Source organism: Acidisarcina polymorpha (genome assembly GCF_003330725.1).
Classification (GTDB): domain Bacteria; phylum Acidobacteriota; class Terriglobia; order Terriglobales; family Acidobacteriaceae; genus Acidisarcina; species Acidisarcina polymorpha.
The window spans coordinates 4,374,556-4,605,241 of sequence record NZ_CP030840.1; the positions used below are offsets into that span (position 1 = coordinate 4,374,556).

Consider the following 230,686-nt stretch of genomic DNA (forward strand, 5'->3'; position numbering starts at 1 on the left):
GGTCATCTTGCGCGAGATCAAGCGCAAGCAGCAGGCGCTTCAGGTAGAGGAACTCTTACGTAGCGCTCGAGAGAGCTACAGCGCTCGCAACTATACGGAGACGATTGCACGCTTGCGAGAGGCGGCGCAGATCGATCCTGCGCACACCGAGGTGCAACAACTCCTCTTTACGGCGGCGACCCGGCAGAAAGAGGAACGACGGCAGCAATTGTTAGAAAAGATTGCCGCGGAGATACAGGAGTCGTTGGATCTCGAAGATTTCACCAAGGCTAGAGATCGAGTGTCCCGCGCCCTGGAGACGCTTCCTGGTGAGGGTTTGCTGCTCAGGCTCCAAATAGAGACGGAATCAAAGATACGTGAGTTTGACGTGCAGCAGTCTGTGCGAAAGGCCCAACTGGAAGCGCAGGATCTATTTGCTGACGATCCCGAGCGGGCATTGCAGGCGATCGAGAAAGGACTCGAAGCTGCTCCAGAAAGCGAGACGCTTTTGCAGTCGAAGCAGCGGCTGCAGGAGCACCTGAAAGTGATCGCAACAAACTCGGCCCGCGCAGAGGCACTGGTAGCAGCACACACTGCTTTGGGCTCAAAGGATTACCTGGGGGCTCGCCGCGTTCTTGAGGCTGCGATCCTCGCCCACGGGTTGAGTGAAGAGCTGGAGAATCTGCTCGGAATCACCAAGGCAGAGCAGGCAAAAGATGAAGAAAAACAGGCGGAGATTCGTAGCGCAGCAGAGGCGCGCAAGCTGGTAGAGAGTGCAGTGGCAGCCTGCGATGAGGCACTTGCAGCAGGCGACCTCAAACGCTGTATGCGAGCACTGGACGACGCGGCGAAGCTACAGGGCGAGAGCGGCATCTTGGCCAACGCGCGGAAAGAATGTGAGGCTAAGCGCGAAAGGAAGGCAGCGCAGATGCTGGGCGATGCCATCCAGGCGGCGCAACAGTGCTTGATGCGGAAGTCTCCCAAAGAAGCTCTGGCAGAGCTACGGCGGGTTCAGCCGGTCTTCCCGTTTGCCTCTGCATCCATGCAGAGCGACTTTAACCGGGTGAAGAGCGAATGTGGCGAAACGGCAGTCAAGCCGGAGACCACCAGCCGTCCCCCATCCGGCCTGAAACCGAACCGGGCAACTCGATATTTGCCGGCTTTGGTGATTGTAGCGGCGGCCGTTGCAATTGCCGCAATGTGGCATGCACGGCATCAAGCGGCCACGGTGCAGAAGATTGTGACTGTCGCTCCCGCTCCCACCCTCGCACTGACCGACCTGGAGATCAACGCGACGCCTTGGGCGAAGGTACTGCTCGTCCAGGATGAGGACGGTAAGAACGTCACCCTTCCCAATGGAGATCTGACCACGCCGTTAAGGATCGACGGATTGAAGGTGGGCAAATACAAAGTGACTCTAGCCAATCCGGACGATCAGCAGCAAACGGTTGAGTGTAATGCGACGACTGCCGATCACCTGTGTACCGCCGACCTCGGCGCAACCGACATCCACCAAGTGTTGATTGGAGACCATCCATGAAGATCGCATGGACCTCTTCATTGAGGACCGCTTCATTGTGGACCGCTTCATTGTGGACCGCCTCATTCCTGTTGTCGGCCGCGATTGCCGCTGGACAGACTCAGCAGGCGAGCAAGACAGCCGATCAGCTGCACGAGCTTGCAAACCAAGCGAAGAATTCTGGGGACCTGCAGGGAGAGGCAAATTATCTCTGCCAAGCGGCGGAGCTGGATGGAAAAAAGTACGGGAAGAAATGTGACAAGGCGAAGACCGACCTGGCAAAGACGCTTGCGCAATTTGAAGCAGACCTTGGAATGGGACGCACTGAGTTGCAACGCGGAGACTACCCCGGAGCGTTGCGCGACCTCGGAAAGATCGCGTTTGGTCCCCACAAAGAAGAGGCGCAGGAGCTTATGCAGCGGACGCGAACTCCAAACAACGGTGCGCCCGTCGACCAAATCAGCCAGAAGGCTTTAGCGGAAGCTCGTCAGGATTACGCTCGTGGCGACTTCGATGCAGCAGAGGCGTTGTTGGGCAAGGTAGAGTCGCAGTCGCTACTGCCTGCCGCGAAGCAGTTGCACACCGACATCAGCATATATCGCGCCACGATGAAGGAAGCGGATGCGATGGCTAGCGCCGGCAACTTCAAGGCAGCGGCGGAGAAGTATCAGTTTGCTGCGACTATTCAGCCGAAAGGCCCAGGTCAGCCTCTGGAGCACCTGCGCGAAGTGCAGGCGGAGCAAGCAAAGGCAGACCAGGAGAAGGAAGACGAAGCCAAGGCACACAGGGCGCTCTTGCAGCAGGCGCAAAGTTCCCCGCCAGGGAAAGCGGCTCCCCTTCCAAGGGCCAGCCATCCGCCGAAGGCCAAAAATCCGCCCCATGACGCTCATCAAGACGAAGCGCAGGGCGATCCCGAAACGCTGGAGGATAATTTGACGAAAGGCATCCAAGACTTCTATGACTCGCAGTTCACCCAGGCGGAGGATGCGATCAATGTATATCTCCAGGAAGGCGGTAAGGAACATGTAGGAGTAGCTCATTTTTATCTCGGCGCTTCGTTGTTCTCGCAGGCCGTCCTTGGCGACCCGGCTCATCCGGCAAACGCCGATGCTCTTCGACAGCAGGCGCGAGAGCAATTTGCGCTTGCCAGACAATTTCACTACGCACCCTTGCACACAGCGGTGTCGCCAAAGATTCTTGCGCAATGGACGCAGACCGGCGACCAGCAATGACCGGATCGAGGAGAACTTCTTCTCTGGGATACGCGAACGGATTGTTTCGGATAGAGGCGGCTGGACTTTCCGATGTGGGCCGCAAGCGGTCGAACAATGAAGATAGTTTTGGTTATGATCTCGAAGCCAACATTTTCGTGGTGTGTGATGGAATGGGCGGCATGGCGGCTGGTGAGGTCGCCAGCAGCTTGGCTGTAGAGCAGACTCTACGAACTTACAAAGAGCTCGGCAATCAGGAGATGCAACCGGAAGAGCGCCTGCACTGCGCGATAGCTAGCGCAAACGAAGCAGTCTGGCAAATGGCGCAAGAGCATCTCAAATTGCGTGGAATGGGGTCGACGATTGTCGCGGCCTGTGTGCGTCACAATCAAATCGTCATAGGGAATGTTGGAGACAGCCGCGCCTACTTTCTCAGAGACGGCGGTTGTGTGCAGATCACTGAAGATCACTCCTATAAAATCACTGAAGATCACTCCAAGAAAACTGAGCAGGCGCAACTCGGAGGGGCAGCCCTGGAACCGGGCATGAGCGCTCCACTGCAGCAGTTCATTACCCGCGCAATAGGCGCGGATGCGGTAGTGAAACCTGATTTCTTTGTCGCCGATCTGGCGCAGGGCGATACAGTATTGCTAGCCACAGACGGATTGACTCGATACATGAATGCCGAGCGCATCGCTGGCGAGATCCAGATAGAGGCTGATCTTCAAGAGACCTGCAACGATCTGATCGGCATCGCCCACGCAAATGGCGCCGAAGATAATGTGACCTGCCTTCTGATGCGAGTGTTTTGATGCCGCTAATCTTGTAAGGACAACGCCCTATCCTCACCGGTAAGCCGTTGTCCCGCGGCGCGTTTCCAAGCGTCAATCCCTTGTTCCTGCTTCAGTCCCGTGTTTCTCCTTCAATTCCGTGTTTCTCCTTCAATTCCGTGTTTCTCCTTCATTCATTGATCGATAAATTGAAGCATGGAGCATCTTGAAAACAGGGAACTCTTGTTTCCATATGGCCGCTAGCGGCTTCTATCGATCAGCGCGCCACCTGCGCCACGCAGTGCAATCCAGTAAGAGAGCCGGGAGCGAGGATGGCTGCGGCTGGACCGGAAAGTTCGATCCGCTCTGTCAATGGAATGCTGTTGACAACGATAGGAGTTCCGGATATCTCAAGCGGATATGCCAGGCGCACTGGATTTGACGCCTGCTCCACGCGGCCACGGTCCACAAGATGGAACAACGACCATGGTCCTGAAAACTGAAGCGGCAGGTTGTTACTTCCATAGCTGGCGATGAGCTGCGCCTGAAGCGACGATTGTGCAGTCCAGTTGAATTCCTTGGATACATCGCTGCCCGACAACTTTTGTTCGTCGAGCACCAGGGTGACGCTCTGGATTCCGGGCGACTGCAAAATGTGAGCCGTGAAGCTGAGCGTTGGTGTACTTGCTCCATTCGAAAACAAGGCATTCGAGAGCCCTGCAGTCCGCGTGAAAAACTGCAAGAACTGTGGAGTTGGTTTCACCGTCGCATTTGGAGAAACGACCCATTGATTACCCTGCTGCATCAACAGAGATTTGAGATTCGCATCGTAGAACTGCCATAGCAGGCCAGTGCCAGGCTTGAGGACCGATGTGACTTCCGCCGGCGATGCCTCAATGGAAGAGTTGCGATCAAACGGAAATTTGGAAAGGATGGGAGCGAAGCTTCCGCAGAACGCACGCCCGGCCAGGTTGATTTGCTCCGGAGCTGCTCCACGTACTGACTCTTCAACAGAGCTGATTGGCTCCTGCATGATCTTCACGACCAATTGCTCTACATGCGCGACTGGGTCGACATCAAAGGCCTGCGCCGTCTGGCTCACGGCAGAGTGGGCGCTCACCGCCGCGGCAATGACCGGCTGCGCCGCCGCGGGATTGTTGGCAACGGAGGGATCCTGAGTGAACTGCGATACCGCGCCTTGCAGACCTACCAGCCCATTAATATACGCGTTGTTTCCAGGAGCGATGAGGCGGTCTGACAGATTCGGCGCCACCAGTGCTTGGGTAGGTTGGAACTCGTGCGCTACCGCGTTGTCCGCTACTGCAGTGTTCCGAGAGGCAGTAAAGATCAGGGCCAGCAATGCGGAGTTGGGTGCGGAGAGACTCTGCAGTTTCTCCCGGGCGTCAGTAAGACTGCGATATTTGACCACGGACGCGGAGCGCAGGTACTCCTGCCATTGCGTGGTGAAGTCAGCACGATAGCGGTCCAGCAGTTTCTGCGAGAGAGAATCTTCTTGTACCGAAGGAGATGTCTGGTCTCCGAGCACCCACGATTCTCCAGCGAAGTACCGTTCAGGGTTCCGAATGGCTCCCTGCATAAATGCGAACCCTGCCGCGGTGAATGCGCCGGGGACGATGTGGGTTTCTACGACAGTAGCGGCAGAGCCGGGGAATAGATGGTTGAAATCAATCGCCGGCGCTGCATGAGCCGCCTCCGCAAGCATGTTCTGGTAGATGCGATCGGTACTTCCGAAGCTGTTCAGATATGCACGAGCATGCGTAACCGCTGGGATTGCGGGAGAGATGTCATAGAGCCGGGCTATGCGAAGCTCATCGCTATAGAAGCGAAACTGTTGTTCCGCGAGTTGTAATTGTAAATCGGTTTGAGGGTGCTGGCCGTTCAGCCAGAATCGCACAAGCAGTGGCGGCAGGAAGTCGGCTGTACTGTATTGCGGAAAAGCGGTCGTTATAAGGTAGCCACGCAAAGGATTGTAGGCTGCCAGGTAGTCTGCATCGGCAGGCGCGGAGCCGGGAAGGGCGACGAGAGCATTCGTCAGATTCTGCTGTGTCGTGGCCAGCAGAAGCCAGCGGAACCGCTCGAAGTACAGCTTGCGTGCGGGTGCGATGAGCGAGTCGCCGCGATAAAGTCCCCACCGGAACATCAGAGGCGCGCCGTTCCGTTGGAAGTCTTGCAGTTGCAGCAGAGTGACCCGAAGGCGATCGAGAGCGGCGAGCTGCGATGTTGAGGCAAGAACGGCTGGGGGAGCCTCCGCGGGCAATTCTTGGGCGGCGGCCTCAATATCATGTTCAAGCCTGACATTGTTGAGGTAAGACACGCTCAGGCCGATGATGCAGATGAGCAAAGCAGCCGAGGCGGCCGCGAGACCCGAACGCCGTAAAAGCGAGATGCGCGAATCGGATAAGCTCGTCGTCTCGCGCTCTTCCTTCGCAAGAAAGACGTCATGGAAAAGACGAGGCAAAAAACACCACTGCGCGACTCTTCTGCTGACACTCTGTGGGCCAACCATGCTCGAACTTGCAGACTGGATTTCGCGAAGAGAAAGAATATGGGTTGCATCTACATTATTCTTAGAACGCCGCGGAATCTCCGCGGGCGCACTGATCGCTTGTTCGATAACCTGGGCTCGAACGCCGACGCAATAGAAGCCACGGAGGAAGGGATTGGCATTGAGGTGACTTGGACGGGTGAGTTCTACAAGGTAACTAATGAGGTTATTGCGAAGCTTTTGTAACTCCCGCGGGAATTGATAGATGGATGCAGCATTCGCTAGGCCGGTCTCCCGCGCGAGTATTTCTAAGCGGAATTCACCGAGAGAAAAGAATAATTCATCCAAAGCCGAAGAAATGGCTGCCGACGCGCGCTCGGCGTAGACGCCGTTTGCGGTGTGGTCACGTGGAAGGGAAATGCCAAGCCGCTCTCCTGCCTCCTCATCATTGAGGTTTTGTACATATTCCATGAAACCCGGTACGCGGTCCAGCTTGGTCAATATTACATATACCGGAAGGTCAGATCCCAACTCGCGCGCCAACCGGCGGAGAGTAGCATTGGTCTCCCGACCGAGCACTGGGAGTGCTTCCGCGGCATTCGTTCCAAAGAACGATTCGCTGCTGACGCAGACGATTGCGGCGCGGAGAGGGCGTTTAGCGCCGAATACGGAGCGCAGCAGTCTAGGGTTGGTTCGCCGCCAAAGGGTGTTCCATGCAGGACTATCGCCGTTCAGTGCTTCTCCCGCGTCGACGAAAACCGCGCCTTCGCCGTACCAAAGATTGGCCAGACGCGTTGGGATGACTGCTTCGTCCTGATAGACCTGGCCGGCAAGCAGCTCCGGGTCCACGCCGGACCTCAACACAGTTGTGGTCTTCGCACTGTTAGGGGCGCCGAGTACATAGAGCACCGGGAGAGAATGAAACGATCGAGCACCGGCTGATTGTGCAGCACCGAGACGCTGCTCCGCGGTGCGAAGCAGGGTAGTTATTTCGGAGAAATCCTGAGTGGTTGCAGAGGATGAGCTCTTAGGCGCGCTCCGTGGCCAGAACCAATACGCGCTCGCCGCCCCAACCATGGCAATCCCCGCAATGCCGGTGCGCAGAATGACGAGCGCCATCCCTCCGATGTGAAACATAGGTCCGGCCAGCCATCCGAGGAGGGCCGTCGAGAGAAGCAGAACGAACGGAAGTATATACAAGACGAGGCGACCTCCTAAGAAGCGTTTACGGCAATGTGTTGCAAGGAGCCGGCGCCTGCGGACAGTGAGAAATGGTAGCCAATGAAACCAATCAAGAGCAGGCAGGCGAGTGCCAGGGATGTGTAAAGAAGACAGCTGGTCCACCAGTCGGCCGTTCGCACGGGCATGGCTGGCTTCGGCAGGGAAGCTCCCTGAAATAGACGTGCATCCCCGCGTATTCGCTGAATGCGAGCGCGTGCCTGACGTTGCATCGCGTAGAGCTCTCCACTGTCGCCCAGAGCATAACGGCCGCGATAGCCCAACTGAAGACAAAGGCAATGAAGTTCCAGCACATCGGCGAGATGCGGCGAGTCGCTCTGCTCAAGATAGGCTCGCAGGTTGCGAAAAAAAGTCTCTCCTGCGAGGTGTCCTCCAAAGAGTTCCTCCTGGAGCGGCCGCCGCGCCCATTGTCCAAAGACTGGATCTTGGAGGTTGAGCACACTTTCATCCAACAATGCGACCACGGCGAACACAGCGCCCTGCACTTGCTCGGCGGAGTACCCGAGGCTGCGGGCCGCCTGCATCGGAGTCTGCAGCGATTGCCGAATCTGGGTACGGAAAGTCTCGGCGTTATTCACGGATTGTAGGCGGAAACGCACGCGCACAATCGCAGTGATGACCTCTTGAAAAACCGATGCAAGGTTGGCAGTGCGTGGAGTATTCATGCTGGCTGCTCCAAAATGATGCTAAGCGTGAATTCAGGGTCGTCGATCTCTCCTGGTATGTAGATGCCCACGGACCGCGTCTGCAGAATGTGTTGCCAGCAAGGCCCTGCAGTGTCAATCGCGTAGTATTGCATGTCGACCGACGTGCGAAGGGCCGAAGGGGGAACCGGTAGGTGAGTAAGCGTCATTCCTGGGAGTGCACGCTTCACCAGCTCAGGAACAAATCGTGCAGAGCATACCTTGACAAGACGAGGCACTAAACGCAATTGCTCCGATTCGCCAAGTGCTGTCCGGATACCAAGAACCCAACGGGACCTCCGCAGGCAGCGCTCGTCGGTAACTGGAGCGGTGTGTATGTAGGGGCTCGAAGGACTAAATTCAAGGTCAACAGTATTAGTCGGTACGATGATTTCGAGGTGTCGCTGGATATGAGCGCAGAGCGCGCGAAAACCGGCGCCGGAATTATGATGATCATAGTTCGGCAAGCTCTGCGGATCAGAATCAAGGGCAAACGTGCAGAGTGCGCCTGCGAGGCGAGACAGTTCAACAAAGCAGTCGGCCGGATGAGCGTGGCGCGTGTAGACGAGGTGGCGCAGTGAAGGCAGCGAGCTATGCAGCGCGTGAAGGAACCAATAGCTCGCAATTTCCATAGGAACACTGCCGGTCTTCAGCTGATTGGCAGCGTGAACAGGACGCGCAATAGTCTTGGCTTTTTCCGCGACGATATTGATGATGCGCTTCAGCTGCAGCATAAGCGCATCGCTCGCATTCGTGCGGAGCGAACAGGGAACAAACTCAAGGTCGTAAGTAAATTGGCCGCTTGCGTCGCGGACGATCCGGGCGATCGGGAAAGATAGAAGTTCAGGTGACAATTCTGCTTCCGAAGCAATAAATATATTTTTGTGAGCGAGTTGTACTTCGTACTCGTCTATCCCGTTTGTCTCATCACGCAGGGTCCGCGGAATGCTGGAATAGCGGGGCCGCCGCTGAGGGTCGTCCCAGGACGCATCGTAGCCGTCATTCCTTCGGACCTGTACGGCAAGGTGGAGAATTAACTCGGAGTCGGTAGCCTTTGCAAAGGAAGAGAGCTCACGTATTGCCGGCAACGCATCGGAAGATGGCATATCGAAGGCCAAACCATCCTGAAAGATGCCGGATCCAACAAGCATGGAGACGCTGCCATTTGCGATCGCCTTTGCATCCATTTCGAGATGCAGCAACCCCCATGGCTCTCGCCAGAGGCTCGAGGCGAGGAACGCGATGGAGTCCTCGAAGTACCGGCTTTGAGTTTGAAAGTGGTGCGGCGCCAGATACATGCCTTCAGACCACACCACTCGCGAAAGAAACTTCATAGTAGCTCGCCCACACCGGCTCTGCATTACGCCATCAGCAGGCGCACTCCGCAGTCTCAGCATGGAATAACCACACCCGCGCCGTTTTATTCCTCCAGACGGTCAGCAGACCCATCGGGGAGCGGCATGGATCAAGACATGGAGCAACAGTGGTCGAAAGAGCGGCACAGCCTTCGGGTGGATGTAGAAGGAGCCGCTGATAAGGCGGAAAGTCCGATGGACTCGGCTCTCCCGGCACCTGCTATCGTGAATGCTAACAATATGCAGGAAGAGCACCTTCGAGGAAGTTCCTCCTCAAGGGAAGCCAAGGACAACGTAAACCCAGCCGCAAGATCGAGCGAGCCAGCAACTGGAGGTCCCGGGGCTGTTCACGGTACCGATCTGACTGGAATATTCAAGCAAGTGGCAGTTCGTGACGCCGTGCAGCAGCTACCGAGGAAGCTGCCTGCCAAGGAGAAAGAGCAAACTGCGAACTCCGGTAGAACCCTCCACGCTACCGACGTATTTTCGACATTGAGCGGTCCGCCCAAAAGTGAGGAGCCGGGATTCACCCAGATGTTTCAGGCGCTTGGAACGAATAACTCTTCACCCCATGACTCTCTACCTCGCGATCGAAATAATGTCAGTGAGAGCGACGGTTTTTTCGCAGATCGGCCGAAAGGTCATCCAGTTCCGGAGTGGCCTGAGTCCTCGGATCCAGGTGCATCTCGACCAGCACCGTCATACGGTGCAGGAGGCTTCACCCAACTTTTTCGTAAACTCGATCACGAGTCTGAATCCCCCGAAATCACCCAGCAAGAGAGGTTCGCTGCGGAAGCAGGGCAGACGCCACAACCCGGGGGAGGCTTTACGCAGCTACTACGCACTCTGTCCAGCGAGAGCGATGCTGGCTTGCCGACCGACCATCCGTCGCCAATGGTCCAGCCGCCGCCCGAAGGGCCCGGCGAGTTTACGCGCATCGTGTCCCGCTCCGCTCTGCGGGACGCTGCGAGCCGCAGAGAGCATGAGAACGTCAAAGCGCAAGACGAATCATTCGCACCCGAGATGCAAGCGCAACCGCAAAGGTCGGCAATAAACCCGAATCGAAGCGCTTCGGACCCGCAGTACCTATCAAATTCACAACCCATGCTCGCCCCCCTGCCGTTGGAGCAGTCAGAGCAGGTAGCCACAGCGCCCAGGTCGGCAGGTGCGACCGCCTCTCCGCATCAACCTCTCGGTAAGCTGCAGCAATACATACCTGTGCTCTTGATAGCGAACTTCTTTACGATGTTTATAGTTCTAGTCCTACTGGTATTCATTCTGCTGCGTCATAGATAAAAGCCGGCCGCTAGTTGACCTAGGCACTATCGCTGGGAAGCACGATAAGTTCCATTTGAGGGTTTGCAATTTCCCCTGGTACATATACGCCGAAGTTCCTAGCCCGCTTGATCGACTCCCAAGCGACCCCATTGCGATCCAGGCTGAAATACTGATAGCGCAGCTTGACCGGGATCTCCTGCGGAGGCGAAGGAACGTGGGTCATCGCCACGCCGGGAAGCGCCTGCCGGATCAGCGTCTCGAGGTGAGTGGCTGAGCAGGCTTTCACCAGAGCAGGCGTGCGCGAAACAAGCTCAGCAGTAGGCACATCCGAGGTGATCGCGAGATACAGATGCGCATTCGAGAGATATTCGTCGCGATCGATGTCTGTAACGTAGACTGAGTCGCGCACCTGCCGAAGAGGCAACGCGATAAACCTACTTGGAATGACGGTATCGAGCAGTTTCATGAGCTGCGATTCGAGCTCAAGAAAACATGGACCTTGCTTTTCGTGTTCGTAACGAGGAAGGTCAAGAGGACCGAGGGCGCGAGAGAAGGTCGTTAGTGCACCCGCCAACGATAGCATTTGCAAAAATAGTGTCTCGGGACGGGAGTGATTCGCGTGCATCAGGTGATTTAGCAGGGGCAAGTGCGTGTTGATCGTATATAACAGCCAAAAGCTTGCTACATCGGAAGCGCTGAAATCCGCAAGTGACTGATTCCTCTGCCGGCGAGCGCCAGCCAGCTGTGTGCCTCGCGAAACAAGTACCTCCGAAAGTCCGCGAAGAATGCTCATCAGGCGGTCGCTCGCGTGTATGTCAATCATGGGGCCGATGAAATCATGATCGAGCTTATAGCGGCCGGTTTCGGTTCGCACTACCCGCGCCAGCGGAAGCAGTACCAGTCCCTCGAAACTCTCTCCCTCAGCCACGATCCGCAAGTTTTTGCGCGCCAGCGAGACCGGCTTCTCAACGCTTGAGCCATTCTCATCTCGCAGCATCTGCAACTCTGAGTAAAAGCGGGTACTTAGCCCGACGTTCCTCAATGCGACATTGATGCCTCCGGGTCGCACCTGTGGGATAGCAAGGTAAAAAATACAGGCATCACATCCATCCTTAAAGCACTCGTCGAGAGCGCGTGAACCCGGCGCAGGATCCGCCCCAGGGGTGTCAAAGGCAAGTCCATCCGGAAACAATCCTGTCACTTCCGCTATCTCTAGTCGACCTTCTCCAATCGAGGAGCTCTCAATCTTGAGCGAAGAGAAGCCCCAATGGCAGAAGGACAAAGACTCCATCGTGAACCGAAGGGAGTCCTCGAAAAAATGGTCCTGAGCCTGTAAGTGCTGCGGAGAGAGAAACACCCCTTTGGACCAGACAACAGGCTGCAGTTGTCGCATGTGGGTTATACCTCTGTTTCTTATCTATCACTGGTTCATGCACAAACCGTCAACAAGCCGCTCATGCTCTCAGAGCTAAAAGCGACTTTATGCAAGCGCCAGTAAAGAAAATGTGCACACGGGGAATAGACACGGTAACCCTGTGTTTATTCCAGCAGGGCGAGATGAGCACGGCCTGTTGTTATGAAAGCTATAGGTCGGGAAGCCAGCTTGGATCCCATTAGGAGCACTGTTATGGCAAAGGAAAGTACACAGCGGAAATTGAGTAGGGTCCGTCCGCCACGCGTGCAGATCACTTATGACGTGGAAGTCGGCGACGCGATCGAGTTGAAGGAGTTGCCTTTCGTCATGGGGGTGCTTGCGGATTTGACAGGACAACCAGCCGAAGCATTAGCCCCCTTGAAGGAGCGCAAGTTCACCGAAATTACACCCGACAACTTCGATGCGGTACTCGCAAACCTCGGCCCACGGCTCGCATTTTCGGCAGAGAATGTCTTGAGTGACGACCCTGAGAAGGGCCAGCTGCAGGTTGACCTTCGGTTTGAGTCGATCGATGACTTCTCGCCGGAGCGAGTCGCGGAGCGAGTGGAGCCGCTGCGGCAATTGTTGGAGTTGCGTACTAAGCTCTCTGATCTGCAGGGAAGCCTTCAAGGTAATGACAAACTTGACGAGGCGCTATACGCCGCCGTGACCAACACTGATTTGCGTGAGAAGCTGCGCAACGAACTGAGGACTTCCGGAGAGTAATGATGGCGAACCAGACGACGGCAGTTGCCACTGTGACTGCGGAGGCGCAGCCAATTGAAACGCCTCTGCTTGACCAGATTGTAAGTGAAGGGCGCTTCACTCGAGACGCCTCCGCAACCCAGCGAGGACGAGACCTGGTAAAAGAGTTCGTGTCCCAGGTTCTTGAGGGTCATCTGACGGTCACGCGGGACACGGAGTCTTCAATTCAGGCTCGCATCGCCCAGATCGATCAACTTATTTCCAAACAGTTGAACAAGATCCTTCACCATCCATCTTTCCAGAAGCTTGAAGGAACCTGGAGGGGCATACGCTTCCTGCTGGATCAGAGTGAAACCAGCGTTATGCTGAAGTTGAAGGTGCTCAACGTCTCCAAGCGCGAGCTGCTTAGGGACTTGCAGCGAGCACCAGAATTCGACCAAAGCGCACTCTTTAAGAAAGTCTACGAAGAAGAGTTCGGCGTCTTTGGGGGAGCGCCATTCGCGGCAGTGATTGGCGACTATGAATTCGGTCGCGGGCCTGAAGACCTCGACTTGTTGCGGCGAGTGGCGCAGGTAGCCGCCTCCGCGCATGCACCCTTTTTATCCGCTGCCGCACCCGAACTACTGAACCTCTCCGATTTCACTCAGCTCGGATTACCGCGAGACATCGCTAAAATCTTTGACTCCACTGAATACGCGAAATGGAAATCGTTCCGGCAGTCGGAAGACTCTCGCTATGTGGGTTTGACACTTCCCCGGGTCTTGGCGCGGTTGCCCTATGGCAAGGAGACAAACCAGGTAGATGGATTTGAGTTTGAGGAAGATGTCGATGGCTCTGACCATTCGAAATATCTATGGAGTAATGCCGCCTACGCGCTTGGAGCCCGCCTGACCAATGCATTTGCACAGTATGGGTGGTGCGCCGCAATCCGAGGAGTAGAGGGTGGCGGGCTGGTGGAAGATCTGCCTGCCCATAACTTCGAGACGGATGAAGGCGACGTCGCGTTGAAGTGCCCAACCGAAGTGCAGATCACTGACCGTCGGGAAAAGGAACTGGCCGATCAAGGCCTGGTGCCGCTAGTGCATTGCAAGGGCACCGATTATGCAGCATTTTTTAGTGTGCAATCAGCTAACAAGCCTGCCCTCTACGACAAGGACGCGGCGAACGCCAATGCAAGGCTCTCGGCCCAGCTCCCGTATATCTTCGCAATGTCCCGTTTCGCGCACTACCTGAAAGCTATGATGCGAGACAAGATCGGCAGCTTTACCACGCGGGAGGAATGCCAGTTATTCCTGAATCGGTGGATCAGCCAATATGTTCTATCGGATGACTCTGCCTCGCAGGCAGCGAAAGCAAAGCTGCCGCTCCGAGAAGCATCCATCGAAGTTTCGGAAATTCCAGGAAAGCCCGGTGCATATCGCGCAGTGGCGTTCCTGAAGCCGCATTTCCAGCTCGACGAATTAACGATCTCTTTGCGCCTGGTTGCCGACCTACCTGAATCTGCGCGCAACTGAGGCTAACCATAACCAAAAACATGTGAGGTTGGAAAGGAGCAACTAGCGATGAGCGATCAGGGCGTAGATTACTTTCTGAAGCTGGACGGCGCACAGGGCGAGTCTCAGCATATAAGCCATACAAACGAAATCCGGGTGCTGAACTGGAGCTGGGGCGGCTACTCGGAAAGCACTGTCGGTAGAACCCAAGGTTCTGGTGCCGGCAAGGTAACGATGGAGCCTATCACCATCGTTGCGGAACTAGACTCCGCCTATACAAAGCTCGCAGGCTTTTTGACCCAGGGCAAACACATTAGCAGCGGTACGCTATCTGCCGTAAAGCAAGGGTCAAACAACCAGGATTTCATCACCATTCAGTTGACGGAGGTCTTTGTGGCCTCGATGAATGTAACCGCGTCAGGACAGGTTCCAGTCGTAAACCTGACACTCACCTACAAGTCGATCAACACGCAGTACAAGATGCAGAACGCACAGGGTAATCTGACGACTGCCGGAACACACACGTACGACGCTTCAACGAACCAGACGTCCTAATAAGAAAGCTGGGCGCCAGACTTGGTCCGCGAGCTGCTCTCAATACATCGCAGAGCGGCTGCGCGGCCAGGCTAGGGTAGTCCTGTGTTAGTCATCTTGCTTGGGTAACGAGCTGTTTCCTTTGTTAACAGAGGAGTTCTGACCGTGCTGCGGCTAGAAGAATTGCTTCAACCGATTGATGCCGTTGCTTTGGCCGGTAAAGACCTTCGTTACGATCCCCTCATCGATCAAATTCGCGATGCGCGCTCGCAAGACGATGACTCGCTTCCTGTGGGTGAATGGTCACGACAAACAAAGCGCGCCGACTACTCTCTGGTCGCCTCGCTGGCAGCCGACGCGCTACTAAACCGGAGTAAGGACCTCTGGCTGGCAGTATGGCTGGGCGAAGCATGTATTCAGCTCGAAGGATATGTGGCGTTGGAGCCGGTGCTCCGGTTGCTACTTGAACTACAGCGAAGGTTCTGGGCAGAGATGTATCCGGAGATCGAAGCGGGTGACTTGTCCCTGAGGTCGGCCCCGGTTCACTGGGGCATGGAACGCTTTGCTTCGATGATCTACGAGCTGCCTATCACTCAGAGCAAGCTCAGTTATGCAGCGTACAAGCATGTACGTTCTGGAGTTACAGCTGCAAATCTGGAGGCATTGACAGCAGAGACGCTGGAACTTCATATACAGGCTACCAGCGCAGAATTCTATTCCGAACTGAAAGAGCAGCTAGGTCGTGCGCTCATAGCTCTTGATGAGCTCTATCTATTCTGCGATGAAAAATATGGTACGGACGCTCCATCGTTCGTAAGAATACGATCCGCGTTGGAGGAAGTCCAGAATGTCGTCGCGCAACTCCTGAGGATGAAGCCCGGGGCTCCTCCTCCGGAGGAAGTCACGGCGACCTTCCCAGTGCAATTAGCATCAAGCCCCAGGGCAGAAATCTCGTTGGAGCCTGCAATAGAGGCGAATAAAGAGCTGAACTTCACAGCGCCAGCTTCATGGCAGAATGCCTTAGGTCTGATAAGAAGCTGTGCTAATTATTTCCTCGAGCAGCGGCCGGACAATCCGGCTGCCTACTTGCTGGCTCTCGCCGTTCAGTATGGCGACACCGAATCGAGTAGCGGGTCGGGATCCTCTCCTTCATCGGAGACTAGGCTTGGCCTAAAACGCGCGAGTGAGCTTGGCGACTGGAGGGCCCTCTTCGATCAGGCGATTCGCGCTGTGATGGAGAGCAGCGGGAGACAATGGCTTGATCTCTATCGCTATATATGGCAAGGTGCTCAAGCGACCGGGGCAACGTCGTTAGAGGCCCTGGTTCTGGCGCATAGTCGCGCACTGCTTGATCGCGATGCGGGCATAACCGGGGCAGCTTTCGAAGATGATACCCCGGTTGCGAATACCGAAACACAGCGATGGTTTAAGAGCGTTGTGGATCCGCCTGTAGAGCCGCCTCCCGTGGTGCGTGAGTTCTTGCCGGCCCCCCTACCGGCATCGCCGATCGTTGCTGCGGACGAACTTTACGCGCAGGCCTGCGTCTTCGCGGAGGGCGGCGAGTTTGCCAGAGCCGCAGAGATATTGATGGAAGATGCTACCGCATCCCGGAGCGGTCGCGGACGGTTCCTGCGCCGCCTTGACTTATGCCGATTGTGCGTACGTTTCGGACACGCTTCTACCGCAGCCAACATATTGCGCCAATTACTCGCCGAGACTGACGAGCGCGAGCTTGATGAATGGGAGGATCGCGAGATATTGGGCGAGTTGCTATGGATGCTCATAGAGTCACTCGGTAACGAAGATGCTGAAGGGGAACGCAGATCGGCCTACGCACGTCTGTGCCGAATTGATCCTGTCAGGGCATTAGGACTGCTGGATCGGACCTAGGAGAGAGCGATGGCACGTTCGAAAGAAATGTTGTTTGCGCAGTCCCTCATGGAAAGGTTGAGCGAAAAGCAGGAGTGGCCCACTACCCAGACAGGGTCTCTGCGGCTGTTAAAGGAATCGATCCGGCGAGATTTGGAGGCACTCTTGAATACTCGCAGGCCTATGACCATGGAGCTGGGCGGTTACAGCGAAGCCGCCGCCTCGGTCGTGAACTATGGTCTTGAAGACCTGACCAGCTTGCGAGCAACAAGAAGCGGGTACTTACTGGAGATGCAACGTTCGATCCAGCAGTGTCTTACCGAGTATGAACCCCGCTTAACCGAAGTGACAGTCAGGGTGCAAGATGGTGATTTCGTCAATCGTGAGATACGGCTGCACATCGAGGCCAATCTTCCCGTTTACCCGAGCGTTGAAGCGGTTACCTTTGATACCGTTTTCGACTTAACAAGTGAAACTTACTTCGTGGGGTAAGGATGCGACAGCAAATCTTGGAATATTACGAACGCGAGCTGGGCTACATGCGACAGATGGGCGCTGAGTTCGCGAAGAAATATCCTGCTGTAGCGGGTCGACTCCAGTTGGAGCCGGACCGTTGTGCCGATCCACATGTGGAGCGACTGCTTGAGGCTTTCTCTTTCTTGGCCGCGCGCATCCATCTCCGGCTAGACGATGATTTTCCCGAGCTAACCGAGGGTTTCCTCGATGTAGTATATCCGCATTTCCTACGGCCTATGCCAGCGATGACGGTTGCTGAGTTTTCTTCTGATGAAACAGGGAGCAATAAAGGTAACTCTGTGACCGTGCCGGCTGGCGTGCAACTAACGGCGAAACGCACGACGGACGGAGTTCCATGCAAGTTCCGCACCGGTTACCCCGTCACTCTGTGGCCTATTGAAGTGAAAGAGTGTGCCTGGAGACGGCCTGAACAAATTCCATCACCACCGCGCGTCGGCGATGCGGCCGCTGTGCTGCGAGTCGTTCTCAAGGCTCGACGTGAAGTCTTGTTTTCAAAGTTAGAGATGGACACGCTAGCGTTCTATCTCGCGGGCGAGCGTGGGGTCGCACTGCCGCTTTATGAGTTGTTGTCCCACAATCTGCGCAGGATTGTGGTCCGTAGTCCAGAGCGACCGACGGGCAAGACGGTTTCACTCGACCGCAGCGGGCTGCGCGCTATGGGCTTTGCCGCCGACGAAAGCTTGCTGCCATATCCGCAGCGATCGTTCCATGGCTACAGGCTCTTGCAGGAATATTTCAGCTTCCATGAGAAATTTCTTTTCTTCCAATTATGCAATCTGCGACCGGCGATAGAGGCCGTTGATGCAGGAGAAGATCTCGAGATCCTCTTTTATGTCTCCCAGTTCGAGCAACCAGAGCGCATGCAAATGCTCGAAGTTGGTGTCTCTTCTGAGACGATCCGTCTAGGATGTACGCCGATAATTAACTTGTTCAGTCATGCCGCGGAGCCGGTTCTGCTTTCGCAGGCGCGCCATCAATATCCTGTCTCGGTGAGTGCTCGAAGTCGTACCGGTATTGAGATCTTTTCTATCGACTCAATACTCGCAACAAATCCGTCGCGACGTACATCGGTCACTCTGCCTCCACTTTTTGAGCACCGCTTTCGTGCGATACCGGCCCGGGCGCCAGTGTATTGGAGGTCAACTAGGAAGTACTCCGAAATAGATAATCGAAGGCCGAGCGATGTCTACGTATCGATAGTCGATGCGGAGGGTGCAATGACCGAGCCGAATGCGGAGGTCCTTACTGTGCAGTGCACCTGCACCAATCACGACCTTCCGGCAAGGCTGCCGTTCGGCGACCCCGACGGCGATTTCTACTGGGAAGGTGGCGCGGGAATCGGAAAGATCCGTGCTTTGCACCGGCCAACGCCGACGTATCCTTCGCCTTCCGGCGCGGGACAAACCTGGAGCCTGATCTCGCAGCTTTCCTTGAACCACCTATCCTTGGGCGAAGCTGGTCTAGCTGCATTTCAGGAGATTCTGAAGTTACACAACTTCACCGCAGCCACGCACTTCGAAAAGCAGATTGCCGGCATAGTGTCCATGACCACCAAGAAGCATATCGCGCTGATGCAAACTGAGTTCGGCAGTACAGCAGCCAGGGGAACGCGGGTGGAGATCGAACTAGACGAGTCGCACTTCCCAGGCGGAGGTGCCTATCTGTTTAGCGCGATATTGGACCGCTTCTTCGGCTTGTACGTTTCAATGAACAGCTTTTCACAACTTGCCGTCCGCACGAACATGAGAAAGGAGGCCTTGGAGGAATGGTCACCGAGAGCGGGCAGCCAGTCATTGATATAGGGGAACAAAGGGAAGTTGGGGAACGAAGATTGCGGGAAATGATGCAAGCGGAACCGCGAAGCTTTCGATTCTTCCAGATGGTGCGACTTCTCGAGAGGATGCATCCGGAACGCAAACCAATGGGGATTTTCGTAACACCGGCAGACGAGGTCGTGCGCTTCACAGCGCCTCCAGCACTCGCGTTTCCAGCCAGCGAGCTTGGCTGGTACAAGCCGCAGGAAGACAAACCCGCATCTCTCGAGGTGAATTTCCTGGGGCTGAATGTCATAAACGGACCAATGCCGCGCAGCTACACGGAGACCTTGCTGGAACGGCAACGCGGGAAGGACCGGGCGACGCTGGAGTTCTTCGATCTCTTCAACCATCGCATCGTGTCGCTCTTCTATCGCGCCTGGACACGGTATCGTTTTTTCATTGCGTATGAAAAGGCACAAGGTGGGGAAGACGAGATAACTCAACGGCTCTACGATCTTGTAGGCTTGGGCACGCCCGGTTTGCGAGGCCGTATGACAATGCCGGAAGAAAGCTCTATCTACTACTCCGGTCTGCTAAGTAATCAGATCCGGTCGGTAGACGGACTCAAGCAAATCCTGGAGGACTATTTTGGGGTGCGCGTCGAGATAAGGCAATTCACCGGCTCCTGGGTACCGCTTCCTGAAGAGCAACAAACCGTATTGCGTGATGGCGAATCCATGGCCGAGTGTTTGGGAATTGCGACGGTCGTAGGCAATGAGGTCTGGGATCAAGAAGGGACAATGACGGTGCGGCTCGGTCCCATGCCACTGGCTCGATATCGTGAATTTCTGCCCGGATCGCGCGGGCAGGCCGAACTGCAAGACTGGCTGAAGTTCTATTCGCGCCGGGCTTTCCAGTTTGTCGTTCAGTTGATACTCGAGCGCGACGAAGTGCCGCAGATCCCCTTGAAAGCTGGTCCAGTCACCAGCAGCCGGCTCGGCTACGAAAGCTGGCTGAAAATAAAACCGATGGGCAGAGATCCTGACGAGACTACATACCTGATCGTATAAAGAGGAAATAAATATGATTGCGAGCGTGAAGCCGCTGGTAGCGAAGTTCAATGACACAACCAGGCAGGTTATGGAAGGCGCCGCAGGCCTGTGCCTTTCGCGGACGAACTATGAAGTGGAGATCGAACACTTTCTGGCCAAGGCATTGGAGCTGGAGAAAACCGATCTGGCTCTGATCGTTGACCATTATGGAGTCAGCCGCTCTCGATTGGCTGTTGAACTTCGGGCCAGCCTGGACCGGCTTAAAACCGGAAATGCCCGAGGACCTGCCTTCAGCCCAGCCCTCATAAAAATGTTTGGGGAAGCGTGGGCAATCGGATCGCTGACTTTCGATTCTGCCCTAATCCGCACCGGTCATACACTGCTCGGCCTGTTGAATGAAGATGGCCTTGCACGCATGTTGCGCGATATTAGCAAAGAACTGGCGAGGATCCCATTTGCCACATTGCTGCAGGAGTTTCACGAGTTGACGGAGAGATCCATTGAGGCAGATTCGGAGATGCAGCAGCCATCAACTGCCAATAAAGCATCGCAACGCACGTCAGCAGCAAAGACGCCGTTTCTCGATCAATACACGATTGACTTGACGGGTGAGGCGCGTGCAGGCCGAATCGAGGCGGTGGTTGGCCGTGACGGAGAGATCCGCCAGATGATCGATATCCTCATGCGACGGCGACAGAACAATCCGATTCTGACCGGTGAAGCCGGTGTCGGTAAAACGGCTGTTGTCGAGGGTCTCGCCCGCAGAATCGCAGATGGTGATGTGCCTGCAGTGCTTGAAAGAGTACGCCTACATAGTCTCGATCTGACTTTGCTGCAGGCCGGGGCCGGTGTGAAGGGTGAGTTCGAAAATCGGCTGAAGGGCCTGATCCAGGAGGTGAAAGCCTCTCCCCAACCAGTGATTCTGTTTATCGACGAAGCGCACACCATGATTGGAGCGGGCGGCCAGCAAGGCCAGGGAGATGCAGCCAACATCCTGAAGCCGGCGTTGGCGAGAGGAGAGCTGCGGACAATCGCCGCGACGACCTGGGTAGAATACAAGCGTTACTTCGAGAAGGACGCCGCCTTGACCAGGCGCTTTCAGGTAGTCCAAGTGGATGAGCCGTCAGAGCCATTGTGCGAGTCGATGCTGCGTAGCATCGCGCCGTCCTTGGAGAAACATCATTCCACGCGCATTCTCGACGAGGCGATTAGTGCGGCGGTTCGCTTGTCGCACCGCTATCTGCCAGGCAGACAGCTGCCCGACAAGGCTGTAAGTGTTCTCGATACCGCATGCGCCCGGGTCGCACTCAGCGAGCAAACTGATCCCGCAGCGGTCGAGGCTCTAGTGCGCCGCATCACTGCTTTTGAGTCCCAGAAGCGCCTCTTACTGCGGGAACAAGCGACCGGCTCCCAGCACGCGGAACGAATTGCCGCTTGCGACGAGCAGATCCGCATCGCGACTGCCGACCTTCAGCAGCTTCGCGGACGGTGGGCACAAGAAACTGAGCTTGTGCAAAGGATGAAGGCGCTCCATGCAGGGCTGGAGTCGAGTGACAGTCTCGACGCCGAAGAGCGCTCCGCGGCTTTGAACGAGTTGGAGGGGTTGCGCTCTCAGCTGAGAGCGTTACAATCGCAGGCGCCACTGACCTATCTGGCAGTGGACGCCCAGATAGTGGCTTCGGTCATCTCCGAGTGGACCGGCATTCCGCTCGGCAAGATGATGGACGATGAGATCGTTAAAGTCCTCAGTCTCGAGACGGAGCTTAAGCGACGAGTCGTCGGTCAGGACCACGCGCTGGCGGCCATTGCACAACGCATCTGGACTTCTCGCGCCAACCTGGACGATCCCGGAAAGCCAATAGGCGTTTTCATGCTTGCTGGACCGAGCGGTGTCGGCAAGACAGAAACCGCGCTAGCCCTGGCGGAAGTGCTTTATGGCGGAGAGGACAGCGTAGTTACCATCAACATGTCCGAGTTCCAGGAGCCGCACTCAGTGTCCACGCTTAAGGGCGCCCCTCCTGGTTATGTCGGCTATGGTGAGGGAGGAGTTCTTACCGAAGCCATACGGCGCCAGCCCTACTCCGTCGTCCTGCTCGATGAGGTGGAGAAGGCCCACCCGGATGTCCTCGAGTTGTTTTTCCAGGTCTTCGACAAAGGCCACATTGAGGACGGCGAAGGTCGCTGGATAGATTTTCGCAATACGCTTATTCTGCTCACAACGAATGCGGCGAGCGGTCTGATCTCCAAACTCTGCGCGCAGTCTGAGTCCATGCCGCTTCCGGCTGAATTAGCAACCTCCATTCGGCCGGAACTCAATCGCATCTTCAAGCCCGCTTTCTTGGGCCGCACGCTTGTGGTGCCGTATTACCCCGTCAAGGAAGAAGTTCTGAAACATATCATTCGCTTGAAGCTGGGAAAGATCGAAGACCGGTTAGCGACAGCGCATCGAGTACACCTGCAGTACGACGACGAACTCGTTGAGCTCGTCCGGCAGCGTTGCATCGAAGTTGAGAGTGGCGCCCGCAACATAGACCACCTGCTTTCCAATACGCTGCTGCCCGAAATATCACGCAGCTTGTTGGCGGGTATGGCAGAGGGAGAGTCTCTGGAGCAGGTTCGCGTAGGAGTCTCGGAGACCGGAGAGTTCACCTATACCTGGACACAGAGTAAGGACGCTCCCGACTCCCAGACTTACACGGCAGCATAACCGAAAGGCGCTCCAAGATGGCAGGGTATACACAGACAAACCGGATCCTTCTGTTCAACAGCCCTTTGGGCGCGAATACACTACTCGCGATCGGGTTCCGCGGAGTCGAGGCAATTTCAGAGCTATTCGATTTTGAGGTCGACGTCCTCTCGGAACCCGAGACGGTGATTGACCCATCGGCGCTGGTCGGCAAGCGGGTGACGCTCGAGTTGCAAGTAACTGATACCGGCACCAAGCGTTACTTCAATGGGATAGTTGCCAGCCTTGAAGGGACCGGAGGCGACACGTTCTTTAACCGCTACCGGGTAAGAGTGGTTCCCATGTTATGGCTGCTGTCGTTAAGCCGGCAAACGAGAGTCTTTCAGGATATGACTGTGCTCGAGATTGCTGAAAAGGTCCTTTCTCCCTATAGCATTGTTCCGCAGTTAGATACACAAGCATCTTATTCAATCCTTGAGTACTGCACTCAGTACCGGGAGACAGACCTGGAGTTTATCGAGCGGATCCTGCAACAGCAAGGCATCTTCTTCTATTTCATCCATTCTGCTGCCGATCATGTCCTGGTGCTTTCCGACACCAGTGCGCTCTGTAGCGAATGCCCAGTCGCGAGCCACTTCGATTTCGCTGTGGAGGATGAGCGGCAGCTAAGTTTCTATAAGCCGCTGATACTGGACTTCCGATCGCGATCGGCTCTCATTGCCGGCGATCACACATCATGGGATTACCGCTTCATGCAGTACGCGGTCTCTCATGCAAGCCCTCAGACGGCGCGGTCAACTACGCAGATGGGGGAGAATTCTCACGAGCGCTACGACTATGCCGATTCCGCTTCAGCCTTCTTTAAGACTGAGGGCGCCGAACCAAAGACGCCAATCATGCAGACGCAACTGCAAAATGTCGAACGCGATGTAGAGGACGCACAGTCGATCGACTGCCACGGCCAGTCTACGGCAAGTACGATGCAGAGCGGGTTTACGTTTACTCTCAGCAAATATCCTCAATCAGAAAAAAACATCAAGTACTTACTGACACGTGTCACTCACTTCGCGCAGCAACAGCCGGGCTATCGATCTGAAGTAGTCAAGCCAGATGAAAACCCTTATATGAACAGCTTTGAGGCGCGGCCATTTACGCAGGTATATCGAAAGGAAAAGACCATCGCCAAGCCTCGCGTGCAAGGCGTCGTCACGGGCAAAGTAGTGACGTTCCCTGGGGAAGACTCCTATCTCGACCGTTTCGGCCGCGTCTGTGTCCAGTTCTGGTGGGACCGTCAGAGGCCGCCGGAGACTCCAGACAAGACGCTCCTACGAGTGGCGCAGCAATGGGCGGGCAAGGGTTGGGGGACTTATTTCTGGCCGCGCATCGGGGACGAGGTACTGATCGATTTTCTTGATGGCGACCCAGACGCTCCGATTGTGGTTGGTTCAGTGTACAACGGCGTCAACATGCCGAAGTACGATCCTAAGTCCGAGTACACTCGTTCCGGCATTTTGACCCGCTCCTCGAAAGGTGGTGGGGCCGCCAACGCGAACGAATTACGCTTCGATGACCTGAAAGGCTCAGAACAGATTTTCATGAATGCGGAACGCAACTTCGATCTTCATGTGGAGCATGACTGGCACCGGCTCATAGGCAACGAAGAGCACAGTCACATCCTCAAACACCAGTACCAGCAGGTGGACGGGAGGGCACACCTTAGGGTTGGTGAAGAGCAGGTGCTGGAGATCGAAGGAGGCCGTTACCTGAACGTCAAGGGAGAGCAGGCAAGCACCGTTGCTGGCAACTACTCGCTCAAGGTGGCAGGAAGTCAGATCAGTCGAACAGGCGTCGCTCACGTTATCGAATCGGGAGAGGAAATTCATATCAAAGGCGGCGTGCGGGTGATCATCGAAGGCGGCCTCGGCGGCATCTGTCTACAGTCGGCGGAATCGGCGATCTCCATCGATGCGACTGGAATTGCCATCCAGGGTGCGGTGCGATTTGGCAAGGCAGACTGCCTGCCTGCACTGCCTGACCCCATAGCGCCGGCCAGCAAAAGTGTAATCTCGCCGAATTGGCCGGGAGATGATCCCCGTGCATAGAACACAGGCATTATAAGTGGAGTATTTGTGCCAGTTGTCACATAATTGTTGTTGTACGCTAGTTTTTGCGATTCAGTACATTGGGTAGAAAATAGGGGAACAATGTTTACCCCTAAAACATTAACGGCATCCACTGAAGCTTTTGGCATTGAACACATTGACAGTCTTTATCGGTATGCAATCGTGCTGACGCGTAGTCGGGCGGACGCCGAGGACTTAGTGCAGGAGACATACGTCCGCGCGATGGAGGCATTTAGCCGTCTGCGGGAGGACAGTAACGTAAAGGGATGGCTCTTTACGATTCTAAGGAATCTCTGGCTGAACGAGCTTCGCAAACAGAGAAGCAGGCCACAGCTTGTCGAGGTCGATGCTGATGCGCATTTATCCGATGGACTGGTAGGGAGCAATCGAGGTGCTCAAGAGATACTTGAAAGTGAAGAGGACGCGAAGCGGGTGAGGGCGGCAATTGACAAGCTGCCTTCGGAGTTCCAGGAAATTTTAGTCCTGCGCGAATTCGAGGAACTCTCCTACCACGAGATTGCAACAGTTCTAAGCTGTCCTGCCGGCACGGTGATGTCGCGTCTGGGCCGCGCACGTGCCAAGCTACGGGTGTTGCTGAGCGAGGGATGGGGCAGAGGAGCCCAATCCGGAAAGACAAGTCACCATGAACAGTTGCGATGAATTCTACGGGAACGTCCAGTTATACGTCGACGGAGAGCTTACTCCGGAGGAGGGCGAACACCTCTTCTCCCACATGGAGACCTGCGAACTATGCCGTCAATGCCTCGCCGAGGCTGAAGCTTACTCGTCCCGGATCCGTGCTGCTCGTCCTTCCCTTACCGCTCCCGATTCATTACGCGCCTCCGTGTTACGGAGGATGCAGGCGGCGGAGAGTCAGCGGGCTCGTCCGATGCAGGCGCCTCGGCAAAGAACATCAACCTCCCGATTGTGGTCAGTCGGCGCCATTGCAGCTCTCCTGGCGATCTTTGCGGCAAGCGTGCTCTCCTATTACCAACAGCGGCAGCGTGGCACGAATGTGATGCTCCAGACAGCGGCCGTAGCTCACCAGGATCTATTGCAAAACTCCGTTCCGCTGGATATATCCTCGAATTCGCCCGAAGCAGTAGCTGCATGGTTTACAAGCCGGGTATCTTTCCCCTTTCGCATGGCGGACTCAGGGCTGGCTGCTAGTGATGGGGCAAAGTACAAGGTCACCGGTGGAAGACTCCTGACCGCGGGCAATGAACGGCTTGCCATGGTGTCCTTCAGCATGTCAAACGAAGTGATTAGCATGCTGGTTGGCCCGGGTTCCCTCTATACCGCGTCCGGAGGCAAGGTCGTAAAATCTGGTGGCATCGAGTTTCATAGCCGCGATGAAGGTTCGTTCCATATCGTCACTTGGAACAATCGAGGGCTAAGCTATGTGCTCACCTCTGCTATATCCATGGGGAATGCTCATAAGTGTTCGGCGTGCCACGATCAGAATCCTTCGGCTGAAGAGCCCCACCAGGTAACGAAGTTAAATCGTCGCGGATATTGGCAGAGTCGTGCAGAGCCGCTGGTCGCGGTTGCTGCCCCAACCATTCTGCTCCCTCCGGGCGATGGAGCAGATGGAAGCAGACGCTGAGGACCGGCACCCCCTGAGAAATGGAAGCGTCGATGGTGAGAAAAATTCTGCTTCAACTTCCGCACTAGAAATTCAGAAGACGCGTGTGGCCATGCCGCCGCTTTATATGACACCGCTTTATATGAATGGAGAGGTCATGGTAGCGGATGTCTCTGAGAGTTTTGCCCGTGGCTCAGAAATCCTGCTGATGGCCGCATAGTCGCGATTTCCGTCAGCAGGATTTTCTTACACCGGAGTAGTGACCTGCTTTTTCTTGCTGATCTTGCGCAGGAACTCTTCACCCGTGCCAATGTGTTCATCGACCAACCGGTGAGGCGTGTGCGCAAGCCACTCGCTCAGCGAAATGTCCTGGTATTCAGGCGTGGGAAAAACCTCGAGGAAGATTAAATCGGTATCGCCGAGATTCTCGATGTAATGAGGCTTTGACCGTTCGATATAACCGACGTCGCCCGCGTGGAAGTCCATTGTGCGCGCATGTCCGCCAGCGGAAAAGACCGTCATCCGGCCCGTGCCCTTCACGTAATACTGCCATTCGTCCTCATTGGGGTGCCAATGCAGTTCACGCAAGCCGCCCGGCCTGAGTGTGACGATCGCTGCGGCGATGTTGGTCGCGGGGAAGTTCGCCCGGTCAATTATCTTGATGCTTCCCCCTGCTGTCACCTTGGTGGGCTGCATCTTGCTGGTGAAGAAGGCGAAGCTGTTGGGCACCTCCCCAGTCCCGGCATATACCTCTTCTTTTTCTTCTCCGAGGGGGCGAGGCAGCTCGCGTGCAAAGATGAAAAGTTCGCGTGCGGGCACATTGCGGAAGGTCGCATCAGTGGTGTTGAAGTTCTTACTGAGCACTTCCCTGGGAGTGTGATGTAACCAGTCAGTAAGCAGAAAGGTCTCGAATTCGTTGAAGTTGCCATCATCGAAGACCAGAAGAAACTGGCAACCGTCCGGGCCCAGGCCCTGGATGGAATGAGGAATGCCGCCGGGAAAAAGCCAGAGATCGCCTTCGTTGACATCTTCGACGAAGCCCCGGCCTTTGTGATCGACCGCAGTGATCCGTGCGCTGCCTGCGGTCATCAACGCCCACTCGGCGCCGAGATGCCAGTGCAGCTCGCGAATGCCGCCCTTGACAAGGCGCATTTCCACCCCGGCCACTTTTTTCGAGATCGGAAAATCACGCACCGTGACCTGGCGAGTCCAGCCTGCAGCTTCGATTCGTTTATGCGCAAAGCTGAACGGGTATTTAAAGGGCGGCTGTCCGCCGGCGTCGGTGGTCGGTGGATAGACGGAATCAGGTTCCGCTTGATCCAACACCGGGTTGCGGGGCCCTGGTTGTTGCTCATTCACACCGGTGTGACCATCGCCACTCGTGTCTTTCGTTTGCTGTCCTGCGGCGGCGACCGGTAATGCGGCGCCTGCCAAAGCCGCGGAGCTTCTCCCGAGAAAGGTACGCCTGCTCAGACCCTGATTGCGGTCCTGCTCTTCCATGCTATTTTCACTTTCAATTGGATTTTTGCTTCTTATTACAGACGGACATTTTTGCTTCCTTTTACTTTTGCTCCTTTTATAGACGAACCACGATCGTTCTGGCGTTGCAATAGTCCAGAAGTGATGCAGACTCACGCACGTTCTTACTTTGATTTGAGATCGGCCGGAAACGATAGCAGCGGAGGAGAAAGAAGCAGTATCGATCATACCGGGCTAGGGCGAAGGTCATTTCGTACTTCGCCACATGTGCGGATCAATTCAACGAAGCTGGATGAAGGGGGAGTTGATGGAGTGTCTCCCCTCGGGAGCGGATATCGCCATGGAGCCAGGGCAGTGACTTCAAGTGGAGATCATCGGAATCATTAGGTCCTGGGTCAGACGAGGGAGAACCGGAGCATTTAGCAATCCTGGTATTTCCAATTGCGTTGCTTTCCCTCTGTGATCCACTCGATCGCCGTGACGATGCGCTTGTCGCGCGTCTCCGGGCGTTTCGCCTCCGCAATCCACTCTGCGTATTCCCGCTGGCAGCTTGGACTGAAAGCTGAGAACGCGGCTGCTGCTTGCTTGTTTTTCTGGAGCGCTGCGAGCAGTTCCGGAGGTGTCTTGCTGAGGGGCTTGATCTTCGCGACCTTGCGCCGCGCCGCAACCGGGCTCGTATATTGACCACTGTCGATGAAAGCGGCAGCTTGGCGGATCCAGCCAAGCATGAGCTTGTCGGCGGGCAGGTCCTCCAGGCTGGTGATTCGGCCCAGCGATCCCATTCCGTCTGCGCGTAAAACCTTGGCCTCACGCAGCACCGCACCGATCTCCTCCCCCCAAAAGCCAAAGCTGCAATGCTCTTTGAAGGCTGACATATTAGCGAAGATTGCACCGCGATACTCAAAAAAAGGGCGGCTCCACTTCATCGTCTCTTCGACGTCGGGACAGCCCTGGTGCACAAGCTCCCGGAGATGGCTGATAATCGGTTCCGCAAAAGGGCGAATCCCCGAAATATAGGCGTCAACGGCTGGGTTCAGATTCTTCACCGGGTTCATTGGTCACCCTCTGAAAAACCAAATTTTACCACTCGCGATTCCGCCGGGATAAGGCAGAGCACCGGAGGCGATTCCTCAAGCTGGAAAGGCGAGGACCGGAAGCGCAGATCAGGTTTACCGGTCGCCCGTGGTCCACGGAAAACGGCGAAAAGGCCGCCCGGCAACAGGGCGGCCTTTTCACTTAGGGAGAACAGTTCCAACGGAGGCAAAGCCATCAGAACTTTCTGGCGAAATACTATGGTCGGGCAAACCGGGTGTCAAGGCAAAATCCCTGCCCCCCTAAACCCCTGATTTTCGACCCCTTTTGGCGGGTCGGTCTAAATTTACCTCAGCCACAGATCTTCGCCTTGTCTTCGCTTTAACTCCCTCGGGTTATGGCTGAACCCTAGCAGAATGTGTAATTTACACGATGATTTGCACTAGCTCTTGTTCAATTTTGTCATTCCCGTAAATGGAGGCTGATGAAATCCGCATCTGCCAGCGTCGACGCAGGCTTTCCGCGCAGGCGGCGGTAGAAAGCGCGACCGCCCCCGAAAAAAACTCCCAGCAATAACGCCGCTCCGCCCAGGATTGCTGTCAATGTAATGATGCCAACCAGCAGTTTGGCGGTCTTTGAAACTTCACTAACGTAACCCTGTGGATGGTTCCAGGTGACATCGGCGTTGTAATTCACTTCGGAAAGCAACTTGCGGGCGCCATCCGCCGAAAGCGACCCACTGGTGACACCCACCAGCGGACCGCTGCGTCGGCTTTGAAGGGCCTCAGGAGAGCTCTGGGTGAGCTGGCTAGGCCATTGGGCAGCCGCAGTATTGCCAGCCGCCAGAAAGACGGCCACGGCCCGCAGACGGTCGGCCGCGAGCTGCGGAGTGGGATAGTCGATCAAGGTCAGGGTGCCGTCGCCATCGCGACTGGAATATTGTGCGGTCAGCACCTCGGCCCCCCGGCCAAAGTCGATCAGAGACGGCGGTAAGACCCCTCCTCCGCGGACATAGCCGATCGGTCCCAGGGCGTAGCGGCTGGATTGACTATCTAGCGAGGCTTGAGGTAGATACCCAGGCAGCGGCGGAGGAACGCCAAGGCCTCCTTCCGGTTTCGGAAGAGTTCCGGCGAGTTCGCGCAGCTCCGCGGCGGACATGGAAGTAAGGTGATCGAAGGTGGCGTCGACCACCGTCGATCCCTGCCAGAAGAGTACCCGGGTTCCGTCGAAGACCCCTCCGTAGCCAACCTCCTGCTTCGGCAGACCAGGACGGCGGTAGAAGGTATATGCCGCATAGGCGCCTGAGGCGTCGTCAAAACGGATTGCGCGGACATTCAGCTTGTCGCCATTTCTGATGTAGGTCGCCGAACTGGCTTGCGCAAAGCCGTCTTCCCTGAGCAGATCGGCATTCGCCACATCGGCGGTCTCGGGGGCTGGGCTTGACACCGGCCGTGGGTCGGCGTGCCAGCCAGCAAAGTCCGTGGGGAGGAGCGAAGGTTGTGCGGCAGCCTTCACTGGCGGCTTGGCCCCGGCCAAAGTGCAGGAAAATACGAAGGCAATAGTCAGGCCCGATATCTTCGGTAGATGGCGGTAATGCATACTCATTTGATGTAGAGACTACCACCGGTGACCTCGGGTTAGCTTCGAGGCCGTGCGCCCCGGCAAAACCGAACTCGGCTGGCGGCAGCCCCTGTCAACGTCCGCCCGCCGATTCTACTTCAGCGATACCTCCAGAATCTGGATGGCATACGGCGGCACCGTGTGGCTAAAGCTGTCCTTCACTCCGGTAAGGGCCGTCTCCGTAGGAACAATGTGCATCGGATCGGCAAGAGTGTTGGTGTCCTGCGTAGTTTTAGAACTCAGGCTAATGAGCTTGGCAGTCGATCCGATCGTACCTGCGCCCATGAGTCGAAGATCGACCGGCTGCGGAACGGAGGATGCATTCACCAGCTTCAGATAGAGAATCCCTTTGTCTTCGTCCTTGGTTGCGGAGTAAAAAAAGCGCGGACCACCACCGCTGACCGTCGAGCCGACCACCTCTTTGCCAAGATGATTGGCGAACATCACCTGGGCATAGTAGCTGGGCGAACCATAACTGGTAAGGGTGTCATAGCCGATGAGGTCGGTACGCCATTGCATGCCGCCGGGGTTGACATTGACCAGCAGCGGCGCGTAGCTGGCCATGACCACAATATCGCTGTTGCGCTCCATGCCCGTCATCCACGCAGCATCGCCGAGCGCTGCTCCGAAGTTCGGCGTGGGGCCGCCTTCGCGCGTCGCCCATTCCCCGACAAAGATCTTAGGACCATTGCGATCAGTCCCATCGTAGTGGTGGACGTCGGCAAAGAACTCCTCCGCCTTCTTGTAATAATGATCGTCGACAACATCGGGCTTGATGCTGCTGACCGGTGTCGTGGCGATGAGTTGCAGCTGCGGATACTTCTGCTTGATCGCTTTATAGAATTGAGCATAGCGGCCGTCATAGCTGCCCGATTTGTCGAAGAAATCTTCGTTGCCAACCTCGACATAGGTCAGCGAAAACGGCGCAGGATGCCCATTTTTTGCGCGAATTGCGCCCCATCTCGTGTCGCTGCCGCCGGTGACGTATTCGATCTCGTCCAGCGCGTCCTGAACGTACGGATCAAGAGCAGCGCCAGGTTCGACGTGCTCCTGCATCATCGAATATCCGGCATAGACGGCCAGCACCGGCTGCATGTGCAGGTCTTCGCACCAATATAAAAATTCCAGCAAACCCATCCCATCCGACGAGTGGTAATGCCAGGGGCTCGGATGGGTGGGCCGATCGACCCAGGGGCCAATGGTCTTCTTCCAGTCGAAGCGCTCTGCGATATGGTCGCCTTCGAGGTAATTTCCCCCCGGAAAGCGCAAGAACGCGGGATGCATGCCCGCGAGCTTCTCCATCAGGTCGATCCGGAACCCGTGCTCGCGGTCTTTGTAAGTTGGAGGGAAGAGCGAGACCAGGTCGAGCCAGAGCGTGCCCGGATGTTCGACCGACAAAACCAGGTGATTGGTGGCGGAGACCGAGACCTGACCAGTTTTTAGAACTGTGCTGTACTGTTTCCACTCCGAAGTAATCGATGGAATCGTAGCGCTCGCCACGGCTCTTCCGCTCTGGTTATCAACAATGCTGATTTTGACCGGGCCGAGCGAAGGCGCATCGGTCTTCGCGTAGAACGAAGCCTGATACGTGGTGTCGGGGCGGACCGGAATTCCCCAGTAGCCATCATTGAGCACGCCGGCCTGTTCGCCGGGACCCGCCTGCTTGATGGTGACCTTCAGGCAGCGGGGCAGGGCAGTGCTGGGACCGTTGGCCGGGTCAACGCTGATGGAGGCCTGCGCGCTTCCTTCGGTGACCGCGACCCAGTGTTCGAGTGCGTCCCATTGCGGCCCTGGAGCGCGGCCGTTGACCAGCTCCGCGTAGAGGCCGCCGTCATAGGAGTAATTAATCTCCTCGGTCATGAGGCCGTAGAGCGTAGGACTCACCTTGGCAATCGGTTTGTCCGCCTGAATATTCAAAGTGACGGGCGGGGCCGGTTGTGCGTAGAGCGATTTGCTTAGCGATAGCAGGGCAAGAGGGAGCAATTTGCTGGCGAAGCGGGAACCAAACATCTTCTGGATGACCTCGGGAGAGCAGCCGTGACGGAAACGTTTACCCGCGCAATTGTAACGGACACCAGGGTCAAACGCCCAGGGTTATTCACAATTCCGGCTCAGTCTGTCCTCCTCAATCGCCAGGCAGATGGCCGGAGTTTTCGGCAAGCCGGACGCCGCTTAATCCACTCACATAACGGGCGACACCGCGGTAGAGCGATTCGGCGATGCGCTGCCGATAGCTCGGATCGCGCAGCTGGCGGGCATCGTCGGGATTCGTCAGGAAGGAAATCTCCGCGAGGATCGATGGCATGTTCGCGCCGATCAGCACCACAAACGGAGCCTGCTTGACCCCGCGGTCCTTCAACCCGGGATTCCCTTGATCCAGTCCGTCGTAGAGATACTTCTGAACGTCGGACGCGAACTCTCGCGACTCATCGATCTTGTCGTGGAGAGCGATCTTCTTCACCAGATCGGAGAGTTGATGAATCGACTGCTGCGATACCGCGTTTTCTCGTGCCGCCAACTCGAGCGACTCGGGCGAAGCGGTGAAATTCAGGTAGTAAGTTTCCACTCCGCGCGCGCTCGCATCCAAACTGGAATTGGCATGGACGGAGACGAAGAGATCGGCCTGCGCCTTATTGGCGATGGCGGTCCTGGTTTCGAGTGGAATAAAAGTGTCGTCGCTGCGGGTGAATATCACGTCGGCGCCGAGGCGCTGCTTGAGCAGCTTTCCGAGCCGCAACGAAACGTCAAGCACCACATCTTTTTCCTGGATGCCGTCTGGCCCGAGAGTGCCCGAATCGTGACCGCCGTGCCCTGCATCGACGACGATGCGCCCGATCTTGAGACCCAACGCTCGCACCATGGAACGTCCACCAGCGGCGGTCGGGTCGGCCTCGTGAATGCTTGCCGAGGTTACGGCATTGGGATCGGTATTGTCTTTGTCTTTGCCGCGCTTGGCGGTCCGGGCTGGCGTTGTTTTCGTAAGGTCCGGCTGCGCAGCGGGCGTGGTGCCGGCGACCGAAGCCGCGATCGGCGCAGTTGTGGGATGACTGGTCGCCTTGATGCGGTCAGGCTGACGGCTGAGAGAGGCGATGTCCTGGCTCGCTTCCGTCCGCGATGTAGCCGGGTCGCCGGGAACGACCACGGCAGCGGGTCGATTTGCCTGGGTTGGCAAGGGCGCCGTGCGACTCGGAGTGCTTGTCACCGGATTTGGGATGCTGCTTGAGGCTACCTTCGAAGATGGCGGCGCCTTCGAGGGCGACGGCACCTGACTTACCGGTTGGGAAGAATTTGGTCGCTGCGGATTTTGCAATGACGCTGGGGCAGTGGGTTGGACCGGGCTTTGATTTGCCGGGGCTTGCGCGATCTGAGTGTTTGCCGTGCCCGGCTTGCGCCCGTGGATGTCGATAATGAGGCGATAGGGATTTGGCAACAGGAAGGCCGAGTAATCGCTCACATCGCTGACGTCAAGAACGATGCGAGTCACGTCATTCGAGAACTGCGCCACGCGAATGCGTTTCAGAAAACCATCGTCGGTGACGGTGACCGATTTTCCGATGAGCTCCGGCGAGAGCTTCGCGCCATGAAGGTCAAAAAAGATGCGGTCCGGGTCGGGCACGCGGGCAGCTTCGTATTGGACCTCGTCGCCAAGATCGATGGCGACTCGGGTGTAAATCGCGGTCGACCAATGGCGTACGCCGGTGACCGAGACCGGCCTGGCATTGCGCCGCGGCTCAGAGACAGCTACTGGCTGTGGGGAGAAGGGAAGAGGTGTTTCTATCGCTATTCTTGCTGGAGGCACAACCGGGCTAGCGGAAATCGGCTGTTGAAGGGAGGGGCTTGGCGCGGCGGCAGGCCTTATCGGAGGCGGTGGCGTGGAGGTGGACTGCGCGGTCGACGGGGTTGCCTTTGTCCTCGTCGCTGCATCGGTCCTGCTGGACCCGGCCTGCTCGCTCTGAGATGCCATTGCCGCCGTGAGCACGGTGTTCGAGCGCCTCGAGGCGGCAGTCGGCGTCGATGAGCGCGGCGATCCCGCGGCGAGCGCGGGCGGCGGCTCGACGCCGTGTTTTTTCGCTGCCTGCTCCTCGGTGTGTATGTCTTTGAGATCCTGGTGGGCCTGGGTAGCGAACGGGCTATGAGGATATTGCTTGAGAAAAGATTGAAGCTGCGCCTTGGCATTGGGGCGATCGTCCAGCGCCCTGAGATTGAGATCGGCCTCGGCGAACAACGCCTCCGGGCGATAGCGGCTACCGGGGTATTCGCGACGGAGAAATTCGTACTGGCCGAGCGCATCGTGGAGGGACTTTTCGTCATTGAAGACGCGGCCCTCTTCGCCCAGCAGCTGCGCGACGGCAAAGACGCTGGCATCCGCCTTTGGTGAAGCAGGGTCGGCGTGATAGACAAAGCGGTAGAGCTCAAGGACGCGCTCGTAGTCTCGCTTGCTGCGCTGTTCTTCGGGACGGGAGGCGAGCGCCTGACGGGCTCGCTGGGCGCGGTCGAAAGGGGACTGCGACTGAGTCGGCCGGCCGGTGGGCGATCCAAAACCGGGGAGTGCCAGCAGCGCAAGCAGTATCAGGAGCAGCGAGGATCGCTCCGCCCTGGCGAGTGCTTCAGCGGCCGTGATCTTGCGGTTTGGGAGGCGCATGGGTCCTCCGAATCGAACCGAACGCGGCATAAAGTATCGAGGGTTTCCCCGCCACAGACACTCTCATTATAAGTTCGCGCCGAGTAGCAAAGACCCGGAAACCGGCCTCCGGTTGCGTCAGGGAACCCAAAACCCAACCCGAGAACGCCTATTCCCGAAGACCGCGACGCTGCCGACGGAAGCAGAAGCGACTGCCGGTTGGCTACGCCGACTTAAGTCGGCACGCACAAGAGCAGTCGCAGGCCTAAGCCAGCAACGACGCGACTACCTCCGGCACGCTTGCCAAAGCCGAGTCGAGTTGGTGGGCATCCTTGCCTCCGGCCTCGGCCATGTCTGGGCGTCCACCGCCCGAGCCTCCAACCTGTTTGGCAACGGGCCCGATGATCTTGCCGGCCTGTAGCCTGCTGGTAAGGTCTTTGGTGACGCCGACGATGATCGCGACCTTGCCATCCTCTTGCGGGGAGCCGAGGACGACCACTCCCGAACCGAGCTTATTACGAAGGTTGTCGACCAGCACGCGCAGCTGCCCGCGATCGAGCGAACCAACTTTTTGCGCGAGGACTTTCACGCCCTTAACCTCGACTGCCTGGTCGGCGGCCGAGCTGACCGACGAAGCCGCGGACTTCATGCGCGCTTCATCGAGTTCACGGCGAAGTTTTTTCAGATCCTCTTCGTTGGAGGCAATCTTCTGGCGCAGCGCTTCGGCCGGGGAGAGTTCAATGCTCGGCGCCAGTTGGTTGGCCAGCTGCGCGACCGCGAAGTCGCGGCGGAATTCTTTGAGCGCGCCTAATCCGGTGATGGCTTCGACGCGACGAACCCCCGAGGACACTGAGCCTTCGCCGAGCAGCTTGATGGTGCCTATCTCTCCAGTCGCGCCAGTGTGCGTGCCTCCGCAAAGCTCAGTGGAGAAGTCGCCGATCTTGACCACCCGCACCTTCTCGCCATACTTCTCGCCGAAGAGCGCCATCGCGTGATACTCGTTCACGGCGACATCGATCGGCACATCTTCGAGGGTGACGACGCCAGTATTCGCGAGCACCTCCTTATTAATGATGTCTTCGATTTCTTGGAGTTCCTCGTCGGCGATCGCGGTGAAGTGCGAGAAGTCGAAGCGCAGGCGATGGTCGTCTACCAGCGATCCGGCCTGCTTTACATGCTTGCCGAGGACCTCGCGCAGTCCGGCGTGAAGCAGGTGGGTCGCGGTGTGGTTGCGCCGTGTGGCGTTGCGGTAATTTGTATCAACCACGGTGTCGACTTTGTCGCCAACGCGAATCGGCTGACGGACGAGCACCTTGTGGGCGAAGACTCCCTGCACCGGCTTGGTCGCGCCGCTGACCTCGGCGACGATGGAGTTGTGGTCGTCGGAGTAGAGCCAGCCGATGTCCCCAACCTGTCCACCGGAGTCGGCGTAGAAGGAAGTGTGATCGAGGACGACCTCGACCTCTTCACCGGGCTTGGCTTCCTGAATGCCAATGCCATCCTTAATGATGGCGAGGACTTCGGCGCCTTCGACACTGAGTTGCCGGTAGCCTTCGAAATCGGTCTTCGGGAGTTCGCGGAAGACCGGGCTCGCGGATTTTTGCGAGCCACCTTTCCAGGAGGCGCGGGCGCGGGCTTGTTCGGCGGCGCGAGCTTGCTCGAAGCCTTCGAGGTCGAAGTGGATGCCAGCATCATGGGCGGCATCCATCATGAAATCGAGGGGAAGGCCGAACGTTTCGTAGAGGTGGAATGCCTTGTCGCCGGTCAACGAACTCAATTCCTGATGCAGCATCCTCGATCCGACTTCCATGACCCGAGCGAACTGCTGCTCTTCCGCAAAGACTACCTTTGCAACCCGATCAGCGTTCTCTATCAGCTCCGGATATGCAGATTGCATTTCATCGCGCACTGCGTAGACCATGTCGCGCATGAACGGCTTTTCTTGCCCGAGCAACCGACCGTGTCGAATCCCTCTGCGAAGAATTTTGCGCAGCACATAGCCGCGTCCTTCGTTTGCAGGGAGAACACCGTCGGAGATCAGAAATGTCGCGCACCGGGCATGGTCAGCGATGATTCGCAGCGAAGCGTTGCCCACGTCATCCGCGGTGTTGGTCAGTTCGGCGGCGCGTTTAATAAGCGGAGTGAACAAGTCAGTTTCAAAATTCGACACCACCCCCTGCAACACCGCGGCAGTCCGCTCAAGCCCCATGCCTGTATCGATCGATGGCTTCGGAAGAAGGTTCAGCGTCCCAGTAGAATCCCGCTCGAACTGCATAAAAACCAAATTCCAAATCTCAACATAACGGGCATCGTCTTGCGGGAATGGCAGGTCTTTTCCCGGCGTTTCAGAAGCCTCAATCCCCATGTCATAGAAGATCTCCGAACAAGGCCCGCAAGGCCCAGTGTCTCCCATGGCCCAGAAATTGTCCTTCATCCCCATTTCGAAGATGCGTTCTTTAGGGACACCGACGTCGAGCCAATACTGCTCGGCTTCGTCGTCGCGGGGCACGCCGTCGGCGCCCTCGAAGATGGTGACGTAGAGCTTGTCCTTGGGAATGCCAAACCATTCGTCGGAGGTGACGAGTTCCCAGGCGTAGGCGATTGCCTCGCGCTTGAAGTAGTCGCCGAAGGAGAAGTTGCCGAGCATCTCGAAAAACGTGTGGTGGCGGCGGGTGAAGCCGACATTTTCAAGATCGTTATGCTTGCCTCCGGCGCGGACGCACTTCTGCGACGTCGTTGCCCGCGAGTAGTCGCGCCGCTCGACGCCGAGGAAGACGTCCTTGAACTGGTTCATGCCCGCGTTGGTGAAGAGCAGCGTCGGGTCATTATGGGGGACGAGTGACGACGAGTGGACGCGGCGGTGCCCTTTGGTTTCAAAGAACCTCAGGAACATCTCGCGGATTTCAGAGCCGGACATATATCGCATACGGACTTTCAGTTTACGTGAGCCGATGGCCGTAGCGGTTGGGTGCTGGCTTGCGGCCGTTCATTTTGCCGTCAAGAGGGTCGCGTGATTGACTGCACTGGCACGGCTCAGATCATGTGCGGTGTCCAGATCTCTCCTTCGAGTAAGCGCACCGGATCGGTTGCTTGATGAAGGGACGCGAAGTCTCGGGCGTGCTCCCGCATCCCGAGGACCGAACAGAGGGCGTCGAAAGCGTCTTCCGAGCCTCTGGCGTGGGCGAGGACGTCTTCCGGGAGAAAAGTGTATTCCGGCCGCCGGAGATGAGCGATGCGAAAGGCTTCGCTACTCTTATTACCGGGTCCGGTAAAAAGGCGTGGGTAAATCTCGAGCGCTACCGGGAAGCCGGTCGCGGTGAAAGGCCAGATGCTGAAGCCGGCGCGGCGCAGTTCCCGCAGAATGGGAATGCCGCGAAGCGAGCCGGTCCCGACCGCTCCCGCTCCTCCGATCTGAAAAGGCGATTTCGGCTGAATGCCATTCAGCTGGCCATTGAATTTGCGATCTGTCTGGCGAAAGCCTTGCCACGCGGGCGCGCGGTGATGGTCTGGGCGGCGGCTGCCTTTTCTTCCCCAGCAGAAGGCGTTTGCCTGGGAGAGCCATTCTTCGCCTTTGCCATTGGCGACGAGCGCCCAGAATTCCTCAGCGCGCTCACAGCCTTGCATGCGAACAAACCAGGCCGGAAAAGAGAAGGCGAAGTCGAGACCGGCGATGAGGTTGGGAGTATCCACGGCCGCCGCCACGAGGTATTCGGCCGTTTCATCGCGCGTGCGGCCGCTGGTGAGGGAGACATTGTTCTCGCTCCAATCCGCGATCCAGATCTTCTTACGCTGATTGGAAATGGTGCGGTCCCCCGACCAATCCACCACGATGATTCGAGGCGAGGCCATATTCATCGAACCCTCTCGTGCGAGCTTCAAGTGTGCATAGACCTCGCGCAGCGGGAGACTACGAGGAACGTCCTTTAGCTTGTCACTGTTCGCCGGGTTCTCAAAGCATCATTCAGCAATTATGGCGGGAAAGGTGTTTTCGGGCCGCCAGAGGGATCGAATCGAGCCCCTTCGTGATCGCTCGCCGCTTATCAATTCCTTACGCCATCCTTACCGGTCGATTATGGCTCGCTGCCTAAGATCGGTGATGGAGGGACTCGATGCCGGCCCATGAAAGAGTTCGACTTCAGGCGACGTCCGGGTGCCTGTTTGTAACCCGAACTAATCAACGAGAAAGATCAATGAATTGATACGGGTTGGCCGGTACTTTCCTCAGCCGAGCGGTGGGCTGGAGAACAGTTGAAAGCTGCGATTCAGGCATGCGGCCGAACGACTACAGAGCTGCTCTACAACTTCAGGCGGAGTGTAACCGCCAGACCGATAGGACGGTGTCATGAATTTTCTCGGACGATCCGCGTGCTGCGGAGCAATGTTTCTCGTACTTTGTTCAGGAGGAATCTGTCGGCTTTCCGCCCAGGCCGCGGGGTCGGCGGCCGTAGGCGCCACACTGGCTAAGGCAAATGGCGACCAGGCAGTGTCGCTAAAGGATGCAAGTCCAGATATGAAGACGGAGACGGCCGCCGCAGCCGATCCTGCGTCTGCATCTGCGGCAGCGGACGCTTCGGCAAGTTCTTCAGATGACGCCCACGCAAATCCCCAGGCACCGGAGCCGAATCCCGGCACAGTGCCGCCGCTGGCTGGTCCAAAGGCTGGATTCTTCACTCGCTGGGGACAAGCCTACGTGGCAGACTGGCATGGGAATGCCCCAGGGACCGATCCAAAGCTGGTGTCGCCGCGCCGCGGTACGCCGCCGCCTATCTTTTCACCGCCCTTTCCGGCAACCGACTGGCCGATCGGCGGCACGATTTTGATCGGCGCTCCGGATACACAGACCTATCCGCTCATGCAGGCGGTAAATGAAAACAAATCGCGCGAGAAATGGTATGGCTGGGTTTCGATCGGAGCCAACGGCTCGACCAACAACCGCGGCCATGTGCCCAATGTCCCCGCGAATTTCCCGTCGGCCTACGACGAATACCCCAACACCATCGTGCTTGACCAGTTTGCGGTCTACTATGAGCGCATCCCTAACGAAGCGCAGCAAGACCACTTCGACTGGGGCTGGCGCATCGCTAGCCTTTATGGACAGGACTATCGCTTCACTACCTCCAAAGGCATGCTGAGCCAGCAGCTGCTGGTCAAGGGCGCGCAGTATGGCTGGGACCCGGTGATGTTCTATCTGGATTTCTATCTGCCTCACATCGGCGAGGGCACCAACATCCGGGTAGGGCGGTATATCTCCCTGCCGGACATTGAAGCACAATTGGCGCCGAACAATTACAGCTACTCTCACTCTATTCTTTACACGGTTGATTGCTATACCCAGCTAGGCATGAACTGGACGACCAAAATCAACAAGCATTGGACGGTGCAAGGCGGCATTTCGCCGGGCTGTGATGTTATGCCCTGGACCACCGACGCCCAGGTGACCGGGAATGTCTGTGTGCAGTTCACCTGGAGCAACGGCGGCGACGCGCTTTATACCTGCGACAACACCATCAACAAAGGTAAGTACGCTTATAACAACTTGACCGCGTTCTATGAGACCTGGTACCACCGCATCAACGACCATTGGCACACTGATACCGAGGCCTGGTATCAGTACATGCGAGATACACCAAACATGTATTGGTATAACGGGACCGATCCAAATACAGGCATTCAGTATGCGAACACTCCGCAGACGCCGTGGCCTGAGGCGACCAACTATCGCCCTGGAGACGGTGCGGTCAACCTCAACTTTGGCGCGATCTGCGTTGACCCGCGCTTACCGGCAGCGCAGCAACCGGCCCACTGCTATGCGGGCGAATGGGCAATCACCAACTACGTTGAGCATAACTTCTGGAAAAACCAGGCTTCGCTCAACATCCGCAACGAAGTGGTGGACGATATCAAGGGCCAGCGTATCGGAACCCCGGGCATCTATGAGGAGCATATGGTTGGCTTCAATTTCTGGGCGGGATCGACGGTAACTTTCCGGCCTGAGGTTAGCTTCACCAGATACTACGGGAAGTACGATTTGAGGGCGCTGAATACGGCCCCAGGATCCGCTCCCGCTCACTTGGAAAACGGAATTCCACAAACCGGCAAGAACTACGCCGTAACTCTTGCTGCGGATCTTATCTGGCACTTCTAACAAGACAGCAATTCAGCAAACTGCACAGTGGAGATGTCGCTGACGAAGCCGCCGGCCTACTCATAGCCGGCGGCTTCATTGAGGTCGATGGTCTCGATGGCGGCGAGAGTCTCGTCGGAAACATTCCAGCTTTTCAAGACTTTGAAGATGACTCCGAGTGAAAATCCTCCGCGAACCAGGAGCCTGACAACTCGCGCGGACTCTTTTTCGGTGGCGGGCTGCTTCACTCGCTTGCGCTCCAGGTGCTTGCGGGCCAACTCCTCTTCGCTGACACTTTCATAGGCAACATCGAGAGTGGAGGAGATCAGCTCCGAAGCAACGCCCTTTCTCGATAGCTCCTGTTGCACGCGTCGTTTGCCGAACTTGTCGTTTTCCTGACGGAGGCGAGTAAAGGTGACGGCATAGGCAGGATCATCGAGATAGTGCTGCTCTTCGAGGCGCGTGACCACCGCGAGGATCTTCGCCTGTCCGGACTCTCCTTCTTCGACGCGGCTGCGCATGAGGCGTTTGAGTTCAACCACAGTGCGCATGCGGCGGCCGAGCGCGCCGACGGCGTACTCATAGAGCTTCGCTTCGTCGAACGGCTCAGGTCTTTTCTTTGGCTTGAAACTCATGGTGACTTGGGCACCTCAACTGCCGGGCCCTTAGGGGCCATACTGCTGAAAGCGACGCGCTCACGGCTGCGGCTTCGTATACTGATCGACCCAATCGTTGACGGTCTTATACCAGAGCTGTGAGTTTTGTGGCTTCAGCACCCAATGGCCTTCGTCTGGAAAGTAGAGCATCTTCGAGGGGATATTCTGCCGCTGCAGAGTAGTGAAGAGCTGGAATCCTTCAGAGACATCGAGGCGGTAATCGAGCTGGCTATGAATAACCAGCGTGGGCGTCTTGAAGTTCTTCGCTGCCAGTGCGGGCGACCATTTGCGATAGGGGTCGAGCGAGGCGGGCTTGCCGTAATAGTCCCAGGGCTTGCCTTTGAACTCCCACTCGTTGAACCAAAGTTCCTCGGTGTCCCCATAGGCGGAGACCGGATTGAACATGCCATCGTGGCTGACAATGCACTTGAAGCGGTCGGTGTGGCCGAGGATCCAGTTCGCCATGTACCCGCCGTAGCTTGCGCCCATCGCACACTCGCGGGTCTTATCGATATAGGGGAAGCTACGCTCCGCGTAATCGAGGCCGCGCATCAGGTCAATAAAGGGCTTGCCGCCCCAGTCGCCGTTGACTCCGTCAACGAATGCCTGCCCATAGCCGGTCGATCCGCGCGGATTGATCATGAGCACGACATAGCCATTGGCGGCAAAAAGCTCAGCGTTCCAACGATAGCTCCAGGAGTCGCCCAATGCGCCCTGCGGCCCTCCGTGGATGATCAGTTTGACGGGGTATTTCTTGCCGGGGTCGAAGCCTGGGGGTCTGATGACGAAGCCCTGCACTTTGACCTTGCCGATGGAGGGGAACCAGAAAGAATCCATGCTGGGCAAGTCGATTTGTGTGAGCAGCCCTGTGTTGAGGTGGGTGATCTGTTTTTCCTCCGCCGGAATCACGGGGATGCCATGGACGGATGAACCGTTCGAAGCAGAAGAGGTGGCGGCTGCGTTCAGAACGAGGATCTCGCCGGGCATTCGGACCGTCATTTTTGCGACCACCAGCGTTCTGCCATCCGTCGACATATGAGCATCGCCGAACTCGCCCGCCTTCGTTATATTGATGAGCCTAAATCGGTCGCCGCCGGTCGAGTCCAGTTGCAGCTGATAGAGAGGCTCTTCGCCTCGATCTCCGCTAGTAAACAAGATATTGTGCGATCCGGGATGCCAAAGAAATTCATCAACCCAATTGTCGAATGCGGGCATCGGGTCCGTGATCTGCTTCGATTGCCGGTCGAAAAGCATCAAGCGAAATCTGTCGCTTTCATATCCGGCCCGGGCCTGAGAACGAAAGGCGATGTACTTTCCATCTGGCGAATACGCAGGACTGAAGTTTCCTCCAGCACTCGTCGTGAACTTCACCGGCTTGGCGGCCGGATCGTCCAGGCGCAGCGTGAAGATGTCGACATGAGTCGAGGTCGCGGGCACCGCGTCTAGGTTCTCTTCAAAGGCGATCTCTTTGCTGTCGGGCGAGAAGGCGTAGGCGTCGGGTCCTCCGAGCGAGAATGGCGGAACGTCGTGAGTGTCTCCCGGATTAAGGTCGCGGGGAGTTCCCCCGTTAGACGGGACTAGGAAGAGATGGCTGCGCTTGTCGCCGGTAAAGGCATTCCAATGCCGATAGAGGAGCGCGGTGAAGATGCGGGCCTTCACCTTGGAGGCGGCGCGTTCGTCATCCCGCTGTTTGTCGCAGGCGTCCTGCTGGTCAGGAGTCGCGGGACAGTCAGGATAAACTGCTGAGGTGAAGAGAATGCTCTGGCCGTCAGGCGACCAGGTGGCGCCATCGGCCTCAGTCGAGATGCTGGTCAGCTTGTGGGCTTCGCCGAGCGTTCCGGTCTCGCCGTCGAACGGCGCCAGGTAAATCTGCTGTCCTCCATCGCGGGGGCTCAGGAAGAGAATCTGCTTGCCGTCTGGGGAGAAACGACCCCGGCTTTCGCCCGCCAAGGAGGCAGTAAGAGCGACTTCTTTGCCGCCGCCTGTCGGGACGATCCACAGGTGCGAGGTCTTGGTGTTTTTCTCGAGATCGACGTCGGTGGCCGAAAAGAGCACCCACTTGCCATCTTTAGATAGATCGATATCGCCGAGCCGGCGCATCTTCATCATGTCCTCAAAGGTCATGGGGCGGCGCGACTGGGCGGGAAGCTGAGCGGCCGCAAGCGCGAAGATGCAGAAGGCGGCGACTTTCTGAGTGGATTGCATTTGTTGCCTAGTGTACTGGGTTTAATGAGGTTGATGAACGCTCGTTCCGAAATCCGAACGAGGAAGAGACGCCCGGGTCTTATTGGAACGAGAGTCTTCTTGTACCCGGGCTAACCTGGAATACCCGTATTCCCAGCGTTTTGGGAAATGAGCCGAGCATCAGATTTTTCCTTCGGGGAGTGGTCAGAATGAATGCATTCATCCTTTCTGCGAAGCGGATCGTCTAAACAGTCGTGTATCTGGGAGTGGCGATAGACTAGCGGGTATGGGAACTTTCGCAATGGCAGGCAGACTACGGGGTTTTTTCTTGGGAGCAGCGCTGCTTGCAGCAACGAGCGTTGCGGCGCTGGCGCAGGTTTCGTATACGCCGATGCCGATGGACCAGGGTTTCGGCCCGCTTGATAAAGCCCAGCCGGCCATCCCGCCCGACCAGATCATCGCCAAGTTTACTGCCAAAGAGAGTGCTTTTCGCCAAGCCCTGAACAATTACGTCTACCGCCGCAGCGTCAAGGTGCAGACCGTCGACGACGATGGCAAAGTCGATGGCGAATACTACGAGCTGACCGATGTAGCTTTCGACTCGACCGGCAGGCGGACTGAGCACGTCCTCCAGGCTCCGGCGAGTACGCTTGAGCGAATCATGATGAGCCCGGCCGATTTTGCCGACATCCAGCAGCGGCTGCCGTTTGTGCTGACTCAGGAGGATGTTGGCCAGTATAACGTCACCTATGTCGGTAAGCAGAAGGTGGATGAGCTGGATACCTATGTCTTCGATGTGGCGCCGAAGGTGATGGAAAAGAAGCACCGCTATTTTCAGGGGAAGATCTGGGTCGACACCCAGGATTTGCAGATCGTCGTCACCAACGGCAAGAATGTGCCGGACGATACCCGCAAAGGCCACGAAGACCTCTCACCGCCCTTCGTCACTTACCGGGAAGAGATCGATGGGAAATACTGGTTTCCGGTGTATACCAAGGGGGACGGCATCCTGCACTTTTCCGGAGGAAGCGGCTACATCAGCCAGGATGTCCATATCCGCGAGTTCGTCAAGTACACCGACTACCGGCAGTTCAAGTCAACGGTCAAGGTCACCTATGATGGCCAGGACATCGGTAACGGCAGCGGAAACAAACCTGATGGCTCCAGCCAGCCTGCGCCGCAGCAGCAGACGCCTCCAGCAACTCCACCTGAAGCGACGCCCCCCAAGTAGGAAGGGCGCTAGTAGGAAGGGTCCTTGGAGCGGGGCGAAACGGAAACGTCCAAAACGGACATCCGTTTACCAGTCGCATTCGCGAACCCTGCGAGCTGGCATCGGGGGGTTAGAATATACGGAGCGGCCTCGCGGTATTCTCCCGGGCGTGGCTCTCCGAAATCTATCCTATGGCTACCATTACTACTCCCGAAGCGCCAACTTCTTCTCCTGTCAACAAGCCAAACTCTGTGCAGGCTTCACGCGCTCAGGTATTTGACGCATTCCGACGCTGGGGCTACTTGCAGGCGCAGCTCGATCCACTGGGCCAGTATCTGCCGCCGAAGACCATCCCGGATCTCGATCTGACGGGTCCCGATGCTGACGAAGCGCGCGGCTATTACTGCGGCACGGTAGCGGCGGAGTTCATGCACATTGCTGACGCCGGGCGCCGCGAGTGGATTCAGGAGCGCCTTGAAAACCGCGCAAATTCGCGCAAAGAACTGCAAATTCAGGACCAAAATCGCACGCTGGAGCTACTATTGCGCGCGGACCTTTTCGAGCAGGTGATCCAGTCGCGCTACCTGGGCACAAAGCGGTTTTCGCTTGAGGGTGTGACGGTCCTGGTGCCGTTCATTGACGAGCTGTTGCACCACGCGGCTGAGCATGGCGCGGTGAGCGGCGTGATCGGCATGAGCCATCGCGGCCGTCTCAACGTGATGGTGAACGTGATTGGCTGCGAGGCAGCCGACATATTTTCGAAATTTGAAGATGTCGATCCACGCAGCATTTTAGGCGGCGGCGACGTGAAGTACCACGTAGGCGCCACCGGCGATTACGTCACCCGCGGCGGCAAGACCGTTGACCTGCACCTGGTTTCAAATCCCTCGCACCTGGAAGCCGTTGACCCCGTGGCCGCCGGCCGCGCCCGCGCCAAGCAGTTCCGCTTCGGGCAGGGCGGCGAGGACAAGCTGATTCCGATTGTGATCCACGGAGATGCGGCGTTCGCCGGGCAGGGGGTGTTGGCCGAGACGATGAACCTGGCGACGATCGATGGGTTTTCGATCGGGGGAACGATCCACATCGTAGTCAACAATTTGATTGGTTTCACCGCCGGGCCGGACGAGGTCAGCTCTTCGCGGTTCGCGACCGATGTGGCCAAGCGGCTGCCGATTCCCATCTTTCACGTCAACGCCGAGGATCCCGACGCGGTCCTGCGCATTGCCGCTCTGGCCGCTGAATACCGCTTCACCTTCCACAATGACGTGGTGATCGACCTGATTGGCTACCGGCGGCACGGGCATAGTGAAGTCGACGATCCGACCATTACTCAGCCGATCCGTTACGCCAAGATCAAAGACCATCCGCCGCTCTATCAGATTTACAGCAAAGCCATTGGCGCGGATATTTCGGCGCGGACTAAGGAGTTGCAAACCGAGCTGGTCGAGGCCCAGAAAGAAGCGACTATTCGTAAGAAGATGCCGGTATTGTCCCATCTTCCCGAATATTGGTCGCCCTTTCACGGAGGCTCATACAAGCCGGAATATGACGTCGAAACCGGCCTCACGACCGCAGAGATTGCCAAGATCAGCGAGGGGCTGACCGCTTATCCCGCGGACTTCCACATTCACCCCAAGATTAAGAAGCTGCTCGAGCAGCGACTCGAGATGGGCCACGGTGAACGGCCCTTCGACTACGGAATGGCCGAGGCCGTCGCCATTGGCTCGTTGTTGAAACAGGGCACCCCGGTTCGGTTAAGCGGGCAAGACAGCCAGCGGGGTACTTTCAACCAGCGGCACAGCGTATTGGTCGATATTGAGAATGAGCAGCACTTCATCCCGTTGAACCATCTGGCTCCCGATCAGAGACAGTTCGAAGTGTATAACTCGATCCTTTCCGAGGCCGGAGTGCTTGGCTTCGAGTACGGCTTCAGCCGCGATTATCCGGAAGCGCTCGTGATGTGGGAGGCGCAGTTTGGCGACTTTGCCAACGGCGCACAAATCATCATTGACCAATTTATCTCCTCCGGCGAAGACAAATGGGGGCTGCTCAGCGGTGTCGTAATGCTGCTGCCCCACGGCTATGAAGGTCAGGGGCCGGAGCATTCCAGTGCCCGCGTGGAGCGCTACCTGCAACTGGCGGCACATGACAATATGCAGATCTGCCAGCCGTCTACGGCCGCTCAGTATTTCCATCTTCTGCGGCGGCAGGTGATGCGTCCGTGGCGCAAGCCGCTCGTTGTCTTCACTCCGAAAAGCATGCTGCGCAACCCTTCGGCGGCCTCACCGATTGCTGATTTCTCGAGGCCGCACTTCCTCAACGTCGTCCCCGATACCGAGGCACAGAACGCCAAACGGCTGCTGCTCTGCACCGGAAAGATCGGCCATGAGCTGCGGATCGAGCGGCAGAAGCGCGGTGTGGAAAAGACGGCCATCGTCCTGGTTGACCAACTCTATCCCTGGCCTGAGGCCGACCTCGAGGCTGAGTTCGAGCGCCATCCCGAAGCTCACGAGATCGTCTGGGTTCAGGAGGAGCCAGCGAACATGGGCGCCTTGTCGTTCGTCATGCCGAGACTGCGTCTGATCGCCGGATCGCGGCAGGTGTTGAGTGTGAAGCGCTCGGCGGCGGCTAGCCCGGCTACCGGCTCTGCCAAGGCACACAGGGATCTTGAACAAAGACGCTGATCGATATGGCGCTAGGGCATTAGTGGATTAGCAGGACGGCGTTAGTGGTCTGCAGGGAAGAGCAAGACCAATCGTCATCAACGGTGCGGAAAACAGCGGTTGTCGCCCTTCGCGGGGCGGACTGCGCGATAAGAAAATCCGCGTAGAATCCCACCGTCTTGCAGGACCTGCAGCACCCGCTTTCGGGATAGAGCGTCTTGTCGACTCCTATCTCGTCCACATTTCTCACCAGGTAAGTCTCGATGTGATTAAACTTCTTGCAAGAGTGGCAAAAGAAGCCGATGTACTTCGTAATCATTTATCCCCAATATCTCCACTCTCATAGTGCTAGTTCGTCGCCGCGATCTCGTCTGTGTTTGCGTCCTCAAAACGCAACCCCAGCCATCTTATAAATCTCCGCCATGTACTGAATATCCCGCAACCCCTCTTGCCCATCCATCTTCGGTTCCTTGTTGTTGCGGACGCAGTCGGCAAAGTAATCTGCCTGCCGGGTGAACTGGCTCGGATCACGGGCGGTGCTCGGCTCGTCAATCCTGTTGTCGCGGCCGATCTGGGCGGTCAGGTGCTGCCCCTGGTAGCCGAAGGCCGAATCCATATCGATCGAGCCCTTCGCGCCGTGGACGCGGAAGTAGCCGTTCATCTGGCCGCCGTAAGTCGTATTGCAACTCGCCACGATGCCCGAGGGAAACTTCATCGTCCAGCCAACGTTTTCTTCGACCGAACTGAAGCGGCCGTCCTTGTCGATCACCGAGGAGTAAGCCGAGATCACCTGCGGCTCTTCGCCGGTCAGATAGCGGCAGGCGTTGAGCGAGTAGACGCCCACATCCATCAACGGCCCTCCGCCGGCCAGCTTCTTGTCGAGCCGCCAATCGGGGCCGATGTTGAAGCCGTTCGCACTCTCGATCGCCTGCACGCTGCCGAGCATTCCGTCGCGGATCATCTGGATCGCGCGCAGGTTGGTCGGCTCCAACTGGCAGCGGTAGGCGATCATCAGCTTGACGTTGTTGTCGCGGCAGGCGGCAATCATCGCCTTGCAGTCGTCGACCGAGGTCGCCATCGGCTTCTCGCAGAGCACATGCTTGCCTGCTTTGGCGGCGCGGATCGTGTATTCGGCATGCATGCTGTTGGGCAGTGCAATATAGACGGCATCAATCGCCTTGTTGTCGCGAATGCTATCGAAGTTCTCATAGCTGTAAATAGCGCTAGTTGGAACGCCGTATTCTGCGGCGTTCTTCTCTGCCTTGTCGCGGTGGCCACTGACCAAGCCCGTGAGTTTCGATTGCTTGGCATCCTTGAGGCCGGGCATGAAGTGGCCCATCGAAATGCGTCCCAAACCCACCATGGCATAGCCAAGCGGTTGGGTGCTGGACTGTGCGTTCAGGTTCGGGAGAAGCTGGGAGACGAGCGCGGCGGTCGTGAGTTGAGTAAATTCTCTACGGTTCAGGGCCATGTAACCTTCTTTTCTGTCAAAGTTGATGAAACCGCACATCGTGAACCGATCCGGCTTTGCTTCTCATACCGGTACCGCCTAATTGGGCGCCAGGCTGACGCAGGGCGCCCGCCCTGGTTGCAATTGCAATTTAGAATTCCAGTTCAACTTCATCGACGTAGCACCATCCCCATTGCTCGCCTTTCTCGGCAGAGCGCATGAGCGGATGGTGGGTTTGATGGAAGTGCTTGGTCGCGTGTTTGCCTTGTGAGGAGTCACAGCAGCCAACGTGTCCACAGACGAGGCACATGCGGAGATGGACCCATTTGGTTCCTGCCTTAAGGCATTCTTCGCAGCCGCGGGTGTGGGGTTTGACATCCTGGATCTGATCGAGGTGAGAGCATTCAGTGGCCATATCACTTAGGATGCTACAACACTGCATCTTCGCCTCGGGTATTGTGGGGGAACGTTGTCCGAGTCGAGTTGTCGAGTCAAGGCAGCCGGATCCAACAGGTCGCTACGGTACCGAACTTAGACCCGTGCTTGAATCTGCCCTGCTTGTCCACTCGGTCATCAGGCTTGCGTCCGGACTAACCTCGATCTTGTCGTGAAGGCTCTTAACACCTACAGTACTGGCAGAGACGGCGTGGGCGGCCATCGCAAGACCTGGGTCAGCGATGTAGCCGCTGAGAGTGACGACCCCACTGTGGACATGGACGCAGATTCCAGTGGGCGCCTTTGACGGGCGACCGAGTCGTTCGTATGCCGTACGAATGATGGCTTCGTCCAACTCTGCCTTAAGCTTCCGGTCTGGAATGCTGGGAGCAGCAACCTCAATCTCATCGCGAACACCGCGAACGCCCTGAATTTTGCTCACGACCATCATTGCATCGATCCTGGCTCTGTAGAGAGGAACCGAGCCGCCTAGAGTCACAACGCCCTGAAGGACGGAGGCGTCAACGTTCTTGAAGCCGTCAGCGCTCAGCGATCTTTGAACTGCTTCTTGCGTGGCACTATCGTTTGTCCGAAGGCTCCGGGTACAGCAAGCGCGGTGGCGAGAACGAAAAGGGAGATCCTTCTCATCGTGATCCCTCCGAGAAACCCATACTAATGCAGGGCTCCAACGATACACAAAGCTCTGCCCGCCGTTCTTACGGTTTCGTTTCGGAACCTCTGTAACGAAGTAGCCAACAGGTTCACTACTGAGTGAAGGCGTTCTTGTGAAGGCGCCTCAATGAAGGAGACAATCCAATGAACCGGATGACCGCACTTGCACTCGTCACTCTTGCAACTCTTTCCTCGATCGGCGCTGCCTCGGCGCAGGACCGGGGACTTCGAGCAACCGTGCCTTTTGAGTTCACCGTTGGCACTCGACTGCTTCCCGCAGATACTTACCGCGTCACCGTCATATCTGCCGGATTGATCAGGCTTCAAAACCGCGACGGACACTTCGCGGCGGCCACCACCACTTTTATGGACGCGAAACAATCGCCCAATGGAAGTAAGCTGGTTTTTACCAAGCACGGCAACCAGTATTTTCTCCGTGAAATTCTTTGCCCAACAAATCCGGGAATGAACGTAGCGATTCCGCCCTCGAAGTTAGAGAAGCGGGTGGAGCGCCAAGAGGCGATGCTCCATGGAGGCGAACCCGTCCTCATCGCGGCGCGATAATCGCTATCACGGACGAAGCGGCCTGGAACCTAACCGCCGGGCCGCTTTGCATCTTGCATGGGGAGCGAATGATCCAAGGCCAGATTCGGGTTGTGCGTTGCGTTGCCAGGTGGTTACTTGGCAATCGCAATCCAATAAGGACCCTCGAGTTCACCGGGGTTAGATCCAAGGCGACCAATCCTTCCCAAAAAGGTACCTGCTGGACTGATCTCTTCCACTCGGGAGTTCTGCTGGTCGGTCACGTATAGAATGCCTTCACTACTAAATGCAAGGGCAATCGGGTCGTAGAACTGTCCCGGGCCCCACCCGGCGATACCCGTGCCAATCTGACTTTGATAGATGCCGTCTTGACTAAAGACCTGAACGCGATTGTTGCCGGGATCTACGACATAGAGAAATCCATCGGCATTAAAGGCGATGCCCCAAGGACCTAACAGCTCATTGAATCGCCCTGGACTTGAGCCTACGGTTCCGAAGGACAGAAGATACTTCCCCGTGCTGTCTAACTTGACGAGAAACCTATGAGAAGGTCCAGCATCGCGATTGCTGTTCGTCACATAGATGTCCCCGGCTGCATCAAATGCGATGAAGTACGGGACGACATCGAACTTTGTTGCTGCCGGACAGTTCGGTACCGCTGCTGCGGCGGTTGGCCCGAGGCAGATAATCTTGAGGAAATTGCCGGAGCTGTCTAACTTTTGTATGTATCCGTAAGTTGGGCTGGTTACCCACAGATTCCCGTCACCGTCCACGGCCACCACTCCGGAGTTGTCGAAGGCACCTGGGCCCTCGCCTGTGCAAATACCGAATTGAGCGACTAAAAAGCCGCGAGGATCGAATTTATCCAATAGGCAGTGGGGATCGTTGTCGCTCCCGTAGAAGCCTCCGCCGTCTTTTACGTAAACACTCGTCGCATCCACCGCGATCCCTCCCGGCTGACGGTAGAGATACGTGAACTGGCTTTGGTAAACCCCCTCGCTATTGAACGTCACAACGCGCTCGTCGCCTTCGCTGTAGACGAAAATGTTTCCCTTAGGAATAGGCTGGGGCGCAGTAGACGGACCTCCACTTCCAGTCAGTTTGATTTTCGAAGCGGCTGCATTCTTCGGCCTGAAAGTCAGCGTGCCGTCGTGCAATCCCTCCGCCGTCGGCGTGAATTCGATCAAAAGGTCGCAGGTGCCGTTAAGGAACACCCGGCCTTGGCAGAACGCGTCGTTGTAACTGTTCTCTGCAACCTTGAAGCTCGCTCCATCAATGGATTTTGTGTAGTCCACTGTGCTGGTATCGACGCCCACAGCGTTCATGGGCAGAGGCAAGAAGACGGAGGTCCCTACGGGGATCGAAGGAAATCGCAATGGCGATTCCTGTTCGGTGCCCGCCCCAGTAGCCGTTCCATTCAACAGGACGATCGGACTGGAGTTCCCATTGGTCGTCAAAGTTAAGCTGTCATCATGCGGTCCAATCGTAACGGGAGCGAATTCGATTGTCAGGGTACACGTCGCTCCAGACGGCGTCGCTGACAGGCAACCGACCGGGGTCGAGCTTAGGACCTTATAGCTCGGCCCTTGGATCGACGGGGAGATTGTCAGCGATCCACTACCTGCATTTGTTACTGGGAGCGGGAGCGACAGGGTGCTCCCATAGGAAATGGAGCCGAACGCCAACGAGGCCGGAACCACGGGATTCTGCGCCGAAAGCGATGCAGGAAACAAGCAAGACGACCCGGCACCGAGAATGAAGCTGCAGATTATCTTGGCAGAGTGAACTGATTTCGGGGATGGGGCCAACCCAGGCAAGTATCGCACGGCAAATTCCTCCACCTGAAGCAGGGAGGATGATGCCGCATTCCCATGCCGTCGTCAATCAGTTTCTCGGTGTGCTTCATGATCGCGACGTTCAGAGACTAAACGCCATAAAGCCAGGTCAAGATTTAAGTTCGAATCTTTACTCCACTTACTCAGGCGCTCGGATCGGGGGGCGCAGGCTCTTGAAGCTATGGAGAAATAGGCCCTCGGCTTCTAGATCAGGTTGGGCAAAGGTCAGCCAATCAGCTATCTTTGGCGTAGAAGCCCATTCAGTGTGAGTTTTCGCCTCAATCGCGGCGGGCAAGCGCTCATGATCGTCGCGCGGGGTTTCTCTGCGAAGTGAGCAGATATGCATAAACTGCTTTTCATGTCGGCGGCAATGCTTGCATTGCTCGCAGTTCCGGCGGTCGAAGTTCCACCGCGACCGTCGACGACGCAAGCTGCACCCACACATCTGGTAGAACAGGCCCCCATACAAATCATGGAGGTAGCTCCCGGGGTGTTCCTGGTCGACTTCGGGCGGGTTGCGTTCGGGAATCTGTTGCTTGGTTCTATAGCTCAGGCCGGGGACGCCGATCTGCCTACACGTCATGAAGTGAAGGTGCGTTTCGGCGAAGCGCTGAAAAACGGGCGCGTGGATACCCATCCACCCGGATCCGTGCGATACGCCGAGGTGAAGGTCACGCTGAAGGGCTCAGCAGCAACCCGGATGGACCCTCCGCCGGACGCACACAACACCAAACCTCCTGCAGTCTTGACGCCTCCCGGCTGGGGGGTCTTCTTGCCCTTTCGCTGGGTCGAAATAGAGGGTTGGCCGGGCGAGTTGCGCGTGAACGAGATCCGGCGGCTTGCGGCCTTCGACAGCACGTGGAACGACGATGCCGCGGCCCTCCGCTCTTCAGACGAGACCCTGAATCAGATTTGGGACCTCTGTCACTACACGATTAAGGCGACGACGTTTGCCGGTGTTTTTGTGGATGGAGACCGGGAGCGCCTGGCCTATGAAGCTGATGCCTATCTGACCCAGTTGAGCTACTACGCGGGGAACGCTGATCCGCGGATGGTTCGAGCTACCTTTGACCGGCTTATGGAGTTTCCGACCTGGCCAACGGAATGGGCCCCGCATATGGTGTTCATCGCTTACGCCGACTGGATGCAGACCGGGGACACTACCTGGCTTGCCGCCCACTACGAGGGGTTGAAAACGAAGCTGCTCGATGAGCGCGCAGGTCCTGACGGACTGGTGACGAGCACGCCGGAGCAGATTCAACACGGAGACATCGTGGACTGGCCGGTCGAGGAGCGCGACCAGTACGTTTTTACCCATGTAAATACGGTGGTCAATGCCTTCCATTTGCGTGCACTTAGAGAGATGAGCGAACTGGCCGGGGCGCTTGGCAAGAAGGAAGAGGCTGCGAAGTTTGCGGAGCGTGAGAGATCGGCCGAGATGACGTTCCAGAGGCTGCTCTTTGATCCGGTGCGCGGGCTTTACCGCGACGGGGTGGGCACCGATCACGCCTCAGAGCATGCGAATCTATTTCCCCTGGCGTTCGGCATTGTGCCTGCCAGCCGCAGGCAGGAAATCGCCCACTGGCTTGCAGAACGTGGAATGGCCGTCTCCGTCTATGCCGCGCAGTATCTGTTGGAGGGTCTGTTCGAGAACGGCGAAGATACAGCCGCATTATCGCTGATAGGTGCGGCGGGAGATCGAAGCTGGAGGCACATGGTGGAGAGCGGCACGACGATCACCTGGGAAGCTTGGGACCAAAAGTACAAACCGAATCAGGACTGGAATCATGCTTGGGGCGCAGCTCCGGCGAATCTTTTGCCGCGCTTCGTGCTGGGTGTGCGAGTGTTGAAGCCGGGCTGGAGCCGAGCATTGATCCAGCCGCATCCAGGTACGCTGGTCAGCGCCGAAGGCCGCGTACCGACTCCGCGAGGCGAAGTCCTGGTGGGCTGGAGACGAGGCAAGATTTTTTCGATGGCTCTCGCTCTCCCCCCAGGCGTAGTGGCCAAGGTCGAACTTCCCGCGCTACCAGGCTCGCGCGGAGTCTGGGCCAGCGGCAAGAAGGTGACGGCGCGACGCTCTGGACAATGGTGGGTCCTCGAGAATGATGTATCGGGACAGATCAACCTGGTAGAGCGGTAACGAAGCCTACGTCAGCCCTTTGAAGCCTACGTCAGCCCTTTATTGTTGCCGGAGCTGCGATCCTGTGGAGATGTCCAACCGGGAGATCCTTGCTCGTGATGCAGGCTCGACCCATCATTATTGGGTCGCATTGCAAAGCGATTGGTGGAATGAAAGCTACTCTGACTAACACGGTGCATTCTTTGGGCTTAAAGAGGGTCCCCGTGGATTTGCATTTACCACGTGTTACCCATAGATACCCAGCCGAGTCCCTACATGTTCAGGCCTGCCGGGGCGAACAACCCGTGTTTCCTTTCATGCGGGTTATCACGGCTGCAGCGAGGACCACCGTCACCCATTCATTCCAAGCTCCTCGCAGAATTCCTTCAAGAGACGCTTTCCTTCCGGCCATGCCCCGAGGTTGCTCGACCCATTGATATGACCGACGGCTCCGATATTCACCAGGCGGGAGTTCCAATGCTCCGCGCACCGTGCCGCATACTCGATACTCCCGTAGGGATCGTTCGTACTGGCAACGATCAGAGACGGAAAGCGTAATACTTTTGCCGGAGTTTCAAGGAAGGAACTTGCTGCGAGAGGAAAGGAAGGCCTCTGGGGATCTGGCACGGCCACCAAGAACGCGCCTGCGACCTTGGAACTCGAATGAAATGCCCAATGCACCACCAAAAGGCAAGAAAGACTGTGCGCCACAAGGACGATTGGCTCGTTAGCAGAATCGATGGCCTTCTGCAGCGCGAAGATCCATTCTCTCAACTCTGGCTTATTCCAATCGGGAGGCTTGAACCTCGTCATCAGCGGTTGAGAATTCTCCCAGAAAGTTTGCCAATGATCTTCATCTGAGCCACCAATTCCGGGAAGTGTAATGAATGTTGGCAAGTTCAACCTCACGGAGGCGAAGAGTGTTCCTAAACAAATTTATTCCCACCCTTAGCCGTGGCGCTTGTATTTTCACTTGAGGCGTAAGACGAGAACCGCGTGGCACTCTTTCTTAGGGTTTTGGCTGAAGCGCAGATGGCAGACGCAACCCTCGTGGCATTCACAGGACGTATGCCTAAGCGGATGATCGAGCACGACTCCCATTTCCGTAATCAGGCGAAATAGGAAGCTGTAGCGGTGTTTAATTCGGGAGTTCGCCCGCTAGAAGGGGAGTTTTATTTGGTGGGCGAGGCGGGGATCGAACCCACAACCCTCAGCTTAGAAGGCTGATGCTCTATCCAATTGAGCTACTCGCCCATCGTCTCATTGTAGCGTCGAAGGAGTACTCATCAAAGCGGAGCGACCGGCTCAGCCTTCGACCGCTGGTGGCCCCACTCAGACAAAGAGCGGAGCGAGCACCAGGGTTACCGTGGCCAGCAGCTTGATGAGCACGTGAAGAGATGGCCCGGCGGTGTCCTTGAAGGGGTCTCCAACGGTATCGCCGACCACGGCGGCTTTGTGGGCTTCGGAGCGTTTGCCTCCATGCGCCCCGGTCTCGATGTACTTTTTGGCATTGTCCCACGCACCACCGGCGTTGTTCATGAACATGGCCAGCAGAATGCCCGAGATTGTTCCCACCATAAGCAGCCCGGCGACCGCCTCCGCCCCCGTCAGGTTAATCGGCAGCCCATGCAGGGTCGGCACTCCTGAGAGCTGCTGCACGCCGAAGAGGCCGCTGAGGTGACGGAAACTGATGCCGACGACCAGAGGCATGGCGACGGCGAGCAGCCCGGGAACCATCATCTGCTTGAGGGCGGCGGTGGTGACGATGCGGACGCAACGGCCGTAGTCGGGCTTCGAGGTCCCGGCCATGATGCCGGGGTTTTCGCGGAACTGGGCGCGAACGTCCTCGATTACGAACTGCGCGGCTCGCCCTACCGCCTTGATCGCCAGCGAGGAGAAGAGGTAAGTCAACATCGCGCCTAGGAGCGCACCTACGAAGACCGGGACCGAAGCCAGGTTCACGTTCGAGAAGCTCCAGCCAGCTGGCAACACCCCGCCTGAATCCGCGACGCGACGGGCCACAATGGCATGGATCGACTCCAGATAGGCGGAAAAGAGCAGGAACGCGGCGAGCGATGCTGATCCGATGGCGTAGCCCTTGGTCAACGCCTTAGTTGTATTTCCTGCAGCATCCAGGCGGTCAGTCTTCTCACGGACTGCATGAGGTTGATCGGACATCTCTATGATTCCACCGGCGTTATCGGTAATCGGGCCGAAGGTATCCATCGCCAGGATATAGGCGGCGGAGGAGAGCATGCCCATGGTCGCAATGGCGGTGCCGTAGATTCCTTTCGCGTAGTTACTGATCCCGGTGGCATCTTCAAGGCCGCGGACGCCGAAGTAGTAGCTCAGCAGAAGGGCGGCGCCGATCACGAGCACGGGAAGGGCCGGGGTCTCCATTCCGACGGCGATGCCGGTAATGATGTTGGTGGCGGGGCCGGTATTCGAAGCGTCGGCAATCGAACGAACCGGGCGGAACCTGGTTTCGGTGTAGTACTCGGTAATTCGGACGAACAGAAAAGAAGTGATGATGCCGCAGATGCCACTTCCGAGTAGCCACCAATGCCCGCTCAACATGAATTTGACGGCCACGGCAAAGCCCGCCAGAGCGAGCAGCGAAGTTACATAGTAGCCGCGGTTGAGCGCGTGCATCGGATCTTCGGTCTCGCTGCTGTGGACGATGGTGACGCCGATGATGCTCGCGACAAGGTTGATCGCCTGGACGACCAGCGGGAACAGAATTCCCTTGACGCCGAAGACCGGATAAAGCGCGGCACCCAGGATCATTGCGCCGACATTTTCAGCAGCGGTCGATTCGAAGATGTCCGCGCCACGACCGGCGCAGTCCCCAACGTTATCGCCGACGAGATCGGCGATCACTGCCGGATTACGAGGGTCGTCTTCCGGGATGCCCGCCTCGACTTTGCCAACCAGGTCAGCTCCGACGTCAGCCGCCTTGGTGTAGATGCCGCCTCCAAGTTGAGCAAAGAGGGCGACGAGCGAAGCGCCAAATCCGAAGCCGACCAGTTGATAAGGAGCCTGCTGGGGGTCTTTCAAGCCGCCGAAGACCAGGAAGAGAATGCCGATCCCAAGCAGGGAGAGCGACACCACGACCAGACCGGTGACGGCCCCGCCGCGAAGCGCGGTTTGGAGAGCTTTCCCAATGCTGGTGCGTGCCGCGGAAGCGACTCTGATATTGGCGCGGATGGAGACGAACATACCGCTATAGCCGGATAGCGCCGAACAGGCAGCGCCGATGATGAAACTAATGACGACCTTATTGGCGAACGGACGAGAATAAGCGGAGGCATAGTACCCGATATACAGGATCACGGCGATCACGACGGCAAGCATTGCGATGGCGCTGTACTGTCGCTTCATGAAGGCTTCGGCGCCTTCACGGATCGCGTCGGAGATGAGCCGCATCTCCGGCGTCCCAGCGTCGTTGGCCAACACGTTCCGAGCGAAGACGACAGCAGCGATAAGCGAAAGCAGACCAACGGCAAGCGCGATCCACAAAAAAGTGTCTCCCGAAGTATCGGGTGTCTGGCTCGAATACAACGAATTAGCCTGCCAAACTGCGGCAAGAGCCGGCGAGCAGAAAGAGTACATTCACTTGCCTCCAAAATAGAGAGCTATCCGGATGGGAACACCAGACCCAAGCCGTTTATCGAATTTTGTTAAAGCTGACGAGTATCCGATATGGTGCGACCGGTCCGGGAAAAACCGATGGAACCGATGCGTGACTGAGTCCTGCGCTCAAAGGCGTAATTAGAGCATGGCAGGAAATCGATGGTCAATGGACTGCTTCGGAGGGGGTGCACCGGAGTCGCCAACACCGGCAAAGCGTCGCGGATCGCGTTACAATCAGGTTTCATCGAATTTGTGATTTGCGGGAAGGGAGCCGGTTGAATGGCCCGAGTCGTCTTAGATCTGGAGCGTGGTGAGGCCTCAAAATCCTCGGGTCCAGGCGCCGCAGTCGATCCCGAACTTCTCATTCAAATCTATCGTTTCATGTACATGTCGCGGAAGGTCGATGACCGCGAGATCATGCTGAAGCGGCAGCAGAAGATTTTCTTCCAGGTCTCCGGCGCTGGACACGAAGCGCTGCTGGTGGCGGCGGCGTTGGCGATGAAGCCGGGTTACGACTGGTTTTACCCTTATTATCGCGACCGCGCTCTCTGCCTGGCGCTAGGCAATACGCCCGAGGAGCAATTTCTGCAAGGCATCGGCGCGGCGGCGGATATCGCTAGCGGCGGGCGCCAGATGCCCTCGCACTGGAGCAATCCCCGACTGCACATCGTTTCGCAATCGTCTTCGACAACCACGCAATGCCTGCAGGCCGTAGGATGCGCGGAGGCGGGGCGATATTTCTCCCGCCACCCCGAGGCGGCGGAGGAGGGCAGTGGAGACTATCGCCAATTCAAGCACGTTGAATTTCATGGCGATGAGGTCGTGTATGTGTCGCTTGGCGAAGGCGCAACCAGCCAGGGTGAATTCTGGGAGTCGCTCAACACCGCATCGAACGCTAAGTTGCCGGTGCTGTTTGTCGTCGAGGACAACGAGTACGCGATTTCCGTACCGGTCGAGGTAAATACGCCGGGAGGAAATATCTCACGGCTGGTGGCGAATTTCCCGAACTTCTATTTCGCCGAGGTCGACGGAACGGACCCGGTGGCAAGTTACCAAGTCTTCCTGGAGGCGGTCGCGTGGTGCCGCTCTGGCAGCGGCCCTGCGTTCGTGCATGGGCATGTGGTGCGACCTTACTCGCATTCTCTGTCGGATGATGACCGGCTTTACCGATCCGCCAGCGAGCTAGAGGCGGAGTCATTGCGCGATCCGCTTCCCAAGTTGCAAATGCGCTTGCTGCGTGAGGGCATTCTCGATGCCGAGGCAATCAATCGGCTGGAAAGACAAGTCGATGAAGAAGTCCGACTGGCCGCCGAGCGCGCACTGCGGTCGCCTCTCCCTGAAATATCTTCGATCAAGAAACATGTCTATTCAGAGGACCTGGATCCGACTGCATTGATCGAAAGCAAGCCTGCAGTCTCCGCCGATCACCAGGAGAGGACGATGGCGGACCTCATCAACTGCTGCTTGAGCGACGAGTTGCGTCGCGATCCGCGAGTGGTCATTTTCGGGGAAGATGTAGCCGACTGCAGTCGCGAAGAAAATCTGGAGAGCGGCAAAGTCAAAGGCAAAGGCGGAGTTTTCAAGCTGACTGCCGGACTGCAGGCTGAGTTCGGCTCGGACCGCGTCTTTAATTCTCCGCTAGCCGAGGCCAATATCGTGGGGCGGGCCATTGGTTACGCCACCCGCGGCATGAAGCCAGTCGTTGAAATACAGTTTTTCGATTACATCTGGCCGGCCATGCATCAGCTGCGCAATGAGTTGAGTCTGCTGCGCTGGCGATCGAATGGGACCTATGCCGCTCCGGTCGTGGTTCGAGTCGCAATCGGCGGGTATCTGACGGGCGGATCTATTTATCACTCGCAGTCAGGGGAAAGCATCTTTACGCATACGCCAGGCGTTCGCGTGGTATACCCGTCGAACGCCCTGGACGCGAGCGGTCTGCTGCGAACGGCGATCCGCTGCGACGACCCGGTTTTATTCTTCGAACACAAACGGCTCTATCGCGAGACCTATGGTCGTGCTGCGTATCCTGGCACGGACTACGCCATTCCCTTTGGCAAAGCCAAGATCGTACGTCCGGGTTCCGATGTAACCCTAGTGACTTACGGGGCGGTTGTGCCCAGGGCCTTGCAAGCCGCGCAAAAAGCGCAACGCGAACATGGAATCAGTACAGAAGTCATCGATCTGCGCACGCTCAATCCTTATGATTGGGAGGCGATCGCCGAGTCCGTCCGCAAGACCAGCCGGGTGGTTATCGCTCACGAAGATATGCTCAGTTGGGGATACGGGGCAGAGATCGCCGCTCGGGTCGCCGACGAACTCTTCGATGACCTCGATGCTCCAGTCAAGCGAGTCGGGGCGATGGATACGTTTGTCGCCTATCAGCCCATTCTAGAAGACGCAATTCTGCCCCAGCCGGAAGATCTTTATCTCGCTATCCGGGCCCTCGCCGCCTATTAGCCTGGTCTTGCCGCTTCTGGAGAGAGTCTTCATCGACGGCGTCTCTCCTTATCCGGAAGCGCACACACGGTTTCCAATTTCGGAAGGTGCTCCTCCTTGGCCCTGTTTCCGCAGGGCCATATTGCTGCTCGGAACTTGAGTTGCCTTCCTTCGTGTCGATTAGGACATCCGGGAGGTCTAGGTCTACGGTCTTGGCAATGTAATGCAGAACGGATGAGCTAGTTCTCAAAAAGTGGGAATGTCCCAATCAGGGAAGGCTGCTGTGAAGGTAAAGCGGGCTAGCGCGCAACTTCCTTCTCCGCATCGCGTCTGCACGATAGCGGGGAAAGAACTCAGCAGGAGTGATCACGATGCCGATGACCAGGCGAGCTTTCATGAAAGGCGGAGCGATGGCCGTGGTTGGCACCTCTGTCCTTCCAAGTTTCCTCATTCGGTCAGTCCTGGCACAGGCGACAACTGCACAGGCCAATGGCAAACGCCTGGTGGTGCTCTTTCAACGCGGGGCGGCGGACGGCCTCAACGTCGTCGTTCCGTACGCGGAGCCGAACTACTACCAGATGCGGCCGACGATCGCGGTCCAGAAGAATCAGGTCCTCGACCTGGATGGCTTCTTTGGGCTGCACCCGGCGATGCAGCCGCTGAAGCCGCTCTGGGACCAAGGACATCTGGCGATCGTCCATGCCGCGGGTTTGCGTGATGAAACGCGCTCGCACTTCGACGCGCAAGATTACATGGAGAGCGGCACGCCGGGGGTCAAGGCGACTTCGGATGGATGGTTGAACCGCGCATTGCGGGCTGAAGATCAGGGCCACGCACTGCATCACGCCACCGCGTTCCGGGCAGTGGCGATGGGAACGCAGTTGCCGCGCACCTTGCAGGGTATGATCCCCGCGGTAGCCGTTGGCAATGTGCAGGATTTCAATGTCGGCGGTAGAAATCCTTCAGAGCAGCCAGTCAGTACCAGTTTCGAGGCTATGTATGGAGGCGCGGTCGACACCGTTCTGCATGGAACCGGCGCCGAGACCTTCGAAGCGGTCAAGATGTTGAAGTCTACGGATCCAGCCCACTATAGTCCCGCAACCGGCGCCAACTACCCCAAGGGCCAGTTTGGCGACAGCATGAAACAGGTTGCGCAACTGCTCAAAGCAAACCTTGGGGTTGAAGCAGCTTTCGCTGACATCGGAGGCTGGGATACTCATCAGAATCAAGGGAATACCACCGGACAGCTCGCAAATCGGTTGAAGGAATTCAGCGAAGGAATTGCTGCATTCTGGCGAGACATGGGTGATCAGGCGAAAGACGTTGTCGTGGTCACTCTCTCTGAGTTCGGCCGCACCGCCAGACAGAATGGCACCGCCGGCACCGATCACGGCCACGCGAATGTGATGTTCGTTCTGGGCGGGCCGGTGAAAGGGCGCAAGGTCTATGGCGCTTGGCCCGGTCTAGCGGATGAGCAGCTTCACGAAAGCCGCGATTTGGCGGTCACAACTGACTTCCGGCAAGTGCTTGGAGAAGCCGCTTACAAAACGTTCGGCGCCAGGAATCTCGATATGGTCTTCCCGGGCGCTCAACTGAAATCCACGGATTTTCTGAATATCATTTCGGCCTAGCGGGGGAGTCAAAGCTTTCCTCGGCCGATCGCCTGATCGATCGCGAGCAGCCCGCCTCCGGTGAAGACCACCATCAAGGCGATTGCGAAGAGCGCCAGCGGGTATTCAAATCCTGGAGCGTTGCCATGGCCGGTCAGCCCTCCGTGAAGATGGACCTTGACGATCGCAACACCCATGTCGATAGCGGCGCCCAAGGCGGCTAAACGAGTCAGCAAGCCCAGGATCAGCAGCATGCCTCCGAAGAACTCGGTGAACGCAGCCACATAACCAAGCCACATCGGCATTCCAAGATGGGCGACGTTTTGAGTGAAGCTGTAGAGCGCACCCTTGGGGATGATCTTCGTATAGCCATGAGCGACCATAATCACGCCAAGAACAAGACGCAGGACGAGCGCGCCAAAAGGTTGAAGCCGGTCGAGCCAGGTGAACATGGGTTGGTGCTCCTCCGTGCGGCGATCGACAGGAAAGCCGCCAGTCTGCCGAAAGCTCAGCCTAACGTAGTTGAGGCGGCTTAGCCACCTCGCATGGCGGCCTCTGCGCGATCGTCCCTGTCAGTTTCGAAACGGGCGTGAAGCGGAGGAACGCCATCTGGTGGTTTTCTTCGCGATCAAGCCTGGTGGCAGGCGCGAGTAGAATTCACAGCAGCCGCGAAAATGCAATAGACTGATTCGCGAACGGTATCAGGGCCTGAGGTCGCGTCGAAATCGATTTTCCCTTTGCCGAGCCAGGATGAGAGCCGCGAAAACGCCGACGCGTCCTCGACAGAGTTCCCTGCGGGAGTTTTGTCAGTTCGCGCGGCGACAGCCTAAGGAGATCTCTTGCAACCTGTCCAGAAGTCCATCCTCTCATTGTCCCTGGTCGTTCTCGCAGGCCTTTGCCCGGCATTGCTAGCCCAGCAGCCACCTCCGGCGGCGCCGCCGCAGCTCCCGGTAAATCCGTTGATTCCGCCCGCGCCCCACATGAAGCCGACCCACTTGAAGCACGTTCTGGTGATCGGTCAAACGAAGGGCTTCGAGCACGATTCGGTCTCGGCGGCGATGGCAGCAATCTATAACATGGGTCATGAGAGCGGCTTATGGGATACGATGCTTCGCACCGACACCGAGCTGCTGACCAAGAAAGAGCTTAAAGCCAACGCAAAGAACTTGAACTATTTCGACCTCATCGTCTTCGCCAGCACTACCGGCGAACTGGACATGGATGACAGCCAGAAGCAAGACATGATGTCGTTCATCAAAGAGGACGGCAAGGGGTTTGTCGGCATTCATGCGGCGATGGATACCAACTACAAGTGGCCGGAGTATGGCGAGATGATCGGGGGGTGGTTCGATCAGCACCCGTGGATGACCTTCAACGCGCCGATCATTACCGAAGACCCCAATTTCCCAGCTGTCCGGCATTTTCCGCATGAGTTCGTCAAATACGACGAAATTTATCAACCGAAATCCTGGTCGCGCGACAAGGTCAATGTGCTGCTGAGTCTCGATGCATCGAGGCTTGACTACTCCAATAATCCCAGAATTCACCGCGACGATCACGATTTCGCCGTCGCGTGGTCGAAGATGTATGGCAAGGGGCGCGTTTTCTATTCGACCCTCGGCCACACCGAAGAATCTTGGGAAGACCCCGATATTCGCACGATGTATTTTGAAGCAGTGAAGTGGGCGCTGGGAATGACGGATGGCAGCACCGCCTCGCATCCGAAAGTGACCGCATCGAGCGAGGCCCACTAGGGTCCAAACGTGAGGTTGAGTCAGGCCGGTGCAGTTTTTCTCTTCGGAGAGAATCTTCGCTTGTAGTAGGCCGTCCAAATCGCACTTACGGGAACGCCGACCATGGTGGGCCATAGCCAGACCCACCAGGCGGCGCCGAACCAGTGGGATAGATTTACCGCGGAGAACGCTGTCACGGCCGCGATGTAGCTGGCGATCATGCCTTGCATGTGAGCAAACCACCAAAACATTTTCTCTCCGGGCGGCCTCAGAAAAAGCGAGATCGAGGAAGAGCCCAGACGCATTCCGAGCAAGCCAAAGACGACAGAGACGACGCTGATGGTGTGCCCGGCTATCTGGATCAAGCCCACCCCCATCAATGCAGGTTTGAGGAAGCCCATTAAGAAGAGTAGAAAGCTCGAAAGAATCGTCACCCCGGCCGCCAGCCAATCCAGCGGCAGGGGCCGCCCTCCCTTGTAAAGTTCTTTCAAGTAGAGGATGCGATAGGCGGCAAAGCATGCATAGAAGCTGAAGACCGCAACCATCGCGAGGAAGAAGATGGGCAGGGCAAAGGACAGGATCAGCGCCGTTGCTCCCACTCCGGCCATCGCCCAGAAGTAAATTTTCCCCCAGCGGCGATGGTTCCTTCCTCCCTTGGCGGTAGCCAAAGCAACAGGAGCGCACAGGAACGCGATACATCCGCATGCGATATGCAAGGTGAGCAGAATCCGTAAGTAGGCTGGCCAGTTTTGATGCAGCATCTCGCCCCCGATACGCGTCCCCGTCTGGATGTTACGATGCGGCGAAGTTCAAAGTTCAAGATCTTTGTGCCGAAGCCCCGGAGTCCATTCTGTTTTTACCCGCTACCGGACCGAAGGGCTACAGCACGGCCTCTAAGACTAGGTTTTCATTGGGCCTAGGTTGCATTTGCTTTGAGTTCGCTTGAAGATAGTGATTCATGACAAGCACTTCGCAATGGGTGTAGACCGAAGGGGCCGCCTCGATTGTTCTTCGTAGCGGATTTTATCGGGATGACGAACATACTTTGCCGGGTTCTTTCAGTGATAGTTGGGGCGATATGAAACTGCAGATGAAATCTCGGCTTTCGTTGATGATGTTCCTGGAGTACTTCATCTGGGGCGCGTGGTATGTGACGGTTGGGACCTGGCTCGGGCAAGGGATGCACTTCTCTGGCGAGCAAATCGGATTAGCTGCCGGCACGACCGCGATCGGTGCGATTGCCTCGCCCTTTTTTATTGGACTTATCGCCGATAAATTGTTCGCCACCCAAAAAGTGCTGGCAGTGTTGCACGCTTTGGGCGCAGTGCTGCTCTTCCTCGCTTCTTCGCAGACTACGTTCGGTCCCATTTACTTGCTGGTGCTGCTTTATGCGGTCGCCTACATGCCCACTCTCGCTTTGACGAATTCGCTTGCATTTCGGCAGATGAGCGATCCAAAGCTGGAATTTGCACCAATCCGGGTTTTGGGCACCGGCGGATGGATCACGGCCGGGATCCTGGTTGGCTCGCTGCGGCTCGAAGCCACGGCCATGCCGCTGCGCCTGGCGGCGGGGGCTTCTCTGGCCATGGCGATTTATTGCCTCACACTACCGAATACGCCACCGCTTGGCGCCACCAAGAAGTTCGGTATGCGAGATATCTTCCCCTCCGAAGTTCTGAACCTCTTTCGGGAGCGGTCCTTTGCCATCTTCGCACTCGCTTCGTTTCTAATCTGTATCCCACTGCAGTTTTATTACGCATTTACCAACCTCTTTTTGAACGAAATTGGGGTAAAGAACGCAGCCAGCAAAATGACCGGCGGCCAGATGTCGGAGCTTTTCTGCATGCTCCTGATCCCATGGTTCTTCCGGCGTCTCGGGGTCAAGTACATGCTGGTGGCGGGCATGTCCGCCTGGACGCTGCGCTATGCGCTCTTCGCCTACGGCAACCCCGGAGCCGGTGTGTGGATGCTGTGGCTCGGCATTCTCCTGCATGGCATCTGCTATGACTTCTTCTTTGTAACGGGGCAGATTTATATCGACAGAAAGTCCTCGCCCGCCTTCCGCGCCGCGGCTCAGGGCACGATCACGCTGATTACTTATGGGCTAGGAATGCTGCTTGGCTCGTGGCTTTCCGGCAGGGTCGTCGATTTCTATGTGCGGACTGGCGCCGACGGGCTGGTCACTCACGCGTGGAGACCTATCTGGCTGTTTTCGGCCGGATGTTCGGCAGTCGTGTTGTTGCTGTTCTTCCTGACCTTCTCGGGCAAAGAGGCGGACGCTTCGATGCGCGGGGTTCCTACGGAAGAAATGGCCGAAGGCGTCCCGCTGTAAACTTGCGCCGAAGTGTCGGCTGCGAGCGGCAATTCCACGGCAGATCACCATGCGGAACAGCCCCGGCTATTCGGAGTTATTCAAGATAGGAAATGCATTCGCCCGCGCCGGTTCCGGAGGATGGAAGAAGCTGTGGATGGCATCGGCTGTCTTGCGCGGGACGACGGCGGTCAATGCGGAGATATCCGCTTCTTTGACGCTGCGCACGCTTCCAAAGTGTTCGACAAGGCGGGTGCGGGTAAGTGCGCCGACTCCAGGAATCGAGAGCAGCTCCGAATCGCGGTCTCTCATCTCGCGGCGCTTGCGGTGATAGGTGACGGCGAACCGGTGGGACTCATCGCGCACCCGCTGCACCAGGTGCAATACCGGAGACCGGCGGTCAAGCACGATCGGGTCATCTTCCTGACCGTAGAGGTAGATGATCTCTTCTCTCTTTGCGATGGAAGCGAGCGGCTGGGTGGTGATCCCCAGTGATTCCAAGGCTGCTGCGGCGGCGTGAAGCTGGCCCAGGCCGCCGTCGATCAAGATCAGGCTGGGTAAGGGCTTCTGCTCTTCGACGAGACGCCTATACCGGCGGGTGACGACCTCGTGCATGGAGGCGAAATCGTCCACCCCCTCCACGGTCTTGATCTGAAACTTTCGATACGCCGACTTGTTCATCGCGCCGTCCTCCCAAACAACCATGGAGGCGACCGTCTCCGCGCCTTGAATGTGAGAGATGTCAAAGCATTCAATGCGGCGGGGGAGTTCAGGCAGCATAAGGATATCCTGCAGGGTCTCCTGGATTACTTTCTGACTGGGCTGAAAGACGCGAAAGCGCTGATCGAAGCTCTGTTTCGCATTCTGGCCGGCGAGGTCGACGAGCGAGCGTTTTTCTCCGCGCTGCGGGACGGCCAGCTCGATCTTGTGACCGGTTCGTTCGCAAAGCAGGGTCGCGAGCGCGGGCCGGTCGGCAAAATCGACCGGCACATAGATGCTCCGCGGCACATATTGCTGGTCAATGTAGAGCTGTTTGAGCAGAGCAGAGAAGAATGCTCCCGCTTCAAATGGCAGGGGTGCGGGTGCGGGTCCGGCCAAGCCGGCGGCATCCGCCGAAGCGATCGGTGCCGCGCCGGGTTCGGCGGAATACGCAATCACGTCGGTGTCGGTATCCGGTTCCAGAAAATCCGGCAGATCTTCCCAGAAGAACTCGCGCCGATCGACGATCTTTCCCCCGCGCATGTGAAAGAGATTGACGGCGACCATACCGTTTTCGTAGTGATAGCCAAAGACATCGGATTCATCCCCATCGGCGGTCGCGATGCGCTGCTTGTCTTGCATCTGATTGACGGTAATGAGCAGGTCGCGATACTTTGCGGCGAGCTCGAACTGCTCGTTGACGGCAGCCTCGTTCATGCGCTGTTCGATTGAGCGGCCAAGTTCCGCTTGGCGCCCCTCAAGAAACATCTGCGCGTCGCGGACCGCCTCCCGGTAGATTTCAGGAGTCGTCAGCGACTCGACGCAGGGTCCAAGGCAGCGTTTGATGTAGTACTGCAGGCAGGGGCGGCTGTGATAACGCGAGAGATCGAGCTTGCAACTCGGCAGCAGAAAACTGCGGTGGATCAACTCCACGATACGGTGGGCGAGGTTGCCGGGAAAATAGGGTCCGTAATAGGCGCTGCCATCTTTGCGCAGCTTTCGAGTCACGAATACCTTGGGATGACGGTCACCCAGCGTGAGCTTCACATAGGGATAGGTCTTGTCGTCACGTAGAAGAATATTGAAGCGCGGCTTTCGCTGCTTGATGAGGTTGTTTTCAAGCGCAAGGGCCTCACGTTCGTTATCGACCAGGATGTAGTCGAGGTCGACCGCCTCGCGCATCAGAGACCCGGTCTTGGCGTTCGCCTGGGAGGCCTCAAGCAGGTAGGAGCGAACGCGAGAGCGGAGATTTTTAGCCTTCCCGACGTAGATGACCTCGCCGTCGCCGTTTTTATAGAGATAGACCCCGGGTCGGGTGGGTAGGGTCCGGATTTTTTCCTGAAGGTCCATGGGGTACATTTCTATTTTATTCGCTATCAGGACCTCCCGGATTTTCGAGCATAAAATGTAATAAATACGCAGCCAGGCTCATTGGAGGCGCATAATGATTCGCTAAGCGCTTTCTTTCGAACTGGCGAGAGATCAATCGCAGGATGGCGTTAGGGATGCTACCGATAAGGCTTGATGAAGTCCATTACATCGGACTTCGCCATACAACACAGTCAATGAGCGTGCCCAGCCGCGCAGATGGAGTTCGTTTCGATGCCTCAGATTTCCCCAAAACTAAAGAGAGTCTGTTCTTTCGCTGTTGTTGTGGCTACCGGCGCAATGTTCGTAACCAGCGGTTGCGCGACCAAAAACTATGTCCGCAACCAGACCGCCCCAGTGGTCCAGAAGACGAATGAACTGGATGATGCGACCGCGACCAACACTCGCAACATTCGTGATGTCGATTCACGGGCGCAGTCTGGAATCGCGCAAGCGCAACAGTCTGCAAATTCCGCTTCGCAGAGTGCGCAGGCCGCCGGTCAATCGGCTGCTCAGGCCCAACAGCAGGCGCAGGAAGCCGTCAACCGCGCCGATTCTCTGGCCAGCGTCGTGGCTGGTTTGGATACCTACAAGCAGGTCAGCGATGTTGCCGTGAACTTCGGCTTCGACAAGGCGGAGTTGACGAAGGAAAGCAAGGCCGAACTCGATCAGTTGGGGGCGCAACTCGGATCGACGAAAAGCTACATTCTGCAAGTCACCGGGGGTACGGATTCAGTGGGGTCGGCGGACTATAACTACGACTTGAGCCAACGGCGCGCGTCAGCGGTCGTCCAGTATCTGGCCGCCAAGTACAACATCCCGCCCCACCGTTTTTACTTGATCGGCATCGGGAAGGATAAGGAAGTGGCTCCGAATACCACCGCCGCCGGCCGGGCAAAGAACCGGAGAGTTGAGATACAACTGCTATCGAACGATGCGGCGTTGGCGGCGGGACAGACGGTCTCTCAAGCCCGCTAGCCGACTTTACCGAATCGTTTGGACATTGCTAGTTAAAGCGCGAGGTGGCTGACATGTTCAGCCCTCACTTCGTTGGCAGTGAAGAGACTGAAGAAGGGCGCTTCCCCTGCGGCGGCCTGGACCGCAGCGCGACCCTTAGCCTCTTCGCGTTCGACCAGACATATCGCCGCAATAACCTTCATCTCAGCTTCCTGCGCGGCTTCAATAGCATGGATGGTGGAAGCGCCAGTTGTACATACATCATCCACGATAATCACTGGGGCGCCCTTCTCCAGAAATCCTTCGATCCTGCGTCCGGTGCCGTGGGTTTTCTCGGCTTTTCTCACGAGAAATCCATGAATGAACGCTGCCCCGGGATGTTGTTGCGCATGCCAGGCGCTGGCTGAGGCAAGGTTTGAGACAACGGGATCGGCTCCTAGAGTGAGACCGCCAATCGCAGCAGGTTTCAGCTTCTGATGATGGATGAGGTCGAGCATGGCAAGCCCAGTGAGGCGCCCGCCCTCGGCGTGCAGGGTGGTCGTTCTGCAATCGATGTAGTAGTCACTGGTGCCGCCCGAGGAGAGCTTGAATTCTCCAAGCTTGAAGGAGGTGCGGGCGAGGAGGGTGAGCAGGGCTTCTCGATGAGTCATCTTCATGTGTGGATACCTGGTCTAAGATTTTATCGATGTGGCCACTTCAGCTGTTCAGCTTGTCCAGGTGGCGGAAACCGTCACTGGCGACGAGCATTCCGGCAAACAGACAGAAGTTGTAGGTTGCATGAACAAGCGTGCTGGCGGCGAGCGAGTTCATCGCGAGTCGCACGATGCAGAGCGCGATACTGACAAAGCCGATCAGCAACACCGGCGCCCAGGCATAGGAAACCTGCAAGGAATGCAAGAGCGCAAAGGGCGCGCTGGTAAGCAGGATCGAGACGGGAATCCCAACCATCGCTGCCGCTGCATGCGAGATGCGGTGGCTGCGTTCCCACCGGCGAAAGGTGTTGGTCAGAGAGGGCAACAGAAATCCGCGGAAAGCCAGCTCTTCAATGAGCGGGGCGCAGGTAGTACCGAAGACGAACATCAACCACGCCCCCGTGGTGCTGTGCATCAAGTCATTGAGGATCGGCGCTTCCTTCGGCATGGGAAGGTAATTGCTCGCAAGACTGCTGGCGAGACCGAGAAGAATTCCAACCGCCAGAAGAACGATCCATCGCTTGCCTACGGCGGGGAAGTTCCATTGAATTGCTTTCCAAAACGGGTGGTGCCATATTGCGCCAAAGATGACCGTAGTCAATCCGAGCAGGATGAGATATTGCAGCGCTTGAGCGGGAATCATCAGCCGCGCATCGCTTGCCAGGCTGAGGTAGCTTTCGTGTCGGAAGGGAGGCAGCTGGTGGCCGATGGCCACGGTTGCCAACTCTCCCGCAAACAGGATCAAGATGGCCAAAATGAAAAAGAGGCAGGTATGCACGAGACCGGGAATGTCCTCGAACCTGGAGAGTGGTGGTCCGGCAAATTCCTCGGCATAGCGGTTCAGGATCGGCTCGAGCTCCGGCTGGCCGCCCTGGTCCGGCGGCAAATTCGTCCCCAGGTTCCAATCGGTCTGTGAAACGGGATCCAGCATTATGAGACCAGTTCCGTCTTCCGCTTGCGGGGAACCCGCGCCGGCTTCGCTTTAGACAAGGCGTGGCTGCCGTTCGATACATTTTCCTGCTTGCTTAGAGTCACGACATTCGCAGGCAAACTCCCGGTTTGACTGTAGTAGCGGCGCAAGAATTCACCAGTGTGAGAATGCGCGATGGTTGCGACGTATTCCGGCGTACCTTCGGCGATGATCTGACCGCCGCCTTCGCCGCCTTCCGGGCCAAGATCGATGATCCAATCGGCATTCCGGACGACGTCGAGGTTGTGTTCGATGATGATGACTGTATTGCCAAGATCGGTGAGGCGGTGAAGGACCTCGAGCAGCCGGCGGACGTCGTCGAAGTGCAGGCCGGTTGTCGGCTCGTCGAGCAGATAGAGTGTGCGCCCGGTCTGCCGCTTGGAGAGTTCCCGGGCCAGCTTCATCCGTTGCGCCTCCCCACCCGAGAGGGTCGTCGCTGCTTGTCCAAGATGAATGTAGCCCAGCCCTACGTCGACCAGTGTTTGCAGCTTTTGGCGCACATTGGGGATGTCGGCAAGGACAGGGAGGGCGTCTTCGATGGCCAGGTCAAGGATATCGGCGATCGAGTAACCGTTGAACTTAACCGCGAGCGTCTCCTGATTGTAACGGCGGCCGTTGCAAACCTCACAGGTCACGTAGACGTCAGGCATAAAGTTCATTTCGATTCGCCGCTGGCCGTCACCCTGGCAGGTCTCGCAACGTCCTCCGGATACATTGAACGAGAAGCGTCCCGGCTTATACCCGCGCTCGCGGGCCTCGGGCAGCATGGCGAACAAGTCGCGAATGGCGGTGAAAACTCCGGTGTAAGTGGCCGGATTGGATCGAGGGGTGCGTCCGATCGGTGACTGGTCAATGCGGATTGCTTTGTCGATCTGGTCGAAACCCTTGATTTTGTCGTGCTCGCCGGGCTCCTCTCGGGAACCGTAGAGTTCTTTTGCCAGTGCACGATAGAGGATATCGTTCACCAGAGTGCTCTTCCCCGATCCTGAGACACCGGTGATGACAGTCATCACGCCGAGTGGAAATCGTGCATTGACGTTGCGAAGATTATGGCTGCGCGCGCCTTCGAGAATGATCTCTTTCCCGGTAAGCGAGCGCGGCGCAATGCGATGCAGAATGCTGGTCTCACCGGAAAGATATTTTCCGGTGAGGGAGCCGGTCGACCGGATGATTTCCGCGGGGGTGCCCTGGGCAACCACATAGCCGCCCAACTTGCCGGCCCCGGGGCCGAGATCGACAACATAGTCGGCATGGCGAATAGTGTCTTCATCGTGTTCCACGACCAGCACGGTGTTGCCGAGATCGCGCAGCGATTCGAGCGCGGCAATCAGGCGTTGATTATCTCTTTGGTGAAGACCGATCGACGGTTCATCGAGAACATAGAGCACGCCACGAAGGCGAGAGCCAATCTGAGTAGCCAGGCGGATGCGTTGGCCTTCGCCGCCCGAGAGGGAAGCGGCATTTCGATCCAGGGCAAGGTAGCTAAGCCCCACGGAATCGAGGAATTCAAGGCGTTCGACGATCTCGCGGCGCAAACGCTCCGCGATCAGGGCGTCGCGTTTTGAAAATTCGAGATGACGGGCTGCATCGAGAGCGCGGCGCAAGGGGAGCGCGGTGAAATCAGCAATAGAAAGCGAACCTACTTTGACGGCTAAGGATGCGGGCCGGAGTCGCTGGCCTTTGCACACCGGGCAGGTGGACGCGGACATGTAATTCAACATGTACTCACGGCCCTCCTCTGACTTTACATCCTGCATCCAGTGGCGAAGGTAGGCGAGAATCCCGTGAAATCCGGTACGGGGAGCTTCGGTCTTCGGCGGTCCATAAAGCAACAGGTTCTGCTGCCTCTCGGTGAGGTCCTCAAATGGCAGACCCAGGTCGATCTTGTATTTCTGCGCGGCGAGGTGAATGAGCTTGAGCAGATACTGGGAGGCCGAGCCAGGGCCAAGTCCGCCATCGAGGAGCGGCTTAGTCCAATCGGTGATGACCTTGGCTGGATCGAAGTCGTAAATGTTACCCAGACCATGGCACTCGGGGCACGCGCCATAAGTGCTATTGAAGGAGAAGCTGCGCGGCTCCAGTTTAGGAATGTCAAGACCGCAATCCGGGCAAGCCATCGATGAGGAGTAAAGCTGTTCTTCGGTCCCCTTGCCGCTCCCGCTGCCATTGGAGCCGATGAGCACCAGCCCATTCGCCATCTGCAGCGACTTCGCGACCGAGGCTTCCAGCCGCTTCTCGACGCCAGGTTTCAGAACAACGCGGTCGATCACGGCCTCGATGGTATGGTTTTTGCGCTTATCCAGATGGATGCTGTCGGCAAGATCGCGAAGTTCGCCGTCGATCCGCGCGCGGAATCCTTGCTGGTCGAGCTCATCGAGCAGGTCCTTAAACTCTCCTTTGCGGCCGCGAACAATGGGGGCATAAATGATGACTCGCTCCCCAGGGGTGAGGGACAGAATGCGTTCAACGATCTGCTCAGGAGTTTGACGCGAAATCGGATTTCCGCATTGCGGGCAGTGGGGTACACCCACCGAGGCAAAGAGCAGGCGCAAATAATCGTAGATTTCGGTAATGGTGCCGACCGTGGAGCGCGGGCTGCGGCTGGTCGTCTTCTGCTCAATCGAGATCGCGGGACTTAGGCCTTCGATAGAGTCGACATCGGGCCGCTCGATCTGATCGAGGAACTGCCGCGCATACGTTGATAGCGTCTCAACGTATCTTCGTTGGCCTTCGGCATAGATGGTATCGAAAGCAAGCGAGGATTTGCCGGAGCCTGAGAGTCCTGTGATGACGGTCAGTGTATTGCGCGGGATTTGCACGTGAATGTCGCGTAGATTGTGTTGGCGCGCGCCATGCACGGTGATGTGGGTGATTGCCATTTTGGAATTACAAGAAGATTCCGGAAAAGAGCGCACGCGAAATTGGCTAGTGCCAAGCGATTGCAGACTTCTCCCAGCTAGAATGGATTCTTAAGCCCTTAACGTATCTTATTCGGCAATAGAAACGGGGGTCAATCTTGCTCGGGCTTCTGCGACAATGTGCGTGGGCAGATTGTCGTTATGCGGCATCCAACTGAATGGAAATGCCCCTCTATATAGGCGCGAGCGCCGATCATTATGAGTCGGCGCATAGATGTTTACTTTGTTTTCGAGGCCAAGATGCAGGACTTTATCAATACTTTGGTGCTGATATGTGCAGCGATCGCGTCTCTGGGGCTGGGTGTTCTGCTGGCGTTCGCCGTGTGCAAGGGCGCTTTTATCCTGCTACGATCGCAGGCCGATGTGCCAGCGCCGGTTCCATCCAAGGCGCAAACCGCTGAAGTGTAAGCTCACCTCTAATTATTCGGCTTCCGACCCGTTGTTTACGGAACTTCTGCGTCCCCTCAGCTGGCGAACTCCCCGCATAGTAGCGTTTAGGCCGGATGGCGCAGGATGATCGCACTCTTCAGCCGCTCAGCCCTCCGTTCCAGGATAACCTCTACTGGGGCGCATTGCCATTCGGTTGTTGCTGCTGCCGGATCCGTTGAAGCTCCTGCAGTATCTCCTGAGGAGAGCGAGGCTGCTGCGGGTTTGATCCGTCGTTAGCCGGTCCGGAATTTTGCGGGCTTCCTGGAAGCGGTTGAGCAGGCTCGATCGGAGGGGTCTGTGGGACATCCTGATCGGCATCTTCGTCGTCCTCACCATTGCTGCTTCGAACCGGCGCCGCCGATGCGGAGGCGGTTGTGGTGCGCGGGGACAAGGTCAATTCTCGTGGAGCGCCGCCTGCGCTATCGCCGACCATGACGATGTTGTACCCCGAGCCATCGAGCAGCGCCATGAGAACGTCCCGCGCCTCGCCGGGTCCGTAGCTGCCAAAGACGCGTTCGTCTTTGGTGAGGCCTTCGATCTTCATCCCAGTCGAGCCGGAGATCTGGTGCAAGATCTCAGCCAGACCTGAATTGTCCGCTTTAATGGCCAAAGTATGAGCAATGATCGTGACTTGGGCCGGCTTTGCGGGTTGCAGCAGTAGGGATTCTTTGGCAGGTCCTGTGCTTATCTGAACGGGTTGCGGGGCCGGAGTCGAGACCATCGGTTGCGTCCTCACCGGGCTTCCGCTCTCGGGGGATGGGGTTGGAGACGCCCCTCGACTCTGGCGCTGAGCGCGGAACAGCTGGGCTATCGCCGACTGCCGCAGGGAGCTATTAGGGTAGTTCACCAGGAACTGCTGGATTGCCGATGCGCGGACGGCGGAATCGGGCTCGTTGACGGCTGCGGAAAAAGCCGCCATCTCCTCTGGATTGGTGGAGACAGCTTGTCCTTGCCTGGGCCCTCCTTGGGGGAACTGAGGCTGCGCCAAGGCTGCCGCCGAGCAGAGCAGGACGGCGAGGAGAACTGCTGACAGCGTCAGCGGCGCTATGAAAAGAAACCATGTACGTGTGCAGCCTGCAGACAACAAAGGATCGTGGTCGATCTCAACCGACCCCGCCTTATTCTCTAGCTGCATCAAAATGCTCATTGATTGCATTCACCCGAATTGCGACGAGGGGAAACTTGCGAGCCAAACTCCACCGATTGGCTCTGTATGTATAGACTAGCAGTGGTTTGGTTTCGTTCGCGATATTTGAACGTGTCTCTTGAACGGTATTTGGCCGAGCGATCCAGAACTGGACCAGAATGATTGCGAACGGCGTGAAGAGGAACCGGTGCCATTCATACGAACCAAGATCGGGATTCTGACTCTTGCCATGTTCTCGCTGATGGTAGCGCCTGTGGCGGTGGCAGTTTCCTGCACCACTCAGTCTCAGATGACCGAGGCCGAACGTAATTCGCTGGTCCAGTCGGCGAAGAGCCTGGCTGCCCTGGTACAGAATGGTGATGTCGCCGGGTTGAAGGCCATGACCATTCCCAGCGTTGCGGAGCGCTTCGACTCGATTGCGGCAGCGGTGGAGTCGGCTTCCCCCTTGATTCAGAGGGGCTCCTTGACGGTCGAAGCAGTGTACTTGCTGAATTCCTCCGATCTGAAGACCACCGAGGAGGAAACCCAGTTCTTTTGTGGAGGAGCGAATGCACATGAAGTGGTGCTGACGATTCCCAGGATCCCACCCGGAAAGTATGCCCTCACCGTCCTTCACGCCAGCGGCGTCGATGCGCCGCAGGTGATTACCTTCATCCTCTCGGAGGGTGGATCGGGAGCAGCGTCGTGGAAGCTGGCTGGGTCGTTTATTCACCCATTGACTTCGGCAGGCCACGACGGCGTGTGGTATTGGAACCAGGCGCGTGAGTTCGCCAGGAAGAAGCAGAACTGGAATGCCTACTTTTATTATCAGACTGCCGCCTATTTACTGGCGCCTGTATATTTCATTTCGAGTCCGAACTTGGACAAACTCCTGAAAGAGCAGGCCGCGGTGGCGCCACCTGGGCTCCCGACCAGCACTCAGCCGATGCTGGTGAGCGCTGGTGGTCAGAACTTTGAGATCGACGATATGCACACCGACAGTTCTTTGGGAAGCTTGGATCTAGTGATCGACTACAAGACCCAGGACACCTCGGATCCAGTCGCCAGCCGGACCAGGAACATCGATCTGATGAAGGCGCTCCTGGCGCAGCATCCTGAATTGAAGGATGGCTTTCATGGTCTATGGGCCTACGCTAACGCACCCAACCAAAGACCGTTCGCCAATGAGCTGGCTATGGGACAAATTCAATGAATCGAACTATCCAGAGGGTAAAGGGTCGCAGGAGTCGCCGTCTCCCTGATCCAGCCCAAACTGTGGCAAGCCATCCGCGTAAGAGAAAGGTTTGGGCATGGCAGAAGCCATAGAGAAGCCGCTGAGCAAGGCGATCGCAGAGCGCCGGGCAACTCCCAGCTTCGACGGCAGCCAGATGCCGCCGGAGGACCTGAAAAAGATCATCCAGGCCGGATTGCTGGCCCCGAGCGGCTACAACCTCCAGCCCTGGCGATTTGTCGTGGTGCGTTCCGCTGAACAACGAAAACGGCTGCGGGCCGCAAGCTATAACCAGGCAAAGGTCGAAGAGGCGTCAGTCATCATTGTGGCGTGCGGCGATGCCGACGGTTGGCGTAATGGCGACCTCGAAGAAATGCTGCGGCTTGGCAAAGAGGGCGGTATGCCGGAAAACTATGCCGAGCAGGCGAAGACGACGATTCCGGCGTATCTGTCCAATCATCCCAACCTGCCGATGTGGCTCAACCGGCACGTTATGATCGCCTTTACGACGATGATGCTGATGGCTGAAGTGCTGGGTTACGATACTGCTCCTATGGAAGGTTTTGAAGAAGAGAAGGTGCGCGAATCGTTACGCCTGCCGCTCAGCTACAGCGTAGTAGCACTACTGGCCATCGGACATTCCAAGGGACCCGACAAGTTTTCGAGCGGACGCTTCAGTATGGCAAGGACGGTTTGGGCTGAGGAGTATGGGAAGCCGCTGAAGTTTTAGCGAAAAGTCACTGATCGCGAAATGTGTGGCGGCAGGCCCGATCGAGAGAGCTTTCCGTCAAACCAAGGTTGAAGATCTGACGCCGCGGCCTCCTATGGAAGCGTCTTTCGGGAGAATTGTTTTTGATTCGAAGAGAGTATCCGGATGCTCCGATTGTGGGCGTCGGTGGCGTAGTTATCGAAGGTGACCAGGTTCTGCTGGTGCGCCGGGGCCAAGAGCCGATGAAAGGGGAGTGGTCCTTGCCGGGCGGAGTCCTGGAGCTCGGAGAGACGCTTGAGTCCGGCATTCTCCGGGAGATTCACGAGGAAACGGGGCTTCTCGTTGAAGTTCTTCAGGTACTGGAAGTACTGGACAAGATTGTTTTTGAGGATCGCGATGTCTCGGCAACAACCGGCGAGGGGAGTGAGCGGAGGCGAAGGGCAGCGGAAAATCCTAGCTTCAGGCGTATTCGGTATCACTATGTGTTGATCGATTTTCTATGTGCGACTTCGAGCGGATCTCTGCGCTCCGGTAGCGATGCATTGGAGGCACAATGGGTTACGCAAGGCGACTTGAACTCAGGGCCTCTCTCTCGTATGGCTCCAGTAACTTTGGAGGTCATTAAAAAGGGATTCAAGTTATTCCAGGCACGCGTCAATCGGTATGCTGGAGAATGAAAACTCTGCCGCGAATCCTACCAAAGCAGTTTGCAGGATTTCCAGATGAGAAAGCCCAACGCAAAGACAGAGGCGTTGAACGCCATCACCCACATCACTCCGCGAATGCAGCCGAGTGGGTTTTCGACTTCGAGAAAGGACTCGATGTGGTTTGGGGTCGCCCCGTACTCTTCGATCGTCGTAGATGCTTCGGCCGTCGTAGATGCGGTGGGAGCAATGGAGTAAGTTCCATGCGACTGGATGCTCGGACGATGAATCGTATAGCCGGGGTTGAGAGTCTTGGCAGACATAACGGACTCCTTCCAAAACCACTATCGGCGGTTTGTCGACCGTGCGTTAGGATTTGATAGGAAGTGTTTTAGGCTGTTTCATTATGGAACGTACCGCTCGCGCTAAGACTGAACACGGACTTTCCCAAAAGTTTCGTTTTAGGACGTTTTTTCGCATCTCAAGAACACGCATGAACCATGCTTGAACTCAGCTAACCCGACTGAAAGGCTAATGCAATGACTTTGAAGGCGCAATCGACCCAGCAATCCGCCGTGACCCTATTCCCTGGACAGCAGCCGGCCCCGCGTCCGCGATCTTCGGCCGCCTCACCCCGGCTTCGCCGTCCTTCGCAACACCGCAGCGAGAGCTGGATAGTGGCGGCCGCTACTCACTGCCTGGCGGAACCTGGTCAAATGGACTCGACAGATACGGCATCTCCCCAGGACCTCGGGTTTGCACCGTCGGCGAGCTCGTATTTTTCGCATGCCTCAAGCCTCGCGCCTATCTGGGCAGCGGTGCGCGTCGAAGAGGATGATGTCGATGCTGAAGACGAGGACGATGAACTCGACCCTGACGACGATGACGAAGACGAAGAGGATCTTGAGGACGACGAAGATCCCGAGTTTGACGACGAAGAGGATCTCGACGATCTGGATGAAGAGGATGACGACGACGATCTGGACGACGAGGACGACGAAGACGAATAAGGCACGACCGGCTTTGATGAGAAGTCGGAGGGCGGTTACATCGCGGCGGAAGGACCTTACCGCCTCTTATTTTGCAGCTTCGCGAAGACCGTCGATCTGCGCTGTGACCCTTGCCGGGTAGGGTTTGGCATCGGTCATTCTGGTACACTTGAGCCAGCTCTAGAGGAACGGAACTGTTTTCCGGTGGCTTCTGTATTTGGTGAACCTGCCTTCCGGAAGGTCTCGCCTGCCCACAGACTCGTCCGGATTTTGCTGCCATTCTGTTGCTTATTTTGCGTTCCTGGCTGGAATGGTCTCGATTTTTTCCATACAACGCGGGAGACAAGAAACTTCATGGTAAAAAAAGTATCCATTGCGGTGGTAGGGTCCGGCTATGTGGGTCTCGTAGCCGCAGTGTGCTTCGCGGAGCTTGGGCACGACGTCATCTGTGTGGACAATGACGAGAAGAAGGTCGAGATGCTCCGCAATGGCGGAGTGCCGATCCACGAGCGCTTCCTCCCCGAACTGCTGGATCGCCACCGCAACAAAGGGATCGTTTTTTCGACGGAGCTCGGCGAGGCTACCCGCAAGTCGGAGGTCATTTTCATTGCTGTTGGAACACCGCAAAGTGACTCCGGACACGCCGATCTTTCCTATGTGGAAGCGGTCGTAAGCGAGATTGCCCGTTCTATCGATAGCTACAAAGTCATTGTTGAAAAGAGCACCGTTCCGGTCTACACCAACGAATGGGTTCGACGAGTGATGGAACGGCATGGCGTTGAACGAGGTCATTTCGATGTAGTTTCTAATCCCGAGTTTCTGCGGGAGGGCACGGCCGTCTCCGACTTTCTTCATCCCGACCGGATTGTGGTGGGCGCCGATTCCGAGGCCTCGGCTGCACTGCTGGGTCGAATCTATGCGCCGATCACCGACGGATCCTATTATGAGCGCGAAGCAGCGGTTCCCGGGCCTTTGACCCCGGCGACTCCGGCCACAATTTTGTACACCTCGGCGCAGAGCGCGGAGATAATCAAGCATGCTTCGAATGCTTTTCTGGCAATGAAGATCTCCTTCATCAACAGCGTCGCCAATCTATGTGAGGCGGTGAACGCGGACGTCAAGGAAGTTGCGAAGGGGATTGGGCTGGATGGGCGCATCGGTCCGAAGTTCCTGAATCCCGGCGTGGGTTATGGCGGCTCTTGCTTTCCCAAGGATCTGGCCGCGTTTCGCTGGGTCGCTGAACAGCAGGGGATTGACTTCAAATTGCTCGCCGAAGTGGAAAAGATTAACTCGGTTCAGAAGAAGAACTTTTTTAATAAGATCCGCGCGGCACTCTGGACCCTGCGCGGAAAGCGCATTGCGATTTTGGGACTTGCGTTCAAAGGCGATACCGATGACATCCGGGATTCACCCGCGTTGGATATCATCAAGATGCTGCTGCATGAGGGTTGTGTGCTGGTCGCCCACGATCCGGCCGCGACTGAGCGCGCGAAGGAAGTTTTTCCTGAATCAGCGCAGATTCGCTACGTGGATGATCCGTATTCGGCCGCCAGCAATGCGGATGCGTTGGTCATTCTAACGGACTGGCAGCAGTTCGCGGATCTCGATCTCGACCGATTGAACAAGGCGCTCAAGTTCCCCATCATCATCGATGGACGCAACCTCTATGACCCGGCTTTGATGCTGGAAAAGAACTTCACCTATGTAAGCGTTGGGCGTCCTGCTGTCTATCCGTCACGGGAGTGGTACGCAAATAAGCGCCTCCCGTAGCCGGAGACATTCAATTCCGCGAGGGCTAGCTAGAAGCGCCGGTTTGTACCGGCGCTTTTTAGTTCGGTCGCTTCCCCAATGCGGGATACCAGTTCGACTCGGATTGCCGGCTTCGTCGTGATGCGCTTTCTGCACACCATCCATTCATTGTCGCCAGAAAGCGGCGGCCCCGCCGAGGGGCTTCGGCAGCTCGCCGAAAAAGCGCATACGTCCGGTATCTATGAGACCGAAGTGGTCTCTCTGGATGACCCTTCATCGGCTTTTTTGCAGTCCGCTTCTTCGCCCCTCCAATGCGCTTATATGACTGCTCATGCGGTCGGTCCTGGCCTCGGTAAATACGGCTACACCCAGCGCCTCGATCAATGGCTTGAGAAAAATCTATCGCGCTTTAACGGCGTTGTAATTAACGGTCTTTGGCAGTATCACGCATATGCCGCGTGGAAGGCTTGCCGGGAAACGCTTCCTTATCTGGTATTTACCCACGGAATGCTCGACCCCTGGTTCAAGCGGCATTACCCAATCAAGCATCTGAAAAAGGCCGTTTACTGGGGCGCCGTCGAACACCGGGTGCTGCGCGATGCACTGAGTGTCATGTTCACCTCTTCGCTTGAGGCTGAATTGGCGAGAGAGTCTTTCTGGCCATCTCAGTGGAATAGCGTCGTCTCACCCTATGGCACGGGGGAGCCGCCACAAGACCGGGAGTCAGTGATTCGCGAGTTTTACGGGAGATGTCCACGGGTCTGCGGGCATCCATTTATGCTTTTCCTCGGTCGCCTTCACGAGAAAAAAGGCTGCGACCTACTGGTGGAGGCTTTTGCCCGGCAGGCGCGAGCACACCCAGCGGTCCACCTGATTATGGCTGGTCCTGATCAGCAGGGCTGGATTCCTAAACTTGTCTCCTTCGCGGTTCGCCAGGGATTGCGAGACCGGGTCCATTTTCCCGGAATGTTACAAGCCGGGGCTAAATGGGGAGCCTTCTATGCGGCCGATGTATTTGTGCTGCCCTCGCACCAAGAGAATTTCGGCATTGCAGTGGCCGAAGCCCTGGCCTGCGGGACTCCGGTGCTGATCTCCAACAAGGTCAACATCTGGAGGGAGATTATGGCGGACGGCGTGGGGCTGGTCGAAAATGACGACCTCGAAGGAACCGAGCGTCTGCTGGAACGCTGGGGGCGAATGTCCGCCGTTGAAAAGACGCAAATGGCCGAAAGATGTCATTCTTCCTTTAAGCGGCGCTTCGATTTGAATCAGACGCCGAGGATCATCGCGGACCAATTTGCAACCGCGCGAAAGCTGTAGTCAGAGGAAACCTGAAGCGCACGCGGAACGCTCGGTCTTGTTGCGGCCCTCCCATGCGGGTTAATACCGGAACGAGGAGGTTAGTGATGTCGATACTGTTCAGGAACCGAGGCGCGTAGCCTCTCCTTGACCTTCCTGGCGGGCAGTCCGACATAGATACCGAAGGGCTCAAGGTCAGAGGTCGCGATCGAACCTAACCCCAAAATGGCCCCAGTTCCGACATTCACCCGCGGATGCACAATGGCGCGCGCGCATATCCAGGCGTATGCGCCGATCTTCATCGGGAAGGAGATCATAGCGAACTCGCGGTCGTTGTAGTCGTGACTCGCTCCGCAAAGGTAAGCTCCCTGGGAAATGATGCAATGGGAGGCGAGATAGAAGTGCGAAGGATTGTAGAGTTCGGCATCGTCGCCCACGCTGACCCGGTCTTCGCAGGTTAGGTTCCATGGCGCCCAGATTTTCGATTTCGGATAAAAATGACAGGCGGTTCCGAGCGTCGCCCCGAAGAGGCGGAGAAGCAGCGAGCGCCAGGCGTGAAAAGGCCGTGGAGATGTTCGAAAGAACAATACCCAGCAAAGACCCCAAGCTCCTCGGGCGAGTCGATTGCGGAACGAGAACGAGGGCCGCAGGGTAGGGTCGGCGCCGGCCACCGGCAGAATCACTCGGACCGCCGCCATCGATCCCGATTCATCACTCGCACACCCAGATCGTGACGAATAAGGCAATCAGGGATGACTGATTTCGCATGTTGTTGATGGTAATACAAGCTGATTTCCATTTCGTTCAAAGCGAGATGCGCAGGTCGAACGGAAGAGGTTCCGGTCGCCGGTCAAGGCGGAAAACTTTACGAGTCCGCTGCTGGCATGATCGAGAAAGCCCCGTTAGAGCAGGCGTCCTCGGAAATTTACAAAGCCTGGCCGCGATCGTCGATGAGGAACCACCATGGTTCGCGAGAGTGTCGGTTATGGATTGCGCCCGGACAAACGAGCAGCGCTGGGGCCGAGTTCGTCGCCGGTGAGGAAGGGATTTTTGTGCGGCCGTTTGCGGTCGCTTCCCGTGGAGTTGCGGCCGGGAGCGATCTCCGAGGTTAATCCATAATGATTACCGCTGGTCGGCAGAGACTTGCTCCAGTCGTTGGACCCGTAGGTGCGTTGGGGAACGATATCTACACCAGTCTTCCTGAACGAGGTGGAGAACCCGGAAACATTCAGGATGTCCGGATTCAGGAAGCTCAATTCGCCGTCGCCGGCCCCGGGAGGGGAAAAGGGAGACATGCCGAAGGAATAGTCAGTATAGGAGTGCGGCGAGAATTCCAACAGATTCGCTGCGGAATGAGCATCGCCGGGGCGCGGTGGCGTAGACCTCTGTGACGAGATATGCGATGTTGAGAGGATTGATCCCACCCTGCTTGTCGCCAAAGTTGTTGGCGATGAAGGCAGCCCGGATAGGTCGCCATAGCTCGAAGCTACTCTGGATGATTGCTCCCGGTAGCGGAACTTATCTCTCGATGCCATCGACGCTCGTGAGTTAGAGTCTCTTGAAAACTCGGTTGCACTGGAGCGGTTTAGGTCCGATCCTGCACGTTGACTTTGCAGGGAACTGCTATCGAGCGACAGCTGCGAGTAACCGCTGCCAATCCCGGAGTCCGGTAGAGAAGCCGGATCGCTCGCCGAGCCCATGCGGTTTACAGGGGCGCTCTTCAAACCCCAGGCACTGCCGCCCCGCTCCGGGCCCGCCGCGCTCGTACCTCCCCACGTGCTGTGATAATGGCTGCTCTCCGTCTCGAGGCCCTGGTTGATGTCGGCTGCAGTGTTGGCCTCTACAATGCCGTCATTGTTCTCGGAGCCGGCTCGGCCGGCCGCTCCGGCGGTCGAGGTCATGTTGGTGGATTGGCTACTTCCAATGCTTTCAGCGAGACGGAAGCCGAGGCGCGATCCGTACGGGTTGTATTGGCCTGCCTGGGTTGAGTCGCGAATTGCCGTATCGGTCTCTGCTACCGCCAGGCTCCAGTCTGACGCATTTACGGTGGGGTCAAAGGCATTAGCGAAGACGCTCGCACCGGTGGCGTCGACCGTGTATGTCCGTTGGGGCGAAAGCAAATCGATCGAAAGCGTGGTCACCGGGGTGGAAGTCGGAGCTTCGTCCAAGGAAGGCGAAAGGGTGGGTACGACCTGAGCATTGGCGCAGAAGAGCGCCGAGTAGACGCCGATGAAGAGCATGAGACGAGTTGGAATCAGCATCGTTTCGATCTACTCTCTGGAGTAATTGTAGCGAAGGTAGATGCGAAGACCGGCGGAAGTTGTGCTGGGTCCGACCGAGAGCGAGCGCATCAAGCATCATCCTTGACGGCAAGTTTGCGCACGATGCTGGTGGTGCTGTGCCCCTCCACTGTTGGAACGATGACCACACGACCACCCCAGCTTCTCACCTCGGGTGCGCCTACGATCGTGTCTTCGGTGTAGTCGCCGCCTTTGACGAGAACTTCGGGGCGCAAAGCCAGAATGAGATCGATCGGCGTTGCCGCCTCGAAGACCACGACAGCGTCGGTAGCGGCGAGCGCAGCCAAGATGCGCGCCCGCTGGCGCTCCCCGACAATCGGACGATCCGGTCCCTTGAGCGCCGAGACGGAAGTGTCGCTGTTGATGCCGACAACGAGCTTGTCTCCTAAGCGACGGCAGTGTTCAAGCAGGGTGATGTGTCCCACATGCAGGATGTCGAAGCAGCCATTGGTGAAGACGATGCTGTGCCCAGCGGCACGCCACTCTGCTGCGCGAACCAGGAGCCGAGCCAGGTTCAGGGTCTTCTCGTGAATTTCTGTGCCGGAAAATTCAATGAGTGCCGCAACGAGTTCATGACGGGCAATGGGCACCGATCCGAGTTTCCCAACCACCACTCCAGCGGCAACGTTGGCCAAATGCGCAGCGTCATTGATCGAGAATCCGGATGAGACGGAGAGTGCGAGCGTAGCGATAACCGTATCACCCGCTCCAGAGACATCGAAGACCTGTCTCGCAATTGCAGGTACATGGAAGCGGGGAGCGTGCGAGTGCAGAACAGCAATTCCGTGTTCGCCGAGGGTGACCGTCAGATAGTCGAGATCCAGCTTGCTTACCAGTGCCTGGCCCTCATCGAGCAGAGAATCCACTGAGCCCTCACTGTTGGCCAGAGCGAGGCCCAACTCTTTCAGATTGGGGCAAATCGTCGTTGCGCCGCGATACCGAAGGAAGTCCCGGCCTTTGGGATCGACGAGGATAGGGAGACCGGCGTCGTTGGCGTCGCCGATAATCGTTTGGCAAACTTCCGGGTTAAGTGTTCCCTTGGCGTAGTCCGACAAGATGACACCATCGGCTTTATGGAGGAGCTTGCGGACTTCTTCGATCAGATTCTTGTAAGCCTTCTCTGGCCGGAGCGTTTTCGTCTCGATGTCGAGCCGGACTATTTGCTGGCTTCCACTGAGAATTCGCAACTTCGAAGTGGTGGGAGTTTGGGGTACAGCCAAGAGCCGGGCGTCCACTCCCCCGACCTCGAGCAGATCGGTGAGCGAGGCGCCGTCTTCGTCATCGCCGATGAAGCCTATCACGGAGGCTCTTGCTCCGAGACCAACGATGTTCATGGCGACATTCGCCGCGCCGCCCGGACGCTGAGTTCGCTGCGAGGCCTGGACGACCGGAACCGGCGCCTCCGGGGAGATACGCTCAACCGTGCCTTGAATGTACTTGTCCAGCATGACGTCACCGACGACCAGGATGTGCTTGCCATCCCAATCACGTTCTATCAGGCGAACAATCTCGTGGGAGGCATCTCGGCTTCCGGCATCGAAGGAATTCATCTGCGTCCCAGTCCGGTCCAGACTCATTCGATGGTCACCTCTTTTGGCGCCTCCAATGCGGGCCTGGCGTAGATGGTGTCAGGCACGTCTGGAAGAACGCGTCTTTGAGATGTGCGAGGCGGCCACGCGTAACTGGCATGGCAACCGGTCCTTCGAGGTACTGCTGCGCACAACCCGCCTATTATACAAAGTGAATGACATCCAACCCGGGTTTAGCTCGCAGCGGCGAGATCAAGTATGTCTTCCTCGATCGGGACGGGGTCATCAACCGCAAACTGCCCGAAGGTCAATACGTTACGAGGTGGGCAGAACTTGAACTGCTTCCCGGATCCGCTTCGGCAATCGCGAGCTTGAACCGGTCTGGACGGAAGGTCATCCTGGTGACCAACCAGCGCGGCGTCTCTCTAGGACTGATGACCGAGCAGGAGCTTCGCGGTCTCCATGACCAGCTCCAGCAGAAGCTTGCCACGGGAGGCGCCACGCTGGACGCAATCTACTACTGTCCGCATGGATGCGAGGAGTGCAGCTGCCGAAAACCGGGCACCGGCATGATCGAGGCCGCCTTCCGCGACTTTCCGGATGCCAATCCCAACAATGCGGTGTTGATCGGAGATTCTCTTTCTGACATCGAGTGCGGGCTCAAATCAGGCATGCCAACCATCTTCATCGAAGCAGGAGGGGAGCCGGATCGCATTGCAGCCGCCGAAGACGTGCGATGCCAGGATGCGGCCGCCGCAAAGGAGATGGCCACTGCTGTGGCTCAGTCGCTGGATGAGGCGGTTCGCCGGATACTAAGCTGTTCTTAAACCGCGTCGAGGGGCAGCTGATGATCGTCAATGGTGGAAAGACAGCGGTTGTAGTCTGGATGACTGACTCGGTGGTACAGGTAGATATGTTGATGCCAGGCTTCAGGCACCATCCCTTTGAAGGTATAGGCAAGTGAAAGATGGTCCTTGTGGATGTCTCTTTCTGGCGCGAGATTGAATTGCCGGACTGCCTCGCGTTCGCCCACGCGATCAGTCGTTGCATCTGCTGAATATCCGCAGATGTCGTCGAAGTAGCACCAGATCCGCGGAAGAACGTTTGCTTTTTCCAGGAGTGTGAAGCCGCCCATGGTTGACGAGTAAAGATCGAGGTCGAATAGGACGGCCCCGAGTGGAGCGTCGGGGCGTGGATTCCAGCCGCCGAGTGTCGTGCGGACATCGCCAATAATGAGTTCTGCCCGTCCGGCGATACGGCGCTCGAGGGCCGCGCGGTCCATTTCAAAAGAACCAGCCGGCCAGCAATATAAGAGGTCCCGGGGATCCTGGCTGGCCGGGAGCCCGTTACCGCCATCAAATCCGGCGACGACGACCTCGATGCCGATCGCTCGCTGGATGAACTGCCGGTGTTCCGACAAACAGACCAGACCGTTGCCCCCGGCGACACCCAGTTCCACTACCGTCATGGCCTTGTGGCCAAGCGCTTTAGCCTCTAAAGCAGCGTGGTATAAACACCAGCCATAAGGCGGACGGTTCACGCCTCCCGCTAACAAACGTGCTCGATACGAACCGACTGGCCAGCGAACCAGCAGCCGGCGAAGAAGCAGGGTTCGCAGCGGAACGGGCCGGGTGGCGATATCGAGGATGCGGTCTATTAGGGTCATAGCTGATGCGGGTGAGATCGATCTTGTTACTGTCTTCGAAGTGTCATCCAAGGACTGAGGCGATGCGCCCCTCGGCAGGGTTCCGAGAAAGCTGCGAGAGCACGGCGTCGAAAACTTCGTCGACGGTAATTGAGAGAATGCATTTTTTTTGTTGCTCGATGCAGGTTACAAGCTCACACCCGGCACAGTCCGTCTGATGATAGATCACGCGATGCTGGCGGCCGTGTGGAAACCATACACCCGGGAAGTTCCGCGCCGAGAAGACTGCGACCGAAGGAACACCGACTGCAGCGGCAAGGTGCATTGGTCCGCTGTCATGGCCAATGAACAATTCGGCGGAGCGGAAAAGAGCCGCACTCTCCCGAGGGGTAAGCAGTCCACATAAGTTGATGGCCCGTTCCTGCCAGGCGATCGACGCGCGCGAGCAAGCATCCGCTTCGTCATCGGCGCCAACCATCGCCAGCCGGTAATCCGGCAAGTGCGCGGCCAGTCGGGAGAGTAAGGCGGTCCAATTCGCTTCGCCCCAATCGTTGGCCTGCGCTTTCGTGCCGAGACTGACCGCCAGAAAACGCGCCTCGTTCATAGCCGATACGGTTTCCTTGGCGCGATGCAGCTCTGCGTCCGTTAGGTTTAGATCCCAACTGGACGGAGCCTCCAGATCGAAGGCGCCAAGGTCGCGGATTCCTCGTGCCAAACGTTCCGCCTCGGATTCACGGTAGGTTGTGCCGCTGATGCGTCGCCGTTTACAGTCACTTCTCGATTGCGGCACCCCGACGATTTTCGGTATGCCGCAGAAACGAAAAAACCATTTGTCCCGGAGCGCGGCAGGGAAGCCGCGTAACGAACCAAGATATACCAGCACCTGGGGATGGAATCTCCGGATCTCCGAGCGGAGCGTCAGGATAGAGCTCAAACTTCGTAAGCCAATCGGGTAGGCGATATACCCATGAATGAGTCCGGAATCGCCCAATACCGCAGAGGCTGCGGGCGCTTTCCTGTGGACCGGTATGTTGGTGAGGAGGCGGCGTTCGGCTCGCGGGAAAGCCCGGGCGATTTGGTGGTAGGAAGGCAACGCCACAACGTTGTCGCCGAGACTTCCTAACCGGTAGATGAGAACGCGCTCAACTTCGGCGCATGCCGGATTGAGAGGGCCGTTCATCTTCGTGGGGCTGCCGCGTGGCTAAGTTCACGATCCTGGTCGCTGGAATCCGGATGGCGCATGCGAAAACTAGGTAATTGGGAGAACAGGTAGTAGAGCATGGCGAAGAGCAGTGCATTTCTCAGTTGAACGAAATACCCGGCAAGCGTGTCTTCAGTCTGTAAGACCTCGGAGATGAAGGCGAGGGCCAGCAGCACCGCGACCAAGGTAGGCATCGAGGATTGAATGACCTCAAGCGCCCACCGCAAGAGAAAGACAATCACAATTGGATACAGAATGATCCCGATGATTCCGAAGTCAGCTGCCCCCGCGGTCAGAATAGAATTGCCTTCATCGATATACCCGAAGCCCCAATGCATGTTGACGAGCTGCTCCTCCTGATAGAGCTCGAGCCCGAACTTGTCCTCAGAGATAGAGGAGGGAATCATCAACTGCAGATTTTCGGCAAGATCCGTTCCTAGCAAAGGAGTGGAGTGTTGGCTGGCATCCAGCAGGTCGGCAAAGTAGCCTAAATCGAAGCTGCGAATTGCCGCGTTTTCTCCTAAAAGCTGGATGACTTGGGCGGGAGTGTGACTATGCATCGTCTCGACCGCCATGCTGATCCGTGCGCCCAATGGAACATCCGCTTTATGTCCGTAGCCCGCAACCCGCAGGTAGAGGAATGTGACTGCCGCGGCGAAGATCACAACCGCGGCTGCAACGCCAACGAGGACCTTCTGGAGCAGAGACAGGTGACTCCGAAAACGGCCGAGTTGAGAGGCCAGCAACGCCAGCAGAACCGCATAGGTGAGGTTTCTTCGCCCCAGTGGAACGATTGCCAGAAACTGAACGATCGCACAAAGTCCCACCAGGAAGCGGGTGGCGCCCTTAGTGTTCAGAGCTGCGCAGACAGAATAGGCAAAAGCGGGTGCGGACCACCAGATGATCAAGGAAGCCATCGGGCTTATACGGCCGCTTTCGTCGTGAGCGATGCCCATGAAACCAAGACGGCCGGTGGCAAATGCGAACAGGAGAAGAGCGGTGCTCACCAGCACGAGCACGATCGAGCGCGGCTGGAAGTTAATGTGAAAATCCCGACCAAAAATAGGCCGCTCGTACATCTCGCCTACAGCGAAGAGCAGGGCACAACTAATCATCACCGCGGCAGTGCCGCGGGCGAGGCTGTCGACGTCGCGAGCGAAATACTCGGCAATAGTAAGTCCGCCCCTAGGTATCGAGAACCAGCTGTTGAAGGCGCCAAGGTTATAGCCGAACAACAAGCTCGTGCCCAGAATAGTCGACAGGCGGAGCGGCGTCCCGCGAAACAGGATATCGAACAGCACGTAAAGACTGGCGAAGCCACCCAATGCAGAGCCAAGAACGAAGGTGATATTCGAGGCGAAAAGCCAGGTCACCAGCCCGAAAAGAAGCAATATCAGCGGCAAATACAGCAGGTAAATCGGGCTCTGTCCAGCCAGATCTGAGCCGAATGGCCGTGCTTGCTCGGCGAAGACGGCGTTCAGGTTCCGCGATGCAGGACTGAATTCAAGTTTCGACACGGCGTTGACTATCCGGCCCTTTCTCCGTCAGTTGGCACGAAAGTTGAGAGGAGTTGGTTAGAAGTCGCAGCACTCGCTTGTGCGGCTTCGTCAAGAATAGCCTGAACGACTAACATGTTCTGCCACGGATTCTGCAGGTAGCGCTGGTGGCCGGCCGCCGCGATCGCCTGGCGCCGAGACTCATCGGCTAGCAGCGCGAAGCACTTCTCGGCACACTCTTCGGGGCTGCTCCAGAAGACCGCTTCTTCATCTTCCCGATATAGAGCCGAGTGCTCACTGGTTTGTTGCGCGCACAAGAGGCTACCCAGTGAAGGGATTTCCATACTGCGGGTTGTGTGCAGGTCCCTGTTTCCTTTAGAGAGAAGTCCAAGACAGACTTTTGCGGCGATGATCGCCATCGCATACCGGTCATCGGCGCTGGCGGCGGCGGCGCGCCAATGCGGCTTGAGCAGCGCCCACTCGCGCAGCCGTCGATAGCGATTGCCGTAGATCGTCAGCGGAACTCCTAGTTCAACCAGGCGAGCAAGGAAGGGTCCTCGCTCCGGGAAAGCGGTTCCGACAAAAAGGACCTCGGACCGCCATTCCCGGTACTGAAGCTCGGTCAGTTGGCGGGGAGCATGTGCAACTTCGTCGGCGGACATGTAGACGCGCATCACTCTTTTCGCGCCGCGTTGTTTGGCTTCACCGACATTGGCAGGACGTACGACCACGAGCAGATCGTAAAGAGGCAGCGCTTTGAAGAATTCACGCCAGAGCATGACGTCGCGCCCACCGAAGGGATCGTCGATGTTGTAGCAAAGGACAAATGGGATGCGAGCTTTCAAGTCGCGAACCAGTCCCGCACTGACTAGTTCCCCATGGTCGATCCAGGCGAGGTCGAAGGTGGCGTCGCCGATTGCCCGGATCGCGCGGCGTCGAATAACCTCTACCATGCCGAAGCCGCCGGTGAGCCATCTCCACCGGATAGTTACCCAGTTTGCAGGAATGATGTTGTGCGCATCGATAAGTGTCACTTGATGGCCGAGCCGCCGGAGGGCTGCCATCCGATGCCCGGAGGTCCCATGCGGACGGCCGAAGTAGAGGATCCTCATGAGGAAACCTCATTCCCGGGTACCGGGGCCGCTCGCAAAGATTTCGTGACGTTCCGGGTCTTCATCATTGCTTGCAAGGCCTGACGCAAACCTGTGATGTCTTGTTCGAAACTGTAGTTCTGAATGAAACGAAGACTCTCCCGGCCCATACTCGTCAAGCCTTCTCCCGCCTCCAGGGCACGGCTTAATACCGTTGCAAGCGCGTCTACATTGAGCGCTTCGAAGACGTAGCCATTCAGACCGTCGCAGACCAGATCGGGTTGGCAGCCGACTTGATCGGAGACGATAACCGCGCGACCTGCGTTCATCACTTCGTTGATCACAAGACCCCAGGGCTCGTGGATCGACGGCAGCACGAAGACATCGCAGAGATCGTAAAAGCGCGGTAGTTCCCCTTGATTCCGGAAGCCGAGCATGCGGATGTCACGATTGCCGGCAACACGCTGTTCTATCTCCGCGCGCTGCTCTCCGTCTCCGATGATGACTAAGTACGGAGGTCGAGAGAAGGAGGCGGAATTTGTCACCCGCAGGAAGGCTTCCACCAGATCGATACAGCGTTTCCGCTCCTGCAGTTTGGAGGCAAAGAGAACAACAGGGCGGCCGGATTCGAGTCCCAGTTCCGAGCGTAGTTGCTCTCGATGAAGGGAGGCCTTTTGTGCTTGGCAGCGAAAGAACTCGTTGTCGACCGCGTACGGCATATCAAAAATCGGTAGGTCTTTTCCGGCGTAATGCTCCCAATATTTCCGATTCAACTTGCCGATCGCTAGAACTCCCCAGATCATGCGGGCGAGCACCTGCAGGAAGGTCGACTTAATGCGCGATCTCATGGCCGACCGAGGTCGATCCTGAAGGTGCGATTCGGCGCGGATTAGCACCGGTACCCCGACTTGGCGGCACGCTACTAAAGCCTGGATGGCATCGAATGTGTGATAGCCGTGAATCCAGGCAGCATCGAAGCCACCATGTTTGAGCCGGCGCGCGATGCCGGAGCTAATCTGGTGGTCGGGGTGGGCGTTCTTGAACAGGCGCTTCGGTAGGAACTCATGGCGATAGCCGCCCAGGAGCGGAATGTCCCACTCGACATTCACCAGAAAGCCTTCGTCGACGTAACCGCGAACGGAAAAGTCGGCGGTAAAGAAAACAGTCAAGTCGATGTCGGGTTGGGCGGCGATATGCCGCAACAGCGGCGCCTGGTATTGGATCGGGTGAGAGACGAAGTAGGCCAAGCGGATTTTGCGGCCGTCATCCATATCTATGGCTTTCCTCAAACGCTGATTCCGGAGATGGCCAGAGCTGTAATATTCGCCAACTCGGATCAATTCCTGTAGATAATCAATCCGCTCGTGATCGCAATGGCCGCCTCGATTCCACGATATCCGAAGGTCTTGAACTGACTCGACGGCACCCAGATGATGTCACCATCGTTGAGCTTCAGATCCGCCTGTTCCCCTTTGAGGAGCTTGGCCAGGTCGAGCATATATTCCTCTCGGCCGCCCGCCACTTTGCGGATAAGCCGGGTCTTGCTAAGCGAGGCAGTCCGGTTCGGACCACCGGCCAGCGCTAACGCCTGTGCGGTCGATAGCCGTTCGTTGTTATCAACGAGAAAACCACCGGGTTTGCCGACATCGCCCACAATGTAGACGACCCCCGCCTTACCAACCACGATAGTATCTCCAGGCAGAATTTGGGGATTCTCTTGAGCGTTCAGATTGGCGGCCGTGCCTTGCAGCGGAACCAGAACCGGATGGGTTGGATCATCGCGATGGATTATTGAGACGGTCTTGCCCGCAGTAGGCGAGATGCCGCCGGCGATAGCCAACATATCCAACAGCCGGCGCTTTCCCAGGGTGGGGTAGATCCCGGGCTGCCGAATTTCGCCCGAGATCGTCGCGCCCTGCGAAGCATACTCCACAATGAACACCGTCACATGTGGCTCGAGAAGCAGGTGTTGTTTGCGGAACTGCTGCTCTAAATAGCGCGCTGCTTGATCGGCATTCAGGCCGTTTAGATCGACACGTCCGATGACCGGCATATTGGCGGAACCATCCTGGGCGACGCGGACGTGGCTCGAGAGCTCCGGGGTGTCGAAGACCACGACGTCGAGCAGGTCGCCCGGTCCGATGTTGATGGCGGCCGGCTGGGGATTCGATGGTTGGGCGTCGGGGACATTCGGGGGTGTACTAGTTTCCTGTCCCTGCGCAGATGCGAGGAGCAAGCAGGCAGCGCATGAGATTGCAGCTGCCGTGGGATAGGGGAGCAGCCAGCTGCACTCAGACCGGAATGGCGAGCGCATACGCAAGAGCTTACTTTTCCGCATCCGTTTCCCCATAACCGCCCCCGTAGTTGGTGGCGTAATCGTATCCGTACTGCTTGGAATAGGTGTAATAATTTTCCAGGCGAAGGTCGACGTCATTCACCACAATGCCTGTCACCCTGGCTCTAGCCCGGCGCAGCAGTGACCGTACGCGAAGCAGCGCCTTCTTCCGGGTGATCGCGGCACGGACAACGATGATGGTGGAATCCGCCCCCGGCGCTAGACTCAGGGAGTCCGCTACCGGAAGCACTGGCGCCGAATCGAGGATGACGTGATCGTATTCCGTCTTCCAGCCCTCCATCAGGGATTCCATGTGGCGGGAGGCGAGGATTTCTCCGGGATTGGGCGCAATCGGCCCACGAGTCAGGACAAAAAGGTTTGGTAAATCGTCGATAGGCGATTGGTACGCGCTCGAGCCCGATTCGCGCACGAGCAAAGTCGAGAGCCCTTCGCGATTGGGTAGCCGGAACTTGAGATGCAGGGTCCCCCGTCGAAGGTCGGTGTCTACCAACAGGACGCGTGCATCGCGCCGGGCGAAAGAGATAGCGAGATTCGCGGCGATTGTCGACTTCCCTTCAGCCTCAAGACTGCTGGTGATCAAGATCAACCGCGCTTCGTTGTCGGCCGAGGAAAGCAGGATCGACGAGCGCAAGGTACGAAATGCCTCGGCGCCGACCGTCTGCGGTGTCAGGTAAGAGACCAGATCGGAGGGGAATTGCGAGTCGGCCGGTGTGATTGGCTTGGCCTGCTGACCATAGGTCGACCTCGCCTCCTTGGCGGCGGTGGTGAAACGCGGAACAACTGCTAGCGAGGGAAGGCTCGAGATGGCTTCAGCATCTTCGGAGGTGCGGATCGTGTCGTCCAGGGTTTCGAGGAAGAGCGCGGCAGCGATGCCGATGAACAAACCGATCAGCGCGCCGAAGCCATAGTTGGTCCGCTTTTTCGGCGCCACTGCAAACGCCGGAACTTCAGCCTTGTCCACGAGGTTCACGTTGTTGGAATTCAGCCCGGCGGTGACACTGGCCTCCTTCAACTTCATTTGCAATGCATCGTAGAGATCGGTCGTCGACTGGGCTTCGTGCTTAAGGATCTCGAAATCGGCCGAGGAGTCGCTCACCCGGAAGGCTTCCTGCTTGACCTGCTCAAGCCGTCCTTTGAGAAGCGCCTCGGTATTGACGGCCGCGTTGTATTCTTCCTCGAAGCGCTTCAAGAGATTACTGATCTCCGCGTCAATGTCCGTCTGGACGGCGGTCAACTGCTTCTCGACCTCTCGAACGCGCGGGTAATCGAAACCATATTTCGATTTCAGCTCGGCGGATTGCACGAGCAACTCGGCCTGTTGAGTTCTCAAGCTGACCAGAGTCGTCGTCGGCGCAACCGAGACCAGCAGCTCCGGATTTCTGGTTTCGGCCAGGTGGTACCGGGCCTCCTTAACGATGCGATCTGCCTCTGCTTGTATCAACTGCTCGTTGACCAGACGAAGGCTATCGCTTACCAAGTTGCCGCCTTCAGCGTCCATCCCGATCAAGTTGTTAGCTCGCTGGAATTGGGCTATTTTGCGCTGTGCGTCGGCGGCATGCGCCTTCAGTTCAGTGAGTTGGCCGGATAGCCAATTGGAAATGCGCAATGTTCCTTCATAGCGGGAGCGCAGGTCGAGCTCCAAATATTGGTCGACGACTGCCTGGGCAATCCGGCTGGCTTGATTGGGATCGGGGTCGCGATAGTGGATCTCGACAAGGTCGGTATTGGGAATTACCACAACCTGCAGATTGCTTCTGAGCAGCCGAATGAGAGGGATCCGCTGGGCAGGAGTCAGAGGCTTGCCTAAAACGTAGGGCTGTTTCTCAAATACCTTGGAGAACGGTTTTTTTGCGAAAAGATTTTCAGATTCTATGACTGCGAAGATGACCGAATCGCTCTGGAGGATACGGGCCTCAGTCAACAGCCGCGTTGATTCATCATTCCCTCCAGCCTTGCTGTTGAGCAGATCGGAGATTCCAAGATTGGTGGATCGATCCGGATTAATGTCGATTCGCGCAGTTGACTCGAAGACGGGGGTCGTGAAGAAGGTGATCACCGCACCAAGAATCAGACCAGTAGCGAGGCAAGCCAGGATAATGAACTGACGCTTAATGAGGATTTTGCGGAAGTCCGCGGGGGTCAGGATAAAATCCTGCCGGTCGGAGCCCGCCGGCTTACCTGCCACCGAGGTGCCTTGTTGCCGTTCGGATGCTGGATCCGGCCCTTGCATCCTCAGGCTCCTTCAACAGTTGTCATGTAGGTTGCAGACGCTCTCCGGTCTGATGAGATTACCAAAGCTTGCGTCTCGTGCGTGATGCTTAGGGAGAATGCTGCCCGCTTACGGCGCGCCCAGAGCCTATTTTGTACTCGCGTTGCGAGTCCTACCCGAGGCTACCACAACAAAAGCGGCTAGCCGGTGGAGTTGCCTGACGCCGGCAAAATTCCTGGGACGAACGTCGTGTCAGAGAAACCTTCGTTCTGGCTATTGTAGATACTCAATTCCGATGTACGATTGATTTGGTCGCATTTGAGATAAACTAGCGGAAGGCAGCCAATTTGGGCTGGCCACTGCGTTTGACGCCGAGGCAGGCAAGTTGATGGCATTGAGCCAACTGGAGATTGGTAAGGTAGGGGTGGTTTCTACGTTAGATCTGCCGGACGATGTGCAGCACCACTTGATGCACATGGGGTTCGTTCCCGAGGCCCGGGTAATTGCATTGCGTCGAGCACCGGCTGGAGATCCTACCGTTTACGCAATCGATGGACTGGAGATTGCTCTTCGTCGAGATACGGCGTGTTCGATTCACATTCGCCGGGCTAGTGACGATCTAGAAGGACAGCCATGAGTTGCTGCACACCAGTCAGTATCGAGATACCTCCCACCCCGAGGGTGCCCGGGAAGATACGCACCATCGCGCTCGTAGGACCGCCGAACTCCGGCAAGTCGACCTTATTCAATCGGCTCACGGGTTTGCGCCAGAAGGTCGCCAACTATCCCGGGGTGACCGTCGAGCAGCGGGTCGGCAAGCTGGCCGGGATCGGTCGCAGCGATTTGATCCTGATCGACCTCCCCGGAATCTACAGCCTCAGCTCCTATTCGGAAGATGCGCGCGTTGCCGTTGAAGTGCTGCACGGCACTATGCCCGGCTCCCCCGCACCCGATGCCGTGTTGCTGGTTCTGGACTCCATGCATCTGAGCCGACAACTCATGCTCGCTGGACCAGTGCTCGCGCTCGGACTGCCGACCCTGATCCTGCTCAACATGACCGATGTCATGGAAGCCCGCAACGGCGAAGTAGACTCACTCGCCCTGGCACAGGAACTCGGTGCGCCCGTGGCCAAGATCAGCGCCACCAAGGGCACCGGCCTCGATGCCATCGGAATATTCCTGGCCCGCAAGAACGCGGAAATCCAGCGTCCGCTCGAGCTGCCGATCATGGGGAATGCCGCCTCCTACCGGCAGTGGGCGACCGGCGTCAGTACGCGCACGAAATACAAGGCGCCGCTCTCGTCAGAGACAACCCGCAAACTCGACCGCGTTCTGCTACATCGAATCTGGGGACCGCTGCTTTTCCTGGCGGTGGTCATCACCCTTTTCCAGGCAGTGTTCACCCTTGGCCAGCCGTTGAGCGACGGTTTCCAAGCGATTCTGGATCAAGTTGGCGTTCGCGTCGGCGGCTTGCTTCCCCCGGGGTGGATCCAGTCGCTGGTGGTCGATGGCGCCTGGAAAGGCGTCTCGTCCATTCTCGTTTTTCTGCCGCAGATTTTATTGCTCTTTCTTTTTATCGGAGTGCTGGAAGACTCGGGCTACCTGGCCCGGGCTGCCTTGATCGCCGACCGCGTGATGCGGTCCATCGGGTTAAATGGCAAGGCTTTCATCCCGCTGCTTTCGGCTTATGCTTGCGCCGTGCCGGCAATTATGTCCACCCGCACCATCGAGAACAAGCGCGACCGGATCGCCACCATCTTGGTAACGCCGTTCATGACCTGCTCGGCCCGTATCCCCATCTATCTATTGATGATTGCGGCCTTTATTCCCAATCGTCCGCTCCTTGGGGAATTTTTCGGGATGCGTGCAGCAGTGATGCTTGGGCTCTATCTGCTCGGTTTCGTCGCTGCGCTGGCGACCGCCCGGCTGCTCAAATCTTCTATCCTGAAGGCTTCTTCTGCGCCATTCATTCTGGAGCTGCCCCAGTATCGGCTCCCAACCCTGCGTTCGTTGGGGTTGAGACTCTTTGATCGGGCCAAGGTCTTTGTCAAGCAAGCCGGGACGGTGATCCTGGCGGTGACGCTGGTGTTATGGCTGCTCAGCCACATCCCCGCCCACGGCGGTTCGTTTCCGCAACTCGCGAACAGCTTCATTGGAAAACTGGGACTCTTCATCGAGCCGGTCATTCGGCCGCTCGGCTTCAATTGGAAGATCGGCATCGGCTTATTGACCTCCGTTTTGGCCAGGGAGGTCATTGTCGGTACGCTGGGTACGCTCTACGGAGCCGATCCGGCCACCCAGAGCATGACCCTGCAATCGGCCCTCAGGCACGATATGCATCTAGGCGGAGCGATCGCCCTGGTGGTTTATTTTGCCCTTGCCATGCAATGTACATCCACACTCGCCGTCGTCAAGCGAGAGACCAACAGCTGGAAGTGGCCAGCGGTACAATTTGTATATATGACCGCGCTGGCCTATGTGGCGGCCCTGGCGACGAATCAGATCATTTCGCGCTTTTTCTAAGCCGAATGGGAGCCGCGCTGCTCGAGCCGGACGATTCGCTGACCATGATCGCCAAACATGTTCAGCAGGCCTATGTATTCCTCATTCATTTGTTTTCGGAGGGCGCGCTGCTCGTCCTCAATCCGCTCCATGCGGCGCTCCAATCGATCGTTGCCCCTTTGCCCGAGCAATATCCCAAGCAGCACCGTGAAGGTGGGTACGGAGAAGACTGTTAGCAGCTGCCAGACTGGAAGTCCGTTCATCTTCTTGATGATAGACGACCTGAGGGCGACCGCCCCGAGGATTCGGAAACTTCCGCTCTTCCAGGCCCGATTTAGAACGAGAACCAAGTAAACTCAATAGAGATAAACATGATTTCAGTCAGCAATGTGAGTATGCGGTACGGGGCGAAGGTCCTCTTCGACGACGTCTCGATCAACTTTATTTCCGGTCGCCGCTACGGCTTGACCGGACCGAATGGCGCCGGAAAGTCGACCTTTATGAAGGTCCTTACCGGTGAAATTGACGCCCAGAAGGGCAATGTCGTTCGCCCCAAAAAGCTGGGTATCCTGCGTCAGGACCAGTTTGCCTTTGACGCCTTCCGGGTGATCGACACCGTCATCATGGGCAACAAGGGCCTGTGGTCTGCACTTGAAGAGCGGGACAAGATCTACGAGAAGTCCGAGCTCACCGATGAAGATGGCATGCGGCTCGGCGAACTCGAGGGCATTGTCGGCGAAGAGGACGGCTATACCGCCGAGAGCGACGCCGCCATCCTGTTACAGGGGCTTGATATTCCCGACGAGATTCACGACCGCAAGATGGGCGAACTTCAGGGGGGGCAGAAGGTCCGGGTGCTGCTCGCTCAAGCGCTCTTCGGCAAACCCCAGGCGCTGCTGCTTGACGAGCCTACGAACTATCTCGATCTCGATTCGATCCACTGGCTGCAGGATTTCCTGATCAACTTTGAAGGCACGCTGATCACCATCTCGCATGATCGGCATTTCCTCAACAGCGTCTGCACGCACATCGCCGATATCGACTACGAGACCATCATTACCTACACCGGCGGCTACGACGATATGGTGATGGCCAAGACCCAGATCCGTTCCCGCCTCGAGTCTCAGAACGAACAGCGCGAAAAGAAAATCGCTCAGTTGAACGAGTTCATCGCCCGCTTTGCTGCCGGCACCCGTTCCAGCCAGGTTACCAGCCGCAAGAAGGAAGTCGAGCGGCTGCAGACCACAGATCTGGCCCGGTCCAATATCGCCCGGCCCTACATTCGCTTCGACATGATGCGGCCCTCCGGCAAGCACATCCTCGAGGTGGAAAAACTTTCGAAGGGTTACGGCGATCTGGAAGTTATCAGGGACTTCAGTGCGAGCGTCACCCGGGGCGAGAAGATTGCCTTGATGGGCCGTAACGGTCTAGGCAAAACCACGCTGCTGAAGGCGCTCCTGGTTGGAGATAAAGAGATTGACAAGGCGATGCGCAGCGAACTTCATGACCCCGAGTTCGCCAACGATGGCGGCACGGTCAAATGGGGCCACGAGGCGCAGATAGGCTACTTTCCGCAAGACGTGTCGAATGTCATTGAGAAAGGTCTGACCGTCGCCGACTGGCTCTATCAGTTCGATCCGAAGGCGACTAAAGAGGACATTCGCGGCATTCTCGGGCAGATGCTTTTCCGCGGCGAAGAGGGATTGAAGAAGACCGACGCGCTCTCCGGAGGCGAGGCCGCCCGTCTGATCTTCTGTAAGCTGATGCTGGTCAAGCCGAACATCCTCATCTTCGACGAGCCCACCAACCACCTTGATCTTGAATCGATCAACGCGCTCAACCAGGCCATCCAGAAATACGAGGGGACGGTGCTGCTCGTCACCCACGACCACGACTTGATCGACGAGGTTGCCACCAGAATCTGGCACTTTGACCAGAGCGGCGTCGAGGACTTCAAGGGGCCTTACGAGGAATACGTGTCCGCCACTGCTGCGAGTGCGCGTTGAAGACTTGTGCCGGACACGTTTACGCGCCGGATGAACTAGGTGTGAAACTGGAGATGAGAGGTACTGTCATGACTGAGATCGACTGGTCCGATTGTCCTATCGTTGAAACCAATCCCGAGAAGATGGGCGGAGTGCCGACCTTGCGCGCGTGGCGGCTTTCTGCGGATTCCATAGTGGATAACCACGACTACGGTGCGACGGCGCAGGACATCCACGACTGGTTCCACGTCCCCTTGGCCGATGTTGAGTCTCTTTTTGCTTACGCGGAAGCGGCACGGGACTGGGCCGATGCGCGTTCTGTTCGATAAGAATGTGCCTTACCCATTGCGACATCATTTGCGTTTCCACGCGGTTCAGTTTGCTGAAGACCTTGGTTGGGACCTGATCTCCAATGGCGAACTTCTGAGCGCCGCGGAGGCGACATGCTTCGACCTGATGGTCACCGCCGATCAGAACATCCGCTATCAGCAGAACTATCGGAGCGTCGGATCGGGTTGGTCGTGCTTGGCTCCAACCAGTGGCCTTTCCTAAAAGAACATCTGCCGAAGATCGTCTCAGCAGTAAGTTCGTCGGGAGTCGGCAGTTATACCTTCATCGAAATATCATTGCCGCCGAAGCCCAAATACATCCGGGCCGGCTAAGGCCGAACGAAAGAGCGAAGTAGAAAAAAATGCCGCCTGCAACCCCAATTCTCAATGCCCAAAGCCTCGCCAAGTCCTTCGGCGCGACGACCCTCTTCCGTGGCATCTCCTTCACCATCGGCGAGGGCGACCGCATCGGCCTGATCGGTCCGAACGGTTCGGGTAAGTCGACGCTGCTCCGCATCCTCGCCGGCGAGATCGACTCCGATGCCGGAGAGGTTGCGGTTCGTAAGCGCGCGCGGTTGAGCTACGTGACCCAGGAATCGCAGTTCTCCCCCGGCGATTCGGTGCGCGACGTGATTCTGAAAGCCCTGAAACGCAGCGGCGTTCCTGAGGGCGACTGGGAAGGCCGTCTGCGCGATACGCTCGGCCGGGCCGGCTTTGAAGATTTCGCCACCGAGGCGGTTACATTTTCCGGCGGCTGGCGGAAACGACTGGCGATCGCCGAGGCGCTGGTCCAGAATCCAGACGTCCTGCTCCTCGACGAGCCGACCAACCATCTCGATCTTGCCGGAATTGAGTGGCTCGAGGCGCTGCTCGCCGGCGCGTCATTCGCCTGCGTCGTCGTCAGCCACGACCGTTATTTTCTTGAGGGCGTTGCTACCGAGGTCTGTGAACTGAACCGCGCCTATCCTGACGGGGTGCTCCGCTTCTCCGGCAACTACAGCAACTTCCTTGAGAAGAAGGAAGAATATCTTCACGCGCAAGGCAAGCGTCAGGAAGCGCTCGAAAACCGGGTCAAAGTCGAGAAGGAGTGGCTGCGCCGCGGACCCAAGGCCCGGACGACTAAATCGAAGGCACGCATCGATAAAGCCAATGAACTGATCGGCGAACTCAGCGGGATGCGCAACCGCAGCCAAACCTCGACCGCCGGCATCGACTTTGTCGCCACCGATCGCCAAACCAAGCGGCTGGTGGAGTTCCTCGATGTCGACTACTCGATCGATGGAAAGAAGCTCATTCAAGGACTCAACTTTCCCATCACTGCCGGAATGCGCGTGGGCCTGGTCGGGCCGAATGGCAGCGGTAAGACCACCTTGTTGCGCCTCTTACGCGGCGAGATCACGCCCGACGCAGGCGAGATTCGCAAGGCCAACCTGCTGCGGACCGTCTACTTCGACCAGAACCGCATCCTCGATGGCAACCAGACTCTTCGCCGCGCGCTCGCGCCTGACAGCGATTCGGTCATCTATCAGGATCGCGTGATCCATGTCGCCTCCTGGGCTTCGCGTTTTCTCTTCACCGGCGAACAACTCAATCAGCCAGTGGAAAGGCTCTCTGGGGGCGAGCGCGCCCGCGTGCTCATCGCCAACCTAATGCTGCAGCCCGCCGACTTGCTTTTGCTCGATGAGCCGACCAACGATCTGGACATCCCAACGCTCGAGATCCTTGAAGAAAGCCTGCTCGAATATCCCGGTGCGCTGGTCCTCGTGACCCATGACCGCTTCATGCTCGACCGTGTCTCTACGGTCGTGCTCGGCCTCGACGGCCTAGGCAATGTCGAACGCTTCGCCGATTACAGCCAGTGGGAGGAGTGGCAGGCAACACAACAGCAGACCGCCAACCGCGATCTCCAGCCAACCGCGCCAGCAGCGAACAAGAACGGTGCTGCTCCCGCATCCTCCAAGAAAAAGCTGTCGTATATCGAAGCGCGGGAGTTCTCTACCATCGAGGAGCGGGTCGAAAAGGCAGAAGAGGCGCTACAGGCCCGGCGCGAAGCAGTCGACGATCCATCCGTGGCCGTTGATCCGGTCAAGCTGCAGGCTGCCCTTGCTGAACTCGACACCGCCCAAGAGGCGGTAGACGCCCTCTACGCGCGCTGGGCGGAGCTCGAAGCCAAACGTGCCTAAGCTCAAATCGAGCTGGCAAGAACGAACGCGCGAGAACCACAAAAGTGGATTAAACCCTCCAATAGTCCGGCCTCCAACTGCGGATCGACTGCTTAATCGCCTTCGCTTGCAGACCCTCTCGCAGGGTTCTGTCTGTCAACTCGGAAAGCTCTTCATCCGAGGCAAAACGCAGCGCGATTAGCTGTCCTTCGCTCAGCTCCAATGTCCGCGCTTGGAGCGCCGCGGGCAACAGCGCCGCCAAACGAAGGCGCTCTTCCAGCCGAATGACCCGGTCCTGCACCTTCGTCGCGTACCTGCGACAGTGCAGAGCCAGCAGTAGCACGATAAACGAGAAAACATCCAGCCAGATATGCGTCGGACTCGCCCGGCGGATTGTGAACCAGATCGCGAAACCGAAGCAAAGCAGTAAGGCGGGAATGAGCACATAGTGAAACATCGGATCGATCCTGCCGTGATTGGCCAGCGTCTGGGGTACTTTTTCGCTCATGCGTTTCTCCTGTTCAGGATGTTCTCCGAATGCGATGCGGGCACCCTGGTTATACAGCATGGATGGCAGCCGCGCGGGACGAGCGTCTCTTAAAAAGATTCCTATGGCATAGAAACCGGATTCCGGTTAGACTTCGGCTGTTTTCCCTTTCGTGTTTCTGCTTACTCCAAAACAATCAGGAGCTCTCGCGTGCCACTTATTAAGAAACTGGGTGCTGAATTCCTCGGAACCTTTTGGCTAGTCTTTGGGGGTTGCGGCAGCGCAGTATTGGCGGCTGGCTTCCCGAAGTTGGGAATCGCGTTCGCTGGCGTCGCTCTCGCCTTCGGACTTACCGTGTTGTCCATGGCTTTCGCTGTCGGCCATATTTCCGGAGGTCACTTCAATCCCGCCGTGACGGTGGGGCTATTTGTTGGCAAGCGATTTCCAGTGGGCGACGTTTTGCCCTACATTCTCGCTCAGGTAGTCGGCGCAGTCGCTGGTTCTGGCGTGCTCTACCTGATCGCGAGCGGGGTGCCGGACTTCAGCCTGGCCGGCGGTTTTGCTTCCAATGGCTATGGCGCCCACTCGCCCGGCGGGTATTCCCTGGTAGCGTGCCTGGTAGCCGAGATTGTGCTGACGGCGTTCTTCCTGATCGTGATCATGGGCGCAACCGACAAACGGGGGGTCCCGGCCGGCTTTGCCCCGATCGCCATCGGTCTGGCGTTGACCTTGATTCACCTGATCAGCATTCCGGTGACGAACACTTCAGTCAATCCTGCGCGAAGCACCGGTCCGGCCTTATTTGTGGGTGGATGGGCATTGCAGCAGTTATGGCTCTTCTGGCTTGCTCCGATCCTGGGCGGCGTCATCGGCGCGGTTCTGTATCTGCTCATCGCCGGCGACCATGATCCAAAGCTCCCGCAAGGCAAAGCTCTCTAACTACCTGGGAAGGATGCATAGTTATAGGGGCGACCGTATGTCGCTCCTATGAAACCCATGATTCTCTTATCAAATCCACGATTTCCTTATCAATTGAAAGCAGGAACGAATTAAGATCGACCACCTTGCGGATCGGTTTGTATGATCGCTGGGATGCTCCATTTAGCGCCATCGGAAGCGCGAATCTTCTTTCATCTGCTGGCGTTCGTGCTCGTCATTGCCGCGCCGGGTGTTGGGTGGATCGTCGCCGGCCGCATTAAGGCTGCGCCTTCCTTCGGTTCGAGAGTGCTGGGCTACAAACTTGTGAGCCTTGGTCTTTTCCTGGCCAGCCTGGCGGTCTTCCTCCTGATACCACCCGCGACCTTCTTTGCGGCGCAGATCAAGAATCGGGGCGTCACGTGGCTTCCCAGTCGAGAACTGATCAGCGCGCTGGCGATAGTGCTCGTTCTCTTAACGGCTGTTCCGGCCCTCCTTGCACGTACGAACGGAAGCTTTCAGGCAAATTTCAAGCGCCAAATTTCTGAGATACGAAACTTGCTCCCCCACAGCGGGGTAGAACGGCTCTGGTTCGGCTTGGCCGCGGTCATTGCCGGCGTTTGTGAAGAGGTGCTGTACAGGGGCTTCCTGCTGCACTATTTGCACGTGTTTCCGTGGCGCTTGAATATCGGGACGTCGCTGCTTGTCGCTTGTACAGTTTTCGGCATTTTTCACCTTTATCAGGGAGTAGGTGGGGTGTTACAGACCCTCCTGCTGGCGCTCGGTCTATGCGTGCTGTTTCTGGCGACTCGCTCATTGCTGATTCCCATCTTGCTGCACGTGCTGGTGGAGTTACGCATCTTTCTGGTCTTACCGATCATCTTGCCGTCGGAGGGGCGGCAGCGAACGTCATCGGTGAAAAATCATCCCGATGGTTGAGGGAAAAACCGTCCCGGAGGCCGAAGACATGATTTGGCCGCTCCTTTATTCTCAGTCTTGTTTACAGCCTCCCAAATGCCTCGATACTCACCCAGCGATCGGGGCATCTCTTTTTTTGGGCAGCGAACCCGCTATGCTGCTTCGATCAGGTTTGTGCATCGGGATTGACTCCGTAGTAAGCTGTCTCTGCATTCATTCAGAGGGCTATGAACAGATCAGGGGTATCGCGACGCGCATTTATGAAGACCGGTGTGAAGGCTGGGGTGACGGCAGGAATGGCTGCAAGCGCCGGACTGGCAAGCGCCCAAGCAGCTGCCGATACCGGCGCAATGATACGAAAAGGAAATATTCGTCAGTCGGTGAGTCGCTGGTGCTACAAAGATGTGCCGCTTGACGATCTTTGTGCCTACTCGGCTAAGATCGGCCTCAAGGGAGTCGATCTGCTCGAGGTCAGCGAGTGGGACGCCCCCAAGAAGTACGGACTCATCTGCACCATGGGCTATGCCGGGGGCGGCTCGATTCCCGATGCGCTGAACCGGCTCGAGAACCACGCCGCAATCGAGGCGGCCTTCCGCAAAAACATTCCTCTCGCGGCAAAGGCGGGTGTACCGAACGTGATCACCTTCTCAGGCAATCGTCGGGGCATGTCCGATGAAGAGGGGGCGAAGAATTGCGTGATCGGGCTCAACCGTCTCAAGAAAATTGGCGAAGACAACGGCGTCACCATCTGCATGGAGTTGCTCAACAGCAAGGTCAACCATAAGGACTACATGTGCGACCACACCGCCTGGGGGGTTGGCGTCATGCAGGAGGTCAATTCTCCTAATGTCAAATTGCTGTACGACATTTATCACATGCAGATTATGGAAGGTGATCTCATCCGGACCATCACCGACAACCAGAAGTGGCTGGGTCACTTTCATACCGGCGGCGTTCCTGGCCGTCATGAACTGAACGATCAGCAAGAGGTGCAATGGGACGGAGTGATGAGGGGAATTCTTGCGACCGGGTACAAAGGCTACGTGGCGCACGAGTTTGTACCTACCGGAGATCCATTGACCAGTCTGAGGCAAGCCGTCGAACTCTGTGACGTATAGGGTCCTCTGATGGCCCTCGGCATCCGAGTTCGGGCCGAAGAGCGAACAATTAGAACCGGGATGAAAGCCAGCGGCGCGCAACAAACTGCAATCCAGCTGCAGCGTGCGTACTACGCCCAGACTGCAAATAGATATGATGAGATGCATCTCCATGAAGATGATGAGCATTCCTTTGCGCTGCGGTACATGCTCTCCATCCTTTCTTCCTGGGGCATCCGTTCCATCCTCGACATCGGGAGCGGCACTGGCCGTGGTCTGTTGGAAACTATCAAAGAACAGCCTGAAGTCTTTGTCATAGGGGTTGAGCCCTCTGCTGAACTACGTGCAATTGGACATTCAAAGGGGCTATCGAAGACCCAGCTGATCGATGGTGATGCCCAGATGTTAGCGTTCAAAGACCGCTCCTTTGATCTTGTTTGCGAATTTGGCGCTCTGCATCACATCCCCGATCCGCACCGGGCGGTTGCCGAAATGTTGCGAGTCGCACGCAAAGCCATCTTCATCTCCGACAGCAACAATTTCGGCCAGGGCAGCAAACTCTCCCGGACACTGAAGCAAGTCATCAACGCGGCGGGTTTGTGGCCATTCGTCAACACGATAAGAACGAAAGGGAAGGGATACTTCTTATCAGAAGAGGACGGAGTCGGCTATTCCTACTCGGTCTTTAATAACTATCGTCAAATAAGAGATGCGTGCGAATCGGTGCATATGCTGAATACTGCCAGTGGTGGTCCGAACCTTTACCGGACTGCCGCCCACGTGGCGCTATTGGGAAGAAAACGGGAAGACGTGGAGCCTCCAGTCAAGCAGTGAACTGATGTCTGGAAGTGGAGTGACCGGACAACGATCCTCAATGTGCGAGCTTCTTAACAAGGGTAAGGCAACACACGAGGTGAAAAATGGGTCTGTTAACTCCGAATCAAATCAAAGGTTTCGAATCGCTTTACACACTCCAACTCAGATATCTCCTGTCGACGGAGAACCAGATCATCAAGGGTCTCGAGAGCATGATCGATGCGGCCTCGGATACGCAGCTTCGGGAAGCCTTCCAGTCGCACCTGCAGGAAACAGAGGTGCATGCTCAACGTATCGAGCAGATCCTGCAGAGTTTTCAGGGCGGCGTGGACGATAAGAAGTGTTCGGTCACGGCGGCCCTCATCTCCGCTGGCGAAAACATCGTCAAGGAGTCGGACGAGGGGCCGGTGCGCGATGCTGGCTTGATCGCAGGAGCTCAGAAGATCGAGCATTTCGAGATTGCATCTTACGGTTCTGCACGCGATTGGGCGACTTTACTCGGGCGATCGGAAGATGCTGCATTGCTCCAGAAGACGCTTGATGAAGAAAAACATGCAGACTCGTTGCTGAACAGTATCTCCAAGCGCGCCAATCAGGAAGCAGTTGCTGCCTAGCGCTCTCTACCCGGTGATTCGTAATGACTATTGTGGATCCCAGGCTTCCCGTATGAGGCCTGGGTACCGCTCTCGAGACTCTTCAGTTGAATCGTGAGCCTGTAAGATAGAGCAAATCCGCAATCTTGCCGGAGGACGTTTGCTCTACTGGCTGCTCTACCAGAAGCTTTTTCCGTATTTTCGCCCCTTCCGCATCTTTCGCTACCTGACGTTCCGAACCGCCTTCGCCAGTTTGACCGCACTCCTGATCACATTGATTATCGGTCCCTACGTGATCGAAAAACTGCGCGAGTTTCAGATCGGCCAGTACGTCCGCGACGATGGCCCGAAGGCCCACCAGAAGAAGGCCGGCACCCCCACGATGGGTGGACTGCTTATCTGCATCGCCATCTTGCTGCCGACGCTGCTCTGGTCCGATCTTTCGAATCCATTCGTTTGGCTGGTGATGGGGTCTACCATTGCCTACGGAGCTATCGGATTCATCGATGATTACACCAAAGTGGTGCAGCGGCGAAGCCTTGGCCTCACTGCTCGAGCCAAGATGCTTCTGCAGATCCTGGCAGGGATCGCGGTAGCGGTTGCGCTGATTGCGATGCAGGAGCAGGGGTCGTATTCAACCCATCTTATGGTGCCTTTCGTGAAGAGGTTCCGGCCCGACCTCGTGTGGCACTTTCTCGGCGGAATTCCTCATCTCAGCGCCTTGGCCTTCCTGCCGTTTGTCGTCTTTGTCGTGACCGTGCTCGTGGCCTCAAGCAACGCTGTCAATCTGACTGATGGACTCGATGGCCTCGCGATCGGGTGCACGATCATCGCGGCGAGTGCGCTTACTGTCCTCACCTATGTCAGCGGCCACGTGGTCTTTTCCGACTATCTCGAATTGCAAAGAATGCCGATGGTCGGCGAGCTCACAGTCTTCTGCGGCGCCATGGTGGGAGCGAGCATTGGTTTCCTTTGGTATAACGCCCATCCGGCTGAAATCTTTATGGGGGACGTAGGTTCGCTGGCGCTCGGAGGCGCCATCGCTACGGTCGCGGTGGTAATCAAGCAGGAGCTGCTATTGCCTTTCATCGGCGGCATCTTCGTGCTCGAAGCGCTCTCAGTCATTCTGCAGGTGGGCAGTTACAAGCTTCGCAATGGCAAGCGCATCTTCAAGATGGCCCCGCTGCATCATCATTTCGAATTGTTGGGCTGGTCGGAGTCGAAGGTCATAGCACGATTTTGGATTGGGGCGCTGGTGTTTGCACTCTTTGCACTTACGACTCTGAAACTGCGCTGACACTCGATTGAGCAAACTTGCACAGGCGATCGCTATGGGAGAATGGACTGGGCAGCGAAGTTACTAGTCTCCGCCGGGTTTGGAACTGACAGGCAAAAGTCCGGCGCATCCAACACGCTCTCAGACCGGGAAGATAAACGAAGTTTATGGAATTGAAGGGTAAGAAAATCCTGGTCGTAGGTTTGGGCAAGTCGGGCCTGGCTGCGGCTTTGTTTCTCCGGCGCCGCGGCGCACAGGTGACCGTCTCCGATGTGCGCAGCGCGGAGGCCTTAGCAAAGGAGATCCCGGCTCTGCTTGAAGAGGGCATCGCGGTTGAGGCCGGCGGCCATGGACTGCTGACCTTTCGGCGTCAGGACTTGATCGTTGTCAGCCCCGGTGTTCCACTCGATACTCCAGAGATTGTTCAAGTAAAGAGCTTCGGCCTGCCGGTGATTGGCGAAGTGGAACTCGCGGCCCGCTATCTCAAGGGTAAAGTGCTGGCCATTACCGGGTCGAACGGGAAAACGACAACAACGAGCCTTTGCGGTGAAATTCTGGCAAGAGGTGGCTTGCCGGTTGGCGTCGGGGGCAATATCGGCTTGCCGGTCATCGCCCTGGTGGACGATAGCCGCGACGATGGCTGGTCGGTGCTGGAGATTTCAAGTTTTCAATTGGAGACCACCGAGCAGTTTCGGCCGGATATCGCCGTCATTCTCAACGTGACTCCCGATCACTTAAACCGGCACCATACGTTTGAGAACTACCTGGCTGCCAAGGAGAAGATCTTTGCCCGTCAGCGGCCTACTGATGCCCTTGTGTTGAATTGGGATGACCCGGTAACGCGGGACTCGGCGAAGCGGGCTGCCTCGGGCGTCTTCTGGTTTAGCCGGAAGAGCGTTGTGGAGCGAGGCGCCTATGTCTCAAATGGGGAGATTGTCTTCAAGCCTGACGCCGGCGGCGCTGCCGAGGGCATTATCGGAATTGCAAAAATCTCGCTCAAAGGCGAGCATAATGTCGAGAATGTACTCGCGGCGGTGTGTGCCTCCCGTCTCGCTGGGGTCTCGCCGGAAGCGATTCGCTCGGCAATCGAGAGCTTCCACGCGGTTGAGCACCGGCTGGAGTTCGTCCTTACCTTAAATGGGGTCGATTTCTACAACGATTCGAAGGCGACGAATGTGGACGCCACTGCGAAGGCAATCTCCTCGTTTGCTGGCGGGGTTCATCTAATTATGGGTGGCAAAGACAAAGACTCCGACTATACGCAGCTGACCGCGCTCTTGCAGGAGCGCGTCAAGGCCGTTTATACGATTGGATCGGCGGCGAAGAAGATCGAGGGCCAACTTCGAGGCGCCGTGCCTATCAGGAGCGCTGAGGTGTTGTCTGAGGCCGTAAATTTAGCCAGCGAAGCGGCGAAGCCAGGCGAAGTTGTCTTGCTGGCACCCGCCTGCTCAAGCTTTGATCAGTTCGCCGATTATGAAGAGCGCGGCCGGGTCTTCAAGGAGATCGTCATGGCGCGACGAGGATTGCCGGAATGGCAAAGCGCGTAGGAGTCGACAAAGTGCTCTTCTGCACCACGCTGATCCTTGTGGTGCTTGGACTTGTCATGGTCTTCAGCGCTTCGGCAATCACCGCCAAGGCGGCATTCGGGTCGCCCTACAACTTCCTGATCCGGCAATCGATCTGGGCGGTGCTCGGGCTGGCTGCGATGACCGTGTTGATGCAGGTCGATTATCGAAAATACAACCAGCCGCGGATCGTATTCCCTCTGGTTGCGATCACGGCGGTGTTGTTGCTGGGGGTTTTCGCGATGCGCGTCTCGCATGGAGCGCATCGCTGGCTCACTCTCGGCCCGCTGTCATTGCAGCCCTCTGAGTTTGCGAAGCCGACGTTGGTGCTATTCCTGGCCTGGTTCTTGCAGAACAAGCTGCACATGATCAACGACTGGCGCGCTACCCTCGTTCCAGCCGCATTGCCTAGTCTGCTGTTCATCGGGCTGATTATGAAAGAACCCGATCTGGGCACTGCCTTGGTCTGTGCTGGAGTCACCGCCCTGATGTTGTATCTCGCCGGCATGGAATTGAAGTACCTGGCGCTGGCGGGGGCCGCGGCCGCACCGGTGCTCGCCTACATGCTGCTCTTCGTCAAGTTCAGGCGCGACCGGCTCCTAGCTTTTCTTCATCCGAACGCAGACACGCTGGGCACGGGCTATCACATGAACCAATCGCTGATAGCTGTGGGTACGGGCGGCGTCTTCGGTCGTGGCTATATGGAGGGCCTCCAGAAACTTTTCTACCTGCCGGAGTCGCATACCGACTATATCTTCGCGAACATCTCAGAGGAGCTGGGGCTTGCGGGAGCGCTGGTTGTCGTCTCGCTGTTTGTGGTGCTCGGCTATCGAGGATTGCGAGCCGCCCTGCTTTCGCAGGACACTTTTGCGCGCTTCCTGGCGTTTGGCATCACAACGACAATCCTGATTCAGGCGTTTTTCAACATCAGCGTGGTGCTGGCGCTAGTGCCCACCAAGGGAATTACCCTCCCGTTTGTCTCGTATGGAGGAACGTCGCTGTTCATCACCCTGCTTTCGATGGGTGTGCTGCTGAATATCACGCGGGAGATTGACTGAGCTGGCGTTCTTCGTTTTGATCGTGGATTCCATTGCGGATGACTCGCTTGTCTACTCTTCATTCGAGTGCGGTCGGGACCAGTGCTCCGAGATTTGCAGTCTTGTTGGAGCCGCTGCCCGATGAGCGCCCCTCGAGTGCTGATCGTTGGCGGCGGAACCGGCGGGCACGTGATCCCTGCTCTCGCCATCGCCGACGAGCTTCGCCAGAGTTATGGCGCCCATGTTCGATTTCTCGGGACCGAGCGGGGCTTCGAGACGCGGCTGGTTCCGGCGGCTGGATACCGGCTAGAGCTCATTCAGGTTGGGCAATTGAAGGGCGTTAGCCTGAAGACCCGGCTGCGAACCCTGCTCGACCTTCCACTAGGCATTCAGCGTTGTCTCTCCATCCTCAAAACATTTCGACCCGATGTGGTGGTTGGAGTGGGCGGCTATGCTTCAGGCCCCGGAATGGCCGGCGCTCTGTTGAAGGGAATTCCAACTCTCGCCTTTGAACCGAATGCGGCTCCAGGATTGGCGAACAGGATCGTCGGCCGACTGGTGAGTTCGGCTGCCGTCAGTTTTGCTCCGGCTTGCGCCTACTTCCGGAATGCCAGGGTTACAGGTATTCCAGTCCGCAAGGAGTTCTTTACCATCAAGCCTCGCATAGGCCCACCGGAAGAAACTCTGCCAGATTCCCAAGCCACTTCAACATCCGATTCCGTCCACTTATCCAAGCAAAATCTGTTGGTCTTCGGGGGCAGTCAAGGTGCGCAAATCTTCAATCAACTGATGCCTCGGATTGCTCCACAGCTCTTAAGGTTGGTTCCTGATTTGTTCATTCTTCATCAGTCGGGAGCCAAGCAGGAGGAGACGACCAGGGCTGCCTATGTGGCATCGGGCGCCGAACCTAACCGCTGGGAGGTCCGCGCCTTTCTGGACAATATGCCAGAGCGGTTCGCCTGGGCTGACCTGATTCTCGCTCGCAGCGGCGCAAGCACCGTTGCTGAGTTGTGTGCAGCTGGCAGGCCAGCTTTGCTGGTGCCATTTCCCCTGGCAGCCGACGATCACCAGAGGAAAAATGCCGAAGTGATGGTCTCGGCACATGCCGCCGAGATGCGCTTGCAGACAGAGGTTGGAACGGGGGAGCTTCTCCTTGATGCCTTGTCGCGACTGCTTCTGGCGCCGGCGAAGCTGATCGAGATGGGTAATCGTGCAAGGACGCTGGCGCGGCCCAATGCGGCCGCAGATATCGCGGCGATGGTGGCGGCATTGGTTCGGTCGCCGTCACACCTTTAACCTGTCTGGAGGTGGCTTCGGTTGCAGCACATCCGGTGGTTGAGTGCTCCTCCATCCGGCATCTAGTCTCCAACATCACGACGGCTCAGAAGTGCGGACGTTTGGGAGGCGGGCGCTACCGCGGGGACTAAGGTAATTACCTGTAGAGCAAAACGGCATTAAATTTCGTGTTTTGTGTGCACTTACTGTTTGCTTTCAGCGAAGATGGTTTTCAAAGGCGTCACTGCTGAGCAACCGAGCCGATCCCCCCAAAGATATAAAAGAATACACATTGGAATTGCTCAGTGCATTCACTGGGACGGTAGGTTGTGCTGCAATCATCTTCGACTTCGTAGAGCAATCCAAGGTTGATTCAGGAAGTGACCGAAAGAAGGCGAGCTCGTAAAGATGCGGGCCCGGTTTGCGATCGTGGAACAAGGACACATGATGGCACATGAGCCGATCGATATTGCGATGAAGGTCGTAGATAACGTGGATGTACTGCTTGGTTATTGGGACCGGGACTTGCGCTGCCAATTTGCTAACTCTGCATATCTAGTCTGGTTTGGTAAGTCCCGGCAAGAGATGGTAGGTACTTCCATGGAGGACCTGCTGGGTCCTGTGTTTGAGAGTAACCTGCCGCATATCTTAGCTGTGCTTCGCGGCGAGACGCAGGTATTTGAAAGGACCATTACTCTTCCTGATGGCAGCATCCGCCATAGCCTCGCCTGCTACTATCCCGATATTTCGGACGGGGAAGTGATCGGCTTCAGCGTTCAGGTTGCCGATGTTACAAGATTGAAAAATCTTGAGTTTGAACTTGAGGCTGCCAAAAATCGAGCTGAACAGCTGGCGACCCACGATTTCCTGACGGGTCTGCCCAACCGCGTTCTTCTCTTAGACAGAATCTCGACAGCCATGGCGAACGTTCAACGTCGAGGCGGCCTAGTCGGCGTGGTGGCTATTGACGTTGATGACTTCAAGCAAATCAACGACAGCCACGGGCATGAAACCGGGGACGCAGTGCTCAAAGAGATCGCCAGCCGTATGAAGGGCGTCGTCCGGGCAGAAGACACGGTCACCCGGCTGGGCGGGGACGAGTTCATCTATTTAGCTCGAGAAGTAAAGACGCTATCGGGCGTCCAAACCGCAATCGAACGATTGCGGGAGGCTGTATGCCGACCGGTACCGCTACAGAAAATCTCGCTGATGCCGAGCATCAGCTGCGGCGCTGCCCTTTACCCTCACCACGGAGCCAGCGCCACCGATCTCCTCGCCGTCGCGGACAGTGCCCTCTATCGAGCGAAGTGGCGCGGCAAGGGCTGTACCATCTTCGCGGATTTGGGTGATCAAGCAAAAAGTCCCGCTTACCCAGAGTGACAGGAATGCAGAGCAGACCGGATGTCGATCAGACTGTTCAGCCAGATTACCTCTTATGCCGCAGAGGACAAGAAAGGCCTACTCGGCTCTCGCTAGTATGCGCTCAGTATTCAGCTCGAGGCCGCGCTTTGCTCTGGCCCCGTAGCTAGCCTCGATAAAAGCCCGGAAGAGCGGATGCGGCTCGAGCGGCTTTGACTTAAACTCTGGGTGGAATTGGCATCCTAGGAAGAACGGATGTCCCGGGATCTCTACGATCTCCACGTAAGTCACATCCGGGGTCGTTCCGGTGATACGCAACCCGGCCCCGGTGAGTAAGGCTTCGTATTCGCGATTGAATTCGTAGCGGTGACGATGGCGCTCGCTGATCTCGGTGGCTTGGTAGGCTTTGGCGGCGAGTGATCCTTCTTGAAGGATGCAGGTCCAGGCGCCCAGTCTCATTGTCCCGCCCATCTCTTCGACGCCGGTGAGTTCGCGGAGTTTGTAGATGATGCGGTGTTGCGCGGCGGGGTCGAATTCGCTGGAGTTGGCGCCAGCCAGTCCGCAGACGTTGCGAGCATATTCGATGCAGGCAGTCTGCATGCCGAGGCAGATTCCGAAGTAGGGGACCTGATTTTCACGGGCGTAGCGAATGGCGTTCAACATGCCCTCGATGCCGCGTTTGCCGAAGCCTCCCGGAACCAGGATGCCGTCGAAGCCTTCTAGCTGGGACTTATAACTCTCATCGCCTGGGTGCTTGGATTCCAGGCCTTCCGCCTCAATCCAGGTGACCCGCAGTTTAAGCTTCTGGGCCAAAGCTCCATGAGTCAACGCTTCTTTGAGCGACTTATAGCTATCTTCATACTCGACATACTTCCCCACGATGGCAATTGAGACTTCGTCGGTGGGATTATAGGCGCGCTCGACCAAATCTTTCCACTTACTGAGGTCAGCTTCCCTGGCTTCGAGGTGGAGATACTTGAGGGCCAGGGAGTCGACGCCCTCCTGGTGGAAGACGAGTGGACATTCATAGATAGAAGCAACGTCCTTGGCGGTGACGACTGCCCGTTCTTCGACGTTGCAGAAGGCGGCGATCTTGGATTTAACTTCGCGGGAGAGGAAGCGGTCGGTGCGGCAAAGCAGGATATCGGCCTGGATGCCGATCGAGAGCAGCTCCTTGACCGAGTGCTGGGTGGGCTTGGTCTTCAATTCCTGGGCAGCGGCGATCCATGGAACCAGCGTCACGTGGACGAAAACCGTGTTTTCGCGGCCGAGTTCCTGGCGCATCTGACGAATCGCTTCAAGGAAGGGAAGCGACTCGATATCGCCGACCGTCCCGCCGATCTCGATGATCGCCACGTCGACCCCAGAGGAGACCTTGCGCATCGCATTCTTGATCTCGTTGGTGACGTGAGGGATGACCTGGACGGTCTTGCCGAGATAGTCGCCCCGACGTTCCTTGGTGATGATTGACTCGTAGATGCGGCCGGTGGTGAGGTTGTTGTCGCGGGTGAGATGGGCGTGCGTAAAACGCTCATAATGGCCGAGGTCGAGGTCGGTCTCCGCGCCGTCGTCCGTGACGAAGACCTCGCCGTGCTGGAAGGGCGACATCGTCCCTGGATCGACGTTCAGGTAAGGATCAAACTTCATCAGGTTGACGCGGAGTCCGCGAGCTTCGAGAAGGCATCCGATGGACGCCGCGGCCAGGCCTTTGCCAAGCGAAGACACAACTCCGCCGGTCACAAAGATGTACTTTGCAGACATTTTCGCTTCACCTAATTTTGAGGGATTGGGATTGTCGTGCAGGGTGGGCACTTCTAAGTATTGCAGAAGATCTTCGCGATGGGAAGGGTCGTTCTTAAGACGGTCTGCTGATTCTCGTCGGCTGACTACTGGCAGCGTATTCAGCCTGAAAGTTGCCAGCACGGAGGCCTTAAAGCAGAAGTACGGTAGGTGTGGTGCGCCGGCATTCTAGGTCCGCAGACCTTTTTCTGAGGAAAAGGCCTGCGGAACGTGTTCCCTGTATAAGGTAACCGTAGTTTTGCTCCAGCCGAACTCTTAGCCCATGATGGTGGTGATGGCGCCGTTCAAACCGTCTGGGAAGAAGGCTCCCTTGCTGGTTCCCTTGGCGCTGTTACCGTAGATAATTGCAAGGACCTGATCAGTCGTGCGGGTGGTGGCGAGGGCGTTCGGCAGGCTGACGTTGAAGTACCGGAAGCCGGCCGGTGGCGGCACAACATCGAGAGAGTCGAGCGCCGGAACTTTAACGTCTGTGAGTGCGCAAAGATAGCGGAGGAGCCCGGAGTGGTTGGATTCGGTAAGGGCGATCTGGGCCGCTGTTGCCAAATAGGCTTTGCTGGTGATCAAGGGCACGGCGCCGTTGTAGGCGGAGAGTCCAGTGTCTTCAAAGGCGCGGGCAAGGGTGATGAATTGCGCCACATTGGCGAAACCAATCCCGAGAGCGCCCAGGTTGATTGCCGGCTTGGCGATGCCTGAGGTGCTGAGTGCGGAGCGAAGCAGTTTCACATGAGCTACTTCGTTTTCATACAGCTCAGTCGCGATATTCGTGATCTGGCTGGTCAGGGCAGGGTCCCCAGGGATAGTGAAGTTGACTTTGTTGCCGCCGGTAGTCGGGCCGTAGCTTCCTGTTCCGGTTCCGGAGATGCCGATGTCGGCGATACGCTTACCAGTGACGGCGACAGTATAGAACTCAGCTTCCAGATATTCGAGGTTCAGAGCGAAGTTCAGGATAGCGCCATCGATGTCAGCGTTCTCAGCGGCCATTACCGATGTGGGCTTCATGCCCAGTGCCTTGGAAATCGGGCTCTTGTCGAAAGCGCCCATTTGTCCCGCCAAGATGCCGGCGCTCGCCAGGCCGAGTCCGGTGAATCCTGCTGATTTTAGAAAGGCGCGGCGGTCGGCAACTTTCTGGTTGATTGCTTGTACTTCCTCTTCGTTGGTCACGAAAGATCTCCTTTAATTGATTGGCAAGAGTTCATCTGGATAGAGCAAGTCGGATATGCAGCCAGAGAGTCTTGTTCAGCCTAGTGAAGGCGGAGACAGGTCGAGTTCACCAGTCTTCGCGATGTCTTTAAAGCATTCCTGTAGAGGTTTGTTCTTGCCTCCACCACGGGAACGCTTAATTTCGTGGAACTGGATCTATAGGGTAAGAAGTTTTTTCGGGATGTTTTACTAAGCCATAGAAGATCAGTGGCCGGAAAGACAAACGCGGCGCCGTCTCGCGGAAGGACGAGATCGGCGCCGCTCGGGGTTGCGGGCCGGGGGGACCGCTTCTTCCCGCTATCAATGGAACGAAGGCTGCTAGGAAACGGTTTTGTGAAACACGCAGAATCTTGCTCCCCGCGCTAGACCGGTTCCATATCTGCGGGCAGGGACAACCTATCCGAAACGACAATCGTCACTGGAGGCTACTTCAGGCGGCGCCATTGCGAGAAACATCAACCGCAGTGCGATGGCGTTGCGGACAGGTCACTTTCTGCGCCACCATTCCGACCGTAACTCGACGCCAGGCGTCACCTCCGTGGGGAGGCCGGGCTCGGGTGACCAAATCTTTAGATCATCGATCGAAGATATTCGCTCGATAGGTTCGAACCATGGGTGGAGGGCGAGATCAAAGAGTCCCCAGTGAATGGGCATTAACAATCCCTTCCCACCCAGGGCCCTGAACACCCGCGCTGCCCCATCGGGCCCCATGTGGATGTCCGCCCAGGCAGCATCGAAGGCCCCGATCTCGAGCATGACCAGGTCGAAAGGGCCGAACTGCCGCCCAATCTGCTCGAAGCCAGTCCAATCTCCAGAGTCGCCGCCGTAGTAGATTTTTTTCCGCGGTCCTGCAAGGCAAAACGAAGCCCAGAGTGTCTGGTAGCGATTGAAGGCGCTGCGACCGGAAAAGTGCCGCGCCGGCAGGGCAGTGATTTCAATCTCTGCGACCCGCTTGGCTTCCATCCAGTTCAGTTCGGTAATGGATCGCGGTTTCACGCCGAGGCTTGCAAGCACTTTACCGACCCCGAGCGGCGCCACCCAACTTGCCTCGGCTGCCGACGGAAGCCCAGAGAGTTGCCGGACGGTGCCCGCGCCGAGATGGTCGTAATGATCATGGGAGAATAACACTACATCAATGTGAGGAATCTCCTCCAATTGCAGAGGCGCCTCGAAGAACCTCTTCGGGCCAGCCCATTGGACCGGCGCAGCGTATTTCTCCCACACCGGATCGACCAGGACGCGAACGCCGTCAATCTCGATCAGCATCGAGGAATGACCGATCCAGGTAACACGCAGTCCATTTGTCGAAGGTTTATCGAAGATGCGTATATCGGTGCGGAAGGGCCCCAAGGTGCGCTTTGGCGTGCGTTCCGCCTTATTGGTCAGGTAACGCGGTAACACCTTGAGCATCGTCGACCAACTGCCGACGGTGGTTGGCACCGGGTTCTGATACCGCTTGCCGATGCGTACCGACGGCTTGATCAAATTCATGTTTGTCCAGACGCTCCCTCGACTATGGTCTCATCTGGTGACAAACGCGGTTTTCTTATCCGTCTTAAGCAGGCTATTTCTCACTGCTTGGCGGTACTTGCCCCTTAAGTCGCATATAGATGGCCAAGGTTGCATATTGTTCATTGTCGTGTGCCACGTTACCCCATAGAAGTCCCAGGCGGGAGCGCTTAAAGGGACCAGCGTCAATGACTTCCCTCATGTTGGCATCGGTGAGCGATGCGTACGCCTTGTCACACTCGGCAAAGGAGGACTTGAGAGCGTCGACGATAGCTGCCTTGTCGGCCGTTTCCGCCGGAACTGTAGAAGCGCTTTGCTTCGTCTGGTTAATGGCTCCGCAGATCCGATCCTGTGCCTCCGTAACGTGGTTAACCACGCGCGCGAAGGTGCGGATGTCGGCAGTAGGCTTGAAGCTGTAGTCCTCGGCCGGCATCTTGTCGGCTGCCTTGATGACATTGGCCTTTATGCGCTCATAGTTGGTCTGCACTTCCTTCGAGAGCGAGTCCGCAGCGCTTGGGCTTGCAGAATTTGCCGGCTGCTGTGCGCCTGCCATTACGGAGAGAGTCACACCCGTCACCACATACGCCATCCAAATCCGCCGCATTCTTCCTCCTTGCAATTGCTTCAACAGCGTACCACCTGGATTTTCTTTCCGCTTGTCCAGAAAAAAGGACGTAGATGAGGCCAACTTTGTTTCCAGTAAGAGTGACTTTGGCTTGCTGAGAGTTGTCGAATACAAAGGCGAAGATGGTTTCTACAAAACTCCAAATTGAGAAGGCTTTTTCTCGAGAAAGGCCCTCATAACAGTCGCGAAAAGCTTCCCGCGGACTTCGTTTTTGCTCTAATAGCCAAATGAAGAACCTTCGACTCGTTTCGATGTCTCTGCTCTTGGTTTGCTGTTCATGGATGGCTTCGGCACAGGCCTCAAACCAGCGCTTGATATTGAAGGACGGTTCCTACCAAATTGTTCACAAGTATGAGGTGGTTGGCGATCGAGTCCGGTACATCAGCGCTGAGCGTGGCGGAGATTGGGAGGAGCTCCCTGCAAGCCTTGTGGATTGGAGCGCGACGAACGCCTGGGCGAAGGCGCATGCTCCTGGAGCCCCCGGGCCAGTCGTCACGAGTCCGATTGCCGTTCCCGCAGGAAGCCAGGATGCGGCTCAGATCGACAAGGAGGCCAAAGCTGAGCACGATGAAGAGGTGGCGAGAATGCCGACTGTGGCGCCCGGTCTACGGCTTCCGGATGCGGACGGGGTTTTCATTCTCGATACCTTTCACGATCAGCCGGAACTGATCGAAGTGCCGCAGAACAGCGGCGGCCTGAATACCAGCACACCCCACAACGTTCTGCGAGCAGCGATTCCCGGCGGAGGCACCAAGCAACTCATCCAATTGGAAGGCTATAAGGCTAAAGTCCAGCTGCACGTGAGCCAGCCAGTGATCTATGTGAGCCTCGATGATCCGAAGGAGCGCACCGAGGCCGATGATTCGGCACTCACCGTCGACACCCGTGGAGCAAGTTCAGTGAAGGACAAGTCGCATAGCTCAGCGACCAGTCGCTACGCGATCATCCGGGTACAGGTGAAACGTGAGACGCGCGTGATTGGCGCACTCAAAATCAGCCTGTTAGGAAAGGCAGAGCAGTCGGTGGATATCGTTGAGACCACATCGGAGATTTTGCCGGGAAATCATTGGATGAAATTGACTCCGAAGCAGCCATTGGACATCGACGAATATGCCCTCATGGAGGTCCTCGCACCAGGCCAGATCAATCTGGCGGTTTGGGATTTTGGAGTAAGTCCGCGAGACCCAGAAGCGAAGAATGCGATTACGCCGGTTGAAGGAGTGAAGTAAAGGAAGTGATTTAAGAGGAAAAGTTAAGTCAGGGAGCAAGTGAGTCGTCCCAGGCTAAGGTTCGGCAAGCCTGGGACGCTCATCTTCTAACTGGGCTAGGCCGCGCGGACAGGATCTTCCAGTTCGCCGTTTTCGATCTTTTCCTGACAATTTATGCAATAAGGAGTCCATGGCAGGGCTTCAAGGCGCTTGATACCGATGGTCTCGCCACATTGCAGACACTCACCGAAAGTCCCATCGGAAAGGCGATCCAGCGCTGCCCGCACCAGCGTCAGTTGCACGTGCCCGTTCGTTCCTTGGCTAAACAGCAATTCCTTCTGATAGGAGGCGACCGCCTGATCGGCGACATCCTGGGTGTCATCGGTGCTGGTTTCACGGCCCTGCTCGACGGCGGAGAGCATGGCGCGCTGGAGGTCCGCCTGTTGGCGCAACAGTTTGTCTTCAAACTGGCGGACGGTTTCTGGCGAATGGGTCACTTCGAGTGCTCCTTCAAAGTATCGAGAATCGTTTGTCCTCATGTTGGACGCGAGATTTCAGAAATAGATGTTTCCGCATCCAGCAGGGCGAAAGTATTTCTGTCTTCAACAGACGGTCGAGGGGCTTGCCACGATGCACTCATGTCAATAGGCTAGGAACATATGTACGAAGATTTCCAGGTAAGAGACCGCTGGACAGGTGAAGATCTCCACTGCCAGTGGAAAGCCAACATTGTCGCGATCGCCACCCGGCATGCCGATGCTGTTGATGTGAGATTCGAAGTCAATGAGCGGCCAGTGTGGATCGCGATGCCGGCCGTGGCATGGGTTGCCCAGAAGAAGCGGAGCGGGGGCGTCATCACGGATGCACTAGCCGCTCAAATAGCCGGTCATTACCTGAAAGAAGCGGTTGAATCCGGGTATGACAACGGTCGAGAGATGTACACCATGACCGTGACCGAGGTGTTGGAGCACCTCGACGCAGTGATGTCCGAAGCGAAGCATACCGCCAAGCTACCAGTGCTCCCGATTTTGTCAGAGGAGACGGGCTCGGTCGATTATGTCCCTAGTCGGAATACGGAAATTTCTGAATGAGCTTCTGGGGTGGTGACAGACCCTTCAAAGCAACCTAATCGCCCAAGGCGTCGACAAACATGGATGCATCGCAATCCACTTGCGCAAGGCGGCTGACTTCTCTCCTACATCAAGGTATTTGCCCAAATTGAGCTGTGAACGCGCTTACACGAAGTCTGCCGGTGTTCATTTCCTGAAAATTGGAACAACTTCTGAGGCCATTGATGCAACTTAATGGTAACCAAGAGTTTACACAAGCCGCCCCCCTGCGGCGGGCGACTTCTGGCGAGCACGTTTAAGGAGAAAGAGATGTATTTAATTATCGGGCTGGTTCTGGTATTGCTCTGGCTGGGTGGATTTTTCGTGTTCCACACGGCAGGATTCTTGATCCATATCTTGTTGATCTTCGCGGTCATTTCGATCGTCTTCCACTTTTTGCGAGGCGGGACGCGAGCCGTTTAAGAAGTGTCTGAGTTCCGAAAAGGGCGCGGAGTGCGCCCTTTTCGTTTTGCCCAGAATTAGGGAACAGCTCAACCGCCTTCGCCCTGGGCATTCCTGCGAGTCCCGGTCAAACCCACACTTCGGCATGTGGGTGTTCCGGCAGGGAATTATTCGTCGTAGTGAAGCAGGCTGAAGACGTCGTAATGTGCAAACTTCTCTCGTCCCCTAAGGAAATCAAGTTCGACGGCAAAAGCCAGCCCCGCGATCTCGCCGCCAAGCTGTTGGACAAGCTTGATTGTCGCCTCCATGGTACCGCCGGTGGCGAGCAGGTCATCGACGAGAATGACCTTCTGCCCCGGTTCGATGGCATCCACGTGGATTTCCAGCGAATCACTGCCATATTCAAGGTCATAAGTAACCTTGGCGGTGGGAGCGGGGAGCTTGCGCGGCTTGCGGACGGGCACGAATCCGGCATTCAGGCGATAGGCAAGCGCCGGGCCGAAGATGAAGCCCCGAGCCTCAATTCCTAGTACCAGATCGACGTCTGAGCCGATGTAGTGTTGCGCAAACGCGTCGATCATCTCGGCGAAGCCTTTGCGATCTTTCAGCAGCGTAGTGATGTCGTAAAAGAGGATGCCTGGTTTGGGGAAATCAGGAACGGTGCGGACAAGGGCCTTCAGCGGCTCGCAATCAATGGGGGGAAGAGGCATAAAATTGGGGACAAACTCCTTAAATGGAAGGCTACCAAGCTCCTTCGATGTGAAACGGCCCGAAACCTTCAGCCTCGGTCTCCGCTAATTCCTGCCGCAATACAGCGTCGACCCGACTGCCTCTCGAGCCCTTCCGGAGCGCCTGTTGTAGCAGTTCAAGGTTCTTTGGCTCTCCGGCGGCCACGATCTCGACATGGCCATCTTCAGTGTTGCGCACCCAGCCTCGCAAGTTGAGTTCCGCGGCCTCGCGATGGACAAACCAGCGGAAACCTACTCCTTGAACGCGGCCCTTGACTAGGTAATGGTGGACCATTGCTTCTAGGTCAGTGTTGCAGATGATGAAGTGGGGCGCAACCCAGCCGGATTTGTGCTTTTTGTAACGTAAGGGCCCGGTGGATTCCCGTGCAAAAGTTCTCGCCTGCTGTCGCGCGAGCAAGGCTTTCCTCCCTTAAACAAGACTTTCCACCTAAACAATCAATAGACACGCGGAGCGATCGAGAGCAAAATGGGTTGATTTCGCAGTATGGTTCCCATGGTTCCCATGTCTCCCCGAGCCAACCTGTCCTTTGCAGAAGATTTTTACAGCTCGCTGGCCGGTTAATTTACAAGCTCCCTTCGAGGTGGAAAGTGACGAAGTGCTTCTTATCGCTCGTTTTTCTTTTGCTCGTGCGGAACTCGATTTGGGCGCAGCAACCAGTCGACTACCGCTCGCGCACGATTTACTTCGCGGTCACCGACCGTTTCAACCCCCAACATCCTTTCCATCCGTACATCGATCCGGAATACCCAGACGCCACAAATACCTCTGATTGCTTCACTACGAGCTGTCCGCAAGAAGATCAATGGCGGAAATACTGGGGCGGTGACATTCAAGGTGTGAAAGAAAAGCTTAATTATCTCGACCAGCTCGGGGTCTCGGCGGTCTGGCTGACGCCCTTGATGGAGAATGTTCGCGCCTATGAAGGAGGAACCGGGTATGGTACCGGATACCACGGCTACTGGGTGCAGAATTATGACAAAGTCAATGCGCATTTCGGAGACTGGGACGACGTGAGTTCACTGGGTTCGCACTTGCGAGCCCATGGCATGCGCTATATGCAGGACATTACCCTGAACCACTCCAACCCGTACGACAATCACGTTTTTGGGAGGCTCTTTCAAGGCGAGAACGACGAAATCCTGGTGAAGACCTACCAAGATGATTTCGATAAGCAGAATGGTGTCCGTGCGTACAAGCATTATCAAGATACCCAACAATGCAAGGACGCAGAGAAGAAAAGCGATGCCGATTGGAGTTACTGGCAACTCCATCATTGCCTGCTCGCGGATCTGAGCGGCTACAACCAACACGATATCCGCATTGCCGACTATCTGATTGATGCTGGAAAAATCTGGATGGATCACGGCGTTCAGGACTTCCGCCTCGACGCGGTCAAGTTCCCCTTTCCCGACTTCATCTCGAAATTCACCCACGAGATGATCGAACATGCAGGAGACATAAATAGGCGTACGCCGCCCTACATTGTTGGAGAGTGGTCAGGAGGCGGAGTCGGCGACCAGAGGTCCCTCGCTTTCGCAAACGATTATGACTACTTCCGGACCAACATTCTGGACTTCACGCTGTCTCTGGCACTGAATCGGTTCATCGGCGGAAGCTACGAGTATTCGAGTGAAGTGTTCGATGGGGTGATGCTGAACGATCTATTGAAGGAGCGAGTGACAGCCTTCGAAGGCCGGGATACCTGGCAGGGGACTTTCATCGACAATCACGACCAGATTCGAACCATGGTGCGGCTGGACAAGATCGGAATCTGCAGCGAAGCCGAACGGGAAAGGAGGATGGACCTCGCAACGGTGCTCCTGATGACGGTGCGGGGTATCCCAATCATCTATTATGGCGATGAGCAGTATCTCGCCAACTACGATCTCTATGAGCAGAATGGACACTCCTACAGCAAGGAGTCGATCAATGCTTTTGGTGACGATCCATTCAATCGCCCAGGGATGAAGAGTTGGGAAGAAGACACGTCGGCGTTCCAGATTATCAAGATCTTAGCCGCATTGCGAAAGGCAAGTCCCGCCATCTGGAAGGGCGCCTATATCCCCTTATATGCCAGCGCCGATGTCCTGGTCTTCGAACGGAAGGAACAGAACGATTGCGTGCTCGTCGCGGTTAATCGCGGCGGCGCGAAGGACATCACCGTACCTTCCGGCTGCGGCCTGGCACCGGGTCGGCAATACGGGCTGCTCGAAAGGGCAAATAAGAATAATCAGAAGAGCTATGTGGACATCAATTCGGGCTCATCGTATATACACCTGGGTGAGTTGAGTTCCCTGGTGCTCTCGTCAAAGTAGAGTCGAAGGGCCATCCAGGCCGCGGAGCTTCGTAACCGAAGAAAACCCCACGGAGTTGGAAGACTCGAGTGGGGTTTTCCAGATTTCAGGAGGCAAGTCTGTCGTTAATCGCGCTCTGCCAATCACGCTCTGCTTAGATAAGCGCCTTCAGCCGTATCTACCCTGATCTTCTCCCCCTCGTTGATGAACGGTGGCACCTGTACGACCAGCCCGGTCTCGGTCTTTGCCGGCTTGGTCACTGACGAGGCGGTCGCCGACTTGATGCCGGGTTCCGTCTCGACCACCGTCATCTCGACCGTGCCCGGGAGCTCGATGCCGACCGGAATTCCGTCGAAGTACGAAACCTTAATCTGAAGATTTGGAGTGAGGTACTCGACTGCATCCCCTAGCGTGGATTGCTTCAACGTCGTCTGCTCGTAATCCTGCGGATTCATGAAGTAGTAATCGTCGCCGTCCGCGTAGAGAAACTCCATCGGAACTTCGTCGACTACGACGCGCTCGATCGGGTCCGGGGAGCGAAAGCGGTGCTCAAACATCGCGCCGGTGCGCAGATTACGCAGCTTCGCCTGAATAAAGGCGCGAAGGTTGCCGGGGGTGCGATGCTCGACGGCAAAGACCGCGTGAAGTTCATTATTGTGCTTGATAATCATGCCCGGACGCATCTGGGTGGCGGGAATCGCCATAAAAAGGCTCCTTAGTGCTGATTGCTGGATTTGGCCGAAGGCCGGCGGGACAGGACCGTGAGTCTGCACCTAAAAGCCTATTGTATCGCAGGGGTTGCGTCGCCAACGCGAACCAAGCTCAAGGAGCAAAGTGAGGGAGTTTGACGGTCGTTGGCTAACGGTCATCGCTCGACGATCACGGGGTGTAGATCGGGCAGGCGATCGCAAGGTGACAGATCCTCACTCACAAGCCTGCTCGAAGCGTCGTTCAGACTGGTCGTGGTTCAGGTTGACCGAGCTAGCTGACTGTGAGCTAACCGTTGCTCACCTATTGGTAGAGGGGATCAACTGCCATAGTGAATGCAGCAGATGCCATCGTGAATTGAACCGCAGCAACGAGTGAGGAAGGCAATTCGGATCTGAGTTCTTTCACGCCGCTGCGCAAGACTGCGTTAGAAGGCTAGTGGAGCACGCGCCCGAAGTAGGCGATCCAAACATTCAACCTAAGGGACATGGCAACCTCATGAATCAACTGTCGATGATCGAAGGCAATGCCCAGCCGCCGGCCCCTACGAGGGAAGAGATGCTCGTGGAACTGGCGAAGCGCGGGGAGGCAAGCGCCTTCGTTGAACTTACTGACCGCCATTACGGACCGATATTTCGCAAGACCTACCAGATCACCGGCAATCGCGAGGATGCTGAGGATGCGTTGCAAAGTGCGCAGATGAAGGCCTTCATGCATATCGGTTCGTTCGATGGACGCTCGCTGTTCTCGACATGGATGACTCGCATTGCCATTAACTCTGCGCTTGGGATACTTCGCAAGAAGCGAGCGCTGCGGGAAGTTCCTTTTGAGGCTAAGCTGGATGACGACAATGGCTTGACATGCATTCAAATTCCAGACACAAGGTTTTGTCCTGAGGCACTTTACGCAGATTATGAGAGGGGTGCACAGATGCAGCAGGCGGTCGGCCGGCTACGGCCGAATCTCCGCAGGGTTATTGAACTCCGTCAGAGCCAGCATCTGTCCACGGTGGAGATAGCGGAACGACTGAGTATCTCCGTCTCGGCCGCCAAGTCACGGTTGTCCCGCGCCCGCAATATCCTTCGCAGGAGCATGCCTTAGGTGCACGCAAACCAGCGCCAAACCGGCTGAGGGCGGCGATGCCTGATTGCCTGCTGGATTTATGGATCGATGACAGTACGAGGCGGCGCGCAGCCTCGTCAGAGTGACGATCTATCAGCGATTCAGGAGCGAGAAAGGAGACTGCATGGCGTGGTTTTCTCTCTGAAGGCACCATCGAGGTTGTGAAATGCAGCATTTCGGTAGAGTCACCCAGATCATGGACTGTGGAACATGCCCTTATCGTACTTCAAGGATGTTCTGTAATCTCTCTCCTCCCAGCCTCGAAAAATTCAAAGCAATTGGGTCAAATTGTGACGTCAGCAAGGGCGTTACTCTGTTTCGGGAGCAGGAAGCGTGCGATGAGATATTCGTGCTTTGTACCGGGCAGATCAAGCTCTTCTGCACTTCGAAGGCGGGGAAAAGAGTGATTCTTAAAGTTGCTCAACCTGGGGATGTTCTTGGACTCAGCGCGATGATCGCCGGCGCCCGACACGAGGCCACGGCGGAGGCCATCGAATCCGTGCAGTTCAAACGAGTTCGAAAGGCAGAGTTCAACGAGTTTCTGCACGAGCATATCGAGGCAAGTTTGCATGCATCTCATGCGCTTTCGCTTGAAAGCAATAGGGCGCTTATCAACATCCGGCGTCTCGCCGTTTCCGCCTCAGCAGCAGGAAAATTAGCGGCGGTTTTGCTGAATTGGGGCTGCGGGGCAAGCCACCGGGAAGGCGAGTCGCGCTTCGCCATGACGCTTACACACGAGGAACTTGCCGCTTTGGCCGGGACCTCGCGGGAGACGGTGACCAGGACTTTACGCCGTTTCCAGGATGAACAGCTTATTCAGATCGCCGGCTACTCGATCCGCATCCTCTCCCCCCGTGGGCTTGAGGAATTATCCGGTTAGCGCTGGAGAGTTATGCCGAGGAGCTACTCCTCTCGAGGTAGCAGGGAGTCAACACGTTCTTGCCTTCCCGGCGATTTGATTGGAACATGTGGAAAGCCGCAAGAAGACTGAACACTTGAGGGGAGAAAATCATGAGCAAAGTCCTTCCAACGGTATACCTGGCGCGTCACGGCGATACCGCATGGACTAAGTCGGGACAGCATACGGGTCTCACCGATCTGCCCCTGACTGCAGACGGCGAGATCAACGCACGGCGACTCGGAGAACGTTTGAAGAACATCACGTTTGCGAACGTTTTTACCAGCCCATTGCAGCGTGCTAGGCGAACCTGTGAATTGGCCGGATTTCAAGGCCCGGCGAAAATTGATCGCGATCTTGTGGAGTGGAACTACGGCCGCTACGAGGGGCTGACGTCGGCCGAGGTGCTCGCTGAACGTCCGGACTGGCAGCTGTTCCGTGACGGCTGTCCGGAGGGAGAATCGCCCGCACAGGTTGGCGACCGCGCCGACCGGGTTGTCGGCCTGGTTCGATCCCTTACGGGTAATACGCTTCTATTTTCGAGCGGTCACTTCCTTCGCGTTCTTGCCGCCCGCTGGCTAAGCCTTGATCCCGGCTCCGGCGCACATTGGATACTGAACACCGCGAGTCTAAGCGCGCTCAGCTACGAGCACAACCTCTCCCGACCGGTGATTCAACTCTGGAACGACGATCATCATGTGGCTCGGGACGTTGATGAATCGCTCGCCGGAAGATCTTCGGCTCTTAATCAACCGCAAATATTATCCCGTACATAATCATCGAGAATTAATGGCCAGCTCGTAAGGTGACACACAAACGAGTTATGACACTCAGCCTAAAGGATCTTCGATGAGCACACCGGCGTTAAGGGAAGAGAAATCCGCGGCACCCGAGAAGTCGAACCAGAACCCAGCCAATCTGTCACAGCTTCTTGAATCCTACGGGAGCCTAAGCCCTTACATCGGGGCGGATCACGCGTTTTACGAGCACCACCTGCTCTACGATCGGGTGATCGATCCGGCGGTCGCGAGCGCCCGTGAGCAGTTTGAAGCCTTTTCCCGTTCTATCCGGGACATCCTCGCGCAGCGCTGGGTGTCAACCAAGAAAACCTATGAACAGCAGAATGCCAAGCGCGTCTACTATCTTTCTCTAGAGTTTCTAATTGGCCGCTCCCTGGCCAACAATGTCAGCAACCTGTTACTCGATCCGGCCGTGCAGCAAGCGGCCGAGGCAAAGGGGCTAGATTGGCTGGGGTTGATCGAACAGGAGCCGGATGCCGGGCTGGGCAACGGAGGCCTCGGCCGTCTGGCAGCTTGCTTTCTCGACTCGATGGCTATGATGCAAATTCCGGCCACGGGCTATGGACTGCGGTACGAATACGGCATGTTCAGGCAAACCATTGCGAATGGCTGGCAACAGGAGAATCCGGACAATTGGCTACGAGACGGTGATCCGTGGGAGGTTGCCCGACATCACGAGAAGGTGGAAGTCAAGCTGAATTGCTCTTTTCAGTTGCGAGCGGGAAACATTGAAACCGTTAGAGATAGGCCCTCCACTTTAATTGGCATACCCTTCGATCGTCCTGTAGTGGGCTATGGAGGCAAGACGATTAACACCCTCCGGCTATGGACGGCAGCGGCGCCTGATTATTTCGATTTCAAGGAATTTGGGACTGGCGACTTTGTCGGTGCGCTCAGTGACACCTTGGAAGCGGAATCGCTGACTCGGGTGCTCTACCCTGATGATTCCACGACGGCGGGGCAGGGACTACGTTTTTTGCAGGAGTATTTTCTGGTCGCCTGTTCGCTCGCCGATATCATTCGCCGCTTCAAGCGGTACAACACGGATTGGGAAAAACTGCCCGAAAAAGTGGCGATCCAGCTCAATGATACTCATCCTTCGATGGCGGTCGCTGAGTTGCTGCGCCTCCTGCTGGACGATGCTCACCTTGGATGGGACCAGGCCTGGGAGCTGACGAAGAAAACGCTTGCTTATACAAACCATACGCTTTTGCCGGAGGCCCTGGAGAAGTGGCCGGTGGCCTGGTTTGACGTACTGATTCCCCGCCACCTGGAAATTATTTATGAGATCAACCGCCGTCTGCTTGATGAGGTCCGCGTTCGCTTTCCGGGAGATAACGGGCGGGTTGAACGGGTGAGTCTCGTTGAAGAGGGCGAGCGGCGCAAGATCAGGATGGCGAACCTCGCGATTGTCGGCTCGCACAGCACCAACGGCGTGGCGGCAGTCCACTCGAGACTGCTGCGGACAACGACGGTTAAGGACCTTGCCGAGGTGTTTCCCGACCGCTTTAACAATAAGACGAACGGCGTCACGCCCAGGCGCTGGTTGTTGCAGGCTAATCCCGCGCTGGGTCAAGAGATTACTCAAGCGATTGGCAAGGAGTGGGTCACCGATTTAAGCAGGCTCAAGGAACTTCGCCGGTTTGCCGAGGACGGCGGGTTTCGCGAGGCGTTTCTCGCTTCCAAGCGGCAGGCGAAGCAGCGGTTTGCCGATTGGCTCCAATCGACGACCGGGCAGATTATCGATCCGGGCACTCTCTTCGACTGCCATGTCAAGCGTATTCATGAATACAAGCGGCAACTGCTGAACGCGCTCCGGATCATCGTGGTTTATAACCGGCTGCGCTCAAATCCGGAGCTCGACGTAGTGCCGCGGACCTTCATCTTCGCCGGAAAAGCGGCCCCCGCGTATCGATTGGCCAAACTGATCATCAAATTTCTCAATAACCTGGGAGCCACGATCGATGCAGACCCCGTGGTAAAGGGCCGGCTTAAAGTCCTATTTGTGCCCGAGTACAATGTTTCTCTGGCAGAGAGATTGATTCCGGCGAGTGATGTTTCCAACCAAATCTCCACTGCCGGTTATGAGGCCAGTGGGACGAGCAACATGAAATTCATGATGAATGGGGCACTAACCGTTGGTACCCGAGATGGGGCGACGATTGAAATGGCCGAAGAGGCAGGCGAAGAAAATCTTTTCCTGTTCGGGCTGACCGTGGAACAGGTCGTGAACAGCCGCAGCTGGTACAGCCCGTACTGGCACTATGATCATGACGCGGAGACCCGCGAAGCGCTCGACCTAATCTTCTCCGACCACTTCAGCCCCGATGAACCGGGTATATTCGCACCCTTGCGCGAAACGCTCCTGACCATGGGAGACCACTATATGCACCTGGCGGACCTAAAATCCTACTGCGAAGCGCATCACCAAGTCGGGATTTTATATGCCGATCCTGAGGCGTGGGCGAAGAAAGCTATTCTGAACGTTGCGAGCTCTGGTAAGTTTTCGAGTGATCGCACGATCGCTGAATATGCATCCGATATCTGGAAGGTGGAACCATGCCCAGTCATCTAGAGACGCAATCGCCGCCAAGCGCGAGCGAAAAGATTTCGCCGCTCGCCGGCAAACCGGCCCCAAAAGAATTGCTCGTGGACCTGGCTCGCCTGGAGGCGGCGTATTTTGAGCGCCATCCGGATCTGGCAGATCGCAACCAGCTCGTCGTCTTTGGCACCAGCGGCCACCGTGGCTCGCCATTGCGCGGCACCTTTACCGAAGCCCACATTCTCGCCATAACCCAGGCAATCTGCGACTACCGGCGCGCCCAGGGCACCGACGGGCCGCTCTATATGGGGAAAGATACCCACGCCTTGTCTGCACCCGCCCAGCAGACCGCGCTCAGCGTTCTGGCGGCAAATCGTGTGGAGACGGTGATCCAGGAAGGTGATGGCGTCACTCCGACTCCGGTGATCTCGCATGCGATTCTGGTCTATAACCGGGGCCGCAAGGAGCATCTCGCGGATGGAATCGTCATCACGCCGTCCCACAATCCACCCGAGGATGGAGGGTTCAAGTACAACCCGACCAATGGCGGCCCCGCGGACACCGAAGTCACGAGATGGGTTGAAGATCGTGCGAACGAATTGTTGCGGGGCGGCAATGCAGGCGTCAAGCGAATTCCTTACGGAGAGGCCCTCCAAGCGGCGTGTACTCATCAGCAAGATTTGATCTTGCCCTACGTTCGCGATCTCAAGAACGTCGTTGACATGGATGCCATTCGCGCCGCCGGGTTGAAGCTCGGGGTGGACCCGCTGGGGGGAGCCGCCCGGCCTTATTGGGAGCCGATCAACACCATCTACGGATTGGACATCAAGGTCGTCAACCCGGTGATCGACCCGACATTTTCGTTCATGACGGTGGACCACGACGGCAAAATCCGCATGGATTGCTCGAGCCCCTATGCGATGGCGAGTCTGGTCGGTCTGAAAGATCAATATCAGGTCGCATTTGCCAACGATCCGGATTCGGACCGTCACGGTATCGTCACTCCATCTGCGGGATTGATGAATCCAAATCACTACCTTGCCGTGGCCATTCGCTATTTGCTGACGCACCGTCCGCAGTGGTCCAAAGATGCGGTGGTCGGAAAAACCCTGGTGAGCAGCGGCATGATCGACCGAGTCGTCGAAAACCTGGGCCGTAAGCTGAGTGAGGTTCCAGTAGGCTTCAAGTGGTTTGTCTCAGGTTTGTATGACGGCTCTTACTGCTTCGGCGGGGAAGAAAGCGCCGGAGCCAGTTTTCTGCGCCTCGACGGTACCGTATGGACAACGGATAAGGACGGCCCGATTATGGACCTGCTGGCGGCAGAGATTACCGCTCGCACAGGCAAGGATCCCGGGGAGCACTACCGCGAACTCACCGAGCAGTTCGGCACTCCGTATTACACGCGCATCGATGCTGCCGCGACGCCGGAGCAGAAAGCCAAGTTGCAGAAGCTCTCGCCGGAGTCCGTCAAAGAGTCGGATCTGGCAGGCGAGCCAATCACTGCCAAGCTGACCAGCGCTCCAGGCAACCACGCTGCTATAGGGGGTTTAAAGGTAGTGTCGAACAGCGGTTGGTTCGCGGCCCGTCCTTCCGGCACCGAGAATATCTACAAGATCTATGCGGAGAGTTTCAAGAGCCAAACACACCTGGATGCGATCGTTAGCGAGGCCCAGGAGATAGTCAACAACGCTCTGGGTTCAGACGGCGGTTCATAGTTGAACTCAGTGTGGGGCATTTCAGTGAATGCTAAGTGCGATGCTTATTTTAGGAGCAGTCTACCCGCCCTCGCCATGCGTTTGCATGGTGAGGCTGGATTGCTCCGAGTGGGGGTACGATTCAAGTGCGGAGGGTCGCCGAGAGTTTTCCCCTTCGAAGAATATCGCGCAACTCCTTGCGGCAGGCGAAGCTGAAGCTTTCTAACGGATCCGCCCCGGACGTAAGCGCGGCAGTCCGCATCTCTTCGACGGTAAGGTTCGGTTCTCCATAGTGCATGACGATCCGTTTGATCAGGGTCTCGGCTGCCTGCAAGACTGGCTCCGTCGCGAGCAGGCGGATTCGGCTCACGATCGCAAAAAGCGCCACCACTTCATCGATATCTTCCAGGGTGTTGGTTAACGACTTACCATAGAGGCGGGATGCTTCGTTGATGAAGTCGGAATAGAGCGTCTCTCGTTGAGAGATTTGGCTGGTCAGAAGGTCCCGTTGTGTCGCACTGCGTTGGAGAATGAAGTTGCTTAAAATAGGGGCGAGCGCCCCGACTGATGAGCCTCCGAGGGCTGCCACGGCGCTAATGACGGCTGGATTTGCAGAGTACATACTGATACCCGTCTTCAACTAAGATAAGGGCTAGTCGTCTCGATGCGAAGGCTCTTTGACTTATCGAGGCAACTGACCGAGAGTGCGCTTGAGTTCGCCCTGGGCCAGCGACAAACCGAGGGTAGCCTCGAGCAATGAAGCTTTAGCCGAAGTAGCCTTTGCATGGGCCTCGACCCGCGCCGACGCAAGCGCGGCGTTTTGTTCATATTGACGATCTGTCAGGCGGGCGGCTTCCGTTCTCACCCCTAGTGCTTCTTCCGCCACTCCAACCATGCTTTTCAGTTGTTCCACCTTGTCGTAAGCTGCCTCTACTTGTACGGTCACCTCGTCGTCTATCTTGGCGAGATTGAGTTCTGCTTGAGAGAGTACTGTCTGTGCGTCTCGAATCTCCGCGTTGCGGCGGCCGCCATCGAACAAGTCATAGCTGAAATTAAGGCCGAAGGTCCCGAAGTTATGAACTAAGAGCGGGACGCCGCTCTGATAGCTGTACCGGGCTAATCCAGTTACGTCGGGAATATAGGCGTCCTTTGCTGCTCCCAGGGCAGCCTTTGCTTTGATAACTGCTTGCTGTGCGACTCGGATCTCAGGACTTTGCTGCCGTGCGATGCTGATGCATTCTTCACGGCTGGGAGTCGAAATGGACGCCGCTGAAGTGTCCGGATCGAGTTGCAGCTCTGTCTTCAGCGGGATCCCGAGAATGTCATTGAGTGTAAGCGTGAGATCGTGAATTTGGAGAGTCTGCGTCAACTCGGTCTGCTTAGCGTCGAGTAGCGTTGCCCGGCTTTCAAGCGCCACAACATCGAGGGCGCGTCCTTGCGTCACGGCGTCTGCACTCTCCTGGACCTTCACCTGGTTGGCGTTCACTTCATCGGCTGCCGCCTGAAGTCTCAGCTGACCGATCAGCAGGCCGTAGTAGAGTTGTCTAACCTTGAGTGCGATTTCATCCTCAGCCTGATTTACCTGGATCTTCGCGGTATTGATATCAGCGATGGCGGCGCGGTTTGATTCGTGAATCTTGAACATCTGGGTGAATGGCTGCGCCAAGCCGGTTCCGCTGGTATAACTTGTCAGCGATCCTTGGCCGATAAATAAGCTCCTGGCTGGAATCGGGCCGGTGGCTGGCGGCACACCAAAGGCTCCGGCAGGAACATCCACCCCGGCTAGTTCAGTCAAGTGCAGGACGCTGGACTCGTTCTTGATGTGGGGAAAGTAATCGGAGCGGGCAATCTCTTTCTTATGTTCCTTGTCGATCACTGAGAGCCGGGCGAGCAGAAGACTACGGTCTTGTTTGAGCGCCAAGTCGATGGCCTGGGAGAGAGTTAGGGACAACGGAGCCGCGGTCTGAGCATTTGCCGCGCCGGGCAAAGATATTCCAGTCACAAACAAAAAGATCGGCAGGATGACTTTGCGCGACGAGCGCCGGTTTTTCTTTAACTGCTGCATCTTCGATTCCTTCACCCTGCTTCGCCCTCTCAGGCCGGCACGACGGGAGCAGATATAACTTGCTTATATTGCGTAGGCACTCGCTGCATGCACGCAATGACCAACAAACAGCAGATGACCGAGGAGGCCACCAGCAAAAAGCCGTCGGTGATCGCCAAAGTGAACGCCTGCTGCCTCACCTGCAACCCGAGAATCTCTGCAGCTCTCGCCGTCGCGGTCGCCAATCCGGGAGAGTGACTCGCCATGGCTGCCCTTAGACCGAGCAAGCGTTGATCTGTGGTCGAACGGCCGAGGTCGACGCCGAGACCGAGGATATTGGAGTGGAACTGCTCGCGCACGGGGATGAAATGTTGCATATAGGCGGCCCCGATTTCTCCGCCCAAAAGACGAACAGTTTGGAAGTAGCCGGCAAAAGTAAGAACATCGATCGGCCGGCTGAGAGCTCCGGTGTTGATGACCTCGAGAATGATCGCTCCCACCATGCCGTTAAAGGCAAACGCGAAGCCCATCGCCAAAACCGCCTGAGAGAACCAAAAATTGCCGCCCGACCACTCCGAGGAGAGATGGGCATTCACAAGGCAACCCATTGCTACCATGGCGAAGCCGGCGGTCAGGATCAGCCTGGCATCCACGTACTGTAGTAGATACATTGCCAGGAAACCGCACAAAATCTGCGGAAGAGCAACCCAGAGCAGGACCGGGCCGGTCTGCAATGCAATATACCCTTTGGCCGAGGAAAGATAGCTCGGGATCAGGACGACGGTCGACAGCATGATGAAGCGAAAGAAAAACAAGACTATGCCGAGCAGCAGGGTGTTCCGTCTGGCGAGGAATTTGAAATTCACCATGGGATTGGGCATTACGAGCCTGCGTATCACCGTAACGAGAATGAGGAAGGCGCCCGATACGATCAATCCAATAATGGTGCCGGAGTGCAGCCAGTCCAATCGTTGACCCTGATCGAGCGCCATATACAAGAGCGAAAGGCCCAGGCTCGCGTATAGGAATCCTCTCCAATTTGGTTTCGGCTGACCCTCCTTCGGCTGCGGCAGCGGCTGCCACGGAATTCCAAAGTAAATCAGGACCATCATGACTGGAGTTAGCGCCGCGCCGCTCCAGAAGATCCAATGCCAGGAGAGATGGTCCATATACCAAGCTTCCAATGTGGTCGCGAAGTTGGTCGTGAAGACGATGTCCATCGCATAGGTCGCAATCCCAATCAGGACATATCGCATTGGCAGGTTGCGCAACACGAAGGAAAGGGTCAACGGATAAAAGGTGCCGGCCGTTAGCCCTGCGAGCACCAGCAACGCAAGCATGATCGGGAGGTTGGCAGCAAAGGGAAGTAACAAGCTGACCACCGTAAACAACGATGCGCAAGCTAAGAGCACTCGACGCGCACCAAGCAGGCCACCCAGGTAGACGGAGAAGGGGCCGATGAACATGAGGGATGCATTAAATGCCGTGCCGATCCACGACGCCTCGTCGAAGCCGAGGTGCAGAGCGCCTCTCAGGTCTGCCAATCCGACGCTGATCAGGCGGCCTGTACAGGTGGCAATCATGGCACCAAACAGAACGCCGAAGACCCCGAGCATCGGGTGAGTGGTAATCACCCTCGATGCAGGAACTGCTGACGGCGGGCTTGCGGGATCGCTCAAGGCTGTGCGCCTTCCGCTCTGGCGGTTTTGCCGGAGGCATGTACAGTGACTACGACAGAGAAGCCGGGACGCAGCATGCCTTGCAGCGGATGGTCTGGATCAAGGGCAATCTTGACCGGGATTCGCTGCACGACCTTGGTGAAGTTGCCGGTCGCATTGTCGGGCGGCAACAGCGCGAATTGCGAACCACTTGCCGGCGCTATCTCAACAACTCTCCCATGGAGCACAGTTCCAGGAAACGTATCGACGCTGATATCGGCGACGTCCCCCTTCCGAATGTTGGTCAGCTGCGTTTCCTTGTAGTTCGCTTGAATCCATACGTCGCCCTTGACCAAATCGATGGCCTGCATCCCAGGTGCCACTAATTGACCTTCCTGCACGTGGCGTTCCCCGACTGCACCTGCCGTCGGTGAAACGATTCTGGTGTAGCCAAGATTGACGTTGGCAACGACGATCGCTGCTTGCTTGGCCTGGATATCGGCGCGGTAGACGTTGTCTTTGATGTCGAGCGCCTCGCGCTGCCGCTTCTCGGCTTCGAGCAGGCTGTGGCTGCTTGCGAGCGAAGCCTCAGCGCGTTCCAGATCGGCCTGGCGACTGGCGAGCATGCTAGAGAAACGAGTTGCGTCTGCAACGGCCTGTTCTACCTGCTGATGAGTTGCTGCCTTGGAAGAGAGGAGAGCCTCCTGGCGCTTTCGTTCCAAGTCGGTCCGCAGAACATCCGGCTCAACAGCGGCTACGCCGGCCTTGGCTGCGGTGACCGCCGATTCAGCCTGCGTAACAACCGTTCCCGCATTTTCAATCTTGGTGTCTTCGATCCGCTTTGCGGCCTGGTTGTCTTCCAACTGCGCGCGCGCGCCGGCCAAGGCTGCATTTGCTTCCGCGAGCACTGCGCGGTAGTCCTCGTCGTCAAGCTGCACCAGCACTTGCCCGGGTTGGACCGTTTCGTAATCGCCGACTTCCATTTTCCGCACCGTGCCCGAAATACGTGTGCTTAGCGGCGTCATGTCGGCGCGCACATAGGCGTCGTCCGTGCGCTGCTCGGCGCTTCCACCTTCCCAGGAAGTCCAGCCATCTCTGATCGCGAAAAGCAGCACGGCGGCGACTCCTAGCGTGATTACCGGAAAGATGACAGCTCGTTTCGACATGTCTTAATTGCCCCTCGCATGGGAGATTGCAGATGCAAGTCCGTTGTTCCCGGCTTTCGATGTCGCCAAGGTGGGCACTTCCGGCAAGACGGAAATGGTCATCCGCCTAGCAATCGAAAGCCGACCACATCCGGAGCGGTGCGCTACCACTTTGATCAATGAACGCCGAGGATGCTGCAAGGCGCCTCCTGAGCAAGTTCATAGACAGTGCTCCATAATCTCGCTATGTATAAGTCGCGCTGGTGCAGGCCAATCACCAGGAGGTCCGCATGCTGTTTGCGCAGGAAGTCGACGATGGCGGCGACATCGTGGCCTTCTACGATGTGACTGGTGACCTCAACGTTGTGGTCGTGCGCCATCGCTAAGGCCTTCCGTTGCAATCCCTCGTAAAAGTCGAGTCGGTCATCTTTCAGAACTCTCGTCAGATCCGGGTCGGTTGCTGAGGCGAAAGCGGTATAAGCGGGTAGATCCGCAGCAACCGTGATCGTGCTCAGTTCCGCTGCGAGGCTCTTTGTTAGCCGAATGGCGGAGAGCAGCGCACGCTCGGATTCGGGGGATTCGTTGTAAGCGACGGCGATCTTTCTGAACATACAACTCCCTGAACTTCGCGGATCAAAGCTTCGTTGAACACGTTAAGTGCAAGCAGCGAAAAGGTCCTGGCGCTCCGTTCGTCAACGCCCTAACTATATAGCTGCGTAAGAAAGACTCGCATGCCTCAACTGGAATCACAACGTATCTCACCGCTAGCTAACAGTGATGAAGGGAGACGAAGAACTGTCTGAGATCGTCTCTTTAAATCTCTTAGGAAGAACTTCTCCTAGAGATGTGCGTTGGGTTTGGCCCGACTCCAAATAATGGGTCTACCCCCACGAAAGTGGGGTCTACGCGGCCCTCTGGATCCTCGTAGCCTCCAGGGTCTTCCTCGCTAGCTTATTCCTGGTAGGGGCCTTCCGACGAGCGTTGCGCAAAACTTTCGGCAGCGCGCAGCACTGCTCCCTTGAGCTTCTCGTCGGTGAACGGCTCCACGATGACGTCATAGCCTCCTGCCTCGAGAACTCCAGACCACAAGGGGAAGCTAGCCGTATGGGCATAGACCAAAATTGCGGGCTTTGGATTGAGCAGGGCTAGATCTCCCCAGATCGACCACCAGTCGCTATCCTGAAGAGCTGCGGGAATCAGGGCGACTTGGTATATTTCTCCGTGTCGAACGTAGTGTGCGAGCTCCGCCGCACGGCTTACAAGGACTGGAGACATACCGAAGGAAGTCAGCTTACGCCGAAAATCCTCTCGCATCTCAGCGCCTGCGACAGTAAGTATTCGTATCTGTTCATGGTTCTCCGTCACTATTGTCCTCGCACTACATACACGCGAGAATGACAGAGTTTGTTGGTTACGTGAGTATGCAACTGTTAGCTAACAGTGATGAGAAATTCAGTTCAGTTTGATCCAAAGCCATCCAAGGCTAAAATGGCCCCATGGTGGCCACTGCTCGTTCTGCAACAGCCCGCTCCGAATTCCAGCTTCCCTTTGGGCAGCAAAGACCTGCCGGGACGACGCCCGAATTCAAGCCGCACGGAGCTGTGAAAAAGTGAACACGGTCAACGAAAATACGGCTTCGAAAGACACGATCCGCCAGGAGCTTACCAGAATCCTGCAAAGCCCGATCTTTGCGCAGTCGGATCGTCTCGGCCGCTTCCTTCGATTCACGGTGGAACACGCTCTCAGCGGCAAAGACGAGGGCCTCAAGGAATATATCATCGGCACTGAGGTTTACGATCGCAAGCCGCCTTATCATCCGAGCCAGGACTCGATCGTTCGCACTGAAGCACGCCGGCTGCGGTTGAAACTGAAGGAGTATTACGAATCGGAAGGTAAGGAAGACCCGGTCTTCATCTATTTCCGTCCGGGTAGCTACATCCCTGTATTTCGATCCAAGAGTGCGCCGTCCGATGGGCCGTCGGGAGTTGCAAGCTCTAGTGAAGACTTGTTTGTAGAAGGTTCGGGAATAGCCATCGCCGTCATACCGTTTCTCGATGTATCGGGGCAGCCCTTATCCTCCACTTATGCAAGGGGCGTCACCGATGAACTGGTTCATGAACTCATGCATTGCGACGGCTGCCGGGTAATCGCGGCCAGTTCGATCGCTCAGCTTGGACTTCAAGTCCCTGATATTCCCGCGCTAGCTCGTAAGCTGGGAGTTCAGATCGTATTCGAAGGAACAGTGAGGGAAGAAGGAAATCGGATCCGCGTCACTTCCAGAATCGTGCATGCAGATGGCTTTCAACTCTGGTCTCAGCGATTCGATGCCGCCGTCGATTCGTCGAGCCTGTTCACCGTGCAGGAGCAGTTCGCCTCCGCTCTCGTGAACCGCGTGCGTCCACAGCAGTCTATCATTCGCTCGGCGGAGGCATCGGCAGGGCCATTCCTATTCTCCGTGTATCCTGCCATCCTGAAAGGAGAGGCACTTCTCGAGGAGGGAACCGCTGCCGATGTTCAGGCTGCCCTGACGAAATTCCGCGAGGTGACCGAGATCGCTCCGGGATTTGCTCGGCCTTATTGCGGGATTGCGCAATGTTATTCGTGGATGGCCCTGCACGACGTACTGCGGTCAGTGGATCTCGTCTCGCTCGCCAGGCATGCTGCTGAACGGGCCATCGAACTCGATAGTGAAATGAACGAATCTCTCGCCGCTCTGGGAAACGTCTTAGCGCTGGAATGGGATTGGAGCGCCGCGGAAGACAGTTTTCGGCAGGCCACTGCTTCAGGGTCGCACTCAGTCAGTAATCGCCAGTATGCTATGCTTCTGACCTTGCTGGGGCGCTTCGATGAGGCTTGGCTCTACCTGGAAAATGCACAGCAGACTGATCCTTTTTCCTATCTTCAGAAAGTCGCTTGTTCCAAGTTTTTCTTTCTGAGCCGGAGGTATGATGAGGCACTTGGGCATTTCTCGGAACCGCAGAAATATGGACCATTGCCGCTCGAAGTGCTGCTGTACCAGGCGCTGATATATGTTCAACTCGGTCAGCTGGAGGAGGCGAAGAAGTTGGCCAGGATGGTTCAGCGCAGCGCAGGCGCACAACTATCTTTGCGCGCCTGGATCGCCGAGTTGCTCGCCCGCTGTGGAGAAATCACCGCGGCGTTGGCTATCGTCGATGAGTTCAAGCTCGTGGCGCCGGGGAAGCCTTTCAGCAAATTTCGACAGGCGTCGCTCTTGATGGCGCTTGGGGACTCTGAAGCCGCACTCTCCTCACTTGCCTCGGCCTTTGCGGACAAGGAGCCCGAGTTGCCATGGCTTGCGGTCGATCCACGATTCGACTCGATCCGAAGTATTCCGAAATTTCAGGAAATCGTGAGCAAACTCAAGTTAGTCAATTCTGCCTGATCACGCTTACACCTACGAGAGCTACTGCCTGCTTCGCTGTTACTTTGAAGCCATACTTTCCGGCCAAATGCTCCCTGCAGTTCCTTCGAGTGGATTGCATGGAGCAAGGTCCATCTTCTCTGATTCGTAGGGACGCAAGAGGTCAACTGGTGGTTGATCCTCTTCACGCTCGAGCCACCTGCTGTAGTCAGCCGGATGCAGAATGACCGGCATGCGCGTATGCACCTGAGACGCCAGTTCATTGGCTTCAGTGGTGACAATGGCGAATGACTGTAACCAATTGCCACTGGGTTCCCTCCAGGCATCCCAAAGGCCTGCGAACGCAAATGGCTCGCCATTCGTAAGTCGAAAGGCGAAGGGCTGTTTTGTTTTGGCGTCTAGCCGCTTCCACTCGTAAAAACCGTCGGCGGGCACAAGACAGCGCCTCTTCTTGAATGGAACCCTCCATGTGGGGCTCTTCTCGACAGATTCCGCACGCGCATTGATCGTGGAAATACCCTTTACATCCGATAGCTGCCTGGTGAAGTAGGGAACTAGACCCCAGCGCATGAGGACAAGCTCACGTTCCCCGGTCTCCTTGTCATTTCGTATGACGGGTTGAAATGTCGTCGGAGCGACGTTGTAGTCTGCCTCAGAGATGATGAGGCTGGAAGGCAGATCGCGAATGTTGAACGCGTCCCCTATGCGCTGTTTGTCACTATGCCGGTAGTATCGTCCACACATGTGCGTCCAGGCTAAATCATCCTCTTTAATCTACCCACGGCGAGGCGCGATTTCTAGAACGTCTGAACTGCAACCTTCACCGTTGAGCAGGATTCCTGCTTCGTGGCAGAACTTCGATAGCAGCGGTGCGATTCTCCTCGTGCACCCCGGCCATTAATTTTGTGCGGGTGGGACCGCCATTCTGTTGACTTATCGGACGATCGACGCAAGCGCCGGGGCTGGCAGCAGAAATTTCTACGGTCCCCATTCAAAAGGCCCACTGGGAGATCAGGCTGTCTTTTCCAGAGAGGCTATAGCGACGCTATGGCCGATGCTTTTCGCCTTTTTCTGGCGAGTTCGAGGAATGCTTGGAGGATGGGACTTTCGTGCTCCGGAGCCCAGGCAATCACCAGGTCGATGTAAGCGGTTCGATCGCCGAGCGGGATAAAGACCAATTCATCGCTGATCAGGACCTTGGATCCTTGCGGCAGGACTGCAACCCCCTCACCGGCTTCGACCAAGGCGATGACGCCTGAGCCGACCGTCGCGGTGGCGCCGATCCGAGGAGAAAAGCCCGCCTCTCCGCAGAGGGTAATCACCTTGTCGAATGCCGCGGGCGAGTACTTCCGCTCGTTCAGCACAAATCGTTCATCGGCAAGTTCGCGGATGAGAAGGGTCCGCTTCTTGGCGAGCGGATGGTTCTTCAGCAGCACCGCGTACATCGGCTCGGTCAAGAAGTACTCGGACCTCAGCGTGGTTGCGTCCGAGGGCTGTACCGGTCGGGTGAAACCAATATCGATCGCTCCGGATTGAAGAGCACGGTGCTGCATGCCTGGCGCCATTTCGGCAAGGGAAACTTGCACGTCGGGAAAGCGGTTCCTGAACTCCTTGATGATGGCGGGGAAGAAGGTACCGGTACCGCCGACGAAAAATCCTACCGTCAAGGTGCCAATCTCGCCGCGGAGCGCCTTCTTGATGTTGGCAACCGCTTTCTCGGCGGAGGCAAGGACGCTGAGGGCATCTTCCAGAAACTGCTCGCCGTGCTCTGTCAGTCGAACACGTCGGTTTGTCCGATCAAAGAGAGTGACGCCTAATTCAAACTCCAGATCTCCAATTTGTTCGCTAATTGCAGACTGCGAGACGTTGAGCAGCCGCGCTGCACGGGCGAACCCTCCATTTTCCGCGACCGCTTTAAAATAGCGTAAATGTCTTAACTCCACGATCCGTATTGTACCTGGCGGGATCGATCGGTATTTCCGATCATCACGGACGGAACAAAATGCGAATCTGTTCTGCCTGCAAACGAGTCAACCCATAGACTGCCTTTTCCAGGTGGTCCGGTTAGGAGGCCTTCTAACGTGTGGATCGTCAAGCTAGCGCTGGATCGCCCATATACCTTCATTATTCTGGCGTTGCTCATCATGATTCTGAGCCCAGTGGTGATCCTGCGAACTCCCACCGATATTTTTCCGAACATCAATATTCCAGTGGTCGCCGTAGCCTGGCAATACACCGGCTTAAATCCGGAGGAGTTGGAGGGACGACTCACGACGCCTTACGAGAAGGCGCTTACTACCCTGGTCGATAACATTGAGCATACCGAATCCACTACTTATAACGGCGTAGCAGTAGTCAAAGTCTTTTTGCAGCCAGGCGCGAGCCTGGACACGGCGAACGCACAGGTCACTGCAGCCTCTCAGTATCTCCTCCGTCAACTTCCTCCAGGCACCCTTCCCCCGGAGATTATTAACTTCAGTGCATCGAGCGTTCCGATTCTCCAGCTAGGCATCTCCGGCAAGGGCCTCGACGAACAGCAACTTGCCGATCTCAGCCAGAACTCGGTGCGACCCCCTCTAGTGACGGTCCCTGGCGCTGTTTTGCCCCTGCCTTACGGTGGCAAAACGCCACAGATTTCGGTGAGCATGGATCAGGACAAGATGCAGTCGAAGGGAGTTTCTCCGGGCGACATCCTGAACGCCTTGAACGCGCAAAACGTCGTCATGCCCTCAGGAACGGCAAAGATCGGTGAAGCGGAGTATGACGTCCGCACCAATGCTGCCCCACGCACGCTGGATGAACTCAGCGTGATGCCGATTAAGCAGGTGAACGGCGCGATCGTCTATTTAAGAGACGTTGCCACGGTGAGCAGCGGGTCGGCATTTCAAACGAACATCGTGCGGCAGGACGGTCATCGTGGTGTGTTGATCACCGTCCTCAAAGCCGGTAATGCATCGACATTAAGCGTGGTTCAGGGCATTAAGGACTTACTGCCTCGGGTGGCGCAGACGGTGCCTCCGAGTCTGAAGATGACGCCGTTGAGCGATCAGAGCGTCTTCGTGCGCGCCGCCGTTTCGGGCGTCATTCGAGAGGCGGTCATAGCGGCGGCGCTCACCGGCTTGATGATTCTGCTGTTCCTGGGGAGTTGGCGCTCGACCCTGATCATCGCGGTTTCGATACCGCTCTCGATTCTATCGTCGGTCATTGTGCTTAGCCTGCTCGGCGAAACCATCAACACGATGACCTTGGGCGGCCTGGCGTTGGCGGTAGGCATCCTGGTAGACGATGCCACGGTGACGATCGAGAACATCGAGCGGTTTCTTGAGAATGGCTACGAGCTGCGTCAGGCAATCCTCGATGGCGCTGCGCAGATTGCTGTGCCGGCGCTGGTTTCCACCCTCTGTATTTGCATCGTTTTTCTGCCGATGTTCTTCCTGCAGGGCGTCTCGCGTTATCTGTTCGCGCCACTGGCGGAGGCGGTCATGTTCGCCATGATTGCTTCCTACATCTTGTCGCGAACTCTTGTTCCCACACTGGCCATGTACTTGTTACGCGAGAAAAACCACGGTCCCACGCGGAACCTGCTGGTAAAGTTTCAGCGGGGCTTCGAAAACGGATTTGAGCGCGTACGCAGTGCTTATCAGATCCTGCTGACCAGGCTGGTCTTTTCGCGAAAATTATTTGTGCCTGCCTTTCTCGCTGCATGCTTGTGCGCCTTTCTGCTGCTGCCGTTCTTAGGGCAAGACTTCTTCCCGAACACCGACTCCGGCGAATTCATTCTTCATGTTCGCGGCAAGAGCGGGCTTCGGATCGAAGAGACTGCCCGGCTGGCCGATCTGGTGGAGACCTCAATCCGGAACAAGATTCCAGGTAGGGAGTTGAACAACATTCTCGACAATCTCGGCCTACCTTATAGTCCGATGAATACCATGCATAGCACCTCCGGCCTGATTGGTGCCGCGGACGGAGACGTCATGGTGACCTTGAATGAGAACCATCATCCAACCGCGGATTATGTGCGGGAGCTTCGGCGAACGCTGCCCCGCGAGTTTCCCGGAGTGCTTTTCTACTTCCTGCCGGCGGACATCACGACGCAGATTCTGAACTTCGGATTGCCAGCGCCGATCGACGTCCAGTTTCAGAGCAACGATGTCGTCGCGAGCACAGAGCAAGCTACAGCGATACTAGAACAGTTGCGGCAGGTGCCGGGCTTGACAGACCTTCGTATTCAGCAGCCCACCGATTATCCTACGCTCGAAGTCAACCTGGATCGAACCAAGGCGGAGCAGGGTGGATATACGACCCGCGACGTAGCGCAAAGCTTGTTGAACAGCCTCAGCGGGAGCTTCCAAATTACCCCCATGTTCTATTTGAACTACAAGAACGGGGTGAACTATAACCTGGTGGCGCAGACGCCGCAGTACCGAATGGATACGCTTCAGGATTTGCAGAATATTCCCGTCAACTCCGCTTCGGCGGTGCCTCGGTCGACCCCTGAAGTCGTGGGTGACTTGACGTCGATCAAGCGCGATCGCGAACTGGCAGTGGTTTCCCACTACAACATCCGCCGAGTGGTCGATATTTATGGTTCGGTTCAGGATCGGGATCTGGGCGCGGTTTCGAAGGATGTTGAAGCGATCGTTCAGCAGCATCAGAAGGGCCTGCCTCGCGGCATGTTTGTATCCGTCCGTGGACAGGTGCAGACGATGCGCAGTTCCTACATCTCGCTATTGGGTGGATTGGTCTTTGCGGTCGTGTTGGTTTACATGCTGATTGTTGTGAATTTTCAGTCGTGGCTCGACCCATTCATCATTATCACCGCGCTTCCAGCGGCTCTCGGCGGGATCGTGGTCTTTCTCTTTCTCACTCACACGTCGCTGAGCGTCCCGGCGTTGATGGGCGCCATTATGTGCATGGGAGTAGCGACTGCTAACAGTATCCTGGTAGTCTCCTTCGCCAAGATTCGCTTTGCCGAGCATGGGGACGCAATTCTGGCGGCCATCGAAGCGGGGGCGACACGCTTTCGGCCGGTGTGCATGACGGCGCTTGCCATGATTATCGGTATGGTGCCGATGGCACTCGGGCTGGGCGATGGCGGGGAACAAAACGCACCCCTGGGGCGGGCGGTGATCGGCGGCCTGCTCTGCGCGACTGTAGCCACGCTGGTTTTTGTGCCATCGGTCTTCGGGCTGCTTCACGGATCGAAGCAGGGCGGTTCGCCGGTAAAAGACCAGGCATTAGACCCGCACCCACTACACGCGTAATGGCGGTATTCGAGAGAGGGACGAAAGACAATGCAATTGAATGATCAAACTGCTGAGGGATCTCCTAAAGAGCTGAGGGACACGCGAGAAGTCGGCGTACCGGAAGGCTCTGTTGTCGCGGCGGATCACGGTCACCCGGCTCATGAGTCGCAAACCGCGCCTCCGATCGTTCTCGATCCGAAGAGTAAACTGGGTCGCGGTCCGATCCTGGCTGCACTTCTGGCAGCGCTGGTGCTCGGGGTATTCATCGTCACCGGAATCCGCGCTCGCGTGCATGCCGAAGAGACTCTGACCCAAAATACTAGACAGGATGCGATCCTGTCGGTCGCGGTCACGAACCCGAGCCATGGTGCGAACGCCCTGGAGATTACTCTGCCCGCCAACACTCAGGCGTTTATCGATACGCCCATCTACGCGCGCACCAGCGGCTACCTGCGGCATTGGTATGCCGACATTGGCCAGCACGTCAAGAGTGGACAGGTGTTGGCCGACATCGAAACCCCCGAGCTCGACCAGCAGGTGCAGCAAGCCCAATCGGATCTTGCGACGGCACAAGCGAATCTGCAGATCGCGCAGATTACCGCTGAACGATGGAAGAAGCTGCTGGCGAAGAACGCGGTCTCCAAGCAGGAGGCCGATCAGGCGACGAGCGACTTCAGCGCCCGCCAGTCGGCGCTTTCTTCGGCGGAGGCGAACGTGCGCCGCTTGCAGCAGTTGCAGGGTTTCGAGAAGATTTACGCGCCTTTCGATGGCGTCGTGACGGCCCGCAACGTCGACATCGGTTCGCTGATTCAGGCCGGTGACAGCAACTCGCCGCGGGCTGAACTCTTTCACCTGGCAGCGACCGACAAGCTGCGCCTCTTCGTTCCGGTGCCTGAAGTGTATGCCAATACAGTTCACACCGGCGACCGCATCGTTGTGACTTCCGATGCAGCGCCGAACCAGAAATTCATGGGAACGATCGTTCGAAACTCCGATTCAATTGATTTGGCCAGTCGTACGTTGAACGTGGAAGTGGATGTCGTCAATGCTGAACATAGACTGCGGCCTGGACAGTATGCTTTTGTTCATCTGCCACTACCGCCATCCACTGCTTCGATGACCCTACCGTCGAACGTCTTGCTTTTTCGAGCGGAAGGTCTCCGCGTAGGAGTGGTGCGCAATGGACGCGCGGAGTTGGTGCCGGTTGAGATAGGTCACGACTACGGAGCCACCGTCGAGATCACAGCCGGCCTGCGGCCGCAAGATGAGGTGATCTTGAATCCCTCCGACTCGCTTGCGCAGGGAGAGCGCGTACAGGTCGAGAAGGGGGATGTGCAGTGAACAGGAAAGGCTACGCTGCGCTCGGGCTTACCTTAGCGCTCAGCGCTCTAACCGGATGCATGGTTGGACCGAATTACAAGACGCCCGCCGCAGCCGCAACGCCGGCCTTTAAGGAGGCCCCTCCGACCTCATTTACCGAACAGGATGGATGGAAACCGGGACAGCCGAGCGACACCCAACTGAAAGGCGACTGGTGGTCGCTCTTCAACGATGCGCAATTGACGGCGCTTGAGGTGCAGGTCGACACGGCTAATCAGACGCTCAAAGCGGCAGAGGCGAACTTTCGCGCGGCTCGAGGCCAGATCGGTTATGCGCGTTCCAACGAAGCGCCGACCATTGGCGTAGGTCCCTCAATCAGTGCGACCCGCTATTCAGCGAACCAGCTCTATTTTCCACCCGCGCTTGCCAACAACGGCGAAGGCAATTTCCAGCTGCCAGTCGACCTCAACTACGAGATCGATCTCTGGGGTCGGATCCGGCGTGGTGTCACCTCGGCCCGGGAGCAAGCGCAAGCGAGCGACGCCGACCACGAAAACGCGAGACTTAGTCTGCATGCGGAACTCGCCATGGACTACTTCGGGTTGCGAACCGCCGACGCGCAGATCAAACTGCTTGACGATACGGTGAAGGCCTATGAGAGCGCCTTGCAGTTGACGCAGGACCGTTTTGAGGGCGGAGCCGCGCCCCAGTCGGACGTGGCGCAGGCCAGAACCCAACTCGATCAGGCACGAGTGCAGCGGACCGATATCGAAGTGCAGCGAACCCAGTATGAGCATGCCATTGCTGTCCTGGTAGGGAAGCCGCCGTCAGAGCTGACAGTCCCGGTGCTGCCTCTGAACTCCCAGGCGCCTGCCATACCCCGAATCCCGGGCATGTTGCCGGCGACGCTGCTTGAGCGCCGGCCCGACATCGCTGGCGATGAGCGCCGGATGGCTTCAGCCAATGAGCAGATCGGTATCGCCGAGGCAGCCTATTATCCAACCTTGTCACTGAGCGCGATCGCCGGCTTCCAGGGGACTTCAGCACTGAATTGGTTCACTTGGCCGAGCCGCTTCTGGGCCGTCGGTCCAACCTTCTCAGAGACGCTCTTCGACGCTGGACGCCGCCGCTCTGCTAAGAACATTACCGAGGCGCAATACGATTCGACTGTGGGCAACTACCGGCAGACTGTACTTACCGCATTTCAGCAAGTGGAAGACAACCTCGCCGCTTTGCGCGTGCTTGAGGATGAAGCGCGGCAACAGCACGAGGCTACGGCCTCGGCAGAGCAGTCCCTGGATCTATTTCAGACCAGGTATGAAGGCGGAGTGGACACCTACCTGCAAGTGGTCACATGGCAGACCGCGGCTTTGAACAATCAGCGTAACGACCTGGATATCTTCGAACGTCGTCTCGACGCCAGCGTATTGTTGATCAAGGCCCTGGGCGGAGGATGGGACACGACCAAGTTGCCACCAGTCTAAGAGTGACGTACAGGCGCCGTTCCGATGGAGTTGTGTAAGCTTCTTATGGCTGGAGAAAGGTACAGGAGCTTCAATCCTCCAGTTGACTATGGCCGATTTAATTCGACCAGAGCTTGCCATCCACACCACAGGAGAAATGAATGTCATTGCAGCAACTTGAGGCGGGGTACGCCGCTCTGAGAAAGCGCGGCCTCAAACTCGACCTGACCAGAGGAAAACCATCTCCGCAGCAGCTTGACCTCAGCAACGATCTTCTCAGTCTGCCCGGCGCCAAGGATTATCTCGCGGAGAACGATGTTGATATTCGCAACTACGGCGGCCTGCAAGGATTGAGCGAGGCGCGCCGTTTATTTTCCGGTCTCCTTGACGCTCCCGCTGAGCAAATAGTTGTGGCGAACAATGCGAGCCTGGCGTTGATGCATGACACTCTAGTATTTGCGCTGATCAAAGGCGTATGTGATGGCCCAGAGGCTTGGTCGCGGCAAGGAGAGATCAGCTTCCTCTGTCCGGTACCCGGATACGACCGGCACTTCAGAATCTGTGAAGACTATGGCATCCGCATGGTTCCAGTCCGCCTTAACGACGATGGACCGGACATGGATCAAGTTGAAGCGCTAGTCGACAAGGACTCTTCGATCAAGGGAATCTGGTGCATCCCGAAGTACAGTAATCCGACCGGCGCCATTTATTCGGATTCCGTAGTCGAACGACTGGTCGCAATGGAGACTGCCGCGAACGACTTTCGGATCTTCTGGGACAACGCCTATGTTGTGCATCACCTCACCGAGGACCGGATTTCGATTGCCAACATACTGGAACGCAGCGCCGCACATGGGAATCCCAACCGGCCCTTGGTCTTCGCTTCTACCTCTAAAATCACCTTAGCCGGCGCGGGCCTTAGCGCCGTGGCTGCATCCGCGGCAAACGTGAAATGGCTGCTGGAGCGTTTGACGCCGCGCACGATCGGTCCGGATAAGGTTAATCAGTTGCGGCATGTTCGCTTTCTAAAGAACCAGCAAGGTATCTTCGAGCTGATGGAGAAGCACAGACAGTTGCTAGCGCCGAAGTTCAATGCAGTCCTCGAGACGTTCGAAGCCGAGTTAGCAAATCTTCCTGACGTGAAGTGGACCACCCCGAAGGGTGGCTACTTTATCAGTCTGGAAGTTCCACAAGGCTGTGCGAAGCGCGTGGTGACTCTGGCTAAGGATGCAGGCGTAGTGTTGACTCCCGCGGGCGCGACCCACCCCTATGGAAAAGATCCAGAAGATCGCACGATTCGAATAGCCCCATCATTTCCAGTTCTGGCAGAGGTCCAGGAGGCTGCGAAGGCGGTGGCAATATGCGTTCAACTCGCCGCGATGGAAAGGGTCTAGGAACCATGCATGGGCTCGAACTCTCGAGTCGCGCAACTGGTTTCGGGATCATCCCTTCGATTGATCCCAAGCAGAATGTTGCCCGGTATACTCTCTGGTGACTTGGTTTCCTTCTAAAAGCGCTGCTCCGCAGTGTTCGAAGTCGGATGCTGCGAGAGGATTGGAATGGGAGTTGCCACGGAGGTGCAAGGTGAAGCGAGGCAGCCTGCCAGGCTGCTGATCGCACTTCGTCCCGTGGCATTTGTGGCTGTCCTACTTTTTGTCTGGCAGATTGCTGCCGCTCGCCATCCGGATCAGCTGCTCCCCGGTCCCGTTGCGGTAGTTCACGGTATCGTCGAGTTACTTCGTCAAGGACTTCTATTGAAGTATGCGGTGGCCTCACTCTTTCGCGTTACCTGGGGCTTTCTGCTGGCGGCGGTGATGGCGGTTCCGCTTGGCTTGGCGATCGGATGGTATCGCCGGGCGGAGCTGGCGATTAACCCCCTGCTCCAGATATTCCGCCCGATCTCTCCGCTTGCCTGGATACCAATCGCGATCCTATGGTTCGGAGTCGGCGATCTAGCTGCGATTTTCCTTATATTCGTCGGCTGCTTCTTCCCCTTGCTGCTGACAGCCATGAGCGCAGTGCATAACGTTCCCGCCACCTATATCGATGCCGGGAGAAATTTCGGATTAAGTACAAGCGACTTTGTCCTGCGTGTCTTATATCCGGCAGTCATTCCACAACTCATCACCGGCTGCCGGATCACGCTAGGCATCGCCTGGCTGGTGGTGGTTGCGGCGGAGATGATTTCAGTGAACTCGGGATTGGGATTTCTGATCATCGATGCTCGTAACGCAGGGAACCGCTATGACCTGGTCATCGCAGGCATGGTTATCATCGGTTTGATTGGGCTGCTCTTGGATTTGGGCATGCGCCAGATGGAGCGGGTCAAGTCGGTTCGCTGGAGTTATGCTGGGGAATGAATTTGCAGACTACAAACGAGACCAGTCGGCAGGGGATCAGCAAAACGCTTGAAGATCTTCGAGCTACCTCGAACGTCGAGGTGAATTTTTGAAGAGGATCAGAGTGGCCTTTTCAGGATGACATCGTCGGCAAAACCAGCGTTGTGGGAGCAGTTCTTCTGGCCGCTCGTCGCGGCCGGATTGCTTCTAGCAGTCTGGCAGTTCTCCGTTGTCTGGACGGGAACCAAAGTCTTCCCGTCGCCAGTCAGCGTCGAGAAAGGACTCATCGGTCTACTGCAGAAACATGTGCTCTGGTCAGACATTGGCGACTCGCTCCGGCGCGTCGCCCTAGGGTTTGGATTCGCTACGGTCGTGGGCGTGCCGGTGGGCTTAGCGCTCGGATGGTATCCGGCAATGAACCAGGTCGTGAACCCGGTCCTGCAGGTCCTGCGTCCAATTAGTCCAATTGCTTGGATTCCCATAGCCATCATCTTTTTCGGTGTCGGAGATAGAGCTGCAATATTTCTGATTTTTCTCGCAGCGTTCTTTCCGATCGTCGTCGCCTGTATCAGTGGCGTCTCCAGCGTCCCTGCGATCTTCCGACGCGCGGGACGCAATTTTGGGCTCTCTCCAGTGCATATCCTCTCCAAAGTGATCTTCCCGGCTGCGCTTCCGCAAATTCTCATCGGATTGCGGCTCGCGCTTGGCGTCTCCTGGCTGGTGGTCGTCGCAGCGGAGATGATCGCGGTCGATTCGGGCTTAGGATATCTGGTGATCGACTCGCGCAATTCCGGCAAACGGTATGATCTGGTCGTCGGGGCGATGCTCATCATCGGTCTCATTGGGCTGGCACTCGATACCGGCATTCGGCGGCTGGAGAAGATCCGATCGGTTCGATGGGGGTTCCGTCATGGGTCTTAGAGGCAAGATCGCCGTGATCGCGCTCGGATGGCTTGTCCTTATTTCAAGCCTGCATGCGTATCTAAACGTGAACTGGGCAGCCGTGCTCAACGACTATCGTCCTGCCAGCAAGCGAAAGATCACGGTCGCTTATCTGCCCGTGACCTGCCAGCTTACGTGTCCGGTGACCGACTACATCTCAAAATATTCGCTATCGGGAGAAGAGTTTCTGCCGCGTATGTTCCAGGGGTTTCCGGAGATCAAAGAAGCGTTGATCTCAAACCGGGTGCAGGCGGCCTTCATCGTCGCGCCTTTGGCTCTCGCGCTCAAGTCGCAGGGAGTTCCGATCAAAGTCGTCTATCTTGGGCATCGTTACGGATCGGCGGTCGTCGTCCGCAAGGACGGCCCCATCAAGACATTCGCCGACATGCGCGGTAAGACAATCGCCATTCCGAGCCGCTTCTCCGACGAACGGCTGCTCCTTTTTCGAGCGATGAAAGTGTGGGGAATAAAGCCAAGCGAAATCAAAATGGTCGAGATGGCGCCTCCCGATGTCTCCGGAGCACTCGCCGCTCATGCTATCGATGCCTTTGTCATGGGCGAACCATTTCCATCGCAAGCGGAGATGGCCGGCTTCGGCCGCGTGCTTTTCCAGGCTCGGGAATACTGGCCCGATTACATGTCGTGCATCCTGGTCGTGCGGCAGGACCTGATCGATAGCCGTCCTGATGTTGTCCAGGTGCTGGTGGATGGTGTGGCGCGCTCCGGACTCTGGCTGGACACAAGCAAGCCGCACCGCGAAGACGCTGCGGATTTCGTCGGCCGCTTTTACTACAACCAAAAACCGGCGCTTCTTCGCTGGGCCTTGACCAAGCCGATGGATCGGGTGACCTACAGTCCGCTAGCTCCGCGTAAAGCGGACTTTGACATGGTGCGCGACCTGATGATGGAAACCGGCGTCTTGAACAAGAAACTCGAATTTGAGGATTACACCGATACGCGGTTCTCTGACCAGGCGAGTATCCAAACCCCTTGGAAATATGAACCGGGCACCGCGGTGGCGAAATAAGTCGAGGTTCGGACTCGAACCTGAATTAATGGAGGAGACACAGATGTTTCGCAGGAAATTTCTTCAACTTGCTACTCTCGCCAGCGCCGGCGCTCTGGCTCCCATGGATGCGCTGGCCACGGTCAAAACGGCGACCTATCACGTCAAGGGATTCAGTTGCATCACTTGTGCTACCGGTCTAGACACAATGCTTGCCAAAGAAAAAGGAATTCAGTCGAGCAAATCCACCTACCCCGAAGGCCTGGTGAAAGTGGCCTATGATCCGAAGCAGACCAACGAACGATCGATCGTGGCCTTCATCACCGACTTGGGCTTTACGGTCGATTCAAATCCTGCATAGAATAATCTACCCTCCTTTCTATTCATGGCGCACAGGCCTTATCCGCAGAAACAAGAATGGGCAGACAGGCTAATGCTTGCCAGTCTGCCCACGTTGTAGCAACTTCTGCTCTAAAAGTGAAAGCCGACTTCGCCCGTTAGTGCGCGTGGTGTCACGAAGTGGGTACCACTAAACGTGGAGAGGAAGTTATAGAGAGCGGTCTTGTTAGTAATATTGATCGCCGTGAGTTTAAGGCTCCATTTGTATTTGTCGCCGCTGAAGAGGTTGTCATCGCCGATGGAGGCGTCGAAGAGATTCCGCGGCGCCACGCGCGGCGGGCTCTTATCGTTATCCCCGGTGCCAGCCGCTGGAATCTTCAGGAGACTCGAGGTGAGTTGGTTGGCGGGGCACTCATAGTAGGTCGTGCCCAAATAGGTAACAGGGGTGCCGATCAGGTGGGTCGGCGTTGCTCTGTCTCCGCCGCAGGACAGTCCCGATTGAGTCTCCTGGTCGGCGTTGAGGGGTATCGCCACTGGGATACCGGTGACAGGATTCGTGCTAGGCGCCGCGCCGTTGTCTACCAGAGCTACAGCTGGAACTCCGTTGAGTGTTGCAGGATTGCCGTCCGGTCCTAAGGAACTGTTACCGCAGGCCGAGTTCGGATCCGCGATGTTGTAGCATGGCGTCGATCCAGCCACAAGACCCGAGTCGTAGCGCCAATTGAAGCCGGCCCACATGGCACGTGTAAACTTTCCGCCGGGAAGGTTGTACTGAAGGTGGGTGGTCTCGTTGTATCTCTCGTCGTGATCGATACGGAAGGGAAATCCTACGGCGACGCCGCTTGTGGCGCCCGCACCGGCCACCTGAGGCGGGAAGAAGCGGGCAGAGACCGAGGACATCACCACATTCGCAGAGAAGTTGTGGAAGTTTGGAATGCTGGCATTGATCGCGAAGCCCGGGATCTTCGAGTTGTGCCAGTCAATTGGAAACGTAATCGGCGTGTTGCCGAGCACACTGAAGTCGAAGGCATTGTGGGTGTATTTCCAGATATACTCGCCACCGACTACCGCAAACTTGCCAAAGGCCTGCTGGAAGCCAGCGTGGAACTCGTTGCGGAAACCGGGCTCTAGCGTCGTGCCAAACGTGGATGCGCATGCAAGTAAAGGGTTAAGTACGGGGTCGGAGCACCCCTGGCTCGACAGCACCAGGTTTTCGTTGAACGGCGTTTCTAGAGTTCGCGCATAGGAAACGCGCAGCACGGTACTCGTTCTGGGGAAGTTGTAGGCGATGCCCACGCGCGGCTCAGCCTGCCGCGCAACCGCCAACCCGTTGTAAAGATCGCCTCGAATGCCCAGATTGAAGAGCCAGTTCCTGGCTTTAATCTGATCTTCGAGGAAGAGCGCCAACTCTTTTACATCCGTGCGACCGACATAGTTAAAGTGGGTGCCGCCACGGGTGAGATCGTAAGGCGCGAGGACTGGAAGGTAATTCCCGTTCGGGAAAGACACGATGCCGTCGCAAGTCGCTGAGCCGGAGTAGCCTGCCAGAGGGTTGCCATTAACGTCCGTGCAGGGCGAGTTGTACACGTTCTCGACAATCCCCAGAGAGTCGCTCTCGCGCAGAAACGTTTGTCCGTATTGGGCGCCGACTTTGATGTTATTGATTCCCCTGGCATACGAATAATCTGCGTGAGCTGCGGTATTCAACAGAGAACGGATTTGAGAGATCGAGGATGTTTGCAGGTTTGCAGGCCCTAGATCGGCAAGAGGATTGCCGCTTGGGAAGTACTTGTACTGGTCCTTTCGGGCCCATGCGCCTAGATTGAAGACCGAGTAGTCGTTGACGATTCGGGTATACGTCGGATGGATGTCATACGTCCCGATAAAGGAGCGCTGGTCGGTGTTTCCCACAGTGGCGAACGTCGGGTTTGCGCTGGCGCCGGTTCCAGCCACAACATTCTGCACATTTAGCCCGCTGAAAGCATTTGGCGTCTGAAACCAGGAGCGACTGTAATTTAGATCCAGATGCACCGAGTCTCTGGGTGTAAAGGTGTAATCCACTCGATCGAAGAGATTTTCCTCGTTGCCCTTATCATGAAAGACGGTAAACTCCGGCGGGTCGAGAAATCGACCGGTATTCAGCCCGTCAAATTCGATAAAGTTTCCCCAATTTTTTCCTCCATAGCTCAGGTCGAACCCGCCAGTCGCTGACCCAAAACTGCCGTAAGAGGAGTAGATACTGCCAGTCGGCTTTGTAACCCCTTGTCCAGAACGAGTCGTCGCCACGATGACGAGACTGGTCTTGCCGCCGAACTCCGCTGGAGGCGCTCCAGAGATGACCTCAAGAGACTGGACCGCGTTGGTTGGAAGCTGGTTGGAGAAGACCTTGCTTTGCTGATCGGTAATCGATTGGCCGTCGATCGAAAAGGAGTTGGATGCATGGTCCCCGAGGCCGTGGAAGAGGCCATTCGAGTCGGCAGCCACGCCGGGCGACGCCATCGTCACTAACGAACTCAGCGAAGACGACTGGCTCTCCAGCGGCAACTTTTGAAAAAGGCTGCGGTCGACGTCGGTGTGGAAGGTTGGATCGTTCTCCACCAGGTCGCCGCCGCTCTCGACTGTGACCGTAGTTGACGACTCCCCAACTTTGAGAGCACTGGTTACCTTAACAGGGATGCCTGAGCGCACATCCACATCCTGCACAAAGGACGCAAAACCGTTCGCATCCACGGTCAGGTGGTACGGATTGAATGGCACGTTCGTGAACTGAAAGTTCCCTGATGCGTCCGATGCCGCGGTGCGGATATAACCGCTCACCGGATTGATGATCTTTACCGAGGCTCCAGGCACCACCGCTCCTTGGGAGTCGGTTACCGTGCCATTGATCGAACCAGAGTTATTCTGAGCAACAACAAATCCTTGAAACAACAGAAAGAGAAGGGGCAGCACAAGCCGCTTGGCCCTCGATATCAACAACATAAAGCCTCCAGATTTGGGGAGAGAAGAGATGGAGCACAGCCACATCGAATGCTAAGTGGTCGTTGCACTCCTAAATCTGAGCGCTAGAGCGAGGCTGGAGGCGGTCGTATGAAGGCGGTAACAAGCACAGCGCGAGAGCCTGCTGCTGGCTCTCCAAATGACACCGTACCTAGAAGTTCGAGAACGAATGGAGTGAGCCAGGCTGGCTTCACATCAACCGCATTGTGCGCTGAGGCACAGACTTGGCAGTGCGACGCGGATGCCGCATCGGCATGAACATGTGCCGCCTGAGCTGTTATGAAGACAGTCAGAACCAAGCAAAACACACAGGTGAGTACTTTGCCGAGTTTGCTTTTAGCCTTCACTGAAAAGATGTTCCGCCTAAAACGAGGATAGCGGAAAAAGTCGGTTTAGAGTAGCGACCACTGACCGGCTTCATTGAGGGATGATGTGAAGTGCTTTTTGGAATGCAGTTCGTTTCGGAGCGCAATGCCACCATTCGGAGGATCCCATATGGATGGATTGTCAGCTTTCCAGCCAAGGGCCTCGTCCTAGGACGATTCGCTATAGCATCTAGCGATTACGCGTTCTTTCGAGTTTTAGGATCAATCTGCCGCTCATGCTTTTTTTTGTCCTTTATCTGCCAACGAAGACGGTTGCGGGATCGCAAGACTCTTCGTACATCTGATAGACTTAAACCTGTTGTCGTAATCGCTGGTATCTGGTCTCCATGTGGGTCTCAAACGTAAGATTCAGGGCCGCTACAGCGAAAAGGGCGAAGCAGGCGCAAGCTGCAAATGCTTGGATTTACGTAACACACCCGAGTTGTTGAAAAACAATCTGGGGACGTAGCTCAGTTGGTTAGAGCGCTGCCCTGTCACGGCAGAGGTCGCGGGTTCGAGCCCCGTCGTCCCCGCCATCAATCCAAAGGACTTAAGGGTTGATGGGACCTCAAGTGACTACCCACAAATTTACCCACACAATCATTGCACCAGACGACTTCCAAGCCCTACGGCGCTTAGGAATGCCCCTGTGCTGCCTGCATTTCGTCACTGTCATCCTGCGTATAGAGCCCCAGCGTAGTTTTGACGTTCGCATGGCGGAGTAAGCCCTGCACCGTCTTTGGCGCCACCTTCCCGGCATTCGCCAGCCATGTAGCAGGGCTGTGCCGGCAGTTGTGAAGGCCGTATCTTTGGCCCGGAGCGATCTGAACACCAGCCTTGATTGCAGCCGGCCGCAGGTGATCCTGTACGAAGGTTGAAGCCCAGATGGGAACATTCCCGAACTTCGCTAACGACGGAAAAACGAAGTCGTCGTGCTTCGGGTAAGGCGTCTGGACGTGCCACTCTTTGAGGGATTCTGCCAGCACCGGATGCAGCGGTACTGTCCCCGTTGAAGAGGCAGTTTTGGTTTCGCCATCCCTGCCCTTGGCCCAGCGCTTCGATATGCTGATCTTCCCCTGCTCCCAATGAATGTCAGACCAGCGCAGCGCGATGATCTCCGACGAGCGGAGGGCCGTTGCGGCGCAGGTGAGCACCAAGGCGTAATGGAGCGGATTTCAGGAAAGCGTATCGAGGATGCTGAGGGTCTGTGCTGGGGTGACGATGATGGCTTTGTAATCGGTCTTCGTGCGGCATTCCGTATGAGCCACGGAATTCTTATCCACCCTTCATGCCGAAGGCCGATTTTGTAGATCCGCTGGAAAATCGTCCCTATCTTGCCTACGGTCGAGTTCGCCAGTCCTTGTTCTGTGTGGAGGAAGGCAAACCAGCGTTGAATATCAATCGGTTTGATATCCGCTGCCAAAAGGTTCCCCCACCGTGGGATGAGATATGCGCGAACGTAATGCTGAACAATCGGTACAGTTGTGGCCGACTTCGGACGCGCTGCATCATCGCCGAAGTCTGCCTTGAGATAGAACTCGGCGAGTGAATCGAAGCGGATGCGCCCCGGCTGGCGTTCAGCGTCGACTGAAACCAGAATGCCGCGACGATCCACTTCTCTCCAGGCGTCACTTTCTTTGGGAAAGTCGCGGACGAATCCGATGGTGGCATTGTGCTCCACCCTCCGTCCGTCCGCTACTGTCGCCCGGTACGTAACACCCAATACTCGCCTGAACGTGATTTGCGAATGCTGCCCCGTTGATAAGTCATGATTGACCTTTCTCAACGAGCGCTGCCCTTACGGGGATCATAATCCTCGTCTGGCGGAAATGGTTTGCGATGACGGTGATCAATCGCAATTCCCAGTTCGGACAGCCTGAAGATTCAGACTTTTCGAAAATCACCTGTTCCTATGGCATAGGACCCGCCAATCCCCCTCCGCGCCATCGCAAGAAGCAAACGGCGATTAATTCCAAGATGCTTCGCAGCGGTCTCTGCCGATACGAAAGGTTCGGGCGTTTGAGGGTTCGGGCGGCCGGTCATCTTGCCGCCCTCGTCAGAACCATGTCTCCTCCATGGCAGGTATCAGGCGTTTCCTGCCATTTCGCAGCGAGGTTGTTATCTCCAAAGGGGTCAGGATGAGATCGGAGGTCGTGCAGCCTTTTGGCGCTCCGATGACCTGATCGGCATGCAGGGTGATGGAGCCGTTCAACGCCGGACCGCTCAGGATGCTCGAGACCGGCATCATCTGCGTCAGGATGGCCCTGGCTTCGCCTGACTGGCTCATCCGGTTGTTCATCAGGGCAAGTGTCGGGCCGCAGCTTATCGTCAGATAGCCGGTATAGTCAGCGGGTTTGACCGGTGTCGGCTTCAGCTCTAGATGAAGCATGCAGCTTTTCGCTTCATCTGGCCGGATTGACTGTCCGGTCCAGAAGCCCATCGATCGGGCTACCTGGGGGTCAACTGGCGGAACTACCGGCGCAGCAGGTGCCACGGCTTGAACCGGCGCAATACGCACCGGAGACGGCTTGGGAGCAGGCTGGTGCGCCTGCCTCAGCCTTGCGATGAAACCCGGTGCGAAGTGAAGGACCACAAGCGCGATGCCTGCAATCCACATCCATTTCTTGTGTTTCTCAGTCAGCTGTACAATGCCTCCTTTGGTCAGTGATCATGCGAATAACTGCGGGCAATCTGCACGGCGGCAGCCTGCCGGATTGCGGGCGAAAGATTTTTTGGAAACGAGCAAAGGTGCATGGGTGCCAGCTCTTCTTCCGTCGCGTCGCCGCTTACGAGCTTTGCCATGATCGGCGCGGAAATTCGCATATGGAGAAGCTTGCGCAGGTATTCCCATGCGTGATGCCAGGCGATGAAGTTTTTGGTCATCAGAGCCAGTGCCGCGAACTTCAGGTAAAGGCTCAGGGTCGGCTGAATGATGAAGAGGTCCTGCAGGACGACGGAGAGAAGAAGTACAAGTGCTGGCTCCCACACGATCCTGACAAACCAAAAAGATTTCCCTTTCGGCAGCACCTGAAAAACAGGAAGCGCCGGACCTTCGAACTCTGAATGGTTCTCGGTTTTGGGGGTGAAGCATGCGCTTACCGAGTCAAATCGAATGGGCGAGTGAAACGAGAAAGAAAAGCCCAGCCATATTTCCAGGCTGAACATCCCCACAGGACCTGCTGCGTGGGAAAACGGAATCATGCTGGTCAGGCTGCTGAATAGTGCCAGCATTGCCGGAGCAGGATCATCATGGAAACGGCAAAGAACGTAACAGGCACCGGGTAGTACCGAGTGCCATACTGCCACCGAAGCAGGATCTCGATGGGCTGGGCGACGACGCTGCAAACCACGTCGACGAAATGAAGGGCGTTGTTCTGAAGATGCTCGACATGCATCTCTTCGGAAGCTCCGAACATAGTTCCTTCTATTCGCGAGAGAAATGGACGCGGAGATATGGCAATCCCTGCGGCTTGTCATGGGTTTTGATCGCATTGAAAATGCGACCAGACTGATAGCAAATGGCTTCAGCGAGCGGGTTCTCACCGACCGGTTTTAGCAACCGGGTAAACTCAATCGGTTCGATCAGGTGGGCAAGTTGCTGGCTGGCATTGACGCCGAAATGCGCATGGCTATCAGTCGCTAAAACGGGCTGGCTCATCACTCTTTACACTCAAAATCAGACCGCCATAAGGACGGACATTTTTGTCGGAGGGAACCTGAAGCAGCGATCTTGCCGTCGTCTCGCCGACGGTAGAAGTTTTCCCCGCTCCCAGGCCGCCGAGCGTTAGGCAGCCTCCCTCAGTAAATGCCCGAAAAGTCAGGCAGTCAGTGTCTGACAGTTGCAGAACTACGCGGTCGAGTACGGGATCCTTTGCCATTTGATTTCTCCGGAAAAGGGCGCGACGATCGCGTCGCCGCGCCGCCATCAACGTTCAGTTGGGTTGAGTGGATGCTGCTGGTGCTGGCGCAACCGCCGGAGCTGGAACGGGCGTTACGGTAGGCGCTGGAACGGCAGCCGGCGTCGGAGCTGGCATTGCCGAAGGAGCGCAGGGTTTGGGTTGAGTCGCGTCCTTGATGATCTGGTCAACGGGAGGAAGATCAATTCCCGTCTTTACGGATGGGCAGAGTAGAGATGAGGTTCGTCACGAAGTACGTCCACGAAGTGTGGCAAACTTCTTGATTTCTACGCTTGAAGGGGCGACCGTCGTTTCTAGTATTGACAAGCGCTCAGGCGCACTCGCGCACGTACAGGAAAATTTGACTCGGTTCCTCGAGACCGAAGTGCGAGCACGCCAGTAAGCAGTAAGGGAAAGGTTCGCATTAGCCCTCTGCCTTGGTTGCCGTACGCACCCCGGCCTGTTTTTTACTCACTATTTGATGCTTCTTCATCGTTGGGGCATCAGCACAATAGAGGTTCTTCCGACTGGTTTGAAATTGTGCATCGGCAATCGGCTTGCCGCATCTATTCGAGCATAATCCCGCGCTTTTAGCCGCGAGGGAGAAGTCGATGTGGCCGACAACCCGCTCATTACGAAGGAGATAGGTAAAGCATGGTCCCGATGCGGGCTTGTATGCTCCCGTCACCATAGACATTGTCGAACGTGCCGATCTCAGCCACATCTCCTACGACAGCATGGCTTGCCATCTCGCTCCGCAGGGAATGAGGGTGCCGAGGAGTGGGACTAAGACAATCAAGGGAAAGACAGACCTCAAAAAAAGAACATGCAGATGATTCCAACATTTTGGGGCCAGTTCGCGAAGGGAATGTACGTCAAGGAAACTCCCTCCGCCAAGCTCGTCGTGTCCCAATTCGCTCCTTTTTCTTTCGGGCGCATTTCGAGCGAAGAAGGGCTTCCTGCGGTCACGCGGGGAGAAGTTGCTGCACGTGATTACATGGTCGCGATTCAACTCGCGGATATCCCCACCATTGAGGAGTTTCTTGGTAACAGGAGGGTGTCAAGCGGCTCTTATCCAGTCGGCGGGGTAAGCGTGCACAGTCTCGAAGAGAGGCCGACGATCGACCTTCGGAATCCGTTCGACACATTGGTGCTGCACATCACCCAGGCTTCTCTCGACGAGGTCGCTGCTACTCACCGCGTGCCACGAGTTGACCGACTCAGTTGGCTCTTCGGGCGTCCGGATCCGGTTGTGCATCATCTGGGGCATGTCCTCCTCGCAACGTTGGATCAACAGAACGACGCGTCTAGGTTCTTCGTCGACCACGTGTTGCACGCGCTGCACTGTCATTTCGTCAGCAATTACGGCGGCATCACATTGCCGGCAAGACCGTTACAAGGCGGATTGAGCCCGCTGCAGATGAGGAAAGCAACAGAGTTTCTCAATACCCATCTTGACGGAGATGTCGACCTTCAGCAAGTGTCCGCGGTCTGCGACCTCTCGCTCAGCCACTTCGCGCGAGCTTTCCGGCAAACCTATGGCAAGCCACCTTATCGGTGGCTGATCGAACGTCGTATCAACAAAGCGAAGGATTTGCTGGAGAAGACTCGTCTGCCACTTGCAGACATTGCCGTTCGATGCGGTTTTACCGATCAGTCAGGGTTCAACCGCTCCTTCAAACGCATGTATGGAATCACTCCGGGAAGCTGGCGACGGAACAACGGATAATGAAGCAAGAAGACCAGCCAACTCGCCTGCGTTCGTCGGCAATGTACTCGCTACCAATACTGCAGCTAATGTCGGGCTTGCCTCTTCGAGCAAGCTGGGCCTTTGCACATCTGTATGTAGCAGGATTGTCACGTCTTTGGCGGTTTGTGCCTAGATGCGATGCCACACCAAACCTAAACTCAAATTAAATAAGATAGCGACCGTAGGAGCTTGCTCATGTAGTTGTGAATGCGGCATCCGAGGGGACTCGAAGTAAAACCTCACCATCCCGAATCTCAAGACCTGTATGACTGTGCTCGGGAGGTCTCACTTCTGTGCAGCACCATGCTCTTCGTCTCGCAAGCAAATAGCTTTCTCGACAGTGTCTGCTGACGCCGCTAAAGAAACAGAACTCAATCGGTGGCAGCGGTCAGGAACACTTCAAGTACGGCCGCTGACCTCGCGTTTGGGAGTTTTTGAAATGAGTTATAGAGATTTAGCAATAAGAAACGGGAGATAGTCATGTTTAGGCGCATCGCCGGATTGACGGTGCTGATGGGTATGGTTGCTTTGCTGGGTACGCAAAGCTCACAAGCCCAAAAGCCTACAGTGAAAAATATTATTCTCGTTCATGGCGCCTGGGCTGATGGTTCTGGTTGGCAGGGGATCTACGACATCCTGGTCAAAGAAGGGTTTAAGATCAGCATCGTCCAGGAACCGGAGACCACTTTCCAGGATGACGTGACTGCCGTGCAGCGCGTGCTCGCACTACAAGACGGACGTAGCATTCTTGTCGCACACAGCTATGGTGGAGCTGTTGTGACCGAATCGGGAAACGATCCATCCGTTGCAGGATTGGTGTACGTCGCTGCTCACATGCTTGAGGCAGGAGAGAGCGAAGCCGGGGAAGGAAAGCTCTTCCCGAGTGCCCTCAGCAAGTCTACCGCGCTTAAGACGACGACAGATGGTTTCACCTACCTCGATCCGTCGCAGTTTCATGCATACTTCGCAGCCGATCTGCCCGCTGACAAGGCAGCTTTTATGGCGAACTCCCGGGTGTTGAACTTGGCCGTGAGTTTTAAAGCTGTCATTACTAAAGCTGCTTGGACAACAAAACCGAGCTGGATGGTTGTCGCGGGCGCGGACCGGACGATCAATCCCAACCTCGAACGGTTTTATGCCAAACGGGCAAACGATCGTGCGGGCAGCTCGCACAGTATCGCACTAAACCAGAGCTTGTGAACAACGATTACGGAGAAACAAATGAGAGTCCTCGATATCCAGTCTTCGCCGAGGCGTGAATCCTCTGATTCGAGCAAACTGACCAAAGCGTTTCTAGAGTCCTGTCTCCACTACGGCTCTTCAATCGTGGTGGATACATTGAACGTCAGGGATGAGCACTTGCCTGAATTCGATTACGGCGCAATCGGAGCGAAGTACAAAGCGATTAAAAATGAAGCGATGACTGAGATGGAGACCAAAGTATGGGACCAGATTCAATCCTTGATCCAACGTTTCCAGAAAGCGGATTGCATTGTACTAGGGACGCCAATGTGGAACTTCGGTCTGCCTTACAAGCTCAAACAGTTAATCGATCTCGTAGCACAGCGGAACTTCCTATTCTCCTACGATGGCAAACAGTACTGCCCTCTTCTAAATGTGGGGAAGGCAGTCGTGGTCTATACACGCGGGTCACGTTTTCTGGAAAGATACTCCCATCCCACCTTCGCGATTTGATTACCAGGCAACCTACCTGGACTTCTGGTTGCGGCTCGTAGGTTTACGAGATGTGAGGAGCGTGCCCGTCGATAATGCGTGGAATCAAGACCGCCTCCAATCAGAGTTAAGTATTGCCAAGGGCAAAGCCGACTTGGAGCAATTGGTTGACTGGTTTGTTGAGTGACCGTGAGAGAGCGTGCAGCCGAGATCGTCGGATTTGTAGGGAAGGTAGCCTTGTTCACATTCCTGTACCGAGTAGATTGTTGCAATCACCCCTAGGTTGAGTGAGTGCAGCATTGTGGCTGGAAACCGCAACTCGCTGAGGAATCAGGCTGTAAGATCATCATCCTCATTCATGAAAGCTGCTCTGCACCAACGGACGGTAACTGATGCAGATGTAACGACAGGAGAAAGATATGAGAAATGCACAAATACTACCGATCGTTATCGGCACGGCTTTCGTGGCAGCCAATTGTCTCGGAATACTATCTAGGACTGAAGCAATAAAAGGAGAAACGCGTATGACTATTCAAGAGGTTAAGGTGCAGCGACTGAACGTGATTTCCACCGAGCCGTTTGACACAGTGGTTGCACGGATCGACGCAGCAATCGGTCATCCGGATATAGTGGCATTTCACAAATCTTTGTCAGCGGCAAAAAATGAAGCTGAGATGGAAAAGGTCGTCAATCCCGTGACCCAACCAAACGGCCTTATGGAGTTTGCGCGCTTCGATATCGGAGATGTTCTCCAGAAAGATAATGGAACGACCAAGCCAAGAATTCTTCGCATTGTCGCAGGAAATCCCCTGATCATGAAGGAAATGGTGAAGCATGTCGTTGACGCAGGCTCGTACGCGCCGGTGACCATACTCATTGAGGAGCGTCCGGACAGCGTCCGGATCTCGTATGACAGGATGGCCTCCTATCTTGCACCGTACGAAAACAGTGATGCCCTCAAAGTAGCGCGGGAACTGGACGCAAAGGTCGAGAGGATTTTAACGGCAGCCGCGCAATAATGATCTCGCGATTGCCCTTCTGTTTCCCCTGAGTACCATGAACGTAGCAATCATGCGGCTTAGTTTATCGACCTTTGGCTAGCGCAGGTTTCTATTTCAGGATGATTGCGTCTTACCTGCTCTCGCGAACGCTTTCCATAGTCCACTGGAGCATTTGTGCGGATAAGCGAGTCAATCACCGGGACGATGAACAGTGTTCCTACGGTGGCGAAGAGTAAACCGCCTGGTCAGCCGCCCCAGGGCGAGTTGCGAATAATGCTGCAGAAGTTGATGCGCTTGAACGAGGGGTCTTTTTCAGCGAGCACGTCGGCTTTCACATTTCCGAATGTGGTGTTCGGCTTATGCTTGATGCCGTCGTAGAACGCCTGCAAAATGTCTTCTTTGAAACTGGGAGTGCGCGGGAAAGCCCGTACAACAGCGTCGCGCTCTGTGTCAGCGAAGTTGCTGTAATCAATTCCAAGTACGTCCATTTCGACACCAGCCGTCACCAATGCGACAACTGGATGCATGTATTGCGGAATACCCGGAGTTGTATGGAGTGCGATCGCTGTCCACACTCGATCAATGTCTTCTGATGGTAGTTCGTAGCGGCGCAGGAAATCGCGCGCTGCATTTGCCCCGTCAACTTCGAACCGATCGGTTGCGCTGCTGTAGGATGGCACCAGACCGACGTCGTGGAACATGGCTCCGGCGTAGAGTAGTTCAGGGTCGAAGCTGAGACCGCGACGTTGCCCCGCAAGCGCCCCGAAGCAGTAGACGCGACTGGAATGATTGAACAGTAAGGTAGATTCGGTGTCACGCACGAATTCCGTGATGTCTTTGGCGAGCTTGCTATCAGGAATCTGCATGGCAGAAGGGTGTCCCGTCGGGGATGGCGAAACTTTCGTGGAAATGGACATGGCTCTCTCGCTATTTTGAAATTGAAGTACCTGCCTCAATCGATTGTAGCCACTCATTTCGCGCGTGAGATCGCCGCCGCCCTCGAAATCAACAGTGCAGGTCACGTGCCATCGCTACTCTGTTGAAAAGCAACGATTAGCCCACTCCGGATTGACGAAGGCCGCCAATCGAAGAAGGTAGTACAAGTAGGTGTCTCCGTAGGAGGGTGATTCGAGGGAACATCGTTCCACCACGAAAACTCTGGACGAGATGACCGATAAAGCTTGGGAACCGGGGCGACCTTAGTGAGCGGCGGGTTGGTGGATCTAGCCGGTGGGTTGGTTATCGAAATGCATGTGTCTGGCTGAACGTGATTAAGTCACGGGATGAGCAGGGGGACTCGGCGACAAGCAAAGCGCGGACAGCGAATGTTTTTGACAGCATGGCGTGATCGAGATGAATGCACTCTCGATCCGGGATCTTTATGGACTCATAGCATACAATGCAAAGCATAAGATTATGCGCGCATGGGAAGGCCGGCCGACTACGAAACTTGCAGGTCAAGTCAGCAATAACGAGCCGGATGTCGACAACTTGAACCGTCGAACTTTCATCTACACCACACTAGCCACACAGAATAGCTATTGTGTCAGGTTCAGAGTCCAACTCACGGACGAAGTACGCGAATCAAACGCCGAATGTACCTCAGATTGCCGTCCACTTTGTTCAAGCGGACGGAATCGAGGTGTTCTACAGAGAAGCCGGCCCAGAAAATGGATCCGTGTTGCTTCTCCTGCACGGTTTCCCGACATCGTCCTTCCAGTACCGAGAACTCATGCCCTTACTTGCGGACAAGTACCGCGTTATTGCTCCGGACCTTCCTGGTTTCGGTTTCACCCGCGCGCCGAGCGAGCGCGGCTATAAGTACACCTTTGAAAACCTGGCCACGACGACTGACGCTTTTACGCGGGCGCTGTCCCTGGATAGATTTGCGCTTTATGTTTTTGATTATGGGGCGCCGACCGATGTTCGCCTTGCACCGAAGCATCCAGAAAAGATCACCGCGATCATCAGTCAGAATGGCAACGCGTATGAAGAGGGACTCGGGAGTGCCTGGGGCCCTATTTAAAGGTACTGGCGGGAGCCAAATAATGAGAACCGCACGGCTACTTGGAGCCCTGACGCTTGATGGGTTGAAGGAGCAATATGTCGCAGCACCGCATCCGGAATTGGTAAAGCCCGAGGGGTACACGCTTGACGCCGCGCTAATCTCCCGGCCCGGAAACGCTGACATCCAACTGGATCTTTTCCTGGACTATCAAAACAATGTGAAGCTCTACCCAGAGTTTCAGAGATACTTTCGTGAGAAGCAGCCAAGAACATTGGCGGTCTGGGGACGCTTCGATCCCTTCTTCGTTCCGGCCGGTGCGAAAGCCTTCGCTCGCGATAACCCGCAAGCAGTGGTTCATCTCATTGACGCAGGACACTTTGCACTCGAGACCAATGTCGTTGAAGTTGCCGCCTACGTGCGATAGTTCTTACCGGCATGACCATCGAAGGCAAGCACTCTGACATCGAGCCGCAGCTGAGATCCTCATCGGGGCGAGCTTCTGAATGACCGGAAATCGGCACTCGCGGCTTTCCTGATACCGAAATGACCCCATCTCCTTATTGCTTTGTCTCGATCGCAGGCGTCCGCTTGCGATCGAGGTGGATGCGTTAGTCGTCGTTGTCATCAGGCCGGATCCTGAAGCTGGCAACCAGATGCGTGAACTTGTTGGAGGGTGCCTCGCCATCGATTAGCAATGCTTTTCCAACTGCGTGCCGATCGCCGGGAGCCAATCAAGAAAGTCGTCTCGCGTACCGCTCCGCTGTTGCTAAAAGCCGGCCACAGCATGGGGAACATAAGCTGCTTCCAACTCTGCAATTTCTTCGGCCGAGAGCTTGACCGCAATCGCCTTGACGGCATCATCGAGATGGTTAAGCTTGGTCGCCCCGACGATGGGACTATCGATATAGGGCTTCGAGAGCATCCAGGCAAGTGCGACGGTAACCTGCGGCAATCCCTTGCGTTTGGCAATCTCCGTCAGCTTGTCGATAATCTTTCGGTCGGAATCTTCGGTGTCGCCGTAGATCTTCTTGCCGAATTGATCGGTCTCGAGGCGCTTGGTGCTTTCTGCGTTCGACGGGCGAGCGAGGCGACCTCGCGCCAACGGGCTCCACGGCAGCACACCGATGTTTTCGGCCTGGCAGAGGCCCATCATCTCGCGCTCTTCCTCGCGGTAGATAAGGTTGTAGTGATTCTGCATGGAGACAAACCGCGTCCAACCGTTCAGGTCGGCCAGATAAAGAGCTTTCGCAAACTGCCAGGAATGCATTGAAGAGGCTCCGATATAGCGCGCTTTTCCAGCCTTGACCACATCGTGCAGAGCTTCGAGCGTTTCTTCGATGGGCGTCTCCGGATCCCAACGGTGAATCTGGTAAAGGTCGACATAATCTGTCTGTAGACGGCGAAGGCTCGCATTGATCTCACTCAGGATTGCTTTACGGGAGAGGCCTCCGCCATTAGGCTCATCGCGCATCACCCCGTGAACCTTGGTAGCAATCACCGTGCTGTCGCGCTGGGTGTTGTTCTTCAGAAAACGCCCCAGGACCTCTTCGCTCGCGCCCCGCGAGTAGACGTTGGCCGTATCGAAAAAGGTAATGCCAAGGTCCAGTGCTTGCTTGAGAAACGGCTGGGAATCAGCCTCATTCAGTGTCCAGGCATGACTGCCCGGAGTCAGTGTCCCTTTGGCTGGTTCGCCATAAGACATGCAGCCGAGACAAATGCGGGAGACTTTAAGACCAGTTTTGCCGAGCCTTCGGTATTCCATTTCATATACCCCTTAAATCTCTTTATAGACATTGGATGTCACATTCCCTCCTGCGACGCTGGGATAGCTTCCTCGACTTCGAACTCGAGGCAAGATCTTCTTGTAGGGGAGAGCATGGTCATACCCGCAACAACGCGATCAATGGCTTTGCTAGCGTAGACTCAGCTCATCGATCTCACTCATTCTTCCCTCATGGTGAGGAAAACGCTGCCGATGACAAGTGCCGCTCCGAGCAGGGTTCGGAGGGTGATCTGCTCCGATGCGAGGAAATGACCGAGGGCGAGAGCCACGATTGGATTCACATAAGCGTGGCTTGCGACTTTACTGGCGGGCATCCGGCCCAAAAGCCAGACAAAGGCGGTGAAGCCGAGGAGCGATCCCGCGGTGATGAGATAAAGCAGCGAAAAAATAGCTTTGGCGGGGAGTGCGGGAAAAGGGTGCAACTCGCCAGTTACCGCAGAGAGAATCAGCAGCAGGCTGCCACCGACCATCATCTCCGCTGCAGCGGCGACAGTGCGAGAGGACGGCAGCGGCAACGACTTGGTCAGCACTGAGCCAAGCGACCAGGCCGCGGAGCCCCCGAGGATGATGAAGCAGGGGAGAATAGGGAAGCCGGTTCCGCCGTTGCGGAGCAACATCAGCGCAACTCCGGCGAATCCGACCGTGACAGCGAAGAGGATCCGCCAACGAAATCTCTGCTGACGAAAGACAAAGACTTCGAACAGGACGGTGAGCAGTGGCAAAGAGGACTCGAGTACAGAGGTGACGCCCGAGGGAACGTACTGTTCTCCCCAGAAGAGAGCGCCGTAAGTGACGGAAAACATCAGAAAACCAATTACGGCGAGGCTGCGCCATTCGCGCATCGATGGGCGTGGGGCGCCTCGCAGGCGAGCGAAGACGTAAAGGATCACGCCGGCAGTGAAAAACCTGGTCCCAGCCGAGAACCAGGGGGGCGCCAGGAGCACGGCGGTGCGGATGGCCAGGAAGGTGGATCCCCAAATGACGTAAATGGCGAAGAACGCCAAGATGACAGGGATCTCGATGCGTCTGCGGCTAACCGATGGTGAAACCTGTGTAACCGTCATACTATCTCTTGATGGTTATAACCATACCGAATGTTTCTTCACCTGTAAAATGAGTTTTAGAGGTTAGTTGCTGTGAGGTCTCGCGAGTCTGCGAAGGAGTTTCAACTGGTGGCCGGCAACACGGCCCTGGACCTGGTGAATACGCTTGACAACCGCTTCCACGAGGGCGGCCCGGATGAGCTGCTGGAAAGCTACGATGATCTGCTGCGCTTCGTTCAGCAGGCCGGGCTGCTCACCGCAGCGCAGGTTCGCAGACTGAGGCGGCAGACGGGCGCGGAGGCGGAGCGCCGACGAGCTCTCGATCAGGTCAAGGAGTTGCGTGAGGCGGTGGCCGGCGTAGCCTATGCGTTGCTGGACGCGGAGGAACTGCCGATCCATGGAATCGCCACGCTGCAAGAGTATTTCCACCGCGCGAATGCGGCACGACGTCTGACCGACGATGGGAAGCGTCTAGTGTGGAGTTGGCCGGAGGGGGAGAAGCTTTCGGCTCCTTTGTGGCTGCTGACGCGAGAGGGAGAAAAGCTTTTGCTTTCGGAGCAGGTCAATCGGCTCCGTTTCTGCGCCAGCGATACTTGCCGGTGGCTCTTTCTCGACACCAGCAAGAACCAGACGCGGCGATGGTGCGATATGAAGATCTGCGGCAACCGGATGAAGGCGCGACGGTATCAGGCGCGGCTGGCCGGTGAATAACGGCTTTCGAGCCGGTTGCCCGCACAAAGAGAGTTCTGCAGATAGGTTACCCGGCCCCAGGGCAGGAGCGTTTTTTGTCGGGGCATGAATCGCAAATCAAACGCGCTCCGGCTCCGCAAAGAGCCCAAACTCCGCAATCCCCGGCGACTTGCCTGTCCCGCGAATGCTCAAGCGTACTCGCTCCGCAATCGCCGGCTTGACTCGGTACACCATCGTTGTTGGAGAGTTTCCCATGCAGATCTCTCGCCATTGCCCTTGGTTCCACGCCTCGATGCGGTAGGAAACAATCCGGGATTCCGCTCCATAGTCACTGAGATAGGTGGGTTCGACGACTGCGACCTTGTTGAACGAGGTAGGTTTTCTGAGATCGATCTCAATCCACCCTGACGTTTGTCCTGCGTCGCACTGCCAATAGGTTCCCGGATCATTATCGTTGGCTAGATCCGGCCCCGATGTATCTGCAATGCTGCTCGCATACGATGGCCGTCCAAACGCAAGGTTTGAAGAGATGATCTGCCGTGTCTCCGTTAGGCGCGCCGCAGGTTTCCGATCTCTCCATAGCTTCCCAATCTCAACGAGTCGATCCACCGCATTCTGATCGAACCGCCCCTCCCGGTTCGGCGCCACGTTTAAGATCAAATTGCAGTAGCGGGCATTGAAGGGCTCGAGCCACTCCTCTACGATTTGCTTCGCCGCGCGAAGCTCTTGCGTCGGATAATCTAGTTTCCAGAACCAATCTCGCTGGAGCGTGGTAGCAGACTGCGAGGGCACGTTGCTCCCGGCTGGAATTGTCTGGCCTGCGTGCTGCTCATACTGCTTTACATCGGTGTAGAAGAGTGCGGGTGCCGGGAACCTGCCCTGGTTGTAATCGCTCATCAAGCATGTCGGTTGCAGCTGCTTCACATGACGATAAATCTCGAGAAATGGCATCTCTTCGTAGTTCAGTCGGCTCCATGCCGCGTTCCAGCCATCGATCACCAGCGCTGTAATTTCGCCGTAATTAGTCAGCAGCTCGTTGAGCTGCGTCTTGACCAGGTCGATCTTCTCACGCGTCACACAATATGGCCGGATGTCTCGGCGCAGATCCAGCATCGAAAAATAGAGACAAGTTTTAAGTCCCTGCGCCCGGAATGAGTCCACGTAAGCACGCACAACATCCTTCTTATAGGTCGCATCCTTCACGCTCGCACTGCTGGTTGCGGTGGGCCAAAGGCAAAATCCGTCATGATGCTTAGTTGTCAGGCAGCCGTACTCCATTCCAGCCGACTTCGCGGCTCGAGCCCACTGGTCGGTGTCAAGGTCCTTAGGGTTGAAAAGCGCCGGCGAAGCCTTCGGATCCCCCCACTCCCGCTGCTCGTAGGTAGCCATGTTCAGGTGAATGTACATGCCAAAGCGAAGATTGAGGAAGCGCTGTTGCAGTTCCAACATCGACAACTCTGAGCTGAGGCTGTGCATCGTCCCCGAGGAAGCCTTTGTCATTGAGGCATACGCCGCCGACGCGGCCAGACCGCCAGTAAATTCTCTTCGATTCATCCCTCTCGCTTTCTGACCGACTCAAATAGTGCGCGCTTATCCAGGCTTTTCAGTTTCCCGCTCTGGCCAGCTTTTTCGCCTTCTCCGAAGATACAGTAACCCTTACAGCTCCTTATCCCGTAGAGGACAAGGCCCGCTTGGTCGACGCTAAGGCGGCGGCGAGAACGTGACTTTCCTCCACTTGCTTTCACCGTGGGATTCAGTCGATCTGACTGTGCTGTGTGCTGCGGATGGGCATTGCGGGAATTTGTGAGAGCGGTGCCTTATTCCTTGGCAAATGAGAGTACATGTTTCGTATAGCGGCCGCGACGCTCGACACGTTCTGCAGTCTGGAAGGAATTATGAACTTCATTCCATCTGGCCCAACTCGCGCAAACGTCTGCAAGACTGGCTCGCGAGGGCACTGATCAGCTTGCAAAGCGGCAGGGAAGCCGTTACCCATCTTCCGGTCGCGAGCAGAATCAGCAAACGATTTACTACCCAGGCGGCGCTTAGGAATGTCTACGGACTGACTACCTTCCAGAACTCTGTCGCATATCCCTGTTTATCGACACTGCTCGACCCGACGATGTTGGGCTCGCCATTCGTGCAAGCCCAGGAAACTGAGGTATTATGGCCGGTCACCACCATCGGAACAAACGTTGAGCTGGGATTTTGCCGGCAATACTCCCGTACAGGCTGCGACGGCGTTCGATCCGTATTCGCCTTGGAGTCACAAGGGATATTAGCGCCGTACACACAGGCCAGGACCTTTCCATTAGCGCATCGCCACTCCATCATCTGGCTTTGATCTGATCTTAGGTTCAGATCTCTCGCCATCCATCCGGGCAGCTTCGGGCCGACATATCTCGCATCTGGTTTGTCGATCGTTCCTACCGCTTTGCAATAGCCAACCGGGCTGTGAAACTGCTGTGCCATCAAGGGCAGTGTCAGCAAAAGAGGCGCCAGAGGAACCAAACGGGATGACCTAGATTTCATAGTAAATACCCTCTCATGAATTTCGAGGAAACCATTGTATGACCATTCAGCTGTTTCCCCCCTTCCGCAGACAAAGGAGGTGGAGATATCAAGCAGGAGGTAAGCCTGCGAGGCGAGAATACACCTTCACTTGATATTCAAGTGAAAAGCCATCATCCTCCTTGCTAAGAGATTACTTGGATGCCTAGTGAAGATGGGAAGCCCCGGCAATTGCTGCAGGGATTGCTGGACCTAATCGTCCTGTGGACTTTGTCGGCTATGGGCGCGCAGCACGCTTACCATTGAACCTATCCTTTGCTGTACTCGCCCTGGCGGCAGCTGTTGCCATCGCCGGACTCGTTCCGCGTGCCGTGCCGCTCCATTAACCCGATGAGAGCGCTCCGCAGCGAATGACCTGCATCAGCTTGTGCAACAGATCCGCTCGTCACTACAACCTTTGTGGTCAGCAAAGCCGCACGCGCCCAGAGTTCCTCAAGCGCCAAACGCTAGTCCATCGCCGGGGTTATAAATTGCGCTTCAAGGTGGCAGCCGTAGTCTGGATTTTGCCGGCCATTCCGGTCGGGTTCGCCATCGAGTGGAGCAGGGTGCAGATGTCGGCTTCAAATTTCGGAAGAAGTTTGGCTGCGGCTTGTAGATCGGATTCCCGTCCCGCTGTTTCCAGGTCGCGGGAGATTTGGTACGTCTCGGGGACACACAGGTAGCCAAGTTCTCCCTTCAAGCTATGGGCGGTAGCCTCAACCGCCCGTGCATCTCCTTCCACGATTGCCACTCGCAAATAGGCCAGATGCTGCGGAGCTTGCTCGCGGAATATCTCCATCACGTCCCGGAGCAGGTTCTCATCGCCGCCCAGGCCCTCCAGGGTCTTGGTTCTGTTCCAGCCGCCCCCGCTTTCCAGTTGAGGCGCGGCATCGGCATCTTGATTATGGCTGCAGGCGTCCTGTATCCGCAGGACGCCTGCAATTGCTTCCTGCAAGTCCTCGGCCCGGATCGGTTTCGAGACATAGCCATCCATGCCCGCTGCCAGGCAACGCTCCCGGTCGCCCTTCATGGCGTGTGCGGTCATGGCGATGATGGGCACGTGGGCATGGGTCAATATCTCCCGATCGCGGATCTGGCGTGTGGCTGTCAAGCCGTCCATCTCGGGCATCTGAATGTCCATCAGCACCAGCTCAAAGGGCTGCGCGGCCAAGAGAGCGAGCGCCTCCTGCCCGGTACTGGCGACCACTAAAGAGTGCCCCATTTTTTCCAACATGCGGGTCGCCACGGTCTGGTTCACGCGGTTGTCCTCGGCGAGCAGGATTCGCAAAGCTCGGCCCCGAGGTGAGGGCTTGGTAGTCAGTTCTTTGGAGACCGCCTGCCGCTCGGGGTCGCTGCCTGAGGCAGCCAGCAGCGCCTCCAGCAGTTCGCTTGTACGAACCGGCTTGTTCAGGAAGGAAGTTAGGTACAAGTTGCCGGGACGCCCCGCCTGCATCATTGGAGTTCCTGAAGTCAGCAGGATTAACGGCAGGGTAGCGAATCCGGCCATGCCGCGGATGTGCTCGATCAGGGAAAGACCGTCCATCCCAGGCATCTGCATATCGGTGAGAACCAGCTGGTATGGGTTCACGCTTGCTGCGCCGGTCAATGCGGCCACGGCCTCGGCCGCACCTGCTACGCAACTAACGTTAGCTTTCCAGTGCAGCAAGGTTCGCGTCAAGATCCTTAGGCTGGTGAGGTTGTCGTCGACAACCAGGATTTTCAAACCCTGCAAAGGGCTCTCCGCAGGCATGTTCTTGGATGAGTGTGAGGCTGCGTGGCCAAAGCGCGCCGTAAAGCAGAACCGAGAGCCCTTCCCCACCTCGCTCTCGAGCCATATCCTTCCCCCCATCATCGACGCCAGACGGGCTGATATTGTGAGTCCCAAACCAGTTCCTCCGAATTTTCGCGTTGTCGAGGAGTCGGCTTGCGTGAAGGGGGAAAAAATGGTCAGCTGCTTGTCGGCCGAAATCCCGATACCCGTGTCGGCCACGATAAACTGGAGCACACAACCCAGGCCCTCCCCCTTTTCCGCCTCCACATGCAGAGCCACTTCGCCGGCCGCCGTAAATTTGATGGCATTGCTGATCAAGTTCAGGAGGATCTGGCGAAGGCGTCCAGGATCTCCGACCACTAGGTCCGGCACTTCCGGGGCGATTTCGCCAAGCAGTTCCACTGATTTCTGTTCTGCATGCGGCGCGAAGAGCTTCAGCGCCTCTTCCACGCAGTCCCGCGGGCTAAACTCAATCGTCTCCAGATCGATTTTGCCCGCTTCGATCTTGGAGAAATCAAGGACATCGTTGATAACCGCCAACAGCGAGTCCGCCGACCACTTGGCCGTTTCGAGGCAATCGCGCTGATCTGCAGTCAGGTCAGTGTCCAGCACCAAATCAGTCATCCCCAGGATGCCATTGAGCGGCGTCCGGATCTCATGGCTCATGTTCGCCAGAAACTCGCTCTTGGAACGGTTCGCCGCCTCCGCCGCCTCGCGCAGCGCACCAGCCTCGTTGAGCTGCGAACGGATGTGGCCTCTGAGAACGACCACCCAGACAAGCACACCCAGAGTAGCCATAAGCGCCAGAGCCAGCAGCACAGTCGCATGAGCAGGCGTCCACCAGGAAGGGCGTTGCAGGATAGCGATATCGGCCGGCGAGCGCATGAGAATGCGGAAGGATTGGATCACCGTCAGACCGGCGCGTATGTGGCTTTCTGTGTCGACGCGGGCTGAACAGATGCCGGTGACGCGGAGCCTACTCCCGATCTTCCCGGCACTCACTTCGGATCCCGCAAGGCTTTTGGGCACGATCGCCGCGAACAGAGTGTCACCGGAGGAGAGCTGAAGGGTGACGTCGGAGGAGGCAAGATCGTAACCGATCAGCAAGCCATCGATCTGGATCAGTTGGGAGGCGACTCCGCCCTTCAGAATAGTGTCGGCGGTCGCCAACTGGGGGATCATCGGGCGACTGCTTCCAGCGATTTGGAAGACCGCATCGGTCACAATCGGGGCGTTATCGTTGACCTCCACGAACCCTGCCACATCGACCAAGTCACCGACGGCGATGGAGGTGGACTGAGTGGTCTGCGCACAGATCCCGCGTGTTCCGTCGCGAATGCAGAGCAGGGAACCGGGCCATTGCAGCGTTACATTGCCCCTGAGGTGGATGCGATGAGCGGGGGTGAAAAAGTGCCCCCAACTCAATAATTCGTCGACTGGGACAACAGGGAGCGCAAATGGATCCGTCGGAGCAGGCTTGATCACGCGAAGGGCAGAGAGATTGGGCGCCTGAAGGTGGACGCCGATCATCTGGAAGTCGGCATTCACCAGGGGCGCGGCGGTGGCGTCAATTCTAACCTGGGCATCGATGAGGTGGGAGTAGGGCGCACCCGGATCTCGCACCATGGTTACGCTGATGGGTCCGTCTGCCATCTCCAGTCGCAGCACCAGGCTGTTGGAGTAGGCGGTCGCACTATGAATAGAACCCTCGACCTCAACCCACTGGGCGTCAAGGGTACCGGTTTTGAGCATGCCGAGGCTGACGCGCTGCGGGTCCGAGGGAAGACTACCAAGACCGAGGACACGTACCGCAGGCCGCTCAACGATGGAGCCAAAGCCGCCAGGTCCGCTTACGCCCCGCACATCCACGATTGTCCCCGGCGTGAGTGAAGGGAAGGTACCGGCTCGCGCCTTTAGAAAGATGCTTCCGGTTGAATCGTGGACGAAGGTCGCAGAGTATCCGGTGCCGTAATCAGGATCAAAGTAGGTCACAACCGCGCGAAAATGGACGGGATAGCCGAGTGAGGCTTGTTCGGCAGTGAGGTCGTGCGCTTCGCGCGTGGTCGTGAGCGTCCGCAACGCGGCGCGCGTATCGGTCTCAGCTTCGGCATCCGCTGTCAACCCCAAGAAACCCGAGCCCGCAGCCCAAAGCACCGGAACCAGGACAGCGGACATCAAGAAAAGGTAACCCGAGCGAGCAGCCGGCAGGAGGGCCTTAACCCGCGTCTCACGGCGAAAGAGAGTAGCGTCCGTCACGTCGTTCGCTTTCCCAATTCTAGGTACGTTGCACTTCTGAATCTGGCGCACAGAGTCGCTGGCCAGCAGCCGCCGCTAGCAAGCATAGGTTTGCTATCGGCTGGGAAAGCCGGCGGCATCAGGGCCGGGGCGCAAATCTCCCTACAAACATGCCCTGCAAGGTCTGTAGTTGAGGTGCCCCAGCGAGGACGCGCAAGCCAGCTTTACACTGTAGCAGGAATTGGGAATCTTGAACTGGGTCAGAGGTGCTAATTTCGCCCAACCGCCCCTGGAGACCAAAGGAGGGTAGTAACAGTCCGCCTTCGTCGCCAGGACGCTTGGACAATGACCGGAGTCGTGACTGCGATTGTGGCAGCAGAGACGACCCGGAGTACTCGTATCAGACCCGGAGTGCTCGTATCATTCGATATCGAGCCCATTTCTTGCGGTCCGGGCTCGATAGAGATGCACGGTGAGACCCGGGCCCAACTAATCCCTTACCAGCGGTCTTCTCGATGCTCGCTCTCATCCGTTGGTTTACGCACAACACCATGGATGGCCTGCGATCCGAAATGTGTCGCGGCGGGCCCCCTGAAGACCAGCGTAATGTTCGAATGCGTGACCGAGTACCGGATGTCATCCCCTCCGGTGACGCAGACCTGCAGCGTCGAGGAAGGCGGATGCGTCTCAAAGAGGGCGATGCTTCCGTTCCCCGTCAAGATATGAACTGTGTCATTCAGCTGAAAGCCCATCTTGGTGGCGGGAGGCAGGTAGGCAGGGCAGTCACTCGTGTCCCAGCTGATTTTGGCGTTCTTCAGCCGGATGTGATGGGTGTGAGGATTCACGAGAGGCTGGGCCGGATCTACCGCACCCGCCGAAGTTTTTCCATAGCCGGACATTGTCATATCTGCTGAGAAGTCGGCGGTCCCCCATTCCGGGTGGACGTCCATCGACCATTCACCGTGCATTTCCCATGGGCTGCCTTTGATCGCGGGATTCAGCGGTGAATAGTCATTGATCAAACCGCTGAAGTGCACTGGCCTGCGGTCCTGAGCGAAACCATGGGCGGCTGATAGCAACAAGAGGAGTGAGAGCACGCGAACCGCTGAAATCAGGGGTTTCCTTTTCATGAAAGATCTCCAATTCGGGATTTGTTCGTTTTCCACGAACACAGTCGGGCATCTAAGCGGGTGAGTTCAAGCAGTAAGGTGCAGAATCGCAGCCAGCCCCTCGATTTACAGTCGAATGCAGCTCTTTGCCGTGCCTCCTGCCAAAGGTACAATTGGCTCCCGGCTCGTTTCGACTGCGGACCGCTCTGGAGCGCTTGATGGTCGAACCATCCCCCAACATCCAGCCATCCGAGAAGCTGCCTGAAGACCGGCTTGATTCGTGGAAAGAGATCGCGGAATACCTCAACCGTGATGTGACGACAGTCCAGCGCTGGGAGAAGCGGGAGGGGATGCCCGTTCATCGGCATGTGCATGGGAGGATGGGCTCCGTCTACGCGTCCCGCGCGGACCTGGAGGCGTGGATGCGCAGCCGAAATCTTCGAGCTCCACAGGAGAACGCGGAGAATGGCGTATTGCCGGCCCCTCGGATCCGACCGATCGAGGCGGCGGTGTCGAATTCGCGAAGCAAATGGAAATTATTGGTATCGTTTGCAGCAACGGTAGCCACGCTGGCGATTGCCGCCGGCTGGTGGCTTCAGAGAACCGAACACTTCTGGCGAGACCCCCTCGCTAATGCACGATTTCAGACGGTTACGGATTTTGGCGGGCTGGAGCAGGCTGCCGCGGTCTCCCGAGACGGTCATTTGGTGGCGTTTCTGTCAGACCGGGATGGACCGATGGACGTCTGGGTAACGCAGGTTGGATCGGGCGAGTTCCATAACCTCACCCATGGGACCGTTTCGGACCTCGTAAATCCGTCCATTCGAACCCTGGGGTTCTCGCCGGATGGGTCCCTGGTCACCTTCTGGGTTCGCAAACAAAACTGCCCGGGTAGCAGCGGCATCAGCGTCTGGTCAGTGCCTACACTGGGCGGTGAACCGCGACCCTACCTCGAAGGCGTGGCAGAGTTCGACTGGTCGCGCGATGGCAGCCGTCTTGCGTATCACACGTCGGCGCCTGGAGACCCTCTTTTCGTCTTGGACGGTGGGTTCCAATCTAAGCAGCGACCCATCTTTACCGCGCCTGCCGGACTCCACGCCCACTTTCCGTTGTGGGCGCCCGACGCGGCATTTATCTACTTCATTCAGGGCGAGCTTCCCGACAAACTGGACATCTGGCGTATCCGGCCGGAAGGAGGCGCCCCTGAACGGGTCACAGCGCAGAATGCGCGAGTGACTTATCCGGTCTTGTTGAATAGGCGCACTCTAATTTATCTCGCCAATGATCCTGATGATTCAGGGCCGTGGCTTTATAGCCTGGACGTCGAGCGCCGCATTCCTCACCGGCTGACCTCTGACCTTGAGCGATACACATCACTGGCAGCCAGCGCTGATGGTAAACGTCTAGTTACTACGCGTACCACTCCAGAAAGAACACTTTGGCGCATGCGCATCACTGATTCTCCGGAAGGGGCATCGGAGGCTGAGCGCATCCTGCTGACGACCAGTCCTGGATTCTCCCCGCGACTAGGTCCCAACTATCTTCTGTATGTTTCTGCCACCGGCACGGGGGACCGCATCTGGAAACTTGCCGATGGTAGAGGCACAGAGTTGTGGCGGGGGGAGGGGGCGAGGGTCTTTGGCGGGCCCGCCATCTCCGCCGATGGGCAATATGTCGCTTTCTCAGTCCGGCAACACGGGCAAAGGCTCCTATACGCGATGAAGTCCGACGGTACGGATGCACGAGTGGTGGCTGATTCGCTTGATCTTCAAGGGAATCCAGTGTGGTCGCCCGATGGCCAATCGATCACGACGGCCATCACCGATCACGGCGCCCCAGATCTGTTTCGAGTACCAATTGATGGCCGCCCTCCAATTCCCCTTGCTGGTGAATACTCCGTCGATCCCGCGTGGTCGCCCGACGGCCGCTTTGTTGTTTATTCGGGGCCCGACATTGGCACCACATTTTCTTTGAAAGCCGTCACGGCTGAGGGCGCACCGTATTCGCTTCCCGCCCTGACTCTGACCCGCGGGGCTCGTCGCGTGGCGCTGCTGCAGGGCGGACGCGCACTCGTGCTTCTGCGCGGTGAGATTCAACATAAGGATCTCTGGCTGATCGACCTTAAGAGGGGTGTCCAGCGGCAGTTGACTCACCTCGCTCCCGAATTCGACATTCAGGATTTTGATATCTCGACAGACGGTCGTGAAGTTGTCGTCGAACGGGTGCAGGAACGCTCGAACCTGGTACTGCTGGATCTACCGCGACCCTGATCCGGCACGAGTTTCGATTTCCCGCTCAGCACATCCGGCTGCCTGACCCCTTAATGCTTGTGGCGTTCACGCGCCCCGCGAAAGCTGCAAATCCTAACGCAACCCGGCGATCCATAAAGCTCGTGAGGAATCCAGTTCCTCTCCACTTGCGAGGAGTTCGTGCAGCAATCCGCGAGGAAGGTTCATCTGCCTGCAGATTGCTTGCCGTGCTCTGTTGTCCAAGTTCTGACATTGCCTCTATTAAGCTTCCAGCTGGCTCCCCGAATTGAGATTGTTGTGGATGTCCCACGCGGCCTCGGCCATGCGCGCCCACATCTTGGGCGTACGGAAGATAGCGGGGCTGATGAAGCAGTGATGGTAGCAGCCTTTACATTCCGGCACCTGGCCACTCGTAGCGCGAAAATGATTTGCTTTGCCTCCAAACCAGATTTTTCGGAAATCGAAAGCGTGGTCCCGAAGATTGCCCAACACATCGCCGCGGAGTTCACACCCGGCGACGTCGCCAGTGGGATAGATGACAGCAGTCTCACGGCCGCCTGCGCATAGGAGTGGGGCGGTCTTGGAGTGACTGGTCTCGGCGACAATATCTCTCGAGACCTTCTCCTTGGAGTGCACGAGAAAGTCCCACGGAGTGAATTCCCCCGTCCGATCGGTGCCCTTGAGCCAGGGCGAATCGCGATCAATGACGCTGAGGTAGGTGGTTTTACAGACGTCGTCGATCGTCTTTGCGTTGAGAGGGTTTCCTCGCACCAGTATGGGCTTGAGTACATCAACAGGCAGATTGGCGCGGACCCAGCGTGCCGCCTCGCCGACATTTTTATAATTCATACCGTGCACGGTCATCCCGATATCGACTCGCAGGTTGGGATATTGTTTGCGAAGCTCGGCAAGTTCGCGCACGGTGGCGACCACCTTATCGAAGAGGCCAGGGATCCCCCGCAATTTGTCGTGATCTTCGCCGAGGCCATCGAGTGAGATCCCTATCTTTACCTTCTGCCCAGGGCATCGTTTCAGGATTTCAGTCACATGTTCAACGATTCTTGCGGTGGCATGCCCGAGCATGCAGAAAGTCATATTTGCGGGGCGGCAGTACGAGTAGAATCGCTCGACGATATCAGGGAGATCCTTGCGGAGTTCGGGGCTGCCTCCAGTAAAGGTGACTTGCAGCATCGGGCCGAGGTTCTTTGCCAGGCTGTCGAATTCGGGAACGGAGAGCTCCTCTTTGACCTTGGTATTGAGTTCGCTCCAGTAAAAACAATGCTCGCACTTCGCATTACAGCGATTAGTGACGAACATGAGCAGATAGACCGGCATCTGTGCGCCAGGCGCCATTAACCGTTTCAAAGATGTTGCCCTTTGGCGCAATGGTGTCATTAGCATGGTTGTATCCCTTTCAAATCGATAAGCGGCTGTGGAGATATTCTTCATCGTGGACTCTGTCGTCTATTTCCAGAGGAACCTCATTGCTGGTTTCGTTGGTTGCAGCACGCTGGCTGCGGACGAAAAAGCGGCGATAGATGCCGGTGATAAAGCAACCGGACCTGGTTGCGTCCAAGAGAAACATTAGACCGCAGGCTGGGAAGACGAAGGACACCCCCTGCGAAGAGAAGACACGCAAAACGTCGGCGCGTGTCGACAGATAAAGGGCCGCAAGCAGACTGAAGATAATGCTTTCGTGCATTGGTGCGAAAGCAAAGGGCATCGCAAGCAGCGCAGCTATGAGCATCGTTGCCGATCCGACTGCCAGCATGTCGCGGCCGGTGGCGTGGCGATTCTCCGACAGCGATCCGTCAGATTCGAAATGATTCTCCATTGCCAAGAGGCCCTTTCGCCAGTCGTTTTTCAGTAGTTGCCAGAGTGAGAGCAGATGGCGGTGGTCGCCTAGGGCCGCGGGCACAGCGAGGACGCGAAACCCGCTTTCGGTCAGGCGGCGACCGAGGTCGGTATCTTCCCCGCCAGCCCCTTTGAAGCGAGGATCGAAGCCTACCATCCGTCGAAAAACACAAGCATCGATCGCTCCGATCGCGGTCCAGAATTCGTTTTGCAAATAACCGGCGCGCCGCTGATAGATCTTCGAGATGTAGAGCTGCTTGTACCGGGCAGCAAAGGGCAGATCACGAACATTTCTGGAGTAGTTGCCGACGGTTGCCTCGGCAGAAGAGGAGCACAACGGCTCGATGAGAGTCTCGATACATCGCGAGTCGACCAGAACATCGGCATCAATGAAAACGAGAAAGCTCCCGGTGAAATCCTCTGCTCCGCGATTTCGCGCCACTGCGGCGCTGCCGCTTCCTCCAGTGCTGAGAATGGCGGCCGGTAATCCAGAGAGGATTTCTTCCAGATCGTCGTTGCCGCCATCGTCCACGACGATAACTTCAAGAGTGAATGGCCCGCGCGATGCTAAGACAGCGAGGACGGCGTATCGGATCAGTCCGGTGGCCCGACACGCGGGAATGACCACGCGCACAAGAGGCACAATTCGGTCGTCAGAAGAAGATGGGCTGCGCCGCAAGACGCGATGTTGAGCGTCCTCGTCGTAGCTCTCGCCATCTCTCATCGAGAGGGCTGTTATATCACGCGGACACGGCTGGTCATTGCCGGGAAAGGTCATGGCGCCCCAGTAGGTCTTGCTTTGCAGATTGAGCGAACCCCGTAAACATAGATTTAAGTGGTTTGTGACACAAGAGGCCGAATGACTCATATAGTTAGCCCAGTTTCCGTACGGGAGAAGCGGGTGCTATTAACATGGTTGTCTCCCTTTCAAATGGCATGACTAGTCTGCTGCATGAGTTGCAGATATGGCGGCTGACCGAGCACGGAGGACAGTTTCGAGAAATAGGGGTCGACTGAGCTGACCGCCGCGCCAGTCACGGTCTAGGTGCAAGCTGCCGCCTTCATCCCTGATTTTCGGGGCATACTCTTTCGACAATGAAGACTGGCCAGCAAGATCGGCAGTATTGCCTGGGCCGACGACCTGGAAATGTGCTTTGTTCTGAAGTGGCTCCGAACAAGGCACCCGGGGCTCTGATCAGATTGGACGCGCATTATTCATAGCGGAGAGCCTCGGCGGGTGAAACGGTGATGGCGTGGCGGGCGGGCACAAAGCAGGCGAGGAGCGCGCTGAGAGAGAGGAGCACCATCGATCTGAAGTGTTGTGTTGCCCTCGAAGATTTCACCAGGGGGTACGAACACATGGGGAGTAATTGTGGCAACATCCCGCTGGGTCGCCACACTCGCACCATAAAGATCGTTTCGGATAGCGTCGGCAGTTGCTTGTTGAGGTCATCGTCATTTCTCTCTGCCGGAGAATAGTCGGCGCTTGGTCGTTATGACCCACAAGAGTCGGAACATTTTGTTGAGCTGGCGTACTGCTGGGCGGAACGACGCCGGCCCCGAGACGAAAGTAAGTGCCAGTCTTCGAGGAATAGTCACGAATGCAATTTGTTTGATGTCTCTCAGTATCAGCTTTGTCTGGTCCTCCCACCGAATTGAAATGGGCGGACTCACGCCAATCGCCGTAAAGGTGAGTCTGCTTGGAAGAGACATTCGCACATGGTTCTCCGGACGTTCCCGATCTATCGATGGGATGTGCGAAGAGAGCCGCGGTTTCGGCCGTAAACCTTCGTTCGCGTGAATCACAAAATTCCGACAGTCTTTAGCCGCTTTTGGCAAGTTGATCACTTGACGTGGGAGGCAGATATTTAGAGATGGGCAACAAATCATCAACACAGTTCATCGCAAGCTTCATCCGACTTCTCAAGTGGGTTTTGATACGCGAAACGGTTAGGTCGCTTTCAAGGGAAGCACCCAGTATGGATCGTTGGACGGAATCCACTCGATCGGAACTTCCGGAACCAGCGGCATCAGCCATGCAGGCGCGCTCTCCTCTGCCCATTCCTCGAACCTCTCGTGAGTCACCGCGATTAGTCCCTGTGGATTCGGCAAACCAAGCGCGATTGCATCGCGCAGATAGGGAAAGGCATCGCAATCCTGGGGTTCACTCATTAGGACAACATCGCACGTTTGCAGTGGTTTGAGAATCTCTATTAGTTTGTGTGCACCCAGTCCGACCCGCTTTACAAGCAGGTTTGGATCGCCAATGACCCGTACATTTCGTGAGCCCAGTGATGACGCCACGTGACGCGCCACCTGTTTTAGGGTGGTCTCTGGGATTGAGTAGGCTATGCCTATCATCTGTCCTTGCACGTCGACTACATGATCCTGCCAGCCGAGCTTTGCGGTTAATCCTGCCATTATAGGATCGGGTCTCAGGATGTGTTGGCGGTTGTGGAACCGCCACACCACCAGACCGTTCTCTTCGCAAAACTTCCGCTTCGCCACCATGACCGGGTCGGTCTCGAGCGTCCCAGTAACCTCGAGAGGCTTATCATGTTTGGTGGTCCCGACATCGTCGATATGGTCCCAAAACATTCTTTCGTGGGAAATCACAAAGTTCTTTTTCGCGAGTACCGCTTTTTTCAAGACTTCGAAAGTGGCCTGAAATGTAAAGACGATGCCCGTGACTAGGGTCCCAGGATCACCATACTTGAAGGTGTCTGGATCCAACCCCGGGGATCTCAAAAGCCGACCCTTCCGCAGCAACCTTGTTCACGATCCGCTCCACAATATCCTTCGCGGTCGGGCGTTGCAGTTCTGTGGCGTAAGCGTGTGCCAGTCCGCCCTTCATCAGCATCGTGGCACCGACGCCTTGGCCGAACGTCCTGCGAGAAATCAACATTGTCAACCCCGATCTTTTCCTCATCCTGAGCGGTTCTTTTATGCAAGCCAACAGAGTTCATGCGAAGAGGGTTTCGCTTCGATAGGCATACCCGGCAACATGCCCTTCAGCCACCCTGTCAGTGCAACAGCGCCGGGATAGTCGGACTCTTCGTAGCCGACCTGCACAAGGCTTATACCGCGACCGGCAGTGATCGCATCCCGGATGTAAGTGGTGCAGTGATCGACTTCTGGTGTGTTTCCAGTGATGATGCAATCGACCCTGGGGTCGCGCAGTACATTGCTTAGGACGAGCGTGGGATACGCGAAGCCATGGATCACCGCGACACGTGTAATCGGCTGATTCGGGTCGCCCACCATTCGTAGCGTGTTTGACTCCAAACGTGTGGAGGAGAAGGTAGCAAGCTCTAAGAGGGTGTTCTTGGGAATGTTGCAGAAGGCTGTAGCCCACTGGTCGCCAGGGTTTTCGGGTTCCGGCTGCCAGCCAAGCTCCCTGGCCAACGCATTTGAGAACCACTTGGGTCGAGCCGTGTCCCAGAGGGTTGCCAAGCGAATAATAAGCAGGTGGTGGTCTTGAATTAGCTGCCGCTTGGCCTTAAGGACAAGGTCACCCGCCATCGCATCCTTCAGACCCACAGACAGATACTCGCCATAGAGATAAAAGGGATGTTCCCTGCAGATAATGCAATTCTTCCCGGTCCGGATCGCCAAGCGAATTGCGTCTACCGAGGGCTCGTTGGCAACCAGAATGCCTGAGACGGTATCATCATCGGAACCCGTAATGATTCCTTCATACATGGCATCTTTGTGCCGCTCCCCCAGCATTGTGTGAAGCCTATTAATCAATTCCCAGCTTGTCATTTGAGGTAACATTACGACACTTTCCCTCTCTCCAGTATCACAGTGAGAACTTCCCCTCCCTTAGGACGAGATTACGCAGAAACATCGATGTGGCGTGCATGTTAGTTTACGCAGATGCGATGGCGTCTCGGCGGACCTGCGAAAGTGATCCGATGAGGAAGAGACGGACGGCTCCCATGAAGGAGCGCGCGTTTGTTGAGGCCGCGGAGACGACACCGGTGTTCACGTTGGTTAGGTTGACGGTGGCTCCCGGGACTGCTGCGCTGCTGGCATCGACGATCGATCCAGTGACCGTGGCACTGGTGATCTGCCCGAAGGCACGCGGAGAAATGAGGGATAGAGAGAGGGCTATTGCCCAGAGAGAGAGATGGTGAAACCTAAAGATCACCGTAATACCTCCATGCCCGTGGTGCTCGGCGCTATCGATTACTATTCAGCTCGACCATAATCAGACTGACAGGTATGATTTGTCAAGCATCTCGCGACGAAGTTTTTGAACTACTCAAGTTCTTGCAGTGCGAACACTTTGGAGGGAGAGCGTCAAGTGCGCCTTCCGCTTCACCCCGCCGCCGGGCTTCATAATGAAGATGACCAAGTAATTGCCAGATTGGCTTTTTAACGAGAGAGTTTGGGCTTCCCACTTAGCATTCGATGTATATACGGATCTCGAACGATATTTCGTGGGCTAGCAAGTATCTGTGGAGGGTAAGAGCAACGAAGATGAAGCGCATTCGCAAAGACGCAAAGGTCACTAAGAATCGACGCGGCCGACCGACGCTTCGCGGTGCCGAAATACTCACAAAGCAAATCTTGGAGGGAGCAACCAGACTTTTTCTGGAGCAAGGGTTCGCTCGCACAAAAATGGATGAGATTGCGAAGACATGCGGGATATCCAAGCAAACTGTCTATGCTCGTTTCGATTCCAAATATGCCCTCTTTGAAGCGCTCGTTATGCGCTACGGAGCGCTTCTTTTCGATCCAAGCGATGTGCCTAGCTACGATAATGAGACGGTAAGATGCGTTCTCATACAATTTGCGACAGAGGTTGTTTCAAACTTGCGACAGCCCGAAGTGCAGCGATTCTTCGCACTTGTAGCGGCAGAATCTAGAAGCTTTCCCGAGTTAGCCTCACAGTTTTGGGACATCGGACCGGGCCGGTTCAGGGTTCGGCTGCGTCCTTATTTGGAGCAACAGGTCGTCCGCGGGACGCTGAAGATAGGGGACCTAACTTTTGCCGTAGAACAAATGGCGGCGCTGCTTGCAGGCCCGCTGGTCGCTCGAATCGTTGTGGGACAGCCACCTTTTTTTGACAATGACGCAACCGCAAAGAGATGGATTGAGTCCGCTGTGGAGATTTTTCTTCAAACGTACGGTACACCGCTTGTCCATGAGGTGAAGGGAAACGCGGCACATAAGCGCGAGCTCAAGATTTCGAACAAAGCTAAAATCCCAGTGAACAAAAAGACGAAGAGCAAAGCTCGTCATCAAGGAACTGCTGACTAGCGAATCAGCTAAGTGGGAATCCCTCTCTTACGGTCAAGAGCGAGGGCGTACTCTCGATCCGTTTCCGATCGCCGCTTTTGCTAATCCCTCCATCATTCTCTCCCGTGACAAAAGCTTCCGCATAAACCACTTCTCTGAGGACGATGGCGCACTTCGAAACCCGGCACGCCCCTCTACGATCCAAGTAAAAGTGGTGGGGACCTCCTGCGCATTAGCTATGTCGCCGTATCATTCGCTGTCGTGACCGTCGCAGAATCACCAAAGATCACCTCGAGAACGTATCTGCCAGCTTATGGCTGGCGGAAACGAGTAAATCACGGTAACGAAGCTTGGGTATTTAGTGAAAGGAAAGGATGGCTGGGGGATAGCCGCAATAGCCTAATCGTTAAATCCACAGGTGCCAGAGGCGTCACAACTTGCGAAACTTGTTGTGTGACTGCTGAGACGACCTGAATTCCGTCGGTCTTTGCGAGAATTGCTGGCGGAAGGCCGAGGCGAAATGAGACGCGCTTCTGAAACCGCAAGTTAGAGCAATCTCCAAGGCGCTCTTGTCTGTGTGGCATAGCATCGATCTCGCTGACTGCATTCTCAAATGCAGAACATGCCGGTGCGGGGACATACCCAAAGCTTTCCTGAATAAAGCCGCGAAGTGAAACTGACTGATGCCAGCCTCCCTAGAGAGGACTCGAAGGTCGAGGTCGTCCGACAAGTGGGCGTCGATGTATTCCAGGACTCTTATCAAGCGGTAGTCGGAGATTCGCTCACGAGCCAGCGACTTTTGCCACTCGAAACCTTTGGATGACCCAAGTAGAAGATGTGCAGCAAGCCACTGTGCTGAGGCCTGAGCGTAAAAATCCGGCGCTCCGCCCTTGAGAGCGGCGAGCACTGACAAACCGAAGCTCGTGATCACTGGATCATCCAAAAACGGAATCGCGCTTAGAGCTGTTTGACTCGCGCTACTGGGCTTGCATATTTCTTGTGCAACAAAATCGACAGTATCTTGCGGCAACATTAAGATGAGAGAGGAATAACTCCTCTGGTCCTCTAGGCGGAGCCGTACGACACTTTCATGTCCTACAGGATGGAAAGTGCCCGTTCCTCGGAAGTAGTGCGTCATGCCACGCCATTTCCCCTCGGAAAATGAATCCACCTTGACGCTTCCGTCGAGAAGCAAGCATATTGCCGGATCACGAAGTGCCGGCACTTCGATCGCTCTCCATAAGGCTGCTGCTCCTGAACGAGTACATTCAGCGATCGCCAACCCGCCGAGTCGCTAGTCAAAAGTGCTTTATATGCCCCTTCAGGAAACTACCTGTTCAGGTAGTCGGATGGGCTCTTCAATCTGGCATCGCCTCCTCTGTTACTCACGCTTTTGAGCGTTATTCGCCTTACAGAAGTGCATTGGCCCGTCGCTAGCCGATCTTTCACCGGCTTGCGGTACCCTCCATTGTTCTCACAGAATTCGGCTTAAGCAAGAAAGTTGATCATAAGCGTCGAACTCCTCAACGAATACGAGATGGTTTCTCAGCGAAGGTATAGAGAGGTTATAGAGCATTCTTCGATCGGTATGCGCGCTTTTGGCGTATTTCTTTGGGGGAGTACGGAGCACAACGCCCGTGCATGCCCTCAACCTGATCTGGTCGGCTCATATTCGTAAACAGCCATTCCCGGAAAGCCCGAGCTTCCCGAACTGACGTAAACGATCCGCCAGAGCGATTGCTTTCCTTCCGAATTGCTGGAGCGGAGGGGTTGACCGAGCCACAAGGCGTGTCTGGAGATAACTAAGCAGCTGGCGGTGTAGTTAAGCCCCAATGGTATGTTGAGGCCGGTTGACTTCCAAGCAGTTGGAACTCGATGTCCTGACATTCCTATGGCACCATGCTCTCATTCTTTGGCCAGCCAGGAATGAGCCGCTACCATGTTTGGTGTGTAGACAGGTCAACGGGGCTATTGCGTCATCACGGAAGAGTCGCAGAGCGGTCTTCTTGCTTTCATCTCAGTATTGCGCGCCCGACCGGCTCCTGGTATCGCCACAAAGAGTGCCTTGGCGTCCTCATTCGGCACCATCAAAGGGCATCTACCCACGTACCTCACCGAGGAATAGCCGACCCTTTTGGAAGTCATCGGATTCTGGGAAGTATCAATCTGATCGATAGAGACGTTATATCTACAACTGCTGGCAGAAGGGTTACGATTTGTCAGACCTATTGTGTGACTGCTGAGATGATCTGAACTCCGTCGGGCTCTGTGAAAATTTTCGGCGGAATGCGGCCGAGAAGTGACTTGAGCTTTTGAAACCGCAGGTTAAAGCGATCTCAAAGGCGCTCTTGTCTTTACGGCATAGCATGGATCTCGCTGCTTGCAATCTCAAATGTAGAATATGCTGATGTGGCGACCTGCCTACGGCTTTCCGAAACAAAGCCGCAAAGTGAAACTGGCTGATGCCGGCCTCCCTGGAAAGGGCGCGAAGGTCGAGGTGGTCCGACAAATGTGTGTCGATGTACTCCAGTACCCTCACCAAACGATAGTCAGAGGTTCGCTCGCCAGCAAGCGATTTGTGCCAAACATCACGCTGGGTGTCGTTCGGAGGATCTGCTCCAGCCAATGCTTGCGGGTTTTCCGTGTTTTCTGCCATACAAGTCTCCCTGACTCAGGGGTTGCCCCTTATATGCGGTGGCGAATCGTAGGCTCGTTGTGGCAGAGACTCGTTGTTCGCCGGCCTTGTTTCTGTCTACCTGCCACATGGTAGAAACATAAAGAATATGATGCTACCTGTCACTTGGTAGATTCAATTGCCAATGAATTTTTGCAGTTCAAGTTGGGGCGACAACGTGAGTTCAGATTCTCGGGAAAAGATCCTGGCGGCCGCGACACAGGTCGCGCAGGCACGAGGCTACAACGGGCTAAATTTCCGTGATCTGGCGGAAGCTGTAGGCATAAGGGCCGCCAGCATCTACTATCACTTCCCAAGTAAGGGCGACCTAGCTGTGGCAGTGGCAAGACGGTATTGGGAGGATTCTGCGGCATTTCTCGAGACACTCCTGGCCGAATCCTCCGATCCATCCGCGGCCCTGCGCCGATATCCGGAGACCTTTCGCTGGGCACTCGAGAATCAAAACCGAATTTGTCTATGCAGCTTCATGGCATCGGAATATGACGACCTGCCGGAACCGGTAAGAACAGAGGTTCAGAAATTTGCAGAGGTGAATGTGGCATGGTTGAGTAAGGTTCTATCCGCCGCGAATACAGTCAGCTCTAAGGAGAGCGAACCACGAGCTCGCGCCATCTTCGCTGCCGTTACTGGCGCACAGCTTATGGCCAGGAGTCGTTCGGACATCGCCCTCTATGACGCTGTGATCGCGAGCTACCGCGTAGCTGGTCTACTCCCGGCATAAACGGTGCAGGCCGCGATAGATGGTTCCGATCAAATGTCTGCCATTCCGCTACCTGTGCGCGTTTCGCTACCTATACGCAATTCGCTGCACGTTTGCGATTCGTCCGAAGTCCGTCCGTATTTGCTGTTTGTTTTTGACCGCAAATGATTCTGGAGTGGGCTTCTCTGTCTTCGCGTAACAGAACCACCAACCTCTGAGTGTTCATGTGGTGTCTCCGCCTGCATGGGTGCGGGGGTTGCGCTTCCCCAAATTGCGACAAAGGAGCGAGACAGATGAAAGAGATTCTCTTGTAGCTCGGGTTGAGTGACGCAGTGCAAACTCAGGGTCACAGTATGGTCAAGTTTTCCGATAGGAAGCAAGCGATAGATCCGTTGAATAGGCACCCCGTGGCGTTGCCAAGTTCGCTTTTCAGAACTAGATCGTCTGTAGTTGACGATAGTCGTCATAACGATTAATGTCGATGCTATGGCTGGAGAGTTGCAGAGAGAAATCCGGCAGACCAAAGACTTCGCCTCTACAGAAGGCGAGGCAGCGCTGAACGTTTTGCGTACGGCGGAGGTCATTCAACAGAAGCTGAACACCGTATTGAAACCATTCGACCTCACACTCACCCAGTACAACGTGCTCCGTATCTTGCGTGGAGCCGGGGATGAAGGCATCACATGCTCCGTGCTCGCTGAACGAATGATAGCGAGAGATCCGGACATCACTCGGTTACTCGACCGAATGGAACGCAGCGGGTTGGTTGTTCGCCAGCGATCTGCCGCCGATCGCAGGGTAGTTTTGACTATGCTTCATTTGAACGGTGACAGATTGCTTGATGAAACCCAACAGCCGATGCGCGATGCAATGCTTGGCTTGATGGGGAGATTAGGGGAGAATCGGTTGCTGTCCCTCATCTCGTCGCTGGAAGATGTGAGAGCAAACGACAAGTGACCTTTTCTTGTACCTAAAGCTTGTTATCACGACGACAACCCGTTGCACGGACAATGGCTAATCTCCTTGCAAACACAAATCGTTACTATGCTCTTCAGAGCAGAAATGGAACTAAAACATGATCGCCGTAACAGGAGCAAACGGAAACCTAGGGAAGCTGGTTGTGAATGGCTTGTTGAAAACAATCCCAGCAAATCAGATCGTAGCCGCAGTCAGAGACCCAGAGAAGTCCGGCGATCTGCGCGACCTGGGCGTCGAGGTGCGGAAAGCGGATTATGATCATTCCGAAACGTTAGCTGAGGCTCTTAAAGGAGTTGAGAAGCTGTTACTCGTCTCTGCGGTAGTGCCGGGCGAACGCTTCAGACAGCACAAGGCCGTAATTGATGCTGCGAGACAAGCAGGTGTGAAGTTGGTTGCCTACACAAGCATGTTACGTGCTGATAACTCTACGATGCTTCTTGCCGCCGAGCATAAGCAAACTGAAGAGTACCTGAAAAAATCCGGAATCACGTTCGTACTGTTACGCAACGGCTGGTACTTGGAGAACCACACCGGAGCTCTTGGGCCGGCGCTTACCCATGGCTCGATCATGGGCTGTGCCGGTGAAGGCCGTTTTGCTTCTGCTTCGCGGGCAGATTACGCAGGTGCTGCGGTTACGGTTCTTACCCAGCCTGGTCATGAGAACAAGACCTATGAACTCGCGGGAGACCACTCCTTCTCCATGTACGAATTTGCAGAAGAGGTTTCCAAGCAGGCTGATCGGTCTGTGGCTTACAACAATGTGACGGCGGCCGAATACGAAGCAGCACTCCTAAGCTTTGGGTTGCCGCAGATGATCGTTGACGTCGTCATCGATGCCGATTCGAAATCTTCGAAAGGGGAGCTGGATAGTTCCTCTCGTGATTTGTCGAAGCTGATCGGTAGAGATACCACAACCTTCTCTCAGGCGATCAAGTTTGCGCTGCAGTCCCTCATCAATAAGGAGTAGTTCATGAAGCGTCTCATCATTAGCAGCATCATTGCTCTTACAGGTTTGCTTAGCACTGTAGGCTCGGCTCAAAGCCCTTCACCGAACAACGGCATCCAGAGTGCCAGTTCGAATGTCGCAGCGGACACCGTCGACGTCCAGCACGTCATCGACGCCTACCATGAAGCAGTCGTCGCTCATGACGGCACGAGACTTGCAACCCTGTTCCTGCCTCAGGGAGGCATGTGGCTCAATGTGCTTTCGGATCAAGCGTTCGCGCTTCAGAGGGCCAAGAACCCGGCCGCGCTGAAGGTGCGAGTCGGAAGCTATGCGGATTTTGCCAAGCAGGTGTCGACAGCCAAAGTGAGCTTCAATCCGACCCACACCCACCTGCAGCAGAACAGTGACGGTACGATTGCCTCGGTTTATTTCGACTTCGTGTTCCTCGCGGATGGGAAAGAAACAAATCGGGGAAGTGAAACATGGGTTCTGGTTAAAGGGAGTGATGGTTGGAGAATAGCCGGGATGACCTATTCTTCGAATCCGCCTGTTAACTAACGACGACTGGCGGGGGCTATTGTCATACTGACGTCCGAGCGATCCTTCTGTCCCAGATAGCACCGCCTGCATCTCAGAAATAATTGACAGCGCAATGACGGCAGGATCATCGGAACCAAAATTCAGACCAGCGGGCGCGTGAAGCTGTCGTGAGTACTCTACGGGTGCCAGGCCCAGAGCAGAAGCGACCGCGGTCGCTAGCCGTTCTGTTCGATGTAACGGACCGAGGATGCCTAAATATTCCAGTTTTGCCGGAATCTGTTCGCGAAGGAGGGCTTGGTCTTGATCATAAGAGTGGGTGAGGATTACTTCAAACCTGAATCTCTTCAGTGCGGATGCATTCGTCACTACCAGCCCCTTCTCAGAACTGTCCCCGCTGACCGCGTATGTGAGCAGTTGTAGATTGTCCGCCTCGGAAATCTAGCCCGGGTGAGAAGGTAGTTGCGGCCCTCGGCCACCGTTACCCTACTTCGGAGGCGAAGCGGACAAGTGGCTGAGCGTCATTTCCAGCGCCAAACACGGTCAGCTAGGAGCCGGCTGCATTGGTAGACCTACGAGTCCGGGCAGACCATTCGGCGATCGCTCTACGGCACTGAACCCCCGACCATCTTTCAGCGCTATCCTTTGCACCGGCGCCTCCAACGCTGCCGAAGACCAGTCGCGTACCGCTGCTCAGCGGAAGTGCTCATGGCCCGTTGCCGCCTCTACGATGAGAGCGCTCCCAATTTGATCCCCTGCGAGCAAAGCCACGACAACGCAGGGTTCCGCGCCCGACCGTGCTCGCAACCTTGCGTCCAACACGGCGACAACAGCCTGTCCGGTCTCCACCAACACCCAGATCGTGCCCCCACGTCCCGAGCTGTAGGGAACTTCCAAATTATCTTCGAGGGAGGAACTGTATCGTTTCCACTTTGCCTCCTTCCGCGCTTAGCCAGGCGATCTTTTGGCTTACTTCAGCATCCAGGCAGCCGCCGCTGATCGTTCCTGCCCGCTCGCCACCTGAAGTCACTAACATGCGAGCCCCAGGTTTGGGGTAAGACGATCCTTCCACATGGATAATTGTCGCGAGATAAAGTTGCTCTCCCGGCTTCTTGCACGTAGTGCCAGACTTAGCATGTCTTTTGTTTCGTGCATCGAAGCATCTCCACAATCCAAGGCTTCGCCGTACTCTGCCTTCATGCTGCAGGCCGTGTCAAATACTGAGTTCACTTTAACGAAGATGTCGGATACATCCCTCACGCGAAGCCATTAGGGTATCAATCGCTTGGGACGGCGATGCTCATTCCACCATCGGCCATGACCATCGCGCCAACCATAAAGCTGGCTCTGTCTGAAGCCAGGAAAGCCACCACTTCAGCAATCTCTTGAGGATCCGCAGGACGTTTGATCGGCGCGTTCTTGCCATGTTCCGCGAGGAACTGGCGGCCGTCTGAACGAAAGGTGTTCAGGAGATTAGTGACCACATCGCCGGAACCGACCCCGTTTACTCGGATCCCGTGGTCGATCGCTTCTAACGCGAAGGTCCGGGTGAGCTGCGCAAGCGCTCCCTTGGCGGCAGCATAGGCGCTAATACCGGGGAATGTCTGAAAGCAGGCATATGATCCGATGTTGACAATCGCTCCGCTCTTGTTCGGCATCATGGCTTTCAGTGCTTCGCGGGAGTGGAGGAAGACTCCCGTAGATGTGACGTCCATTATCGAATTCCAGTCATCCAGTGACATCTCAATGGCAGGCTTGTAGACAATGCGACCCGCGTTATTGACGAGAACATCGAGTCCGCCGAATCTGTTTTGAGCAAGCCGGACGGCTTCGACTGCGGTTTCTTCCTTTGAGACGTCACCCACCAGAGTAGCCACATTGGCAACACCTGCGAACTGTTTGTCGATTTCAGGGTTTATATCCTCCGCTACTACCCGGGCTCCCTGAGCCAGGAACAACTGTGTCGTCGCCAGTCCAATGCCGCTGGCGGCTCCCGTAACAATCACAACCTTCCCGGAAAAAGCTAAGTCTCCAGCCATTGCCACCTCCTAATGTTATGCATTCCAGCTCTAATCATTAGATTCATTTCTAGACTCCAACTTGCCTCTCGGACTTGCAAAAAGCAGCGGAAGATTGTTCAAAACGTGCGATCTAAGCGAGGGGAAGCTATTCAACTGCAACCAGGTCGCACTCGATCACATCGGAATAAGATCATGCAAGGCATAAAGGGCAAGACGGTTTTGATTACCGGGGCCAGCAGCGGAATTGGTGAAGCAACCGCGCGACTTTTAGCAAAGAAAGGGGCCCGCGTCGTTCTAGGCGCACGCCGCACGGAACGTTTGAAAGCGATCTCAGAGGCAATTCGACGCGAGGGCGGAGAGGCAGAATTCCGAGCACTGGATGTCACTAGCCTCGAAGAAATGGAGGCTTTTGCCAAGTTCACACTGAAGTCGAACGGCCGTATAGACGTTATCGTAAACAACGCCGGTGTCATGCCACTATCGCAACTCGAAGAAGTCAAAGTAGACGAGTGGAACCGCATGATCGATGTGAACATCCGTGGTGTCTTACACGGAATCGCCGCTACGCTGCCGATCATGAAAAGACAAGGGTCCGGTCAGATAATCAACTTATCCTCTATAGGCGGACATCATGTGCACCCGACGGCGGCAGTTTACAGTGCAACTAAGTTTGCCGTGATTGCCATCTCCGAAGGACTTCGTCTTGAAAATGACAAGATTCGAGTGACTGTTATCTCACCGGGAGTAACGGAGTCGGAGCTTGCGGACAGCATCTCCGCTGAATCTGCGCGCAAAGCAATGAAACAGTTTCGCCGAGTTGCAATTTCGTCAGACGCTGTCGGCCGCGCAATCGCGTATGCCATCGAGCAGCCGGACGACGTTGACGTCAGTGAGATCATCGTACGTCCCACAACAAGCCCCTACTAGGGTTTTCACAAGCCCCGTTCCGGGAGACTTGGTGCGACGGGAGGAATCATGGAGAGCGAACGCTTTAAGCGTGGCTGGGCCAAGCTAAGAGGAATCGACCGAGAATAGGGCAAACGCGTTCTCGAAAGTCTCCGAGATATCGCGCCAGACTTCGCTACCTATCTGATCGAATTTCCTTTCGGAGATGTGTACAGTCGGCTTGGTCTTGATCTGAAGACACGCGAACTCGCGGTAGTGGCTGCCCTCATGGCGATGGGTAATGCCACACCTCAACTTAAGGTCCATGTTCATGGCGCCCTCAATGTGGGAGCGTCTCGAGAGGAAGTTCTAGAGATCATCATTCAGATAGCCGTCTATGCTAGATTTCCCGCAGCATTGAATGGGCTGACTTGGGCGAAAGATGTCTTTCGGGAACGTTGAATGCATCCCGCAACGATCCATCGAGCTGAATACCCACCATCCGCAGCGTGGATGTCCGGAGTAGGCTTTGAGTGACTATTTCCTGTGATTGTCAATCGGTTCTGCAATCCCTGAACGTGCTCCTGGACGAGGGCGCATTCCACACAACTATGATGTGCCGTTCCAGCAGCTTCGCTCTTCACAAGGAAGATTTACCGGTCGAGACATTATCGTGCCAAATGTTTTACCCGTCTAGCGAACCTGCCGAATCGACTCAACCTGAGTCAAAGCGAACCGAGGATCTTAATGACAACCGCGCAAGCACTAAATTTAGAACAGAAGAAGGACTCCATGCTGGCGCCATGGAAGTTAGGCGATTATGGCGCACTTGCTAGAACACTTGGCGCTCGAGAGGCTGAGGCTTTCATTGCCCGCTTAAAGTGTGAACCCAAAGCGCAGGCGCTGGACGTAGCCTGTGGCACTGGCGCTGCAACGATACCTTTGGCTCGGCGAGGCGTGTCAGTCACTGGCCTAGATATGACGCGACATCTGCTGGAAGAAGCGCGCGCAAACGCAGTGAGTGAAGCACTATCGATCCGCTTCGATGAAGGTTTTGCTGAAGAGCTACCCTACCCGGATGCAACTTTCGATACGGTGATCTCGATGTTTGGAGCCATGTTCTCTCCACACCCTGAGGCAGTCGCATCCGAGGTGGCTCGCGTGCTGAAGCCAGGCGGGCAGTTTGCTATGGCCAACTGGTCAGAGTCAGGTTTTTCCGGCCGAATGTCTGCGATCCCGAGTGCCTATTTCCCCGCTCGTCCAGGGGCGATATCACCAATGCTCTGGGGCGACGAAGGAACGATCCGTGAAAGGCTCAAGAATGACTTCGCACATGTTGAAACTACAATTGTGGGCTTCAACTGGGAGTTGCAAATGAATGCACTCGATGCTGCGGGCTTCTTCGCGAAGAGCGCGGGCCCTTTGCAACTCCTGCTCAACCGTTTAGATGACCAGCAGGCTTCCGCTCTCTTGCATGATTTGGAAGAGTTTTGGATGAAAGAAAATCGTGCCTCCGACGAAAGCCGTACCGTCGTTCGCAACGAGTACTTGCAGGTATTCGCCATCCGACGTTGAACAAAACATCAGCAGCTACTTCATGTAAAGTGTTTCACGTCAACTGGGGTTTGCGATGACCCCGATCATCCGTGCGGTATGAACGAGCGAGACGCTTCGATAGGAGATTTTGTGCTTACCGCAATCCAAACCGAACGCTCAGTGAGTAAACCATGGCTTTTCGCCCTGGCTTCTCTTGGAAGCGCTCTGGAGTTCTACGATTTTGTAGTTTTTGTATTTTTGACCGGTGTTGTGGCAACCGTCTACTTCCCGCCAACTATGCCCCTCTGGTCTCGCCAAGTGCAGAGCTATGCCTTATTCGCAGTAGGGTACTTCGCCCGTCCGCTGGGCGGCATCGTCCTGGCACATCTGGGCGACATCCGTGGCCGGAAAAGCACGTTTCAGCTGTCCGTCCTGCTGATGGCGATTCCGACACTGCTTATCGCAGTTCTGCCAACTTACAAGACGATCGGTGTTGCTGCACCGCTCATTTTGATGTTCCTCCGAATTGTGCAGGGGATTGCGATAGGAGGAGAAGCGCCTGCGGGGTGGGTGTATGTGGCGGAACAAGCGGACGATCGTAGGCGAGGCTTGGCGGTCGGGTTGCTCACTAGCGGTCTGACTGTGGGTATCTTCTTTGGCTCGGTAGTCACGACATTGCTGAATCGGTTCTTCACACCCCTTCAAATTGAACAGGGATTCTGGCGCCTACCGTTTGCGCTTGGCGGAGTCTTTGGATTGACCACAGTGTTTTTGAGACGTTGGCTTTCCGAGACCCCGGTCTTCAAAGACTTGCGCGCTCGTAACGCACTGGCGAAAGGGGTGCCACTACGAACCATCCTGTCAAGCTGCGGTGGCGCCTTCGTTCGTGCGGTCCTGCTGACCTGGATGCTCACCGCTGCAATCGTCGTCCTTCTGCTGATGTCGCCGACACTATTTCACTCCCTGTTCGAATTGCCGATTCGGATGATCCAGACAGGCAATCTTCTAGCCACAGCGGCTCTGTGCCTTTCAACAATTATGTTCGGGGCGGCATATGATCGCTTCGGCACGAAGCGAGTCGCGTCGATTTCGATTGCTCTCTTCGTGTTGTCAAGCTATGCCCTCTATCTCTGCGCCGGACACCATCCTCAGTATTTCATTGGGCTATACGGAATAGCCGGTCTTCTTGCAGGTTGCATCATTGTCGCTCCTCTCGAGATGGTCGGTCTGTTCCCGCCGGCGCTACGGATCACGGGATTCGCCGCCAGCTACAACATCGCATACGCGGTCTGTGGGGGAGTCGCTCCTCTTGCCGTTGCTGCGCTCACCCACTACAGCTCTCTGGCTGCATCAGACTACATTGCAGTCGCGAGTTCGATGGGCCTCGTTGCTGTCTTGACTAGCGGAAAAACCGCTCATCTCGCCCATTAGATACAGCACACTCGCCCTTGCCGATCTTGCGGTGTTACGAGACTGGCAGTCGTCGGTGAGAGTGATGCGTTCCCATCCGACACGTGGGAGGATGCTTTGGAAACACCCGGTTGCTCTATGGACAAGTTTCACACCTGTCCCAACCATCACAACGAAGCACCCACCCTTGTGCATAGACGTCTGTTTGATCTAGGGCTCTGCGAGAAGCAGAGCGACGGCTCAGGCCAGTTATTGGCCGTGGGCGAAAGAATGGATGATGTATACGATCTAGGTGTAAGCCACAAACACATGGCACTCTTGCCGATAATGTTTTTTGCATCGGCTCTACTATTTCGTCTTGCGACTCTAGGCGATCTCGTTAGGTCACGCGAGAAGAGTGAAGAAGGACGGCGCAATCGAGTACGGAGCATCTAACTCGTCTTGGCTTGCTATCGCTCATGTTCTTTTCTACATTGCAGCCATAACCGAGTGGTTCATTCGGAAGCCTCCAGTAGACGGTTTATCGATATTAGGAATTGCACTATATGTCATGAGTGCGATGGCGCTCGTCGGAGTCATCAGCAACTTGTGCCGGCTGTGGACAGTAGAGTTGCTGATTGCACGGGATCATGTACTCGTGCAACGCTCACTGTTCGGCGTTGTACGCCATCCAAATTGTTTCTGAATATCGTACCGGAACTGATCGGGCTTAGCTTTGGTCTGCACGCCTTCGTAACACTTATAGTGGTCGGTATTTTTTATTCTATTCCCCTTAATATCCGAATTCGGGAGGAGGAAAGAGTGGTGAAGACCAGGTTTAGTGCGTATAAGTGACCTGATACTACTGTGTCGCTGCTGTCTGATCCGAGCAGCACGGTGTCTTCAAGGACGACGCGGACAGGATGGGTCATGTTCAAACGTCCGCGCTTTCCTGTTTAGCTTGGACATTACTTGGAGTCTGATGAGAGAGTTAGTGCAACAAAGCCGTGAGTTGTGGCTACGAAAGGAGGAGAGAATGATGAATCAATCGACCTCATCGGTCCGAACTCACTGTTTGTCGCCCTCACGGGCGAGAGCAGCGATTGATGCACCGCTTGGCTCAGTTTCCTATGCGCGGATGTTCCCCGATCTCCCGGCGTTTCAGGCCGATGAGCAATTCCTGCACGCACTCGGCTGTCGCGGCGGTCTTTGTGATTGCGGAGATGTTGATGGCTTTCCCGAATCCTTAGGTGACACTGCAGCCGGCTGGCCTATATTCGGTCAATTTGTGGCGCACGACATAACCGCGGACCGATCCATTCTGCGAGTTCATACAGATACAACCAAATTGCACAATGCACGCAGCCCGAAACTCAACCTCGAATCTCTGTACGGGGATGGACCAACTGGCCACCCCTTCCTCTATCAACGTGATGATCCGGCGAAGTTCTTGCTTGGTCTGGATAACGCGAATGTTCAACGAAACGCAGAGGGTATCGCGATCATTGGCGATCCACGCAATGATTCCCACATGCTGATCTCTCAATTGCACCTCGCCGTCTTGAGGGCTCACAATGCGTTTGTCGATGCCGCCCGGCAAGCGGGAGTACCCCCTGGTTGCGTGTTCGAGGAAGCCGCCCGTCAGTTGCGGTGGCACTATCAATGGGTCGTTCTCCATGAGTTTCTGCCTGCGCTCGTCGGACCAGCCCTTGCTGAGCAGGTTCTCAGGGAAGGTCCGCGCTATTATCGTCCCGGGCATGACGCCTTTATTCCGCTCGAATTTGCCGATGCCGCGTACCGATACGGCCATTCTCAGATTCGCCACCGCTACCACGTGAACCCACAAAGTAATCCGGTCCCTCTGTTTCCTGACCTTCTGGGATTCCGTGCGGTACCACGCGAGCACGCGGTCGACTGGAAACTGTTCTTCGACACCCCTGGAGCCGCGCCGGCGCAGCGAGCCAAGAAGATGGATGGAAAGCTTGTAAAGGCTCTGATCGAACTGCCGGTAGCGGTCAGCGGTGAAACTGAGATTGAGGCGTATCATTCACTCGCTGTTCGTGACTTGCAACGAGGGCAGGGTGTGGGGCTGCCCTCTGGCGAGGCCGTGGCACGCCACCTCAGAATAGCTCCGCTCTCCGCGGACGAGGTGGGCATCGCTTCGACGGGTTGGCGTAGCGAGACGCCCCTCTGGTATTACATCCTGCGCGAGGCCGATGTTTGCGAGGGCGGTCATCGTCTCGGCCCGGTAGGGGGTCGCATCGTAGCCGAAGTACTAGTTGGACTCGTGAGTGCGGATGCGACATCCTTTCTCCAGAGCCGCCAGGAGTGGCGCCCTCAAGAAACGCTTAGCGAATTACTGGCGTTCTAGCCATGGTGGGGCCACATGGCTAGACATGGCGGACAATGCAAGCATTGGAAGAACTTGCATTGGATAACGTGGCGTCTATTTTGGTTTGAGAAAGTCGTCCGCTAATTAGGGCGACTTATGAAGATGCAATGCCGTGAACTCCACCGCTGCCGGATCGGGTTGCTGACCTGGTTCTCATGGTGCAGAGACAGTGCCGGAGACAAACACTTTACGAAGAGGGGAAGGTGCCGGGGAGCACCAAGCACAACGAGATCGAACAAGATGCGCGGTCGCAGGTGATTAGTTTCTCTCGTAATTCGCAATATGTAAGCAACATTCCGCCGTTTTGCGCAGGTCGATTACGCACCCTAGGCCTCTCGTCCTGAGTCTAATTGTTGAAGTTCGAAATCCGTGCAGGATCTGCTTCTTAAGCTCGCTCTGAAGCTGGCGACGCCTTAATCACTGTACTGCTGCACCATGTCGGTGGCTCGACATCAATATGGAGATCTGATTTGCCTACATCGATTGGTGATATATCTTTGGTTCGACACGACGGTGCCGGCTCGAATAAAATATGGCCTAGCGTGAGATATCAACTTCGGGTTCATGTGCAGCGGGTTGGTGTCGTGGCTGGTAGCCGCATGGAGAATAACGACCAATCTTCATGCAGCACAGCATCTCCACAGACGCAGTTGACAAGTTGCTAAAGGCGGCGAACCTGTGTGGCTAGACCATTCAGCTAGGCTGCTGTCTTGTCACATGAAATTCAGAGAAGGCAAGTGTAGATGGGCTATTCGCATCGCTACTCAACCTAAACCCGCCCAGTGAAATTCCCGTACTTCTGATTTCCGATTCGACTTAAAAACAAGCACAAGGATTGTTTGAATGCTGAAGGTTTTCCCGTGGATCGAGCGTAGCTTTCAATTTGATTCTCCGCGATGGATGTATCCAAACCTCGTGGAGAGAATTCGCGGGGGACCGGCGCGGGTTGAGGACGCCGCAAGGGATGTACCTTTATCCCTGATGACCAAACGGGAGGGGACCTCCTGGTCCATCCAGGAAAATATTGGACACCTGCTGGATATTGAACCCCTCATGTTGGGTCGCTTGGATGACTTTCGACAAAAGCTTCCGCAACTCAGAGCTTGGGAAGAGACGAATGGCGCGACCTGGGAAGCAAATCACAATGCCCAGCCCCTTCAGGAGCTACTGGCTGGGTTCCGCAGTGCTCGATCGACGCTTGTAGAACGTTTCGACTCACTCGATAATTCTTTGATCGAGCAGGCCGCGTTTCACCCTCGCCTCAAGCGCCCGATGCGGATCATAGATCTTGTCTATTTTATTGCGGAGCACGACGACTATCACCTTGCAAAGATATCTGCGATAAAACAACAAGAGTGGGGCTCGCGCCCGAGGGGTGAGACTTTCTAATCCGCCCACACCTATCCCCGGAGGTATGCCTCTAGGCCGGTACTGAACGTGGTTACGGTCGCGTCGCTGTATCTCGCTCGTCGCGTGGTCAAGCGCCCATCTCACCCCCGACTTCCACTTTACAGACGGGCTATCCCGGGTCGACATCAAAGCCCTTGCTACCCGCTAACAGGCCAGAGACTACTAGAAACGCTCCATGCCCGAAGCAGAAGACGAAGGGCCGCCCGTGTGAGAGTCGCCACTTTTGCCTCATTCGAGGCGTTGGGAAAAGACTGCGAGACCTTGTTCGGCTGGGCAGAGCGCACTGGTCAGACGAGCCATCCCGGCCTTTACGAAAGCGAACGGCAAAGGCGTCACGCACCGACAAGATTGAGAGATGGAAGGTTTGTTATGAGTAATACTATGCGGGGTGCCGATATTGTAGCTCGGTCCCTCGATCTGCTTGGATGCAGGAGGATTTTCACGTTATCCGGCAACCACATCATGTCGCTCTTCGATGCAACGCTTGAGACCAAGATCGAGTTGGTCCACGTACGGCACGAAGCCGCGGCGGTGCACATGGCGGACGGCTGGGGGCGCCTAACCGGCGAGCCCGGTGTCGCAATGGTCACGGGCGGTCCGGGGCATGTGAATGCTATTGGTGCCCTCTTCGCTGCGTTGGCCGCGGAGTCGCCGATGGTGCTGCTGTCGGGACATGCTGCAACGTGGGAGTTGGGACGTGGCGGGTTCCAGGAGCTCAGACAAGCCGAAATCGCCGGGCCGGTAACGAAGGCTTCATGGACCGCGAAATCGGCCTCCAGCTTAAGCCAGGATATCGGCAACGCGATGCGTATTGCCAGACAAGGGAGGCCGGGACCTGTCCACGTCAGCCTTCCCTCAGATCTTCTCGACGAGATCGTTGATGCCGCTTCGATTGTCTGGCCCAATGAGCATGACGGACCAGTCGCATCGAACCTTTCTCCGCATATTGCGGACGACGTTCTCGCGGCGATTGCGTCCGCTGCCAGGCCAGTTATCTTCGCTCCGCCCCAACTTTCTGACGTCAGCGGACGCACGCTTCTCAGGCAGTTGGAGGAGATCACGAACGCGCCCGCAGTAATATTGGAAAGTCCACGAGGCATCGCCGATGCTACCCTCGGCGCATTTCCGGATCTGCTCGGAAGGTCCGACCTTGTTGTACTCCTTGGGAAGTCTCTCGATTTCACAACGCGTTGGATCGCAACTCCAGATTTCGCCCAAGATGTAAGAGTCATCTCGATTGACCCTGAGGTGACGATGTTAGAACGTGCGGCGAAGGAACTAGGCGACCGGCTTCTTCTCGGCTGTGTAGCAAACGCGAGGGCTGCGGCGGCGACACTTATTGCGCGGGCAGTCTGTCGTCGCGGTGACGAGTGGCTCAAAGAAGTACGAGCGGCGCTTAGCGGGCGACCTGCTGAGTGGGCTTCGGTTCGCTCGTCAACTGCCGGTCGGCTTCATCCGGCGGAGCTTTTACGCACTCTGCGTCCTTACGTCGAACGGGATAACGACACAGTCTTCATCTGCGACGGTGGTGACATCGGACAATGGGCCCAAAGCATGCTGCCGGCGCGGCGCCGAATGGTCAACGGGGTCTCAGGAGCGATTGGAAGCTCACTCTCGCTCGCGCTTGCGGCAAGATATGTAGAGCCCAAGGCTCCGGTATTCGCTGTGCTAGGCGACGGTGCGATCGGCTTTCATCTATCGGAAATCGAGACGGCCGTGCGGTGCAATCTTCCTTTTGTTGCGATCGTTGGCAACGATGCATGTTGGAACGCCGAGAGCCAAATTCAACGGCGGACATATGGTCAGGACCGAATACATGGCTTGGAATTAACGCCTGCACGCTATGATCTCGTTGTGTCAGCGCTCGGCGGGCACGGCGAATTGGTGACTGAAGCGGATGATCTTGCAGGTGCGATCGAGCGATCGCTTGCCAGCGGTAAACCCTCATGTATCAACGTCATGACTGAGAGCATTGCTGCGCCTGTGGTTCGATTGGCAAGCTGAATCGGCTGCCACCAATGAGAAAATGATCTTTATGCGCGGAAGCTCATCCCGAAGGAGCGGATAAGCACCTCGCCCGTCTGCTGGCGCAACACCCACCTCATTGGCAACCTAAACTTCTGAGTACGTCCGGAGACACCGCATGGCCGAAGCAGAGGACGAGAGCCATTATGAAAGGTAGAAGATATGCCGAAACGAATTGCCATCTTGGGAGTATCTGGCGCCCTCGGGACCGCGCTTGCCGTTCATATCCTCCGTGCAGGGTTGGTAGAGCCTACTGACCAGCTTTTGCTGGCACGGAGACATAACGAGTGAACGAAGGTTGCGCAGCATGCGCGTTGATTTGCTAGATGCATTTGATGACGGCCAAAAGTTGCTACTGGGAACAGACAGCGCCCCCGTCCTTTTAGACCCTCAACCGCGGTGGCGGACAATTAGTCATTCCCGACAAACCATCCGAGCCGAGACGAAATACAGCCCGCTATGCCTGTGTCATGCCACCGTCCACGCAAAGGTCTGCACCCGCGATAAAGCTGCTTTCATCCGACGCCAGCAAACATATCGCATTGGCAACTTCCTCCAGCCGGCCTAGCCGCCCGAGTGGGATAAGGGCTCTTAGCGTGTCTCTCACTTCTTATGAAGCTTCCGCCATCATCGGGGTCTCCGTTGGTCCAGGACTCGCTACATTCACCCGCAACCCACGTGTAGCTAATTCGTTGGTCCACGTCTGCGCAAATGATCGCATCGCAGCTTTGCTGGCGTTATATGCCCCGTAGCCGGGAGTTCTCCGATGGAACCAGCCACCGACGCCACCAGAACGATTGTGCCTCCACGTGCCATTAGCTTCACTGCCTTTTGAACCGTGAATAACGCTGATCGAGCATCCAGATCGAAGGTCTTGTCGTAATGATCTTCGGTAATTTCTTCGAACTCGCAAAATCGGCTAAGCCAGAATTAACTACAAGAATGTCTAGTTTGCCTCTTTCGAACGCGGGCATACTACCGGTCGAGATCCGCAGCCACTGTCACATCCGCTTGTACTATCGCCGCTTGCGGACCCAACTTGGAGGCCGCCTTCTCCAGTTCATTCTGTCGTCTTCCCTACACGAAGGCACTATCGGCTATTAGGTGCTGGGCGACAGCGAAACCGATACCAGTGCTTCCACCGGTAACGACGGCCACTTTGTCATTGAAGTTCATATCAGTCTTACCCTGTGTCGCACCTAAACACTCTGATTCGTGCAGTGCATGCTGGACTTGCGAAAAGCAGCGAAATATTGTCCAAATCTGGCGATTTACGCGATGGCGCAAGGATCATCTGCAACTTATGCATCGTATGACACGGAAGGAGAGGATGAGGAGTTTTGCGGCTCCGCCTCTCTAAACCAAATGAGAATCATTGTCATTCCACCTGAAAGCTAAGCATTACCTTCAAGGAGATTTCTATGGCACAAACCGCTGCGAAGCCCAAAACTGGAACATCGCCTGGACCCAACCCTCCGAACGATACGGAACTGGAAGTACATCAAGGTTGGGTGCGGAGTGGTCGAGATAACACACCTGGGATGAAGGGCTATTACATCAATCTTGAAGCCAAGCCCGGTTATGGCGACAAGGTGGAGAAGTTCCTTCAAGACATCCACGCTGGAGTGGAGAAGGAACCAGGTACAGGTCCATGGTTCGGCCTCCGCTACTCCGACACGACCTTTGGAATCTTCGAGGCCATGCACGACGCAGAAGCGCGACATGCGCATGACGTCGGTCCCGGTGGCAGTAACTTCCTACGTGGAGCGGAGTTGGAAGAGATGCTGGCCTACCCTGCACACCTGTATAGGGTCGACATCATGTACGGAAAGTTTAGTGTCATGCTCGGGAAGAGAATTACCGAAATTGGCCCCTCGACTTAACGCCAATGGCTGGTCGGTCATTACGTTGGCTGGATCGACCAATTCCCATAGTTCGGAGAACTACTCTGCGCCCAAGCGAATACGTGAAAATTGGATCCATCCTGCAGCCGGAGCAGGCAGGATAGACCAATGAACAGTACCGCAACGCTCATCTCAAATTATGGATATCTGCAGGAGCTGGTACTCAGCCTCGAACGCTACTAGCTGGATTTCCACTGCTAGAAGTTTTGGCCCCGATCCTTACATCGGGGGAATAACTTCTTTGCCAATGCTGACAAGTCCGGCTTCGCCGCTCGGGTTCGTCTTAATCATCACAGCCGCAGCGATGCTCAGTGCGGATCGGTCCGCCAGCACGTAGCGCACGATCGGCGCGTTAGCAGGTACCGTGATTTGAAGAGTTTTGCTGCCGCCATCGTAAGCGACTATGAGCGTGCGGCCAGCTTTACCGCCCTTGGCTGAGACGGCGCCCCTGGTCGCCTTCGTGTCGACGAGTTTGTTCGCTACTGTCTCTGAGATGTTTGTGACCCCACCGTTTGTCATCTCGGTCGGAGTCTTGACAGAGGAGTGCGTGGCGGTAGGGTCGGGCAAGGCGTCCCATCCGTAGTAGGCAGCTCGTCCGGCGCGCATGTCTTTGGGAACGAGCGCGACTTCAACCGCAATCATCGACTTCGGAGTTCCTTTGACGGCTGCACCGACGAAATCGTCAATTTTGATTTCATCCGGGCTCGATGGAAGTAGTTCGGCATACGTCGTGTACGCTCCCGTCTTTAGCGTGAGACTGCGGCCGCCCTGATCCTTGAGGGTAATGCTATGGTCATCCATCGCAGTAATGACGCCGCGAACACGGGCGGGCGTTTGGCCAAGAGCAGCAGAAGGCGCAATTAGGGCAGCGGCGACGACGATCAGAGCTGCGGTACTCGCGGTTAACAGGAAACGGAAAGAAAGCACGGGCGGACACCGCTCTTCTTTCAGCAGGTTCGGTTTGCGAAACAGACGATTACGGAACTTGAAAACAATTTGTTCGGGAGCGACACCTGCGAGAATGATCTGGACAAATGTGGCCATCGCCTGTGGCCATCGCCGACCTTCCTAAGGGATAGGGGTTATTGAGAAGAGTGCCCGTCGAGATGTAGACGTGAAGAAACGTCAGTCCCGACGGGAGGGTGCAGGTTTCGAACAGGGCTCGCCATCTCGAGCAGAGAGGCAAGGTGCAGCACGACCGACTCGGCAAACCAGCCCGACACTAATTGCACTCCGAGTGGCAATCCCTCCCCGCTCGTCCCGAACCTAATCGACAGTGCGGGTAGCCCGGTGATGTTGAACGGTACGGTTGCTCCGAGCATGTTAGTGGCGGGAACGGTTTCGCCATTGATGACAAACTCCGAGAGGCCATGCACAGGCGCTGGAATGGGTGTCACAGGACAGAGCAATGCATCGTAACGTTGAAAATACTTGACGAACTGATCTCTCAGCCGCTCTGCTTGCTGCTCCGCCTGGACATAGTCCTTCATGGATGTATCGGGATTTGCAAGGACCCCCTGAACATATTTGAATACTTTGCCCTCCTGGTTTTTCGTCGCTTCCCTGAACGCGGGCTTCGCTTCCATCTTTTGTAGCTTGAAGAAGACATCGATGGAACTGATCAGTTCAAGTGCAGGCAGCTGTACCGGATCTACGATGCACCCAGCCGAACTCAGCGCCGCCGCGGCTGCCTTCACCGTGGCGGCGACCTCGTGGTCAATCGTTCCAAAACCCAGCTCGACGAGCCAGCCGACCCGAAGAGGCTGATTAGACCATGCATCCAGCCCAGAGTCCAGACCGAGGGGCGCTGTAGAAAACCCATCGGCGCCGTCCGGCCCGGCTAAGAGTGAATAAGCTAACGCAAGATCGCGAACACTGCGTGCCATTGGACCCACATGCCAAAAGCGACGCGGCACCCGCGGCCACAGACCCGTCATCGGAATGCGACCGTGTGTTGCTTTCAGAGCGACGATACCGGTGTGCGCCGCCGGGCCACGCAGTGAGATGGCGACGTCACTACCAAGACCCAGCGGTGACAGGCCTGCTGCGATGGACGCCGACTCTCCCCCGCTGGAACCGCCGGGAGTGTGATTGAGATTCCAGGGGTTGTTCGTTCGACCAGTGAGAAGATTGTCTGTTTCGGTCGCGTACGAGAACTCGGGAAGATTGGTTTTCGCAAGCAGGATCGCACCGGCGCTTTTCAAACGCGCGACGGATAAAGCATCGGTCTCCGGGATCCGGCCCTTAAAAATTGGTGAGCCACGCTGGGTCAGGACCCCTGCAGTGTCTATCGAATCCTTTACCGTAAAGGGAACCCCATGGAGGGGTCCGAGTTCTTCCCCGGAAAGAACCACTGCCTCGGCCGCCTTTGCCATCTCAAGGGAATTGTCTGCCAGAGTGACGATCGCATTGAGTTTCGGATTGAGTGCCTGCATGCGATCCAGATGTGCTTGGACGACCTCTACTGGAGAGACCTCCTTCGTCCGGATGATTTCAGCTAACTTGGTTGCGTCACAATAAATAAGCTCAGAGCACATCGGGTTCCTTTCAGCATAGCCACGTCGGTTCAGTTCAAAGCATTGAAGCGACGCGACTATGCGCCCTGGCTAGAGGCTTGGGTGAAGATCCCGGACAGGACTGATCGTCTCGAGCAGAGAAGCGAGATATAGGATCGTCGACTCGGCGTACCACTTGGATACAAGCTGCACTCCAATTGGTAGGCCGTCGTGACTCGTACCGAACCGCATGGACAGTCCCGGCAGTCCGGTCACGTTAAACGGCACGGTAGCACCTTGGATCTGTACTTCCGGGACGGGCTTACCGTTCACCATGTATTCCGACAGCCCATGTGCATGTGCCGGCACAGGCAGGACCGGGCAAAGTAAGGCGTCGTAACGTTCGAAGTAACCGGCAAACCCATCCCTCAACCGCTCGGATGCTTGTTCGGCGTGCACGAAATCCACCATGCTGGTATCAGGGGTCGCGAGCATGCCTTTAGAGATTTTGAACATTTCGTTCTCGTGACCGGCGGTGACCTCCGCAAAGGACGGCTTCATCTCCATCACGTGCAAGCGATTGAATACATCGAGCGCATTGTCCCGTTCCAGTTCCGGGATGCGCACCGGTTCCACAACGCAGCCAACTCCCTGAAGTGCATCAGCTGCCTTCTCTACTGTCGCAGCGACTTCAGAATCTATTGGCCCGAATCCCGGTTCGACCAGCCAGCCTACACGAAGTGGACGCCCGGGCTTTGATCCAATACCAGTATCGAACCCAAGGGATGTCACAGAAAAACCATCGGCACCGTCTGGACCTACAAGAAGCGAATAGGCTAATGCGATATCACGAACGCTGTGTGCCATCGGCCCAACGTGCCAATTTCGACGCGGTACCCGACCCCAGATCCCCGTCATCGGAACGCGACCATGAGTCGCTTTGAAGCCGATGACCCCGGTGTTCGCAGCTGGACCGCGTATCGAGATGGCCAAGTCGGTTGCGAGGCCGAGCGGTGACATCCCGGACGCGATAGCAGCCGACTCACCACCGCTCGAACCACCCGGCGTGCGATCGAGGTTCCAGGGATTATTTGTCCTTCCCGTAAGCAGGTTATCCGTCTCTGTAAGGTAAGAAAACTCCGGAAGATTGGTCTTCGCCAGCAGGACTGCACCAGCTCCCTTAATGCGAGCTACGCTTACGGCATCCACGTCCGGAAGGCGGCCCTTAAAAATCGGTGAGCCACGCTGAGTCAGAACCCCGGCGGTATCGATTGAATCCTTTGCAGTGAACGGAACCCCGTGCAAAGGGCCCACTTCATCACCTCGCAGCACTGCGGCTTCCGCTGCCTTAGCTTCGGCGAGTGCGCCTGCCGCAAGCGTAACGACGGCGTTAAGTTTCGGGTTCACCGCCTCGATGCGATCGAGATGGGCCTGCACAACCTCCACGGGCGAAACCTCACGTGTGCGAATGAGTTCAGCCAATCTAGTGGCGTCGGAATATAGGAGTTCAGAGGTCATTTCTTCCTTTCTGTTTCCCCAGGGGAGCAGACAGTAGTAGCGAACTTCGTTATGGCAAGAGCCGCTGAACAACGGGAAGCCGTACCATAAGTAGCGACCCGGTTAGTTCCAGGGATCGCCGTTGCCGAACGACCAGTCTGCGCGTTCCACGAAGACCAAGTTGATCATGACGTCATCAGGGCGCACGGACAGCTTATTCTTGAGCTCGTCGACGATGAACCTGTAGAAGGCGAGCTTTGATTCCTTATCGTTGCCAACAGTGCTGGTGACTTGGATCAAGATAAAGTCGGGTGACCGCTTCATTCCAAGGAAGCTAGGGTCATAGATGAGATTCTCCGGTTCATGCTCGCCGACTACGACGAAGCGGTCTCCATCCGGAGCCTTCAAGACTCCGACGATACCCTGGTATACGACGTCGGCCAGAGTGGCACGGTACGCGGTGGGTTTCCCCTTAGCTAGATCAATACGTGCAAATGGCATGTAAGTCTCCTGTGGCGCAGAGTTGAGGTGAAAATATGACAAGATCTGAAAGGCAGAACCTTTCAACCTCATGCTGTCTAAACATACTGGGATACCTTCAGTGAGGGAATGCCGAAAGCTCTCAAAGATCTGCCTTTTCGGCACGCGGTCAACTTCCGCTTCTTGAACGCAGATCCTAAGGCTTGTAATCCAAGGTCCCATCTTCCCCAGTGATCAAACGCATTGGTTGAGTGACTTTTCAGAACACGCGCTAAATGGATGGCCGTTGCGATCATCGTTCTGATATTGCTAGGTGTGGCTGCGAGCGGTCGCAGGCAGTTTCGGAGGCTTGGTACAGGAGGCGAACATAAAGAACGCTACCTAACCTCATTGACTCTGGCACCGAATTGGTTCCGGGGCCGTTTAGTCTTTCGATGAGCCGTTGATTGAGAGGGAGTGTCTGACTGTTCTGGGACGAGCAATGAGTTTGCCTGTGCCATCGACCAATAGGGCGACAGAGCCGCCCAAGGCAGTGTTGAACAGGCGGATGTGAGCTGCATCGGTTTGGGAGAAGCCACCAAAACGGAAGAGACAGACGATGTAGATGGTGACACAGAGCGAGAAGGCTGCGTAGTTGACAGCTTGCAGAGAAATGAGGACCACGCAAAGACTATGACTAGCAGAAGGTCGACCGGTATGGTGAGTGGAACGTACAGTGCGATTACAATACCGATCCCCGCGCCGAGGAGGGTTCCGATAAAGCGGGCTATAACGCCGGCTGAGCGTGTTGGACCATTGCGGCTTGAGAACGAGGAGCCCCGTCTTAGGCGACCAGTAGCCGTTACGGACGTGAAAGTGACGACAGATGACGGTGGAGAGAACGAGCGTCATAATGAGGCGCAAGGCGTAGGACGTTGCCTCGTGCGAGGAGTGAAGCTTCTGGCGGAAGCGGGCTAAGAGTTGAGGTATACGGCTGCGCAAACATGTGTCGCTGGGTCAGGGTCCGCGCGATCGCCGCGCAGGATCCTACACTTTCTGAGGCCCTGCATCCTGCACTTCCTTACATCGGCGCGGAGGTAGGCTGCGGGTCCAAATTCGCGCCGGTGGGTAAAGTGAAGGGCAGTGAAGACGAGCATCTAGAGAATTCCACCGACCAGCACCATGGAGGTGCGGCCGACGGCGTAATGGAGGCCGTCAGGAAAGAAGCTCGCGACGATGACGAAGACAGCGCATTGCTGGCCGATCCAACCTGCGGGCGGGCTGACATCGAAGAGCAGGGCATAGTTGATGGCGGCAAAGACGAGAAGGAGGACAACGAGACCAGTCGATTCTGCGCCGATACTGCCGGCCAACGTAGCCAAGGCGATGCCGAAGGTGAGCGTACCCATGCTGAGGAGAGTCGAAGCAAGGGTTCGTGTAAGATGGCGAAGCCGACGGTGAAGGCGGCGCCTGCGGCGATGGCTCCTGCACCGGGGATGACCTGAGCGCTGACCGATGATTGAGCACAATCGCTACGGCAATCGTTGCGCGTACCCCGTCTATGGGCGTGCGCTTCACCCAGGGGAAGACGGTGGTGTCGGTGGAGATTGAGAGGACACGAGTTAGCTTCACGGTTACAGGTCCGGTCACGACCGCGGAATAGTGTGGCGCAAATTCACCATTCTCACCATGTTCTTACTGTGGAGCATTGCCTCGTCCAGGCACATGGTAGACAAGTTCATTCCTTCAGCTTGAGCCAGTCAGATGCCTCCTCCGAGTCACACGGTCAGTCGCAAGGCATCCTCGATCATTTGCGCCACTTTGCCGGGCGCCTCCTGCGGCGCACAGTGCCCAACCCCTGAGAGTAGCCGTCGCTCATAGTAGGCCGTGAACATGCCTTCTTTGCCCTCCGACCCCGCCGGCGGACTTACGCGATCGTCCTCGCCTTGGAACCCGATCGTTGGCACTGTAATCTTTGGCTGCTCCGCGAGTCTTGCTTCAAGTGGCTCTAGCGCAGGATCTCCCGCGGCGTTCCCATATCGATGGCGATAGGAATGGATAGCCGTGGCTACAAAGTCCGGGTTTTCGAAGGACAAGGCCTCCCGCTCAAAGAGCCCCGCGTCGAACCAGTTTGGCGACCACAGCCGCCACAGCTTCTCGCTGAGCGCCTTACGGTTCATCTCCAGTCCCACGCGCCCACGGTCCATATTGAAGTACCACTGGTACCACTGCTGATACTCCAACTCCACGTCGCCAGGCGTCTTCGACGACTTCTTGATGTCTTGAATAGCATAGCCACCGGCGCAGACCAGCCCTCGCACCCGTTCCGGCCAGAGCGCCGCTACGACAGTCGCCGCCCTGCCGCCCCAATCGTAGCCCATCAGCGTGGCGCGCACGATCCCCGCCTCGTTGAGGAGTTCGAGGACGTCGTTTCCCAGGGCCGCTTGCTGACCTGATCGAAAACTATGCTCTGAGCGATACCGCGTCGGTCCAAATCCGCGCAGATACGGTACAAGGATTCGGCGGGTTCCGTCGCGGATTTTGTCGATTACTCCATCGAAGCAACGCGGGTCATACGGAAAACCGTGAAGCAGAAGAATCGGCTCACCATCCTCTGGCCCGGTTTCTTCAACAGCCATTTCCAGCGAGTTCGTCTTCATCGTCAACATCTTCATAAGCCGTTCCTCCTCGGGGTGCCAGGCCTGAACTCGTTGACACCGCGTCTCACACCGCACCTGATGCTGCCCGTATTGCAAAGTCTGTCGATCTGGTCATCATTCCCTGCCGTCCGACCGCCTTTGCCCTAGCGGCCGTGAGCGACGCCTTCTGGATTATCCAAGCAGCTAAGGAATCGGTTGTCATGGTGCCCTCCGCTTGCCTTCCACTTTGTCTGTCGCGGCGGGTGCGTCGGCAGACATCTGCGGCCCATGCTCGGCATGCCAGTCAGCTTCAGTAACGCACTTTTCGATCTCCGCTTCGGCCTCGGCTGTAAGTTTGCCCATCTCTCGTGTAACGACCGTTGCGAGCGCAGCCTTTTCTCTCCTCAGAACAACCGCGAGGCTTGTAAGGAGCTTTGCGCGTTGATGCACTGATACTTTCCTAAATGACTGAAAAGCTCTATCCGCGCCCACGAGAGTGGCTTCGATTTCTTTGGAGTGAAAAAATCGGTTCACCCGTTGCAGGATTTACGGTCGTAAATGTTGACGAACTGATCTGATCTCCTCAAGAAACTGGTGGTGGGTTGATCGGGACGTCATCCAGAACCTAAGACGCCAAGTGCGGCAGCACGTATCAATTTACCGATGCGCAAAGCTTGGCTCGGCGAGGAAAGACATTAGTGGCGCTTCCGGATGGTATAGCTCCTTCGCAAAGCCGAAATTTCTCCTCGTAGCGGAGACTGCTCCACTTCATGCTTTCTAGAAGGTAATGGCGGTGCCTTAAGAGGTAAATGCCCAAACCTCTCGAAAATCCGCCTAATCCGGGTCCGAAACACACGGATCGGAAGAAGGGCTGACTCGAGGATGCCGAACATACGACGGGCTTGCCTCTAGAAAGGTCGATGTTGTTCCCGACGGAAGCGACGGCTACTTCAAGAAGAGACGCCCGTCTACTTGCAATGTGACCCGATAGAAGTGTTCAGCTTTGCGGGGTACTGCAGCAATCATGACCCTGTCATCAGCCCAAAGCGCTCTATATCCTCGCGGGCCGTAAGTTGGGGACCGGCTTCGGCCGCCGCGACAGGGTCTTTTAGGCGCGAGCCACCGCTGATGACACTCTGCTATTTGCAGAATTGCCCTGGCTCCTTAAGAATTTATGTGCAAAATTAGCGTCTGGCGCCTGAGGCTTCCTTTAGGATCCGCTATGGTTATTAGGGATCCGCTATGGTTATCGCGGGATCACGCGCTGCTGCCATCCATGTTGAAGGTGAGTGGCGACAGATTCGTCGCCGTTACTTGCCCAGCATTCCCGTGCGAGCGGCCCCCGTGCGTGATGCGGCCTCGCGGTTCGACCGCCGTGGCCTCCACCATGACGAGGGCCCCAGCCTCCCAGAGCAAACCTGCCACGGTGTACGAGGTGAAAGTCGTTCGCTAAGCCATCCTTTGCCAAGTGCATGCACATCGGCGAAATCATGGTGCGGTTGGAAACTGTGACGCTAAGAAGAGTGATTGGTTCAAAGAGCCTTGCCAGATTTTCCTCTCAGCCTGCAGAGGGCTGCCTCGCGCGCAGTGGATGCCTCGTCGATGATTGTTTCTGAAGTCACATCCCTGAGATATATATTCGGACGGATTGAAAAAAATAGTTGCTTCTTATCTCCGTAGGCGGTGTAGAGACGTGAGGCAGGTCTGTCAGGAGGGGTACGACAAGAGGAAGCCGTGTCGAGGCAAGAACAAGGACAGGTATGGATTGCCGCCGTCTGATCCGGAGGCGTTCATCTTCCTTGCCGGTTCGGATCGTTCATGGATCCGAGCAACTATCGGAAGCGGGTTCTGCACAAGCTGGCGGAGGACCTCGCCTTACCGAAGCTCAATTTCCAGGTGATCCGCCGCACCATCGCGACGCTGGCCCAGAGGAAGGGCACGGTTAAGGATGTTCAGGGAGTCATGCGGCACACCCGTGTCGCAACCACGACCGACATCTATATGCAGGAGATTGCGGAGGAGTACGCGCAACTGTCGACTCCATCCACGACGAGCTCGACGGCACGATGAAGAAGCTGGCCGGCAAGGTCGGCCCACAGACAGCAACGACAGCATCCGCGCTGGTGAATTAGCGGGCGAAAATTGTTGGCGGTGAACTCGAAGCGAGGGGCTTCAGGAGGGAGGCGAACGATTACTGGCACGTTTGAGCAACGAGGCAAATAGAAATTTGCTACCAAGTTGCTACCAAACTGTTTTGGAAGTGTCCGCTATGTTGTTGAAAGGATTGGTGGACCTGATCGGGATCGAACCGATGACCTCTTCCATGCCATGGAAGCGCGCTCCCAGCTGCGCCACAGGCCCACATTGCTCAACTTCTTCATTCTCGTTGAGTCTGGGCGGTTCGTCAATGATGGAGGGGCCGGCAGATACCAATCAGCGGCTTCCACAGTCCTATTGCGGCTTAGGCTCCAAGGGTGGACGAAAAAACGTAAGATTTAAGGATGGCTATTTCGATTCTCCTTCGCGACAAAGCTGCACGATTTCTCTCTCGATCCGCCTGGAGAGAAATCCCGGATTTTGGAGACCTTGCGGTCTCGAGCCATCTAGCTCGCCTTGTCGGTGTGCTTTTCTTTTGTTGGAGTGCCTTCGCGGTTGCTCAGAGTGCACATCCTGCACCTATGCCGTCAGCGACTGAGGCCCTGAGGCCAACGCTGAACCAGATCAGCGAAGTTATTGCCTCCCTCAATGTGGGTCGCTGGAAGGCCCCTGGTGAAGTGAGGAGCGTGATGCAGCGAGACGTTGATTCCATACAACGCGACCTTAGCTCCACACTGCCCCCGCTTCTGGATCAGGCGAACAAGCCACCCACTTCGATGGCATCCTACTTTGCGGTTTATCGCAACATCGATGCCCTTTACGACGTTCTGCTTCGGGTCTCGGAGACAGCGACGTTGGCCGGGTCCCAGACAGACGGCAGTAATCTACAGGGCGCCCTGTCCAGCCTGGAGGGCGCCCGGAGGGACCTTGGCGACGCAATTTCTCAGCTGGCTGTAACGCATGAGCAGGAGCTTGCCAACCTGAGAAGTGCTGCTGAGGCTGCAGCCGCTGCGGCGGTGGCAAAGCCAGCAGCCCCTACCAAGACAGTGGTGGACGATGGCCCAACTGCATCCGCGAAGAGCGCCCCGTCTGCGAAGAAGAAGAAAAAGCTCGCGAGTGAGCCACCGCCGAATGCAGCTCCCGCTCCGCAATAGAAGGCAAAACGTCTGAGGGACCGAATTGAGTGCTCCCGGTGTCTAAAAGAGCAGAGTGAGCGAGACACTCGGCCGCCGGCGGCGAATATCTTCGGCAATCGATCTGTTGGCGGTCGGATGGCGACAGCCTGATTGCAGTCCTGTTACTGTAGGAGGTGCTTCTTCGTGCAAGCGGAAATCGTTGTGGGAAACGTAGCAGGCATCGCCGTCATCAGACCAGAGGAATCCGCGATCATCGCCGAGTTGAAGGCCGGCTCGGAGGAGGCTTTTGCCTGGCTGATTGCCACCTACCACCAGCCGCTATACAGCCTCGTCGCTCGCACCGTTCCCGATCCTGCGGATGCTGCCGATCTGACACAGGATATCTTTATTAAGATTTACCGGGGAATTGGAAGTTTCCGTGGCAACTCCAGCCTCCGCACCTGGATTTACCGAATCGCTCTCCACGAGGCGCTTAATCAACGTCGTTGGTGGAGCCGGCATAAGCGACAGGAAGTTACGATCGAAGCGGAGTCGGGCGACACGAGCGATGGCCAACCAATCAGCATCAAAGACACCCTGATCGACGGGCATCAGTCGCCCTTCGATTTTGCGGCGGCGCAGCAGGTTCGTGACCGGGTTGAGGAGCAGCTTCGCCGGTTGCCCGAGCCGTTTCGGACCGTAGTCGTTCTCCGCGACATCGAAGGTTTCGCCTACGAAGAGATTGCCGACATTCTAGGCATCAACTTGGGTACAGTGAAGTCCCGGCTGATGCGAGGGCGCGCCCAACTGAAAACCTTACTAGCGCCATTTGCCAAGGCAACGGCAACGCCGTTAGGTACTGGATCCGGCAGGATGAACTCCTTCGACAACTTGCAGACTGAGGAGGCGCTATGAGGCTGATCCCAGGCACGTGCGGGAGAATACGAGCTCAGTTTTCAAGCTATCTCGACGGCGCGGTCACCGGCGTAGCGATGCAAAGAATTGATGCCCATCTACGCAAGTGCGAGGCCTGCGCCAGAGAGTTCAATGGATTGTGTGCCACTCAGTCGGCGCTGGCATCGCTCGGGACATTGAAGGCGCCCGCCGATCTTTCGTTGCGGCTGAGGGTGGCTATTTCGAACGAACGCGCCAAAACTCCGAGCCACTTCATCTCTGGTCTCAGGATCAAGTGGAAGAACACCCTCGCTCCGTTTCTCTTACAGGCGTCGGCTGGCTTCGCGAGCACGATCTTGTTGGTCGGTACGGTGGCTCTCCTCATTGGCATGTTTGCGACGCCCGAGCCGCTTGCGGCCCGCGATGAACCGTTGGGCAGGGCATCCAGCCCTCGATTTCTCTATTCCGCGGTGGAAACTGAGACGGTTCCGATCGGTGGACGCGATAATCCTGTCATCGTTGAGGTCTATATTGATGGAGCCGGCCGGGTATATGACTATCGCATCGTCTCCGGCCCGAGCGATCCCGCGACCCGTTCTGAACTCGAGAACGTTCTGCTTTTCAGCGTCTTCGAGCCAGCGCGCTCGTTTGGACAGCCAGTTCGCGGCCTGGCTGTCCTCTCCTTCACTGGCGTCTCGGTAAGGGCCTAATACCTTAGCGTTTCCTGCCTCTAGCTGGCCTTTGTGGGCCGCCTCGAACCCGTATATTTCCCATCTTTGAGGAACTGAGGCATATGCCTCGGCATCTTAAGTACCATGGCGACTCAAACGAACAAAATAGGGCAGAAGGTTGCAGGACAGAGCGGAGCTTTTGCTTTGGGCGGCGATCTAAGCATTAAACGCCTGGGTTTCGGGGCTATGCGCATCACCGGAGACGGGATCTGGGGAGAGCCCAAAGACCACCATGAAGCGATTCGTGTTCTGCGGCGCACCGTCGAGCTTGGCATCAACTTCATTGATACAGCCGATGCCTACGGGCCCGAAGTCAGTGAGCAACTGATTGCCGAGGCGCTTTACCCTTATCCCAAGGAACTGGTCATTGCGACCAAGGGTGGACTTACACGCCAGGGAGCGAACCAGTGGGCGCCAGTAGGTCGACCTGAATATCTGATCCAGTGTGTGGAGATGTCGCTGCGACGTTTGAAGGTGGAGCGCATTGACCTTTGGCAACTACACCGCATAGATCCCAAGGTCCCCGTGGAGGAGTCATTAGGTGCGATTAGGCAACTTCAGCAGCAGGGGAAGATCCGGCATGTGGGGCTCTCTGAAGTGAAGCCGAATGAGATTGACAGAGCGCGCAAGACGGTCGAAATCGTCAGCGTTCAGAATCAATTCAACATCGGCGATCGCAAGCACGATGACACCGTGAACTATTGCACCGAACACAAGCTGGGATTTATTCCATGGTTTCCAATCGCCGCAGGGAAGTTGGTCCGTCCTGGGGGTCCTCTCGAAAAAGCCGCCACCAAGCATGGGGCGACGATCTCACAGTTGGCGCTTGCGTGGCTTTTGCACCATTCACCGGTGATTTTGCCGATACCGGGAACCTCTACTGTGAAACATCTCGACGAGAATACGGCTGCTGCCGGTGTTCATTTGGATGAGGGTGAGTGGAAAGAACTGGAAGCAGCCGTAGCTGAAGCAAGCCAAACCGATTAGACGGTAGGGCAGTGAACTGTTTCGCTTACTCGGGTTTCGAACTGGGAGTGGGATGCTCGTCGAAATACTTGATGAGCAAAACGTCGTTTCCCTGTTCGTTGTAGATAAGATCATCAACCAGTTTTTTCGAGAGCATAACTCCGAATCCTCCCGGACGAATGCCCAGTGCGTCCCTGACATCAAGGTGTCGCACGGGCTCTTCGGGGGGGTTGGAGATGGCTGCATGAGACAGCTCGCTCAACGAAAAGCCCTCCCCGGGATCGCGTACCCGGTACAACGCCATGCGCTTGCCGCAAACGTATGAGACTTCGACGAGTCTGTCCCAGTTAAATTTGCCGCCATATTCCATGGCATTCATTAGGATTTCCTTGAGCGCAAATCCCATGGACTCGCGGTCTTTCGCCTCCAAATGTGAAATTTCACTCATGAATTGAATGACACGATCGGCAGTCATGAGTTCGCAACGAGCAATCAGTCTGAGCCAGGCCGGGGTTGCCGAGTCGACTCGGATACCATCCCGCCAAGGAGCGTCTGAGGCAGCGTGGCGTAGCATCTCGTCAAAGGCTGCTTCAAAATACGTCTTGGAAAAATAGCTAAAGGCGCCAGCCCGCATGGCAGCAATGACATCTTCGGGACTGCCCTCAAGTGGCCGGAGTATCACTTTCGTCTCCGGCTGAACGTCCAGGACACTCCTCAGAAGCTCCACGGCCTCCTGACTTGAGGTCTCCTCGCCGGTCAAGATGAGGTCCAGAGTCTCTGTTGTCAGGAGGGTTTTTAATGCTTTGTCTGAGCCAATGCGCAAGATTCGCCAATCATTGAGAATGCGCGTGACTCGGGCAGTGATCGCGTCTTCGCAGCAACAAACAACTGCCACTTTTTGCCGAATCTGAGTTTCAAGGCTCATGGCTCGTCAATAGCTTAGTGCAATTGCACCTGCAAGCTCTCAGCTATTTCGTTTGCGTCGTTGTGGGCGTATCCAAATTGAGAGGGAGAGGGCTGCAAACGAGGCCATCGAGGTATCGCGGCACCCGCTCGGCGCTTTCTGTGTCAACTCAGCGCCGGATCAGCCACATGAGCCACCCAGCGCCGACCACGGCCACAACAAACATTGCAAAGCAGTAAAGCCCATATTTGACCATCGCCTGCGTGGTTGAGCGCTGGGTGATTCCAAAAACAACCGAGGCAAGGGCGGCGAACAGCAACACCGCCGCGAAATGCGAGGGAGCAAAGGTCATGACTTTCTACCAATTCCAATGTTGTGAGCATCAATGGCGGCAATAAAGTTCAACAAGCCAGCCACCACAGCGAATTTCGTGCCGTAGTCGGCTGTTGCAATCTGCACTGCGCCGTGCCCATAGTCGAGAGCACGAGCGACGATGTACAAGAGGCCCGCGCCCAGATCTCCAACAAAGCCAAGAATGTTAAGGATTTCTCCCGCATTGGGGGAATACAGCTTGCCCTGCATCGCCACGCCGAGCACGAACATGCAGGTGATTGAAAGGAATAGAAAAAGGCCCCGAAAAGGACGCTTCACCAGCACATGACCGGCGCCAGGGATCAACCACCCCAAAATCAGCGCGAAGTAGGCGTAGGAGGAAGAATGGGAAACCGGGTCGGTGCCCCGATGAGCGGCGCCCTTAGCGGGCAGATGAACATTCGAAGCCATTCTTCCTGAATATACAGGAACTTGGTGCCCCTCCGCCCTCCGAACGACTAACCATAAAGGCTGCCGGTAGTATTGTTCTATGGAATTTCCTGTCACCCGGCTACGGCGTCTGCGGCGGACGGCGGCGCTTCGTTCCTTAGTGCGCGAAACCCGGCTCGAACCCGAATCGCTGATCTACCCGCTTTTTTTGTGTCCAGGTGAGGCGGTCCGTAAGGAAATCAGCTCCATGCCCGGTGTCTTTAACCTCTCTATCGATGAGGCAATAAAAGAGGCCGCTGAGGCGGCGTCCCTGGGCATAGGCGGGCTGCTGCTATTTGGGCTACCCGAAGAGAAGGACGAAAATGCCAGCGGAGCCTGGGCAGAGGACGGCATCGTTCAGAAGGGGATTCGCGCCTTGAAGGCCACACGCGGCCTGGACGATTTAGTCGTCATCAGCGACGTCTGTCTTTGCGAATACACCTCCCACGGTCACTGCGGGGTGGTCAAGCGGGAGGGCGATCTCTACGAGATAGAAAATGACTCCAGCCTGAAGCTGATCGCCCGAACCGCAGCCTCGCTCGCCGCGGCTGGGGCTGACATTGTTGCGCCATCCGACATGATGGACGGGAGGGTGTCGGCGATACGCAAGGAACTGGACGAAAAAGGGTGCTCTCAGACCCCGATTCTCTCTTATGCCGCGAAGTTTGCCTCGGCCTTCTACGGTCCGTTCCGGGAAGCAGCAGATTCCGCCCCGCAGTTCGGCGACCGGCGCAGCTATCAAATGGATGGCGCCAACCTGCGAGAGGCCATGCGCGAGATCGAGCAAGATCTGGTCGAAGGCGCCGACATGATTCTGATGAAGCCAGCCATGCCTTACCTGGATGTGATTCACGCTGCACGGGACCGCTTCGACGTCCCAATCGGAGCGTATCAGGTCTCTGGGGAATATTCGATGCTACAGGCAGCATTCGCTCGAGGCTGGCTCGATCCCGAGCGAACTATGCTCGAAACACTACTATCCATTCAGCGGGCGGGCGCCGGGTTCCTTGTGACCTATTTTGCGAAGCAAGCCGCGCGCGCGCTCGCTTAAAGCAGTTCGCTGCAAGGATTTCGACAAAAGCAGACAAATTGCTGGGCGCGTCCAACTCGTCCCGGGCTGTCGTCGAAGCGCGTGAATCCGACCGGTCTGCCCAAACATCTCGTACAACGGGTATGTGAAGAGCCATCGTCGAATATTCCTGCTTCGCGTAAACTAAAGTGTTTGCCGGGAGTGGACTCCGCGGCACGACCTTATCGCCTATCCAGAACGGGAGCACTACTTGGCAGAGACAATTTTTGATGTAGCAATTATCGGTGGCGGCCCCGCCGGATACACCGCAGCCATTCGCGCCGGCCAGTACGGTCTCAAGACTGCCCTTATCAACGACAACGAGAAGCTCGGGGGCACCTGTCTGCTTTGGGGTTGCATCCCGACCAAGTCGCTGCTCTTTGACGCCGAAGTTTATGACCATTTCAAGCACGCCAAGGAATACGGCATCGACGTCCAAGGCGAGGTCAAGGTCAACTGGCCGGTTGTGCTTCAGCGAAAGAACGACATCATCGCCAAGCACGTCAAGGGCCTCAACTTCCTCATGCGGAAGAACAAGGTGACGACGATCACCGGCTACGGAAAGCTCACCGGCCCAGCGAAAGAGGGTATCCACACCGTTGACGTCGAAAGCGGAGGTCAACATCAGTCGATCCAGGCGAAGAACATCCTGCTCGCGACCGGTTCCGATGCCAAGATGCTGCCCGGTCTCAGCCCCGACGATCGCGTCTTGACCAACATAGAAATCCTTGCCATTCCGGAGATACCAAAATCCATGGTCGTAATCGGCGCCGGCGCGGTGGGTGTCGAGTTTGGGTCAATTTTTAATAGCTTTGGCAGTGAAATCACCATCGTCGAGTACTTGCCCCGGCTAGTGCCGGTCGAGGACGAAGAGATCAGTAAGGAACTTGCGCGGAGCTTTCGCAAACGAGGCATCGATTGCAACACCGGCGCCAAGTTCGAGACGGCGGAGAAGACCGAGACCGGCGTCAAGGTGACCTACACCACCTCCGACGGCAAGCAGGTGGTGAAGGAAGCGGAGAAGGTTCTAGTCGCTGTCGGCCGTGGGCCGCGCACCGAGGGTGTCGGCATCGAGAAGACGAAGATCAAGACGGAGCGTGGGTTCGTGCACGTCGACGAATGGCAGCAGACCGACGAGTCCGGGATCTACGCCATCGGTGACATCGTCGCCGGATTGCCCCAGTTGGCGCATGTAGGAGGTATGGCCGGCATGGTCGCCGTCGCCCGGATCGCCGGCAAGTACGCGCGGCCGATTAAGCGCAACCGCATTCCCGGCTGCACCTACACGGAGCCGCAAATCGGCAGTGTCGGTTTGACCGAGGCAGCCGCCAAGGAGAAGGGTCACGAGGTCAAGGTCGGCAAGTTTCCGTTTACAGCGAACTCCAAAGCCTCGATCGTTGGTTCGCATGAAGGCTTCATCAAAGTAGTCGCGGACAAGAAATATGGCGAGATCCTCGGCGTCCACATCATCGGCCCTCAGGCAACCGAGCTGATTGCCGAAGCCGTAGTAGCGATCGAAATGGAAGCTACCGTGGAAGACTTGATGTTCACCATCCACGCCCACCCGACACTTGCCGAAGGAATGCTGGATGCCTTTGGCAGCGTGGAGGGAATGGCGATCAACGCTTAAGATGTTGCGAAAGTTCGAGTCTGTGGAGCAGGCCGTCATTTAGTTCACAGACATTCGCTGCGCCTGAAGTCATTTGGCCCTCCTTATCCCTGTGGCTAAAGATCATTGGCCAAAGGGGCAGGATTTTCCGTTGAAGTCTTAGCAGCGAGCGACCACTCATCGATCTTTGGATGGGTTTAGACTTGGATAGCCAAGTTGGCTCGTAAGAACCGAGGACGTTTGAGGGGTCGTCCTTTAACTACCGCGTCAATTTGCATAGGTCAGAAGAAGGCTACTGCGTCTCGTGGCCAAGCCTGCCAGGCTGCCATTCTCAAGGTGAGACCAAGGGAGAGGCGTTGGAGAACATCAAGTTGACGATTCAGGAGTACCTGGAAGCCAAGGCAAAATTGGAAGTTAGTCCTGGCGAACAGATCAGGCTGTAAATGATCCTCAACCTCCTCCAACTCGGCCGAATCACTTACGCAGAAGCCCTCACCCTCCAGCGCCAACTCGTCGAACTCCGCCATCAACAGCGCATCGACAACACCCTTTTACTCCTCGAGCATCCGCCAGTTCTCACCCTGGGGCGCAATTCCCAGCGGCAGAACATCCTCGCTGATGACGAACTTCTAGGCCGGCGCGGGGTAGAGGTTCACGAGATTAACCGCGGTGGAGACGTCACCTATCATGGCCCCGGCCAGCTCGTCGGTTATCCAATCCTCGACCTGCGAAGCTTCACCCCGCGGCTGGGAGTGGTCGAGTACGTGCGCATGCTTGAAGAAGTCCTGATCCGTACCTGTGCCGGCTACGGCATCGTCACCCAGCGTATTCCGAAACGAACTGGCGTCTGGACGTTGCCCCGCGGTTCGATTTCCGAAAAGAAGATCGCGGCCATCGGCGTTCATATCTCTCGGGGCATCACCTCGCACGGGTTTGCACTGAATGTCACCACCGATCTCCGGGATTTTGATCTCATCGTTCCCTGTGGAATCGCCGACCGGCCGGTTACCAGCTTGGAGAACGAGATCGATACAAGAACCCGTCAGTCTCCCAACCTGGAAGATAGTGGGAATACCGCCGCACGCCATTTCGGCATAGTCTTCGGTACACAAGTCCTTCGGCGGGCGTCGTTAGAAGACCTTTTGAGCGACGCTAAGCAGCCGACAGGGGAAACGCCGCAATTGGTTCCAGAAGACACTCCGCTAAGCATCCCAAAAGAGCTGAAAAGGCTCAGAGGACAAGAGGAAACAGTTCTCGCGTAGACTGGAAGGTTGCCGAATCGGTCCCACCCCTCGAACCGTCGGAGAAGGATCCGTGATCGATTTTGCGAATATCTGCTTGATTGACAATTGGAAGGGAAACCAATGCCGACTGACGTAATCATGCCCCAGATGGGCGAGTCAATTTTTGAAGGAACCATTACCAAATGGCTTAAGAAGACCGGAGATGTAGTCCAGCGAGACGAACCGCTCTTTGAAATTTCGACCGATAAGGTCGATGCCGAGATTCCGTCTCCCGCCGCGGGTACCCTGACCGAGATAAAGGTAGGTGAAGGCACGACCGTCCAGATCAACACCGTGGTTGCCGTGCTCTCTGAAGATGGCAGCGGTGCCCTTCCCGCAGCGCCGACCGACCTGGCCGCACCCTCTGCAGAAGCAGTCCCGGCCGCTAAGGCATCACCGAAGGAAGCTCCAGCTGCCGCCACCGCGCCCCCGGCTTCTTCAGCCGGTCCTGCGACCGACGTGGTTATGCCTCAGATGGGCGAGTCGATTTTCGAAGGAACCATTACCAAGTGGCTCAAGAAAGTTGGGGACACGGTCAGCCAGGACGAACCACTCTTTGAAATCTCGACCGATAAGGTCGATGCCGAAATTCCATCACCCGCCGCCGGAACCCTCACTGAGATTAAGGTGCCCGAGGGAACGACCGTCCAGATCAACACCGTGGTCGCCGTGATTGGAGGAGCCAATGTTGCTGCAGCTGCAACCGCACCTGCTCCGGCCGCGACATCGAAAGCTCCTGTGGCAGCACAAGTGGTTCCAGAGCAGGTGGTTCCAGAGATCGATGAAGAGGTCAGCGCAGAAGGCGTTCGCTCATCGCCGCTGGTTCGAAAGATTGCAAAGGACAACAACCTTGATCTGAGCAAGCTGAAAGGTACCGGCTCCGGGGGACGCATCACCAAGGAAGACGCATTGGCGGCTGTCGCCCAACGGGGTGCGGCAGCGCCTCCAGCGGCAACTCCGGCGCCAGCCCCAGTCACCCAGCCCGGCGTCCCCGCCGCGGCTGCACCCAAGGCCGCCCCAGCAGCGCCGTCCCTCCCTGCGCTTTCCGGTGAGCTAGTGCCGCTTAGCAGAATGCGGGCCATCATCGCTCAGCGCATGGTCGAGTCCAAGCACACCAGTCCCCACGTCCACACCTGCTTCAAGATCGATCTGACAAAGATCGTTCGCCTTCGCGAAAAAGAGAAGACGAAATACGAACAGCGGAACGGGGTCAAGCTCACTTACATGCCCTTCATTACTCGGGCGGTGGTCAACACATTACGCAAGATGCCAATCGTGAACGCATCCATGGAGACAACCGGGGAAGGTGCTGGCATCCGCTATCACCAGAACGTAAACATTGGCATCGCTGTAGCGCTCGATTGGGGGCTGATTGTTCCAGTCATCAAGCAGGCTGAGGAGAAGAGTTTCCTTGGGATTGCTCGCGCCATCGTCGATCTAGCCGAACGCGCCCGCGCGAAGAAACTGAAGACCGATGAAGTCAGCGGTGGCACTTTCACCATTACCAATCCCGGTATCTTCGGCGAACAGTTCGGCACTCCCATCATCAATCAACCCGAGAGCGCAATCCTGGGCGTGGGCGGCCTCTTTAAGGAGCCGACCGTAATTACCGACGAAAGCGGCTCAGATTCCATTGCGGTGCGGAGCATCATTCGCCTTACCCTAGGTTTCGACCACCGTATCGTTGATGGCGCCGACGCAGGCCGGTTTATGCAGGAAGTCAAGAAGTACCTGGAGAACTGGAACGAAGATATCGGCTGAGAAATGTAGGTGGACCTGACCCAGGGGCAGGCTTCGCGCCTGCCCCTGCTTTCTCTGAGGCTAATGCCCTTACAAAAGCCGCTCTGCTTCCAAGACCCGCGCAATCGCTTCCTCCGGAGTCGCTCCAATCGCCGAGAGGTGCCCCATCTTTCGCCCCTTGCGCGGCTGGTGTTTCTCATAGAGATGCAGACGCACTCCCGGGACCGCCAGTGCCAGATCGAAACGCGGTTCGCCTTTCAACCAGGTGTCCCCAAGCAGGTTGGCGATCGCCGCGGGCTGCACGACGCTTACATCGCCGAGCGGAAGGTCACAGACAGCCCGTACCGCTTGCTCGAATTGGCTGGTAACGCAGGCTCGTTCACTGGCGTGGTAGCTGTTATGAGGGCGCGGAGCAAGCTCATTGACCAGCAGGGAACCCTGCTTGGTGAGAAACATTTCGACTGCCAGCAATCCCTCGAGCTTCAACTCCTCCGCTAACCGTAGGGCGATCTGTTGAGCCCGTTGTTCAAGTTCCATGGGGATCGACGAGGGAATGACACTCCAGACAAGAATCTGATTCTCGTGATGATTGGCAGCGGAAGGGAAACTCTTGACCTGGCCGCTTGGCGTGCGTGCCACCATCACCGATATCTCTTTCTCCAGGTCCAGGGCCTGTTCTGCAATGCAGGGCCTTTCCCCTAGGGACAACCAAGCTTCATGAACTTCTTCGTGGACCGGACCCAACCGTCCGCTGAATCCGATCTTGGCTTGTCCCCGTCCATCGTATCCGCCACGCGCAGTCTTCACGAAACAGCGGCCGCCAAGCGCCAGGGCGGACTCTTGAAGGTCCGCCTCATTCTCAATTGCTCGATAGCGTCCGACCGGGAAGCCGTGATCACGCAACCAATCCTTCTGGACAATCCGATCCTGAATGATTTGCATGAGCGCCTTGCTTGGTCGAACCGGAGCGTATTGTGCAGCAGCCTCGAGGCAAGCGAGCGAAATCTGCTCAATCTCCAACGTCACGACGTCCGAGCCGCGAGCAAGGTCGGCGGCAACTTTGGCATCGTCCCAATCACCTTCGAAGCATGCGTCAACGACGAACCGCGCTGGGCAGGATGGGTCCGGATCCATCACGTGAATGCGATAACCAAGCGAACGAGCGGCCATCGCCATCATACGGCCTAGTTGACCGCCGCCCAGAATGCCGATGGTTGCGCCAGGAAGGATTGCGGTCATTGAGGAAGCTCTTCTGCAAGCACTTCGTCACGGCGCGATTCGCGCCATCCCCTGAGTCGTCCCCGCAGACCTCCATCCTGCAAGGCCAGGATTTCAGCGGCCAGCAACGCCGCGTTCGCTGCGCCTGGTTTGCCGATTGCCAGTGTGCCTACCGGAACGCCTTTTGGCATTTGCACAATCGAGAGCAGGGAATCAATGCCATTCAGAAGCGTAGCCGGGACCGGTACGCCGAGCACAGGCACTAGGGTTTTAGCCGCCAGCATTCCCGGTAGGTGGGCTGCTCCGCCAGCTCCGGCAATGATCACCTGCAAGCCTCGATCTTCGGCTTGCTCCGCATAACGGAAGAGCCAATCCGGAGTGCGATGGGCTGAGACCACTCGTACCTCATGCGCAATAGAAAATTCAATAAAGATATCGATGGCAGGCTTGAGCACCTCATAGTCGCTCTTGCTGCCCATCACGACGCCGACGAGCGGGTGCGATTCCATCCTGTGATTATATGGGCTCGCGCCATGCTCGCGGCGCCTTACCGTGGCAGGTTCTCCGACGATAACTTTAAAGCTTGATCTTCAGGGAATCGGCCTTTGAGGCCATTGTCTTCTCGATCGAAGACTCTTTTTTCGAAAGCCATGCATGGGTCAGCCTGAGGATGGCTCCCGAATTTGCCGCCGCCAACCCCGCCAACACTCCGCCCGCCACAAATCCAATCCCAAACTCCATAGCGCCTCCTAGTTGCTGTTCTGTCCCGATTGCGTTTTATGGTCCAATATGGATGCCCCGCGGTTGATTGCATAGAGCGAGCCGCACACCAGAGTTACATAGCCGCCGACCGCTCCTAGATCTGGCAACTGTTTGTTCCGTAAGACCAAACCAGTCACCCATCCGAGCGAAAAGATCACAACCAGCACCATACAAAACCTGGCGCTGGAGACGTTTCCGTCGGACTCGGACAGCATGGAACGAAAGAACGGTTTATTCCAGTTATCCATCGTGGCTCCTTGTTGAACCTGATCTATTTATGGTGTGCGAGTGCGTACACGACGACACCTGTGCCCGTGCCTATCGCGAACCATTTTGCTGCACCTACGGCGCGATGCCAAACAGATCCACCCTTTGCCGCAGTCTTCCACTCGTCGCGTTCGGCTTGGGTCAGTTTCAGTTGCTCCCCATTGTTTTGCTGAGTTGCAACGCAGGCATTCAATTTTACGTCGTTCTCCTGACAAGTAAGTTCAGCATCACGAATGACCTTGAAATCTACCTCCGGGATAACGACCGTTTGAGCCCCAGGAGTGGCCTGCGTCGCAGAGTCTTTCGGCGCCGTGTGTACCTCGAGCGGTTCGGGAAGATCGGCAAGCACGTCGGCGTCGGTGATGAGC

General features: G+C 56.5%; 198 protein-coding genes, 3 tRNA genes and 1 pseudogene (2 of these 202 running past the window's edge). 103 read left to right on the forward strand and 99 right to left on the reverse strand.

The genetic code is table 11. The annotated features are described in order from the left end of the window. The 3 genes in view from ACPOL_RS18495 to ACPOL_RS18505 are tightly spaced (each overlapping or abutting the next) and all read left to right on the forward strand, a layout consistent with a single transcriptional unit that may run on beyond the window. Positions 1 to 1,519, forward strand: partial view of a serine/threonine protein kinase gene (locus tag ACPOL_RS18495; RefSeq protein ID WP_114208364.1) — the 3' portion only. It extends 1,292 nt beyond the left edge of the window; the window shows 1,519 of its 2,811 coding nt (coding positions 1,293-2,811); the start codon falls outside the window, past its left edge; its stop codon occupies positions 1,517 to 1,519. Next, entirely contained in the window at positions 1,516 to 2,730 is a 1,215-nt protein-coding gene (locus ACPOL_RS18500; RefSeq protein ID WP_114208365.1) for a hypothetical protein, read from the forward strand. The genes ACPOL_RS18495 and ACPOL_RS18500 overlap by 4 nt, the downstream gene beginning before the upstream one ends. Then, positions 2,727 to 3,521, forward strand: coding sequence for a PP2C family protein-serine/threonine phosphatase (locus tag ACPOL_RS18505; protein ID WP_161557434.1), 795 nt, complete (start codon positions 2,727 to 2,729; stop codon positions 3,519 to 3,521). The genes ACPOL_RS18500 and ACPOL_RS18505 overlap by 4 nt, the downstream gene beginning before the upstream one ends. Positions 3,522 to 3,756: 235 nt before the next feature. Here ACPOL_RS18505 and ACPOL_RS18510 read toward each other — a convergent pair whose 3' ends face one another. The 3 genes from ACPOL_RS18510 to tssK (ACPOL_RS18520) are packed head-to-tail and all read right to left on the reverse strand — an operon-like array spanning position 3,757 to position 9,241. Then, the gene (locus ACPOL_RS18510) at positions 3,757 to 7,185 is read right to left on the reverse strand and encodes an ImcF-related family protein (RefSeq protein WP_114208367.1); all 3,429 of its coding nucleotides are present in this window, start codon (positions 7,183 to 7,185) and stop codon (positions 3,757 to 3,759) included. Positions 7,186 to 7,199: 14 nt separating this feature from the next. Beyond that, positions 7,200 to 7,889, reverse strand: coding sequence for a DotU family type IV/VI secretion system protein (locus ACPOL_RS18515; RefSeq protein WP_114208368.1), 690 nt, complete (start codon positions 7,887 to 7,889; stop codon positions 7,200 to 7,202). Next, complete coding sequence (tssK, locus tag ACPOL_RS18520; RefSeq protein WP_114208369.1) at positions 7,886 to 9,241, reverse strand: type VI secretion system baseplate subunit TssK; 1,356 nt, start codon at positions 9,239 to 9,241, stop codon at positions 7,886 to 7,888. Before tssK (ACPOL_RS18520) ends, ACPOL_RS18515 begins: the two co-directional genes overlap by 4 nt. A 126-nt stretch (positions 9,242 to 9,367) precedes the next feature. Here tssK (ACPOL_RS18520) and ACPOL_RS18525 point away from each other — a divergent pair, with 126 nt between their 5' ends. Beyond that, complete coding sequence (locus ACPOL_RS18525; protein WP_114208370.1) at positions 9,368 to 10,558, forward strand: hypothetical protein; 1,191 nt, start codon at positions 9,368 to 9,370, stop codon at positions 10,556 to 10,558. Positions 10,559 to 10,577: 19 nt separating this feature from the next. Here the strand turns inward: ACPOL_RS18525 and tssK (ACPOL_RS18530) are convergent, their stop codons facing one another. After that, a complete protein-coding gene (gene tssK / locus ACPOL_RS18530) occupies positions 10,578 to 11,933 on the reverse strand; it encodes a type VI secretion system baseplate subunit TssK (protein WP_114208371.1) in 1,356 nt (451 codons plus the stop codon). A gap of 234 nt (positions 11,934 to 12,167) precedes the next feature. Here tssK (ACPOL_RS18530) and tssB point away from each other — a divergent pair, with 234 nt between their 5' ends. From tssB to ACPOL_RS18590, 12 genes are all read left to right on the forward strand, one after another. Continuing rightward, on the forward strand, positions 12,168 to 12,680 hold the full coding sequence (gene tssB / locus ACPOL_RS18535) for a type VI secretion system contractile sheath small subunit (RefSeq protein ID WP_114208372.1): 513 nt from the start codon (positions 12,168 to 12,170) through the stop codon (positions 12,678 to 12,680). Next, a complete protein-coding gene (gene tssC, locus ACPOL_RS18540) occupies positions 12,680 to 14,173 on the forward strand; it encodes a type VI secretion system contractile sheath large subunit (protein WP_236656871.1) in 1,494 nt (497 codons plus the stop codon). Before tssB ends, tssC begins: the two co-directional genes overlap by 1 nt. A gap of 48 nt (positions 14,174 to 14,221) precedes the next feature. Continuing rightward, positions 14,222 to 14,707, forward strand: coding sequence for an Hcp family type VI secretion system effector (locus ACPOL_RS18545; RefSeq protein ID WP_114208374.1), 486 nt, complete (start codon positions 14,222 to 14,224; stop codon positions 14,705 to 14,707). Between the two features lie 144 nt (positions 14,708 to 14,851). Next, positions 14,852 to 16,576: a type VI secretion system protein TssA gene (gene tssA, locus ACPOL_RS18550; RefSeq protein WP_161557435.1), complete on the forward strand. Its 1,725-nt coding sequence runs from the start codon at positions 14,852 to 14,854 to the stop codon at positions 16,574 to 16,576. 9 nt (positions 16,577 to 16,585) lie between these two features. Further along, a complete protein-coding gene (tssE, locus tag ACPOL_RS18555; protein ID WP_114208376.1) occupies positions 16,586 to 17,047 on the forward strand; it encodes a type VI secretion system baseplate subunit TssE in 462 nt (153 codons plus the stop codon). A 2-nt stretch (positions 17,048 to 17,049) separates the two neighbouring features. After that, entirely contained in the window at positions 17,050 to 18,894 is a 1,845-nt protein-coding gene (tssF, locus tag ACPOL_RS18560; RefSeq protein WP_114208377.1) for a type VI secretion system baseplate subunit TssF, read from the forward strand. 41 nt (positions 18,895 to 18,935) lie between these two features. After that, positions 18,936 to 19,919 carry a type VI secretion system baseplate subunit TssG gene (gene tssG / locus ACPOL_RS18565; RefSeq protein WP_414633381.1) on the forward strand — a complete coding sequence of 328 codons (984 nt, stop codon included), beginning with the start codon at positions 18,936 to 18,938 and terminating at the stop codon, positions 19,917 to 19,919. Positions 19,920 to 19,932: 13 nt separating this feature from the next. Then, a complete protein-coding gene (gene tssH, locus ACPOL_RS18570) occupies positions 19,933 to 22,608 on the forward strand; it encodes a type VI secretion system ATPase TssH (protein WP_114208379.1) in 2,676 nt (891 codons plus the stop codon). 17 nt (positions 22,609 to 22,625) lie between these two features. Continuing rightward, on the forward strand, positions 22,626 to 24,689 hold the full coding sequence (locus ACPOL_RS18575) for a type VI secretion system Vgr family protein (protein WP_114208380.1): 2,064 nt from the start codon (positions 22,626 to 22,628) through the stop codon (positions 24,687 to 24,689). 102 nt (positions 24,690 to 24,791) lie between these two features. Then, positions 24,792 to 25,370: a sigma-70 family RNA polymerase sigma factor gene (locus ACPOL_RS18580; protein WP_114208381.1), complete on the forward strand. Its 579-nt coding sequence runs from the start codon at positions 24,792 to 24,794 to the stop codon at positions 25,368 to 25,370. Further along, positions 25,354 to 26,316, forward strand: a complete 963-nt coding sequence (locus ACPOL_RS18585) for an anti-sigma factor family protein (protein ID WP_114208382.1) — start codon at positions 25,354 to 25,356, stop codon at positions 26,314 to 26,316. Before ACPOL_RS18580 ends, ACPOL_RS18585 begins: the two co-directional genes overlap by 17 nt. Continuing rightward, complete coding sequence (locus ACPOL_RS18590) at positions 26,300 to 26,515, forward strand: hypothetical protein (RefSeq protein WP_114208383.1); 216 nt, start codon at positions 26,300 to 26,302, stop codon at positions 26,513 to 26,515. Before ACPOL_RS18585 ends, ACPOL_RS18590 begins: the two co-directional genes overlap by 17 nt. A gap of 26 nt (positions 26,516 to 26,541) precedes the next feature. Here the strand turns inward: ACPOL_RS18590 and ACPOL_RS18595 are convergent, their stop codons facing one another. The 7 genes from ACPOL_RS18595 to ACPOL_RS18630 all read right to left on the reverse strand — a co-directional run bounded on the left by ACPOL_RS18595 (position 26,542) and on the right by ACPOL_RS18630 (position 38,902). Next, positions 26,542 to 28,002 carry a cupin domain-containing protein gene (locus tag ACPOL_RS18595; protein WP_236656872.1) on the reverse strand — a complete coding sequence of 487 codons (1,461 nt, stop codon included), beginning with the start codon at positions 28,000 to 28,002 and terminating at the stop codon, positions 26,542 to 26,544. 191 nt (positions 28,003 to 28,193) lie between these two features. Next, positions 28,194 to 28,829, reverse strand: a complete 636-nt coding sequence (locus ACPOL_RS18600) for a YdeI/OmpD-associated family protein (protein ID WP_114208385.1) — start codon at positions 28,827 to 28,829, stop codon at positions 28,194 to 28,196. Positions 28,830 to 29,268: 439 nt separating this feature from the next. Further along, on the reverse strand, positions 29,269 to 30,411 hold the full coding sequence (locus ACPOL_RS18610) for a DUF6599 family protein (protein WP_150133060.1): 1,143 nt from the start codon (positions 30,409 to 30,411) through the stop codon (positions 29,269 to 29,271). A gap of 108 nt (positions 30,412 to 30,519) precedes the next feature. Beyond that, on the reverse strand, positions 30,520 to 32,436 hold the full coding sequence (locus ACPOL_RS18615) for an alpha-L-arabinofuranosidase C-terminal domain-containing protein (protein ID WP_114208388.1): 1,917 nt from the start codon (positions 32,434 to 32,436) through the stop codon (positions 30,520 to 30,522). Positions 32,437 to 32,551: 115 nt separating this feature from the next. Further along, positions 32,552 to 35,068: an N-acetylmuramoyl-L-alanine amidase gene (locus ACPOL_RS18620; RefSeq protein WP_236656873.1), complete on the reverse strand. Its 2,517-nt coding sequence runs from the start codon at positions 35,066 to 35,068 to the stop codon at positions 32,552 to 32,554. A gap of 244 nt (positions 35,069 to 35,312) precedes the next feature. Next, positions 35,313 to 37,973, reverse strand: a complete 2,661-nt coding sequence (alaS, locus tag ACPOL_RS18625; RefSeq protein ID WP_114208389.1) for an alanine--tRNA ligase — start codon at positions 37,971 to 37,973, stop codon at positions 35,313 to 35,315. Positions 37,974 to 38,080: 107 nt separating this feature from the next. Then, positions 38,081 to 38,902: a hypothetical protein gene (locus ACPOL_RS18630; RefSeq protein ID WP_114208390.1), complete on the reverse strand. Its 822-nt coding sequence runs from the start codon at positions 38,900 to 38,902 to the stop codon at positions 38,081 to 38,083. 523 nt (positions 38,903 to 39,425) lie between these two features. Between ACPOL_RS18630 and ACPOL_RS18635 the strand changes: the two genes are divergently transcribed. Continuing rightward, the gene (locus ACPOL_RS18635; protein ID WP_161557436.1) at positions 39,426 to 41,192 is read left to right on the forward strand and encodes an outer membrane beta-barrel protein; all 1,767 of its coding nucleotides are present in this window, start codon (positions 39,426 to 39,428) and stop codon (positions 41,190 to 41,192) included. A 56-nt stretch (positions 41,193 to 41,248) separates the two neighbouring features. Here ACPOL_RS18635 and ACPOL_RS18640 read toward each other — a convergent pair whose 3' ends face one another. Then, positions 41,249 to 41,806, reverse strand: a complete 558-nt coding sequence (locus ACPOL_RS18640; RefSeq protein WP_114208392.1) for a regulatory protein RecX — start codon at positions 41,804 to 41,806, stop codon at positions 41,249 to 41,251. Between the two features lie 60 nt (positions 41,807 to 41,866). Continuing rightward, positions 41,867 to 44,032: a S9 family peptidase gene (locus ACPOL_RS18645; protein WP_236656874.1), complete on the reverse strand. Its 2,166-nt coding sequence runs from the start codon at positions 44,030 to 44,032 to the stop codon at positions 41,867 to 41,869. A gap of 280 nt (positions 44,033 to 44,312) precedes the next feature. On the opposite strand from ACPOL_RS18645, the gene ACPOL_RS18650 reads away from it, so the two are divergent. Together ACPOL_RS18650 and ACPOL_RS18655 are read left to right on the forward strand one after the other, a co-directional pair. After that, positions 44,313 to 45,242 carry a LolA-like protein gene (locus tag ACPOL_RS18650; protein WP_201758886.1) on the forward strand — a complete coding sequence of 310 codons (930 nt, stop codon included), beginning with the start codon at positions 44,313 to 44,315 and terminating at the stop codon, positions 45,240 to 45,242. Positions 45,243 to 45,412: 170 nt separating this feature from the next. Beyond that, entirely contained in the window at positions 45,413 to 47,905 is a 2,493-nt protein-coding gene (locus tag ACPOL_RS18655; protein WP_114208393.1) for a 2-oxoglutarate dehydrogenase E1 component, read from the forward strand. 19 nt (positions 47,906 to 47,924) lie between these two features. Here the strand turns inward: ACPOL_RS18655 and ACPOL_RS18660 are convergent, their stop codons facing one another. The 4 genes from ACPOL_RS18660 to ACPOL_RS36370 form a co-directional block, all read right to left on the reverse strand. Beyond that, entirely contained in the window at positions 47,925 to 48,203 is a 279-nt protein-coding gene (locus tag ACPOL_RS18660) for a hypothetical protein (RefSeq protein ID WP_114208394.1), read from the reverse strand. 66 nt (positions 48,204 to 48,269) lie between these two features. Beyond that, a complete protein-coding gene (locus ACPOL_RS18665) occupies positions 48,270 to 49,394 on the reverse strand; it encodes a Gfo/Idh/MocA family protein (protein WP_414633309.1) in 1,125 nt (374 codons plus the stop codon). Between the two features lie 91 nt (positions 49,395 to 49,485). Beyond that, positions 49,486 to 49,776: a UBP-type zinc finger domain-containing protein gene (locus ACPOL_RS18670; RefSeq protein WP_338026676.1), complete on the reverse strand. Its 291-nt coding sequence runs from the start codon at positions 49,774 to 49,776 to the stop codon at positions 49,486 to 49,488. 75 nt (positions 49,777 to 49,851) lie between these two features. Next, positions 49,852 to 50,466 carry a BON domain-containing protein gene (locus tag ACPOL_RS36370; protein ID WP_114208396.1) on the reverse strand — a complete coding sequence of 205 codons (615 nt, stop codon included), beginning with the start codon at positions 50,464 to 50,466 and terminating at the stop codon, positions 49,852 to 49,854. A 119-nt stretch (positions 50,467 to 50,585) separates the two neighbouring features. Between ACPOL_RS36370 and ACPOL_RS18680 the strand changes: the two genes are divergently transcribed. Continuing rightward, on the forward strand, positions 50,586 to 51,005 hold the full coding sequence (locus ACPOL_RS18680) for a hypothetical protein (RefSeq protein ID WP_114208397.1): 420 nt from the start codon (positions 50,586 to 50,588) through the stop codon (positions 51,003 to 51,005). Positions 51,006 to 51,118: 113 nt separating this feature from the next. Here ACPOL_RS18680 and ACPOL_RS18685 read toward each other — a convergent pair whose 3' ends face one another. Then, positions 51,119 to 52,684: a choice-of-anchor D domain-containing protein gene (locus tag ACPOL_RS18685; protein ID WP_161557437.1), complete on the reverse strand. Its 1,566-nt coding sequence runs from the start codon at positions 52,682 to 52,684 to the stop codon at positions 51,119 to 51,121. 475 nt (positions 52,685 to 53,159) lie between these two features. On the opposite strand from ACPOL_RS18685, the gene ACPOL_RS18695 reads away from it, so the two are divergent. Then, positions 53,160 to 54,959, forward strand: coding sequence for a family 78 glycoside hydrolase catalytic domain (locus ACPOL_RS18695; RefSeq protein WP_236656877.1), 1,800 nt, complete (start codon positions 53,160 to 53,162; stop codon positions 54,957 to 54,959). Positions 54,960 to 55,289: 330 nt separating this feature from the next. Here ACPOL_RS18695 and ACPOL_RS18700 read toward each other — a convergent pair whose 3' ends face one another. The 3 genes from ACPOL_RS18700 to ACPOL_RS18710 all read right to left on the reverse strand — a co-directional run bounded on the left by ACPOL_RS18700 (position 55,290) and on the right by ACPOL_RS18710 (position 58,550). After that, positions 55,290 to 55,847 carry an RBBP9/YdeN family alpha/beta hydrolase gene (locus tag ACPOL_RS18700; RefSeq protein WP_236656878.1) on the reverse strand — a complete coding sequence of 186 codons (558 nt, stop codon included), beginning with the start codon at positions 55,845 to 55,847 and terminating at the stop codon, positions 55,290 to 55,292. 268 nt (positions 55,848 to 56,115) lie between these two features. Next, positions 56,116 to 56,192 (reverse strand) — tRNA-Arg (locus ACPOL_RS18705). Positions 56,193 to 56,270: 78 nt separating this feature from the next. Further along, complete coding sequence (locus ACPOL_RS18710) at positions 56,271 to 58,550, reverse strand: sodium-translocating pyrophosphatase (protein WP_114208400.1); 2,280 nt, start codon at positions 58,548 to 58,550, stop codon at positions 56,271 to 56,273. A 300-nt stretch (positions 58,551 to 58,850) separates the two neighbouring features. Here ACPOL_RS18710 and ACPOL_RS18715 point away from each other — a divergent pair, with 300 nt between their 5' ends. Both ACPOL_RS18715 and ACPOL_RS18720 read left to right on the forward strand, forming a co-directional pair. Then, positions 58,851 to 61,031 (forward strand): alpha-ketoacid dehydrogenase subunit alpha/beta, encoded by a 2,181-nt coding sequence (locus tag ACPOL_RS18715; protein WP_114208401.1) that lies wholly within the window; start codon positions 58,851 to 58,853, stop codon positions 61,029 to 61,031. Between the two features lie 350 nt (positions 61,032 to 61,381). Further along, on the forward strand, positions 61,382 to 62,641 hold the full coding sequence (locus ACPOL_RS18720; protein ID WP_114208402.1) for a DUF1501 domain-containing protein: 1,260 nt from the start codon (positions 61,382 to 61,384) through the stop codon (positions 62,639 to 62,641). 8 nt (positions 62,642 to 62,649) lie between these two features. Here the strand turns inward: ACPOL_RS18720 and ACPOL_RS18725 are convergent, their stop codons facing one another. After that, the gene (locus tag ACPOL_RS18725; RefSeq protein WP_114208403.1) at positions 62,650 to 63,072 is read right to left on the reverse strand and encodes a DoxX family protein; all 423 of its coding nucleotides are present in this window, start codon (positions 63,070 to 63,072) and stop codon (positions 62,650 to 62,652) included. A 387-nt stretch (positions 63,073 to 63,459) separates the two neighbouring features. Here ACPOL_RS18725 and ACPOL_RS18730 point away from each other — a divergent pair, with 387 nt between their 5' ends. Next, positions 63,460 to 64,374: a ThuA domain-containing protein gene (locus ACPOL_RS18730; protein ID WP_236656879.1), complete on the forward strand. Its 915-nt coding sequence runs from the start codon at positions 63,460 to 63,462 to the stop codon at positions 64,372 to 64,374. A 20-nt stretch (positions 64,375 to 64,394) separates the two neighbouring features. Here the strand turns inward: ACPOL_RS18730 and ACPOL_RS18735 are convergent, their stop codons facing one another. Next, positions 64,395 to 65,114, reverse strand: coding sequence for a hypothetical protein (locus ACPOL_RS18735; RefSeq protein ID WP_236656880.1), 720 nt, complete (start codon positions 65,112 to 65,114; stop codon positions 64,395 to 64,397). A 329-nt stretch (positions 65,115 to 65,443) separates the two neighbouring features. Between ACPOL_RS18735 and ACPOL_RS18740 the strand changes: the two genes are divergently transcribed. Next, complete coding sequence (locus tag ACPOL_RS18740; RefSeq protein WP_114208404.1) at positions 65,444 to 66,685, forward strand: nucleoside permease; 1,242 nt, start codon at positions 65,444 to 65,446, stop codon at positions 66,683 to 66,685. A gap of 66 nt (positions 66,686 to 66,751) precedes the next feature. On the opposite strand, the gene uvrC is transcribed toward ACPOL_RS18740, so the two are convergent. Further along, on the reverse strand, positions 66,752 to 68,713 hold the full coding sequence (gene uvrC / locus ACPOL_RS18745; protein WP_114208405.1) for an excinuclease ABC subunit UvrC: 1,962 nt from the start codon (positions 68,711 to 68,713) through the stop codon (positions 66,752 to 66,754). Positions 68,714 to 68,965: 252 nt separating this feature from the next. Between uvrC and ACPOL_RS18750 the strand changes: the two genes are divergently transcribed. Next, a complete protein-coding gene (locus tag ACPOL_RS18750) occupies positions 68,966 to 69,709 on the forward strand; it encodes an OmpA family protein (protein WP_114210914.1) in 744 nt (247 codons plus the stop codon). A gap of 32 nt (positions 69,710 to 69,741) precedes the next feature. Here ACPOL_RS18750 and pyrE read toward each other — a convergent pair whose 3' ends face one another. The 3 genes from pyrE to uvrA are packed head-to-tail and all read right to left on the reverse strand — an operon-like array spanning position 69,742 to position 74,229. Then, complete coding sequence (gene pyrE, locus ACPOL_RS18755) at positions 69,742 to 70,344, reverse strand: orotate phosphoribosyltransferase (RefSeq protein ID WP_114208406.1); 603 nt, start codon at positions 70,342 to 70,344, stop codon at positions 69,742 to 69,744. Positions 70,345 to 70,384: 40 nt separating this feature from the next. Next, the gene (locus ACPOL_RS18760) at positions 70,385 to 71,311 is read right to left on the reverse strand and encodes a CPBP family intramembrane glutamic endopeptidase (RefSeq protein ID WP_114208407.1); all 927 of its coding nucleotides are present in this window, start codon (positions 71,309 to 71,311) and stop codon (positions 70,385 to 70,387) included. Next, the gene (uvrA, locus tag ACPOL_RS18765) at positions 71,311 to 74,229 is read right to left on the reverse strand and encodes an excinuclease ABC subunit UvrA (RefSeq protein WP_114208408.1); all 2,919 of its coding nucleotides are present in this window, start codon (positions 74,227 to 74,229) and stop codon (positions 71,311 to 71,313) included. The genes ACPOL_RS18760 and uvrA overlap by 1 nt, the downstream gene beginning before the upstream one ends. A gap of 237 nt (positions 74,230 to 74,466) precedes the next feature. Here uvrA and ACPOL_RS18770 point away from each other — a divergent pair, with 237 nt between their 5' ends. Next, positions 74,467 to 74,676 (forward strand): hypothetical protein, encoded by a 210-nt coding sequence (locus tag ACPOL_RS18770; RefSeq protein WP_114208409.1) that lies wholly within the window; start codon positions 74,467 to 74,469, stop codon positions 74,674 to 74,676. A 151-nt stretch (positions 74,677 to 74,827) separates the two neighbouring features. Here the strand turns inward: ACPOL_RS18770 and ACPOL_RS18775 are convergent, their stop codons facing one another. Next, positions 74,828 to 75,832, reverse strand: a complete 1,005-nt coding sequence (locus ACPOL_RS18775; protein WP_114208410.1) for a single stranded DNA-binding domain-containing protein — start codon at positions 75,830 to 75,832, stop codon at positions 74,828 to 74,830. A gap of 199 nt (positions 75,833 to 76,031) precedes the next feature. Here ACPOL_RS18775 and ACPOL_RS18780 point away from each other — a divergent pair, with 199 nt between their 5' ends. From ACPOL_RS18780 to ACPOL_RS18790, 3 genes are all read left to right on the forward strand, one after another. Beyond that, complete coding sequence (locus ACPOL_RS18780; protein WP_150133062.1) at positions 76,032 to 77,036, forward strand: hypothetical protein; 1,005 nt, start codon at positions 76,032 to 76,034, stop codon at positions 77,034 to 77,036. 97 nt (positions 77,037 to 77,133) lie between these two features. Continuing rightward, a complete protein-coding gene (locus ACPOL_RS18785) occupies positions 77,134 to 77,784 on the forward strand; it encodes a nitroreductase family protein (RefSeq protein WP_114208412.1) in 651 nt (216 codons plus the stop codon). 122 nt (positions 77,785 to 77,906) lie between these two features. After that, positions 77,907 to 78,440, forward strand: coding sequence for an NUDIX hydrolase (locus ACPOL_RS18790; protein WP_275066490.1), 534 nt, complete (start codon positions 77,907 to 77,909; stop codon positions 78,438 to 78,440). A gap of 17 nt (positions 78,441 to 78,457) precedes the next feature. Here ACPOL_RS18790 and ACPOL_RS18795 read toward each other — a convergent pair whose 3' ends face one another. Continuing rightward, on the reverse strand, positions 78,458 to 78,730 hold the full coding sequence (locus ACPOL_RS18795; RefSeq protein ID WP_114208413.1) for a hypothetical protein: 273 nt from the start codon (positions 78,728 to 78,730) through the stop codon (positions 78,458 to 78,460). A 216-nt stretch (positions 78,731 to 78,946) separates the two neighbouring features. On the opposite strand from ACPOL_RS18795, the gene ACPOL_RS34215 reads away from it, so the two are divergent. The 3 genes from ACPOL_RS34215 (at position 78,947) to ACPOL_RS18810 (ending at position 82,465) form a co-directional block, all read left to right on the forward strand. Then, complete coding sequence (locus tag ACPOL_RS34215; protein WP_201758890.1) at positions 78,947 to 79,417, forward strand: hypothetical protein; 471 nt, start codon at positions 78,947 to 78,949, stop codon at positions 79,415 to 79,417. Positions 79,418 to 79,750: 333 nt separating this feature from the next. Beyond that, on the forward strand, positions 79,751 to 81,166 hold the full coding sequence (locus ACPOL_RS18805) for a UDP-glucose dehydrogenase family protein (RefSeq protein WP_114208414.1): 1,416 nt from the start codon (positions 79,751 to 79,753) through the stop codon (positions 81,164 to 81,166). A gap of 78 nt (positions 81,167 to 81,244) precedes the next feature. Continuing rightward, the gene (locus ACPOL_RS18810; RefSeq protein WP_201758892.1) at positions 81,245 to 82,465 is read left to right on the forward strand and encodes a glycosyltransferase; all 1,221 of its coding nucleotides are present in this window, start codon (positions 81,245 to 81,247) and stop codon (positions 82,463 to 82,465) included. A gap of 80 nt (positions 82,466 to 82,545) precedes the next feature. Here ACPOL_RS18810 and ACPOL_RS18815 read toward each other — a convergent pair whose 3' ends face one another. The 3 genes from ACPOL_RS18815 to hldE form a co-directional block, all read right to left on the reverse strand. Continuing rightward, a complete protein-coding gene (locus ACPOL_RS18815; protein WP_114208415.1) occupies positions 82,546 to 83,142 on the reverse strand; it encodes an LbetaH domain-containing protein in 597 nt (198 codons plus the stop codon). Positions 83,143 to 83,427: 285 nt separating this feature from the next. After that, the gene (locus ACPOL_RS18820) at positions 83,428 to 84,705 is read right to left on the reverse strand and encodes a hypothetical protein (protein WP_114208416.1); all 1,278 of its coding nucleotides are present in this window, start codon (positions 84,703 to 84,705) and stop codon (positions 83,428 to 83,430) included. Positions 84,706 to 84,794: 89 nt separating this feature from the next. Then, positions 84,795 to 86,321: a bifunctional D-glycero-beta-D-manno-heptose-7-phosphate kinase/D-glycero-beta-D-manno-heptose 1-phosphate adenylyltransferase HldE gene (gene hldE, locus ACPOL_RS18825; protein WP_236656881.1), complete on the reverse strand. Its 1,527-nt coding sequence runs from the start codon at positions 86,319 to 86,321 to the stop codon at positions 84,795 to 84,797. A gap of 167 nt (positions 86,322 to 86,488) precedes the next feature. Here hldE and ACPOL_RS18830 point away from each other — a divergent pair, with 167 nt between their 5' ends. After that, entirely contained in the window at positions 86,489 to 87,100 is a 612-nt protein-coding gene (locus ACPOL_RS18830; RefSeq protein ID WP_114208417.1) for a D-glycero-alpha-D-manno-heptose-1,7-bisphosphate 7-phosphatase, read from the forward strand. Here ACPOL_RS18830 and ACPOL_RS18835 read toward each other — a convergent pair. The 7 genes from ACPOL_RS18835 to ACPOL_RS18865 all read right to left on the reverse strand — a co-directional run bounded on the left by ACPOL_RS18835 (position 87,097) and on the right by ACPOL_RS18865 (position 96,292). After that, on the reverse strand, positions 87,097 to 87,939 hold the full coding sequence (locus tag ACPOL_RS18835) for a hypothetical protein (RefSeq protein WP_114208418.1): 843 nt from the start codon (positions 87,937 to 87,939) through the stop codon (positions 87,097 to 87,099). The two genes, ACPOL_RS18830 and ACPOL_RS18835, sit on opposite strands and share 4 nt — an antisense overlap. 43 nt (positions 87,940 to 87,982) lie before the next feature. Further along, positions 87,983 to 89,098 (reverse strand): glycosyltransferase family 9 protein, encoded by a 1,116-nt coding sequence (locus ACPOL_RS18840; RefSeq protein WP_114208419.1) that lies wholly within the window; start codon positions 89,096 to 89,098, stop codon positions 87,983 to 87,985. Then, on the reverse strand, positions 89,095 to 90,636 hold the full coding sequence (locus tag ACPOL_RS18845; RefSeq protein ID WP_114208420.1) for a hypothetical protein: 1,542 nt from the start codon (positions 90,634 to 90,636) through the stop codon (positions 89,095 to 89,097). The genes ACPOL_RS18840 and ACPOL_RS18845 overlap by 4 nt, the downstream gene beginning before the upstream one ends. A gap of 8 nt (positions 90,637 to 90,644) precedes the next feature. Continuing rightward, on the reverse strand, positions 90,645 to 91,727 hold the full coding sequence (locus tag ACPOL_RS18850; protein ID WP_114208421.1) for a CgeB family protein: 1,083 nt from the start codon (positions 91,725 to 91,727) through the stop codon (positions 90,645 to 90,647). Beyond that, positions 91,724 to 92,977, reverse strand: a complete 1,254-nt coding sequence (locus ACPOL_RS18855; RefSeq protein WP_114208422.1) for a glycosyltransferase family 4 protein — start codon at positions 92,975 to 92,977, stop codon at positions 91,724 to 91,726. The genes ACPOL_RS18850 and ACPOL_RS18855 overlap by 4 nt, the downstream gene beginning before the upstream one ends. A gap of 65 nt (positions 92,978 to 93,042) precedes the next feature. Continuing rightward, the gene (locus ACPOL_RS18860; protein WP_161557438.1) at positions 93,043 to 93,942 is read right to left on the reverse strand and encodes a polysaccharide biosynthesis/export family protein; all 900 of its coding nucleotides are present in this window, start codon (positions 93,940 to 93,942) and stop codon (positions 93,043 to 93,045) included. An 88-nt stretch (positions 93,943 to 94,030) separates the two neighbouring features. After that, positions 94,031 to 96,292, reverse strand: a complete 2,262-nt coding sequence (locus ACPOL_RS18865; RefSeq protein WP_114208424.1) for a GumC family protein — start codon at positions 96,290 to 96,292, stop codon at positions 94,031 to 94,033. A 367-nt stretch (positions 96,293 to 96,659) separates the two neighbouring features. On the opposite strand from ACPOL_RS18865, the gene ACPOL_RS18870 reads away from it, so the two are divergent. Together ACPOL_RS18870 and feoB are read left to right on the forward strand one after the other, a co-directional pair. Then, positions 96,660 to 96,908 carry a FeoA family protein gene (locus ACPOL_RS18870; RefSeq protein WP_114208425.1) on the forward strand — a complete coding sequence of 83 codons (249 nt, stop codon included), beginning with the start codon at positions 96,660 to 96,662 and terminating at the stop codon, positions 96,906 to 96,908. Further along, entirely contained in the window at positions 96,905 to 98,794 is a 1,890-nt protein-coding gene (gene feoB / locus ACPOL_RS18875) for a ferrous iron transport protein B (RefSeq protein WP_114208426.1), read from the forward strand. The genes ACPOL_RS18870 and feoB overlap by 4 nt, the downstream gene beginning before the upstream one ends. On the opposite strand, the gene ACPOL_RS18880 is transcribed toward feoB, so the two are convergent. Next, positions 98,791 to 99,036, reverse strand: a complete 246-nt coding sequence (locus ACPOL_RS18880; protein ID WP_236656882.1) for a hypothetical protein — start codon at positions 99,034 to 99,036, stop codon at positions 98,791 to 98,793. The genes feoB and ACPOL_RS18880 overlap by 4 nt on opposite strands. Positions 99,037 to 99,144: 108 nt before the next feature. Between ACPOL_RS18880 and ACPOL_RS18885 the strand changes: the two genes are divergently transcribed. The 4 genes from ACPOL_RS18885 (at position 99,145) to ACPOL_RS18900 (ending at position 103,270) form a co-directional block, all read left to right on the forward strand. Further along, on the forward strand, positions 99,145 to 100,779 hold the full coding sequence (locus ACPOL_RS18885; protein WP_114208428.1) for an ABC-F family ATP-binding cassette domain-containing protein: 1,635 nt from the start codon (positions 99,145 to 99,147) through the stop codon (positions 100,777 to 100,779). Positions 100,780 to 100,847: 68 nt separating this feature from the next. After that, a complete protein-coding gene (locus tag ACPOL_RS18890) occupies positions 100,848 to 101,087 on the forward strand; it encodes a DUF433 domain-containing protein (protein WP_161557439.1) in 240 nt (79 codons plus the stop codon). After that, entirely contained in the window at positions 101,068 to 101,310 is a 243-nt protein-coding gene (locus tag ACPOL_RS18895) for a hypothetical protein (RefSeq protein ID WP_201758893.1), read from the forward strand. The genes ACPOL_RS18890 and ACPOL_RS18895 overlap by 20 nt, the downstream gene beginning before the upstream one ends. Before the next feature lie 139 nt (positions 101,311 to 101,449). Beyond that, positions 101,450 to 103,270 carry an ABC-F family ATP-binding cassette domain-containing protein gene (locus ACPOL_RS18900; protein ID WP_114208430.1) on the forward strand — a complete coding sequence of 607 codons (1,821 nt, stop codon included), beginning with the start codon at positions 101,450 to 101,452 and terminating at the stop codon, positions 103,268 to 103,270. Between the two features lie 49 nt (positions 103,271 to 103,319). Here ACPOL_RS18900 and ACPOL_RS18905 read toward each other — a convergent pair whose 3' ends face one another. Next, on the reverse strand, positions 103,320 to 103,757 hold the full coding sequence (locus ACPOL_RS18905) for a DUF6526 family protein (RefSeq protein WP_150133063.1): 438 nt from the start codon (positions 103,755 to 103,757) through the stop codon (positions 103,320 to 103,322). Positions 103,758 to 103,946: 189 nt separating this feature from the next. Here ACPOL_RS18905 and aqpZ point away from each other — a divergent pair, with 189 nt between their 5' ends. From aqpZ to ACPOL_RS18955, 10 genes are all read left to right on the forward strand, one after another. Beyond that, on the forward strand, positions 103,947 to 104,675 hold the full coding sequence (gene aqpZ, locus ACPOL_RS18910; protein WP_201758894.1) for an aquaporin Z: 729 nt from the start codon (positions 103,947 to 103,949) through the stop codon (positions 104,673 to 104,675). Between the two features lie 141 nt (positions 104,676 to 104,816). Then, a complete protein-coding gene (locus ACPOL_RS18915; RefSeq protein WP_114208432.1) occupies positions 104,817 to 105,590 on the forward strand; it encodes a CPBP family intramembrane glutamic endopeptidase in 774 nt (257 codons plus the stop codon). A gap of 239 nt (positions 105,591 to 105,829) precedes the next feature. Next, the gene (locus tag ACPOL_RS18920; RefSeq protein WP_236656883.1) at positions 105,830 to 106,687 is read left to right on the forward strand and encodes a hydroxypyruvate isomerase family protein; all 858 of its coding nucleotides are present in this window, start codon (positions 105,830 to 105,832) and stop codon (positions 106,685 to 106,687) included. Between the two features lie 60 nt (positions 106,688 to 106,747). Further along, a complete protein-coding gene (locus ACPOL_RS18925) occupies positions 106,748 to 107,500 on the forward strand; it encodes a class I SAM-dependent methyltransferase (protein ID WP_114210919.1) in 753 nt (250 codons plus the stop codon). A gap of 86 nt (positions 107,501 to 107,586) precedes the next feature. Beyond that, positions 107,587 to 108,096, forward strand: coding sequence for a DUF892 family protein (locus tag ACPOL_RS18930; protein ID WP_114208434.1), 510 nt, complete (start codon positions 107,587 to 107,589; stop codon positions 108,094 to 108,096). Between the two features lie 139 nt (positions 108,097 to 108,235). Continuing rightward, positions 108,236 to 109,372 carry a phospho-N-acetylmuramoyl-pentapeptide-transferase gene (mraY, locus tag ACPOL_RS18935; protein WP_114208435.1) on the forward strand — a complete coding sequence of 379 codons (1,137 nt, stop codon included), beginning with the start codon at positions 108,236 to 108,238 and terminating at the stop codon, positions 109,370 to 109,372. 146 nt (positions 109,373 to 109,518) lie between these two features. Continuing rightward, complete coding sequence (murD, locus tag ACPOL_RS18940; RefSeq protein ID WP_114208436.1) at positions 109,519 to 110,898, forward strand: UDP-N-acetylmuramoyl-L-alanine--D-glutamate ligase; 1,380 nt, start codon at positions 109,519 to 109,521, stop codon at positions 110,896 to 110,898. Continuing rightward, positions 110,883 to 111,974 (forward strand): putative lipid II flippase FtsW, encoded by a 1,092-nt coding sequence (ftsW, locus tag ACPOL_RS18945; RefSeq protein WP_114208437.1) that lies wholly within the window; start codon positions 110,883 to 110,885, stop codon positions 111,972 to 111,974. Before murD ends, ftsW begins: the two co-directional genes overlap by 16 nt. A gap of 120 nt (positions 111,975 to 112,094) precedes the next feature. Beyond that, entirely contained in the window at positions 112,095 to 113,249 is a 1,155-nt protein-coding gene (gene murG / locus ACPOL_RS18950; protein ID WP_114208438.1) for an undecaprenyldiphospho-muramoylpentapeptide beta-N-acetylglucosaminyltransferase, read from the forward strand. A gap of 387 nt (positions 113,250 to 113,636) precedes the next feature. Next, entirely contained in the window at positions 113,637 to 114,608 is a 972-nt protein-coding gene (locus tag ACPOL_RS18955) for a GGDEF domain-containing protein (protein WP_114208439.1), read from the forward strand. A 78-nt stretch (positions 114,609 to 114,686) separates the two neighbouring features. Here ACPOL_RS18955 and ACPOL_RS18960 read toward each other — a convergent pair whose 3' ends face one another. The 4 genes from ACPOL_RS18960 to ACPOL_RS18975 form a co-directional block, all read right to left on the reverse strand. Next, entirely contained in the window at positions 114,687 to 116,348 is a 1,662-nt protein-coding gene (locus ACPOL_RS18960; protein ID WP_114208440.1) for a CTP synthase, read from the reverse strand. 294 nt (positions 116,349 to 116,642) lie between these two features. Continuing rightward, positions 116,643 to 117,548, reverse strand: a complete 906-nt coding sequence (locus tag ACPOL_RS18965) for a ferritin-like domain-containing protein (protein ID WP_114208441.1) — start codon at positions 117,546 to 117,548, stop codon at positions 116,643 to 116,645. Positions 117,549 to 118,073: 525 nt separating this feature from the next. Beyond that, on the reverse strand, positions 118,074 to 119,078 hold the full coding sequence (locus ACPOL_RS18970; RefSeq protein ID WP_114208442.1) for an MBL fold metallo-hydrolase: 1,005 nt from the start codon (positions 119,076 to 119,078) through the stop codon (positions 118,074 to 118,076). Between the two features lie 73 nt (positions 119,079 to 119,151). Beyond that, on the reverse strand, positions 119,152 to 119,700 hold the full coding sequence (locus ACPOL_RS18975) for a DinB family protein (protein ID WP_114210920.1): 549 nt from the start codon (positions 119,698 to 119,700) through the stop codon (positions 119,152 to 119,154). A 248-nt stretch (positions 119,701 to 119,948) separates the two neighbouring features. On the opposite strand from ACPOL_RS18975, the gene ACPOL_RS18980 reads away from it, so the two are divergent. After that, the gene (locus ACPOL_RS18980; RefSeq protein WP_150133064.1) at positions 119,949 to 120,950 is read left to right on the forward strand and encodes a hypothetical protein; all 1,002 of its coding nucleotides are present in this window, start codon (positions 119,949 to 119,951) and stop codon (positions 120,948 to 120,950) included. A gap of 95 nt (positions 120,951 to 121,045) precedes the next feature. Here ACPOL_RS18980 and ACPOL_RS18985 read toward each other — a convergent pair whose 3' ends face one another. Further along, on the reverse strand, positions 121,046 to 121,426 hold the full coding sequence (locus ACPOL_RS18985) for a TraR/DksA family transcriptional regulator (protein WP_236656884.1): 381 nt from the start codon (positions 121,424 to 121,426) through the stop codon (positions 121,046 to 121,048). Between the two features lie 162 nt (positions 121,427 to 121,588). On the opposite strand from ACPOL_RS18985, the gene ACPOL_RS18990 reads away from it, so the two are divergent. Both ACPOL_RS18990 and ACPOL_RS18995 read left to right on the forward strand, forming a co-directional pair. Beyond that, positions 121,589 to 122,020, forward strand: coding sequence for a hypothetical protein (locus ACPOL_RS18990; protein ID WP_114208445.1), 432 nt, complete (start codon positions 121,589 to 121,591; stop codon positions 122,018 to 122,020). A gap of 288 nt (positions 122,021 to 122,308) precedes the next feature. Next, positions 122,309 to 122,461 carry a lmo0937 family membrane protein gene (locus ACPOL_RS18995; protein WP_114208446.1) on the forward strand — a complete coding sequence of 51 codons (153 nt, stop codon included), beginning with the start codon at positions 122,309 to 122,311 and terminating at the stop codon, positions 122,459 to 122,461. A gap of 146 nt (positions 122,462 to 122,607) precedes the next feature. Here the strand turns inward: ACPOL_RS18995 and ACPOL_RS19000 are convergent, their stop codons facing one another. Both ACPOL_RS19000 and ACPOL_RS19005 read right to left on the reverse strand, forming a co-directional pair. Beyond that, positions 122,608 to 123,150, reverse strand: a complete 543-nt coding sequence (locus ACPOL_RS19000; RefSeq protein ID WP_114208447.1) for an adenine phosphoribosyltransferase — start codon at positions 123,148 to 123,150, stop codon at positions 122,608 to 122,610. A gap of 31 nt (positions 123,151 to 123,181) precedes the next feature. Then, positions 123,182 to 123,586, reverse strand: coding sequence for an acylphosphatase (locus ACPOL_RS19005; RefSeq protein WP_236656885.1), 405 nt, complete (start codon positions 123,584 to 123,586; stop codon positions 123,182 to 123,184). Between the two features lie 191 nt (positions 123,587 to 123,777). Here ACPOL_RS19005 and ACPOL_RS19010 point away from each other — a divergent pair, with 191 nt between their 5' ends. Next, positions 123,778 to 125,505, forward strand: coding sequence for an alpha-amylase family glycosyl hydrolase (locus ACPOL_RS19010; protein ID WP_161557440.1), 1,728 nt, complete (start codon positions 123,778 to 123,780; stop codon positions 125,503 to 125,505). Positions 125,506 to 125,627: 122 nt separating this feature from the next. Here the strand turns inward: ACPOL_RS19010 and efp are convergent, their stop codons facing one another. Continuing rightward, positions 125,628 to 126,188 carry an elongation factor P gene (gene efp / locus ACPOL_RS19015; protein WP_114208449.1) on the reverse strand — a complete coding sequence of 187 codons (561 nt, stop codon included), beginning with the start codon at positions 126,186 to 126,188 and terminating at the stop codon, positions 125,628 to 125,630. A 502-nt stretch (positions 126,189 to 126,690) separates the two neighbouring features. Here efp and ACPOL_RS19020 point away from each other — a divergent pair. From ACPOL_RS19020 to pgm, 5 genes are all read left to right on the forward strand, one after another. Beyond that, positions 126,691 to 127,293 carry an RNA polymerase sigma factor gene (locus ACPOL_RS19020; protein WP_114210922.1) on the forward strand — a complete coding sequence of 201 codons (603 nt, stop codon included), beginning with the start codon at positions 126,691 to 126,693 and terminating at the stop codon, positions 127,291 to 127,293. Between the two features lie 253 nt (positions 127,294 to 127,546). Further along, positions 127,547 to 128,194, forward strand: coding sequence for a Crp/Fnr family transcriptional regulator (locus tag ACPOL_RS19025; protein ID WP_114208450.1), 648 nt, complete (start codon positions 127,547 to 127,549; stop codon positions 128,192 to 128,194). A 131-nt stretch (positions 128,195 to 128,325) separates the two neighbouring features. Further along, positions 128,326 to 128,988 carry a histidine phosphatase family protein gene (locus ACPOL_RS19030; RefSeq protein ID WP_114208451.1) on the forward strand — a complete coding sequence of 221 codons (663 nt, stop codon included), beginning with the start codon at positions 128,326 to 128,328 and terminating at the stop codon, positions 128,986 to 128,988. A 73-nt stretch (positions 128,989 to 129,061) separates the two neighbouring features. After that, the gene (locus ACPOL_RS19035; protein ID WP_114208452.1) at positions 129,062 to 131,587 is read left to right on the forward strand and encodes a glycogen/starch/alpha-glucan phosphorylase; all 2,526 of its coding nucleotides are present in this window, start codon (positions 129,062 to 129,064) and stop codon (positions 131,585 to 131,587) included. Continuing rightward, positions 131,572 to 133,269: a phosphoglucomutase (alpha-D-glucose-1,6-bisphosphate-dependent) gene (pgm, locus tag ACPOL_RS19040; RefSeq protein WP_114208453.1), complete on the forward strand. Its 1,698-nt coding sequence runs from the start codon at positions 131,572 to 131,574 to the stop codon at positions 133,267 to 133,269. Before ACPOL_RS19035 ends, pgm begins: the two co-directional genes overlap by 16 nt. A 121-nt stretch (positions 133,270 to 133,390) precedes the next feature. On the opposite strand, the gene ACPOL_RS19045 is transcribed toward pgm, so the two are convergent. The 6 genes from ACPOL_RS19045 to ACPOL_RS19070 all read right to left on the reverse strand — a co-directional run bounded on the left by ACPOL_RS19045 (position 133,391) and on the right by ACPOL_RS19070 (position 139,460). Continuing rightward, positions 133,391 to 133,870, reverse strand: coding sequence for a hypothetical protein (locus tag ACPOL_RS19045; protein ID WP_114208454.1), 480 nt, complete (start codon positions 133,868 to 133,870; stop codon positions 133,391 to 133,393). A gap of 60 nt (positions 133,871 to 133,930) precedes the next feature. Next, on the reverse strand, positions 133,931 to 135,313 hold the full coding sequence (locus ACPOL_RS19050) for a TolC family protein (RefSeq protein WP_114208455.1): 1,383 nt from the start codon (positions 135,311 to 135,313) through the stop codon (positions 133,931 to 133,933). A gap of 29 nt (positions 135,314 to 135,342) precedes the next feature. Continuing rightward, a complete protein-coding gene (locus ACPOL_RS19055) occupies positions 135,343 to 136,971 on the reverse strand; it encodes an MFS transporter (RefSeq protein ID WP_236656886.1) in 1,629 nt (542 codons plus the stop codon). After that, positions 136,968 to 138,116, reverse strand: a complete 1,149-nt coding sequence (locus ACPOL_RS19060; RefSeq protein WP_114208457.1) for an HlyD family secretion protein — start codon at positions 138,114 to 138,116, stop codon at positions 136,968 to 136,970. Before ACPOL_RS19060 ends, ACPOL_RS19055 begins: the two co-directional genes overlap by 4 nt. Before the next feature lie 155 nt (positions 138,117 to 138,271). After that, entirely contained in the window at positions 138,272 to 138,706 is a 435-nt protein-coding gene (locus ACPOL_RS19065) for a universal stress protein (RefSeq protein ID WP_114208458.1), read from the reverse strand. Positions 138,707 to 139,046: 340 nt separating this feature from the next. Beyond that, positions 139,047 to 139,460 (reverse strand): hypothetical protein, encoded by a 414-nt coding sequence (locus ACPOL_RS19070; RefSeq protein WP_236656887.1) that lies wholly within the window; start codon positions 139,458 to 139,460, stop codon positions 139,047 to 139,049. 244 nt (positions 139,461 to 139,704) lie between these two features. On the opposite strand from ACPOL_RS19070, the gene ACPOL_RS19075 reads away from it, so the two are divergent. Next, positions 139,705 to 141,498 carry a hypothetical protein gene (locus ACPOL_RS19075; protein WP_114208460.1) on the forward strand — a complete coding sequence of 598 codons (1,794 nt, stop codon included), beginning with the start codon at positions 139,705 to 139,707 and terminating at the stop codon, positions 141,496 to 141,498. Positions 141,499 to 141,537: 39 nt separating this feature from the next. On the opposite strand, the gene ACPOL_RS19080 is transcribed toward ACPOL_RS19075, so the two are convergent. Together ACPOL_RS19080 and ACPOL_RS19085 are read right to left on the reverse strand one after the other, a co-directional pair. Further along, positions 141,538 to 142,221 carry an SOS response-associated peptidase gene (locus tag ACPOL_RS19080; RefSeq protein ID WP_114208461.1) on the reverse strand — a complete coding sequence of 228 codons (684 nt, stop codon included), beginning with the start codon at positions 142,219 to 142,221 and terminating at the stop codon, positions 141,538 to 141,540. 290 nt (positions 142,222 to 142,511) lie between these two features. After that, on the reverse strand, positions 142,512 to 143,420 hold the full coding sequence (locus ACPOL_RS19085; protein WP_114208462.1) for a LysR family transcriptional regulator: 909 nt from the start codon (positions 143,418 to 143,420) through the stop codon (positions 142,512 to 142,514). 138 nt (positions 143,421 to 143,558) lie between these two features. Here ACPOL_RS19085 and ACPOL_RS19090 point away from each other — a divergent pair, with 138 nt between their 5' ends. From ACPOL_RS19090 to ACPOL_RS19125, 8 genes are all read left to right on the forward strand, one after another. Beyond that, positions 143,559 to 146,741: an efflux RND transporter permease subunit gene (locus ACPOL_RS19090; RefSeq protein ID WP_114208463.1), complete on the forward strand. Its 3,183-nt coding sequence runs from the start codon at positions 143,559 to 143,561 to the stop codon at positions 146,739 to 146,741. Between the two features lie 30 nt (positions 146,742 to 146,771). Then, positions 146,772 to 148,064: an efflux RND transporter periplasmic adaptor subunit gene (locus ACPOL_RS19095; protein WP_114208464.1), complete on the forward strand. Its 1,293-nt coding sequence runs from the start codon at positions 146,772 to 146,774 to the stop codon at positions 148,062 to 148,064. After that, positions 148,061 to 149,527, forward strand: a complete 1,467-nt coding sequence (locus ACPOL_RS19100; protein WP_338026678.1) for an efflux transporter outer membrane subunit — start codon at positions 148,061 to 148,063, stop codon at positions 149,525 to 149,527. Before ACPOL_RS19095 ends, ACPOL_RS19100 begins: the two co-directional genes overlap by 4 nt. Before the next feature lie 140 nt (positions 149,528 to 149,667). After that, complete coding sequence (locus tag ACPOL_RS19105; protein WP_114208465.1) at positions 149,668 to 150,900, forward strand: aspartate aminotransferase type Ic; 1,233 nt, start codon at positions 149,668 to 149,670, stop codon at positions 150,898 to 150,900. Between the two features lie 165 nt (positions 150,901 to 151,065). After that, positions 151,066 to 151,866, forward strand: coding sequence for an ABC transporter permease (locus ACPOL_RS19110; RefSeq protein WP_114208466.1), 801 nt, complete (start codon positions 151,066 to 151,068; stop codon positions 151,864 to 151,866). Positions 151,867 to 151,983: 117 nt separating this feature from the next. Further along, positions 151,984 to 152,766: an ABC transporter permease gene (locus ACPOL_RS19115; RefSeq protein WP_114208467.1), complete on the forward strand. Its 783-nt coding sequence runs from the start codon at positions 151,984 to 151,986 to the stop codon at positions 152,764 to 152,766. Continuing rightward, positions 152,756 to 153,814 (forward strand): ABC transporter substrate-binding protein, encoded by a 1,059-nt coding sequence (locus ACPOL_RS19120; RefSeq protein WP_114208468.1) that lies wholly within the window; start codon positions 152,756 to 152,758, stop codon positions 153,812 to 153,814. The genes ACPOL_RS19115 and ACPOL_RS19120 overlap by 11 nt, the downstream gene beginning before the upstream one ends. A gap of 43 nt (positions 153,815 to 153,857) precedes the next feature. Continuing rightward, a complete protein-coding gene (locus ACPOL_RS19125) occupies positions 153,858 to 154,154 on the forward strand; it encodes a heavy-metal-associated domain-containing protein (protein ID WP_114208469.1) in 297 nt (98 codons plus the stop codon). A 110-nt stretch (positions 154,155 to 154,264) separates the two neighbouring features. Here the strand turns inward: ACPOL_RS19125 and ACPOL_RS19130 are convergent, their stop codons facing one another. Next, entirely contained in the window at positions 154,265 to 157,111 is a 2,847-nt protein-coding gene (locus ACPOL_RS19130) for a TonB-dependent receptor (RefSeq protein WP_114208470.1), read from the reverse strand. A gap of 842 nt (positions 157,112 to 157,953) precedes the next feature. Here ACPOL_RS19130 and ACPOL_RS19135 point away from each other — a divergent pair. After that, positions 157,954 to 158,030 (forward strand) — tRNA-Asp (locus tag ACPOL_RS19135). Between the two features lie 99 nt (positions 158,031 to 158,129). Here the strand turns inward: ACPOL_RS19135 and ACPOL_RS19140 are convergent. The 6 genes from ACPOL_RS19140 to ACPOL_RS19170 all read right to left on the reverse strand — a co-directional run bounded on the left by ACPOL_RS19140 (position 158,130) and on the right by ACPOL_RS19170 (position 161,372). Next, positions 158,130 to 158,648 (reverse strand): tyrosine-type recombinase/integrase, encoded by a 519-nt coding sequence (locus ACPOL_RS19140; protein WP_161557441.1) that lies wholly within the window; start codon positions 158,646 to 158,648, stop codon positions 158,130 to 158,132. Between the two features lie 902 nt (positions 158,649 to 159,550). Then, positions 159,551 to 160,111 (reverse strand): hypothetical protein, encoded by a 561-nt coding sequence (locus ACPOL_RS34220; RefSeq protein WP_201758895.1) that lies wholly within the window; start codon positions 160,109 to 160,111, stop codon positions 159,551 to 159,553. 44 nt (positions 160,112 to 160,155) lie between these two features. Beyond that, entirely contained in the window at positions 160,156 to 160,695 is a 540-nt protein-coding gene (locus ACPOL_RS19155) for a hypothetical protein (RefSeq protein WP_150133065.1), read from the reverse strand. A gap of 5 nt (positions 160,696 to 160,700) precedes the next feature. Then, positions 160,701 to 160,910 carry a hypothetical protein gene (locus ACPOL_RS19160; protein WP_114208474.1) on the reverse strand — a complete coding sequence of 70 codons (210 nt, stop codon included), beginning with the start codon at positions 160,908 to 160,910 and terminating at the stop codon, positions 160,701 to 160,703. A gap of 8 nt (positions 160,911 to 160,918) precedes the next feature. After that, the gene (locus tag ACPOL_RS19165; protein WP_114208475.1) at positions 160,919 to 161,152 is read right to left on the reverse strand and encodes a hypothetical protein; all 234 of its coding nucleotides are present in this window, start codon (positions 161,150 to 161,152) and stop codon (positions 160,919 to 160,921) included. Continuing rightward, positions 161,127 to 161,372, reverse strand: a complete 246-nt coding sequence (locus tag ACPOL_RS19170) for a hypothetical protein (protein ID WP_114208476.1) — start codon at positions 161,370 to 161,372, stop codon at positions 161,127 to 161,129. The genes ACPOL_RS19165 and ACPOL_RS19170 overlap by 26 nt, the downstream gene beginning before the upstream one ends. An 850-nt stretch (positions 161,373 to 162,222) precedes the next feature. Here ACPOL_RS19170 and ACPOL_RS19180 point away from each other — a divergent pair. The 4 genes from ACPOL_RS19180 (at position 162,223) to ACPOL_RS19195 (ending at position 165,833) form a co-directional block, all read left to right on the forward strand. After that, positions 162,223 to 163,119 carry a helix-turn-helix domain-containing protein gene (locus ACPOL_RS19180; protein ID WP_236656888.1) on the forward strand — a complete coding sequence of 299 codons (897 nt, stop codon included), beginning with the start codon at positions 162,223 to 162,225 and terminating at the stop codon, positions 163,117 to 163,119. 501 nt (positions 163,120 to 163,620) lie between these two features. After that, entirely contained in the window at positions 163,621 to 164,340 is a 720-nt protein-coding gene (locus ACPOL_RS19185; protein ID WP_114208479.1) for an alpha/beta hydrolase, read from the forward strand. A gap of 21 nt (positions 164,341 to 164,361) precedes the next feature. Further along, positions 164,362 to 164,835: an FMN-dependent NADH-azoreductase gene (locus ACPOL_RS19190; RefSeq protein ID WP_201758896.1), complete on the forward strand. Its 474-nt coding sequence runs from the start codon at positions 164,362 to 164,364 to the stop codon at positions 164,833 to 164,835. Positions 164,836 to 165,338: 503 nt separating this feature from the next. Further along, positions 165,339 to 165,833 (forward strand): DUF302 domain-containing protein, encoded by a 495-nt coding sequence (locus ACPOL_RS19195; RefSeq protein ID WP_114208480.1) that lies wholly within the window; start codon positions 165,339 to 165,341, stop codon positions 165,831 to 165,833. Positions 165,834 to 166,060: 227 nt separating this feature from the next. On the opposite strand, the gene ACPOL_RS19200 is transcribed toward ACPOL_RS19195, so the two are convergent. Continuing rightward, positions 166,061 to 166,732: an HD domain-containing protein gene (locus ACPOL_RS19200; protein WP_114210924.1), complete on the reverse strand. Its 672-nt coding sequence runs from the start codon at positions 166,730 to 166,732 to the stop codon at positions 166,061 to 166,063. An 815-nt stretch (positions 166,733 to 167,547) separates the two neighbouring features. Between ACPOL_RS19200 and ACPOL_RS34930 the strand changes: the two genes are divergently transcribed. Both ACPOL_RS34930 and ACPOL_RS34935 read left to right on the forward strand, forming a co-directional pair. Then, positions 167,548 to 167,841 carry an alpha/beta fold hydrolase gene (locus ACPOL_RS34930; RefSeq protein WP_236656889.1) on the forward strand — a complete coding sequence of 98 codons (294 nt, stop codon included), beginning with the start codon at positions 167,548 to 167,550 and terminating at the stop codon, positions 167,839 to 167,841. 22 nt (positions 167,842 to 167,863) lie between these two features. Continuing rightward, entirely contained in the window at positions 167,864 to 168,247 is a 384-nt protein-coding gene (locus ACPOL_RS34935) for an alpha/beta fold hydrolase (RefSeq protein WP_236656890.1), read from the forward strand. A gap of 342 nt (positions 168,248 to 168,589) precedes the next feature. Here ACPOL_RS34935 and ACPOL_RS19210 read toward each other — a convergent pair whose 3' ends face one another. Both ACPOL_RS19210 and ACPOL_RS19215 read right to left on the reverse strand, forming a co-directional pair. Beyond that, complete coding sequence (locus tag ACPOL_RS19210) at positions 168,590 to 169,585, reverse strand: aldo/keto reductase (RefSeq protein ID WP_114208481.1); 996 nt, start codon at positions 169,583 to 169,585, stop codon at positions 168,590 to 168,592. A 179-nt stretch (positions 169,586 to 169,764) separates the two neighbouring features. Continuing rightward, positions 169,765 to 170,670: an EamA family transporter gene (locus ACPOL_RS19215; RefSeq protein ID WP_114208482.1), complete on the reverse strand. Its 906-nt coding sequence runs from the start codon at positions 170,668 to 170,670 to the stop codon at positions 169,765 to 169,767. Positions 170,671 to 170,742: 72 nt separating this feature from the next. On the opposite strand from ACPOL_RS19215, the gene ACPOL_RS19220 reads away from it, so the two are divergent. Continuing rightward, a complete protein-coding gene (locus ACPOL_RS19220; protein WP_114208483.1) occupies positions 170,743 to 171,360 on the forward strand; it encodes a CGNR zinc finger domain-containing protein in 618 nt (205 codons plus the stop codon). A 96-nt stretch (positions 171,361 to 171,456) separates the two neighbouring features. Here the strand turns inward: ACPOL_RS19220 and ACPOL_RS19225 are convergent, their stop codons facing one another. The 4 genes from ACPOL_RS19225 to ACPOL_RS19245 all read right to left on the reverse strand — a co-directional run bounded on the left by ACPOL_RS19225 (position 171,457) and on the right by ACPOL_RS19245 (position 179,025). Next, entirely contained in the window at positions 171,457 to 172,893 is a 1,437-nt protein-coding gene (locus tag ACPOL_RS19225) for an alpha-L-fucosidase (RefSeq protein WP_114208484.1), read from the reverse strand. A gap of 501 nt (positions 172,894 to 173,394) precedes the next feature. Next, positions 173,395 to 173,871, reverse strand: coding sequence for a hypothetical protein (locus tag ACPOL_RS19230; protein WP_150133066.1), 477 nt, complete (start codon positions 173,869 to 173,871; stop codon positions 173,395 to 173,397). 502 nt (positions 173,872 to 174,373) lie between these two features. Beyond that, the gene (locus ACPOL_RS19240) at positions 174,374 to 177,916 is read right to left on the reverse strand and encodes a response regulator (RefSeq protein WP_114208487.1); all 3,543 of its coding nucleotides are present in this window, start codon (positions 177,914 to 177,916) and stop codon (positions 174,374 to 174,376) included. A gap of 476 nt (positions 177,917 to 178,392) precedes the next feature. After that, on the reverse strand, positions 178,393 to 179,025 hold the full coding sequence (locus ACPOL_RS19245) for a hypothetical protein (RefSeq protein WP_114208488.1): 633 nt from the start codon (positions 179,023 to 179,025) through the stop codon (positions 178,393 to 178,395). A 197-nt stretch (positions 179,026 to 179,222) separates the two neighbouring features. On the opposite strand from ACPOL_RS19245, the gene ACPOL_RS19250 reads away from it, so the two are divergent. Next, on the forward strand, positions 179,223 to 181,274 hold the full coding sequence (locus ACPOL_RS19250; RefSeq protein ID WP_114208489.1) for a PD40 domain-containing protein: 2,052 nt from the start codon (positions 179,223 to 179,225) through the stop codon (positions 181,272 to 181,274). A 240-nt stretch (positions 181,275 to 181,514) separates the two neighbouring features. Here the strand turns inward: ACPOL_RS19250 and ACPOL_RS19255 are convergent, their stop codons facing one another. From ACPOL_RS19255 to ACPOL_RS19280, 6 genes are all read right to left on the reverse strand, one after another. Next, on the reverse strand, positions 181,515 to 182,618 hold the full coding sequence (locus ACPOL_RS19255; protein ID WP_236656891.1) for a radical SAM protein: 1,104 nt from the start codon (positions 182,616 to 182,618) through the stop codon (positions 181,515 to 181,517). A gap of 49 nt (positions 182,619 to 182,667) precedes the next feature. After that, positions 182,668 to 183,975, reverse strand: a complete 1,308-nt coding sequence (locus ACPOL_RS19260; RefSeq protein ID WP_114208491.1) for a glycosyltransferase family 2 protein — start codon at positions 183,973 to 183,975, stop codon at positions 182,668 to 182,670. A gap of 1,082 nt (positions 183,976 to 185,057) precedes the next feature. Continuing rightward, positions 185,058 to 185,840, reverse strand: a complete 783-nt coding sequence (locus ACPOL_RS19270; protein ID WP_161557444.1) for a Nif3-like dinuclear metal center hexameric protein — start codon at positions 185,838 to 185,840, stop codon at positions 185,058 to 185,060. After that, positions 185,812 to 186,012 (reverse strand): hypothetical protein, encoded by a 201-nt coding sequence (locus ACPOL_RS33640; protein WP_236656892.1) that lies wholly within the window; start codon positions 186,010 to 186,012, stop codon positions 185,812 to 185,814. Before ACPOL_RS33640 ends, ACPOL_RS19270 begins: the two co-directional genes overlap by 29 nt. A 38-nt stretch (positions 186,013 to 186,050) precedes the next feature. Beyond that, a complete protein-coding gene (locus tag ACPOL_RS19275) occupies positions 186,051 to 186,857 on the reverse strand; it encodes a Nif3-like dinuclear metal center hexameric protein (protein ID WP_161557446.1) in 807 nt (268 codons plus the stop codon). 121 nt (positions 186,858 to 186,978) lie between these two features. Beyond that, a complete protein-coding gene (locus tag ACPOL_RS19280; protein WP_114208495.1) occupies positions 186,979 to 187,260 on the reverse strand; it encodes a carboxypeptidase-like regulatory domain-containing protein in 282 nt (93 codons plus the stop codon). 332 nt (positions 187,261 to 187,592) lie between these two features. Here ACPOL_RS19280 and ACPOL_RS19285 point away from each other — a divergent pair, with 332 nt between their 5' ends. Further along, positions 187,593 to 188,375 (forward strand): TetR/AcrR family transcriptional regulator, encoded by a 783-nt coding sequence (locus ACPOL_RS19285; protein WP_161557447.1) that lies wholly within the window; start codon positions 187,593 to 187,595, stop codon positions 188,373 to 188,375. 409 nt (positions 188,376 to 188,784) lie between these two features. Here the strand turns inward: ACPOL_RS19285 and ACPOL_RS36375 are convergent, their stop codons facing one another. Continuing rightward, the gene (locus tag ACPOL_RS36375) at positions 188,785 to 189,492 is read right to left on the reverse strand and encodes an AraC family transcriptional regulator (protein ID WP_414633382.1); all 708 of its coding nucleotides are present in this window, start codon (positions 189,490 to 189,492) and stop codon (positions 188,785 to 188,787) included. A gap of 1,071 nt (positions 189,493 to 190,563) precedes the next feature. Next, positions 190,564 to 191,010: a helix-turn-helix domain-containing protein gene (locus tag ACPOL_RS19295; RefSeq protein WP_114208498.1), complete on the reverse strand. Its 447-nt coding sequence runs from the start codon at positions 191,008 to 191,010 to the stop codon at positions 190,564 to 190,566. 196 nt (positions 191,011 to 191,206) lie between these two features. On the opposite strand from ACPOL_RS19295, the gene ACPOL_RS19300 reads away from it, so the two are divergent. The 4 genes from ACPOL_RS19300 (at position 191,207) to ACPOL_RS19315 (ending at position 194,231) form a co-directional block, all read left to right on the forward strand. After that, positions 191,207 to 191,770: a TetR/AcrR family transcriptional regulator gene (locus ACPOL_RS19300; protein WP_201758898.1), complete on the forward strand. Its 564-nt coding sequence runs from the start codon at positions 191,207 to 191,209 to the stop codon at positions 191,768 to 191,770. Between the two features lie 429 nt (positions 191,771 to 192,199). Next, a complete protein-coding gene (locus tag ACPOL_RS19305) occupies positions 192,200 to 192,706 on the forward strand; it encodes a MarR family winged helix-turn-helix transcriptional regulator (protein WP_114208500.1) in 507 nt (168 codons plus the stop codon). A gap of 118 nt (positions 192,707 to 192,824) precedes the next feature. Beyond that, on the forward strand, positions 192,825 to 193,694 hold the full coding sequence (locus ACPOL_RS19310; protein WP_114208501.1) for an SDR family oxidoreductase: 870 nt from the start codon (positions 192,825 to 192,827) through the stop codon (positions 193,692 to 193,694). Positions 193,695 to 193,697: 3 nt separating this feature from the next. Continuing rightward, on the forward strand, positions 193,698 to 194,231 hold the full coding sequence (locus ACPOL_RS19315) for a nuclear transport factor 2 family protein (protein ID WP_114208502.1): 534 nt from the start codon (positions 193,698 to 193,700) through the stop codon (positions 194,229 to 194,231). Positions 194,232 to 194,312: 81 nt separating this feature from the next. Here ACPOL_RS19315 and ACPOL_RS36380 read toward each other — a convergent pair. From ACPOL_RS36380 to ACPOL_RS19335, 3 genes and pseudogenes are all read right to left on the reverse strand, one after another. After that, positions 194,313 to 194,579: pseudogene (locus tag ACPOL_RS36380) on the reverse strand (XdhC family protein); the annotation flags it as partial. Between the two features lie 529 nt (positions 194,580 to 195,108). Next, positions 195,109 to 195,381: an XdhC family protein gene (locus tag ACPOL_RS36385; protein WP_414633310.1), complete on the reverse strand. Its 273-nt coding sequence runs from the start codon at positions 195,379 to 195,381 to the stop codon at positions 195,109 to 195,111. A 106-nt stretch (positions 195,382 to 195,487) separates the two neighbouring features. Next, a complete protein-coding gene (locus ACPOL_RS19335; protein WP_114208505.1) occupies positions 195,488 to 196,249 on the reverse strand; it encodes an SDR family NAD(P)-dependent oxidoreductase in 762 nt (253 codons plus the stop codon). A 174-nt stretch (positions 196,250 to 196,423) separates the two neighbouring features. Here ACPOL_RS19335 and ACPOL_RS19340 point away from each other — a divergent pair, with 174 nt between their 5' ends. The 8 genes from ACPOL_RS19340 (at position 196,424) to ACPOL_RS19375 (ending at position 205,847) form a co-directional block, all read left to right on the forward strand. Next, a complete protein-coding gene (locus ACPOL_RS19340) occupies positions 196,424 to 197,158 on the forward strand; it encodes an SDR family oxidoreductase (protein WP_114208506.1) in 735 nt (244 codons plus the stop codon). 138 nt (positions 197,159 to 197,296) lie between these two features. Further along, positions 197,297 to 197,578, forward strand: a complete 282-nt coding sequence (locus ACPOL_RS19345; RefSeq protein WP_201759320.1) for a carboxymuconolactone decarboxylase family protein — start codon at positions 197,297 to 197,299, stop codon at positions 197,576 to 197,578. Positions 197,579 to 197,863: 285 nt separating this feature from the next. Beyond that, complete coding sequence (locus ACPOL_RS19350) at positions 197,864 to 198,691, forward strand: class I SAM-dependent methyltransferase (protein ID WP_114208507.1); 828 nt, start codon at positions 197,864 to 197,866, stop codon at positions 198,689 to 198,691. Between the two features lie 111 nt (positions 198,692 to 198,802). Continuing rightward, the gene (locus ACPOL_RS19355; protein ID WP_236656894.1) at positions 198,803 to 200,083 is read left to right on the forward strand and encodes an MFS transporter; all 1,281 of its coding nucleotides are present in this window, start codon (positions 198,803 to 198,805) and stop codon (positions 200,081 to 200,083) included. 376 nt (positions 200,084 to 200,459) lie between these two features. After that, positions 200,460 to 200,747, forward strand: coding sequence for an isoprenylcysteine carboxylmethyltransferase family protein (locus tag ACPOL_RS36390; RefSeq protein ID WP_414633311.1), 288 nt, complete (start codon positions 200,460 to 200,462; stop codon positions 200,745 to 200,747). Positions 200,748 to 201,077: 330 nt separating this feature from the next. After that, positions 201,078 to 202,412 carry a peroxidase family protein gene (locus tag ACPOL_RS19365; RefSeq protein ID WP_161557450.1) on the forward strand — a complete coding sequence of 445 codons (1,335 nt, stop codon included), beginning with the start codon at positions 201,078 to 201,080 and terminating at the stop codon, positions 202,410 to 202,412. Positions 202,413 to 203,276: 864 nt separating this feature from the next. After that, positions 203,277 to 203,822, forward strand: a complete 546-nt coding sequence (locus ACPOL_RS19370) for a DinB family protein (protein ID WP_114208510.1) — start codon at positions 203,277 to 203,279, stop codon at positions 203,820 to 203,822. A 390-nt stretch (positions 203,823 to 204,212) separates the two neighbouring features. Then, entirely contained in the window at positions 204,213 to 205,847 is a 1,635-nt protein-coding gene (locus ACPOL_RS19375; RefSeq protein ID WP_114208511.1) for a thiamine pyrophosphate-binding protein, read from the forward strand. 631 nt (positions 205,848 to 206,478) lie between these two features. Here the strand turns inward: ACPOL_RS19375 and ACPOL_RS36395 are convergent. Continuing rightward, entirely contained in the window at positions 206,479 to 206,781 is a 303-nt protein-coding gene (locus tag ACPOL_RS36395; protein WP_201758902.1) for an SDR family oxidoreductase, read from the reverse strand. 508 nt (positions 206,782 to 207,289) lie between these two features. On the opposite strand from ACPOL_RS36395, the gene ACPOL_RS19385 reads away from it, so the two are divergent. After that, positions 207,290 to 207,751 (forward strand): putative quinol monooxygenase, encoded by a 462-nt coding sequence (locus ACPOL_RS19385; RefSeq protein WP_114208512.1) that lies wholly within the window; start codon positions 207,290 to 207,292, stop codon positions 207,749 to 207,751. 240 nt (positions 207,752 to 207,991) lie between these two features. Here ACPOL_RS19385 and ACPOL_RS19390 read toward each other — a convergent pair whose 3' ends face one another. The 4 genes from ACPOL_RS19390 to ACPOL_RS19405 all read right to left on the reverse strand — a co-directional run bounded on the left by ACPOL_RS19390 (position 207,992) and on the right by ACPOL_RS19405 (position 212,265). Continuing rightward, complete coding sequence (locus ACPOL_RS19390) at positions 207,992 to 208,816, reverse strand: hypothetical protein (RefSeq protein WP_114208513.1); 825 nt, start codon at positions 208,814 to 208,816, stop codon at positions 207,992 to 207,994. Positions 208,817 to 208,854: 38 nt separating this feature from the next. Continuing rightward, positions 208,855 to 210,309: an amidase gene (locus tag ACPOL_RS19395; RefSeq protein ID WP_114208514.1), complete on the reverse strand. Its 1,455-nt coding sequence runs from the start codon at positions 210,307 to 210,309 to the stop codon at positions 208,855 to 208,857. Between the two features lie 69 nt (positions 210,310 to 210,378). Then, on the reverse strand, positions 210,379 to 211,785 hold the full coding sequence (locus ACPOL_RS19400; protein WP_114208515.1) for an amidase: 1,407 nt from the start codon (positions 211,783 to 211,785) through the stop codon (positions 210,379 to 210,381). Positions 211,786 to 211,887: 102 nt separating this feature from the next. Then, on the reverse strand, positions 211,888 to 212,265 hold the full coding sequence (locus ACPOL_RS19405; RefSeq protein WP_114208516.1) for a tautomerase family protein: 378 nt from the start codon (positions 212,263 to 212,265) through the stop codon (positions 211,888 to 211,890). Positions 212,266 to 213,227: 962 nt separating this feature from the next. Between ACPOL_RS19405 and ACPOL_RS19415 the strand changes: the two genes are divergently transcribed. Together ACPOL_RS19415 and ACPOL_RS34940 are read left to right on the forward strand one after the other, a co-directional pair. Next, positions 213,228 to 213,728 carry a hypothetical protein gene (locus tag ACPOL_RS19415; RefSeq protein WP_114208518.1) on the forward strand — a complete coding sequence of 167 codons (501 nt, stop codon included), beginning with the start codon at positions 213,228 to 213,230 and terminating at the stop codon, positions 213,726 to 213,728. Positions 213,729 to 213,742: 14 nt separating this feature from the next. Beyond that, positions 213,743 to 213,886: a hypothetical protein gene (locus ACPOL_RS34940; protein ID WP_236656895.1), complete on the forward strand. Its 144-nt coding sequence runs from the start codon at positions 213,743 to 213,745 to the stop codon at positions 213,884 to 213,886. A 115-nt stretch (positions 213,887 to 214,001) separates the two neighbouring features. Here the strand turns inward: ACPOL_RS34940 and ACPOL_RS19420 are convergent, their stop codons facing one another. The 3 genes from ACPOL_RS19420 to ACPOL_RS35525 all read right to left on the reverse strand — a co-directional run bounded on the left by ACPOL_RS19420 (position 214,002) and on the right by ACPOL_RS35525 (position 216,251). After that, positions 214,002 to 214,898: an alpha/beta fold hydrolase gene (locus tag ACPOL_RS19420; RefSeq protein WP_114208519.1), complete on the reverse strand. Its 897-nt coding sequence runs from the start codon at positions 214,896 to 214,898 to the stop codon at positions 214,002 to 214,004. Positions 214,899 to 215,081: 183 nt separating this feature from the next. Beyond that, on the reverse strand, positions 215,082 to 215,396 hold the full coding sequence (locus tag ACPOL_RS19425) for an aldehyde dehydrogenase family protein (protein WP_338026681.1): 315 nt from the start codon (positions 215,394 to 215,396) through the stop codon (positions 215,082 to 215,084). Positions 215,397 to 216,119: 723 nt separating this feature from the next. After that, positions 216,120 to 216,251, reverse strand: coding sequence for a hypothetical protein (locus tag ACPOL_RS35525; RefSeq protein WP_275066491.1), 132 nt, complete (start codon positions 216,249 to 216,251; stop codon positions 216,120 to 216,122). 429 nt (positions 216,252 to 216,680) lie between these two features. Between ACPOL_RS35525 and ACPOL_RS19430 the strand changes: the two genes are divergently transcribed. Then, positions 216,681 to 216,932, forward strand: a complete 252-nt coding sequence (locus ACPOL_RS19430) for a hypothetical protein (RefSeq protein ID WP_114208521.1) — start codon at positions 216,681 to 216,683, stop codon at positions 216,930 to 216,932. A 215-nt stretch (positions 216,933 to 217,147) separates the two neighbouring features. Here ACPOL_RS19430 and ACPOL_RS19435 read toward each other — a convergent pair. Then, positions 217,148 to 217,223 (reverse strand) — tRNA-Ala (locus ACPOL_RS19435). Positions 217,224 to 217,540: 317 nt separating this feature from the next. Between ACPOL_RS19435 and ACPOL_RS19440 the strand changes: the two genes are divergently transcribed. The 4 genes from ACPOL_RS19440 to ACPOL_RS19455 all read left to right on the forward strand — a co-directional run bounded on the left by ACPOL_RS19440 (position 217,541) and on the right by ACPOL_RS19455 (position 220,686). After that, positions 217,541 to 218,113, forward strand: a complete 573-nt coding sequence (locus ACPOL_RS19440; RefSeq protein WP_236656896.1) for a hypothetical protein — start codon at positions 217,541 to 217,543, stop codon at positions 218,111 to 218,113. A gap of 165 nt (positions 218,114 to 218,278) precedes the next feature. Beyond that, the gene (locus ACPOL_RS19445; RefSeq protein WP_114208523.1) at positions 218,279 to 218,989 is read left to right on the forward strand and encodes an RNA polymerase sigma factor; all 711 of its coding nucleotides are present in this window, start codon (positions 218,279 to 218,281) and stop codon (positions 218,987 to 218,989) included. After that, complete coding sequence (locus ACPOL_RS19450) at positions 218,986 to 219,678, forward strand: zf-HC2 domain-containing protein (RefSeq protein WP_236656897.1); 693 nt, start codon at positions 218,986 to 218,988, stop codon at positions 219,676 to 219,678. Before ACPOL_RS19445 ends, ACPOL_RS19450 begins: the two co-directional genes overlap by 4 nt. Before the next feature lie 105 nt (positions 219,679 to 219,783). Then, positions 219,784 to 220,686 carry an aldo/keto reductase gene (locus ACPOL_RS19455; RefSeq protein WP_114208524.1) on the forward strand — a complete coding sequence of 301 codons (903 nt, stop codon included), beginning with the start codon at positions 219,784 to 219,786 and terminating at the stop codon, positions 220,684 to 220,686. A gap of 25 nt (positions 220,687 to 220,711) precedes the next feature. On the opposite strand, the gene ACPOL_RS19460 is transcribed toward ACPOL_RS19455, so the two are convergent. From ACPOL_RS19460 to ACPOL_RS19470, 3 genes are all read right to left on the reverse strand, one after another. After that, complete coding sequence (locus tag ACPOL_RS19460; protein WP_114208525.1) at positions 220,712 to 221,590, reverse strand: ATP-binding protein; 879 nt, start codon at positions 221,588 to 221,590, stop codon at positions 220,712 to 220,714. A 148-nt stretch (positions 221,591 to 221,738) separates the two neighbouring features. Then, positions 221,739 to 221,921 carry a hypothetical protein gene (locus ACPOL_RS19465; protein WP_114208526.1) on the reverse strand — a complete coding sequence of 61 codons (183 nt, stop codon included), beginning with the start codon at positions 221,919 to 221,921 and terminating at the stop codon, positions 221,739 to 221,741. Beyond that, the gene (locus ACPOL_RS19470; RefSeq protein ID WP_236656898.1) at positions 221,918 to 222,352 is read right to left on the reverse strand and encodes a DUF6677 family protein; all 435 of its coding nucleotides are present in this window, start codon (positions 222,350 to 222,352) and stop codon (positions 221,918 to 221,920) included. Before ACPOL_RS19470 ends, ACPOL_RS19465 begins: the two co-directional genes overlap by 4 nt. 79 nt (positions 222,353 to 222,431) lie before the next feature. Here ACPOL_RS19470 and hemB point away from each other — a divergent pair, with 79 nt between their 5' ends. From hemB to sucB, 5 genes are all read left to right on the forward strand, one after another. Continuing rightward, the gene (gene hemB / locus ACPOL_RS19475; RefSeq protein ID WP_114208527.1) at positions 222,432 to 223,421 is read left to right on the forward strand and encodes a porphobilinogen synthase; all 990 of its coding nucleotides are present in this window, start codon (positions 222,432 to 222,434) and stop codon (positions 223,419 to 223,421) included. 229 nt (positions 223,422 to 223,650) lie between these two features. Beyond that, a complete protein-coding gene (gene lpdA / locus ACPOL_RS19480; RefSeq protein WP_114208528.1) occupies positions 223,651 to 225,069 on the forward strand; it encodes a dihydrolipoyl dehydrogenase in 1,419 nt (472 codons plus the stop codon). A 251-nt stretch (positions 225,070 to 225,320) separates the two neighbouring features. Next, a complete protein-coding gene (locus ACPOL_RS19485; RefSeq protein ID WP_114208529.1) occupies positions 225,321 to 225,491 on the forward strand; it encodes a type II toxin-antitoxin system HicB family antitoxin in 171 nt (56 codons plus the stop codon). Continuing rightward, positions 225,492 to 226,310: a lipoyl(octanoyl) transferase LipB gene (lipB, locus tag ACPOL_RS19490; protein WP_114208530.1), complete on the forward strand. Its 819-nt coding sequence runs from the start codon at positions 225,492 to 225,494 to the stop codon at positions 226,308 to 226,310. It abuts the gene before it with no gap. Between the two features lie 102 nt (positions 226,311 to 226,412). Continuing rightward, on the forward strand, positions 226,413 to 228,092 hold the full coding sequence (gene sucB / locus ACPOL_RS19495; protein WP_114208531.1) for a 2-oxoglutarate dehydrogenase, E2 component, dihydrolipoamide succinyltransferase: 1,680 nt from the start codon (positions 226,413 to 226,415) through the stop codon (positions 228,090 to 228,092). 69 nt (positions 228,093 to 228,161) lie between these two features. On the opposite strand, the gene purK is transcribed toward sucB, so the two are convergent. The 5 genes from purK to ACPOL_RS19515 form a co-directional block, all read right to left on the reverse strand. After that, complete coding sequence (gene purK / locus ACPOL_RS19500; RefSeq protein WP_114208532.1) at positions 228,162 to 229,310, reverse strand: 5-(carboxyamino)imidazole ribonucleotide synthase; 1,149 nt, start codon at positions 229,308 to 229,310, stop codon at positions 228,162 to 228,164. After that, positions 229,307 to 229,798 carry a 5-(carboxyamino)imidazole ribonucleotide mutase gene (purE, locus tag ACPOL_RS19505; protein ID WP_114208533.1) on the reverse strand — a complete coding sequence of 164 codons (492 nt, stop codon included), beginning with the start codon at positions 229,796 to 229,798 and terminating at the stop codon, positions 229,307 to 229,309. Before purE ends, purK begins: the two co-directional genes overlap by 4 nt. Before the next feature lie 67 nt (positions 229,799 to 229,865). Then, on the reverse strand, positions 229,866 to 230,030 hold the full coding sequence (locus tag ACPOL_RS33655) for a hypothetical protein (protein WP_161557452.1): 165 nt from the start codon (positions 230,028 to 230,030) through the stop codon (positions 229,866 to 229,868). An 8-nt stretch (positions 230,031 to 230,038) separates the two neighbouring features. Beyond that, a complete protein-coding gene (locus ACPOL_RS19510) occupies positions 230,039 to 230,299 on the reverse strand; it encodes a hypothetical protein (RefSeq protein ID WP_114208534.1) in 261 nt (86 codons plus the stop codon). Between the two features lie 23 nt (positions 230,300 to 230,322). Next, positions 230,323 to 230,686 carry the 3' portion of a hypothetical protein gene (locus ACPOL_RS19515; RefSeq protein WP_114208535.1) on the reverse strand. It continues 239 nt past the right edge of the window, so the window shows 364 of its 603 coding nt (coding positions 240-603); its start codon lies off the right edge, out of view — the gene reads right to left on this strand; its stop codon occupies positions 230,323 to 230,325.

What these genes read in the sequence shown, in the direction of transcription:
- ACPOL_RS18500 (WP_114208365.1), top strand. Translation starts at nt 1,516, where the DNA reads ATGAAGATCGCATGGACCTCTTCATTGAGGACCGCTTCATTGTGGACC.
- ACPOL_RS18505 (WP_161557434.1), top strand. Translation starts at nt 2,727, where the DNA reads ATGACCGGATCGAGGAGAACTTCTTCTCTGGGATACGCGAACGGATTG.
- ACPOL_RS18515 (WP_114208368.1), bottom strand. Translation starts at nt 7,889, where the DNA reads ATGAATACTCCACGCACTGCCAACCTTGCATCGGTTTTTCAAGAGGTC.
- tssK (WP_114208369.1), bottom strand. Translation starts at nt 9,241, where the DNA reads ATGAAGTTTCTTTCGCGAGTGGTGTGGTCTGAAGGCATGTATCTGGCG.
- ACPOL_RS18525 (WP_114208370.1), top strand. Translation starts at nt 9,368, where the DNA reads ATGGATCAAGACATGGAGCAACAGTGGTCGAAAGAGCGGCACAGCCTT.
- tssK (WP_114208371.1), bottom strand. Translation starts at nt 11,933, where the DNA reads ATGCGACAACTGCAGCCTGTTGTCTGGTCCAAAGGGGTGTTTCTCTCT.
- tssB (WP_114208372.1), top strand. Translation starts at nt 12,168, where the DNA reads ATGGCAAAGGAAAGTACACAGCGGAAATTGAGTAGGGTCCGTCCGCCA.
- tssC (WP_236656871.1), top strand. Translation starts at nt 12,680, where the DNA reads ATGATGGCGAACCAGACGACGGCAGTTGCCACTGTGACTGCGGAGGCG.
- ACPOL_RS18545 (WP_114208374.1), top strand. Translation starts at nt 14,222, where the DNA reads ATGAGCGATCAGGGCGTAGATTACTTTCTGAAGCTGGACGGCGCACAG.
- tssE (WP_114208376.1), top strand. Translation starts at nt 16,586, where the DNA reads ATGGCACGTTCGAAAGAAATGTTGTTTGCGCAGTCCCTCATGGAAAGG.
- tssF (WP_114208377.1), top strand. Translation starts at nt 17,050, where the DNA reads ATGCGACAGCAAATCTTGGAATATTACGAACGCGAGCTGGGCTACATG.
- tssG (WP_414633381.1), top strand. Translation starts at nt 18,936, where the DNA reads ATGCAAGCGGAACCGCGAAGCTTTCGATTCTTCCAGATGGTGCGACTT.
- tssH (WP_114208379.1), top strand. Translation starts at nt 19,933, where the DNA reads ATGATTGCGAGCGTGAAGCCGCTGGTAGCGAAGTTCAATGACACAACC.
- ACPOL_RS18575 (WP_114208380.1), top strand. Translation starts at nt 22,626, where the DNA reads ATGGCAGGGTATACACAGACAAACCGGATCCTTCTGTTCAACAGCCCT.
- ACPOL_RS18580 (WP_114208381.1), top strand. Translation starts at nt 24,792, where the DNA reads ATGTTTACCCCTAAAACATTAACGGCATCCACTGAAGCTTTTGGCATT.
- ACPOL_RS18585 (WP_114208382.1), top strand. Translation starts at nt 25,354, where the DNA reads ATGAACAGTTGCGATGAATTCTACGGGAACGTCCAGTTATACGTCGAC.
- ACPOL_RS18590 (WP_114208383.1), top strand. Translation starts at nt 26,300, where the DNA reads ATGGAAGCAGACGCTGAGGACCGGCACCCCCTGAGAAATGGAAGCGTC.
- ACPOL_RS18595 (WP_236656872.1), bottom strand. Translation starts at nt 28,002, where the DNA reads ATGATCGATACTGCTTCTTTCTCCTCCGCTGCTATCGTTTCCGGCCGA.
- ACPOL_RS18600 (WP_114208385.1), bottom strand. Translation starts at nt 28,829, where the DNA reads ATGAACCCGGTGAAGAATCTGAACCCAGCCGTTGACGCCTATATTTCG.
- ACPOL_RS18610 (WP_150133060.1), bottom strand. Translation starts at nt 30,411, where the DNA reads ATGAGTATGCATTACCGCCATCTACCGAAGATATCGGGCCTGACTATT.
- ACPOL_RS18615 (WP_114208388.1), bottom strand. Translation starts at nt 32,436, where the DNA reads ATGTTTGGTTCCCGCTTCGCCAGCAAATTGCTCCCTCTTGCCCTGCTA.
- ACPOL_RS18620 (WP_236656873.1), bottom strand. Translation starts at nt 35,068, where the DNA reads ATGCGCCTCCCAAACCGCAAGATCACGGCCGCTGAAGCACTCGCCAGG.
- alaS (WP_114208389.1), bottom strand. Translation starts at nt 37,973, where the DNA reads ATGCGATATATGTCCGGCTCTGAAATCCGCGAGATGTTCCTGAGGTTC.
- ACPOL_RS18630 (WP_114208390.1), bottom strand. Translation starts at nt 38,902, where the DNA reads ATGAATATGGCCTCGCCTCGAATCATCGTGGTGGATTGGTCGGGGGAC.
- ACPOL_RS18635 (WP_161557436.1), top strand. Translation starts at nt 39,426, where the DNA reads ATGTTTCTCGTACTTTGTTCAGGAGGAATCTGTCGGCTTTCCGCCCAG.
- ACPOL_RS18640 (WP_114208392.1), bottom strand. Translation starts at nt 41,806, where the DNA reads ATGAGTTTCAAGCCAAAGAAAAGACCTGAGCCGTTCGACGAAGCGAAG.
- ACPOL_RS18645 (WP_236656874.1), bottom strand. Translation starts at nt 44,032, where the DNA reads ATGCAATCCACTCAGAAAGTCGCCGCCTTCTGCATCTTCGCGCTTGCG.
- ACPOL_RS18650 (WP_201758886.1), top strand. Translation starts at nt 44,313, where the DNA reads ATGGCAGGCAGACTACGGGGTTTTTTCTTGGGAGCAGCGCTGCTTGCA.
- ACPOL_RS18655 (WP_114208393.1), top strand. Translation starts at nt 45,413, where the DNA reads ATGGCTACCATTACTACTCCCGAAGCGCCAACTTCTTCTCCTGTCAAC.
- ACPOL_RS18660 (WP_114208394.1), bottom strand. Translation starts at nt 48,203, where the DNA reads ATGATTACGAAGTACATCGGCTTCTTTTGCCACTCTTGCAAGAAGTTT.
- ACPOL_RS18665 (WP_414633309.1), bottom strand. Translation starts at nt 49,394, where the DNA reads ATGTGCGGTTTCATCAACTTTGACAGAAAAGAAGGTTACATGGCCCTG.
- ACPOL_RS18670 (WP_338026676.1), bottom strand. Translation starts at nt 49,776, where the DNA reads ATGCAGTGTTGTAGCATCCTAAGTGATATGGCCACTGAATGCTCTCAC.
- ACPOL_RS18680 (WP_114208397.1), top strand. Translation starts at nt 50,586, where the DNA reads ATGAACCGGATGACCGCACTTGCACTCGTCACTCTTGCAACTCTTTCC.
- ACPOL_RS18695 (WP_236656877.1), top strand. Translation starts at nt 53,160, where the DNA reads ATGCATAAACTGCTTTTCATGTCGGCGGCAATGCTTGCATTGCTCGCA.
- ACPOL_RS18710 (WP_114208400.1), bottom strand. Translation starts at nt 58,550, where the DNA reads ATGTACTCTTTCTGCTCGCCGGCTCTTGCCGCAGTTTGGCAGGCTAAT.
- ACPOL_RS18715 (WP_114208401.1), top strand. Translation starts at nt 58,851, where the DNA reads ATGGCCCGAGTCGTCTTAGATCTGGAGCGTGGTGAGGCCTCAAAATCC.
- ACPOL_RS18720 (WP_114208402.1), top strand. Translation starts at nt 61,382, where the DNA reads ATGCCGATGACCAGGCGAGCTTTCATGAAAGGCGGAGCGATGGCCGTG.
- ACPOL_RS18725 (WP_114208403.1), bottom strand. Translation starts at nt 63,072, where the DNA reads ATGTTCACCTGGCTCGACCGGCTTCAACCTTTTGGCGCGCTCGTCCTG.
- ACPOL_RS18735 (WP_236656880.1), bottom strand. Translation starts at nt 65,114, where the DNA reads ATGCTGCATCAAAACTGGCCAGCCTACTTACGGATTCTGCTCACCTTG.
- ACPOL_RS18740 (WP_114208404.1), top strand. Translation starts at nt 65,444, where the DNA reads ATGAAATCTCGGCTTTCGTTGATGATGTTCCTGGAGTACTTCATCTGG.
- uvrC (WP_114208405.1), bottom strand. Translation starts at nt 68,713, where the DNA reads ATGGACCTTCAGGAAAAAATCCGGACCCTACCCACCCGACCCGGGGTC.
- ACPOL_RS18750 (WP_114210914.1), top strand. Translation starts at nt 68,966, where the DNA reads ATGCCTCAGATTTCCCCAAAACTAAAGAGAGTCTGTTCTTTCGCTGTT.
- pyrE (WP_114208406.1), bottom strand. Translation starts at nt 70,344, where the DNA reads ATGAAGATGACTCATCGAGAAGCCCTGCTCACCCTCCTCGCCCGCACC.
- ACPOL_RS18760 (WP_114208407.1), bottom strand. Translation starts at nt 71,311, where the DNA reads ATGCTGGATCCCGTTTCACAGACCGATTGGAACCTGGGGACGAATTTG.
- uvrA (WP_114208408.1), bottom strand. Translation starts at nt 74,229, where the DNA reads ATGGCAATCACCCACATCACCGTGCATGGCGCGCGCCAACACAATCTA.
- ACPOL_RS18770 (WP_114208409.1), top strand. Translation starts at nt 74,467, where the DNA reads ATGAGTCGGCGCATAGATGTTTACTTTGTTTTCGAGGCCAAGATGCAG.
- ACPOL_RS18775 (WP_114208410.1), bottom strand. Translation starts at nt 75,832, where the DNA reads ATGCAGCTAGAGAATAAGGCGGGGTCGGTTGAGATCGACCACGATCCT.
- ACPOL_RS18785 (WP_114208412.1), top strand. Translation starts at nt 77,134, where the DNA reads ATGGCAGAAGCCATAGAGAAGCCGCTGAGCAAGGCGATCGCAGAGCGC.
- ACPOL_RS18795 (WP_114208413.1), bottom strand. Translation starts at nt 78,730, where the DNA reads ATGTCTGCCAAGACTCTCAACCCCGGCTATACGATTCATCGTCCGAGC.
- ACPOL_RS34215 (WP_201758890.1), top strand. Translation starts at nt 78,947, where the DNA reads ATGACTTTGAAGGCGCAATCGACCCAGCAATCCGCCGTGACCCTATTC.
- ACPOL_RS18805 (WP_114208414.1), top strand. Translation starts at nt 79,751, where the DNA reads ATGGTAAAAAAAGTATCCATTGCGGTGGTAGGGTCCGGCTATGTGGGT.
- ACPOL_RS18810 (WP_201758892.1), top strand. Translation starts at nt 81,245, where the DNA reads ATGCGGGATACCAGTTCGACTCGGATTGCCGGCTTCGTCGTGATGCGC.
- ACPOL_RS18815 (WP_114208415.1), bottom strand. Translation starts at nt 83,142, where the DNA reads ATGGCGGCGGTCCGAGTGATTCTGCCGGTGGCCGGCGCCGACCCTACC.
- ACPOL_RS18820 (WP_114208416.1), bottom strand. Translation starts at nt 84,705, where the DNA reads ATGCTGATTCCAACTCGTCTCATGCTCTTCATCGGCGTCTACTCGGCG.
- hldE (WP_236656881.1), bottom strand. Translation starts at nt 86,321, where the DNA reads ATGAGTCTGGACCGGACTGGGACGCAGATGAATTCCTTCGATGCCGGA.
- ACPOL_RS18830 (WP_114208417.1), top strand. Translation starts at nt 86,489, where the DNA reads ATGACATCCAACCCGGGTTTAGCTCGCAGCGGCGAGATCAAGTATGTC.
- ACPOL_RS18835 (WP_114208418.1), bottom strand. Translation starts at nt 87,939, where the DNA reads ATGACCCTAATAGACCGCATCCTCGATATCGCCACCCGGCCCGTTCCG.
- ACPOL_RS18840 (WP_114208419.1), bottom strand. Translation starts at nt 89,098, where the DNA reads ATGAACGGCCCTCTCAATCCGGCATGCGCCGAAGTTGAGCGCGTTCTC.
- ACPOL_RS18850 (WP_114208421.1), bottom strand. Translation starts at nt 91,727, where the DNA reads ATGAGGATCCTCTACTTCGGCCGTCCGCATGGGACCTCCGGGCATCGG.
- ACPOL_RS18855 (WP_114208422.1), bottom strand. Translation starts at nt 92,977, where the DNA reads ATGGATGACGGCCGCAAAATCCGCTTGGCCTACTTCGTCTCTCACCCG.
- ACPOL_RS18865 (WP_114208424.1), bottom strand. Translation starts at nt 96,292, where the DNA reads ATGCAAGGGCCGGATCCAGCATCCGAACGGCAACAAGGCACCTCGGTG.
- ACPOL_RS18870 (WP_114208425.1), top strand. Translation starts at nt 96,660, where the DNA reads ATGGCATTGAGCCAACTGGAGATTGGTAAGGTAGGGGTGGTTTCTACG.
- feoB (WP_114208426.1), top strand. Translation starts at nt 96,905, where the DNA reads ATGAGTTGCTGCACACCAGTCAGTATCGAGATACCTCCCACCCCGAGG.
- ACPOL_RS18880 (WP_236656882.1), bottom strand. Translation starts at nt 99,036, where the DNA reads ATGAACGGACTTCCAGTCTGGCAGCTGCTAACAGTCTTCTCCGTACCC.
- ACPOL_RS18885 (WP_114208428.1), top strand. Translation starts at nt 99,145, where the DNA reads ATGATTTCAGTCAGCAATGTGAGTATGCGGTACGGGGCGAAGGTCCTC.
- ACPOL_RS18890 (WP_161557439.1), top strand. Translation starts at nt 100,848, where the DNA reads ATGACTGAGATCGACTGGTCCGATTGTCCTATCGTTGAAACCAATCCC.
- ACPOL_RS18895 (WP_201758893.1), top strand. Translation starts at nt 101,068, where the DNA reads ATGCGCGTTCTGTTCGATAAGAATGTGCCTTACCCATTGCGACATCAT.
- ACPOL_RS18900 (WP_114208430.1), top strand. Translation starts at nt 101,450, where the DNA reads ATGCCGCCTGCAACCCCAATTCTCAATGCCCAAAGCCTCGCCAAGTCC.
- ACPOL_RS18905 (WP_150133063.1), bottom strand. Translation starts at nt 103,757, where the DNA reads ATGAGCGAAAAAGTACCCCAGACGCTGGCCAATCACGGCAGGATCGAT.
- ACPOL_RS18915 (WP_114208432.1), top strand. Translation starts at nt 104,817, where the DNA reads ATGATCGCTGGGATGCTCCATTTAGCGCCATCGGAAGCGCGAATCTTC.
- ACPOL_RS18920 (WP_236656883.1), top strand. Translation starts at nt 105,830, where the DNA reads ATGAAGACCGGTGTGAAGGCTGGGGTGACGGCAGGAATGGCTGCAAGC.
- ACPOL_RS18925 (WP_114210919.1), top strand. Translation starts at nt 106,748, where the DNA reads ATGAAAGCCAGCGGCGCGCAACAAACTGCAATCCAGCTGCAGCGTGCG.
- ACPOL_RS18930 (WP_114208434.1), top strand. Translation starts at nt 107,587, where the DNA reads ATGGGTCTGTTAACTCCGAATCAAATCAAAGGTTTCGAATCGCTTTAC.
- murD (WP_114208436.1), top strand. Translation starts at nt 109,519, where the DNA reads ATGGAATTGAAGGGTAAGAAAATCCTGGTCGTAGGTTTGGGCAAGTCG.
- ftsW (WP_114208437.1), top strand. Translation starts at nt 110,883, where the DNA reads ATGGCAAAGCGCGTAGGAGTCGACAAAGTGCTCTTCTGCACCACGCTG.
- murG (WP_114208438.1), top strand. Translation starts at nt 112,095, where the DNA reads ATGAGCGCCCCTCGAGTGCTGATCGTTGGCGGCGGAACCGGCGGGCAC.
- ACPOL_RS18955 (WP_114208439.1), top strand. Translation starts at nt 113,637, where the DNA reads ATGCGGGCCCGGTTTGCGATCGTGGAACAAGGACACATGATGGCACAT.
- ACPOL_RS18960 (WP_114208440.1), bottom strand. Translation starts at nt 116,348, where the DNA reads ATGTCTGCAAAGTACATCTTTGTGACCGGCGGAGTTGTGTCTTCGCTT.
- ACPOL_RS18970 (WP_114208442.1), bottom strand. Translation starts at nt 119,078, where the DNA reads ATGAATTTGATCAAGCCGTCGGTACGCATCGGCAAGCGGTATCAGAAC.
- ACPOL_RS18975 (WP_114210920.1), bottom strand. Translation starts at nt 119,700, where the DNA reads ATGCGGCGGATTTGGATGGCGTATGTGGTGACGGGTGTGACTCTCTCC.
- ACPOL_RS18980 (WP_150133064.1), top strand. Translation starts at nt 119,949, where the DNA reads ATGAAGAACCTTCGACTCGTTTCGATGTCTCTGCTCTTGGTTTGCTGT.
- ACPOL_RS18990 (WP_114208445.1), top strand. Translation starts at nt 121,589, where the DNA reads ATGTACGAAGATTTCCAGGTAAGAGACCGCTGGACAGGTGAAGATCTC.
- ACPOL_RS18995 (WP_114208446.1), top strand. Translation starts at nt 122,309, where the DNA reads ATGTATTTAATTATCGGGCTGGTTCTGGTATTGCTCTGGCTGGGTGGA.
- ACPOL_RS19000 (WP_114208447.1), bottom strand. Translation starts at nt 123,150, where the DNA reads ATGCCTCTTCCCCCCATTGATTGCGAGCCGCTGAAGGCCCTTGTCCGC.
- efp (WP_114208449.1), bottom strand. Translation starts at nt 126,188, where the DNA reads ATGGCGATTCCCGCCACCCAGATGCGTCCGGGCATGATTATCAAGCAC.
- ACPOL_RS19020 (WP_114210922.1), top strand. Translation starts at nt 126,691, where the DNA reads ATGAATCAACTGTCGATGATCGAAGGCAATGCCCAGCCGCCGGCCCCT.
- ACPOL_RS19025 (WP_114208450.1), top strand. Translation starts at nt 127,547, where the DNA reads ATGTTCTGTAATCTCTCTCCTCCCAGCCTCGAAAAATTCAAAGCAATT.
- ACPOL_RS19030 (WP_114208451.1), top strand. Translation starts at nt 128,326, where the DNA reads ATGAGCAAAGTCCTTCCAACGGTATACCTGGCGCGTCACGGCGATACC.
- ACPOL_RS19035 (WP_114208452.1), top strand. Translation starts at nt 129,062, where the DNA reads ATGAGCACACCGGCGTTAAGGGAAGAGAAATCCGCGGCACCCGAGAAG.
- pgm (WP_114208453.1), top strand. Translation starts at nt 131,572, where the DNA reads ATGCCCAGTCATCTAGAGACGCAATCGCCGCCAAGCGCGAGCGAAAAG.
- ACPOL_RS19045 (WP_114208454.1), bottom strand. Translation starts at nt 133,870, where the DNA reads ATGTACTCTGCAAATCCAGCCGTCATTAGCGCCGTGGCAGCCCTCGGA.
- ACPOL_RS19050 (WP_114208455.1), bottom strand. Translation starts at nt 135,313, where the DNA reads ATGCAGCAGTTAAAGAAAAACCGGCGCTCGTCGCGCAAAGTCATCCTG.
- ACPOL_RS19060 (WP_114208457.1), bottom strand. Translation starts at nt 138,116, where the DNA reads ATGTCGAAACGAGCTGTCATCTTTCCGGTAATCACGCTAGGAGTCGCC.
- ACPOL_RS19065 (WP_114208458.1), bottom strand. Translation starts at nt 138,706, where the DNA reads ATGTTCAGAAAGATCGCCGTCGCTTACAACGAATCCCCCGAATCCGAG.
- ACPOL_RS19080 (WP_114208461.1), bottom strand. Translation starts at nt 142,221, where the DNA reads ATGTGTGGACGATACTACCGGCATAGTGACAAACAGCGCATAGGGGAC.
- ACPOL_RS19095 (WP_114208464.1), top strand. Translation starts at nt 146,772, where the DNA reads ATGCAATTGAATGATCAAACTGCTGAGGGATCTCCTAAAGAGCTGAGG.
- ACPOL_RS19105 (WP_114208465.1), top strand. Translation starts at nt 149,668, where the DNA reads ATGTCATTGCAGCAACTTGAGGCGGGGTACGCCGCTCTGAGAAAGCGC.
- ACPOL_RS19110 (WP_114208466.1), top strand. Translation starts at nt 151,066, where the DNA reads ATGGGAGTTGCCACGGAGGTGCAAGGTGAAGCGAGGCAGCCTGCCAGG.
- ACPOL_RS19115 (WP_114208467.1), top strand. Translation starts at nt 151,984, where the DNA reads ATGACATCGTCGGCAAAACCAGCGTTGTGGGAGCAGTTCTTCTGGCCG.
- ACPOL_RS19120 (WP_114208468.1), top strand. Translation starts at nt 152,756, where the DNA reads ATGGGTCTTAGAGGCAAGATCGCCGTGATCGCGCTCGGATGGCTTGTC.
- ACPOL_RS19125 (WP_114208469.1), top strand. Translation starts at nt 153,858, where the DNA reads ATGTTTCGCAGGAAATTTCTTCAACTTGCTACTCTCGCCAGCGCCGGC.
- ACPOL_RS19130 (WP_114208470.1), bottom strand. Translation starts at nt 157,111, where the DNA reads ATGTTGTTGATATCGAGGGCCAAGCGGCTTGTGCTGCCCCTTCTCTTT.
- ACPOL_RS34220 (WP_201758895.1), bottom strand. Translation starts at nt 160,111, where the DNA reads ATGTGGATTGCAGGCATCGCGCTTGTGGTCCTTCACTTCGCACCGGGT.
- ACPOL_RS19155 (WP_150133065.1), bottom strand. Translation starts at nt 160,695, where the DNA reads ATGATTCCGTTTTCCCACGCAGCAGGTCCTGTGGGGATGTTCAGCCTG.
- ACPOL_RS19160 (WP_114208474.1), bottom strand. Translation starts at nt 160,910, where the DNA reads ATGTTCGGAGCTTCCGAAGAGATGCATGTCGAGCATCTTCAGAACAAC.
- ACPOL_RS19165 (WP_114208475.1), bottom strand. Translation starts at nt 161,152, where the DNA reads ATGAGCCAGCCCGTTTTAGCGACTGATAGCCATGCGCATTTCGGCGTC.
- ACPOL_RS19170 (WP_114208476.1), bottom strand. Translation starts at nt 161,372, where the DNA reads ATGGCAAAGGATCCCGTACTCGACCGCGTAGTTCTGCAACTGTCAGAC.
- ACPOL_RS19180 (WP_236656888.1), top strand. Translation starts at nt 162,223, where the DNA reads ATGATTCCAACATTTTGGGGCCAGTTCGCGAAGGGAATGTACGTCAAG.
- ACPOL_RS19185 (WP_114208479.1), top strand. Translation starts at nt 163,621, where the DNA reads ATGTTTAGGCGCATCGCCGGATTGACGGTGCTGATGGGTATGGTTGCT.
- ACPOL_RS19190 (WP_201758896.1), top strand. Translation starts at nt 164,362, where the DNA reads ATGAGAGTCCTCGATATCCAGTCTTCGCCGAGGCGTGAATCCTCTGAT.
- ACPOL_RS19195 (WP_114208480.1), top strand. Translation starts at nt 165,339, where the DNA reads ATGACTATTCAAGAGGTTAAGGTGCAGCGACTGAACGTGATTTCCACC.
- ACPOL_RS19200 (WP_114210924.1), bottom strand. Translation starts at nt 166,732, where the DNA reads ATGTCCATTTCCACGAAAGTTTCGCCATCCCCGACGGGACACCCTTCT.
- ACPOL_RS34930 (WP_236656889.1), top strand. Translation starts at nt 167,548, where the DNA reads ATGCCCTTACTTGCGGACAAGTACCGCGTTATTGCTCCGGACCTTCCT.
- ACPOL_RS34935 (WP_236656890.1), top strand. Translation starts at nt 167,864, where the DNA reads ATGAGAACCGCACGGCTACTTGGAGCCCTGACGCTTGATGGGTTGAAG.
- ACPOL_RS19210 (WP_114208481.1), bottom strand. Translation starts at nt 169,585, where the DNA reads ATGGAATACCGAAGGCTCGGCAAAACTGGTCTTAAAGTCTCCCGCATT.
- ACPOL_RS19215 (WP_114208482.1), bottom strand. Translation starts at nt 170,670, where the DNA reads ATGACGGTTACACAGGTTTCACCATCGGTTAGCCGCAGACGCATCGAG.
- ACPOL_RS19225 (WP_114208484.1), bottom strand. Translation starts at nt 172,893, where the DNA reads ATGAATCGAAGAGAATTTACTGGCGGTCTGGCCGCGTCGGCGGCGTAT.
- ACPOL_RS19230 (WP_150133066.1), bottom strand. Translation starts at nt 173,871, where the DNA reads ATGAAATCTAGGTCATCCCGTTTGGTTCCTCTGGCGCCTCTTTTGCTG.
- ACPOL_RS19245 (WP_114208488.1), bottom strand. Translation starts at nt 179,025, where the DNA reads ATGAAAAGGAAACCCCTGATTTCAGCGGTTCGCGTGCTCTCACTCCTC.
- ACPOL_RS19250 (WP_114208489.1), top strand. Translation starts at nt 179,223, where the DNA reads ATGGTCGAACCATCCCCCAACATCCAGCCATCCGAGAAGCTGCCTGAA.
- ACPOL_RS19260 (WP_114208491.1), bottom strand. Translation starts at nt 183,975, where the DNA reads ATGAGTCATTCGGCCTCTTGTGTCACAAACCACTTAAATCTATGTTTA.
- ACPOL_RS33640 (WP_236656892.1), bottom strand. Translation starts at nt 186,012, where the DNA reads ATGTTGATTTCTCGCAGGACGTTCGGCCAAGGCGTCGGTGCCACGATG.
- ACPOL_RS19285 (WP_161557447.1), top strand. Translation starts at nt 187,593, where the DNA reads ATGAAGCGCATTCGCAAAGACGCAAAGGTCACTAAGAATCGACGCGGC.
- ACPOL_RS36375 (WP_414633382.1), bottom strand. Translation starts at nt 189,492, where the DNA reads ATGACGCACTACTTCCGAGGAACGGGCACTTTCCATCCTGTAGGACAT.
- ACPOL_RS19295 (WP_114208498.1), bottom strand. Translation starts at nt 191,010, where the DNA reads ATGGCAGAAAACACGGAAAACCCGCAAGCATTGGCTGGAGCAGATCCT.
- ACPOL_RS19310 (WP_114208501.1), top strand. Translation starts at nt 192,825, where the DNA reads ATGATCGCCGTAACAGGAGCAAACGGAAACCTAGGGAAGCTGGTTGTG.
- ACPOL_RS19315 (WP_114208502.1), top strand. Translation starts at nt 193,698, where the DNA reads ATGAAGCGTCTCATCATTAGCAGCATCATTGCTCTTACAGGTTTGCTT.
- ACPOL_RS19335 (WP_114208505.1), bottom strand. Translation starts at nt 196,249, where the DNA reads ATGGCTGGAGACTTAGCTTTTTCCGGGAAGGTTGTGATTGTTACGGGA.
- ACPOL_RS19340 (WP_114208506.1), top strand. Translation starts at nt 196,424, where the DNA reads ATGCAAGGCATAAAGGGCAAGACGGTTTTGATTACCGGGGCCAGCAGC.
- ACPOL_RS19350 (WP_114208507.1), top strand. Translation starts at nt 197,864, where the DNA reads ATGACAACCGCGCAAGCACTAAATTTAGAACAGAAGAAGGACTCCATG.
- ACPOL_RS19365 (WP_161557450.1), top strand. Translation starts at nt 201,078, where the DNA reads ATGATGAATCAATCGACCTCATCGGTCCGAACTCACTGTTTGTCGCCC.
- ACPOL_RS19370 (WP_114208510.1), top strand. Translation starts at nt 203,277, where the DNA reads ATGCTGAAGGTTTTCCCGTGGATCGAGCGTAGCTTTCAATTTGATTCT.
- ACPOL_RS19375 (WP_114208511.1), top strand. Translation starts at nt 204,213, where the DNA reads ATGAGTAATACTATGCGGGGTGCCGATATTGTAGCTCGGTCCCTCGAT.
- ACPOL_RS19385 (WP_114208512.1), top strand. Translation starts at nt 207,290, where the DNA reads ATGGCACAAACCGCTGCGAAGCCCAAAACTGGAACATCGCCTGGACCC.
- ACPOL_RS19390 (WP_114208513.1), bottom strand. Translation starts at nt 208,816, where the DNA reads ATGGCCACATTTGTCCAGATCATTCTCGCAGGTGTCGCTCCCGAACAA.
- ACPOL_RS19395 (WP_114208514.1), bottom strand. Translation starts at nt 210,309, where the DNA reads ATGTGCTCTGAGCTTATTTATTGTGACGCAACCAAGTTAGCTGAAATC.
- ACPOL_RS19400 (WP_114208515.1), bottom strand. Translation starts at nt 211,785, where the DNA reads ATGACCTCTGAACTCCTATATTCCGACGCCACTAGATTGGCTGAACTC.
- ACPOL_RS19405 (WP_114208516.1), bottom strand. Translation starts at nt 212,265, where the DNA reads ATGCCATTTGCACGTATTGATCTAGCTAAGGGGAAACCCACCGCGTAC.
- ACPOL_RS19415 (WP_114208518.1), top strand. Translation starts at nt 213,228, where the DNA reads ATGTGTCGCTGGGTCAGGGTCCGCGCGATCGCCGCGCAGGATCCTACA.
- ACPOL_RS19420 (WP_114208519.1), bottom strand. Translation starts at nt 214,898, where the DNA reads ATGAAGATGTTGACGATGAAGACGAACTCGCTGGAAATGGCTGTTGAA.
- ACPOL_RS35525 (WP_275066491.1), bottom strand. Translation starts at nt 216,251, where the DNA reads ATGGTGGAGGCCACGGCGGTCGAACCGCGAGGCCGCATCACGCACGGG.
- ACPOL_RS19430 (WP_114208521.1), top strand. Translation starts at nt 216,681, where the DNA reads ATGGATCCGAGCAACTATCGGAAGCGGGTTCTGCACAAGCTGGCGGAG.
- ACPOL_RS19440 (WP_236656896.1), top strand. Translation starts at nt 217,541, where the DNA reads ATGCCGTCAGCGACTGAGGCCCTGAGGCCAACGCTGAACCAGATCAGC.
- ACPOL_RS19450 (WP_236656897.1), top strand. Translation starts at nt 218,986, where the DNA reads ATGAGGCTGATCCCAGGCACGTGCGGGAGAATACGAGCTCAGTTTTCA.
- ACPOL_RS19455 (WP_114208524.1), top strand. Translation starts at nt 219,784, where the DNA reads ATGGCGACTCAAACGAACAAAATAGGGCAGAAGGTTGCAGGACAGAGC.
- ACPOL_RS19460 (WP_114208525.1), bottom strand. Translation starts at nt 221,590, where the DNA reads ATGAGCCTTGAAACTCAGATTCGGCAAAAAGTGGCAGTTGTTTGTTGC.
- ACPOL_RS19465 (WP_114208526.1), bottom strand. Translation starts at nt 221,921, where the DNA reads ATGACCTTTGCTCCCTCGCATTTCGCGGCGGTGTTGCTGTTCGCCGCC.
- ACPOL_RS19470 (WP_236656898.1), bottom strand. Translation starts at nt 222,352, where the DNA reads ATGGCTTCGAATGTTCATCTGCCCGCTAAGGGCGCCGCTCATCGGGGC.
- hemB (WP_114208527.1), top strand. Translation starts at nt 222,432, where the DNA reads ATGGAATTTCCTGTCACCCGGCTACGGCGTCTGCGGCGGACGGCGGCG.
- lipB (WP_114208530.1), top strand. Translation starts at nt 225,492, where the DNA reads ATGATCCTCAACCTCCTCCAACTCGGCCGAATCACTTACGCAGAAGCC.
- sucB (WP_114208531.1), top strand. Translation starts at nt 226,413, where the DNA reads ATGCCGACTGACGTAATCATGCCCCAGATGGGCGAGTCAATTTTTGAA.
- purK (WP_114208532.1), bottom strand. Translation starts at nt 229,310, where the DNA reads ATGACCGCAATCCTTCCTGGCGCAACCATCGGCATTCTGGGCGGCGGT.
- purE (WP_114208533.1), bottom strand. Translation starts at nt 229,798, where the DNA reads ATGGAATCGCACCCGCTCGTCGGCGTCGTGATGGGCAGCAAGAGCGAC.
- ACPOL_RS33655 (WP_161557452.1), bottom strand. Translation starts at nt 230,030, where the DNA reads ATGGAGTTTGGGATTGGATTTGTGGCGGGCGGAGTGTTGGCGGGGTTG.
- ACPOL_RS19510 (WP_114208534.1), bottom strand. Translation starts at nt 230,299, where the DNA reads ATGGATAACTGGAATAAACCGTTCTTTCGTTCCATGCTGTCCGAGTCC.